Source organism: Aquimarina ulvae, assembly GCF_053613295.3.
The window spans coordinates 57,672-288,357 of sequence record NZ_JBSIBP030000006.1 but is presented as its reverse complement, the minus strand read 5'-3'; the positions used below and the strand labels follow the sequence as shown (position 1 = coordinate 288,357).

231 protein-coding genes and 2 tRNA genes (2 of these 233 only partly in view) are annotated in these 230,686 nt (G+C 35.4%); 88 read left to right on the top strand and 145 right to left on the bottom strand.

The window, feature by feature from the left end; all coding sequences use genetic code 11:
• The 4 genes from ACWGOQ_RS15195 to ACWGOQ_RS15180 form a co-directional block, all read left to right on the top strand.
• Positions 1 to 1,228: the 3' portion of a citrate synthase gene (locus ACWGOQ_RS15195; RefSeq protein WP_452058789.1), read on the top strand. The gene continues 59 nt to the left of window position 1, outside the view; the window shows 1,228 of its 1,287 coding nt (coding positions 60-1,287); the start codon falls outside the window, past its left edge; the stop codon is at positions 1,226 to 1,228.
• Between the two features lie 221 nt (positions 1,229 to 1,449).
• The gene (locus tag ACWGOQ_RS15190) at positions 1,450 to 2,364 is read left to right on the top strand and encodes a dimethylarginine dimethylaminohydrolase family protein (protein WP_458202827.1); all 915 of its coding nucleotides are present in this window, start codon (positions 1,450 to 1,452) and stop codon (positions 2,362 to 2,364) included.
• A 2-nt stretch (positions 2,365 to 2,366) separates the two neighbouring features.
• Entirely contained in the window at positions 2,367 to 3,299 is a 933-nt protein-coding gene (ctlX, locus tag ACWGOQ_RS15185; protein WP_452058790.1) for a citrulline utilization hydrolase CtlX, read from the top strand.
• An 83-nt stretch (positions 3,300 to 3,382) separates the two neighbouring features.
• The gene (locus tag ACWGOQ_RS15180) at positions 3,383 to 3,793 is read left to right on the top strand and encodes an RrF2 family transcriptional regulator (protein ID WP_452058791.1); all 411 of its coding nucleotides are present in this window, start codon (positions 3,383 to 3,385) and stop codon (positions 3,791 to 3,793) included.
• On the opposite strand, the gene ACWGOQ_RS15175 is transcribed toward ACWGOQ_RS15180, so the two are convergent.
• A complete protein-coding gene (locus tag ACWGOQ_RS15175; protein WP_452058792.1) occupies positions 3,794 to 4,417 on the bottom strand; it encodes a chromophore lyase CpcT/CpeT in 624 nt (207 codons plus the stop codon).
• A gap of 76 nt (positions 4,418 to 4,493) precedes the next feature.
• A complete protein-coding gene (locus ACWGOQ_RS15170) occupies positions 4,494 to 5,921 on the bottom strand; it encodes an SDR family oxidoreductase (protein ID WP_452058793.1) in 1,428 nt (475 codons plus the stop codon).
• A gap of 392 nt (positions 5,922 to 6,313) precedes the next feature.
• On the opposite strand from ACWGOQ_RS15170, the gene argS reads away from it, so the two are divergent.
• Positions 6,314 to 8,092 carry an arginine--tRNA ligase gene (gene argS / locus ACWGOQ_RS15165; RefSeq protein ID WP_452058794.1) on the top strand — a complete coding sequence of 593 codons (1,779 nt, stop codon included), beginning with the start codon at positions 6,314 to 6,316 and terminating at the stop codon, positions 8,090 to 8,092.
• 8 nt (positions 8,093 to 8,100) lie between these two features.
• Here the strand turns inward: argS and ACWGOQ_RS15160 are convergent, their stop codons facing one another.
• On the bottom strand, positions 8,101 to 10,086 hold the full coding sequence (locus tag ACWGOQ_RS15160) for a tetratricopeptide repeat-containing sensor histidine kinase (protein WP_452058795.1): 1,986 nt from the start codon (positions 10,084 to 10,086) through the stop codon (positions 8,101 to 8,103).
• Positions 10,087 to 10,237: 151 nt separating this feature from the next.
• Between ACWGOQ_RS15160 and ACWGOQ_RS15155 the strand changes: the two genes are divergently transcribed.
• Positions 10,238 to 10,705 (top strand): GNAT family N-acetyltransferase, encoded by a 468-nt coding sequence (locus ACWGOQ_RS15155; protein WP_452058796.1) that lies wholly within the window; start codon positions 10,238 to 10,240, stop codon positions 10,703 to 10,705.
• On the opposite strand, the gene ACWGOQ_RS15150 is transcribed toward ACWGOQ_RS15155, so the two are convergent.
• The 3 genes from ACWGOQ_RS15150 to ACWGOQ_RS15140 form a co-directional block, all read right to left on the bottom strand.
• On the bottom strand, positions 10,702 to 13,197 hold the full coding sequence (locus ACWGOQ_RS15150) for a TonB-dependent receptor plug domain-containing protein (protein ID WP_452058797.1): 2,496 nt from the start codon (positions 13,195 to 13,197) through the stop codon (positions 10,702 to 10,704). The two genes, ACWGOQ_RS15155 and ACWGOQ_RS15150, sit on opposite strands and share 4 nt — an antisense overlap.
• Positions 13,194 to 14,099 (bottom strand): FecR family protein, encoded by a 906-nt coding sequence (locus tag ACWGOQ_RS15145; protein ID WP_452058798.1) that lies wholly within the window; start codon positions 14,097 to 14,099, stop codon positions 13,194 to 13,196. Before ACWGOQ_RS15145 ends, ACWGOQ_RS15150 begins: the two co-directional genes overlap by 4 nt.
• 64 nt (positions 14,100 to 14,163) lie before the next feature.
• Positions 14,164 to 14,679 (bottom strand): RNA polymerase sigma factor, encoded by a 516-nt coding sequence (locus tag ACWGOQ_RS15140; protein ID WP_452058799.1) that lies wholly within the window; start codon positions 14,677 to 14,679, stop codon positions 14,164 to 14,166.
• 99 nt (positions 14,680 to 14,778) lie between these two features.
• Between ACWGOQ_RS15140 and ACWGOQ_RS15135 the strand changes: the two genes are divergently transcribed.
• From ACWGOQ_RS15135 to ACWGOQ_RS15120, 4 genes are all read left to right on the top strand, one after another.
• Entirely contained in the window at positions 14,779 to 15,453 is a 675-nt protein-coding gene (locus ACWGOQ_RS15135) for a hypothetical protein (RefSeq protein ID WP_452058800.1), read from the top strand.
• A gap of 132 nt (positions 15,454 to 15,585) precedes the next feature.
• Positions 15,586 to 16,941: a fasciclin domain-containing protein gene (locus ACWGOQ_RS15130; protein WP_452058801.1), complete on the top strand. Its 1,356-nt coding sequence runs from the start codon at positions 15,586 to 15,588 to the stop codon at positions 16,939 to 16,941.
• A 581-nt stretch (positions 16,942 to 17,522) separates the two neighbouring features.
• Complete coding sequence (ffh, locus tag ACWGOQ_RS15125; protein ID WP_452058802.1) at positions 17,523 to 18,851, top strand: signal recognition particle protein; 1,329 nt, start codon at positions 17,523 to 17,525, stop codon at positions 18,849 to 18,851.
• A gap of 41 nt (positions 18,852 to 18,892) precedes the next feature.
• Positions 18,893 to 19,777 carry a bifunctional 5,10-methylenetetrahydrofolate dehydrogenase/5,10-methenyltetrahydrofolate cyclohydrolase gene (locus ACWGOQ_RS15120; protein ID WP_452058803.1) on the top strand — a complete coding sequence of 295 codons (885 nt, stop codon included), beginning with the start codon at positions 18,893 to 18,895 and terminating at the stop codon, positions 19,775 to 19,777.
• A 532-nt stretch (positions 19,778 to 20,309) separates the two neighbouring features.
• Here ACWGOQ_RS15120 and ACWGOQ_RS15115 read toward each other — a convergent pair.
• The 3 genes from ACWGOQ_RS15115 to rho form a co-directional block, all read right to left on the bottom strand.
• Positions 20,310 to 21,482 carry an SH3 domain-containing protein gene (locus ACWGOQ_RS15115; RefSeq protein WP_452058804.1) on the bottom strand — a complete coding sequence of 391 codons (1,173 nt, stop codon included), beginning with the start codon at positions 21,480 to 21,482 and terminating at the stop codon, positions 20,310 to 20,312.
• 881 nt (positions 21,483 to 22,363) lie between these two features.
• A complete protein-coding gene (gene msrA, locus ACWGOQ_RS15110; RefSeq protein WP_452058805.1) occupies positions 22,364 to 23,035 on the bottom strand; it encodes a peptide-methionine (S)-S-oxide reductase MsrA in 672 nt (223 codons plus the stop codon).
• A gap of 160 nt (positions 23,036 to 23,195) precedes the next feature.
• The gene (gene rho / locus ACWGOQ_RS15105) at positions 23,196 to 24,875 is read right to left on the bottom strand and encodes a transcription termination factor Rho (protein WP_452058806.1); all 1,680 of its coding nucleotides are present in this window, start codon (positions 24,873 to 24,875) and stop codon (positions 23,196 to 23,198) included.
• Positions 24,876 to 25,078: 203 nt separating this feature from the next.
• On the opposite strand from rho, the gene ACWGOQ_RS15100 reads away from it, so the two are divergent.
• Entirely contained in the window at positions 25,079 to 25,489 is a 411-nt protein-coding gene (locus tag ACWGOQ_RS15100; protein WP_452058807.1) for a DUF4293 domain-containing protein, read from the top strand.
• A gap of 57 nt (positions 25,490 to 25,546) precedes the next feature.
• On the opposite strand, the gene ACWGOQ_RS15095 is transcribed toward ACWGOQ_RS15100, so the two are convergent.
• The gene (locus ACWGOQ_RS15095) at positions 25,547 to 26,041 is read right to left on the bottom strand and encodes a metallophosphoesterase family protein (protein WP_452058808.1); all 495 of its coding nucleotides are present in this window, start codon (positions 26,039 to 26,041) and stop codon (positions 25,547 to 25,549) included.
• Between the two features lie 109 nt (positions 26,042 to 26,150).
• Between ACWGOQ_RS15095 and truA the strand changes: the two genes are divergently transcribed.
• Positions 26,151 to 26,897, top strand: a complete 747-nt coding sequence (gene truA / locus ACWGOQ_RS15090) for a tRNA pseudouridine(38-40) synthase TruA (protein ID WP_452058809.1) — start codon at positions 26,151 to 26,153, stop codon at positions 26,895 to 26,897.
• A 1-nt stretch (position 26,898) separates the two neighbouring features.
• The gene (locus ACWGOQ_RS15085; protein ID WP_452058810.1) at positions 26,899 to 28,662 is read left to right on the top strand and encodes an ABC transporter ATP-binding protein; all 1,764 of its coding nucleotides are present in this window, start codon (positions 26,899 to 26,901) and stop codon (positions 28,660 to 28,662) included.
• Between the two features lie 2 nt (positions 28,663 to 28,664).
• Here the strand turns inward: ACWGOQ_RS15085 and ACWGOQ_RS15080 are convergent, their stop codons facing one another.
• The 3 genes from ACWGOQ_RS15080 to folP all read right to left on the bottom strand — a co-directional run bounded on the left by ACWGOQ_RS15080 (position 28,665) and on the right by folP (position 31,231).
• Positions 28,665 to 29,444 (bottom strand): DUF3667 domain-containing protein, encoded by a 780-nt coding sequence (locus tag ACWGOQ_RS15080; protein WP_452058811.1) that lies wholly within the window; start codon positions 29,442 to 29,444, stop codon positions 28,665 to 28,667.
• Positions 29,444 to 30,220, bottom strand: a complete 777-nt coding sequence (gene cdaA, locus ACWGOQ_RS15075; protein ID WP_452058812.1) for a diadenylate cyclase CdaA — start codon at positions 30,218 to 30,220, stop codon at positions 29,444 to 29,446. The genes ACWGOQ_RS15080 and cdaA overlap by 1 nt, the downstream gene beginning before the upstream one ends.
• Before the next feature lie 180 nt (positions 30,221 to 30,400).
• Positions 30,401 to 31,231 carry a dihydropteroate synthase gene (gene folP, locus ACWGOQ_RS15070; protein WP_452058813.1) on the bottom strand — a complete coding sequence of 277 codons (831 nt, stop codon included), beginning with the start codon at positions 31,229 to 31,231 and terminating at the stop codon, positions 30,401 to 30,403.
• 82 nt (positions 31,232 to 31,313) lie between these two features.
• Here folP and ACWGOQ_RS15065 point away from each other — a divergent pair, with 82 nt between their 5' ends.
• The 9 genes from ACWGOQ_RS15065 to ACWGOQ_RS15025 all read left to right on the top strand — a co-directional run bounded on the left by ACWGOQ_RS15065 (position 31,314) and on the right by ACWGOQ_RS15025 (position 39,416).
• On the top strand, positions 31,314 to 31,856 hold the full coding sequence (locus tag ACWGOQ_RS15065; protein WP_452058814.1) for a DUF1599 domain-containing protein: 543 nt from the start codon (positions 31,314 to 31,316) through the stop codon (positions 31,854 to 31,856).
• 90 nt (positions 31,857 to 31,946) lie between these two features.
• On the top strand, positions 31,947 to 33,683 hold the full coding sequence (locus ACWGOQ_RS15060) for a BT_3928 family protein (protein ID WP_452058815.1): 1,737 nt from the start codon (positions 31,947 to 31,949) through the stop codon (positions 33,681 to 33,683).
• A gap of 2 nt (positions 33,684 to 33,685) precedes the next feature.
• On the top strand, positions 33,686 to 34,756 hold the full coding sequence (locus ACWGOQ_RS15055) for an ABC transporter permease (RefSeq protein WP_452058816.1): 1,071 nt from the start codon (positions 33,686 to 33,688) through the stop codon (positions 34,754 to 34,756).
• A gap of 54 nt (positions 34,757 to 34,810) precedes the next feature.
• Positions 34,811 to 35,563, top strand: a complete 753-nt coding sequence (gene tpiA, locus ACWGOQ_RS15050; protein WP_452058817.1) for a triose-phosphate isomerase — start codon at positions 34,811 to 34,813, stop codon at positions 35,561 to 35,563.
• Between the two features lie 94 nt (positions 35,564 to 35,657).
• Complete coding sequence (prmA, locus tag ACWGOQ_RS15045; RefSeq protein WP_452058818.1) at positions 35,658 to 36,497, top strand: 50S ribosomal protein L11 methyltransferase; 840 nt, start codon at positions 35,658 to 35,660, stop codon at positions 36,495 to 36,497.
• A gap of 58 nt (positions 36,498 to 36,555) precedes the next feature.
• Positions 36,556 to 36,831, top strand: coding sequence for an ATP-dependent Clp protease adaptor ClpS (locus tag ACWGOQ_RS15040; RefSeq protein ID WP_452058819.1), 276 nt, complete (start codon positions 36,556 to 36,558; stop codon positions 36,829 to 36,831).
• 349 nt (positions 36,832 to 37,180) lie between these two features.
• Complete coding sequence (locus ACWGOQ_RS15035; RefSeq protein ID WP_452058820.1) at positions 37,181 to 37,621, top strand: M57 family metalloprotease; 441 nt, start codon at positions 37,181 to 37,183, stop codon at positions 37,619 to 37,621.
• A complete protein-coding gene (locus ACWGOQ_RS15030; RefSeq protein WP_452058821.1) occupies positions 37,605 to 38,030 on the top strand; it encodes a M57 family metalloprotease in 426 nt (141 codons plus the stop codon). Before ACWGOQ_RS15035 ends, ACWGOQ_RS15030 begins: the two co-directional genes overlap by 17 nt.
• Positions 38,031 to 38,549: 519 nt before the next feature.
• Complete coding sequence (locus ACWGOQ_RS15025; protein ID WP_452058822.1) at positions 38,550 to 39,416, top strand: M57 family metalloprotease; 867 nt, start codon at positions 38,550 to 38,552, stop codon at positions 39,414 to 39,416.
• Positions 39,417 to 39,591: 175 nt separating this feature from the next.
• Here the strand turns inward: ACWGOQ_RS15025 and ACWGOQ_RS15020 are convergent, their stop codons facing one another.
• From ACWGOQ_RS15020 to ACWGOQ_RS15010, 3 genes are all read right to left on the bottom strand, one after another.
• On the bottom strand, positions 39,592 to 42,186 hold the full coding sequence (locus ACWGOQ_RS15020) for a TonB-dependent receptor domain-containing protein (RefSeq protein WP_452058823.1): 2,595 nt from the start codon (positions 42,184 to 42,186) through the stop codon (positions 39,592 to 39,594).
• Positions 42,187 to 43,095: a FecR family protein gene (locus ACWGOQ_RS15015; RefSeq protein ID WP_452058824.1), complete on the bottom strand. Its 909-nt coding sequence runs from the start codon at positions 43,093 to 43,095 to the stop codon at positions 42,187 to 42,189.
• A gap of 76 nt (positions 43,096 to 43,171) precedes the next feature.
• Positions 43,172 to 43,681 carry an RNA polymerase sigma factor gene (locus ACWGOQ_RS15010; protein ID WP_452058825.1) on the bottom strand — a complete coding sequence of 170 codons (510 nt, stop codon included), beginning with the start codon at positions 43,679 to 43,681 and terminating at the stop codon, positions 43,172 to 43,174.
• 306 nt (positions 43,682 to 43,987) lie between these two features.
• Between ACWGOQ_RS15010 and ACWGOQ_RS15005 the strand changes: the two genes are divergently transcribed.
• Entirely contained in the window at positions 43,988 to 47,395 is a 3,408-nt protein-coding gene (locus tag ACWGOQ_RS15005) for a T9SS type A sorting domain-containing protein (protein ID WP_452058826.1), read from the top strand.
• A 1,060-nt stretch (positions 47,396 to 48,455) separates the two neighbouring features.
• On the top strand, positions 48,456 to 48,962 hold the full coding sequence (locus tag ACWGOQ_RS15000) for a hypothetical protein (RefSeq protein WP_452058827.1): 507 nt from the start codon (positions 48,456 to 48,458) through the stop codon (positions 48,960 to 48,962).
• A 224-nt stretch (positions 48,963 to 49,186) separates the two neighbouring features.
• On the opposite strand, the gene ACWGOQ_RS14995 is transcribed toward ACWGOQ_RS15000, so the two are convergent.
• From ACWGOQ_RS14995 to ACWGOQ_RS14930, 14 genes are all read right to left on the bottom strand, one after another.
• Positions 49,187 to 50,152 (bottom strand): ROK family protein, encoded by a 966-nt coding sequence (locus ACWGOQ_RS14995; protein ID WP_452058828.1) that lies wholly within the window; start codon positions 50,150 to 50,152, stop codon positions 49,187 to 49,189.
• A 247-nt stretch (positions 50,153 to 50,399) separates the two neighbouring features.
• Positions 50,400 to 50,633, bottom strand: a complete 234-nt coding sequence (locus tag ACWGOQ_RS14990) for a hypothetical protein (protein ID WP_452058829.1) — start codon at positions 50,631 to 50,633, stop codon at positions 50,400 to 50,402.
• Positions 50,634 to 50,646: 13 nt separating this feature from the next.
• On the bottom strand, positions 50,647 to 51,027 hold the full coding sequence (locus tag ACWGOQ_RS14985) for a hypothetical protein (protein ID WP_452058830.1): 381 nt from the start codon (positions 51,025 to 51,027) through the stop codon (positions 50,647 to 50,649).
• A 115-nt stretch (positions 51,028 to 51,142) separates the two neighbouring features.
• Positions 51,143 to 51,742 (bottom strand): SET domain-containing protein, encoded by a 600-nt coding sequence (locus tag ACWGOQ_RS14980; RefSeq protein WP_452058831.1) that lies wholly within the window; start codon positions 51,740 to 51,742, stop codon positions 51,143 to 51,145.
• A 1-nt stretch (position 51,743) separates the two neighbouring features.
• Entirely contained in the window at positions 51,744 to 53,276 is a 1,533-nt protein-coding gene (locus ACWGOQ_RS14975; RefSeq protein ID WP_452058832.1) for a bifunctional GNAT family N-acetyltransferase/carbon-nitrogen hydrolase family protein, read from the bottom strand.
• 49 nt (positions 53,277 to 53,325) lie between these two features.
• A complete protein-coding gene (locus ACWGOQ_RS14970; RefSeq protein WP_452058833.1) occupies positions 53,326 to 53,475 on the bottom strand; it encodes a hypothetical protein in 150 nt (49 codons plus the stop codon).
• Positions 53,472 to 53,747 carry a hypothetical protein gene (locus ACWGOQ_RS14965; RefSeq protein ID WP_452058834.1) on the bottom strand — a complete coding sequence of 92 codons (276 nt, stop codon included), beginning with the start codon at positions 53,745 to 53,747 and terminating at the stop codon, positions 53,472 to 53,474. The genes ACWGOQ_RS14970 and ACWGOQ_RS14965 overlap by 4 nt, the downstream gene beginning before the upstream one ends.
• An 18-nt stretch (positions 53,748 to 53,765) precedes the next feature.
• Positions 53,766 to 54,077, bottom strand: a complete 312-nt coding sequence (locus ACWGOQ_RS14960; protein ID WP_452058835.1) for a hypothetical protein — start codon at positions 54,075 to 54,077, stop codon at positions 53,766 to 53,768.
• Positions 54,078 to 54,581: 504 nt separating this feature from the next.
• A complete protein-coding gene (locus ACWGOQ_RS14955) occupies positions 54,582 to 55,562 on the bottom strand; it encodes a succinylglutamate desuccinylase/aspartoacylase family protein (protein ID WP_452058836.1) in 981 nt (326 codons plus the stop codon).
• Positions 55,540 to 56,415: a 30S ribosomal protein S6--L-glutamate ligase gene (gene rimK, locus ACWGOQ_RS14950; protein WP_452058837.1), complete on the bottom strand. Its 876-nt coding sequence runs from the start codon at positions 56,413 to 56,415 to the stop codon at positions 55,540 to 55,542. Before rimK ends, ACWGOQ_RS14955 begins: the two co-directional genes overlap by 23 nt.
• 312 nt (positions 56,416 to 56,727) lie before the next feature.
• Positions 56,728 to 57,681: a hypothetical protein gene (locus tag ACWGOQ_RS14945; RefSeq protein WP_452058838.1), complete on the bottom strand. Its 954-nt coding sequence runs from the start codon at positions 57,679 to 57,681 to the stop codon at positions 56,728 to 56,730.
• A complete protein-coding gene (locus tag ACWGOQ_RS14940) occupies positions 57,681 to 58,745 on the bottom strand; it encodes a mandelate racemase/muconate lactonizing enzyme family protein (protein ID WP_452058839.1) in 1,065 nt (354 codons plus the stop codon). Before ACWGOQ_RS14940 ends, ACWGOQ_RS14945 begins: the two co-directional genes overlap by 1 nt.
• A complete protein-coding gene (locus ACWGOQ_RS14935) occupies positions 58,742 to 59,833 on the bottom strand; it encodes an N-acetyltransferase DgcN family protein (protein WP_452058840.1) in 1,092 nt (363 codons plus the stop codon). Before ACWGOQ_RS14935 ends, ACWGOQ_RS14940 begins: the two co-directional genes overlap by 4 nt.
• A 15-nt stretch (positions 59,834 to 59,848) precedes the next feature.
• Positions 59,849 to 60,910, bottom strand: a complete 1,062-nt coding sequence (locus tag ACWGOQ_RS14930; protein ID WP_452058841.1) for a pyridoxal-phosphate dependent enzyme — start codon at positions 60,908 to 60,910, stop codon at positions 59,849 to 59,851.
• A gap of 429 nt (positions 60,911 to 61,339) precedes the next feature.
• Here ACWGOQ_RS14930 and ACWGOQ_RS14925 point away from each other — a divergent pair, with 429 nt between their 5' ends.
• The 3 genes from ACWGOQ_RS14925 to ACWGOQ_RS14915 all read left to right on the top strand — a co-directional run bounded on the left by ACWGOQ_RS14925 (position 61,340) and on the right by ACWGOQ_RS14915 (position 62,958).
• A complete protein-coding gene (locus ACWGOQ_RS14925) occupies positions 61,340 to 61,864 on the top strand; it encodes a mechanosensitive ion channel domain-containing protein (protein WP_452058842.1) in 525 nt (174 codons plus the stop codon).
• Positions 61,865 to 62,531: 667 nt separating this feature from the next.
• Positions 62,532 to 62,663 carry a hypothetical protein gene (locus ACWGOQ_RS14920; RefSeq protein WP_452058843.1) on the top strand — a complete coding sequence of 44 codons (132 nt, stop codon included), beginning with the start codon at positions 62,532 to 62,534 and terminating at the stop codon, positions 62,661 to 62,663.
• Positions 62,644 to 62,958, top strand: a complete 315-nt coding sequence (locus ACWGOQ_RS14915; protein ID WP_452058844.1) for a TerB family tellurite resistance protein — start codon at positions 62,644 to 62,646, stop codon at positions 62,956 to 62,958. The genes ACWGOQ_RS14920 and ACWGOQ_RS14915 overlap by 20 nt, the downstream gene beginning before the upstream one ends.
• Positions 62,959 to 63,226: 268 nt before the next feature.
• Here the strand turns inward: ACWGOQ_RS14915 and ACWGOQ_RS14910 are convergent, their stop codons facing one another.
• From ACWGOQ_RS14910 to ACWGOQ_RS14680, 47 genes are all read right to left on the bottom strand, one after another.
• Positions 63,227 to 65,194 (bottom strand): heavy metal translocating P-type ATPase, encoded by a 1,968-nt coding sequence (locus ACWGOQ_RS14910; protein ID WP_452058845.1) that lies wholly within the window; start codon positions 65,192 to 65,194, stop codon positions 63,227 to 63,229.
• Positions 65,195 to 65,227: 33 nt separating this feature from the next.
• Positions 65,228 to 66,019, bottom strand: coding sequence for a cation efflux transmembrane domain-containing protein (locus ACWGOQ_RS14905; RefSeq protein WP_181898143.1), 792 nt, complete (start codon positions 66,017 to 66,019; stop codon positions 65,228 to 65,230).
• 27 nt (positions 66,020 to 66,046) lie between these two features.
• Positions 66,047 to 66,469, bottom strand: coding sequence for a Fur family transcriptional regulator (locus tag ACWGOQ_RS14900; RefSeq protein WP_296380384.1), 423 nt, complete (start codon positions 66,467 to 66,469; stop codon positions 66,047 to 66,049).
• Positions 66,462 to 67,103, bottom strand: coding sequence for a cation diffusion facilitator family transporter (locus ACWGOQ_RS14895; RefSeq protein WP_116216549.1), 642 nt, complete (start codon positions 67,101 to 67,103; stop codon positions 66,462 to 66,464). Before ACWGOQ_RS14895 ends, ACWGOQ_RS14900 begins: the two co-directional genes overlap by 8 nt.
• Positions 67,104 to 67,109: 6 nt before the next feature.
• Positions 67,110 to 68,339 carry an efflux RND transporter periplasmic adaptor subunit gene (locus ACWGOQ_RS14890; RefSeq protein ID WP_072316425.1) on the bottom strand — a complete coding sequence of 410 codons (1,230 nt, stop codon included), beginning with the start codon at positions 68,337 to 68,339 and terminating at the stop codon, positions 67,110 to 67,112.
• A 6-nt stretch (positions 68,340 to 68,345) separates the two neighbouring features.
• Positions 68,346 to 72,791: a CusA/CzcA family heavy metal efflux RND transporter gene (locus ACWGOQ_RS14885; RefSeq protein ID WP_041566903.1), complete on the bottom strand. Its 4,446-nt coding sequence runs from the start codon at positions 72,789 to 72,791 to the stop codon at positions 68,346 to 68,348.
• Positions 72,792 to 72,910: 119 nt separating this feature from the next.
• The gene (locus ACWGOQ_RS14880; protein WP_452058846.1) at positions 72,911 to 73,219 is read right to left on the bottom strand and encodes a DUF6660 family protein; all 309 of its coding nucleotides are present in this window, start codon (positions 73,217 to 73,219) and stop codon (positions 72,911 to 72,913) included.
• A gap of 47 nt (positions 73,220 to 73,266) precedes the next feature.
• A complete protein-coding gene (locus tag ACWGOQ_RS14875; protein WP_015361360.1) occupies positions 73,267 to 75,000 on the bottom strand; it encodes an efflux RND transporter periplasmic adaptor subunit in 1,734 nt (577 codons plus the stop codon).
• A gap of 4 nt (positions 75,001 to 75,004) precedes the next feature.
• Positions 75,005 to 75,496 carry a DUF305 domain-containing protein gene (locus ACWGOQ_RS14870; RefSeq protein ID WP_174270037.1) on the bottom strand — a complete coding sequence of 164 codons (492 nt, stop codon included), beginning with the start codon at positions 75,494 to 75,496 and terminating at the stop codon, positions 75,005 to 75,007.
• 24 nt (positions 75,497 to 75,520) lie between these two features.
• On the bottom strand, positions 75,521 to 76,228 hold the full coding sequence (locus ACWGOQ_RS14865; protein WP_015361358.1) for a PepSY domain-containing protein: 708 nt from the start codon (positions 76,226 to 76,228) through the stop codon (positions 75,521 to 75,523).
• Between the two features lies 1 nt (position 76,229).
• Complete coding sequence (locus ACWGOQ_RS14860) at positions 76,230 to 76,814, bottom strand: DUF2911 domain-containing protein (protein ID WP_041566900.1); 585 nt, start codon at positions 76,812 to 76,814, stop codon at positions 76,230 to 76,232.
• Positions 76,815 to 76,833: 19 nt separating this feature from the next.
• The gene (locus ACWGOQ_RS14855) at positions 76,834 to 79,560 is read right to left on the bottom strand and encodes a heavy metal translocating P-type ATPase (RefSeq protein ID WP_452058847.1); all 2,727 of its coding nucleotides are present in this window, start codon (positions 79,558 to 79,560) and stop codon (positions 76,834 to 76,836) included.
• Positions 79,557 to 80,096, bottom strand: a complete 540-nt coding sequence (locus tag ACWGOQ_RS14850; RefSeq protein ID WP_013750626.1) for an ion channel — start codon at positions 80,094 to 80,096, stop codon at positions 79,557 to 79,559. The genes ACWGOQ_RS14855 and ACWGOQ_RS14850 overlap by 4 nt, the downstream gene beginning before the upstream one ends.
• A gap of 82 nt (positions 80,097 to 80,178) precedes the next feature.
• The gene (locus ACWGOQ_RS14845) at positions 80,179 to 80,628 is read right to left on the bottom strand and encodes a heme-binding domain-containing protein (protein ID WP_339337541.1); all 450 of its coding nucleotides are present in this window, start codon (positions 80,626 to 80,628) and stop codon (positions 80,179 to 80,181) included.
• Entirely contained in the window at positions 80,629 to 81,219 is a 591-nt protein-coding gene (locus ACWGOQ_RS14840; RefSeq protein WP_015361354.1) for a DUF3347 domain-containing protein, read from the bottom strand.
• A 30-nt stretch (positions 81,220 to 81,249) separates the two neighbouring features.
• Positions 81,250 to 83,634: a multicopper oxidase domain-containing protein gene (locus tag ACWGOQ_RS14835; RefSeq protein WP_015361353.1), complete on the bottom strand. Its 2,385-nt coding sequence runs from the start codon at positions 83,632 to 83,634 to the stop codon at positions 81,250 to 81,252.
• A 69-nt stretch (positions 83,635 to 83,703) separates the two neighbouring features.
• Complete coding sequence (locus ACWGOQ_RS14830; protein ID WP_015361352.1) at positions 83,704 to 84,270, bottom strand: helix-turn-helix domain-containing protein; 567 nt, start codon at positions 84,268 to 84,270, stop codon at positions 83,704 to 83,706.
• Between the two features lie 2 nt (positions 84,271 to 84,272).
• The gene (locus tag ACWGOQ_RS14825) at positions 84,273 to 85,571 is read right to left on the bottom strand and encodes a TolC family protein (protein ID WP_452058848.1); all 1,299 of its coding nucleotides are present in this window, start codon (positions 85,569 to 85,571) and stop codon (positions 84,273 to 84,275) included.
• Positions 85,568 to 89,320, bottom strand: coding sequence for an efflux RND transporter permease subunit (locus ACWGOQ_RS14820; RefSeq protein WP_452058849.1), 3,753 nt, complete (start codon positions 89,318 to 89,320; stop codon positions 85,568 to 85,570). Before ACWGOQ_RS14820 ends, ACWGOQ_RS14825 begins: the two co-directional genes overlap by 4 nt.
• A 108-nt stretch (positions 89,321 to 89,428) precedes the next feature.
• Positions 89,429 to 89,848: an HYC_CC_PP family protein gene (locus tag ACWGOQ_RS14815; protein ID WP_452058850.1), complete on the bottom strand. Its 420-nt coding sequence runs from the start codon at positions 89,846 to 89,848 to the stop codon at positions 89,429 to 89,431.
• 194 nt (positions 89,849 to 90,042) lie between these two features.
• The gene (locus ACWGOQ_RS14810; RefSeq protein WP_452058851.1) at positions 90,043 to 90,747 is read right to left on the bottom strand and encodes a hypothetical protein; all 705 of its coding nucleotides are present in this window, start codon (positions 90,745 to 90,747) and stop codon (positions 90,043 to 90,045) included.
• Complete coding sequence (locus ACWGOQ_RS14805) at positions 90,744 to 93,509, bottom strand: DEAD/DEAH box helicase (protein ID WP_452058852.1); 2,766 nt, start codon at positions 93,507 to 93,509, stop codon at positions 90,744 to 90,746. The genes ACWGOQ_RS14810 and ACWGOQ_RS14805 overlap by 4 nt, the downstream gene beginning before the upstream one ends.
• 2 nt (positions 93,510 to 93,511) lie before the next feature.
• Complete coding sequence (locus ACWGOQ_RS14800) at positions 93,512 to 94,528, bottom strand: Hachiman antiphage defense system protein HamA (RefSeq protein WP_452058853.1); 1,017 nt, start codon at positions 94,526 to 94,528, stop codon at positions 93,512 to 93,514.
• 85 nt (positions 94,529 to 94,613) lie between these two features.
• Positions 94,614 to 95,141 (bottom strand): D-Ala-D-Ala carboxypeptidase family metallohydrolase, encoded by a 528-nt coding sequence (locus tag ACWGOQ_RS14795; protein WP_452058854.1) that lies wholly within the window; start codon positions 95,139 to 95,141, stop codon positions 94,614 to 94,616.
• Positions 95,141 to 95,290, bottom strand: coding sequence for a hypothetical protein (locus tag ACWGOQ_RS14790; protein ID WP_452058855.1), 150 nt, complete (start codon positions 95,288 to 95,290; stop codon positions 95,141 to 95,143). The genes ACWGOQ_RS14795 and ACWGOQ_RS14790 overlap by 1 nt, the downstream gene beginning before the upstream one ends.
• Positions 95,290 to 95,610 carry a hypothetical protein gene (locus tag ACWGOQ_RS14785; protein WP_452058856.1) on the bottom strand — a complete coding sequence of 107 codons (321 nt, stop codon included), beginning with the start codon at positions 95,608 to 95,610 and terminating at the stop codon, positions 95,290 to 95,292. Before ACWGOQ_RS14785 ends, ACWGOQ_RS14790 begins: the two co-directional genes overlap by 1 nt.
• Before the next feature lie 83 nt (positions 95,611 to 95,693).
• Complete coding sequence (locus ACWGOQ_RS14780; protein ID WP_452058857.1) at positions 95,694 to 96,173, bottom strand: hypothetical protein; 480 nt, start codon at positions 96,171 to 96,173, stop codon at positions 95,694 to 95,696.
• Between the two features lie 2 nt (positions 96,174 to 96,175).
• Positions 96,176 to 96,400, bottom strand: coding sequence for a hypothetical protein (locus tag ACWGOQ_RS14775; protein WP_452058858.1), 225 nt, complete (start codon positions 96,398 to 96,400; stop codon positions 96,176 to 96,178).
• Between the two features lie 100 nt (positions 96,401 to 96,500).
• Positions 96,501 to 96,851, bottom strand: a complete 351-nt coding sequence (locus ACWGOQ_RS14770) for a hypothetical protein (protein WP_452058859.1) — start codon at positions 96,849 to 96,851, stop codon at positions 96,501 to 96,503.
• The gene (locus ACWGOQ_RS14765) at positions 96,844 to 97,176 is read right to left on the bottom strand and encodes a hypothetical protein (RefSeq protein ID WP_452058860.1); all 333 of its coding nucleotides are present in this window, start codon (positions 97,174 to 97,176) and stop codon (positions 96,844 to 96,846) included. Before ACWGOQ_RS14765 ends, ACWGOQ_RS14770 begins: the two co-directional genes overlap by 8 nt.
• Complete coding sequence (locus tag ACWGOQ_RS14760; RefSeq protein WP_452058861.1) at positions 97,173 to 97,415, bottom strand: hypothetical protein; 243 nt, start codon at positions 97,413 to 97,415, stop codon at positions 97,173 to 97,175. Before ACWGOQ_RS14760 ends, ACWGOQ_RS14765 begins: the two co-directional genes overlap by 4 nt.
• Positions 97,415 to 97,897 (bottom strand): peptidoglycan-binding domain-containing protein, encoded by a 483-nt coding sequence (locus ACWGOQ_RS14755; RefSeq protein WP_452058862.1) that lies wholly within the window; start codon positions 97,895 to 97,897, stop codon positions 97,415 to 97,417. The genes ACWGOQ_RS14760 and ACWGOQ_RS14755 overlap by 1 nt, the downstream gene beginning before the upstream one ends.
• Entirely contained in the window at positions 97,894 to 98,391 is a 498-nt protein-coding gene (locus tag ACWGOQ_RS14750) for a peptidoglycan-binding domain-containing protein (protein ID WP_452058863.1), read from the bottom strand. Before ACWGOQ_RS14750 ends, ACWGOQ_RS14755 begins: the two co-directional genes overlap by 4 nt.
• A 2-nt stretch (positions 98,392 to 98,393) precedes the next feature.
• Positions 98,394 to 98,921 carry a hypothetical protein gene (locus tag ACWGOQ_RS14745; protein ID WP_452058864.1) on the bottom strand — a complete coding sequence of 176 codons (528 nt, stop codon included), beginning with the start codon at positions 98,919 to 98,921 and terminating at the stop codon, positions 98,394 to 98,396.
• Positions 98,922 to 98,931: 10 nt separating this feature from the next.
• Positions 98,932 to 99,426, bottom strand: coding sequence for a hypothetical protein (locus ACWGOQ_RS14740; protein ID WP_452058865.1), 495 nt, complete (start codon positions 99,424 to 99,426; stop codon positions 98,932 to 98,934).
• On the bottom strand, positions 99,423 to 99,869 hold the full coding sequence (locus ACWGOQ_RS14735; RefSeq protein ID WP_452058866.1) for a hypothetical protein: 447 nt from the start codon (positions 99,867 to 99,869) through the stop codon (positions 99,423 to 99,425). Before ACWGOQ_RS14735 ends, ACWGOQ_RS14740 begins: the two co-directional genes overlap by 4 nt.
• A gap of 182 nt (positions 99,870 to 100,051) precedes the next feature.
• Positions 100,052 to 100,549 (bottom strand): peptidoglycan recognition protein family protein, encoded by a 498-nt coding sequence (locus ACWGOQ_RS14730; RefSeq protein ID WP_452058868.1) that lies wholly within the window; start codon positions 100,547 to 100,549, stop codon positions 100,052 to 100,054.
• On the bottom strand, positions 100,546 to 100,998 hold the full coding sequence (locus tag ACWGOQ_RS14725) for a TIGR02594 family protein (RefSeq protein ID WP_452058869.1): 453 nt from the start codon (positions 100,996 to 100,998) through the stop codon (positions 100,546 to 100,548). Before ACWGOQ_RS14725 ends, ACWGOQ_RS14730 begins: the two co-directional genes overlap by 4 nt.
• Positions 100,995 to 102,464, bottom strand: a complete 1,470-nt coding sequence (locus ACWGOQ_RS14720; protein WP_452058870.1) for a YncE family protein — start codon at positions 102,462 to 102,464, stop codon at positions 100,995 to 100,997. The genes ACWGOQ_RS14725 and ACWGOQ_RS14720 overlap by 4 nt, the downstream gene beginning before the upstream one ends.
• Positions 102,457 to 103,215 carry a hypothetical protein gene (locus ACWGOQ_RS14715; protein WP_452058871.1) on the bottom strand — a complete coding sequence of 253 codons (759 nt, stop codon included), beginning with the start codon at positions 103,213 to 103,215 and terminating at the stop codon, positions 102,457 to 102,459. The genes ACWGOQ_RS14720 and ACWGOQ_RS14715 overlap by 8 nt, the downstream gene beginning before the upstream one ends.
• Positions 103,212 to 103,652: a hypothetical protein gene (locus ACWGOQ_RS14710; protein WP_452058872.1), complete on the bottom strand. Its 441-nt coding sequence runs from the start codon at positions 103,650 to 103,652 to the stop codon at positions 103,212 to 103,214. The genes ACWGOQ_RS14715 and ACWGOQ_RS14710 overlap by 4 nt, the downstream gene beginning before the upstream one ends.
• A gap of 3 nt (positions 103,653 to 103,655) precedes the next feature.
• A complete protein-coding gene (locus tag ACWGOQ_RS14705) occupies positions 103,656 to 103,883 on the bottom strand; it encodes a hypothetical protein (RefSeq protein WP_452058873.1) in 228 nt (75 codons plus the stop codon).
• Positions 103,852 to 104,424, bottom strand: a complete 573-nt coding sequence (locus ACWGOQ_RS14700; protein ID WP_452058874.1) for a hypothetical protein — start codon at positions 104,422 to 104,424, stop codon at positions 103,852 to 103,854. Before ACWGOQ_RS14700 ends, ACWGOQ_RS14705 begins: the two co-directional genes overlap by 32 nt.
• Positions 104,421 to 105,044, bottom strand: coding sequence for a hypothetical protein (locus ACWGOQ_RS14695; protein WP_452058875.1), 624 nt, complete (start codon positions 105,042 to 105,044; stop codon positions 104,421 to 104,423). Before ACWGOQ_RS14695 ends, ACWGOQ_RS14700 begins: the two co-directional genes overlap by 4 nt.
• The gene (locus ACWGOQ_RS14690; RefSeq protein ID WP_452058876.1) at positions 105,034 to 105,672 is read right to left on the bottom strand and encodes a hypothetical protein; all 639 of its coding nucleotides are present in this window, start codon (positions 105,670 to 105,672) and stop codon (positions 105,034 to 105,036) included. The genes ACWGOQ_RS14695 and ACWGOQ_RS14690 overlap by 11 nt, the downstream gene beginning before the upstream one ends.
• 102 nt (positions 105,673 to 105,774) lie before the next feature.
• Positions 105,775 to 106,683: a hypothetical protein gene (locus tag ACWGOQ_RS14685; RefSeq protein ID WP_015361324.1), complete on the bottom strand. Its 909-nt coding sequence runs from the start codon at positions 106,681 to 106,683 to the stop codon at positions 105,775 to 105,777.
• A gap of 80 nt (positions 106,684 to 106,763) precedes the next feature.
• A complete protein-coding gene (locus ACWGOQ_RS14680; protein ID WP_452058877.1) occupies positions 106,764 to 106,901 on the bottom strand; it encodes a hypothetical protein in 138 nt (45 codons plus the stop codon).
• Positions 106,902 to 107,193: 292 nt separating this feature from the next.
• Between ACWGOQ_RS14680 and ACWGOQ_RS14675 the strand changes: the two genes are divergently transcribed.
• Genes ACWGOQ_RS14675 through ACWGOQ_RS14665 form a run of 3 tightly spaced genes read left to right on the top strand, consistent with a single transcriptional unit; the run spans position 107,194 to position 109,934 of the window.
• Positions 107,194 to 107,919, top strand: a complete 726-nt coding sequence (locus ACWGOQ_RS14675) for a DUF6088 family protein (RefSeq protein ID WP_452058878.1) — start codon at positions 107,194 to 107,196, stop codon at positions 107,917 to 107,919.
• The gene (locus ACWGOQ_RS14670) at positions 107,919 to 108,899 is read left to right on the top strand and encodes a nucleotidyl transferase AbiEii/AbiGii toxin family protein (protein WP_452058879.1); all 981 of its coding nucleotides are present in this window, start codon (positions 107,919 to 107,921) and stop codon (positions 108,897 to 108,899) included. The genes ACWGOQ_RS14675 and ACWGOQ_RS14670 overlap by 1 nt, the downstream gene beginning before the upstream one ends.
• Before the next feature lie 45 nt (positions 108,900 to 108,944).
• Positions 108,945 to 109,934, top strand: a complete 990-nt coding sequence (locus tag ACWGOQ_RS14665; protein WP_452058880.1) for a hypothetical protein — start codon at positions 108,945 to 108,947, stop codon at positions 109,932 to 109,934.
• A 2-nt stretch (positions 109,935 to 109,936) separates the two neighbouring features.
• On the opposite strand, the gene ACWGOQ_RS14660 is transcribed toward ACWGOQ_RS14665, so the two are convergent.
• Genes ACWGOQ_RS14660 through ACWGOQ_RS14650 form a run of 3 tightly spaced genes read right to left on the bottom strand, consistent with a single transcriptional unit; the run spans position 109,937 to position 112,309 of the window.
• Positions 109,937 to 110,863, bottom strand: coding sequence for a zonular occludens toxin domain-containing protein (locus ACWGOQ_RS14660; protein ID WP_452058881.1), 927 nt, complete (start codon positions 110,861 to 110,863; stop codon positions 109,937 to 109,939).
• Between the two features lie 2 nt (positions 110,864 to 110,865).
• Complete coding sequence (locus ACWGOQ_RS14655; RefSeq protein WP_452058882.1) at positions 110,866 to 111,852, bottom strand: hypothetical protein; 987 nt, start codon at positions 111,850 to 111,852, stop codon at positions 110,866 to 110,868.
• Between the two features lie 4 nt (positions 111,853 to 111,856).
• Positions 111,857 to 112,309 carry a hypothetical protein gene (locus tag ACWGOQ_RS14650; protein WP_452058883.1) on the bottom strand — a complete coding sequence of 151 codons (453 nt, stop codon included), beginning with the start codon at positions 112,307 to 112,309 and terminating at the stop codon, positions 111,857 to 111,859.
• A gap of 141 nt (positions 112,310 to 112,450) precedes the next feature.
• On the opposite strand from ACWGOQ_RS14650, the gene ACWGOQ_RS14645 reads away from it, so the two are divergent.
• The 7 genes from ACWGOQ_RS14645 (at position 112,451) to ACWGOQ_RS14615 (ending at position 122,272) form a co-directional block, all read left to right on the top strand.
• The gene (locus ACWGOQ_RS14645) at positions 112,451 to 113,872 is read left to right on the top strand and encodes a hypothetical protein (protein ID WP_452058884.1); all 1,422 of its coding nucleotides are present in this window, start codon (positions 112,451 to 112,453) and stop codon (positions 113,870 to 113,872) included.
• A gap of 112 nt (positions 113,873 to 113,984) precedes the next feature.
• Positions 113,985 to 117,263: an Eco57I restriction-modification methylase domain-containing protein gene (locus ACWGOQ_RS14640; RefSeq protein ID WP_452058885.1), complete on the top strand. Its 3,279-nt coding sequence runs from the start codon at positions 113,985 to 113,987 to the stop codon at positions 117,261 to 117,263.
• Between the two features lie 11 nt (positions 117,264 to 117,274).
• Positions 117,275 to 117,601: a hypothetical protein gene (locus ACWGOQ_RS14635; RefSeq protein WP_452058886.1), complete on the top strand. Its 327-nt coding sequence runs from the start codon at positions 117,275 to 117,277 to the stop codon at positions 117,599 to 117,601.
• 6 nt (positions 117,602 to 117,607) lie between these two features.
• Positions 117,608 to 120,727 (top strand): TrlF family AAA-like ATPase, encoded by a 3,120-nt coding sequence (locus ACWGOQ_RS14630; RefSeq protein ID WP_452058887.1) that lies wholly within the window; start codon positions 117,608 to 117,610, stop codon positions 120,725 to 120,727.
• 3 nt (positions 120,728 to 120,730) lie between these two features.
• Positions 120,731 to 121,282, top strand: a complete 552-nt coding sequence (locus ACWGOQ_RS14625) for a hypothetical protein (RefSeq protein ID WP_452058888.1) — start codon at positions 120,731 to 120,733, stop codon at positions 121,280 to 121,282.
• A gap of 78 nt (positions 121,283 to 121,360) precedes the next feature.
• Positions 121,361 to 121,492, top strand: a complete 132-nt coding sequence (locus tag ACWGOQ_RS14620) for a hypothetical protein (RefSeq protein ID WP_452058889.1) — start codon at positions 121,361 to 121,363, stop codon at positions 121,490 to 121,492.
• A 6-nt stretch (positions 121,493 to 121,498) separates the two neighbouring features.
• Positions 121,499 to 122,272, top strand: a complete 774-nt coding sequence (locus ACWGOQ_RS14615) for a hypothetical protein (RefSeq protein ID WP_452058890.1) — start codon at positions 121,499 to 121,501, stop codon at positions 122,270 to 122,272.
• Here the strand turns inward: ACWGOQ_RS14615 and ACWGOQ_RS14610 are convergent.
• The 6 genes from ACWGOQ_RS14610 to ACWGOQ_RS14585 all read right to left on the bottom strand — a co-directional run bounded on the left by ACWGOQ_RS14610 (position 122,241) and on the right by ACWGOQ_RS14585 (position 125,420).
• Complete coding sequence (locus ACWGOQ_RS14610; RefSeq protein WP_452058891.1) at positions 122,241 to 122,630, bottom strand: hypothetical protein; 390 nt, start codon at positions 122,628 to 122,630, stop codon at positions 122,241 to 122,243. The genes ACWGOQ_RS14615 and ACWGOQ_RS14610 overlap by 32 nt on opposite strands.
• 101 nt (positions 122,631 to 122,731) lie before the next feature.
• Entirely contained in the window at positions 122,732 to 122,977 is a 246-nt protein-coding gene (locus tag ACWGOQ_RS14605; RefSeq protein WP_452058892.1) for a hypothetical protein, read from the bottom strand.
• Between the two features lie 2 nt (positions 122,978 to 122,979).
• Positions 122,980 to 123,540, bottom strand: a complete 561-nt coding sequence (locus tag ACWGOQ_RS14600) for a hypothetical protein (RefSeq protein WP_452058893.1) — start codon at positions 123,538 to 123,540, stop codon at positions 122,980 to 122,982.
• Between the two features lie 9 nt (positions 123,541 to 123,549).
• Complete coding sequence (locus ACWGOQ_RS14595) at positions 123,550 to 124,086, bottom strand: hypothetical protein (RefSeq protein ID WP_452058894.1); 537 nt, start codon at positions 124,084 to 124,086, stop codon at positions 123,550 to 123,552.
• A 3-nt stretch (positions 124,087 to 124,089) separates the two neighbouring features.
• The gene (locus ACWGOQ_RS14590) at positions 124,090 to 124,413 is read right to left on the bottom strand and encodes a hypothetical protein (protein WP_452058895.1); all 324 of its coding nucleotides are present in this window, start codon (positions 124,411 to 124,413) and stop codon (positions 124,090 to 124,092) included.
• Complete coding sequence (locus tag ACWGOQ_RS14585) at positions 124,413 to 125,420, bottom strand: DUF7192 family protein (RefSeq protein WP_452058896.1); 1,008 nt, start codon at positions 125,418 to 125,420, stop codon at positions 124,413 to 124,415. The genes ACWGOQ_RS14590 and ACWGOQ_RS14585 overlap by 1 nt, the downstream gene beginning before the upstream one ends.
• 136 nt (positions 125,421 to 125,556) lie before the next feature.
• Between ACWGOQ_RS14585 and ACWGOQ_RS14580 the strand changes: the two genes are divergently transcribed.
• Genes ACWGOQ_RS14580 through ACWGOQ_RS14565 form a run of 4 tightly spaced genes read left to right on the top strand, consistent with a single transcriptional unit; the run spans position 125,557 to position 128,116 of the window.
• Positions 125,557 to 125,928, top strand: coding sequence for an ArsR/SmtB family transcription factor (locus ACWGOQ_RS14580; protein WP_015361304.1), 372 nt, complete (start codon positions 125,557 to 125,559; stop codon positions 125,926 to 125,928).
• Positions 125,929 to 125,938: 10 nt separating this feature from the next.
• Complete coding sequence (gene merTP / locus ACWGOQ_RS14575) at positions 125,939 to 126,550, top strand: mercuric transport protein MerTP (RefSeq protein ID WP_452058897.1); 612 nt, start codon at positions 125,939 to 125,941, stop codon at positions 126,548 to 126,550.
• A 1-nt stretch (position 126,551) separates the two neighbouring features.
• Positions 126,552 to 127,898: a dihydrolipoyl dehydrogenase family protein gene (locus tag ACWGOQ_RS14570; protein WP_452059044.1), complete on the top strand. Its 1,347-nt coding sequence runs from the start codon at positions 126,552 to 126,554 to the stop codon at positions 127,896 to 127,898.
• An 11-nt stretch (positions 127,899 to 127,909) separates the two neighbouring features.
• A complete protein-coding gene (locus ACWGOQ_RS14565; protein ID WP_452058898.1) occupies positions 127,910 to 128,116 on the top strand; it encodes a GDCCVxC domain-containing (seleno)protein in 207 nt (68 codons plus the stop codon).
• A gap of 2 nt (positions 128,117 to 128,118) precedes the next feature.
• Here ACWGOQ_RS14565 and ACWGOQ_RS14560 read toward each other — a convergent pair whose 3' ends face one another.
• The 7 genes from ACWGOQ_RS14560 to ACWGOQ_RS14530 form a co-directional block, all read right to left on the bottom strand.
• Positions 128,119 to 129,069: an AAA family ATPase gene (locus ACWGOQ_RS14560; RefSeq protein ID WP_015361301.1), complete on the bottom strand. Its 951-nt coding sequence runs from the start codon at positions 129,067 to 129,069 to the stop codon at positions 128,119 to 128,121.
• On the bottom strand, positions 129,059 to 129,271 hold the full coding sequence (locus ACWGOQ_RS14555; protein ID WP_146250759.1) for a hypothetical protein: 213 nt from the start codon (positions 129,269 to 129,271) through the stop codon (positions 129,059 to 129,061). Before ACWGOQ_RS14555 ends, ACWGOQ_RS14560 begins: the two co-directional genes overlap by 11 nt.
• A 5-nt stretch (positions 129,272 to 129,276) precedes the next feature.
• The gene (locus ACWGOQ_RS14550) at positions 129,277 to 133,536 is read right to left on the bottom strand and encodes a strawberry notch C-terminal domain-containing protein (RefSeq protein ID WP_452058899.1); all 4,260 of its coding nucleotides are present in this window, start codon (positions 133,534 to 133,536) and stop codon (positions 129,277 to 129,279) included.
• Positions 133,529 to 133,951: a hypothetical protein gene (locus tag ACWGOQ_RS14545; RefSeq protein ID WP_452058900.1), complete on the bottom strand. Its 423-nt coding sequence runs from the start codon at positions 133,949 to 133,951 to the stop codon at positions 133,529 to 133,531. The genes ACWGOQ_RS14550 and ACWGOQ_RS14545 overlap by 8 nt, the downstream gene beginning before the upstream one ends.
• Positions 133,948 to 136,614, bottom strand: a complete 2,667-nt coding sequence (locus ACWGOQ_RS14540) for an N-6 DNA methylase (protein ID WP_452058901.1) — start codon at positions 136,612 to 136,614, stop codon at positions 133,948 to 133,950. The genes ACWGOQ_RS14545 and ACWGOQ_RS14540 overlap by 4 nt, the downstream gene beginning before the upstream one ends.
• 309 nt (positions 136,615 to 136,923) lie before the next feature.
• Positions 136,924 to 137,280 carry a nuclear transport factor 2 family protein gene (locus ACWGOQ_RS14535; RefSeq protein ID WP_452058902.1) on the bottom strand — a complete coding sequence of 119 codons (357 nt, stop codon included), beginning with the start codon at positions 137,278 to 137,280 and terminating at the stop codon, positions 136,924 to 136,926.
• 10 nt (positions 137,281 to 137,290) lie between these two features.
• Positions 137,291 to 137,659 (bottom strand): nuclear transport factor 2 family protein, encoded by a 369-nt coding sequence (locus tag ACWGOQ_RS14530; RefSeq protein ID WP_452058903.1) that lies wholly within the window; start codon positions 137,657 to 137,659, stop codon positions 137,291 to 137,293.
• A gap of 209 nt (positions 137,660 to 137,868) precedes the next feature.
• Between ACWGOQ_RS14530 and ACWGOQ_RS14525 the strand changes: the two genes are divergently transcribed.
• The gene (locus tag ACWGOQ_RS14525; protein WP_015361296.1) at positions 137,869 to 138,000 is read left to right on the top strand and encodes a hypothetical protein; all 132 of its coding nucleotides are present in this window, start codon (positions 137,869 to 137,871) and stop codon (positions 137,998 to 138,000) included.
• A gap of 3 nt (positions 138,001 to 138,003) precedes the next feature.
• On the opposite strand, the gene ACWGOQ_RS14520 is transcribed toward ACWGOQ_RS14525, so the two are convergent.
• From ACWGOQ_RS14520 to ACWGOQ_RS14495, 6 genes are read right to left on the bottom strand one after another with little or no spacing between them, the layout of a single operon-like run.
• Positions 138,004 to 139,170, bottom strand: a complete 1,167-nt coding sequence (locus ACWGOQ_RS14520; protein WP_452058904.1) for a glycosyltransferase — start codon at positions 139,168 to 139,170, stop codon at positions 138,004 to 138,006.
• 1 nt (position 139,171) lies between these two features.
• Positions 139,172 to 139,453, bottom strand: a complete 282-nt coding sequence (locus tag ACWGOQ_RS14515) for a hypothetical protein (RefSeq protein ID WP_452058905.1) — start codon at positions 139,451 to 139,453, stop codon at positions 139,172 to 139,174.
• Complete coding sequence (locus ACWGOQ_RS14510) at positions 139,453 to 139,941, bottom strand: hypothetical protein (RefSeq protein ID WP_452058906.1); 489 nt, start codon at positions 139,939 to 139,941, stop codon at positions 139,453 to 139,455. The genes ACWGOQ_RS14515 and ACWGOQ_RS14510 overlap by 1 nt, the downstream gene beginning before the upstream one ends.
• Before the next feature lie 3 nt (positions 139,942 to 139,944).
• Positions 139,945 to 141,201: a winged helix-turn-helix domain-containing protein gene (locus ACWGOQ_RS14505; protein ID WP_452058907.1), complete on the bottom strand. Its 1,257-nt coding sequence runs from the start codon at positions 141,199 to 141,201 to the stop codon at positions 139,945 to 139,947.
• Positions 141,188 to 141,349 (bottom strand): hypothetical protein, encoded by a 162-nt coding sequence (locus tag ACWGOQ_RS14500; protein WP_452058908.1) that lies wholly within the window; start codon positions 141,347 to 141,349, stop codon positions 141,188 to 141,190. The genes ACWGOQ_RS14505 and ACWGOQ_RS14500 overlap by 14 nt, the downstream gene beginning before the upstream one ends.
• A gap of 15 nt (positions 141,350 to 141,364) precedes the next feature.
• The gene (locus tag ACWGOQ_RS14495) at positions 141,365 to 141,643 is read right to left on the bottom strand and encodes a hypothetical protein (protein WP_452058909.1); all 279 of its coding nucleotides are present in this window, start codon (positions 141,641 to 141,643) and stop codon (positions 141,365 to 141,367) included.
• 161 nt (positions 141,644 to 141,804) lie between these two features.
• Between ACWGOQ_RS14495 and ACWGOQ_RS14490 the strand changes: the two genes are divergently transcribed.
• The 4 genes from ACWGOQ_RS14490 to ACWGOQ_RS14475 all read left to right on the top strand — a co-directional run bounded on the left by ACWGOQ_RS14490 (position 141,805) and on the right by ACWGOQ_RS14475 (position 145,342).
• Positions 141,805 to 142,569, top strand: coding sequence for a hypothetical protein (locus ACWGOQ_RS14490; RefSeq protein WP_452058910.1), 765 nt, complete (start codon positions 141,805 to 141,807; stop codon positions 142,567 to 142,569).
• A 56-nt stretch (positions 142,570 to 142,625) separates the two neighbouring features.
• Positions 142,626 to 143,372, top strand: a complete 747-nt coding sequence (locus ACWGOQ_RS14485; RefSeq protein WP_452058911.1) for a MerR family transcriptional regulator — start codon at positions 142,626 to 142,628, stop codon at positions 143,370 to 143,372.
• Positions 143,373 to 143,552: 180 nt separating this feature from the next.
• Entirely contained in the window at positions 143,553 to 143,738 is a 186-nt protein-coding gene (locus ACWGOQ_RS14480; RefSeq protein WP_452058912.1) for a hypothetical protein, read from the top strand.
• A complete protein-coding gene (locus ACWGOQ_RS14475) occupies positions 143,738 to 145,342 on the top strand; it encodes a recombinase family protein (RefSeq protein ID WP_452058913.1) in 1,605 nt (534 codons plus the stop codon). The genes ACWGOQ_RS14480 and ACWGOQ_RS14475 overlap by 1 nt, the downstream gene beginning before the upstream one ends.
• On the opposite strand, the gene ACWGOQ_RS14470 is transcribed toward ACWGOQ_RS14475, so the two are convergent.
• The 3 genes from ACWGOQ_RS14470 to ACWGOQ_RS14460 form a co-directional block, all read right to left on the bottom strand.
• Positions 145,308 to 145,381, bottom strand: a tRNA-Arg gene (locus ACWGOQ_RS14470). The two genes, ACWGOQ_RS14475 and ACWGOQ_RS14470, sit on opposite strands and share 35 nt — an antisense overlap.
• 44 nt (positions 145,382 to 145,425) lie before the next feature.
• A complete protein-coding gene (locus tag ACWGOQ_RS14465; RefSeq protein WP_452058914.1) occupies positions 145,426 to 145,653 on the bottom strand; it encodes a putative signal transducing protein in 228 nt (75 codons plus the stop codon).
• A gap of 58 nt (positions 145,654 to 145,711) precedes the next feature.
• Positions 145,712 to 147,052, bottom strand: a complete 1,341-nt coding sequence (locus ACWGOQ_RS14460; RefSeq protein WP_452058915.1) for an SPFH domain-containing protein — start codon at positions 147,050 to 147,052, stop codon at positions 145,712 to 145,714.
• 378 nt (positions 147,053 to 147,430) lie between these two features.
• Here ACWGOQ_RS14460 and ACWGOQ_RS14455 point away from each other — a divergent pair, with 378 nt between their 5' ends.
• Positions 147,431 to 147,943, top strand: a complete 513-nt coding sequence (locus ACWGOQ_RS14455) for an adenine phosphoribosyltransferase (RefSeq protein ID WP_452058916.1) — start codon at positions 147,431 to 147,433, stop codon at positions 147,941 to 147,943.
• A gap of 69 nt (positions 147,944 to 148,012) precedes the next feature.
• Here ACWGOQ_RS14455 and ACWGOQ_RS14450 read toward each other — a convergent pair whose 3' ends face one another.
• Positions 148,013 to 148,834 (bottom strand): hypothetical protein, encoded by an 822-nt coding sequence (locus ACWGOQ_RS14450; protein WP_452058917.1) that lies wholly within the window; start codon positions 148,832 to 148,834, stop codon positions 148,013 to 148,015.
• An 805-nt stretch (positions 148,835 to 149,639) separates the two neighbouring features.
• Here ACWGOQ_RS14450 and ACWGOQ_RS14445 point away from each other — a divergent pair.
• Entirely contained in the window at positions 149,640 to 149,945 is a 306-nt protein-coding gene (locus ACWGOQ_RS14445; RefSeq protein WP_452058918.1) for a M57 family metalloprotease, read from the top strand.
• A gap of 17 nt (positions 149,946 to 149,962) precedes the next feature.
• On the opposite strand, the gene ACWGOQ_RS14440 is transcribed toward ACWGOQ_RS14445, so the two are convergent.
• The 3 genes from ACWGOQ_RS14440 to ACWGOQ_RS14430 all read right to left on the bottom strand — a co-directional run bounded on the left by ACWGOQ_RS14440 (position 149,963) and on the right by ACWGOQ_RS14430 (position 152,577).
• The gene (locus tag ACWGOQ_RS14440) at positions 149,963 to 150,112 is read right to left on the bottom strand and encodes an SsrA-binding protein (protein ID WP_452059045.1); all 150 of its coding nucleotides are present in this window, start codon (positions 150,110 to 150,112) and stop codon (positions 149,963 to 149,965) included.
• A 73-nt stretch (positions 150,113 to 150,185) separates the two neighbouring features.
• Positions 150,186 to 152,216, bottom strand: coding sequence for a M56 family metallopeptidase (locus ACWGOQ_RS14435; RefSeq protein WP_452058919.1), 2,031 nt, complete (start codon positions 152,214 to 152,216; stop codon positions 150,186 to 150,188).
• 4 nt (positions 152,217 to 152,220) lie between these two features.
• Positions 152,221 to 152,577: a BlaI/MecI/CopY family transcriptional regulator gene (locus ACWGOQ_RS14430; RefSeq protein WP_452058920.1), complete on the bottom strand. Its 357-nt coding sequence runs from the start codon at positions 152,575 to 152,577 to the stop codon at positions 152,221 to 152,223.
• Positions 152,578 to 152,762: 185 nt separating this feature from the next.
• Between ACWGOQ_RS14430 and ACWGOQ_RS14425 the strand changes: the two genes are divergently transcribed.
• Complete coding sequence (locus ACWGOQ_RS14425; protein ID WP_452058921.1) at positions 152,763 to 153,716, top strand: calcium/sodium antiporter; 954 nt, start codon at positions 152,763 to 152,765, stop codon at positions 153,714 to 153,716.
• A gap of 321 nt (positions 153,717 to 154,037) precedes the next feature.
• Here ACWGOQ_RS14425 and ACWGOQ_RS14420 read toward each other — a convergent pair whose 3' ends face one another.
• Positions 154,038 to 155,060, bottom strand: coding sequence for a glutamine synthetase beta-grasp domain-containing protein (locus ACWGOQ_RS14420; protein WP_452058922.1), 1,023 nt, complete (start codon positions 155,058 to 155,060; stop codon positions 154,038 to 154,040).
• Between the two features lie 218 nt (positions 155,061 to 155,278).
• Here ACWGOQ_RS14420 and ACWGOQ_RS14415 point away from each other — a divergent pair, with 218 nt between their 5' ends.
• The 8 genes from ACWGOQ_RS14415 (at position 155,279) to ACWGOQ_RS14380 (ending at position 164,998) form a co-directional block, all read left to right on the top strand.
• Entirely contained in the window at positions 155,279 to 157,465 is a 2,187-nt protein-coding gene (locus ACWGOQ_RS14415) for a glutamine synthetase III family protein (RefSeq protein WP_452058923.1), read from the top strand.
• A 331-nt stretch (positions 157,466 to 157,796) separates the two neighbouring features.
• Positions 157,797 to 158,987 carry a hypothetical protein gene (locus tag ACWGOQ_RS14410; protein ID WP_452058924.1) on the top strand — a complete coding sequence of 397 codons (1,191 nt, stop codon included), beginning with the start codon at positions 157,797 to 157,799 and terminating at the stop codon, positions 158,985 to 158,987.
• 83 nt (positions 158,988 to 159,070) lie between these two features.
• Entirely contained in the window at positions 159,071 to 159,586 is a 516-nt protein-coding gene (locus ACWGOQ_RS14405) for a hypothetical protein (protein ID WP_452058925.1), read from the top strand.
• A gap of 21 nt (positions 159,587 to 159,607) precedes the next feature.
• Complete coding sequence (locus ACWGOQ_RS14400) at positions 159,608 to 160,327, top strand: CsgE family curli-type amyloid fiber assembly protein (protein ID WP_452058926.1); 720 nt, start codon at positions 159,608 to 159,610, stop codon at positions 160,325 to 160,327.
• Between the two features lie 18 nt (positions 160,328 to 160,345).
• Positions 160,346 to 160,753: a curli production assembly/transport component CsgF gene (locus ACWGOQ_RS14395; protein ID WP_452058927.1), complete on the top strand. Its 408-nt coding sequence runs from the start codon at positions 160,346 to 160,348 to the stop codon at positions 160,751 to 160,753.
• 6 nt (positions 160,754 to 160,759) lie between these two features.
• Entirely contained in the window at positions 160,760 to 162,235 is a 1,476-nt protein-coding gene (locus ACWGOQ_RS14390) for a CsgG/HfaB family protein (protein ID WP_452058928.1), read from the top strand.
• Positions 162,236 to 162,248: 13 nt separating this feature from the next.
• Complete coding sequence (locus ACWGOQ_RS14385) at positions 162,249 to 163,739, top strand: carboxypeptidase regulatory-like domain-containing protein (RefSeq protein WP_452058929.1); 1,491 nt, start codon at positions 162,249 to 162,251, stop codon at positions 163,737 to 163,739.
• Positions 163,740 to 163,816: 77 nt separating this feature from the next.
• Positions 163,817 to 164,998, top strand: coding sequence for an AIR synthase related protein (locus tag ACWGOQ_RS14380; RefSeq protein ID WP_452058930.1), 1,182 nt, complete (start codon positions 163,817 to 163,819; stop codon positions 164,996 to 164,998).
• Positions 164,999 to 165,031: 33 nt separating this feature from the next.
• Here ACWGOQ_RS14380 and ACWGOQ_RS14375 read toward each other — a convergent pair whose 3' ends face one another.
• Positions 165,032 to 165,520, bottom strand: a complete 489-nt coding sequence (locus ACWGOQ_RS14375; protein WP_452058931.1) for a peptide-methionine (S)-S-oxide reductase — start codon at positions 165,518 to 165,520, stop codon at positions 165,032 to 165,034.
• Between the two features lie 49 nt (positions 165,521 to 165,569).
• On the opposite strand from ACWGOQ_RS14375, the gene ACWGOQ_RS14370 reads away from it, so the two are divergent.
• On the top strand, positions 165,570 to 166,070 hold the full coding sequence (locus ACWGOQ_RS14370) for a DUF1648 domain-containing protein (protein WP_452058932.1): 501 nt from the start codon (positions 165,570 to 165,572) through the stop codon (positions 166,068 to 166,070).
• Positions 166,071 to 166,116: 46 nt separating this feature from the next.
• Here the strand turns inward: ACWGOQ_RS14370 and ACWGOQ_RS14365 are convergent, their stop codons facing one another.
• Both ACWGOQ_RS14365 and ACWGOQ_RS14360 read right to left on the bottom strand, forming a co-directional pair.
• A complete protein-coding gene (locus ACWGOQ_RS14365; RefSeq protein ID WP_452058933.1) occupies positions 166,117 to 166,305 on the bottom strand; it encodes a hypothetical protein in 189 nt (62 codons plus the stop codon).
• A gap of 97 nt (positions 166,306 to 166,402) precedes the next feature.
• Positions 166,403 to 166,774 carry a hypothetical protein gene (locus ACWGOQ_RS14360; protein ID WP_458202826.1) on the bottom strand — a complete coding sequence of 124 codons (372 nt, stop codon included), beginning with the start codon at positions 166,772 to 166,774 and terminating at the stop codon, positions 166,403 to 166,405.
• 121 nt (positions 166,775 to 166,895) lie between these two features.
• Here ACWGOQ_RS14360 and prfA point away from each other — a divergent pair, with 121 nt between their 5' ends.
• Positions 166,896 to 167,972, top strand: coding sequence for a peptide chain release factor 1 (gene prfA, locus ACWGOQ_RS14355; RefSeq protein WP_452058935.1), 1,077 nt, complete (start codon positions 166,896 to 166,898; stop codon positions 167,970 to 167,972).
• A gap of 74 nt (positions 167,973 to 168,046) precedes the next feature.
• On the opposite strand, the gene lgt is transcribed toward prfA, so the two are convergent.
• The 4 genes from lgt to folE form a co-directional block, all read right to left on the bottom strand.
• Entirely contained in the window at positions 168,047 to 168,997 is a 951-nt protein-coding gene (lgt, locus tag ACWGOQ_RS14350; protein ID WP_452058936.1) for a prolipoprotein diacylglyceryl transferase, read from the bottom strand.
• 94 nt (positions 168,998 to 169,091) lie between these two features.
• Positions 169,092 to 169,355 carry a membrane protein insertion efficiency factor YidD gene (gene yidD / locus ACWGOQ_RS14345; protein ID WP_452058937.1) on the bottom strand — a complete coding sequence of 88 codons (264 nt, stop codon included), beginning with the start codon at positions 169,353 to 169,355 and terminating at the stop codon, positions 169,092 to 169,094.
• 9 nt (positions 169,356 to 169,364) lie between these two features.
• A complete protein-coding gene (gene cysS / locus ACWGOQ_RS14340; protein WP_452058938.1) occupies positions 169,365 to 170,861 on the bottom strand; it encodes a cysteine--tRNA ligase in 1,497 nt (498 codons plus the stop codon).
• Between the two features lie 40 nt (positions 170,862 to 170,901).
• On the bottom strand, positions 170,902 to 171,579 hold the full coding sequence (gene folE, locus ACWGOQ_RS14335) for a GTP cyclohydrolase I FolE (RefSeq protein WP_452058939.1): 678 nt from the start codon (positions 171,577 to 171,579) through the stop codon (positions 170,902 to 170,904).
• A gap of 350 nt (positions 171,580 to 171,929) precedes the next feature.
• Here folE and ACWGOQ_RS14330 point away from each other — a divergent pair, with 350 nt between their 5' ends.
• Positions 171,930 to 173,462, top strand: coding sequence for a T9SS type B sorting domain-containing protein (locus tag ACWGOQ_RS14330; RefSeq protein ID WP_452058940.1), 1,533 nt, complete (start codon positions 171,930 to 171,932; stop codon positions 173,460 to 173,462).
• A 215-nt stretch (positions 173,463 to 173,677) separates the two neighbouring features.
• Positions 173,678 to 177,403: a T9SS type B sorting domain-containing protein gene (locus ACWGOQ_RS14325; RefSeq protein WP_452058941.1), complete on the top strand. Its 3,726-nt coding sequence runs from the start codon at positions 173,678 to 173,680 to the stop codon at positions 177,401 to 177,403.
• 64 nt (positions 177,404 to 177,467) lie between these two features.
• On the opposite strand, the gene ACWGOQ_RS14320 is transcribed toward ACWGOQ_RS14325, so the two are convergent.
• Together ACWGOQ_RS14320 and ACWGOQ_RS14315 are read right to left on the bottom strand one after the other, a co-directional pair.
• On the bottom strand, positions 177,468 to 179,054 hold the full coding sequence (locus tag ACWGOQ_RS14320; RefSeq protein WP_452058942.1) for an OmpP1/FadL family transporter: 1,587 nt from the start codon (positions 179,052 to 179,054) through the stop codon (positions 177,468 to 177,470).
• Positions 179,014 to 180,060 carry a hypothetical protein gene (locus ACWGOQ_RS14315; RefSeq protein ID WP_452058943.1) on the bottom strand — a complete coding sequence of 349 codons (1,047 nt, stop codon included), beginning with the start codon at positions 180,058 to 180,060 and terminating at the stop codon, positions 179,014 to 179,016. Before ACWGOQ_RS14315 ends, ACWGOQ_RS14320 begins: the two co-directional genes overlap by 41 nt.
• Before the next feature lie 99 nt (positions 180,061 to 180,159).
• Here ACWGOQ_RS14315 and proS point away from each other — a divergent pair, with 99 nt between their 5' ends.
• The 4 genes from proS (at position 180,160) to ACWGOQ_RS14295 (ending at position 182,770) form a co-directional block, all read left to right on the top strand.
• Positions 180,160 to 181,638: a proline--tRNA ligase gene (proS, locus tag ACWGOQ_RS14310; protein ID WP_452058944.1), complete on the top strand. Its 1,479-nt coding sequence runs from the start codon at positions 180,160 to 180,162 to the stop codon at positions 181,636 to 181,638.
• Between the two features lie 78 nt (positions 181,639 to 181,716).
• Positions 181,717 to 181,788 (top strand) — tRNA-Glu (locus ACWGOQ_RS14305).
• Between the two features lie 36 nt (positions 181,789 to 181,824).
• Complete coding sequence (gene rpsT / locus ACWGOQ_RS14300) at positions 181,825 to 182,073, top strand: 30S ribosomal protein S20 (protein ID WP_298318303.1); 249 nt, start codon at positions 181,825 to 181,827, stop codon at positions 182,071 to 182,073.
• Between the two features lie 127 nt (positions 182,074 to 182,200).
• Positions 182,201 to 182,770, top strand: coding sequence for a hypothetical protein (locus ACWGOQ_RS14295; protein WP_452058945.1), 570 nt, complete (start codon positions 182,201 to 182,203; stop codon positions 182,768 to 182,770).
• Here ACWGOQ_RS14295 and ACWGOQ_RS14290 read toward each other — a convergent pair.
• From ACWGOQ_RS14290 to ACWGOQ_RS14280, 3 genes are all read right to left on the bottom strand, one after another.
• On the bottom strand, positions 182,751 to 184,004 hold the full coding sequence (locus ACWGOQ_RS14290; RefSeq protein ID WP_452058946.1) for a glycosyltransferase: 1,254 nt from the start codon (positions 184,002 to 184,004) through the stop codon (positions 182,751 to 182,753). The two genes, ACWGOQ_RS14295 and ACWGOQ_RS14290, sit on opposite strands and share 20 nt — an antisense overlap.
• A 71-nt stretch (positions 184,005 to 184,075) precedes the next feature.
• Entirely contained in the window at positions 184,076 to 184,855 is a 780-nt protein-coding gene (locus tag ACWGOQ_RS14285) for a zinc ribbon domain-containing protein (protein WP_452058947.1), read from the bottom strand.
• 3 nt (positions 184,856 to 184,858) lie between these two features.
• Positions 184,859 to 185,953: a Nif3-like dinuclear metal center hexameric protein gene (locus tag ACWGOQ_RS14280; RefSeq protein WP_452058948.1), complete on the bottom strand. Its 1,095-nt coding sequence runs from the start codon at positions 185,951 to 185,953 to the stop codon at positions 184,859 to 184,861.
• Positions 185,954 to 186,062: 109 nt separating this feature from the next.
• Between ACWGOQ_RS14280 and lpxK the strand changes: the two genes are divergently transcribed.
• On the top strand, positions 186,063 to 187,070 hold the full coding sequence (lpxK, locus tag ACWGOQ_RS14275) for a tetraacyldisaccharide 4'-kinase (protein ID WP_452058949.1): 1,008 nt from the start codon (positions 186,063 to 186,065) through the stop codon (positions 187,068 to 187,070).
• Positions 187,071 to 187,171: 101 nt separating this feature from the next.
• Here the strand turns inward: lpxK and ACWGOQ_RS14270 are convergent, their stop codons facing one another.
• The 3 genes from ACWGOQ_RS14270 to lipA all read right to left on the bottom strand — a co-directional run bounded on the left by ACWGOQ_RS14270 (position 187,172) and on the right by lipA (position 191,331).
• Positions 187,172 to 189,346, bottom strand: coding sequence for a tetratricopeptide repeat-containing hybrid sensor histidine kinase/response regulator (locus ACWGOQ_RS14270; protein WP_452058950.1), 2,175 nt, complete (start codon positions 189,344 to 189,346; stop codon positions 187,172 to 187,174).
• A gap of 82 nt (positions 189,347 to 189,428) precedes the next feature.
• Positions 189,429 to 190,433: a type I glyceraldehyde-3-phosphate dehydrogenase gene (gene gap, locus ACWGOQ_RS14265; protein WP_452058951.1), complete on the bottom strand. Its 1,005-nt coding sequence runs from the start codon at positions 190,431 to 190,433 to the stop codon at positions 189,429 to 189,431.
• Between the two features lie 25 nt (positions 190,434 to 190,458).
• Entirely contained in the window at positions 190,459 to 191,331 is an 873-nt protein-coding gene (lipA, locus tag ACWGOQ_RS14260; protein ID WP_452058952.1) for a lipoyl synthase, read from the bottom strand.
• A gap of 551 nt (positions 191,332 to 191,882) precedes the next feature.
• Here lipA and ACWGOQ_RS14255 point away from each other — a divergent pair.
• Positions 191,883 to 192,116, top strand: a complete 234-nt coding sequence (locus ACWGOQ_RS14255; protein ID WP_452058953.1) for a hypothetical protein — start codon at positions 191,883 to 191,885, stop codon at positions 192,114 to 192,116.
• A gap of 56 nt (positions 192,117 to 192,172) precedes the next feature.
• On the opposite strand, the gene ACWGOQ_RS14250 is transcribed toward ACWGOQ_RS14255, so the two are convergent.
• The 4 genes from ACWGOQ_RS14250 to ACWGOQ_RS14235 all read right to left on the bottom strand — a co-directional run bounded on the left by ACWGOQ_RS14250 (position 192,173) and on the right by ACWGOQ_RS14235 (position 195,402).
• A complete protein-coding gene (locus ACWGOQ_RS14250) occupies positions 192,173 to 192,745 on the bottom strand; it encodes an RNA polymerase sigma factor (protein WP_452058954.1) in 573 nt (190 codons plus the stop codon).
• Between the two features lie 32 nt (positions 192,746 to 192,777).
• Positions 192,778 to 192,984 (bottom strand): membrane or secreted protein, encoded by a 207-nt coding sequence (locus ACWGOQ_RS14245; RefSeq protein ID WP_452058955.1) that lies wholly within the window; start codon positions 192,982 to 192,984, stop codon positions 192,778 to 192,780.
• Positions 192,985 to 193,085: 101 nt separating this feature from the next.
• Complete coding sequence (gene murB / locus ACWGOQ_RS14240; RefSeq protein ID WP_452058956.1) at positions 193,086 to 194,099, bottom strand: UDP-N-acetylmuramate dehydrogenase; 1,014 nt, start codon at positions 194,097 to 194,099, stop codon at positions 193,086 to 193,088.
• 73 nt (positions 194,100 to 194,172) lie between these two features.
• Positions 194,173 to 195,402: a pyridoxal phosphate-dependent aminotransferase gene (locus ACWGOQ_RS14235; protein ID WP_452058957.1), complete on the bottom strand. Its 1,230-nt coding sequence runs from the start codon at positions 195,400 to 195,402 to the stop codon at positions 194,173 to 194,175.
• Positions 195,403 to 195,506: 104 nt separating this feature from the next.
• Between ACWGOQ_RS14235 and ACWGOQ_RS14230 the strand changes: the two genes are divergently transcribed.
• Entirely contained in the window at positions 195,507 to 196,886 is a 1,380-nt protein-coding gene (locus ACWGOQ_RS14230; protein WP_452058958.1) for an aspartyl protease family protein, read from the top strand.
• 56 nt (positions 196,887 to 196,942) lie between these two features.
• Here ACWGOQ_RS14230 and ACWGOQ_RS14225 read toward each other — a convergent pair whose 3' ends face one another.
• Positions 196,943 to 197,347 (bottom strand): DUF1573 domain-containing protein, encoded by a 405-nt coding sequence (locus tag ACWGOQ_RS14225; RefSeq protein ID WP_452058959.1) that lies wholly within the window; start codon positions 197,345 to 197,347, stop codon positions 196,943 to 196,945.
• A 126-nt stretch (positions 197,348 to 197,473) separates the two neighbouring features.
• Here ACWGOQ_RS14225 and ACWGOQ_RS14220 point away from each other — a divergent pair, with 126 nt between their 5' ends.
• The gene (locus ACWGOQ_RS14220) at positions 197,474 to 200,107 is read left to right on the top strand and encodes a valine--tRNA ligase (RefSeq protein ID WP_452058960.1); all 2,634 of its coding nucleotides are present in this window, start codon (positions 197,474 to 197,476) and stop codon (positions 200,105 to 200,107) included.
• Between the two features lie 58 nt (positions 200,108 to 200,165).
• Here ACWGOQ_RS14220 and ACWGOQ_RS14215 read toward each other — a convergent pair whose 3' ends face one another.
• The 6 genes from ACWGOQ_RS14215 to rsfS form a co-directional block, all read right to left on the bottom strand.
• A complete protein-coding gene (locus ACWGOQ_RS14215; RefSeq protein WP_452058961.1) occupies positions 200,166 to 200,435 on the bottom strand; it encodes an acyl-CoA-binding protein in 270 nt (89 codons plus the stop codon).
• A gap of 7 nt (positions 200,436 to 200,442) precedes the next feature.
• Positions 200,443 to 201,090, bottom strand: a complete 648-nt coding sequence (locus ACWGOQ_RS14210; RefSeq protein WP_452058962.1) for a phosphatidylserine decarboxylase family protein — start codon at positions 201,088 to 201,090, stop codon at positions 200,443 to 200,445.
• Positions 201,080 to 201,889 (bottom strand): phosphatidate cytidylyltransferase, encoded by an 810-nt coding sequence (locus tag ACWGOQ_RS14205; RefSeq protein WP_452058963.1) that lies wholly within the window; start codon positions 201,887 to 201,889, stop codon positions 201,080 to 201,082. Before ACWGOQ_RS14205 ends, ACWGOQ_RS14210 begins: the two co-directional genes overlap by 11 nt.
• A 1-nt stretch (position 201,890) precedes the next feature.
• Entirely contained in the window at positions 201,891 to 202,502 is a 612-nt protein-coding gene (locus ACWGOQ_RS14200) for an LUD domain-containing protein (protein ID WP_452058964.1), read from the bottom strand.
• A 120-nt stretch (positions 202,503 to 202,622) separates the two neighbouring features.
• On the bottom strand, positions 202,623 to 204,569 hold the full coding sequence (gene ftsH, locus ACWGOQ_RS14195) for an ATP-dependent zinc metalloprotease FtsH (RefSeq protein ID WP_452058965.1): 1,947 nt from the start codon (positions 204,567 to 204,569) through the stop codon (positions 202,623 to 202,625).
• Between the two features lie 11 nt (positions 204,570 to 204,580).
• Positions 204,581 to 204,952 (bottom strand): ribosome silencing factor, encoded by a 372-nt coding sequence (gene rsfS, locus ACWGOQ_RS14190; RefSeq protein ID WP_452058966.1) that lies wholly within the window; start codon positions 204,950 to 204,952, stop codon positions 204,581 to 204,583.
• Between the two features lie 90 nt (positions 204,953 to 205,042).
• Between rsfS and ACWGOQ_RS14185 the strand changes: the two genes are divergently transcribed.
• Positions 205,043 to 205,774, top strand: coding sequence for a biotin--[acetyl-CoA-carboxylase] ligase (locus ACWGOQ_RS14185; RefSeq protein ID WP_452058967.1), 732 nt, complete (start codon positions 205,043 to 205,045; stop codon positions 205,772 to 205,774).
• Positions 205,775 to 205,855: 81 nt separating this feature from the next.
• Here the strand turns inward: ACWGOQ_RS14185 and ACWGOQ_RS14180 are convergent, their stop codons facing one another.
• On the bottom strand, positions 205,856 to 206,248 hold the full coding sequence (locus tag ACWGOQ_RS14180; protein WP_452058968.1) for an SRPBCC family protein: 393 nt from the start codon (positions 206,246 to 206,248) through the stop codon (positions 205,856 to 205,858).
• Between the two features lie 13 nt (positions 206,249 to 206,261).
• On the bottom strand, positions 206,262 to 206,903 hold the full coding sequence (gene pyrE / locus ACWGOQ_RS14175) for an orotate phosphoribosyltransferase (RefSeq protein WP_452058969.1): 642 nt from the start codon (positions 206,901 to 206,903) through the stop codon (positions 206,262 to 206,264).
• Positions 206,904 to 206,911: 8 nt separating this feature from the next.
• Between pyrE and ACWGOQ_RS14170 the strand changes: the two genes are divergently transcribed.
• The 4 genes from ACWGOQ_RS14170 (at position 206,912) to ACWGOQ_RS14155 (ending at position 208,927) form a co-directional block, all read left to right on the top strand.
• A complete protein-coding gene (locus ACWGOQ_RS14170) occupies positions 206,912 to 207,520 on the top strand; it encodes an NUDIX hydrolase (protein ID WP_452058970.1) in 609 nt (202 codons plus the stop codon).
• 33 nt (positions 207,521 to 207,553) lie between these two features.
• Complete coding sequence (locus ACWGOQ_RS14165; RefSeq protein WP_452058971.1) at positions 207,554 to 208,111, top strand: helix-turn-helix transcriptional regulator; 558 nt, start codon at positions 207,554 to 207,556, stop codon at positions 208,109 to 208,111.
• Complete coding sequence (locus ACWGOQ_RS14160; RefSeq protein WP_452058972.1) at positions 208,066 to 208,476, top strand: GyrI-like domain-containing protein; 411 nt, start codon at positions 208,066 to 208,068, stop codon at positions 208,474 to 208,476. Before ACWGOQ_RS14165 ends, ACWGOQ_RS14160 begins: the two co-directional genes overlap by 46 nt.
• A 94-nt stretch (positions 208,477 to 208,570) precedes the next feature.
• Positions 208,571 to 208,927 carry a hypothetical protein gene (locus ACWGOQ_RS14155; protein ID WP_452058973.1) on the top strand — a complete coding sequence of 119 codons (357 nt, stop codon included), beginning with the start codon at positions 208,571 to 208,573 and terminating at the stop codon, positions 208,925 to 208,927.
• Positions 208,928 to 208,945: 18 nt separating this feature from the next.
• Here ACWGOQ_RS14155 and ACWGOQ_RS14150 read toward each other — a convergent pair whose 3' ends face one another.
• On the bottom strand, positions 208,946 to 210,691 hold the full coding sequence (locus tag ACWGOQ_RS14150; RefSeq protein ID WP_452058974.1) for a M14 family metallopeptidase: 1,746 nt from the start codon (positions 210,689 to 210,691) through the stop codon (positions 208,946 to 208,948).
• Between the two features lie 151 nt (positions 210,692 to 210,842).
• On the opposite strand from ACWGOQ_RS14150, the gene ACWGOQ_RS14145 reads away from it, so the two are divergent.
• Genes ACWGOQ_RS14145 through ACWGOQ_RS14130 form a run of 4 tightly spaced genes read left to right on the top strand, consistent with a single transcriptional unit; the run spans position 210,843 to position 215,075 of the window.
• Positions 210,843 to 212,690: a SulP family inorganic anion transporter gene (locus tag ACWGOQ_RS14145; RefSeq protein WP_452058975.1), complete on the top strand. Its 1,848-nt coding sequence runs from the start codon at positions 210,843 to 210,845 to the stop codon at positions 212,688 to 212,690.
• 42 nt (positions 212,691 to 212,732) lie between these two features.
• A complete protein-coding gene (locus ACWGOQ_RS14140; protein ID WP_452058976.1) occupies positions 212,733 to 213,476 on the top strand; it encodes a prolipoprotein diacylglyceryl transferase family protein in 744 nt (247 codons plus the stop codon).
• Positions 213,466 to 214,860, top strand: coding sequence for a radical SAM protein (locus ACWGOQ_RS14135; RefSeq protein ID WP_452058977.1), 1,395 nt, complete (start codon positions 213,466 to 213,468; stop codon positions 214,858 to 214,860). Before ACWGOQ_RS14140 ends, ACWGOQ_RS14135 begins: the two co-directional genes overlap by 11 nt.
• A complete protein-coding gene (locus ACWGOQ_RS14130; protein ID WP_452058978.1) occupies positions 214,857 to 215,075 on the top strand; it encodes a hypothetical protein in 219 nt (72 codons plus the stop codon). Before ACWGOQ_RS14135 ends, ACWGOQ_RS14130 begins: the two co-directional genes overlap by 4 nt.
• Here ACWGOQ_RS14130 and ACWGOQ_RS14125 read toward each other — a convergent pair.
• The 9 genes from ACWGOQ_RS14125 to ACWGOQ_RS14085 form a co-directional block, all read right to left on the bottom strand.
• Complete coding sequence (locus tag ACWGOQ_RS14125) at positions 215,072 to 215,893, bottom strand: class I SAM-dependent methyltransferase (protein WP_452058979.1); 822 nt, start codon at positions 215,891 to 215,893, stop codon at positions 215,072 to 215,074. The genes ACWGOQ_RS14130 and ACWGOQ_RS14125 overlap by 4 nt on opposite strands.
• 91 nt (positions 215,894 to 215,984) lie before the next feature.
• A complete protein-coding gene (locus tag ACWGOQ_RS14120) occupies positions 215,985 to 216,326 on the bottom strand; it encodes a hypothetical protein (protein ID WP_452058980.1) in 342 nt (113 codons plus the stop codon).
• Between the two features lie 333 nt (positions 216,327 to 216,659).
• The gene (locus ACWGOQ_RS14115; RefSeq protein ID WP_452058981.1) at positions 216,660 to 217,853 is read right to left on the bottom strand and encodes a DUF1501 domain-containing protein; all 1,194 of its coding nucleotides are present in this window, start codon (positions 217,851 to 217,853) and stop codon (positions 216,660 to 216,662) included.
• Between the two features lie 12 nt (positions 217,854 to 217,865).
• On the bottom strand, positions 217,866 to 219,263 hold the full coding sequence (locus ACWGOQ_RS14110) for a DUF1800 domain-containing protein (RefSeq protein WP_452058982.1): 1,398 nt from the start codon (positions 219,261 to 219,263) through the stop codon (positions 217,866 to 217,868).
• Positions 219,264 to 219,320: 57 nt separating this feature from the next.
• A complete protein-coding gene (locus tag ACWGOQ_RS14105) occupies positions 219,321 to 219,551 on the bottom strand; it encodes a VOC family protein (protein WP_458202828.1) in 231 nt (76 codons plus the stop codon).
• 32 nt (positions 219,552 to 219,583) lie between these two features.
• Positions 219,584 to 219,715: a VOC family protein gene (locus ACWGOQ_RS14100; RefSeq protein ID WP_452058983.1), complete on the bottom strand. Its 132-nt coding sequence runs from the start codon at positions 219,713 to 219,715 to the stop codon at positions 219,584 to 219,586.
• Positions 219,715 to 220,449, bottom strand: coding sequence for a hypothetical protein (locus ACWGOQ_RS14095; protein ID WP_452058984.1), 735 nt, complete (start codon positions 220,447 to 220,449; stop codon positions 219,715 to 219,717). Before ACWGOQ_RS14095 ends, ACWGOQ_RS14100 begins: the two co-directional genes overlap by 1 nt.
• Positions 220,450 to 220,477: 28 nt before the next feature.
• A complete protein-coding gene (gene coaD / locus ACWGOQ_RS14090; protein ID WP_452058985.1) occupies positions 220,478 to 220,939 on the bottom strand; it encodes a pantetheine-phosphate adenylyltransferase in 462 nt (153 codons plus the stop codon).
• 86 nt (positions 220,940 to 221,025) lie between these two features.
• Positions 221,026 to 222,006 (bottom strand): D-alanine--D-alanine ligase, encoded by a 981-nt coding sequence (locus ACWGOQ_RS14085; RefSeq protein ID WP_452058986.1) that lies wholly within the window; start codon positions 222,004 to 222,006, stop codon positions 221,026 to 221,028.
• Positions 222,007 to 222,100: 94 nt separating this feature from the next.
• Here ACWGOQ_RS14085 and ACWGOQ_RS14080 point away from each other — a divergent pair, with 94 nt between their 5' ends.
• The 10 genes from ACWGOQ_RS14080 to ACWGOQ_RS14035 all read left to right on the top strand — a co-directional run.
• Entirely contained in the window at positions 222,101 to 222,679 is a 579-nt protein-coding gene (locus tag ACWGOQ_RS14080) for a PASTA domain-containing protein (protein WP_452058987.1), read from the top strand.
• Positions 222,680 to 222,705: 26 nt separating this feature from the next.
• On the top strand, positions 222,706 to 223,752 hold the full coding sequence (locus tag ACWGOQ_RS14075) for an RluA family pseudouridine synthase (protein ID WP_452058988.1): 1,047 nt from the start codon (positions 222,706 to 222,708) through the stop codon (positions 223,750 to 223,752).
• 149 nt (positions 223,753 to 223,901) lie between these two features.
• Positions 223,902 to 224,870: an AraC family transcriptional regulator gene (locus ACWGOQ_RS14070; RefSeq protein WP_458202825.1), complete on the top strand. Its 969-nt coding sequence runs from the start codon at positions 223,902 to 223,904 to the stop codon at positions 224,868 to 224,870.
• A gap of 88 nt (positions 224,871 to 224,958) precedes the next feature.
• Positions 224,959 to 226,296 (top strand): amidohydrolase family protein, encoded by a 1,338-nt coding sequence (locus ACWGOQ_RS14065; protein ID WP_452058990.1) that lies wholly within the window; start codon positions 224,959 to 224,961, stop codon positions 226,294 to 226,296.
• A gap of 117 nt (positions 226,297 to 226,413) precedes the next feature.
• Positions 226,414 to 226,605: a cold-shock protein gene (locus ACWGOQ_RS14060; RefSeq protein WP_452058991.1), complete on the top strand. Its 192-nt coding sequence runs from the start codon at positions 226,414 to 226,416 to the stop codon at positions 226,603 to 226,605.
• A gap of 162 nt (positions 226,606 to 226,767) precedes the next feature.
• Entirely contained in the window at positions 226,768 to 227,529 is a 762-nt protein-coding gene (gene yaaA, locus ACWGOQ_RS14055; protein WP_452058992.1) for a peroxide stress protein YaaA, read from the top strand.
• A 164-nt stretch (positions 227,530 to 227,693) separates the two neighbouring features.
• A complete protein-coding gene (locus ACWGOQ_RS14050) occupies positions 227,694 to 228,218 on the top strand; it encodes a DUF421 domain-containing protein (protein ID WP_452058993.1) in 525 nt (174 codons plus the stop codon).
• A 214-nt stretch (positions 228,219 to 228,432) separates the two neighbouring features.
• The gene (locus ACWGOQ_RS14045; RefSeq protein WP_452058994.1) at positions 228,433 to 228,936 is read left to right on the top strand and encodes a TRAP transporter small permease subunit; all 504 of its coding nucleotides are present in this window, start codon (positions 228,433 to 228,435) and stop codon (positions 228,934 to 228,936) included.
• Positions 228,936 to 230,282: a TRAP transporter large permease gene (locus ACWGOQ_RS14040; RefSeq protein ID WP_452058995.1), complete on the top strand. Its 1,347-nt coding sequence runs from the start codon at positions 228,936 to 228,938 to the stop codon at positions 230,280 to 230,282. The genes ACWGOQ_RS14045 and ACWGOQ_RS14040 overlap by 1 nt, the downstream gene beginning before the upstream one ends.
• 58 nt (positions 230,283 to 230,340) lie before the next feature.
• Positions 230,341 to 230,686, top strand: the start of a protein-coding gene (locus ACWGOQ_RS14035; protein ID WP_452058996.1) for a TRAP transporter substrate-binding protein. The gene runs 788 nt beyond the window's last position; the window shows 346 of its 1,134 coding nt (coding positions 1-346); its start codon is at positions 230,341 to 230,343; its stop codon lies beyond the right edge, outside the window.

Below are 230,686 nucleotides of genomic sequence, written 5' to 3'. Positions count from 1 at the left end.
AGGAACGGAAAATGAATTAGGAATAGATATTAAAACTCTTAGAGGAGTCACCGGGGGTATTACTACTATTGATCCAGGGTATAAAAATACAGGAAGTTGTGAGAGTGCAATTACTTTTCTGGATGGTGAAAAAGGAATTTTAAGATATCGAGGGTATTCTATCGAAGAATTAGCAGAAAAGGCAGATTTTCTAGAGGTAGCATACTTGTTAATTTTTGGTGATTTACCCACAGCAGAACAGCTTGATAAATTTGATAAGGATATTAAAGAAGAATCTCATATTGATGAAGATATGAAGAGAATTCTTGATGGATTTCCAAAAAGCGCTCATCCTATGGGTGTTCTTTCATCGTTAACAAGTGCGCTAATAGCATTCAACCCAGGATCGGTCGATGTGGACTCTGAAGAAGCCATGTATACCGCTATTGTAAAAATAATGGCTAAGTTTCCGGTATTAGCTGCTTGGACGATGCGAAAGCGTAAAAGCCTACCACTAGATTATGGTGATAATTCGTTGGGGTATGTAGAGAACTTGCATAAAATGATGTTTTCTAGACCTAATAAGTCATATGAGGCTAATAAGATTGTTAATGATGCTTTGGATAAGTTGCTTATTCTACACGCAGATCATGAGCAAAATTGTTCTACATCTACAGTTAGGATAGTAGGCTCATCACATGCAGGATTATTTGCTTCATTATCTGCTGGTATTTCTGCTTTGTGGGGTCCTTTGCACGGAGGAGCTAATCAAGCAGTTATTGAAATGCTGGAAGCAATTAGAGAAGATGGAGGAGATACAGCAAAATATATAGCTAAAGCTAAGGACAAAGAAGACCCTTTCCGTTTAATGGGATTTGGACATAGAGTATACAAGAACTTTGATCCAAGAGCTAAAATCATAAAGGCTTCTGCAGAAGAAGTACTTGGTGATCTGGGTATCGAAGACCCCGTACTTGATATTGCTAAAGGTCTTGCTAAAGTGGCTCTGGAAGATGAGTATTTTGTAAAAAGAAAATTATACCCTAATGTAGATTTCTATTCTGGAATCATCTATAGAGCATTAGGTATTCCAACAGAGATGTTTACCGTTATGTTTGCGCTAGGAAGATTACCAGGTTGGATCGCACAATGGAGAGAAATGCGTTTACGGAAAGAACCAATTGGTAGACCAAGGCAAATATATATTGGAGAGACCCATAGAGGCTTTAAGTCAGTTGCAGAACGCTAAAAAAAGATAAAACAATTCATAGAAAGGTGCTCGAATTATTTTAGCACCTTTTTTTGTGATATTGTCAGTATATTTTAAATAGAATGGCCTAATTTTCGGATTTAATAAAAGGTTGATATTTTTTTTGAATAAAATTAGTATCTACCTAGAACCTCTTCATATATTTGTTTGATTACAAACGTGGGATGGTAACTACGTTCTTCACCTTAAAAATTGAAAGATTGAAACTGAATATTAAAAATGAAACTTCAAGGCTTAGAGCGGTAGTTTTAGGAACAGCCTTAAGTAATGGCCCAATACCAAAAATCAAAGAAGCTTATGATCCAAAATCTATAGAACATATCAAAGCAGGAACATATCCTAAAGAGATAGCTATGGTTGCAGAGATGGAAGCGGTTGCTAAAGTCTTTGAAAAATATGATGTAAAGGTGTATAGACCAAAAGTAATAGAAAACTATAATCAGATTTTTGCACGAGACATTGCATTGGTAATAGAAGATAAATTTGTAAAATCAAATATCCTTCCGGAAAGAGAAAAAGAAATTAAGGCAATTCAATATGTAATTGATGAAATTAATTTGGATAAAGTGTGTAAAGCCCCATCTGAAGATATTCATTTTGAAGGAGGAGATATTATTATTCACAACGATCACATTTTTATAGGAACCTACAAAGGAGAAGATTATAGTGATTGTATTGTGGCGAGAACGAATATGGAAGGAGTAGCATATATTAGATCACTTTTTCCAGACAAAACAGTCAGGGAGTTTGATCTAAACAAGTCAATGGATGACCCTAGAAATAACGCTTTGCACTTAGATTGTTGTTTTCAGCCAGTTGGCAAAAATAAAGCAATTATCCATAAAGAAGGGTTCAGAAATATTGAGGATTACAAATATTTAGTTGATTTTTTCGGAATGGAAAATTTGTTTCATATCGATAGGCATGAAATGTATTATATGAACTCTAATATATTCTCGATATCCGAAGATATTGTAATTTCTGAGAAAAATTTTACAAGATTAAATATGTGGCTTCGTAGCTTAAACATCATCGTAGAAGAAGTTCCATATTCCGAAATAGCAAAACAAGAAGGACTTTTACGTTGTTCCACCATGCCATTGATAAGAGATTAATAATGAAACAGGTTACAAATACGATTTTGATGATTCGTCCGGTTAAGTTTAGGATGAATGAACAAACAGCAGTAAACAATTATTATCAAAATGAGTCAGAGAATAGCGCGAACTTTGTAAATGCAACGGCGCAAAAAGAGTTTGATGGTTTTGTAGAAAAACTCAGATCAATCGGTGTTGATGTTATTATAATTGATGATAATCACGAAAATGATACACCTGATTCTATATTTCCGAATAATTGGGTATCCTTCCACGAAAATGGAGATGTAGGTCTATATCCCATGTTTGCGATAAATAGGCGTAGAGAGCGAAGACCAGAAGTACTGGATATCATTGAAAATACTGGTTTTGAAATAAAAAATATAATAGATTACACCCAAGCTGAAAAGGATCATGTTTTTCTTGAGGGAACCGGAAGCGTAGTTTTAGATAGAGTCAATAGAAAAGCATATTGTGCGCGCTCTCCTAGGGCAGATGAAGAATTGTTTATCGAATTTTGTGAAGATTTTGAATACACACCTGTGATTTTTACGGCTTATCAAACCGTTAATGACGAGCGTCTGGCTATTTATCATACCAATGTAATGATGGGCGTTGGAGAAACTTTTGCGATTGTATGCCTAGATTGTATTGATGATAAAAAAGAACGCAAAAACTTGATAAGCCATTTGAAAAATGATGGGAAGGAAATTATTTCTATCACAGAACAGCAGGTGAGTAATTTTGCAGGAAATATATTACAAATTGCAGGAGCTGATGAGAAGCGATATTTAGTAATGTCTTCTTCTGCATATCAAAGCTTGTCAAAAGATCAAATTTCAAAAATAGAAAACCATTGTTCTATCCTTTATAGTAACCTAGAAACAATTGAAAAATTAGGTGGAGGTAGTGCACGTTGTATGATGGCCGAAGTTTTTCTTCCAAAAAGTTAATGACAACATCAGATAGTTAAAAGATATTTTTGCAAATACAAGAATAGTATCTTTTACTTATTTTTGATCTAACAAGTAAAGTAATGCTCTCTAAGAAAACCAAATATGGAATAAAGGCGCTAACCTATATCGCAAGAAAAAGGTGCGAGCACCCTGTTTTAATATCTGAAATAGCTACAAGCGAAAATATTTCTCAGAAATTTTTAGAAAGTATATTACTTACGCTGCGTAAAAATGGTTTTTTAGGTTCTAAAAAAGGAAAAGGTGGCGGGTATTACCTAATCAAAAAACCCACAGAGATAGCAATGGCTTCGGTTATTAGGGTTTTAGAAGGACCAATAGCGATGGTGCCTTGTGTAAGTTTAAACTTTTATGAAAAGTGCGATGATTGCCCAGACGAAGATGCTTGTGCTGTTCACGAACTTATGATTGAGGTTAGGGATAATACTTTAAAAGTTTTAGAAAATAAGACCTTAGCTGATTTTATGGATTAATTACTTGTCTATCCGAAAAAATTCATAAGGACCCTGTATTTTACCCCAGATCTGTTTACCATTGGTATCGTACCCTCTAACCCATGAGGTAATTTTGTTGTTACTGATTACTACATTGCTGGTTGTATAAGATATTTTGATGTCAAAAGTACTTGAGCAAGTGCCTTTTTTTGTTTTCCCATGGTAGATGGTAGAAGTTTTCTTTTTGAAATATAAATCACACCCATCTCTGATTATAAGGCTATCAACGGATAAATGATCAAATATACTGACGTCTTTCCAGGCGTTTACGTATTTTTCCTGATTCGGAATCACATAACTGGTACTACTAATGGTTGTACTATCTACTTTTTGAAAATTTAGGATTCTTTGATTATAAATAGAAGTCTCGTCTTTTTCATCATACATTTCCTGATAAAACCAATAACCTTTTCTCTCTTTCCAGATTGGTGTGTTTATAAGATGTACAGGAGCATAACTTGAATCCTTAATTGCCTGATTTATTGAAGAAAAATTCCCGGTTAATGTTTTTGTAAAATTAAGTAGATAAGAATCAGGTTCTATTTCGTTGCCGCAGCTTATTGTAATCACCAATAAGGTCAAAAATAGAAATGATCTAAACATTAAGTTTTTATATAAAAATACTGATTTTTTATAAAAAAACGTATTTTATCGATAATAACATGCTTATTGTCTGTTTTTATTTTGTTATCACTATGTTGCGTATCATTCCTCCAAATATAAAGTAATGAAAGGGCACCATCATATACCAGTATAATCTACCCCATATACCTCTGGGTCTAAATGTTGCTGTTTGATGAAGGATGTTATTTTCATCAATATCAAACTCTAACCAAGCTTCTCCAGGAACCTTCATTTCTGCAAATAGAAGTAGTCGTTTGTCGTCTTTATCTGCAACCAAAACTCTCCAAAAATCTAACGCATCTCCTGAATAAATTTTATCTGGGTTCGTGCGTCCTCTTCTCAATCCAACTCCGCCAAAAAACTTGTCTATATATCCTCGTATTTTCCACATCCAATCTCCATAGTACCACCCTGTTTCTCCTCCAATAGCCCATATTTTTTCAATCACTTGATTAGGGTCGGTAATTTTTATTTTCTTTTTATCTCGTAGGCATCCTTTTTTAGGAACAGTAACGTATTTTTGGATATCTTGATCAAAACGTCCACTGATCATGGAGTCTTTCCAGCTAGATACCACCTGATTTTGCTCTATTTTGATAAAGGCAAGCTCTAAGGCTTTCGTATAAGCCATTGGTTCAATATCTAATATTTTTTGTAGCCTTTTATCGTTTGCAACAACAGGTACACGCATACTATCTACTAGGTTCAATGCTAATTTATAGGATGTAGAAGTTACGAAATACAACCAATAAGAAGAAAGTCTGGGTGTCATTACCGGAAGCGTAAACACAAACAATTTTATACCTCTAACTTTTGCATACAATAAAAGCATTTGTTTGTATGTAATCACATTAGGTCCGCTAATATCAAAAGATTGGTTATAACATTTGGAGTTACCTAAAACGCCAGTCATAAAGCTTAGAACATCCCTGACAGCAATAGGATGCGTTTTCGTGTTTACCCATTTTGGCGTAATCATGATGGGTAATTTTTCACAAAGATCTCTAATAATTTCGAATGAAGAACTACCAGATCCAACGATTATTCCAGAGCGTAAAACAGTTAAGTTAAATTTTCCTTTATATAAAGTTTCTTCAACATTTTTTCGTGACCATAAATGCTTGGATAAATTCTTTTCATTTACAATTCCACTTAAATAAATTACCTGTTTGATACTAGTTTGACTTACGTATCTATTAAAGTTATGAGCAGAAATCTCTTCCTTTTTGTCAAAGTCAGAGGTAGAGGAGCTCATAGAATGAATAAGATAATATGCTACATCAATATTCTTTGGCAGGATATCTGGATCTGGGTCTTTAAGAAAATCTATCTCTACAATAGAAACATTTTTTGCCATCTCCCCATCAATAGAGAAACGATCTTTGTCTCTTACAGTACAAATCACACTGTGACCAGTGTCTAACAATAAAGGCAATAAACGCATACCAATATAGCCATTGGCACCAGTAAGCAATATACGCATCTTTTTAGGTAAAAGATACAAAGAAATAAATTGTTTACTTCTATTTCTAAATCATAAGTTGATCTAAGAAATGCTAAAGGTATTATAGTTGAATTATTTATTTTCTATATAGGTCAGACTATTATTCATATCGTTTATAGATTATTGAAGTCTTCATTACAGGATATTATGTTAATTTTTAGATCGAAGTTCTCCCTGATATTCGCCTTTTAAGTAAGATAGATGGGTTTCCTGATCGATTTTACAAAAATGTTTTTAGATCTAGGGTATTACCGCATATTGTTAATTAGTGTTTTCGTTTTATAAGATACTAATTGATGCCGATTCAAGTGGGAGAAGATGATATTTCTATTATCTTTGCTGCCTGATTTTTGTATCAAAGACAACATAAAATGACAATACAGCAAACCATTTCAGAACAGGTAAGAACGGCTATAAACGAACTTTATGGTGCGGATATAACATCCGTTGAGTTGCAAGCGACTCGCAAGGAATTCGAAGGGGATATAACAGTAGTGGTTTTTCCTATATTGCGCGTAGTAAAAGGGAACCCTGTACAGATTGGTGAAGCGCTAGGTAACTATCTAGTAAACGGTGTAGAAGAGGTGACCGGATATAACGTGGTCAAAGGTTTTCTTAATCTTGTAATCTCTGATCAATATTATATTGATTTATTTAATACTATTAGAGTTACTGAAAATTATGGTTTCGTAACTCCAAATGCTGGTGATAAGGCGATTATGGTAGAATATTCTTCGCCAAATACCAATAAACCTTTGCATTTAGGACATATAAGAAATAACTTGTTAGGATATGCAGTAGCAGAGATTATCAAAGCTAGTGGTAAAAAGGTCTACAAAACCCAAATCATTAATGATAGAGGGATCCATATTTGTAAAAGCATGGTGGCTTGGCAAAATTATGGAGAAGGTCAAACACCAGAATCTACTGGATTAAAAGGTGATAAATTGGTAGGTAATTATTATGTAAAATTTGATCAGGAATATAAAAAACAAATATCAAATTTAATCGCATCAGGTAAAAGCGAAGATGAAGCAAAGAAAGGAGCACCAATATTAGCCAAAGCTCAGGAAATGCTTAGAAAATGGGAAGCAGGAGATGAAGAAGTTGTAACGCTTTGGAAAACAATGAATACTTGGGTGTACGAAGGTTTTGATCAAACATATAAAGCATTGGGGGTTGATTTTGACAGTTATTATTATGAAAGCAACACCTATCTTTTGGGTAAAGATATTATTGAAGAAGGTCTTACAAAAGGTGTTTTCTTTACAAAAGATGACGGATCTGTTTGGTGTGACCTAACAGACGAAGGCCTAGATGAAAAACTTGTTTTACGTAGTGATGGAACCGCTGTTTATATGACCCAGGATATTGGAACAGCAATCCAACGTGTGAAAGATAATCCTGATATTGGTGGTATGATTTATACTGTAGGTAATGAACAGGATTATCATTTTAAAGTACTTTTTTTGATTCTAAAAAAATTAGGATATGACTGGTCTGAAAACTTACATCATTTGAGCTATGGAATGGTAGACTTACCAAGTGGTAAAATGAAAAGTAGAGAAGGTACTGTAGTAGATGCAGATGACCTTATTAAGGAAATGGCAGAAACTGCAGGAGAGATCTCTAAAGAACTAGGTAAACTAGATGGGTACTCTGAAGAAGAAAAGAGTGCTGTTTATAAAACGATTGGTCTTGGAGCATTAAAATACTTTATTCTAAAAGTTGATCCTAAAAAAAGAATATTATTTGATCCTGCAGAGTCAGTCGATTTTCAAGGAAATACAGGACCTTTTATTCAATATACTTATGCAAGGATACAAGCAATTTTGCGCAAAGCAGAACTTGATAGTGACGAACCGGTAAAAAACGTGGTGTTGGATGACAGAGAGAAAGAGCTTATAAAGTTACTAGAGATCTATCCAGAAATTATTCAGAACGCTGCGAAGGATTTAAGCCCAGCGATCGTAGCGAATTACACCTATGATTTAGTGAAAGCTTATAATTCATTTTTTCAGAATGTATCGATATTTGGAGCAAATTCTGAAACCGAAAAGGTTCTTAGAGTTCAGCTTTCAGGTATGGTTGGGGTAACTATCAATTCCGCTTTCAGGTTATTAGGAGTTCAGGTGCCAGAGCGGATGTAAGCGTTTTATTAAGCTGATGGCTTGGGGAGAGTAATACAAAAAATACTTCCTTCTCCGTAAGTGCTTGTTGCCTCAATAGTTCCTTGATTGAGATTGATTAGTTCTTTACAAATTTTTAATCCTAACCCATTTCCAGTTTCATTATTGGTTCCTTTAGTTGTGAGATGTTTGTCTGAAAATAGTTTGACTATATTTTCTTCCAAGATCCCTATGCCCGTATCCTTAAAATAAATTTTAACTTCTAGATTTGCATCTTCTTCATAAATGGTGATCGTGTCGCCAGAGTTACAAAATTTAATTGCATTAGCAATTAAATTTTGAGTTACAATTGTACACATATCTTTATCAGCATGGACTAAAGTTTGGTCGTTTAGTTTATTAAGCAAGGTAATCCCTTTTTGAGAAGCTTTTGATGCGAAAAACACAAGTTTACCTTTTATTATTTCCGAGAAATCAAAATTTGTAGGATTAGCTTTGAGCTCATTCATTTGAGATTTGGACCAATTTAAAAGATTCGTTAGCAATAGCGATGTTTGATGCGCACTTGTCGAAAGCAATGGTATAATCTCTTTAAACTCATTTTCAGAAATTACATCTTCTTTTAGTAGGTTAAGGGTGTTGTCAAGACCGTGTATCTCATTTTTTAAATCGTGGGATATTATAGAAAATAACTTATTTTTTACCTGATTAGATTCATTTAGTTCTTTAATATGTTGCGCTCTTTGCAATCTGCTTTTTACAATTCCGATAATAAAAATAATTGCAACTATAAATGCAGCAATAGCAATATATGTATAGATTTTTTGTTTAAACAATTCCTCCTTAACTTCTCGTTCGGCTTTTTTTCGTGTATCTAAAAGTGATTGTTGTCTTTTTTCGTTTTCTACTCTTTTTTTAACAAGATCAATCTTATTACTGGTCTCTTTTATAATATGGTCATTAAATAAGTTCTTATGCTCTTTTTGCCACTTATATGCATTTAGGTAATCTCCTCGTGCAGAATCCAGAACAGATGACAAATCATAACTGTGCAGCAATAACGGTGTAGAGTTAAGTTTTTTAGACTCCGTTCTTGCTGTTAAAATATATTTTTCTGCTTCCTTAAATTTTTTTGTTTTGATTGCTACTTCACCTAAGGATAATTTTGTTCTAATAAGTCTCTGTTTATATGCTACTTTACCACCAATAAAAAGAGCAGATTCATAGTATTTTTTAGCATTTTGATAGTCTTTTTTTAGATATGATATTTGTCCTAATGCGTTATATGCCTCAGAAATTCCGTGGCTATCATTATCCGTTTTGTTGACTAATAAAGATTCATCTAAGATTGTCAACGCACTATCTAATTTTTTTTCTTTGATGTATAGTAACGCTAGATTGTTTAGTGTGGCACCTACAGTATTAGAATTCGTTTTTCTTTTAAGGCGTAAGGATTTATAATAATATTTTTTTGCAGCTTCAAAATCATTAAGATCCGCATATACATTACCAATGTTATTAATAGTTGTCGCCAGGCTTACACTGTCTTTTAGTTTTTCATAGTATAGGTTAGCCTCCAGTAGGTGTGTAATACTTTTTTCAGGACTGCCCAACTTTTGTTCTATAACTGCTTTGTTATTTTGAATAATTGCAAGCCCTCTATTATATTTGACTCTTCCAAAATATAAAGCTGCCTGATCAAAACAAGTCAAGGCGTCATATAGTTTATCAGTTTGATTGTAGACAGCGGCTTTCTCGTTGTGCAATTGTCCTATTCCTTTATCATAATGTATTTTTTTGGATATTTTGATAAGCGTATCGCAATATTTTAAAGCTTCTTTAAATTTTTCCTGTAAACTTAATTCATAAACGAGATCGGTAGCCAGATCTATATTTAATGAATCTGATATAGCACTCGTAACCAGAATAAGACTATCTAGTTGTTTTTCTTGACAAAAAGAAGAACAACTAAAAAATAGCAACAACAGTGCCAAATAGCGATATAGGTAGTTCATGAATATTATTTAGGGCAGGGATAAATTACAATATTTTCGTCTTACTTTAGGTTTTTTTTAACAAAAAATTTCATTTGTAGATGATTTTTGTTTACTTTAGAAGAAAGTCGTTTTACCCCATAACAAAAGAAGTTTTCTTCTACTGAACTACATGAATTATCAAATATCTAGAGCTACGGATAGTGATTTACCTTTGATGCAGCGTTTGTTTTACCAAACGGTCACCATCTATGGATCTAAAATTTTCACCAAAGATGAAGTAAAAATTTTTTCTAGATTGGCATTAGATAAAAATCATTGGAAACAGAAGTTTATTGAAGATTTTATCTATAATGTAAAATTAAATGGAGAAGTGATCGGTTCATTTGCAATGAGTAAGGATGGATTGATAGAATATATTTTTGTTCATCAGAATTATCAGGGAAGAGGTATTGCTAAAAAACTGTATGTTACCTTGGAAAAAGTAGCAAGAGAAGCTGGAATAAGCTCCTTAACAACGAGAGTTAATTCGAATACAAAAGATTTTTTTGAGAATAATGGTTTTCAAATCATTAAGAATGTTGAGAAAGTGGTTGGTGGAGAAGAAATAGTAAGTTTTAATGGTGTAAAACACATTTAGAAATTTAAACGAAAGACTGCATTTGGAGTAATACTCAATCCAAACTCCTTTACTTCTTCTACCTCATTTTCACCTCTTCTCCTATAGTAATTGTTAAAAACGTTTTCCTGATCAGTAATATTCCATACAGAAATCCCAGCAAAACCACTCATTTTCTCAGTAATTTTGAATCGATAGGTGGAAGAAAAATCTACTCGGATATAACTAGTTAACCGAGAGCTATTAGGACGTAAATAATTTATGGTGTCATTTTCGATCAAATTATCAGGGTTTGCTAAGGTGGTTGGTTTTCCGCTATGCCAATTAATACCGCCTGAGATCTTAAAGTTTTTCTTTTGATATGCTATAGCAAAATTTACATTATGCCGTATATCAATATTGTTAGGAAAATTAGAAGGACTTAAATTAGTAAATGTGTAGTGGTTATCAGCATACGAATAACTAAGCCAGGTGCTAAAGTTTTTAAACCTTTTATTGATTAAAAAATCAATTCCAAAAACAGTATAACTACCATGATCCCTGATAAACTCAAATTGATTCTGAAATCCTTGACTTCGTGTGATAATACCTTTTATGTCTTTATAATAAAAATCCGTTGAGATCAACCAATTATTGTGGTCATAGCTTAATCCAATTGATGCCTGCTTACTTTTCAATACAGGAATATCTTGATTATTCGATAATACCCATCTTCTATTTTCGATACCCAGGAAATCATTTTGAAGATCGATAATCTGTGAAGTTGACTGACTCTTTATTTCACCGAGTAGCTCCATCGTAAAATGATTTCTAAATCTTCTGTATAAATTTAACCGGGGTTCAATAATATATGTGCCAAATTTATCTAAATAATTAAGACGTATTCCTAAATTAGTGTAGGTAGATTTACTATCTGATTGGTATGCTATTTCAGAAAATACACTATGGGTGCGAATTACTTCTTTTGTAAAATCCCGGAAAGTAGGATTGTTCACATCCTGAAGGTAGGATATCCCCGTTTCATTAAACTGATAACCGGTTTTTACATTGATATTTGAAACGGTTTTAAGAAAAGTATCAAGCTTTAATCCATTTTCAAGAACTTCATTTTCCTGTAAAAGTCTTTGGTTATTCTCAATATCAGAATTAACAGTTTCTAGCGTATAGTTGGTTCCATAAAGCAGTAATTCACTTCTAAAATAATCACTCCAATCGCGTCTATATAATATACCACCTACAATATTATTTTGTTTGGCACTACTCTCTCTTGAGATTTCAATAAGATTGTTACTAGCATTTTCTCTAAAAACAAGGTCGTTCTCCATAATAAGTGTGTTCACCTTAATGAGATCCTTCGGTGATAATTGATATAACCATCTCAGGTTTGCATCATAAAACGAAAAACGCTCATCAGAACTATCAGTACTTATTACCTCAGAATTTTGGAATGCTTTATCAAAATATTGATTGTATGTAGGGGTTTTAACAATTCCATTAATTGAATGTCTAACTGCCAATTGAATAGATGAGCTTTTACTGGTCGGAGTGTCGATATAGCCATCAACACTAATTAGGTTTAGACCAATACTGGCATCTGATTCATGATTGACTTTATCACCTGTATTCATGGCGATTACACTAGATACTCCATCACCATACCTAGCGCTGGAACCATTCTTAAATACTTGTACGTTTTTAGTTAGATAAGGATTGAATGCAGAAATAAGCCCAAAAAAATGACTGGATTGATACAATTTTATTCCATCCCAGAGTATAAGATTTTGGTCGTTGGTCCCTCCACGTACGTTCATATCTGAAACGGTTTCGTTTACACTAAGAATTCCCGGAAGTGCCTGAATGGTTTGTAATAGATCGGGTTCGGTAAGTCCTGGGAGTATTCCGAAATCGTTATAATCTATACGTACGGAACCATCCATTTGTTTATCTATTCCTCTAATAAGATAATCGCTAATAATGATTTCATTTATATACTCAACTTTTTGAATTAAAATCACATCCTTACAAGGAGTATGTATAAAATCAAGAGCTGATTTTACCATAGGTGTATACCCAAGATACTTAATGATAATTTTTTCGTTTGGCGAATGAATTTTTAAATTAAATTTACCTTCAGGATTGCTAATAGTGGCATTTTTTTCGCCTTGAACAGTAGCATAGGCTATAATAATATTATCAATACCTTTTAGAATACCACAGATTTCTATGGGTCTAAAACTTAAAGCTATCGTATTGTTTGCTAAAATAGTATAATTAAAAGGGGTGTTCTTTTCAAGAAATCTAATAGTTTCCTCAAAGCTTTTCGAACTGGAAGGTGAAGTGATACTAATACCTTCTATTTCTTGATTTATATAAGAAAAGTCATAACCAAATTTTTTCTGAATCTCATTTAAAACCGCAATAAGCGACTTTGTTTCTTTTTCGGTTTGAGAATTAGCTGTAAAAAAAACAAAAAAAATCAGAAAATTTAAAACGAGGATTTTGGGTTTAATCACTCTTTGGATAGGGTTATGGTTTTATTATTAATCACATATTTCAATCGCATTGGGATCGTAATTGATTTCAACGCAGTTTGGATATCTGAATGTACAAAATTACCAGTAAAAAATATAGACGAATCTATGTTTTTTGTTTTTACCGTAACACCATATTGCCATTCTAACTCCTTTAAAACTCTTTTGAACGGAGTTTTGTAGAAATAACTTTTATTATAATACCATTTGGGTTCTTCTTCAACAATTTTTTTCTCTATTAATTCTTCAGAAATAAGTTCTACAGCGTTCCCAGCCCTCAAATATTTTGTTTGCTCATCAACAGTAACACTTACAACACCTTCATAACATATAACCTCAAAATAATCCTCTCTTTGTTTGATGTTAAATCTTGTACCAATGACACTTACGACTCCTACAGGGGTATGAACATCAAACTTTTTACCTTTAGCAACTTTAAAATATGCTTCTCCCTCTAACGTTATCCTACGTTCACTATCCCAATTTTTTTCGTCAAATGAAATTGAAGAAAGAGCATTGATCTTAATAATAGATTTGTCAGGTAAGGTATGAGTAGATTTTTCACTGGCAATCGTATGTATCGTAGTCTCATATTCTTTGAAAAATGAGAAATATAAACCTATTCCAATAACAAAAATGGCTGCAATACGAAATAATATCTTTGGATAGGAGATTTTAGTAGCAACATTTTTTCGTTGCTTTAATTGCATTTTAAGCACTTCGTGATTACTATTTACATGATAATCAGGAGCTTTAAATTTCTTAGCAGTTTCCGATATTTTTACATAAGAATCATAGGCGTTTAATTGCTCAAACGCCTCTGATTCCTGCTTAGTGAGTTGTTCGTTGTTCAACCACTTTGTAATAAGATCCTCCTTTTTCATAACAAGATTCTTAATAGTATAACAATCGATAAGAATAAACTCCTACCTGAGGTTTAATTTTTTTTTAAATTCCTTCAATATCTTTCCTTAATTTTTCTAGTGCTCCATAGATTCTTTTTTCCACTGCTTTTCTGGAAATTCCCAATAAATCAGCGATTTCCTTATGTTTTTTTCCTTCTGTTCTATTCATAAGAAAGGCTACTCGCTGAGCCTCGGTCAAATTAGCGAGCGCCGTTTGATATTTTTCAAGATATTCTTTTTCTTCTAAAACAAAATGAGGATTCTCATTAGTACTGCCTTTTATTTCGGTTTGTTGATATTTTAGCTTTATCTTGTTATGTTTTATTTGGTTTAAGGAAAGATTATTAGCTACTGTAAATAAAAAACTTTTTGCTTTGTCTGTCGTAACTTTATTACAGTTGTCCCAAAGTTTAATAAATGCTTCCTGAACTTGATCTTTTGGATTTATATGTTCTCCATATTTATAATAAATGAAGTTATGGAGATTTTCAGAATGTTTGGTAAAAAGTTCCGAAAATAATCTTTCTTCACAAATATTTTCGAAAAGGTCTTTTGGCATTTTGATTTTTTTTCAAAATTAAAAAAAAACTTAACCTAGTAGGAATTTGATTTCTTAAATTGTTATAATACTAATAAATGGAATGAAAAAAACAGGTAAATGGAAGAGATAAGGTGTTTTATGGTTAGGGGGATTTTAAGTTGTATGATCTTTATGATTTCATGTCAGCAAGAAGAACGTGAATTTATTGATCCTACTCTAGATAATACCATTCCTAAAAATTCGCAACTAGCAGAATTGATGAAGAATATTGTTACTCACGATGGATCTTATGATGATGTAGTGGATGGAGGTAATTGTTACAGCATAAATCTGCCATACACCATCATACTTAATGCAACAGAGACTATTTCCATAGATCGAATTGAGGATTATGATCAATTACAGCAATCCGATAATATTCAGATTCAATATCCCGTTACTATTACTCATGACAATCATGTGGAAGAAATTATTGAAGATGATTTAACATTACAATCCTTAGCAAATAGCTGTGTGGTTCAGGATGATGATATAGAGTGTGTTGATTTTGTTTATCCAATGGTCTTTGCAACGTTTAATTCTAATAACAATATTATTAATACAATAGAAGTAATTCACGATGCACAAGTATTTGGATTTATGGAAAATCTAGAAGAGAATACAGCCGTAGCTATAAATTATCCAGTTAACTTACTACTTAGCGATGGAACATTGCTTGAAACAAGACATAATGAAGAATTGCTATCCGGAATTCTTGCTTTTGAAACTTCTTGTGAGGAGAATGATGAGTAAATTGTTTATTTTTTTAACTAAAATATTAAACAAAAAGTTAAAAAAGTACTAAAATCATATTTCGGGCTAGCATTTTTGTTCTTTGAATTGTTCTATCACTGAACAATTAATTTCAAAATAAAAACCAATAACATGAAAAATTTATTAAAAAAAGCATTTCTAGCTTTATGCATTATTTCAATAGCTTCTTGTAGTGATGATGATGACACAACATTTATTCCGGACACAACAACAATCGCTGATATAGTTGCAGATGATCCAGATTTCAGTTCATTATTAGCTGCATTGGAAAGAACAGACCTAGACGTAACTTTAAATGGTAGCGGTACATTTACTGTGTTTGCTCCAAAGAATGCTGCATTTGCTGAATTTTTAGATGGAGCTTCTCTAGATGATGTGCCGGTAGAAACTTTAGAACAGATTTTATTAAATCACGTATTAGGTACTACAGAAATGGCTGCTGATTTATCAACTGGATATATAAAAAATTTAGCAACCGAAGCTAACTCGGGAGCGAACATAAGTATGTATATAGATACTTCGAATGGTGTTGTGATTAATGGAGAAGCTACCGTTACGGAGGAGCGAGATATTACGACAGATAATGGAGTGATCCATGTTGTAGATAAGGTAATCGCATTACCAACAATGCTAACTTTTGTAGGGTTGGATAGTGACTTTTCTACATTAGCCTCAGTTGCTACTACAACTACGGGATTTGATACTGATTTTGCTGCAGTTTTAAGTGGTGCAGACAGCAATCTTACTCTTTTGGCACCGAACAACGATGCTTTTGTAGAATTGGGAGACATCTCTGGCGTACCTGCAGCTACAGTAGAACAAATATTATTAAATCACGTAATAGCTGGTACAAACATATCCACTAGTCTTACAACAGGATATGGTAATACATTGGCTACTTATGGAGATACTATGAATAATTTAAGTATTTATATCAATACAGATAGTGGTGTCTCTTTTAACGGAATTTCTGACGTTAGTGAAGCAGACATCGTTGCTTCAAACGGGGTAATACATGAAGTAGATGCTGTAATCACTTTGCCGACAGTGGTTACATTTGCAACAGCTGATTCCACTTTTTCAACTCTCCTAACTGCTCTGACAACATTAACACCTTCCACTGACTTTGTAAGTGTGTTGAGTACAGAGTTTGGAACAGATCCAGCACCTTTTACTGTATTTGCTCCAACTGATGATGCTTTTGCAGCGATCACCGTGCCTATGGATGAAAATGAAGTTGCTGCTATTTTAAATTATCACGTTATAGCTGGTGATAATATACGTTCTACTGATTTGACAGATGGACCAGCAACAACACTCAACGGAGATGTAACAATAGATGCTTCAGCACCAAGTGTACAAGGATCAGGTAATGCTACTGCAAGTAATATCATCGTAGTTGATGTACAAGCTTCCAATGGTGTGATTCACGCTATTGACCAGGTATTGTTACCACCAACAAACTAAAAATTAAAAATTAATTGCTCCAAAATAAAATTCCCCGAAAGAGCATTTAGGTATTGAAATCTCCTCTTTTTTCAATACTAAATGCTCTTTTTTACACTCATTTTATAGTTTCCTATTTATAGGATAACATCCGCAATAACACTCATCAAAAGATTGGCCATACCCTGCTTTTATATTTTTATAAAGAATTTTGTAGTTTCTTTTCAAACAGATAATAACGAATTAGACCCAATAAATCTGAAACAAATTAGATTTGAGGAATCAAAAATTATAAGTTTCAATGAAATCTAAGAAATTACTCAAAAATTTTTTGATGAAGAATTAATTCCATCATCTTTATAAAAGGTAAATATTTCGAATTCGCCTAATTTATAATGTGTCTGTATAGCTATTAGAAAGACAGTTCGAGTTTTTCTAATAGCTTTTTCGTTTTGATGTAAACTTGGTGATGCTTCATAAAGTTGATTTCCATTATTATATTTAGAATTCTATCTTCAGCATTCTTTATTAATACACTTCAAATTACTAAATTTGCACCTATCCGCTAAAAAAGAGGATGTTGAAAAACCTGAAGAAAGCATATGTTTGATAATTTAAGTGATAAGTTAGATAAGGCGTTACATATTCTAAAAGGCCATGGCCAAATTACCGAAGTAAATGTCGCTGAGACACTTAAGGAGGTTCGAAGAGCATTGGTTGATGCCGACGTAAACTATAAAATAGCAAAGGATTTTACGGCTACAGTAAAGGAAAAAGCACTTGGGCAAAATGTGCTTAAGAGTCTTAAGCCGGGTCAATTAATGGTAAAACTTGTAAAAGATGAGTTAACCAAATTAATGGGTGGAGAAGTCGCAGGAGTCAATTTATCGGCAAATCCATCTGTGGTATTAATGTCAGGGTTACAGGGTTCAGGTAAAACTACTTTTTCAGGTAAGTTAGCAAACTTCTTGAAAACCAAAAAAACCAAAAATCCTTTATTAGTAGCCTGTGATGTGTACAGGCCGGCTGCGATAGATCAGCTGCACGTGGTCGGAGATCAAATAGATGTTGAGGTTTTTAGTGATAAGGGTAATAATGATCCGGTTGCTATTGCAAAAGCGGGTGTTGCCCATGCTAAGGCCAATGGATTTAATGTTGTGATTATTGATACAGCAGGACGTCTTGCTGTTGATGAGGTGATGATGACCGAGATTGCTAATATTCACAAAGCGGTTACTCCAAATGAAACGTTATTTGTCGTAGATTCTATGACTGGTCAGGATGCGGTTAATACGGCAAAAGCATTTAATGACGTCTTAAATTTTGACGGTGTAATTCTTACCAAATTAGATGGTGATACTAGAGGTGGAGCCGCTATTTCTATCAAGTCAGTTGTCAATAAACCAATAAAGTTTATCGGTACAGGAGAGAAAATGGAAGCAATTGATGTATTCTATCCTTCTCGTATGGCAGATCGTATATTGGGGATGGGAGATGTTGTTTCATTGGTAGAAAGAGCTCAGGAACAGTTCGATGAAGAGGAAGCAAGAAAACTACAGAAAAAGATTGCCAAAAATCAGTTCGGATTTGATGACTTTCTGAAACAAATTCAGCAGGTAAAGAAAATGGGGAATATGAAGGACTTGGTAGGAATGATTCCCGGAGCTGGTAAAATGATGAAGAATGTAGATATCGATGATGATGCTTTTAAGCATATAGAAGCTATTATTCATTCTATGACTCCTGCAGAACGGTCGAAACCGCAAATTATTAATGCAAGTCGAAAAAAGCGTATCGGAAAAGGATCAGGAACTTCAGTACAACAAGTAAATCAATTACTAAAGCAGTTTGATCAAATGAGTAAAATGATGAAAATGATGCAAGGTGGCGGAGGAAAACGTATGATGCAGATGATGGGAAAAATGAAATAGTTAATACAATTTAAATATATAAAATAGCTTAGGGGCCTAATATGGAAGTTTTAGACGGAAAAAAAGTAAGTAATGATATAAAAAATGAAATCGCCATAGATGTTCAGAAAATGAAAGATCGTGGCGAAAAAGTTCCACATCTCGCTGCTGTTCTTGTGGGAAATGATGGAGCCAGTCTAACTTATGTAGGTAGTAAAGTGAAAGCTTGTGAAAGAATAGGTTTTGAATCTACGTTAGTAAAAATGCCTAGCACAACAAGTGAAATTGAACTGTTGGCTAAAATAAAAGAACTTAATGAAGATTCTGATGTAGATGGTTTTATTGTTCAATTACCTTTACCTCCTCAAATTGATACACAAAAGGTTTTATTGGCAGTTGATCCGGATAAAGATGTTGATGGATTTCATCCAATGAATTTTGGTAAAATGGCATTAGATATGTCTACTTTCATACCGGCTACTCCTTTTGGGATTTTAGAACTTTTAGAACGGTATAATGTAGATACAAAAGGTAAGCATACAGTAGTTATCGGAAGAAGTCATATAGTAGGCAGACCTATGAGTATATTGATGGGTAGAAAAGGGTGGCCTGGTAACTCTACGGTAACACTAACGCACAGTCATACTAAAAATATAACACAGATTATTTCACAGGCAGATATTGTTATTTCTGCGCTTGGTGTTCCTAATTTCTTAAAAGCTGAAATGGTAAAAGACGATGCTGTTATTATTGATGTTGGTATTACCAGAGTTGCAGACGATACCAGAGAAAGAGGCTATAGGATTGTTGGTGATGTAGACTATAAAAATGTGAGTAAAAAAGCTTCATTTATAACGCCTGTTCCGGGAGGAGTAGGGCCAATGACCATAGCAATGCTTCTCAAAAACACTTTATTAGCCAGAGAAAGGCACCGTAATAATGTATAAATTTAGCTGTTCTTTGTAATTTATTTACACTATAATAACAGACAAAGTAAAAAGTAAAAGCCTTAGGAATGTAAATCTTGGGCTTTTTTTGTACTTAGAATCTAAAATAGAGATAATGAATTTTTTACGTAGTTTTTAGTGAATGACGCTAGAACGATTAATTGAGATGAATTTCTGGGAGTATAAGTTTGTATCTTTAATTACATCATATTTAAGATAACAGGGTATGCTTATATAAATATAATAACTATCAACTACAGGTCAATATTCAACTACTTCCTGAACCAAAGTACTAAAATTTCAGTAAGAATCTTTTAAAGCTAAAATAATGGTCTTTAGAGCATAATATTAAAGGGAAAAATGTAGATCCTTCTTTACTTATTTAGATTAACCAGAATATTTGCTTAAACACGATAATTATTTAGATTAATCTATAAAAAAAGCGCCTATTATAGGCGCTTTAATAAATTTACATTTATTATTGGTGATAATAAATAATAATTATGTTTTAATCGTGTATTGTCGATTGTTTCTAGAACGATCCAAACTCATCCGCTCCAATATTGTCCTGATCCTCTGCATCATTATTATATAATGTTCCGTTTGGCATAAGGTCTAAAGATAAACTATATGAAGGTACGTTGATACCGTCAGAAGTTTTAATCGTATTGAAGTCTAAGATGTCCTGTCCTTTCTCATACAAAGGATTTTTCGTAAATGTTCCTTTACCTCTTCCTTTAGCAGAATTCGGATCTTCTTTCCAATCTTTTCCGTAAGCAATTACACAGTAGTATTCTCCTTCAGGAATGTTTCTAATATATTGGGTTTGATTACTATTAATGTATACGATTCTTACAGTTTCGTCATCTTTTGCTGTTTTACCCATTTTTACAAGCTTCACAACTACATCAGTATTTTTACCAACTTCTACCTTAAGGTAGTTGTCTAACTTATACTCAAACTTACCTTTAAAGTTAAAAGATTTTGGAGTCGCACCCGATTTATAAGATTTTTTCTCCCAACTAGCGAATTTGTCTTCTCTAGTTACTTTAGAAGGAGCAGCCGTGGTAGTAGCTCTAGATCCAGAATTACTGCCATTCGATGCTGTTTTTGATTCAATCGGCGTATATGCCGTTTCGGTAGTACCTAATGTTCTTTTATTTGCCTCTTCTAATGCTTTTTGAGTTTCAGACAATTCAGCCAATCGTCTTCTTTCCGCAGCACTTTTGTTCTGATTTGCAGCAGCAGCGGCAGCAGCAGCGGCAGCAGCTTCTGCTTCTGCTTGTCTTTGTAATCTCTCTGCTTCAGCAATCGCTTTTCTTGCGGCTTCAGCAGCAGCGATTTTGGCAGCTTCCGCTTTTCGTATTGCATCTTCGGCAGCAAGTCTAGCAGCATTTTTTCTAGCTTCAGCAGCTTTTGCAGCTCTTTCAGCATCTGCAATACTACTATCTTCAGCTAATAATTTCGTTTGTACAAAACCGTTTCCGTTTTTATACTGTACAGTACTCCAATCTCCATATCCTGAACTGATAACATATACTTGTGTACCTTGTGGGATTTCACCAATGATGTCAAAATTTGCACCTGGTCCTGTTCTTAATTCTAACTTGGCGGTAGACATTAAATATCTGTCCAAGGACTTTATTTGAGCAAAAGTCGAGGAAGTCATCACCAATAGCAGAATAAACGTAAAAATTGATTTCATAATTTTCTGTGTTTACATAATTAAAATTCAAAAATAAAGCAGATTAGGGTTCTTTTTAAAAGGGTATTAATCTTTTCGCTTTTTTAATCTATATATTTTCTAATATTCTTGTTAATATTTGTTTAAAATCGGTTCTTCAAAAAACATGCCAGATCTTTTCTACGTCAATTATTACATAATCAACAAAACACCTATCGTTTTAAAATTCACATTTTATTAAAGAACTTAATGTAATTTAAAAACCTATAAACCAGTTAGTTAAAGATCTTTTTCTTTAGCATATGTTTAAACTTATGCATTAATCAACTGAGTTGAAAACTCTTAAACTATAAACAAAAGTAAGTTATTAATATGAAAAACACAACATGTTTTCAGATTATTTGCATAAAAATCCAATTTTTTTTTCAACAATTTGTGTTTTTCAACGATTATTTTGTGTATTACAACTGATTTACACCGTATTTACTGGGCTTGAAGTCGGTATAGAGTGGTTTAATTTATGTTCAGTGCTCCAGCTCTGTTCTTTTTTTATTTTTTTTAGTAAAAAGTAAATATATATTCACAATACTTTAACATTTTTATTGTGCACGCAAAGCATTTTTTTAATTAGAAAATTGAATTATTTCTAAGGAATGAAAGATATATTTTTGACTGTGAGTTATTTATGTTTTTTATTAGGATACTTTGAAATTTTATAAAGTATGTTGCAGGATGTTGTCTAACTGATACATTACATTCTTCTTTATTTTTTTATACTTTATGACTTCCGCTATTATTTGATAGAAAGTTATAATCGGGTTATAAAACGCTCGCCTTTTTTTTATCTGGATGGGATATGATTTTTTTAATAGCGTATTTGTACGATTTTAATTAGTACTCGATTAATGTGAAGTTTTTATTAATTCAGGGAATTTTTCTTGAAAACGTTTAAGTCTTGGGACAGAAACATTTTGAATATACCTATTGTATGGATTTCTTTTTTCATAATCTTGATGATATTCTTCTGCTTTCCAAAATTTTTGAAAAGGAGTTATCTCCGCTGCAATTTTTCTGTTCAATATTTTTTTTAGCGAATCTTTCTTTGTTTGTATAATTTTCTTTTGATCTCCATTTTGAAAAAATATAATAGATCTATATTGTGATCCTCTGTCTGGGCCTTGTCCATTTATTTGGGTTGGGTTCTGTGATGCAAAATATACATCTACTAATGTAGAAAATGAAACGGTTTTTGGATCATAGATAACTTCCACAGCTTCTGCGTGACCTGTTCTACCAGTATTACTCGATTCGTATGTAGGATTTTCTGTATGTCCGCCAGAGTATCCGGAAACTACCTCTTTTACACCTTTAACACTTTCGTAAATGGCTTCTACGCACCAAAAACATCCGCTGGCAAAATATGCCCGCTCAAGTCCATTGATAGCTTCTGTTTGTACCGGAGTAACATTTTGATCACTAGAAGAGGTGTCTCTTTTATTTTGTGTCTGGCTATTACCTTGACAACTGGTTAATGCTAACGAAATGATCAGTATACTATATAATATGGTTTTCATAGTTAGTTTTTAATAATAGTCTGGATTTGGCTCTAAACCTTTCAAAATGATTCTTTAGATGCAAAATTAATCAGATAAAAGAATGTTTGTTCTTAAAGAAACTTTAAATAAAAAACGGCTATCAAAATTTGATAGCCGTTACTTTAAGTATATATGAGAATTATCCGTTCATAGAAATAAGGAACTCATCGTTATTTCGGGTTTGTTTAAAACGATCATTTATAAATTCCATAGCCTCTACAGGATTCATGTCTGCAAGATATTTGCGCATTACCCACATTCTTTGAATAGTGTTTTCGTCTAATAAAATATCATCACGGCGTGTGCTTGAAGATGTGAGATCAATGGCTGGGAAAATCCTACGATTAGATATTTTACGATCTAATTGTAATTCCATATTACCTGTACCTTTGAATTCTTCAAAAATTACTTCATCCATTTTTGAACCGGTCTCAGTAAGTGCTGTTGCAATGATGGTTAATGATCCTCCGTTTTCTATATTACGTGCAGCTCCAAAGAAACGTTTTGGTTTATGTAGCGCATTAGCGTCAACACCACCACTAAGAATCTTACCTGAAGCTGGTTGCACGGTATTGTATGCCCGTGCCAAACGAGTAATAGAGTCTAGTAATATTACTACATCATGACCGCATTCTACAAGTCGCTTAGCTTTTTCTAATACGATATTCGCAATTTTAACATGTTCGTGCGCTTCTTTATCAAATGTTGATGCGATAACCTCTCCGCGAACATTACGTTGCATGTCTGTAACTTCTTCTGGACGTTCATCAATCAATAGTATCATCTGATACACTTCAGGATGATTAGCAGCGATGGCATTTGCTACGTCTTTAAGTAGCATCGTTTTACCAGTTTTTGGTTGAGATACAATCATACCTCGTTGCCCTTTACCGATAGGGGAGAATAAATCCATTATTCTCGTAGAAATCGTGCTTTGTCTTTCTGCAATTTTAAATTTTTCCTGAGGAAAGAGTGGTGTAAGATGCTCGAAAGAAACTCGATCTCTTACTACCTGAGGGTCAAGTCCATTAATTTTATTTACTTTGATTAGAGGAAAATATTTTTCACCTTCTTTTGGAGGTCTTACTTGTCCTAGAACGGTATCACCTGTTTTTAAGCCAAAAAGGCGTATCTGCGATTGTGATACATAAATATCATCTGGAGAAGAAAGGTAATTATAGTCACTAGATCTCAAAAAACCATAACCATCCTGCATGATGTCAAGCACTCCTTCGCTTTGAATGATCGCGTCAAATTCATAATCAGGTTCTTTGTAACGATTTCGATTGTCTCTGTTTCCATTATCCCTTTCCTTTTTATTGGTATTGCGGTTTTTGTTTTGAGACTTATCACTATTCCTGTTTCGGTTGTCTTTTCTGTCTTCTTTTTTTACCTCTTGCTTTTTATCCTCTGGTTTTTTGCTTTCTATTTTTTTCTGGGGTCTTGTCTGAGGTTTTTTGCTGTCGTTTGTTTCTTTTGTCGCCTGATCTACTCTCTTTGGTTTCTGAATTGTTGGCTTTTTCTTTTCTTCAGTAGGAGTAGTTTCATTTTTAACAGGAGGATTTTGAGTCTCCGATGTTTTTTTGGTACGAGGCCTTCTTTGGCGAGATGCCTGTTTGGGTTGTTCCTTTTCTGTTTTAGAAGAAGAATCATCGGTAATGGCTTCTTTTACTTTTTTCGGGTTAGCTGCTTGATAATCAAGTATTTGATATACTAAGTCTAACTTTTTCATGGTGCGAAATTTTGGTACATTTAAACTTTTCGCAATTTCCTGTAGCTCAGGAAGCTTTTTCGCTTTTAATTCAGAAATCTCTAACATTTAAATTTGTTATATAATTTAAGGTTCTGGTAATAAATTTTCTAAAGAAGAATTCTAGGAAAATTTTATTTTGAAGGTAAGTAACCTATATAGAATGGGTTACATATTTTGTCTTGCAAGTATACGACTTTATTTTTGATTTTTTACACTTATTTATAAAAAGAAACTCTTATTTTTGCTTTTCCAAAAAGAATAGGGGAGCAATGATACAAAGAATCCAATCTGTTTATTTGTTGTTAGTAGTGCTATTATCTGCTGGATTATCATTCATGGTACCCTATGGATTTGATAAGAATGGAGAGTATCTGTTGGCTCAAAATAATTTTTTGGTCTTAGGAATGTTTACCGGATCGGCTGTGATAGCCTTGGTAAGTATTTTTTTGTTTAAAAATAGACAGCTTCAATTTGTATTGGGGCGTATCAATATCTTATTTAACTTTATTTTACTAGGAGTATTTGTTTATTGGTCACTAACTTTATCTGGAGAAACTGTTGTTTCGGAGAAAGGTATTGGGATGTTGATTCCTATTATTTCTATCGTTTTATTAGTTATGGCCAACAAGGCTATTAGAAAGGATGAAAATCTCGTAAAATCTGTAGATCGATTACGATAAACCTAAAATCTTAGTAGTATTAGTGCGTTAAGACCCGAAGTATGCCAACTTCGGGTCTTATTTTTTGCCAAGTTCAATAACCTCAAGGTTTTCTATTTTACCTTCATCCAATGTAAACCTTACCATTGTTCTTACTTTATGAAACCCGTGTTTTCCGGCAGCACCGGGATTTATATGCAGTACGCTGTTTTTATGGTCGGGAATTACCTTAAGGATATGAGAATGCCCACATATAAAAAGTTTTGGAGGGTTATTTTTGATTTCTTCTCTTGTATTGCTGTTGTATTTTGGTGGATACCCTCCAATGTGGGTGATCCAAACAGAAACACTTTCACAAGAGAATCTTTGGTGTAAGGGATAAGTAGCTCTTATTTTATCATCATCGATATTTCCGTGGACGGCACGAAGAGGTTTCATTGCTTCGATTGCATCTGTAACAGTCAGGTCGCCAATATCGCCGGCATGCCATACTTCATCAGCTTCTTTTGCATAATGTAAAATTCGATCGTCTATATAACTATGGGTGTCGCTAAGAAGAAGTATTTTTTTCAAATTAATAAATTTATAATGCTATAAATAAACTGAACTCACTCTATATAAATCATCATCATTATATGAACTATATTTGCGATCAGATTCTGAACAAAAATAAGATAAAGCTTTGAGATATTTTTTAGAACTTTCTTATAAGGGTACACCGTATCATGGATGGCAAAGACAGCCCAACGCAATTTCTGTGCAAGAAGTTCTTGAGGACTCTTTGTCAACGGTATTAAGAACTAAAACAGACCTGGTAGGAGCCGGTAGAACAGATACGGGCGTACATGCGAGACAAATCATGGCACATTTTGATAATAAGTCCGTCTTGGATAATGTCCAGTTAAAATATAAGCTTAATGCTATCCTACCTCGAGAAATCGCTATACACAAAGTTAGTGTAGTCAAAGAGGATGCGCACGCCAGATTTGATGCTGTTAGTAGGTCTTATGAGTATATAGTTTCAGTATCCAAAGATCCATTTAGCATAAATACCGCATATTATTTGAAGCGAGAGTTAGATCTGGATTTGATGAATGAGGCTGCTAAATTACTGTTAAACTATACCAATTTTAAATGTTTTAGTAAGTCTAAAACCGACGTAAAAACGTATAATTGTAACATAACCAACGCCCAATGGGAAAGAAAAAGTGATATATTAGTTTTTAGAATTTCTGCAAACCGTTTTCTTAGAAATATGGTAAGGGCTATTGTTGGTACTTTAATTGAAATAGGAGAACATAAACTGGATCTGGATGATTTGAAAAATATTATAAAAAGTGAAAATCGAAGTAAAGCGGGGTACTCGGTTCCAGCTCATGGTCTATATTTAACAGAAGTCCAATACCCTAAAACTATATATAAAATATAAAATGGCTGAAAAGAGCGGTAAAGCATTTGATTTTAAGTTATTCAGAAGGTTGATAAGTTATACCAATCCTTATCGGGTAACATTTTATTTTGTGGCTTTTGCTGCTGTATTATTATCTGCTTTTGCAATATTACGGCCACTTTTATTGCAAAAAACCATCGATAAAAGTTTGATACCTAAGGATAAGGAGTTGATCCTGTTTTATGTCAGTTTGATGCTCGTAGTGTTGTTGCTAGAAGTGATTTTTCAATTTTTGTTTATATATTTTGCTAATTGGCTAGGGCAGGAAGTAATCAGGGATTTAAGAGTAAAACTTTTTGATCATATGTTGAATTTCAAAAAACAATACTATGATCGATCTGCAGTAGGCCGTTTGGTTACGAGAGCAGTTAGTGATATCGAAACTATAGCCAGTATTTTTAGTCAAGGTCTTTTTATGATCATTAGTGATCTTCTAAAAATGATGGTTATTCTTGTTTTTATGGTATATTATAGTTGGCAACTCACTTTGATAGTTTTGGCAATACTACCTTTTATTGTATTTGCTACTAGAGTTTTTCAACGGAAAATGAAAACAGCTTTTGAAGAAGTAAGAACTCAGGTTTCAAATTTAAACTCTTTTGTTCAGGAACGGATTACTGGAATGAAAATAGTTCAGTTGTTTACCAGAGAAGAAATTGAGTATGCTAAATTCAAAGAAATTAATAATAAACATAAAAAGGGATGGATAAAAACGGTATGGTATAATTCAATATTTTTTCCTATTGCAGAAATGTCTAGTTCTATTACCATCGGATTGATAGTTTGGTATGGAGGATTGAGAGCTGCACAAGGTGATGTAATTACATTAGGTGTGGTAATTGCATTTATTGAGTTATCTCAAATGCTATTTAGACCTTTACGACAAATTGCGGATAAATTCAATACATTGCAGATGGGTATGGTAGCGGCTAATAGAGTTTTTGGGATTTTGGATACAGATTCTAAAATTAATGATTTTGGTAAATTAGAAATGCCATCCGTTAAAGGAAATATTGATTTTGAGAATGTACGATTTAGTTATTTAGAAGGAGAAGAGGTGTTGAAAGGAGTTTCATTATCTGTAAAGGCGGGAGAGACAATAGCGATTGTAGGTGCTACTGGAGCCGGTAAATCTACTATTATTAATTTGTTAAATAGATTTTACGAGATAGATAGCGGTACTATTTCCATTGATCAAAATCCAATTAATACGATAGATCTAAAATCTCTAAGAAGCCACATAGCCGTGGTTTTACAAGATGTCTTTCTGTTTGCTGATACCATTCTGAATAATATAACACTCAATAATCCTGATATTACTGAATTACAAGTTATCAATGCTGCGAAAGAAATAGGAATTCATGATTTTATTATGAGCTTACCTAATGGCTATTATTATAATGTTAAGGAAAGAGGTGTTATGCTATCTTCTGGTCAGAGACAGCTAATTTCTTTCCTTAGGGCATACGTTACAAACCCAGAAATTTTAGTATTGGATGAGGCAACTTCTTCTATTGATTCGCACAGTGAGCAACTTATTCAGGATGCTACTGATAAAATAACCGAAGGTCGAACTTCTATTGTAATTGCTCATAGGTTGGCTACTATAAAGAATGCGGATAAGATTATCGTTATGGATAATGGCCAGATAGTAGAAGAAGGAAATCATAATGAATTATTAGAAATGGAGAAAGGATATTATAAAAACCTCTATGATGTTCAGTTCGCTTCGGCAATTGACTAATACTACTTTTCAGGAATCCATCCCATTGTAGACATAACAATTGCAAAAATTAGTATGAAAACAATAAATAAAACTGCCATAATCATCAGAAATAACAAGGTTTTGACTACTATTTTTTTAAAATTAATTTGATAGAGATTTTTTAGAACATAGGCAATGTAAATTATCGAAAGCGGAAACTGAATCCATACAATAAGAAGTAGGTTTTTTGTCGCTAAAAGTAACGGTAACGTAATAAAACTAATCACCATTGTAATATGTGAATAGGCATATAGGTGAATTACAAAATGTTCAGTTAGGTTGTATTTTTTATAATTGAAGAATACCAGTCTTGAAACGAACGCTAAAATCGGAATGGTTAAAAATGATATAAGAGTTTGATAATCAAATGAAAAATCTGTAGCCGCCTTGGAAACTTCTATTTGCTCGATATTGGTAAAAACATTTGAGAAAATTACATCCTTGTATTTTCCCATAATAAAACTATACAAACTGGCAATGGTAAGAGAAATAGCAAAGTAGCTAAAAACGTTGATGTATCTTTTTCTAATACCATTGATATAACCATCAATTACCTCTTTTGGTTTGGTAAATAAATGTGCAAATGTTTTTAAAAAAGAATTATCAAGATTTAAATAACGATCAGCAAAATCTTGAGTCAAATTTGTGAAAGTGATGCGCTTGGTAATCTTTTTAGCTCCGCAATTAGGACAGAATTTGTATTCATTTATTTGAAGTCCGCAGTTTTTACAGGTTTTATGATCGATAAGATTGTCATCCATTATTGAAGATCTCTTTTGATTTTTTCTATTAGTTCTTCTAGAGTTTTAAAAATCACAAACTCTCCATTTTTTACATATGATATCTTACCTGTTTCTTCACTAACGATAAGTACTACTGCGTCTGTCTTTTCGGATATACCGATGGCAGCTCGGTGTCTTAATCCAAATCTCAGCGGGATATCTCGATCATTAGATACAGGTAGTATAACTCTTGTAGCTACAATTCTGTTATCTTCTATAATCATTGCCCCGTCGTGTAATGGGCTGTTTTTATAGAAAATACTCTCGATTATTGGGGTTTTAACTAATATGTCTAATTCATCTCCAGAAGTTTTTACAAAATCCAGAGAGGTACTTCTTTTAATAACAATTAACGCGCCTGTAAACGTATTCCCCATTTTTTGACAAGCTTTTAAGATGGCAGGTACATCAGTAAGACTATCTTCAGGAGTATCTCTTATAAATTTTAGTTGTCGTAAGAACTTACGTCTCCTGCCAAAATTGGTAGATCCAATCATTAAGAGGAATTTTCTAATTTCCTGTTGGAAAACAACAATCAATGCAAACATTCCTACACCTATAAATTCACCTAAAACACTACTGAGCATTTCCATGGCTAGAAACTGAGTGAGTTTCCAGACCAGATAAATCATAACAATGCCAATAAAAATATTGATGGCGGCTGTTCCTTTAACCAACTTGTAGATATAGTACAGCAGCAGTGCTACAAGTACAATATCCAGGATATCTAATATTCTAAGGTTGATTAAATCCAAATAGCGGGAGTTTCTGTAAAAATAGAAAAATTCGTGAAACTCTGATTTGAAAAGATTGAAAAAGCGAATTCAATTTAGTTCATTTAGTTCAGATGGCGATAGCGAAAGATTGATCCTATCGAAAAACTGGATATCCTGATTAAAAAACCCGCCTAAAGCGCAGCGTCCTAATTTATGACGTTAAGAGTGTTTTACGTACTTATTCACAAGTGTAATAGATTCCATCGCTTCTCTTACATCATGTACTCGTAGAATAGAGGCTCCTTTTAGTAATACAATAGTATGTAATGAAGTAGTTCCATTAAGAGATTCGGTCGGGTTGACATTTAAGGTTTTATAGATCATAGATTTACGCGATATACCTGCCAAAATGGGTAATCCCTGAAGTTTTAGTAGATCAAGTTTTTTAAGGAGTTCGAAGTTTTGATTGACATTCTTTGCAAAACCAAAACCAGGATCAATAATAATATCACTAATACCTGCTCTTCTCGCTTCCGATACTTTGTTAGAAAAATAAAACTGAATATCTTGTAACAGATCTTCGTATTGGTTCAATGATTTCATGGTTTGGGGAGTACCTTTCATATGCATCATTATATATGGCACTTTGAGCTGTCCAACAGTTTGAATCATGTGTTTGTCCAGACTGCCTGCAGAAATATCGTTGATCATGGATGCTCCTGCTTCGACACATTTTTTTGCAATTGTACTTCTAAAAGTATCTATCGACAGTATAGTGTTCGGAAACTTAGATAAAACTAATTTTATTATAGGCAAAATCCTTTTTGCCTCTTCTTCGATCGAAATATGATCAGCTCCGGGTCTGGTAGAATACGCTCCCAAATCAATGAAGGTTGCTCCCTCGTTAAGCATTTTCTCAACCTGCTGTAAGATTTGTGATTCGTTTTTGTACTTACCGCCATCATAAAAAGAGTCTGGAGTTAGATTTAGGATTCCCATAACTTTAGGAGAGGATAAGTCAATTAATGAACCGCTACAATTAATGGTCATATTTTCGTTTATGGTATTTTTTAATGTTTATTTGGTATAATTGCCATATTAAAGCGAAATTTACGCAAAATTGAACAGTTATATGCAAGATACGTCAACACAATATGATGTTGTAATTACAACATGTCGCGATCTGTTTGTTAAGAAAATGAAAGATTATGGCAGTGCCTGGAGAATTCTTAGGTTACCATCACTTACAGATCAGATTTTTATAAAGGCACAACGTATTAGAGGACTGCAAGAAAATGAGGTTAGAAAGGTAGATGAAGGAGAGGTTTCTGAGTTTATCGGTATCATTAATTATAGTCTGATGGCCTTAATTCAGTTGGAAAAAGGAATTGCGGAACAACCTGATTTGTCGACAGTAGAAGCTATAAGTTTGTATAACAAACATATCGATATCACAAAAATGTTAATGATGAACAAAAATCACGATTATGGTGAAGCATGGCGTGATATGAGAGTGAGTTCACTAACAGATTTGATTATTCAGAAATTACTTCGTGTAAAACAGATTGAGGATAATAAAGGCAAAACATTAGTTAGTGAAGGTATTGATGCTAACTATCAAGATATGATCAATTATGCTGTTTTTGCAATGATTCACTTAGGTGAAGCTAAATAACTTATGATTTTATAAAATACTGTTAAACTAAAAGTAACAAGAGGTAAACCTGTTATCTTGTTCGAAATAAATTATAATTACCATTAAAAAATGAAAGTATTAGTTGGTTTTTCCAGAATATTTGTAGCTGCACTTTTTTTGTTTTCAGGATTTATTAAACTTAATGATCCGGTTGGATTTTCGTACAAACTACAAGAATACTTTAGTGAAGGAGTTCTGAATCTGGAGTTTCTGATTCCGTTTGCGCTACTGTTGGCAGTATTTCTATGTGTTTTTGAAATCATTGTTGGAATTACTTTATTGTTAGGGTATTTGCCCAAATTTACTGTGTGGTCCCTATTAGGAATGATTGTCTTTTTTACATTTCTTACCTTTTATTCTGCGTATTTTAATAAAGTTACAGATTGCGGTTGTTTTGGTGATGCCCTGCCGTTGACACCTTGGGAGTCTTTTTCTAAAGATGTTATTTTATTGGTTTTTATACTGATTTTGTTTTTTGGAAGAAAATATATTACACCCATCCTCTCAGAAGCTTCTCACAAGTGGATTGTGTTTGTGGTTTTTTCGGCTTGTTTAGGATTTTCATATCATGTGTTAATGCATTTGCCAACTTTTGATTTCAGAGCTTATAAGATAGGAACAAATATTCAGGATGGAATGTCAGTCCCCGAAGGAGCTCCTGAGGCGGAGTTTGAATATTTTTGGAAATTTGATATTGAAGGGAAAGAAGAGGTTATCAAAACAAATGGTGAGTACCCTCAGGTAGACGGCAAGTATATAGATGTAGAAACCAAAATGATTAATGAGGGATATATTCCACCAATTCATGATTTTGCCATAGAAAAAAATGGTCAGGATTACACTACCGAATTTCTAGAAAAAGAAAATCTTATCATTATTGTTATGTATAACCTTTCTAAAAGTGAAGGAGAGGGCATGAATGCTATAAAAGGGGTAACAGATAAAGCATTGTCCCAAGGGTATGAGGTGATCGGACTTACAGCTTCTTCTCCTCAGGATATTGCCCAGAAAAAAGAACAGTATAACCTAAGTTTTGATTTTTATAGTACTGATGAGACAGCGCTTAAAACCATATTGAGATCCAATCCCGGAATCGTGAAACTTCATAATGGTACCATTACAGAAAAATTACATTGGAATGATGCAGATAAATTGATTTTAAACAAGGTAGAACGTCCAGAATCAAAAATCAATGAAGCATTAAAGGTTCAATTGGATAGTATTGCTAAGTTAGATCAGAAATTTCGAAGATTAATGCAGGCTCAAACTAAAGAAGAACGCGATAGTATCGCTAAATTGGTTGATGCAACAGAAGAGGAAGTTTCAAATGATTTTTGGCAACAACAAACCGCCATCGATTCTTCTAATACAGTATTTGTCGAACAAGTATTTAAAAAATACGGATATCCTGGTAAAAGTTTAGTTGGAGAGCCTACAAATAAAACGGCTTGGTATGTTATTCAACATTCTAATAAGATTGATCAATATCTTCCGATGATTAAGGAAGCAGGCGAAAAAGATGAAATTCCCTTCAGGTTAGTGGCAATGATGGAAGATCGATATCTAATGAGTTTAGGTCAGGAACAAGTATATGGTACTCAAGGGACGACCATAAACTATAATTCTGATGAATCAGTACAGATTATTTGGCCTATCAAAGATGTCAACAACGTTAATCAAAGAAGAAAAAAAGCTGGATTTGATACTACGATAGAAGAGTATGCTAAAAGATTATATGGAGACACTTTTAAATTTAAAGTGTATACTCTGGAAGAAGTAGACAAATTAAAAGAAAAGACAAATTAAAGATGCTTACATACTTCTATAAATTTGGGTATGCCTTCCTTACTTTATTAGGAGTAATTACAGTGATTTTTTTGTTGTTTACGATTCTTCCGGGTGACCCTGCACAAATGATGATGGGACAGAACGAAAATCAAGAACAGCTTGATGTCATTAATAAAAAGTATGGCTTCGATCTTCCATTAGGAAAACAATATTCCTATTATCTGAATGATCTCTCACCAATTTCATTTCATAGCACCAATGAAAAAGATTTCTCTTATTTTGATGCTGAGAAATATACGGGATTTTCACTTTTTACAATAGGTGGAATAAATACCGTATGTAAATATCCATATTTAAGAGAGTCCTTCCAAAAAAACGGAAAGAAAGTAAGCCAGGTAATCAAAGAAACATTGCCCAATACTGCTGTACTGGCAGTATCAGCTATATTAATTGCGATATTATTAGGTGTCTCAATGGGTATTGTTAGTGCTCTAAAAAAAGATCAGTGGCCAGATCGCTTGATTCAATTAATAAGCACGATAGGGATGAGTGTTCCTTCTTTTTTTAGTGCTATTATTTTTGCATGGTTGTTTGGGTATGTTTTACACGAATATACAAACCTGAATATGACAGGTAGTTTATATGAAGTAGATGATTTTGGAGAAGGCACATATATTCAATGGAAAAATTTAATACTGCCAGCCATAGTATTAGGAGTACGGCCATTAGCGGTAGTTACACAATTGATGAGAAATTCTTTATTAGAGGTAATGAGCCAGGATTACATAAGAACAGCAAAAGCTAAAGGGTTGTCTTTATTTCAGGTAATTAGAAGACATGCCCTAAAAAATGCGCTTAATCCAGTTGTAACGGCAATCTCAGGATGGTTTGCATCGATGTTGGCAGGAGCGGTATTTGTAGAGTATATTTTTGGATGGAACGGACTAGGAAAAGAGATCGTGGATGCATTAAATACGTCAGATCTTCCTATTATTATGGGAGCGGTTATCGTAATCTCTTCAGTGTTTATTCTAATCAATATATTTGTAGATATTATATACCGATGGTTAGATCCAAGAATTCGGATATAATGATCTTGTTTTGAATTATAACCAAATAGTAACCACACATATAAATTAAAATTAATGAGAGCGAAAATTGTAGCAGGAAACTGGAAAATGAATAAAAACCTGACAGAGACTGGGGTTTTACTTTCAGAATTAAAAACAAAACTCAAAGAATTACCAGGCACAGATATCATAGTAGCGCCAACATTTACAAACCTGTATTATGCTTTTGAGGAGCTCAAAGGGTTTGATATTGAGGTAGCAGCCCAAAATATGCATCAAGCAGAAAGTGGAGCGTTTACCGGAGAAATCTCTGCTGATATGCTAAAAAGTATTGGGGTTGAAACGGTAATACTAGGGCATAGTGAGCGGAGAGCATATTTTGGTGAAACTGATGAATTGCTAAAAGGAAAAGTAACAACAGCTTTGAAGCATGACATGAAAATTATCTTCTGTTTTGGAGAAGAATTAGAAGACCGTAAGGGTGATAATCATTTTAATGTGGTAGAAAGTCAATTGAAAAATGCTTTATTTACACTAGACGATGATGCCTGGAAAAATATTGTTCTTGCGTATGAACCCGTTTGGGCAATAGGAACAGGAGAAACTGCAAGCCCTGAACAGGCGCAAGAAATGCATGCATTTATTCGTAAGACCATTGCTAATGCCTTTAGTACATCGATCGCAGAAGAGGTTTCTATATTGTATGGCGGAAGTGTAAAACCAGCAAATGCAAAGGAGATTTTTGCCAAGCCTGATGTTGATGGGGGATTGATTGGTGGAGCTGCTCTGGATCCAGAAAGTTTTGCAGCAATTGCAAATTCATTCTAAATAAGCTTTTCATTAAGTATAAAACGGTATTCGTGGAAGCGGATACCGTTTTTGTAGGTCAAAAGATTAACTTTGTATCCTAAATTGAAAAAACATGACAACGCCCATATATATAGGCTACTATTTTACTGTTGAACCTGTACAACCAGCAACAGAAATTTTGATCGCAGAATTAGGGTATGCTGGTTTTGAAAGCTTTGTAGAAACCGAAAATGGAGTAGAGGCCTTTATCCAAAAACCAGAATGGAATGAGGAAATCTTAGATGATATTCATATTCTTATTTCGAATGAATTCTCGATCACATATACGAAGGAGGAAATAGAGCAGGTAAACTGGAACAAAGAATGGGAAAAAAATTTCACACCTATTTTGGTGGATGGCATCTGTAGTGTACGAGCACCATTTCACGATAAGCCTGATGTAGTATATGATATAGTAATTGAACCCAAAATGTCCTTTGGTACTGGTCATCATGAAACTACTCATATGATGATTCAGCATCTATTAAAAAATGATGTACAACATAAAAAGGTATTGGATATGGGGTGTGGAACTGGAGTTTTGGCAATTTTAGCAGAGATGAGAGGGGCAAAGCCAGTGGATGCTATTGATATTGATAACTGGTGTTATCTCAATACAAAAGAAAATGTAGCGCGTAACCAATGTAAGTATATTAATGTCTACGAAGGCGATTCATCTTTATTAGCTGATAAGCATTATGACGTTATTATAGCCAATATAAATCGAAATATACTACTAAAGGATATTGCCGTATACGCAAAAACACTACGTACCAGTGGTTGTCTTTTTTTAAGTGGTTTCTACAAGGAAGATCTAGAGATGATCACTAAAGAATGTGAAGCCAATCAGCTGGAGTTTGTAGGCTTTTTTGAACGAAATAATTGGATAGCAGCTGGTTACACGTTAAAATAATCTAATAGAAGATTATTTTTTCTATTCGAAATAGTATATTTGTATAAAATTAAGTGAGATGAGCACTCAAGAAAAGGTTTTAGAGGAAGTTTTAGAAAAAACTGTAGAGAAAGGTACTAATGAAATCGTTCTGTATAACGATGATGTCAATACATTTGATCACGTGATCGAAACTTTAATATATACATGTGAGCATTCACCTGTCCAGGCAGAACAGTGTGCGATGTTAGTACATTATAAAGGAAAGTGCACCGTAAAAACAGGAGTCTACGAAGAGTTAGTTCCTAGATGTTCAAAACTACTTCAGGCAGGTTTGAGCGCAGAAATTGTTTAAAAAAAACATTTATATAAAAAAACGTTCAATAAAATTTTATTGAACGTTTTTTTTTGTTCAACACGTAGATTATAGATTAAACTTAGTCATACTCAGCTTCTAAGTGTTTTTTTAGTTATGTCATTTGTCGAAAAAACAAAAATTTATTGATAAATTACCAGTATTTTTTTGATTAAACAACGGATAACATAAGGGATTAACTTTTTTTAATAAAAAATTATGATATCCTTGGTGTGGAAAAAATTGTACGCCTCAAAACTTCCTTATTGATTTTAAGCTAGCACAATTCGGTGGTTTTTTGAATGTACTTTTCCAAAATAATTTATTACAAACTCAACACATTTTTACAATGAAAAGAATGAGGTTCATAGCACTTTGTGCTATCGCAGCAGGTCTCGTTACGTCTTGTCAAAAAGAAGATATTTCTTCAGAGATCGATCAAAACAACAAACAACTTTCTAAAGAAGTGAAATTACGTTTAGAAGCTATAGGAGTAAATCCTAATGGAGCTAAATTTCAAACAAGAACCCTTTTAGATGGATCTGAAGTTACGGGTGTAAGATCTGGAGATTATTTTTCTACAATTGAAAACTTGATGAATACTCCAGCTTTAGGGATTGGAGAGGCAAATACCAAGGAATATAGAACTAATAATCTAGTAACTGGTTCTAACAGGACAGTTGATATCATCGGATATACTGGTAATAATAGTAATGGATTAAATAGCAAAGAACAAACTGGATTGCAATGGGCTGTCAATAATTATAATCGGATTGAATTTATCAGTTAGTTTTAGATTAACTTTTGGTACTGATTATCAATCTAAAGACATGATAGTATATCATGACCCAAATGAAGAGGCTGCTGGAAAACAAGGTGGTGTTGCAGATTTTCCTGATGCACAAGGAAGACCAAATAAGTGGGTGGCAATTTATGGTTTAGGAGGATACTCTAACAACGTAAATGAACACGTAATAACGCACGAGATTGGTCATTCAATCGGATTCCGTCACACAGACTGGTTTAGCCGTCAGAGTTGTGGACAATCGGGAGAGAGTGCTGGATCTGATGGAGCAATCCACATTCCAGGAACGACAACAGGGTACGATTCTACTTCTATCATGTTAGCTTGTTTCAGTACTAGTGCTACTGGAGAGTTCAACGATAATGATGTTACTGCACTAAATTATCTATACTAAAAAAGCTTATATTTCTGATTTTACCCAAGTTTACTACCTTGTAAATTAGCACACGCATTAACTCGTTTTTAGTGAAAAAAGATCTGCAAACTTGTATTAATATATTTTTAACATAGTTTCGTTAAAAATTTATGATTTGTAAGAAAAGTATTATTTTTTTATTGAAAATAAAATTCTCTTAGGTTTTATTTAACATCTATTGTTATACTAATGATTTGTTAATTTTTAGGTAACTATCAGTTTACATTCTTTGTGTATTTGATCGATTTTATTGTGTAACTTGAGGATATGTTTTGTTTAATCTTTGGTTTGATTTATTGAATTTATTCTACGTATTTAGACAGAAGTCAGAGAATTGTTTAAATAATTAACTGATATTTAAAAAAAAATATCATATCTTCAACCCGCTTAAATTTTAAAAAAGGTTCAAAGCTTAACTAAAATTAATTAAAAGCAAAATAGATATCGTAGTAAATCTATTTTGTTTAATAGTAACTACACAAACTCAACTTTTTAAAAATGAAAAAAATCAAAGTATTAGCGCTTTGCGCTATCGCGGCAGGTGTAATCACATCTTGCCAAAAAGACGAAATCAACAATGAAGAACCAGTTTCTTTAGAATTAAGTAAAGATTTACAAAATAGACTATTAGATGCTGGAGTTAATCCATCAAACGCTTCTTTAGAGACTATTACAAATCTTGATGGTGTATCTATGGAATATGTAAAGTCTGGTGATATTGTTTTGCCTCTAGATAAATTAGAACAAAATGAGTATAAGCTTGGTGATTTGGAAGATGGTAACAAACAATACCGAACCAATAATCTTATTAGTAGTGGTAATTCTACTATTGATATATTAGGATACACTGGGTCTTGTTGTGCGCTTACTTCTACAATGCAAACCGGTTTACAGTGGGCTGTTAACAACTATAACAGAATCAGTACAAGACTTAATTTTAGATTAACGTTCGGAACAAACTTTGAAGCCGCTGATATGGTTGTTTATAACAACGGTCAAGGTGGTGCTGGTGGACAAGCAGAATTTCCAAGTGGAGGAAGACCAGGTAAATTTATTCAGATTAATGCCGGAACAGGTTCTTTTGGAGGAAGTAACGTGAATAATGTAAATGAGCACGTTATCGGACACGAAATGGGACACGCTGTTGGTTTTAGACACACAGACTACGCACGTAGAAGATGTGATGGTTCTAACGAAGGGACAGCAGGAAGTATTGGAGCGATCAACGTTCCAGGAACTCCAACTGCGAACCGTTGGGGACAAAATGGTTTAGATTCTGGTTCTCTAATGATTTCTTGTTTCGATGGAAGTGAGGATGGAGAATTTAGTAACTTCGATGTTGTTGCTCTAGAATTCCTATATTAAACTAAATTTATCAAATAGATTATCATAGCTTTGAATCTTTAAAAACCATCTCGATAGAATAAAATCGAGATGGTTTTTTATTTGGATTTATATAATGTGTAAGAGTATTTTAGGTTGTTGAATTCGAAGTCAATTAAATTCGTTTTTACATGTAAATATTTGACTGTAAGTATTTTCAAAAATCTATTCTAAACGAAAGGTTAGGTGTAATACCAGCCGAGAATGTGTTCATTTCTTGTAATAAATAAGTATCATTATCAAATCTAAGACTGTATGTCCTGTTTAAGATATTTTCTCTATTGTATAAATTAAATAACGAAAAACCTATTTTACTTCGCCATGTATTCTTTTTGGATAAATTAAAATTGTAGGAGGCAGAAAAGTCTAAGCGATGATAGGTGCTTAATCTTTGGCTATTAACATCTTCATAATTTATAAACAAGAATTCATCTGTTTCAGTAATGCCACTTGCTGGTGTATAAGGTCTTCCAGTCCTAATAGTCCATCCTAATGAGAATTCGAAATTATTCCATTGGTAGCTATGAATCCAAGATAAATAATGCCGAATATCAAAATTGCCAGGAAAATACCTTCCTTCATTTGCATTTTCAAATTTAAAATATTGATCTGTAAATGAATACCCAACCCAGGTCCTATAATCTTTTATTCTTTTTTTTATTAGTATATCTAAACCAAAAACTTCGCTTTCACCAGTTGCTAAATCTAATACACCATTAAAACCATTGGCAAAAGAAGTAAGTCCTGTGGTGGACTTATAGTATCCTTCAATATCAATATACCAGTTGTCTTTGCTAATGGTAAAACCACCAGAAATTTGATCACTCGAAAGTAAGGATACGAATTCTGAATCCGCTAAGAGCCATATTTGATTATCCAGATTAAAATCATTGGGTAAATAATTTGATACTTGGCTAATTACCTGGTTTCTTCTTTCAGCTGCTATTTTAGCGATGATATCTTCAGATAGATTAATTTCCAGGTTGATTCTGGGTTCCCAATATGTTTTGTCGAGAACAGAGAAATAATTACCTCTGATACCAGCGCTGACTTTAAGCTTTTTATCAAGATTATATTTGTATTCTCCAAATACAGCGTGGGTTATATTGTTATCACTTTCGTTGAAAGAGATGTTTTCGGCAGAATAATCCGCATTGTAATTTACGTCATTGGAAGAAAAATCATAGCCAGATTCAAAACTATGATTACTGTTTATTCTCCAATTTGTTCGAATCGATGTACCAGCATCTCTGATAGTGTTTTGTTCTTCAATATTATTTTCAAAAAACAAAAAATTATCGCTACTGGCTCTTAATTCCCTAAGTCCGTTATAATTAAAATCATAATTAGAAAAATATATATTTGCAGTATGAGAAAAATGATTATTCCATTTTTTGTCCCACCTCATGTTTGCTCCTTGATTAACAAACTTTAGATTATCTCTTTGGTTCTCGTCAACCAGTTCACTAAATCCTTGTATATTTCGGATATTAAGCTTGTATTCCAGTTTATTATTAGTAAAAATAGAACTTATTGTAACTTTTTCATCTTCTGATAACTCTAGAATTGCTTTTACAGTTAAATCGTTAAAAAAAAATACATTTTCATTCTCCACTGTTTCCTGATCTAATTCCTGATTATCCACAAAAAAACGAATACTTTGAAATGCACGTTCAGAATAACTTCGAAAAGTGGAAGTTTCAATAAAGTCGGTAAATGCCCTTCTGCCGGAAATTATAAATCCAAAACTTTCATCTACTGGTATTTCAATATATACGTCTGCATTTGTCATGTTGAACCCTACTCCAAACCCAAAGTCTTTTGGAAGTTCGTTTTTTGATTCGATATCAACTACTCCAGAAATTCTACTTCCGTACCGAGCTTCGGTACTACTTCTAAACAACTTAATGTTTTCTGTAATGTATGGGTTGAAAATAGATAACAAATCAAAAAAATGCCCGGAATTATACATTTTTATACCATCCCATAAAATCAAATTATGATCAGGAGTTCCTCCTCTGATGTGTAAAGCTGAAGCAGTTTCTGATGGGCTTTGAACACCAGGAAGAAATTGCAAGGTTTGCAATACATCGGGTTCTACCAATCTTGGTAAAATACCTAGTTTACTCGGATCGATATTTATGGCGCTGCTAGCTCCTTCTCTGGATATTCCTGATGTTAGATATTCGGTTATTACTATTTCTTCTAGCTGAAAATCATCCTCAGAAAGAAATATTTCAATACAATCTTCGCTTGTTAGATCTTTTGCGATAAATTGGCGGCTTTTATATCCTAAAAACCTTGTAGCAATAGTATCAGTAGGTTTAGACAAAAATAATTGAAAATAACCTTTATCATCCGTTATAGCAGATTTAGATTGATTAATGTTTTCTACAAAAGCATCTATTAATGGTTTTTGAGTAGTCTTATCAAGCAAATATCCACAGATCGAAATTCTTCCTTTTTTAGTCTTTTTTCTTATTATATAATATCGCTCATTAACCTTTTCAAAAAGTATAGAAGTTTGTAACTGTATTGTTTTTAAAGTGTTTTCTAAAGATGTTTTTCTGAAAACAGTAACCTTTTCGCCTTTGATGACTTTAGGATTGAAAGAAAATTTAATGTCAAAAGAATTTTCTAAATCTTTTAAAATTGTGTCCAATTCCGCATTATCATATTCCAGTTTTGTTGTTTTTTGAGCAAAACAACCAATATTGATGAGAATAAAAAAAGAAAAAAAAATTGATTTCATTTATTTTTGAACGAGAACTATGTGATTTTCGTTTCTAAAAGTATATGAAATTTCCATAGGAACAAAGATTGTTTTTAAAGCTAGTTCAATATCGTGATGATTGAAGCTTCCTGTAAAGCGCTGATTCTGATCTATATTTTTCTTTTTAAATGAAATATTAAACTGATTTTCAAGGGAGATTATTACTTGTTTTAATGGGGTATTGTTGAATGTGGTTTCTCCAGATATCCAACTTGGCTCTGTTGTATTAGTCTGCCATTGCTCCGCTTTATTACTAGTAACTCTAAAAGCACTCCCTTTAACAAGGATAGCTTCTTTAGAATCACGACCTACTGCTTTAACGCTACCTTCATGACAAATAACTTCAAAAAAATCATTTTGAGTATTTACATTAAATTGAGTTCCTAATACTTCTGCGATTCCTGATGTGGTTTCAACTATAAAATCGGATCCTTTCTTTACCTTAAAAAAAGCTTCTCCTTTTAAACTTACTATTCTGGTGTCTTTCCAGTCAGATTTTTTAAAAGATAATTCAGATTTAGAATTGAGAACTACTTCGGATCCGTCCAAAAGTTCTACAGTGGTTTGTTCTCCATAACCTGTTGTATATATAGTAGAGCGGTTAAAGAAAAAGAATAAGCCTATAAGTACTAATAATGTAGCGGCAATACCATAGCTCCACTTTGTAAACAAGTATATGGTTTTATTTTGTTTATCAATTTTGTTTTTTATGGATCTAAAGATATTTTCTTTGTCATAGTCAGGAGACTCTAATGAATCTATTTTACTTATAAGAGTTACATATTTGTGATAGTCTTTGGATTGTTCAAACTCTAATTTTTCTTGAGCGTCCAGACCATCATTAAGCCACCGTGCCAAAAATGTTTCATCTGAATATGGATTTTTCATTAGTTGTTTTTTTTCTTTCTGCGTTTATGCCTTCTTAATTATATAACAGGCTTATGCTATATTACCCTAATTATGACTATAAAATATCTCCCAGTTCTTGCCTTAAAGCAAGTAGTGCGAAATGTATTCTTTTCTCTATTGCCTTAACAGAAACGCCTGAGATTTCAGCAATTTCCTTATAAGATTTCTTATCAATTCTGGATAATAAGAATGTTTCGCGCTGTTTTGTAGGGAGCGTATCTAATGCATATTCGAGTTTGACCATAAACTCTTTTTCTTCAACAATGAACTGTGGATCTTGATCGTTTAGATCTGAATGTGGTTTTTGTTGGTATTTGAGAACTACTTTTTTGTGAGCAATATGGTTCAATAAATTATTGTTGGCTACCGTAAACAGATATGATTTGGCTTTGAAAAAAATGACTTTTTTACAATTTTGCCATAGTTTTATGAACGCATCTTGGATGATGTCTTCTGCTAGGTCAATATCTCCACACTTGTAATAGATAATATTACGTAAGGACTCAGAGCAATCATTAAAGATTGCTTCAAAATTTTTGTCTTCACAAACCGATTTCTTTTCCATAGATGCTTCGAAGATATTTATTTTAAGGACATATTAAAACTTAATTTTTTTTAGAGCTTAAAAAAAATGATTCGATATGATATGTAAAGAGTGCGTTTTTTCACCTAATTAAATTAATTTTATCAAAACCATTAAAATACTAAAATTTATAGTGATAGTTATATTTTATTGGGAATCAATGGTTTTTTGATTTATGAAATTAAAAAGAATGGAGTATGTTAGCAGAATTAAAAAAAAACAAAAGGAAAGTAGGGTTTTCTGCTTTTTGATTGTTTAAAATAAAAGTAACTCAACAAAATTTGTAAAATGAAAAAAATTATCCTTTTTATTACAGTATTATCTTTTTGTTTTTTAGGTAATGCACAATTTAATTCTAAAGCTCCTTGGATGAAAGAGCTAAATGCGCAAAAAAAGTCATCCGGTAATGATGAACCTTTAAAATTTCAAGAGATTGTTGATGCATTTAATGAGTATTGGAAAGATAAAGATTATACAAAAAAAGGTTCTGGGTATAAACCATTTAAAAGATGGGAGAATTTTTGGAAAGATTGCTTAAATGACGACGGGACCTTGATGACACCGCAACAAATTTGGGATTCTGGGTTACAAAAAAGAGCTCTACAAAGTAAAATGAGCGATGATAGTAATTGGGTAGCATTGGGACCAGATGATATCATTGATAGATCTTTCTCTAGCGCCAATATAGGTCGTGTAAATGTTGTTATCGTGGATCCTGTAGATCCTAGTAAATATTATGCAGGAACCCCGGCTGGTGGAATATGGAGATCAGAAAATGCAGGATTAAGTTGGGTTCCATTATCTGATGAGCTTCCTCAAATCGGTGTTTCCGCTATTGCTATAGACCCTATGGATACTAATATTATATACATAGGAACAGGTGATGATGATGCTAGTGATACTGTAAGTGTGGGGTTATTGAAATCTATAGATGGAGGCCAAACTTGGAATACAACTGGTTTGAGTTTTACTGTATCCAGCGGGAATAATATTAGCGAAGTCTATTTAGATCCATCGGATAGAAATAAAGTGTTCGTTTCAACAAGTCAAGGTTTTTATAAGTCTACAGACGGCGGTGCTAGTTTTAATCGAACTCTTAGTGCGAATTTAAATGATGCGAAACTAAAACCGGGAGACTCAGATATTATTTATGCCGTTTCTGATTCTAGAGTATATAAATCAATTGATAATGGAGATTCATTTTCTGTGATCACCAATGGTTTACCTTCGTCATCTACACGACTAGCAATCGACGTAACTCCTGCAAATTCTAATTATGTATATGTACTTAGTGCAGGTGCTAATTCTTCATTTCAAGGGTTGTTTAAATCCACGGATAGTGGTGATTCATTTATTAATCCACTTCCTGTTCAAAATGTTTTCGGAGCAGGTCAAGCCTGGTATGATATGGCACTTGCCGTTTCTGATACTAATGAAGAAGAAGTGTATACAGGAGAATTGGATATTTGGAAATCTATTAATGGAGGTCAAAGTTTCGTTCAGGTTAATAATTGGTCGGTAAGAACTGCATCTTATACCCACGCAGATATTCATTTTTTACGTTTCTTTAATGGAGAATTATACTGCGGTAGTGATGGGGGGGTGTTCAAATCTATGAATGGTGGTACAACTTTTTCTGACTTAACAGAGAAAATGCAAATTGGACAATTTTACAAAATAGCTGTTTCTAAATCCAATGGTAAATCTAAAAAAATGGCGGGAGGTTTACAAGATAATGGTAGCTTTGGATTAACTACTTCTGGAGCATGGAATGTTTATGGAGGTGGAGATGGAATGGATGCTGCTATCGACCCTAATAACAATAACAAGTATTACGGTTTTATGCAAAGAGGAGAAAATCTTTGGATTTCGAATAATGGAGGTGTAACTCAAACTGCTAGAGTTGCTCAGCCCACTAATTCTACCGGAAATTGGATTACTCCACTTGTAATGAATAAAGAAAGTGAGTTGTATGCTGCATATGATGCTATTTATAGATTAGATGATACAGTTTTCGCAAAGGTATCACCTAATTTTGCTGGTAGCTCAGACTCACAAAATAGGATAGATCAATTTGAAATAGATCCTTCTGACTCAGATATTATGTTTGCTAGTATCAATGAAACAATCTGGAAGAGTACAGATAGAGGGGTTACTTTTTCTACCATAGAAATTTTTTCCAGAAGCGTTACATCTATAAATGTTCATAGCAGTGATAGTAATATTGTTTATGTTACTACTTCTGGTTCTTCTGGGAAAGTATATAAATCAGTCAATGGAGGACTTGATTTTGCTGATATAACTGGAGATTTACCGGATATTCCAAAACTTGTCATAAAGCACCAAGGATCACATTCTGAAAATCCATTGTTTGTAGGTACTACAACAGGTGTTTATAGAACAGATGATACAACTCCAGGAGTATGGGAAGTGTTTGATAATAACCTTCCTAATGTTCCTGTTAGAGATTTGGAAATTAGCGTTAATGATGCCAATATCACTGCAGCAACCTATGGTAGAGGCGTGTGGCAATCTGAAATTCCGGTACAGTTGGCTCAGGATGATATTCGTTTAGTAGCTATCAATTCGCCGGGCACCGAGATTAATTGTGGATCAGTATCACCTTCATTTACTGTAAAAAATAATGGTGTGAACCCAATTTCTACTATTAATATAGAATATGTGGTAGACGGAAGTTCTAGTACTACCTCCTGGACAGGTAACATAAATTCTAATGAAACTACAATAATTGATTTACCAGAATTAAACTTGGATTTGGGGGAGCATAATATTAGTGTCAATGCTTCCATTGCAAATGATGGTAATGCTGGTAATGATTCAATTGATATAAGTTTTAATACAAATAGCAGCTATGATGGGGCGCAAGGTGTAAATGACTTTGAAAACAGTAGCGATGAACTATTGACGAGTGGAGGAAACCTATGGGAGCGCGGAGTTCCAAACGGATCAATACTTAATACTGCTGCTTCTGGACAGAACGTTTATGCAACAAATTTAGACGGTAATTATATAGATAGTACTACAAGTTATTTGATTTCAAATTGTTATGATATGACTACAGTTGGCGAAGATCCTATTCTTAAGTTTAATATGGCATTTGATATAGAATTGGACTGGGATTATATTAATGTTGAATATTCTACAGACGGTGGAGCTGTTTGGAATGTATTAGGAACAGCTAATGATCCTAACTGGTATAATAGTAATACAGCGGTTAATCCAAGTAATTGCTCTACTTGTCCAGGCGCACAATGGACAGGAACGGATGCAACTATGAAAGAGTATAGTTATGATCTTTCAGCTTTTACAAATGAAACTAACTTTGTTTTTAGGTTTAATTTTGTTTCTGATCAAGCAGTTAATAATGAAGGAGTCGTTATTGATGATGTTTTAATAGAAGGGAATCTATTGAGTATAGGTGAATTTGAGAACAGACCTGGGTTTAGTTTATTTCCAAATCCGTCTAGAGATGTGTTTAACATCGAATGGAAGAACGCTACTAGTGTTTCTTACAGAGTTACTGATATATCAGGAAAACTTATTTCTGCCAAAAATGACTTGAATTCTTCTGAGAACTCTGCACAGATCAATCTATCCAATTATGCTAAGGGGATGTATTTTCTTAGTGTAACTTTAGATGGAGTTGATCAAACTATGAAATTAATTAGAAACTAAATAGATGTAGAATTTACTTCAATCATATATCTAACATAAAAAAACCACGTTATAAAAACGTGGTTTTTTTATATCATATGATACCTACTATGGACGTAATTATTAATTTTTTTGTTATTCCCTCATATCCTCCGGAAAGTTTACAGACTAGTTTCTCTTCATTTGCCTTCGTTAACTTCTTTTCATCTAAATATCGGGAGTTTTTAGTCTAAAACCTATATTCGAAATGCTGTAATCAAAAATGAACTACTTAAACAGACGAGTTTTGATAACAAAAATGCATTTATATGCAACGGTTTACTTGAATTTGTTTACATCAATCAAAAACAATATCTAACTATAGTTGAGCTACAAAGAAACATCATGATAAAAGGGTTCTTATTATTTATCAAATTGATTCTACAAAGCTTATGTGAAAAATTAGATGCATAAAATAATTCAAAAAAAAGTCTAGTAAATGTAGTTATAGTGATCATATAGAAAATAAGGTGGTTAACAATTAAATAATAAGTGACCTACAGAAGTTAATCGTGTCATAACTAAAGAAATTAAAAATCAATTCAAGACGAAAACGGTTGAAATAGATTTTAAGTATTTAACACTAAATTTGATCTCTAATATGAAATAAGCGAACCCAAAGGTTTTGCTAACCATGATGTGATAACTTTTCATGATATGAACGATTAGCATTAAGATATGATAAGGTTATTGGTTAATGACACACTCTTTTAGATAAAAAGAACAGCAATAGACGAATCATCAGATCAATTAGGTGATGATTATTTCTCTTCGCTCGATCGAGCAGAATTGTAATGCAGGGTCTTTCGAATAATCTTGATATATAAAAAAGTGACTTTTAGGATACTAAGGTGTCAAAATAATACAAAATAATAAAAAATTGATTAGTTGATTGATGTTCTGCGATCCTCTTTGGTTGGAAGGATTGTTCGAGGCCAGAATGTAAATTCTGGCTTCTTTCCTAATCAAAAATAACAACCAAATAAAGTGATTTAAAAGAGTCATTGAGTCTAAATAATAAACACAATTAATAAAAGGGGTAATGAAGAGGAAAGCCAAAATATATGCATACAGGTATAAGTTTTTTCTAGTTGGTGTTATGGCCGCTGTAATAGGATATATATATAGTTCGTTGACCAGTTGGGATATATCTTGGTATTTAGCTTTTACAGAAAAGTATCAACTAAATCAAACTTTATGTGTCTGGATTGTAGTTTTTCTTTTTTTTATTACACTGAATTTTATAAGTATTCAAATTAGAAGAAAGGAATCACAAAAAAGGAAAAAATATAAATCAATGCTTTATTCCAGTAATCAAATTATAAAGAGTTTGTTATATCAAATTAAGATTATTAAAATGGAAGCAGATAAAACACCAACTTTTGATCAGCAGGTTATTCGTATGTTTGATAGTAGTGTAGAGGAGGCAAAAGAATTGGTAGTAAAATTAGGGGATATCAATCATATTGATCATATCCGTATAGTTAACCCTATCTCTTCTGTTGAGAAAAAAGAAGATAATAATATATACACACCTGTCCTAAAATAGTTAGAGATAGAAAAGTACGGGAGTTTAATAAATGAAATTGTAAGGTAGTGTCAAAGATACGCGCTGTTGGTTTAACTTATTAAGGTGGTAGTATTAGTATAACTTTGGTAGTTTCAATTACCTCATTTGTGATCTACTAGAATTTTCTCATCAAAACTATTGGTACACACTCGATACCTGCCAACTTTTAATAAAACTTTATGTTTTAATTCATAGCTGGACTATTAAACATCGTTTTTAAAATCTTGCCATATCAATGCTGCGGCTCCCAGGATTGCTGCATTTTTTTCCTTCATACCAGACGGTAAGAGTTTTACTTTTCCTTTGTAGATTTCTAATAAATTTTTTTCCAAGTATTTTCGGGTAGGTTCAAAAATCCACTTCCCACTATTTGCCAAGCCTCCCATTAAAAAAAAGGATTCGGGCTGTGTAAAAGCTGTAAAATTAGCTAGCGCAAAACCTAATATTTTGCCTGTATAGTTAAATGCTTTTATAGCAATAGGGTCACCTTCATCTGCTGCTTTGGTTATATCTTCTCCATGTAAATCGTTATAAGCAACACCCCTAAATCTGCTATCGTCCATATATTTGCAAAGCATATATAAAATAGTTCTTTTTAATCCCGTTGCAGATACATAGGCTTCTAATCCACCTCTAACACCCAACCCTGTTAACCTTCCATCTCCAAGGGTTAAATCAATATGTCCTAGTTCTCCTGCAAAACCGTCGTGTCCATCAATTAATTGACCATTAGAAACGATACCACTACCAAAACCAGTACCCAATGTTATGACAATAAAATCCTTCATTTCCTTGGCATTACCAAATAACATTTCTCCTAAAGCAGCAGCGCTTGCATCGTTCATTATTTTTGCGGTAAGATCAATTTTAGTATTCAATATTTCAAGAAATGGTACAATGCCTTTCCAAACTAGGTTAGGAGCGTGTTCGATTGTTCCTCTTCTGCTAGAAGCATTAGGTGCTCCAACTCCTATGCCTAGTAGAGTTGTAGATTGAGAAAGTTGGTTTTTTAATCCTTCAATTGAAATTATTATTTGTTCTATAAAGTTGTTTATTTCAAAATAATCTTTAGTTCGGAAATCGGTTTGGATAAGACTATTTCCTTTGTTATCCACTAAACCAATTTTGGTTTTCGTACCACCTATATCAATTCCTGCTACAATGTCCATTTTTTTGCTTTTGAAATCAGTATGTAAGATCAGAGATTATTTTTAAAATACAATAAATTTTAACCCGAAAATAAACGGTACTTTTAGTTTTTAAAGTGTTTTATGGCAAGTTACAAAAGGAGTGTTGTTAATGGAGTGTGAGATACCAACAAAACCTCAATTATTGGACTTTTACTTAAATCTAATCTTTCATTGTAAACAAAAAACACCCACAAATTTGCAGGTGTTTACATATAAAAAGAACGTATTATTTGTTATTCGACAAAGAATCTATTTCTTCTTCGGATTCTTCAATTTCATTTTCCTCTTCCAAAATTTCTTCAGGTTCGGTATTTTCTTCTACCGTGTTTTCTTGTTCTGTCTCGGAGCTTACTTTTTCTGTTTCTATCTCTTCAGAAACTACTTTTTTTGTATCTCTGCAAGAAGTCAAAGATACTACTGCCATTACTATAGCAACGATCAAAATTCTATATAATTTCATTTATTAAAAGGTGTTAATTTTTCAGTTTCAAATCTGTAATGGTTCTTATTTCAAATTCTTGTTTATCACCATCTTCATCAGTTTCGATCTCAATTTCTGATGTAAAAGTGATTTCAAATTTTTTACCAATGAAGCTTTTATCTTTTAGGTTGTATAACTTAAGCGCTTCTGGCGTTATTTTAGTAAAGAACATAACATCTTCATCACCATCCTCATTGGTAAAACTGAAATCATAAGAACCGTCTTCAAGTCCATCAAAAATAGCTTCAATACTTTCTGATTCTTGTAAAATATTTGTGGTTGATCCCTCATTTTTTTTACTTTCTTTTGGGGTCGTTGTAAAACCATAAAATAATATGGTCATCATTAAAAATAAAGCTTTTAAGTTTTTCATTCTTTTTAAAATTAGTAATAATAAATATTTAATTTGTTTTAAACTCAGTTAATATGACACAAGTAATTCTTTAAAGTCACTTTTGTTTTTCTTTTTTTCACTTATAACTGTAGTATTATTTTAAAGTTTTATTTTTATTATAATAATTCTTTAGTATCGACTCCATTTCTTTTTCTCCTTTACCAATTTGTTCAGCCAATTGCCATAATTCTTTTTCCAGTAGTCCAATCAAAGGTTGTTTTACATTGGATATGTTCTTGAAAGCCTTTTTTAATTTTTTATCCCAGGCTGCATGATGCTTTATTAAATCATCTGGATATACAATTTTCCTTCGCGTTCCTTCATCAATCGCTCTAAAAGGTTCATCAATATTAAGATAACCATAATCATCTGTTAGCTGTTCATCAGGATATATATCACGTATTGCTAACTCAAAATTGTAAGCCGTGGTTAGGCAATTGGCATGAAAGCTATGATTTATAAACCGTCCATTGTCCCAACACAAAACGAGATTACCTACGTTGTTTTTGTAGGCATAGGTATCTAATATCTTTTTATAAACAGGTTCTAAGGATTCATATTGATCAGGAGTGAACTCACGATCAAATTTATCCAAAACCCAAGTGATAGTTCCTATTGGTATAAACTCTTTGGCAACGACACCATATCCCACCTTGTTACTTATGAACCGTATTTCAGTACTGGGATGTATCATTTTATTGTTTTTTCTTTTTAAGTTCGAATAAATCAGTTCTTCTATCTTTCAAGTTTCTTACCGCTCCTAACTGATTTAATTCTCTGAGTAGGTCGATGTCCACATCTGCGATTAATATCATTTCAGTGTTGGGCGTGGCTTCAGCTTTGATTCCATTTGTTGGAAACGAAAAATCACAAGGTGTAAATACCATCGATTGAGCGAATTGGATATCCATATTATGAACATTAGGTAAGTTTCCTACACTGCCTGCAATAGCCACGTAACATTCATTTTCGATAGCTCTGGCTTGTGCACAATGGCGCACCCTGGAATATCCATTTTGAGTATCTGTTAGGAAAGGAACGAATAAAATATCCATGCCTTCATCGGCTAAGAGTCGGCTTAATTCAGGAAACTCAGAGTCATAACAGATCAATATTCCAATTTTACCGCAATCTGTATCAAAAGCTTTAAGCTTATTACCACCTTGCATCCCCCAGACTTTTGCCTCGTCTGGAGTTACGTGTAATTTCTCATATCTCTCTATGGTTCCGTCTCTTTTACATAGGTAACCTACATTATAGAGTCGACCATCTTTAATTTCTGGCATACTACCAGAAATGATATTGATATTATATGAAATGGAAAATTCAGAGAATTTATTTACTATCGCATCTGTATGACTCGCCAATTCACGTATAGCATCCGGTTCTGATAGGTGATTGTTCTCTGCCATTAGAGGAGCATTGAAAAATTCTGGAAATAATGCAAAATCAGACCGGTAACCAGCTACAGCATCAATAAAATATTCTGCTTGTTGCAACAACTCATCCAGATCTTTGTATGGGCGCATTTGCCATTGAATAAGCCCTAATCGAATTACTTTCTTTTTTTTGGCGGCTTTTTTGGTAGGTTTTTGGTAATAAATATTATCCCATTCCATCAATACAGCAAACTCATTGGATGCGTCATCACCTTCTAAATAGCCTTTTAAAATCTTAACAGGATGAAAATCATTGGATATCTGGAAATTAAGTACTGGGTCATTAATTTCTTTTCTTTTCACTTTTTCTATATATTCTTTTGGGGTTAGGGTATTAGAAAACTCATGATACCCAGGAATTCTTCCTCCAAAAGCAATACTTCGCAAATTTAATTTTTCACAAAGTTCTTTTCGATAATCGTACAACCTTCTTCCTAATCGTAACCCTCTAAAGTTGGGCTTGATGAATACATCGATTCCGTAAAGTACATCTCCCTCCTGTGTATGGGTATTGAAACTATAATCTCCCGTGATATCTTTATAAGTATGACTGTTGTCAAATTGATCATAATCCAGAATTAAAGAAAGGGCACATCCTGCGATCTGATCATTTACTTTAATTACAATCTGCCCTTCTGGAAATTTATTTATCAGACTTTCTATTTGATGTTCTTTCCAGTAGGCATTTGGCATCGTAGAATACGCCTGAATCATCGCTTCTTTGAGTTCTTGATAATCGTTTAAGTCTAAAAATTTTAATTCAATATTTTCTATGTTCTTAATTTTCATTCTATTAGTAACTTTTTATTGTTTTGTGGTTTTTTTGATATTAGTTTCTCTAATCATTATTATTTTCAAAAACTTCTTCTGGATTCTTGAAGCTTTTAAGCTCTACCATATATCCATCAGGATCTTTAACAAAAAAAGAAAGATGTTCTCCAATTTTATTTTCTAAGAAGGTAACTTCTGTGGTAACCTCAAGATTCATAGAGAATAATCTAGAATATACTTTTCCTCAGGTATCCACTTTACAATTACTCCAAAATGAAATGAAGGTACTACCTGTCCACTGAGGCTATAGTTTTTGAAATCAAAATTAAACTTGCCGGCTTCAGTAAAAGTGAGCTGGTTGCCGTATAAGTTAATATCTATCCAAGTATCTGTACTTCTTCCTTGTTTAGCCCCTACTATGTATAGATAAAAGTCTCTAGTCTTTTCTATGTTTTCACAAGGAAGAGCCAGATGAAATTGTGCTTTCATAGTACGACGTATTTAAAATTAATCTTCGACAAGTTTTAAATCGGTAATAATGTAGATTTCAAATTCTTCATCAGATTCATCAACATCGGTTTCTGTTTTATAGGTTATAACAAATGCTTCTCCTTTATAATTGTCTTCTAACAGGTCATATTTTATAGCAGGTTCATCCTCAATCCCTCTAAATTCATATTTCTTCCCTTTGTAGTCTGTAAAATAGAATATTCCATCCTCACTATATTCATAAGTAGCCTTAATAACTATAGGGTTTTGTTCTGTTTTAGTACCTATAAATGAATATAAAGTGACTAAAAGAATTAAGCTTGATTTCATAGGTGTCTCATTTTATGGTTTTTAAAAATGTACAAATAAGCTGATACAATTATTTATTACTGTTGTCAATTATGTTATTAATCATCAGAATTCTCGGGCAATTCAATAATGTTTTTCTTACCATTGATGTCTCATCCTCATCATTTTCTAAATAAGAACAAGTCGTTTATTGATGTTTACTCGACAACATGGCTCTTATTTGTTTTTACAACGTATTAAACAATCTTGTTTTGTGCGTTTTTGAGGGATAAAATGCTTTCATCCTTCAGATTAAATCTAGTAGTTATTCTAAATTAATGCACGATTTCACTATTAGACCCAAAACCTGTCATGGAGTCACTTATCTGTAAGAAATAATTTCAAAAAATTACATCTCACTGTTTGATGGTGTAATACAGGTAATAGGATTACTTCTCTTTTTTTTTTCAAAACTATGATATCTGGGGATATGTTTTGATTTCAAAAATCACTCTAGAAAAGAATTATTATTTTTAATCTAAAACATTATAGTTGTTTGGACAGATGGATTAAGGCATCTCCTTGATTGACGATTGATGCTTGATTAGAACATATTACGTACCCCGAGTTTGGCGCTTTAATTGGCTTTTCGAAATCTCCAAATGGATCAGAAATATTTCCAATAATTTCGCCTTTTTCTATAAAAGCTCCTGTCTTAATATAGGGGTGGTACATTCCAGAGTATTTAGCACGAACCCAGAAAGAATCTTCAATGACTATTGGTTTAATTTCTGTTGTCTTCTTGTAGTTTTCTATTTCCTTCGTAAAATCCCTAATTTCAAGGTGATGCATCACTCTTAACACACCAGATATTCCTGCATCAGTAATTTCACTATCTAAGGATAATGATTTTCCTCCTTCAAAGAGTAGCACTTTTTTGCCCAGTTTTATACAAGATTCTCTAAACGATTTTTCTCTGTTTTTTGATTTAAGAATAAAAGGTGCCCCAAAAACTTCAGCTAGTTCTTGGGTTTCTTCGTTGTCATTAATTCTGACTTGTGGAACATTAAATCTTTCTCCGCCACCAGTATGATAATCGATACAATAATCAACATATGGGACTATCTCTGTCATCAGGTGATAAGCAAATCGACTTGCTAATGATCCTCTTTTACTACCTGGAAATACCCGATTTAGATCACGACCATCAGGGAACTCTCTTTTTTGATTTAGAAATCCAAAAATATTTACAACCGGTATACAGATTACAGTTCCTCTGGTGGGTTTATTGTATTTTTTAGATATAATTTGCCTAACAATTTCCACACCATTAAGTTCATCTCCGTGAATACCGCCCGTTATAAGTAAACAAGGACCATCTATTTTGGCTCTTTGGATAATTATCGGTACTTCAATCTTAGTTCTTGTGTGTAATTTAGCAATGTCGAGGTTTAACTGCAATCCTTTTCCCTTGGAAACGGCTCTACCTAATATTTCAATATCACTATTCAACATTTCTTTCGACATATCTAATCATATGGTTTGCAATATCTTTACCAGTAGCAGCTTCAATACCTTCTAATCCTGGAGAAGAATTTACTTCTAAAATTAAAGGTCCTCGTTCTGATTGTAACATATCTACACCGGCAATACCCAGTCCCATAGCTCTTGCTGCTTTAAGTGCAGCATTTTCTTCTTCTTCTGAAAGTTCTATAATATTAGCGCTACCACCTCGATGAAGATTAGACCTGAATTCACCTTCTTTTCCTTGTCTTTTCATAGCGCCGACAACAACACCGTCTACAATAAAAACCCGTAAATCTGCTCCTTTCGCTTCTTTTATAAACTCTTGTACGATTACACGAGCCTGTAATCCATTAAAAGCTTCCAGTATCGATTCAGCAGAATTTTGATTATCAGCTAATACTACTCCTAAGCCCTGTGTACCTTCTAACAATTTAATCACAAGTGGTGCTCCGCCTACACGTTCTACAATTTGGCTAACATCTTTGGAATAGTTACTAAACACTGTCTTAGGTAACCCCAGACCAGCACGCGATAAAATTTGTAAACTTCTAAGTTTATCACGAGATCTTACCAGAGCCTGAGATTCTGTTGCAGTAAAAACTTTCATCATCTCGAATTGCCGAACTACTGCAGTACCATAAAAGGTAACTGAAGCACCAATTCTGGGAATTACGCCGTCTACTTCTTTAATTTCCTTTCCTTTATAAATAATAGATGGTTTTTTTTTCTCTATAACAAGATTACACTTGGTATGATCAATGACAATCATTTCGTGACCTTTTTTTTGGCCAGCTTCTACAAGTCGCTTTGTTGAATATAAATTTGGGTTTTGAGATAGAATTACTATTTTCATTACTAAAGTTTTATTTTGATTTAAAAAAGGAATATAGCCATTTTATCAGTTTCCTTTTTTGAATAAACAATAAAAGATAAATTATTTTAGGTTTTAGATACTACAATGGTGAAAAAGTTACCTAAAATAGGTTGCGGTATTAGTTTTGTATTGATTTATTTTTTACTTTTTTCAGAAGAATTGTATCTAAAACTAGCCTAAAGGTATTGAATCATTCATATATCTGTTGTTTATTCCTGTACTAAACAAATCCCTGATGAAAAAAGGGGAGGCTTAAAAAAAGTAATATAATAAAATATCTGGTTTTAATTTTTATGATTTGAATAATTGGATGGCAAAAGCAATAAGTATACTAACAATCAGACCAATATTTACTTTTGCCAAATCTCTAAATATTATTCTATACGTTTGATGAAGTTTTTCCTTTTGTAACAGATAACTGATTGCGATTTCTCGACCCGCAAGAATACCTATAAAAGTCCAAGTGGTGCTCATCGGGATCGAACTTATGGTTCCCAAAATATATAATAATATTGCGTAACATAAATCAATAATCGTAGCAGAACGTATATTTTTCACATTGGATTTTTGATTTACTATTTGTTGTATTTTTCCTCCTCGGCTCTTAAAAATATATATCATAATAAGTAAGATGATTCCTAAAGAAGTGATCAATTCAAAAAACTGAAGTTTTCTTGGAAGTAAGACAAAAATATTTGCAAAGTCTTGTATTAGCCATTGTGACCATAAAAACCCTGTAGAGAGCCATTGTGCCGGTAGCCAGTATTTTTTTTGCTTTTTGATGTTCATAAGCCGTAAAGAAGCCTTGGATTCAAAAAGTTTAGAAATTATAAGGTATACAAAAATTGCCGTAATAAAAGCAAGAGCATATCCTAATACGGATTTAAGGATCATTTTTTCTATGATCTGACTTGTTGAAAATACACTAAGAATCATAAATGTTGTACTTACGGGTATACCAAATCGTGTCATAATCAAAAGAGATATTGGAGCCAATAAGTACCACCACTGGATGTGGTCTGGAAGCGGTATTTTAGCTAATCTTCCGTAAGAAACATCTCCATTATGTAAGTACCAACCATAGAGCAAAGTCGTCGCCAAAATACCAGCTGCATATAACCATAATACAAACCAGTGTTTTTTATTATTAGAAACTAAAAATGTTCCTAGAGTTTGGATGACATCATTGGCAATTACGGCATAAGCGGTAATAATAAAACCCAGATAAATAATCACTAAGTCCATTACTGCCTATTGATGTTTCCTAATCCGGATTCATCTGTGGGATATAAAATCCCTTTTTGAAGGATAAATAATTTCTTGAATGGATCATTTTTGATATCTAGGTGGCCGTCCAGATCTGCATATTTAATATTGGGTCTGGACAAGGCAAAATGCAATCCCGCAGCTATCCCCAGGCGACATTCGTCAATACATCCTACCATCGCATCTATGTTAGCAGATTTGGCTACAGAATTTATGTGTGCTCCTTCTATAATACCTCCAACTTTCATCAATTTAATATTTACCATATCCACAAACTTATTCTGAGCAAGTCTAAAAACATCTTGTAAGTTTTTTATACCTTCATCTGCCATTATAGGAACGTCGACTTGTTCGACAATAACTCCAAGCTTTTTACCGGATCCTACTTTAGTGGGTTGCTCAAAAATCTCAATGCCCACATCTTTTGTAGCCGTATAAAAGGCCAAAGCATCTTCTACAGAATACCCTTGATTACCATCGAAGCGTAATTTAATATTTGGAAATTTTTCATGCAAACGCACCATTTTTTCAATGTCAGTTTCTAAAGAAAGCCCTCCTTTAATTTTAAGTATAAAGAAGCCTTGCTCTATTAAATCTGAAGCAATTTTTAACGTTTCCTCTACAGGTAAAATCCCTATAGTGATACTGGTAGGGATCTTATTTCGATATCCTCCTAAAAACTGATACAATGGTACCTCCATTTTTTTTGAGACAATATCTAATAAAGCCATATCTACCATTGCCAAAGTAGATGACTTAATTTTGAGAAGTAATTTGAGCCCTTCTAAAGTTTCTAAAAGCATACAGGGATTTCTACCCATTAAAAAAGGAATGATTAATGTTTTGATGGTATTTTCAACCTCACTGGCAGTTTCTCTTGTAACCACAGGATCTGGAGCTGCGCACCCGTATCCAACAATTTTTTTGTCTGTTTCAATCTTGAGAATAAAATTGGTTGTCTTGTCTATAGTTTCATATGCAATGGTATAAGGAGTTGCTAGTGACAATTCTAACCGCTCATATGTTACCCTAGTTATTTTCATTCTACCTGATGTCGTTTTTTAATTTCCGTTTTTAAAAGTGTAACCAACTGATTTGAACCATTTGCTAATACATCAAATGCAGGTAAACCAGTTTCTATAGAAATTTTCTCACACGCAGGCTGGATTTCTTCTGTTGTCATTCCTTCGTGATTAATAGTAACAGCAATAACCTTTTTACCTGAGATCATTTGAATAGCACTAATTTGTTTTTTTAATTGATGTAGTTTATACCCAGGAAAACCGTCATAATCTTTTCGATTAGGGGCATGCTGTAAAATTATAAAGTCCGGACGTCCTGCCGCTAAAATTTCGAAACCGCCTGGATACGCGGGGTTCATCAAGCTACCTTGCCCCTCAATAACAATAACATCTGGTTTTTCTTTCTTGTATGCACTAACCACCGCGTGCTCTATCTCACCAGAAACAAAATCATTGATACAGCTATCCATAATCATACTGTATTTAGCGCCTTGCATCCAAGCGGTTTGTCCTGTTCCTATCATTTCTGCTTTTAATCCGGCTTTTTGAAAACCTTGTACAAGTAGCCATGCTGTTGTACGTTTCCCTACTGCAGAATCTGTACCAAGTATCGCTAGTTTTAGGCAGTCTACATTTTCTATTTCTCCTGTAAAAAAATGCAATTTATCTCGAGAAGGAGTCTTTCTAATATCACGGATTCTACAATTATTTTTTTCAGCAAGATTCGTTAAAACGGTATCATTTGACAGAAAATCATGTAAACCGCTATCTAGGTTCCAACCCATTTCCAATGCCTTCTTTAAGGTTTCTTTTGCTTGTTCAGGCAATCTGCCCCCATCTGGTGCGAGTCCAATAACTAGCGTTCTGGGTAACATCCCCATATCATTTAATTCTCTTATTGCTGATCCAATATTTTTAAAGATTGGTATGCCATTTTTTTTACCGTCTAATACTTTTCCTGCATCCTGACCAGCATATGTGCTGTCTATCACTCCAACTATTCTGTATCTATTGGTAAAACGTACCAGACCATGTGCTGTTTTTCCATTTGGAGTATTGAAGGCTCCCTCAGAGTATACGAGAGCTTTTCCATCTATAGTGTTTTTCATCTACTAATTTTTTTGTTAATGTTTTGCAGTTAGTATAGCTACAAAACGGTCTGATTCTAAATCTAGTTTTTCATCGAGTTCCAAAAGACCAATAAGTCCTGCTGTGGAGGCAGGTAAAATACGAAGACCTTCTTTTTTTAATAAAAATGAACTCATTTCCTTCATTTTTTTATCACTAATGTTGAATGCATCTCCACCTGATCTTCTGATCGCTACCAAAGCTTCTTCACCATCAAAGCTATGCCAGTTGATTAATGGTTCATTGTATTTGGTTTCTTTTATAACTCTAGGGCTAAGATCTTTACAATACTCTAATCCTTGGGTAAAAGACTGTATAACAGGATTCTTTCGAGTTGATGATGCAGCGATCATTTTAGGGATTCTAGATATTTTTCCTCTTTTATGTAATATTACAAACCCACGATAAATACCGGCAAACAGCGTACCATTAGAGACAGGTGCAGCACAATATTTTGGGGCATCACCTAATTCTTCTACTATTTCATTTGCAATTTGAGCATAGGCGTTTATCTGTAAAGACGTGTTAGCTCCTCCAGGATTGGCATCGTACCAATCATACTGAATTGCATATTCACTGCTAGATTTTACAACCTCCTCATAATTTCCGTCTAATCGAATAATTTCTGCACAGAGACTTTCCATTTCTTTAATACGTTCCGTATGATAAGATTCCGGAATAAAGACTTTACAGTTCAATCCTGCCAGATGTGTAGCTAAAGCTATCGCAACCCCATAATTACCACAAGTAGCTACTGATACTGTTTCGTATTCTCTACGCAGCGCATCATAAACTTGAGCAAAGGCAATACGATCTTTTTGGGTTCCTGTTGGGTTGTCTCCCTCGTACTTTATAAACAATTGTCTTATATCAAACTCTCTTTCTAAGGTTTTTGCACGTGTAAGACCTGTATCACCGACCTCTAGGTTGATAATGTCTTCAAAACGCTCTAGTCTGTCTACAAGAGAATTATTTTTGTCTTTTACAAACTCACTTAATTTTTGAGTTTCTGAAGAAACCTTAATATCGGCTGTTTTTACTCCATCCTTAAGATTCATGTTACTAATTTAATCAAACTTTTATTCCTTTTGATTATAGTATAAGACACCAATAAGAAATTAAGTCACATTTTAATTTCAAATACCTGTTTTATTTTTTATAGTAGATTTGTTTAATGTTTGCCTGATCAATTCATTATGCTCATAAGGATACCATATCAGAAGAATACTTAGAAAGAATTTTTTTTAGTAAATAGATTGAACCTATGGATTGTTATTATTTTTTTACGTAATGCTAAAATCTATATTCTTTTGTTTATGCAGGAAGAGTTCTTTATTGAAATATAACAATTGGGTAATAAAGTTTCAACTTAAATTTAGAAACCACCAAATAAAAAAACATACTTTTTTAGTACGGCACAATTTCTATTTTCTTTCACATATTATTTGATTAAATCCAATAGATTTGCAAAAAAATAAGAGGAACATATGAGTTTTCATAAACAAGAGTTAATAGTTACTCTAGTATTATTTGGTATTATGCTTTTAGTTATTTTGGTTACTAAAAGTGCTATCAGAAAATTTGGACTAGCAAGGTCTATTGAAGTAAACAGAAGAAAAATAATCTTCTATTTAAGTTATTTGGTCATTTATATTTTAACAGGTTCGGCTCTAGCTTTGATTTGGGGGGTTGATATTAAACAATTCACCGTTTTTATTTCGTCTGTACTGGCAGTTTTGGGAGTTGGTTTTTTTGCGCAATGGTCTATATTATCTAATCTTACGGCAAGTGTAATTTTATTTTTTAGTCACCCTGTAAGAATTGGTGATAGGATTCGAATTATTGATAAAGATTTTGACTGGACAGGCGAGGTAAAAGATATAACAGGTTTTTATCTTTTTATGAAAACCGATGACGGTAAAAATATTACTATACCTACCTCGCTAATTATGCAAAAAGGCATAGAAATATTGGATAAACTCCCGATAGAGGAAGAAGAAAACTACGATTAACTATTCTTAATTGGTTTCTGCTAAAGCATATAGAATTCATAGAAGTTAGAGTATAGTTGTACTGTATCGTTCTCCCTGAATCTCTATTTATAGGGGTTATAGGTAAATGTATATAATCAGTTTGAAAATTTAGAATTGCCTTTAAAAGTGTTTAATTTAATAAACGGTTTTAAAAAAACATCTAGTGTTAAGCCCTTAGCTTCATCTTTATTTTTAGAAAAACTGTAATATTTCTTATATACCCTTTTACTTTACCGATCATAAAGTGTATTAAATAGCAGCGTATTTTGGCTACTAATTATTAATTGCTTAAAATTTTCGAATACCGTAAACCCGGATTATGCATTGGAACTTCGTAATGAAGCTTTGAGACCAGATAAATAGTGGCTTTTACTTGATTTTAGCATAGCACGGCTACAGTGAAATTAAAAAAAGAAGCAAGACATCAGTATTTGAAGTGGCTCACAGATGTAATAGATTTTCTAATGCATAATGCGGGTTAAAATTACTCTAGACTTTTGGTTGATAAATATAGACAATATGGTCTGAAGAAAGTTCGAGGTGTTTTTTGATGTAAGAGTGTTTTGTTAATCGATAGAGTTACTTAAAAATGTGACCTTTTTAGCAGTCAGTGTGTCTAAAAGAATATAATTTAAGGAACAATCATATGTCAATTTCAGAACTGTATCAATCGGGCATCCAAAAAAATAATATTATCCATTTTGCTGCCATAGTAAATATAGCCTCTATCGATGGAGAGCTTCATCAGGAAGAAAAAGATGCTACTGAAGTTTGCTAATGAACTAAGTATTCGTGAAGATCAAATAACGGAAATTATTAAAAACCCTGCCAGGTACCCAATGATCTCGGTTAGTTCAAAAGAAGAGCGTTTACAACATTTGTTTAACCTTTTTAGAATGATATTTGCAGATCATCAAATTGACGAACAAGAAAGTAATTTGATTTACAAATATGTAATTGGACTAGGCTGTTCAGAAAAAAAAGCAAAGGATGTGATCAAAAAATCAGTTAAAATTTTTAGTGGCAATATAGAATTTGAAGAGTATGAATATTTGGTCAATAAAAATGGATAAGTATATCCGAAGTCAAAATTTTAGAAGATATAAGATCTTTTGGTTATAAAACTTAGGTGTCGTTGAAGTAAAGTTATTTTTATATAGGAATGTAAAGGTTGTATACAAACAACAAAGCAAGCTCTTTTTACTTTGAGCTTGCTTTGTTTCAACTTTTTGTTAATCTATTGTGAACTCAACGGGACAGAGTTCGAACTTTTTGAAGAGTGATATTTCTTTAACACTCTCAAAATCAATGCTTATTGAAAATACTATTAGATTGTAATGTTTACTCCCACTTCATTTTCTGCAATCGAACAGCATTGAGAATAGCCAGCAATGCTACACCTACATCTGCAAAGACTGCTTCCCACATTGTGGCGAGACCTCCAGCGCCTAATATTAATACAATAACTTTCACGCCAAAGGCAAGTATGATATTTTGCCAAACAACCCGACGTGTAGAACGGCCTATTTTTATCGCTCTTGAGATTTTACTGGGTTGATCTGTTTGTATAATAACATCTGCGGTTTCAATAGCCACATCGCTACCAAGACCGCCCATCGCGATTCCTACATCACTAGCCGCAAGTACAGGCGCATCATTAATACCATCACCTATAAAAGCCACCTTAGTATCTGGTTGCTGTTTTAATTTTTCCACCTCATTGAGTTTGTCTTCTGGAAGCATTCCACCTTTTGCCCAGTCGATGCCTAATTCTTTTGCTACTTCTTGAGTGATAGAATCCTTATCTCCAGAAAGCATAATAATCTTATCGATTCCTGCTGCCCTTATTTCTTTGATCGCTTGATGCGCATCGTCTTTCAATTCATCGGCGATTGTTACATAACCTGCAAATGCGCCATCTATACCTACCATCACTATAGACTCAACAATGTTGTCTGTTTCTGCTGGAACTTCTATCTGATGTGCTGTCATCAATGCTTTGTTCCCAACTAAGACTGTTTTTCCATTTACGCTACCTTTCAAACCTTTACCTGCAATTTCAGAAACGTCTGTAGCATTATAATCTGCTCCTTCAGCCTTATATTCCATAATGGCTATTGCTATTGGATGCGTGGATTGCTCTTCCATTGCCATTAGGTATTTCATAAATTCTGCTTTCGCGAAAGCGGAACCAGTAACAATTTCTTTAATCTTAAATACTGCTTTAGTGACCGTTCCCGTCTTATCCATCACTACGGTATTAACTTGAGTCATTGCATCGAGAAAGGACGCACCCTTAAAAAGAATACCATTACGTGAAGCAGCTCCCAAACCACCGAAATAACCTAGCGGTATCGAGATAACCAAAGCACAAGGACACGAAATCACGAGGAATATCAATGCACGATATAACCAATCTCTAAACACATAATCATCTACAAAAAAGTAAGGAAGAAACGTCAGGCTGATGGCAAGGAATACAACGATAGGCGTATAAATCCGCGCAAATTTTCTAATGAACAATTCCGTTTTTGATTTTCTAGCAGTTGCGTTTTGCACCATATCGAGAATACGTGCAATGGAACTGTCCTTAAATTCTTTTGTTGTTTCAACTTCAATAACTCCATCGAGATTAATACTTCCAGCAAAAACGGTATCGCCTTTAGCAATAGTATCAGGTTTGCTTTCGCCTGTCAAGGCAGCAGTATTAAAAGAACCCTTTTCAGAAAGCAGAATACCATCAAGCGGAACTTTTTCGCCTACACGTACCTGTATCTTTTCGCCAATTTCAACTGTCTCGGGATTTACTGAAACATAATCGCCATCACGATAAACTAATGCCTCATTTGGTCTTACATCGAGTAAGGCTTTTATATTTCCTTTCGCACGGTTAACGGCCGCATTTTGGAAGAGTTCGCCCACAGCATAAAACAGCATTACGGCAACACCTTCGGGATATTCGCCAATGGCAAATGCACCTAAAGTGGCTATGGACATTAAGAAGAATTCCGTAAAAAAATCACCATTTTTGACACTCTTCCAACCTTCCTTAATTACAGGGAATCCCACAGGTATATAGGCTACCGTGTACCACACTATGCGAATCCATCCTTTGAAGAAAAGAAACGCATCAAAGTAATCAATAGCAATTCCGGCTATCAGCATCACAAAGCTGAAAATTGCCGGTAGATAGGTTCTAAAATTTGAAATTTCTTCAGGGCTGCTATGGTTATGGCCATCATCGTGTCTGTGCTCACCTTGATGTTCTTTCGCTTCTAAGTCACGTAAGTTTACTTTTTTCTTTTTCATATGTTCTAATCAAGTTTGATATCATTTTAAAAACTACTTCGATAATTTCAATATTCTCAATGCACCGCGCATTACAAAAGTGAAAACGATGCCGCCAATCACTAAATCGGGCCATTTACTATTCAGAAAATAAACCAGCACCCCAGCTACTATAACACCACCATTAACAATAATATCATTGGATGTAAAAATGGCACTTGCCTGCATATGAGCCTCTTGACTCTTTGCCTTGTTGATGAGCCAGAGCGATATCAAATTACCTGCCAATGCGAAAATTGAAACGATAATCATCCATTGAAACAAGGGTGTTTCGGTATTGCTAAAAAACCTTCTCAAGACCTCTGCAAACCCAAGTGTTGCCAATGCCATCTGAAAGTATCCGCTGTATTTCGCAACCTTCTTTTTTCTTGAAATGGCACCGCCTACCGCAAATAGGCTTAATGCATATACGATGGAATCTGCCAGCATATCTAATGAGTCTGCCACAAGACCCATCGAAGAAGAAATCCAACCGGTGGTCATTTCGATAACGAAAAAGCCAAAGTTGATGCCCAAGACCCACCATAGGATTCTTTTTTGTTTGGATTGGTCTTCCATTACGGGTGGTTCGGCTTCTGTGGTTCCTTCTAAGGAATCCCCAAGTTTTAAGCTGGCTATAGACGTTTTTATCGCCTTGACGTCGTCCACGTGATATACTTCCAATTTTCTGTTTGGAATATCAAAATCCAAGTGTTTTACTTGAGCATAAGACTCTAACTTCATCCGAATCATCTGCTCTTCTGAAGGGCAGTCCATTTTAGTTATTATAAAAGTGCTTTTTTTCAAAATCAATCTAATTTGTTCGTTTGTTTATTAAAGTAAATTACTGCTGCATTTTTCGCATATTCCCGTAACCACGAGATTAACATCCTCTGCCAAATATCCATCTGGCAAATTGATATGCGGGATTTTTTGTTCCGTTAAACAAACTGTTTCGTCACAGTTAGTGCAATGAAAATGTAAATGCAAATCCTGTTCTATTTCACAATTACAGCCTTCTTCACAAAGTGCGTATTTAGAGATTCCAGTTCCGTCATCTATGTGATGCACCACGTTTTTTTCTTCAAACGTTTTTAGGGTTCGGTACAATGTGGTTCTATCCGATTTTGCGAAAGCATTCTCAATATCAGTCAGGGCGATGGCGGCATCCCTATCGGCCATATACTTATAAATCAAGATGCGCATTGCGGTGGGACGCACGTTATGGTCATTTAATGTTTTTTCAATTTCAGTCATTTTGTGCGGTGTTATAATTGATATTTTTAGCTTTATTGTAGGCTTCATAGCCTTCTTTTGCAGCGTACGGAACGATAAGTAATGCCGCCACAGGATCTGCCCACCACCAGCCTAACCAGTTGACCAATAGCAATCCTATAAGTACGACCACGGTTTGGTATAAGCAAATAAAGGTGTCTTTAGCATCAGCCAGCAAGGCTGGACTGTCTAATTTCTTTCCATACTTTCTTTTGAAATAGATCAGGATAGGATTTACAACCAGGGAAACCAATAATATAATCAGTCCCATCGTGCTCCAGTTTGCGGTTTCTTTATTTATAAGCTTTGTAATGGAATCGTAGGAAATGAAAATACAGATGAGCGTAAAGGAAACTGCAATTACGTTTAACGTGATTTTTTGTCTTCGTTTTACTTTTTCTTCATCGATACCTTTAATCTCGCCGTGTAGTCGCCAGCCTAATGTTCCCGCACTAACCACTTCAATCGTGCTGTCCAATCCCCAACCTATCAGAGCCGAACTATTTGCCGTAAATCCAGCAATAAGCGAGACCGCAACTTCAATAACATCGTAGATGACGTTCCAAATCTGTAAGGTTCTTGCTACTTTTAAGTTTTTCTTTCTTTTTTCTTTCATTCCATTTTAATCATCGTCACCAAGTTCCCCTTTTTTCATCTCTCCCATAAGGTAATAGGCATTATTAAAGGCAAAATGAGTATTTGGGTCTGGGGTTTCAAAAAAACGTATGGCTATCCAGTCACCATCCTTCTCGCCCGTAGTGACTTCTACTGGTATAAAACTCCAAGTGTTGCCTTCCCTTTGCGCTTTAAACACATAATCCCTACCACCTTCTGTAATAATGGCACTTTCTGGTAATGCGGTTTCAGCGGTTTCATCGTTATCAACTTCAATCCTACCTTTAATGTACATTCCTGGGATAAGACCACCACCTTTGTTCTCAATTTCTGCGTGTACGTGCACCGCTTTGGGATCTTGCTCGAAGGTTTTTCCTACTGAATAAATTTCGGCAACGAGTTCCGTTCCTGGTCTTGATTGAACGCTAAATCGTACTTGTTGACCTTTTTTTACCCTATCAACATCTTTTTCGAAAACCATTAAATCTGCGTGTACGTGGTCTGTATCTACTATTTCCATTAGGTTGGTCTGTGGCTCCACATATTGTCCAGTTTTTATAAAAACTTTTTCTACAACCCCTGCAATGGGACTGCGCAATGCAACACGCTGGTAGATAGTGCCATTGCGCACGCCATTCACATTGATGTTGTACTGTCGCAATTGTGCTTCCAGCCCGTTTACCATTGCGGTAGATGACTGATAGTCTGCCGTTGCCTTTTGGAAATTCATACCAGATGCCACACCAGCTTCATAAAGCCTTTTTTGACGTTCGTATTCTTGTTTTAAAAACCGACTGTTGCTGTGTGCATTTAAGTAATCGCTCTGTATCTGTATGATGCTGGGATGTGAGAGATAGGCGACCGCTTGATTTTTTTTCACTTCATCACCTTCTATTACTTCTATGGATGCCACATTTGCTCCTGTTATGGCGGTAATGGATGCTTCGTTTTGTGGTGGTACTTCCAGCGTGCCATTTGCTTCTACATAACCGCTCATATAACGTTGTGAGAGCGTGTCAATTTCCATCTGTAAGGCTTCAAACTGCTGTGCCGTGAGCATTACTTCCTTAGCTTCGCCTTCCATATTATCTTCTTCATCTTCCCCTTCAGAGTGATTTTCTTCTGTTTCAGAATGGGTGGCTTCATCGTGGCCATCTTCAGTTTTTGACTCGCCACAGCTGAATAATGTCAATGCCATAAGCATTGTGGTAATCGGTATATATTTTAATTTTTTCATCTTTTTTTAGTTTTGGAAATATTGTAGTTTAAACAAGGCTTCTAAATAATTATCGAGTGCGTCCAGCGCATCCATTTCGGTCTGTATGGCATCACGTATAATTTGCGTGAATGCTGCATAATCAAGCGCACCTTCTTTGTAGGCGAGCAATGCGCCTTTGCGCTGGTCTATGGCAAGTGGCAGAGCTTCGGTTTTATAGAAAAACCAAGTATCTCGCCATCGTGTATAATTTTGCTGTGCTTGTGTATATTGGGATTGCAGCTCGCGTTGTTTGAATGCGGCATTGGTTTCTGCAATCTGTGCATCCAGTTTAGCAGCTTTTGCGCGGCTGCGGTCTGGGCCAGAAAACAGCGGTATGGAAATCCCTGCCTGATAGGTGTAGAAACCACTATCGCCATTTACACGTTGCAGGCCACCTTGCAGATTGAATTTGGGCAACAAATTTGCTCTTGCTGCATCATAGCTTGCCTGTGCTTCGTCTATACGCTTTCGCGAAAGCGATAACTCGGGATGTTCATCCAATGTATCATCAGTCTCTAACACCGAAATTTCGGTAGCTTCAAATTCATCAGCTACGGTGTACATCGTATCTGGTGTCAACCAAAGATTGAGTTTTTGTAATGCGATTAAATAATCTGTTTCTGCCTGCTGAAACCTGTTGGTTATCTGTAACGCTTGATTGCGCGCAGCAGCATATTCCAGTCTCGAAATGGCTTCGACTTCAAAATTGAGTTCTACAGATTGTGCAAATTGACCATAAATGCTGTCCAGTTCTCGATAAAGAACAAATTTCTTCTTTGCCTGAAAAGCTTCTGACCAGGCTTTTTTGACTTCCAGTTCTATCTGGATTTCAGATAGGTCAAAAGCTGTTTCGGCTAACTGGATGCGTTGTTGTTGCAAGCGTTTTTTGGCACCTATTCCCAATAGATCAATATTTTGTTGACCGATACCTATCAAGGTATAAATGCCCTGACCATCTGCCACTTCTTCGCCACCTGTAAATACTTTAGTATTACCGAAGTCATAGGCATTGCCCGTGAGTGCGCTCTGTCTTTCTATTTCGAGTTGGCTCGTCTTGAGTGCTGGATAATTCTCTTTAGCAATTTCTACAGCCCGAGATAAGGTAATGGGTGTAATGCTATCCTGAACAATGAGGTCTGGCACAGGTGCTTGTGTTTGTTGCCCTTTCCCTTCGACTGCGCTCTGGGCAGGCGCGAAAGCGGTACCACCTAACATAAAACCAAGTATTAAAATCGTGGCCAATGCTTGCGGATTAAACGAACCAATCTTGTTCTGGTCTTTGCGCTCACGTCGCTTTTCTATAAAGGTATAGAGCACGGGAAGTACGATCAACGTGAGTAGGGTGGCCGTAAGCATCCCACCAATAACTACCGTAGCGAGCGGTTGTTGCACCTCTGCACCGGCTGATGTGGAAAATGCCATTGGTAAAAACCCAAAAATATCTGTGGTGGCCGTGAGCATAATGGGACGAATACGTTCTTTAGTCCCTTGAAATATTCTATCCTTTATACTTATCACACCTTCTTCTTTTAAGGAATTAAATCGGTTTATAAGTACCAGTCCGTTAAGAACTGCAACACCAAATAGCACAATAAAGCCGACACCTGCCGAAATACTAAATGGCATATCCCGCAACCATAGGGCAAACACACCACCGATGGCCGCCAAGGGAATCGCTATGTAAATCATTAGCGATTGTGAAAAGGATTTTAAGGCAAAGTACAGCAGTATAAATATTAAAAACAGGGCGATGGGCACAACGATTATCAAACGATCCTTTGCGCTTTGTAGATTTTCAAACTCGCCACCATAGGTAATATAATAGCCTGATGGCAAGTCCAGTTCTTCATCTAATTTTTGCTGAATATCTTTTACTACAGACTCCACATCCCTGCCTCTTGCATTTACACCTACGTAGGTTCTTCTATACGTATTGTCACGTGAAATTTGCATAGGTCCAGGGACGTATTCAATTTCGGCTATTTCGATAATGGGTATCTGATTGCCATCCTTAAGATCGATATACATATTGCGTAGGTCATCGATACTTTTTCTATGGCTTTCATCAAATCGTACCACGAGATCAAATCGTTTCTCGCCTTCAAAAATTACTCCTGCAGTTCCGCCAGCGAATGCGGTACTTATGTAATCATTTACTTTTTGAATATCCAGTCCATATTGCGCCATTTTATCACGCTTATATTTTACGGTCATCTGTGGTAATCCTGCAGTTCGTTCTGCACTCACATCACCAGCGCCAGGAACGGTCTGTATAATCGCTGCCATTTCCTGAACCTTTTGTGATAACACATCTAAATCTTCGCCATACAGCTTTACCGCAATATCTTCTCTTACACCTTCTAACAGCTCGTTAAATCGTAACTCTACTGGTTGGGTAAAAACTAAATTTACACCCACGAGTTCTTCATCTAATTTGTCTCTAATGGCATCTATCAAACCTTCTTTAGTAGTAGCTGTTGTCCACTCGTCCATATCCTTGTTTAGGATGATGTACATATCTGCAATATCCATAGGCATAGGATCTGTAGGAATATCTGCAACACCTATACGAGCTGTGACTGTTTTAATTTCAGAGAAATTTTCTAATAGGATAGTTTCTATTTTCTTGGAAACTTCAATAGATTCGGATAATGAACTTCCTGGTCTAATGAGCGCTTGCATTGCTAGATCTCCTTCATCAAGCTGGGGCACAAATTCTCCACCCATATTAGAAAAGATAAAACCAGCAATAAGAAGTAATACGGTAGCAGCTGATAAAACAATAAGTTTTAGTTTAAGGGCTCCCTTTAATAATGGCATATATGCACTATGAATAGCACCTATAATTTTATCGCTTATTTTTTCGAGCCAACGCTCGAACCTGCCGAACCAGTTTTTGGTATTTTGTACTGGTTTCATAAAAAGCGCTGCCATCATAGGCACATACGTGAGACACAAGATGATGGCACCTATCATTGCAAAGCCAAAGGTGTATGCCATAGGTTTAAACATTTTACCTTCTACACCAGTTAGAAAAAGTATAGGCGTAAAAACGATGAGGATAATTATCTGTCCAAAAAAAGCGGAACCCATCATCGTGCTTCCTGCATCATAAGCCACTTTATCCATCACGCCTTGATTGAATTTTAGCTTGCCAGACCTAATCCGTTTTTGGATCTCATAAACCGTTCCTTCTATAATAATTACCGCACCATCTATGATAATCCCAAAATCAATAGCTCCCAAGCTCATTAAGTTTGCCCATACATTAAACTGCTTCATCAGGATAAAGGCAAAAAGTAAGGACAATGGTATGGTCGTGGCTGTTATGATTCCACCTCTTAAACTACCCAGCAATAACACAAGGGCAAAAATCACTATTAGAGCACCTTCCAGTAAATTAGTTTTAACCGTATCTGTAGTTCTGGCAATAAGCTCACTACGATCAATGATAGGGGCGATCGTTAAACCTTCTGGCAGGGATTTTTCAATTTCTGCCATACGATCCTTTACATTTTGAATAACTGCATTAGGATTAGAACCCTTGAGCATCATAATCATACCGCCCACGGCTTCCTTACCGTCTTGGGTAAATGCACCATAACGTACCTGACTCCCAAAATGGACACGCGTTGCTACATCTCCAATTGTTATGGGAATGTTGCCTTCGTTGATAATCGAGATATTCTTGATGTCTTCCAAAGAGCGAATAAGACCTTCGCCTCTTATGAAGTTTGACATTTTATTTTTCTCAATATAGGCACCACCTGTATTGACATTGTTCATAGCAAGAGCGTCATACACTTGTGAAATGCTGATGCCCATACTATTTAACTTCTCTGGATCGACGGCAACTTCGTACTGCTTAATGCTACCACCATATGAGTTAACTTCTACCACACCTTCCAGTAAAGTAAGTTGTCGTTTGATAACCCAGTCCTGGATGGTACGCAGTTCCATAGGCGAATATCTGTTTTCAAATCCTTTCCCTGGCTGAATGGTGTATTCATAAATTTGACCTAATCCTGTGGAAATGGGACCCATAGATGGACTTCCAAATTTTTCAGGTATAGATTCTCCAAGTTCGTTGAGTTTTTCCCCTACCAGTTGTCTAGGAAGATAAGTCCCCATATCGTCCTCAAAAACGATGGTTACTACAGAGAGTCCGAAACGTGAGATAGATCTTATTTCGGTAACGCCCGGTAAATTACCCATAGATAATTCTACAGGATAGGTCACGAACTGTTCAATATCTTCCGTTCCCAGATTGGGCGATTGCGTGATGACTTGCACTTGATTATTGGTAATATCTGGCACAGACCCAAGATTTACCGTTGCCATTGACCAGATACCGACACCTACAAGAGTCAAGGTAAACAAGCCAATAATAAATTTGTTATTGATTGAAAAATCAATGATTCTGTTAATCATAGATTAATGTATTAATTCAGTTAAAAAACGAGTTTGCGTTTTCGCGTAGCAAAAACATAGTTGAGCATTCCCATTAGGAAAACTTCAAAAAAGGATATAGTTATCCTATGAAAACTGAATTATGCCCGAGGTGGCTGAAAAAGGGAATGGGGAATATCTTTGCCAAGGTCATCGAAATGGGCAAAGAATTCTTGAGGAATAGCAGGCTGTAGCGGTTGAAATGCAACAAGCCCAAAATTTATCGTGTGAACGTGACAACAATGGCATTGGCAAAAAGGCGAGCATAACTCACAGTCTTGGTCGTGGTCGCCATCAATATCGATTACTGAAACTACTTGGGTATCATCAGCTCTATTTGCCGCATCGCTACAAGGCACTACATTGAGTGCCAAGAAATAAAACGATAAAATGATTGCTACAACTTTCACAATGCAAAGATAAAATTTTTTTGGTGCAACTGTGTTGCAAATGATTTTTACAACGAATCAATCACACTTCCGCAAGTCAACATTGCATCGCCATAGTATGGATTTCTTATTTCTTCTTCCATACTTAGCCATACCGCACCTTTATTGTTATTTGCCATAGGGCATTTCTGAATGTAATAATTTATCGAGTTTTTTATGCTCATTGCAATAGGCACGATATTCTCGTTTAGAATGACGAAGTGAGCGCGCTGGTTTTCCAGATTATCATTGTTTGCAACGGCATCCAGCATCTCAATACTTTTGGTTAAGTGTTGTTTTTCCATCGTACTTAAATCATCAGTCGATATTGCTTTTAATTTTAATGATGTCGCTTTCGCGAAAGCGGAAACTTGACTTGCATCGCTTGCTACAAGGGCATCTTTCATTTTGAGATATGATGGTAATGCTTTGTCGAAATCAGAACTAAACGCATTGCTGAAACTCATTTCCATATCGCCCATCATTGCTGATTCGTCCTGCATCATTTGCTGATTCATCATTGATTTTTTACCCTGTAACTGTGCCGCTGCATCTACTGTAAATGTTCCATTGGTAACAATTTCATCGCCATTATTTAATCCGGCCGATACTTGGTAAGTTTCGCCAGAGCGATTGCCCAAGGTTACTTCGTGCATTTCAAATACAGGCTCGTTAGGATTGGTTTTCACATATACCAATGAGCGCTCGCCCGTCCATAACACAGCACTTGCAGGCACGGTAAGGGTGTTTTCCATAGTTTGTGTTGCGCCTTTAACCTTACCTGTAACAAACATTCCTGGTTTAAATAGGTCGTCTCTATTTTGAAGGGTTGCACGTACCGTTACCGTTCTTGTAGCATTATTTAAAATTGGGTCAATAAATGAAATTGTTCCCTCAAATTCTTTATTTGGATAGGCATTGGTCGTGATGTTGATTTTTTGCCTAACGTTGAATAGCGCTATTTGATTTTCATAGGCATCAAATTCTGCCCAAACCGAATTGAGGTTGCTCAACTTCACAATAGGCTGTCCTTGATTTACATAATCGCCTTGTGCTGCCATTACTTCTGAAACCGTTCCGGAAACCGTTGCATAAATCGGGAAATTCTCTCGTACCGTTCCACTTTCTTCAATAGCATTGATTTGTGTATCTGAAAGTTTCCAGTTTTTGAGTTTATTGCGAACTGCTTTATACAAAGCGGGTTGCGATTCTTTCAACGATGCTGCGGTAATCAATTCCTGTTGTGCCGCTACAAGGTCTGGTGCGTAAATGGTTGCGAGCAGCTGACCACGATTTACTTGTTGACCTTCATAGTTGACGTTGAGTCTTTCTATTCTTCCTTTGAAATAGCTGGCTTGCACAGTATTGTTTTCTTCATTAGCAGCTATTTTTCCAGAAAGGGATGTCATCCCATCATCATCGCTGGCTTCTGCATTGCCCACGATAGTGGTTTGAATATTTGCTAATGCCATAGCATTTTCGGTCATTTTTATCTCGTTTGCTGCGAGACCTTCAGCACCAGCTTCAGCAGGGATTAAGTCCATTCCACATATAGGACAATCGCCAGCTTCTGGTTGCATAATCTGTGGATGCATTGAGCACGTCCACATCTGGTCTGCACTCTCGCCAGAATGGTCGTGTTGATCGGACATATCAGACGTATCCTTATTTGCTGCATTGTCTGAGCTATTTCCAAAAATTAGCCAGCCAGCGCCCAAACCTATGATAACGGCTATTGCTATATATAAAATATTCTTATTCATAATCTTATTTTTCGTTTTCTAGACGTTCAATCATTGCTTTCATCTCTGCAATTTCCTTACGTTGTGCCTTAATAATGTCTTCTGCTAGTTTTTTTACTTCTGGGTCTTTAATATCTGCACGCTCACTTGTTAAAATTGCTATAGAATGGTGCGGTATCATTGCTTTCATCCACAGTACGTCGCCCACAGTGGATTTTTGGTCGCGTACTAGTCCTAATGCTCCCAAAAACAATATAACACTACCTGCGAGAATTGCAATATTCTTTTTCTTGTCTTTATACATATTCAGCATAAATAACAACATAATAACAGCCATAGTAGCTATTCCTAGACACACCATATAAAATCGTGTAAGACTGAACCACACGTGGTCAAACTCGTAGGTATTTAAATACATTGTGATGTACATTGCTATAAATGATGACCCTAGCATAAGGAAGAATTTAGTGTATTGGCTCATTCCTTTGTTCTTGTTTTCGTGTTCGTTTGAATTCATAATTTTTGGTTTTTTTGTTATTAATTATTTAATCTTCTTTTCTAGTTTTCTGATTGATGGGGAACTGATATACCACAAAACGAAACCACTCAATACGGTTATCAATCCCAAAAGTGAAAATGCCCTTAACAACAACGTGTTGAAATTATCCCTTCCCTGATAATCCATTGTATGGGTCATCCAAAGAAAATCAAACCAGCGCCAATCCCTGTGTCTCACCGTTTGAAAAGCGCCATTTTCAACCGCCACATAGGCTTTTAAATTTTGTGGTGTCTCATACAAGATTTCATAAGCTGGAAGTGGGCGACCGCGATATTCGTGATGTGACCCTACAGAATCGACTAATTGAATTTTTGCTATTTCTAAATCGTCCAACATATACCTATTTGCAACTTGTTGTGCCTCTTCTTTAGAAATTCCATTTTTCCTTTGTCCCGTTCTTGCATTATAAAGCTGTGCTTCATTAATCCAATAATAAGGTTCATTTGCGATTTCCAGTAGTTCCAAAGATTTTACGGATTCTTTTGTAGCCAGTTGGGATGTACCGAGCAAATTATCAAAAGAGGTCTGCACCGGTGCCGATTTCTTAAAATGGTCACCGTGGATTTCGTCGATGTCCGTCCAACTGAAATACATCCCACTAATCGTCCACATCAGAAACTGAATACCTAAAAAGATACCCAAATAGCGGTGCGCTTTTCTAATCCATTTCGCTGTTTTTCTGTTCACCATATTATTTTATTTCAAAAGGAAACTCAATCGTGACTTTTTCCCAACTCATTGAGATTGTTCCTGAAGTCTCTGTTGTTTTGTTTACTTTATACTCTAAATGTTCCTTGATTTCTTCGGAAATTTTAGGTGTTACTTTAAATCGTAATGCATCATCGCTCGCATCATAGTCGTCCTTACCGTGTTGGTTCCAGTTCCTGTTGAAAATGACAGTCCATTCTTTTTGATTCGGAATTACAAAAAATCCATATTTCCCAGCTTTCAATTCTTTACCGTCAATTTCTAAATCCTTATTTGTTTCCAGCCAAGTAGCCATATGGGCACCAGCCTGCCAGACTTGGTCGTAAGCCAACAGTCCACCGAAAATAATTCTATCCCTTACACCTGGCGACGAATAATCTATATGAATATGTGCATCACCTATCATCGCCATTGCCGATGTATGTGGACTAAGGGATTTTTTGTTCTCGGATTTAGGTTCACTTTGGGTATGATTGTGTTCTGTCCCTATTTCTGAATTGTTCTTTTCTTCGTTTTTACATCCGCTGACAACAAGTACCAATAGGATTATCAAAATTTTATATTTCATAAGTATTCAATTAGTTAGATTATATGTTTTTACTTTTTAGACGTAATGAGTTGGCAATTACTGAAACCGAACTAAAGCTCATTGCCAAAGCCGCAATCATTGGGGATAAGAGTATTCCGAAAAACGGATACAGTAGTCCTGCTGCAATCGGGATACCCAGCGTGTTATAAATCATTGCAAAAAAGAGGTTTTGTTTGATATTGCGCATTACTGCATCACTTAGGTTTCTTGCCTTTACGATACCGTGTAAATCGCCTTTGACCAAGGTAATGGCCGCACTTTCAATGGCAACATCCGTACCTGTTCCCATAGCGATACCTACATCACTTTTAGCGAGTGCAGGTGCATCGTTGATGCCGTCACCTGCCATTGCAACCACCTTGCCTTGCTCTTGTAATTTCTCGACTTCCTGTAGCTTGTTCTCTGGAAGCATACTTGCTTGAAAATCGGCAAGGTTAAGTTCATCGGCGACAGCTTTGGCGGTGTCGTGATTATCGCCCGTAAGCATTATGACTGCAATTCCCTTATCCTGCAAATCCTTGATAGCTTTTGAGCTCGTTTCCTTTATTTTGTCACCTATGACCACGTAGCCTACAACTTGACTTTCAACAGCGAGATAGGAAACCGTCTTACCTTGTTTTTGGTAGGATTGTGCCTCGTTTTCCATAGCTGCGGTAAGTGTGGCATTTGCCTGTTCCATCATTTTGGCGTTACCTAAAGCCACTTCCTTACTATTCACTTTACCTTCAACCCCTTTTCCGGTAACTGCATTGAATCCATCTGCGTTTAAAAACTCTGAGTTTTGTTCTTTTCCATATTTTACGGTGGCTTCTGCGAGCGGATGTTCACTTTGGCTGTTAAGGGAAACAATAAATTGTAGCACTTCGCTTTCCGTAAAACCGTTGTCGAAAGATCCCATTTTCTCAACTGTAGGCTTTCCTTCAGTTATCGTTCCGGTCTTATCGATAATGAGAGTATCTACTTTATCCATTTTTTCAAGAGCTTCGGCATTTTTGATAAGCACACCATTTTGTGCGCCTTTACCAACACCGACCATTACGGACATTGGTGTCGCAAGTCCCAAAGCACACGGACAGGCGATAATCAATACGGCAATGGCATTGACCAAAGCATAAACGTAAGCGGGTTCTGGACCCCAAATTGCCCAAACGGCAAATGTAACAACAGCGATTATAACAACGATTGGTACGAAATATCCCGAAACGGTATCGGCCAACTTTTGGATGGGTGCACGGCTACGACTGGCATCGTTGACCATCTGTATAATCTGTGATAACAAGGTATCGGAACCTACCTTTTCAGCTTTCATCAAAAAGGACTGATTGCCATTGATAGTTCCGCTACTTACTTTATCATCGGTAGATTTGTTTACTGGAATAGGTTCGCCTGTAATCATCGATTCATCGATGGAAGTTTCGCCTTCGGTAATCACCCCATCCACGGGAATCTTATCGCCCGGCTTCACACGCAGAATGTCACCCAATTCAATTTCATCGATGGCTACTTCCTGTTCTTCGCCATCAACCAACTTAACTGCCTTATTCGGTGCTAATTTTAAAAGTTCCTTGACTGCTGAATTGGTCTTGCTATGCGCACGAGCTTCGAGGACTTGACCAAGTAGCACCAAAGTTAGAATCACCGTAGCCGCCTCAAAATAGACGTGAACCGTACCCGCTTCGGTCTTGAATTGGTTAGGGAAAAAATCGGGCACGAGCATTCCGAACACACTAAAGAGCCAAGCAACGCCTGCACCGATTCCGATAAGCGTAAACATATTTAAGTTCCAAGTTTTGATACTGCGGTAGGCGCGTTCAAAAAACATCCAAGTGGCGTAGAATACCACAGGTATTGAAAGAGCAAATTGAATCCAATTCCAATATTTCAGTTCCAAAATATCGTAGAGTGGATTTTTGGGCAGCATTTCGGACATTGCGATGATAAAAATGGGCAATGTGAATGCGACCGCTATCCAGAACTTTTTTAGCAGTTTTTTATAGGTTTTTTCTTCTGCGGACAAGTCGGGTTCCATAGGGACCAAATCCATTCCGCAAATGGGACAGCTTCCCGGTTCGTCTTTTACGATTTCGGGATGCATCGGGCAGGTATATTGCGTGTCGGAAGTAACCGTTAGGTTAACTTCTTCAACCAAATCCATTCCGCAAACAGGACAGTCGCCTGGTTGGTCATAGGTTTTATCGCCCTCGCAATGCATCGGACAATAGAACGTTCCCGTTCCTTTGCCTTTGGGTTGTGGTTTTTGTTTTTCGACTTCGGTAGTGTGACGTTGTCCAGCTTTATAAATAGTGTAGGTATCTCCATCGTTTTTTAAAACCTCCTGAAAAGTTTCATACGGAATGATACTTTTCATATCTATGAAGGCTTCAGCTTTTTCTAAATCGACGGTAACATCTAAGACACCGTCAACTTGTGATAAAGTCTTTTCTACGTGTGCTCTGCAACCATTACACGTCATACCATTTATGGGATAAGTGCGCGTTTTGATTCCATCAGGTTTGATTGGATGTATATGATATTTAGCCTTTCTCTCTTGGACCGCATTTTCAAATTCTTCAATTTCAATGTGTTGCTCCATCTCAATGGTAGCCGTTTGATTTTCAAAATCAATAGCTACGTCTGTAACTCCTACAACATCTGATAACGCACTTTTTACCGTTCTCAGACAACCTTTACAAGACATTCCTTGTATTTGATATGTGTGTTTCATTCTTGATTTATTTTAATCTGATTAACATTTGCGATTCCAAAGACAAGCACAAAGAATCGCAATCCCACTTCCAAAATCACTGTCGATTTAGCCACTATAGAAACTGGAACTATATCTCCGTATCCAACAGATGAAAATGTTATAATACTCAAGTAGAAATACTCAAAGAACACCGTCCAGATAGAACTATTTATATCATAGTTGCTCTTAAAATTATTGTCATCTATGAGGTGTAATGCTGCGAAGTCGCTTGCAAAAGAAAAGATGATTAAACCTATTAATAAGGTAAATAGAACAAGTACGTGACTAAGTAAATGGCTTTGACTTATAATTTTTACAAGTTGGCTGAAAGAAAGATGCACAATGAAGAATATTTTTACAACAGTAAGCATAAATACCATCCATACATTCCAATTATACTCAATGTTAGAAATAAGACCTATATCTACAAATGCAACTACCAGAATTACAGCTATTGTAAGTCCAGCTTTGCGAAAAAGCTGCTTGTAAAATGAGTCTATTTTTTCTAGTTCCATTTTTATAATTACTGTATTTGTGCCTGATACGAGAAAGGTTCTAACCAACCATCAATGAAAATTACTTTTCCCGTATCAGGACTTAATCTTCTCTTAAGCTATCCATATAGCCTATAATTTCTTTTACTGCGGTACTGTCCATTCGCGCATCACCGTGAATGAGCTCGTAACTATCCATCGGCATTTCGCCGCTTTCTATTTGTTTTATAATAGAACGCAACTTGCTGTTTTTCCTTCGGCTGGAATAGGTGTCCCATTCATTAAAATTAAGTTCATCCTTTCCTTCCTGTATGTGGTCCTCCAGATACCAAGCGGCAGGCTGTATCTTGCTGTACCACGGATACTCTGTATTGTTGCTATGGCAATCATAGCAAGAAACCTGCAACTGATTTTTAATCGTTGCAGGTACTTGATTTACTATCATAAAATCATTTTGTGGTACAGTATCGCTCTCGTTCAAGGTTACTGGAAAGAGCTGGATCACTACCAATGCCACAAGTGAAAGCCACGCTATGATTTTTAAATACTTCAATTAGTTGATTTCTCGCTGTACTTTACCACATCTCAACATTGAACTTCCATAATAGGGATTCAATACATTTTCTTCTTTGCTCAACCACGCTGTACCACCATCGTACATAGGGCAAAATTGCTCGTAAAGTTTAGTCTTTGTACCAGTAATTGCCACCATATCGGTTACATCCTTACTTAATATCTTAAAATGTTCACGCTGATGCTTGATATCACTTTCTGAAATGTGTTCTGCGTGTTCTGTGGCATCTTCGATAATGTCATTTAATTCTGATGTTTCATTATCAGAATAGTTTGATGCGTCAAAAGATTTAAGAGATTGAGCCAATGTATTTCCCAATTCTTTCGCCTTATCATTATCGTCTCCTACTAACGCATCTTTTAAGTTGAAATAGTCATTCAAGATTGCTTCTGCTTTTGCATCTTGGTTGTCATTCATCGCCATATCGTCTTTGTCATCCATAGACTCTTGATGCATCTCATTACTCATAGGTGCAGCCGGTTCGTTCTTGTTTACATCTTTGCAGGAAACCGTTAGTACCGTTGTAGCAGCAAGTGCCATCATACCTAGTGTTCTTTTTACTTTTTTCATCTTTGTTGTTTATTTAAGTTAATTATTGTTTTAAAATCTTAATGAAAGTCCGCCACCCCATCCAAAACGGTTGTCATAGCTTCCCATTAAAGAGAAATCTCTACTCAGTACATATTCAAGGCCTACTTGCCAAGTCGTTTCTTCTTCAAAATCAGTCCCTTCTTCAAAATCATTTACCCAACCAAAATCCATTTGGTATTCATACTCACCATAAAGAGCAACATTTCTAAATATCATAGTCGCTGTCGCAAAAGAGATAGTAGGACGTAACTTGTTATCAATCCGTAAATCGGAATCGATTAGAAGTGGAAGCAAATAACGAACACCTACGACACCTGTGGTAGATATTTCTTCAAGGCTATCCACGCCTTCGTTTTCAACATTTACGCCTCCAAAAACCCTGAAATAACTATTGAGCCAACGCTCGTATGTAAACTCTGCTTCTAAATTTTCATTCCAGCCATATTCTCCTCTTAAGGTAAACTGATTACGAATGTTCGTTGCCGTATAATATAATTCTGTCATATGGCTTGCCCCAGTGACTTCTCCCCAAGTGAACATATGATTTGCCTCATTGGTAAGATTGGTCAAAGGATATCCTTCTAATCGTTCATCTCGTGGTGTATCGTAGCTAAAAATTCTAGCCATACCACTGTTTACATGATATAGAACGTGACAATGAAAATACCAATCACCCTTTTCATCCGCAGCAAACTCAATGACTACCTTTTGCATCGGTGCAACATTAACCGTGTGTTTTAATGGACTGCGCTCACCATTTTCATTAAGTACCCTAAAAAAGTGTCCGTGTAGATGCATTGGGTGGTGCATCATTGTCATATTGTTAAGCGTTATTCGTACAACTTCTCCCTGATTGATTTTTATTTTATCGGTTTCTGAAAGTGGTACTCCGTTTATTGACCATACATATCGGTTCATATTACCAGTTAGGTTAAATAGCATCTCACGTGTAGGTCTGTCTTCGTCAAATTCGGTACTTTCTGGCGCTTTTAAATAGTGATAATTAAATTCAGGATTACCACCTGTTTTCATATTATCACCTATCACTTTGTCTTTTGGAACCATATAGCCCATTTTCATTCCACCATCCATTTGCATCTTATCTTCCTTCATTTTCATATCCTGATGAGCCATACCGTTGTCTTTCATTTTGATGGAATCTTTATCTTTCTGCATCCCATCCATCTGCATTTTGTCATCTTTCATATTCATTCCATCCATTTGCATTCCATCCATCTTCATTGCGTATTTCTTCATTTTTTCAATACTATCATTTTTTGAAGGGTTGAACTTAACTGCTGGGGCTCCCATTTTCATATCCATTGACATCATCTCTTGCATCTGTTTAATCAAATCAGGTCTAGGAACTTCTGGAGCTTTCAATGTATTGCCTGTTCCTAAAAAGGTAGATGCTTTACCAGAACCGTCTTGTGAAGTTGCAAGGATTTCCAGCTTTCCGCTTTCTGGAATAGTTACTATAAAGTCATATGTTTCGGCAACTCCGATTAATGTTTTATTGTGTGGTACAGGAACAACATCTAACCCATCCGCTGCTACTAGCGTAGGGTCTTCGCCACCGAATGTAAGCCAGAAATAAGTGGCAGCAGCTGCATTTACAAAACGTACCCTTACCTTTTCACCAGGTTTAAAATCAGTATAGTTCTGTTCAGGTTTTCCATTTATAAAAAAATAATCGTAGTAATTGTCAAGTATAGCCATATCTGGCATACGTTGCCACATCATTTTCAACTTAGCTCCAACAGCACCTCTGGCGATTACTTTATCCCAACTTTGTACTTGATTTTTCTTAATGAGGTACCATTCATTACCTCGTTTTAAGTTACGGAGTTGTGTTTTAGGATTTTCATCCATCCAGTCCGAAAGTACGAGTACCAAATCTTTATCATACTCTAATGTGGTCTCTTTAGGATTGATTTGAATTGAGCCATAAACACCACGTTGCTCTTGCAATCCCGTATGTGAGTGATACCAATAAGTTCCAGATTGTTTGAGCGCAAATTTGTACTGTTGAGTTTCGCCTGGCTTAATAGGTGGTGTATTTAGATAAGGTACACCATCGTAAAAATGTGGAAGTATTAAACCGTGCCAGTGCACAGATGTTTCTACATCCATTTTATTGGTTACGTTAATAATAGCAAATTCCCCTTCATTAAATTCTAAAGTTGGACCAGGAATACTACCATTAAAGGTCATCGCTTTTACATCTTTACCCGTGTAGTTTACAGTCTCATAATCAATAGTTAAATCATAGACACGTTCTGGCCAATTATCAACATTTTCTTCGGATTTGTTGGCCACAAAAGGATTGTCTGGTTTTTGTGCTTGCATTGCAAATCCAAATAGTATTAAGAAAAATATTAGTAGTTTTTTCATATTTATTTTTAATTTTTACCAAAATTAAAGCTGTTTTTCAGCGAGTTGTGTCATAATCTTGGTTCTTATCTATAAAATTTGGTCTAATGAATTCCTAAAATTTTGCTGTTGCTTTTTATAGGTCGTTAAGCTCATTCCTGTTTCGGTCTTAAATTGTCTACTCAAATGATTGATATGGCTATAATCCAATAGTTGACTTATCTCGGTAAAATTCTTTTCCTGTGTTTGTATGAGTTCCTTGACCTTTTCGATTTTCAGTTTAATGAAGTATTTTTCAATGGTATTTCCTTGTGTGAATGAGAATACCTTACTGATTTTTGAATAGTCTTGATGTAATTTTTCTGATAGGTGCTTAGATAATTTGTCGCTTAGTTGGATGGGTAGATTTTCCATCATTTTTATAAGAATAATTTTCACCTGCTCAGTTAGTGTATCCTCAGCAGAATCGATAATTGCGAAGCCGTTATTACTCAGAATTTCCTTAAAGGCATATCGCTCATCGTCGTTCTTGATGTCAAGTTTTACACGTCCCAATTCAATTTCTTTTAGTTCAATGCCCTGCGATTCAATTTCAGATTTGAGCACCTTGATACATCTATCACAAACCATATTTTTTATGTAAAAATCCTTGACCATAACTAGTTGATTAAATAGTTAATAATGGCCGATTGCACATAGTACCGTTGTACCGACTCAATTTGATTCATTTGAAACTTCAACTGCAATTCCTGAATGTCCAGCACATCATTAAAATCTATAGTGCCAGTTTCATAATTTTTTACCAGAATTTCTTCGGCATCTTGGGCTTGTTTCAGGTTACGGACTTGTGTGTTGTAAGCGATGCGAGCTTGGTTGCGTTGCGATTGCGCTTTCGCGAAAGCGGATTCCAGCACATTCAATCGCTGTTCCCTTTGGGTCTCTATTTCTTGCTGTCGCAGTTCATTTTGTTTTGAAATGGATTTGTAGCGGTTGTTGAAAATGGGTATGGAAACTGACACCATAGGCATCAATACATCTTTCCCATTATCGTTGAAGTTGACATCGCTGCGTTCCGTTACGGGCAAATAATCCACGCCAAAACCAATCATAGGCAAACTCTCACGCTGGTTGAGCAGTTCAGATTGTGCCACCGATTCATAAAGTTTGTCATATTTGAGCAGTTCAGGGTTGAGTGCAAGCGCTTCATTGTCATAAAAAGGGTCTTCCTGCGGAATTTCCATTTCTGGAACTACGTCAACAGTCATCATTGATTCGCGGTTGAGTAAATTGTTGAAAGCCGTTTGTTCTGCTCTAAATTCTTCTTCCAGCACTTCCTTTTGTTGTTGTAATTCATTTTGTCTAATCTGAAGTCGCAACACGTCTACGGCACTCGCTTTTCCTACTTCTACAGACGTGAGTGCAAGTTGCTCGTAGGTTTCCAGAAGCTGTATATTTTCATCCAGCACAGCTTGCTTGGCACGTATAGAATACAGGCTATAATAGGATTGTGCGACCGAAAGTGCGAGCTTGCGCTTTGCAATCGTGATGTCCACATATTCGGCATCTGCCATTGCGGTGGCATAATTTTCACGAGCGGTAATAGTACCAAACCACGGCAACATCTGTTTTACACCTATCCGTGCACGTTGTGCGCCAACTCTGGTTTCAGGCTCGCTCACAAAGTAGCCAGCACTTACTTCGGTATTGGGAATCCAGTTGGCTTCGTTTACCTTTTCTTCGGCGATATTATAGCGCAGTTCAAAAGCTTGAATTTCTGGATTGTTCGCTTCAGCTTCTTGGATGTAGGATTGTAGTTGTTGCGCCTGCCCGCCGATTCCGACAAGAAGCAACGCTAAAATCACCAAGGCGTTCAGGCGGGCTTTCGCACTTCGTCTTCGCTCAGTATGAACTTCAGCGGAAACAAACAAAAACACGAGTATATATTTTAATTTTTTCATCTGTTTGCTTTTTTAAGTTGGTATTCCTTTTTCCAACTGTATAGGACTGGCAGTAGAAAATAGGACGTAACGTCGATTATCATTCCGCCAAAAATGGGTATCGCCATCGGTATCATTATATCGCTTCCCTTGCCTGTGGATGTGAGTACAGGAAGTAATGCCAACACCGTAGTTACAGTAGTCATCAAACACGGACGAATACGTTTACCTGCGGCTTCCAAAGTGGCGAGACGAATGCCCTTTTTATTGTCTGGTTCGTTGCTTTTAAAAGATTGGTCTAAATAGGTGGCCATTACTACACCATCATCCGTTGCGATCCCGAAAAGGGCAATAAAACCTACCCAAACGGCCACACTTAAATTGATAGTTTTCATATTGAACAAATCCCGCAGATTTTCGCCGAAAAAGCCGAAGTTGAAAAACCATTCCTGACCATAAAGCCATATCATAATGAAACCACCTGCAAAGGCCACGGCGATGGCAGTAAACACCATAAGCGATGTAGAAACCGACCTGAATTGGAAATACAAAATCAAGAAAATAACCAGCAAACAGAGTGGTACGACAACCGATAAGGTTTTCTCTGCCCGCAACTGATTTTCATAAGTACCCGTAAAGCGATAGCTAACACCTTGTGGTACGACCAGCGAACCGTTATCAATATTTTGTTGAATCAGCGCTTGAGCATTTTCTACCACATCTACTTCGGCAAAGCCGTCGAGTTTGTCAAACAGCACGTAGCCAATTAGAAATGTGTCTTCACTCTTAATGACTTGTGGTCCTTGCTCGTATCGAATTTCGACCAATTCGCCCAGCGGTACAGGACTGCCTTTTTCTACAGGAACGTAGATATTTTTAAGGTCGTCTGGATTTGCCCGTAATTCTCTTGGATAACGCACGCGCACGGCATAACGTTCCCGACCTTCCACGGTTTGCGTGAGTGGCATTCCGCCCACGGCTACTTGCAGGATTTCCTGAACATCTATAATGGATATGCCATATCGAGCCAATTGGTCTCGCTTAATATCAATAAGCAAGTAGGGCTTGCCCACGATTCGGTCTGCAAAAACAGCTTGTTCCTTGACGCCTTCAGCTTGTTTCAAGATGTCTTCCAATTCCAGTCCAAAGTTTTCTATGGACTTTAAATCGGGTCCTTTTACCTTGATGCCCATAGGTGCCCGCATTCCCGTTTGTAGCATTACCAATCGGGTTTCGATGGGTTGCAACTTGGGTGCAGATGTCACGCCTGGCAACTTGGTCACTCGTACAATCTCGTTCCAAATATCATCAGGACTCTTGATGTCCGGTCGCCAGTTTCGATAGTATTCGCCATCGTCATCTTCAATCAACTCTTTGCGTGTGGCAGTCGTTTTGAGCGATGTTTCGGCATAGTTGACGTCTTCATCTATCTCATTATTTGGGTTGATAATGAATTTGTTATTCTTCAGTACAAACAATCCATCGTCATTGACCTTATAGCGTTGTCGCTCGCCAGAACTATTCCGCATATATTCAGATTTATACTGAATGACATTCTCATACATCGAGAGTGGTGCTGGGTCGAGTGCGCTTTCCGTTCTTCCAGCTTTTCCCACCACAGTTTCGATTTCAGGAATGCTCGCCACCGCCATATCGAGCTGTTGCAACACACGTTTGTTTTCTTCAACACCTGCGTGTGGTAAGGATGTAGGCATCAGCAAGAATGAACCTTCATTCAGCGCTGGCATAAACTCTTTGCCTGTGTTTCGCATAATAATGATACCCAACGTGAGCACCGTAGCCGGAACGATTAAGAATAGATATCGGTTCTGAAGTGCCCATTTCAAAATACGTTCATAGTAAATCCTGAAAATTGAGAACGCACCAAGCAGTCCAAAACAGATAATGGAAACAAATATTAGGTTCATCACGATGCTTCGGTCAAAGCCCAAAGGTCGCCAGTAGGTAGCGAGCAAGAATACGATGGCAACCGATGAAATGATGATGTCATATAGATTCTTACGCTTTCGCGAAAGCGCACCACGCATCTTTAAAAATGATGTTGTAGCAAAGGCAATAAGAATAAGCCCCAGCCAAAAGCCGTAAACGATGGCGAGAATTCCTAACAAAATAAGTAAACCATTGATGGCGTACTGTGTACGTTCTCGTACACTCGTCTTGCGGAACAGGAATGCCGCAATGGGTGGAATGAGAAATAGCGCAATGATGAGTGATGCCGTGAGTGCCATTGTTTTGGTAAAAGCAAGCGGGCGGAACAGTTTTCCTTCGGCACCAATCATTGTGAATACAGGCAGAAAACTGATGATTGTCGTTAAAACTGCCGTTAGAATAGCACCAGAAACTTCTGCAGTTGCGTTGTAGATGATTTCGTTTGTGGTGTATTCCTTACCGTTTTCATTAAGCCGCAACTTTTCATCTTCCAAGTGCCGTATCATATTTTCGGCGAGTATCACGCCCACGTCCACCATAGTTCCGATGGCAATGGCGATACCAGAAAGTGCGACGATGTTTGCATCTACATTAAAGAGCTTCATCGTGATAAAAACCATCAAGACGGCCACGGGCAATAATCCTGAAATAAGGATGGATGCACGTAGATTGAACACCATAATGATAATAACTAAAATGGTAATCAAGATTTCCAAAGTCAGGGCTTCGTTTAGCGTACCCAAAGTTTCCTGAATGAGTTCGGTACGGTCGTAAAACGGCACGATAGTCACTTGCGAAGTGCGACCATCTGATAAAGTTTTGGTTGGAAGTCCAGAGCTTATTTCGGCAATTTGTGCTTTGACATTATTGATGACTTCCAGCGGATTTGCACCATAGCGAGCGACTATAACACCACCTACAACTTCGGCACCTTCCTTATCGAGAATGCCACGTCTTGCAGCTGGTCCCAAATGGACATTTGCCACATCTTTGATGCGTATGGATGTAAAGTTTTCAGAATCTACAACTGCATATTCAATATCTGCTATGGATTTTACGTAACCCAATCCGCGTACGAGATATTCCGCTTGATTGATTTCGAGCGTTTGTGCGCCTATATCTTGATTGCTTTGCTTGACGGCCTTGACCACATCGCCCATACTCACGTTGTATTGACGCATTTTTTCTGGGTCGATATCCACTTGATATTCCTGAACATAGCCACCTATGGATGCTACTTCAGAAACACCGCTTGCAGAGGATAATCCATATTTCACATAGTAATCCTGAATGCTACGCAATTCCTGTAAATCCCATCCGCCAGTTACGTTGCCGTCTTTATCGCGACCTTCCAGCGTGTACCAAAATATCTGTCCGAGTCCTGTGGCATCTGGCCCAAGTGATGGATTGACACCATCGGGCAAGAGATTTGCAGGAAGCGAGTTCAATTTTTCAAGAATGCGACTGCGTGACCAATAGAACTCGATGTCTTCTTCAAAAATGATATAGATGCTGGAAAACCCAAACATCGAAGAACTACGGATGGTTTTCACGCCTGGAATACCAAGAAGCGAAGTGGTAAGCGGATATGTGATTTGGTCTTCAATATCCTGTGGCGAGCGACCTTGCCACTTGGTAAAAACAATTTGTTGGTTCTCGCCAATATCAGGTATGGCATCAACGGATACTGGGTCTGTAGGCAAAAAGCCTGTTTCCCAATTGAAGGGTGCGTTGACCACGCCCCAACCCACAAATAGGGCGAGTAGTAGAACGGCGACAAGTTTGTTTTCTATGAGAAATTTAATGCTCTTATTCAGCATAGCATTTGATTATTAGAGTTTTGGAAATACGTGTGGCAGAAAATGGCAAACACGAGTTTTAGCCCACTACAGCGTAGCTGTTGGGCTTCATTCAAAAAATCTAACAAATCAAATTAAGAAAGTCTGGTGCAGCACTTGCACATCCCGTTTGACAAAGGGTCGCGGGTAATCGTTGAAAGGAACTTCTTCAGATTCGGTTCCTTCAAAAAGGTTTATATAAGAATAGGTAAAAGCAGCGATGAACGTTTGCTGCTCGAATGAAAGTGTGTCAAAAGATATTTTAAGGTCGTCTTTGCCTTCCTTGACAATTTGCTGGTCAGTACAACAAGATTTCTCAGTCATTTTAGGATTCTCACAAGTTTTGGTAGGTTGCGCTTTTTCCATTCCGCAACCTTCAGCTTTTGAGAATAAACTGAAATCGACCAAATTGTCCCCACAATAATGCATATCCACAGTAAATGACATCGTGGTAACAAGCACCACGCAAGCCATAAAGATTGCCATTGATTTGTGAATTACTTTTTTCATTTATTACAAATTTAAAAATTATTTTAACATTTAGCTGGTTTTTAACTAAACATTGTTTTTTAGTTTGTAGGCTTTATCCTAGACTAAATGTGTAATTTAAAATTTCCTTGACTTTCTCCATTTATGATAAATTTTATTGCATCAGACATTAGTTAAGACACAGAAATACTAAGATGGTCACAGAAAAAGGTTAATTAAATATATAGTCCTGGTATATATGTTTTAGGTATAAGAAAAGGCATCTTTAGGTTTACTCGTGCACGCTCGTTAAACTTGTAGTTACGAAAGGATGTAATTTCAAAAAAGTCGTCTCTTATTGGTGGAGAACTAATGGTGTAGCAGAGTCCAAATGGATTATAAGTTAACTCTCCTAGTGTATGATACGCAAAATTTGAGCGAATTATACCCCAACCGTTTCGCAATGATTTTGCGGTTGTGTAATAAATGAAAACACGAATATCTGGCGGAAGTGATTGTGATTCTTTGGACAAAATAAAATCTTTTAAACCTGGATGATTTAACAGCTGTCCTCCACTATCAATGCTCATAAACATACTTAATATTTGTTTAAGAACATTTAGCGGTTTTATAGTGTAGATAAAAGGTATTCTGTGGTAAGAATGTACTTTGTAATGACAAACAAATATGCCTGTGTCAACAAACTGTTTGTAACTAGCACCATACCAACTACCGGTATTATTGTTACACTGCTTGCATAAATAATAACCACCAGCACCTTGATTACTTCTCATACGTTTTCCATACAAATAACTTTTGGTATCGTGCAAATGTTCTGACTTTTGAAAATAGACTGGTTTTCTATTATATGCACTCTCCGGTGGAATATGCTCAAAAGTTAGTTTTTTGTGTTCTCCACAAATTCTACAAATTCCTTTCAATTGTCTTGTTGTTTTAGCAACTTTAATCTACGCAGGTAGCGTACATATATAGGTTTAAGTTCCTTTATTTCGGTTTGGTTGGAGAGCCATTTTAGTATAGTGTTTTCTTCTCGGTAAGCTTCGGATGTTTTTCGTTTAAAAAGTTTGCTGACACTTATCGCTACAGACCTAGAGATTCCGCTCGAAATAAGATTTTTTACATTTTTGTCTCTTGTTCCTAATTCCAATGCTGTAGGTAGTCCAAGAGTAATTTTATACATTTCTTTTTGCTCATCTGTTAAAACTTCGTCTAAAACGTCCACTAAGAGTTTGATATACTTAACCAATAAATAGGTAACGATAGAAGAGTTTATCTTTATAACCTTACCAATAAGCTTATTTACATCTTTTTTACTCGTTGGGTCAATTCTATTTTCGTCAGTAACCCTAGGGTTATCGGAAGAATAAAATTTTATATCATCATTAATGAGTTCTTTATAGCTTTTCCCTTGAAGCCAAGTTGTTGCGTGAATTGCCATTCCGATAGTACCTACACCACTTATGCTATACCTTTCAAAAGCTTCAGTTCTCAAATCAAAAATTTTATCTAAGCCCTGAATGATAGTTAAAAGTTGCCAAAAGAAAGGTCGTTCTTTATTTGGTAAAGCAAGTGCATCATCTTTTCTTCTTCTTTTCTCCAGCAATCTGTTAGGTGTAATTACCCAATCATTAATATCTGAGTTTTTTACAGCTAGATAGAGTTCATTTTGTAATAGCGGGTCTATGGACTGATTTTCAAGAATAATCCTTCTTGGTATTGAAATTTCAGCTAATTCCAAATCTAACACCTTCAAGCTTTTAGCTACTTGTTTAGCTCTTACATTTTTTTTGAGCAAAAATGCTTCGACGCTATCTCTATTTTTTACAAACTTGTTTCTTATGAAAAGTGTTAGATTTTTTTGCTTTGCTATTTCGTTTTTATCTCGCTTACCATTATCATTTAAAATCTCAATCTCGTTAATATTACCTTTAAGGTACTTGAAGTTATATTCTGGTAAATTTTTAGTAGAAAAAGTCTGTATTTCCTTGTCATACTTTGCATCATAGTACTCTTGTGGTGTTTTACCTTTGTGGTTAGGTTTTTCTACAAAATAAATATTCCCGTATAATGATTCACTCAATCGACCTGCTCTACCTATGAGGTTTCCAAACTCAAAATCGGTTAGGTCTTCTAGGTTTTTTCTTGGGGTAATTATAAACAGATTATTTGCTGGCAAATTAACACCTTCAATAAGAGTGGATGTACAGAAAAGATTTAATATTTTTTTATCTTGAAAAAGCTCTTCAACTTCTTTTCTTATAATATCTGGTAATTTACCGTGATGAAATGCAACACCTTTTTCTAGACAATCAATCAAATAGTACTTTGAATTAAACTCATCCTTTAAAAAATCAATAAGTTCTTTTACTCTTTTTGGAATTTTTTCTAGGTCTTTTGATTCTTGATATTCTTGTGCCCATTTTTCTGCATAATCACCTCTATTACTAAAAACAATATTAGACTGTTCTGGTGCAACAAGGTTAATCACACGCTCTATTATTGTACCATTTCTACTGTTCTTAAAAAGAGATTGGGCATTATAATCAGTATCAATATTTATTAGTAAAGGCTTATTTATGTCGTCTCGAATCTCAATTTCTAAATCTTCTTTCGAAGTGGCTCGGACAATTTTTTTGAACTGGATTACTGGCGATAATTGTGTGCGGAAAGGTTTAGCTTCTTTACCAAACACCTCTAAAAATGTCTTTTCAGGATTTGATATATGTGGGCCTGCTGTAACTAATTTTGCTTTTGGAAATTGAATAGCAAGGTCTTCAAAAACATTTTCAAATGTAGAGCCTCGACCTTGATCATCTTCAACGCCTTGAATCTCATCTATAAAAATAAAATCTATGTCTATTTTATTTTCTAAATCTGCGGTTAGAAGCTTGATACATCTTTCAGGAGTGAGTACATATAAAATTTTAGGCTCCCGATGAACCTCTCGAATTTGTTCGCTACCTAATTCTTCTTCAACTCCTTCAATATAAGCTGTCCTAATTAGGGTGTTTGTATTTACTAATGCTATTCTAAACTCTTCACTTACCTGATTAATTAATGCTCTACTGGGTACGATATAAATTGTTTTATAAATGACCTCAGTTGTGTAGGTTTGTGTCAAAAACTGCTTCAAAATAAAAGACTTTCCTGAAGAGGTAGGCGCTGATACTGCCAAGTTAGATTCATCATTAAGTCCATTCCAAAGTCCTTTTTGAAATGATGTTAATAGAACAGTACCATTTACGGTATTAATTGTTTTACTCTGCCTTTGCAGTAAGAGCTCCATCGATAACAACGAATCGTAATCGTATCTAAACGCCTTATTATTACCTTCATCAAATAGTTGTTTGAAAAACCTTGTTGCGGTAAGGTTTCCTAGTCTTGAAAATATTACATAACATACTTTAATAATGTCAAGATATTCGTCCTGATCATTATTTGATAAATACAGTAGTGTTGCAAAGCGTTGTGCGCGTATCCTATGTTTCTCCTTTTTACTGCCTGCAAGAATAGAAACTAACCAGGTCGCCTTTCGCAATTTAACTAAGTCTATAGTTATTTTTTTCTTTTTTGTGTAGGTGTAATAATCACTGTAAATTATTTTAAGATTGAGTGACCTAAAGACTTCCAGAAGTACAGGATGAGCAAATGCTTGCTTCGCAATATTCTTTCTTTTACTCATATCTATAATAGTTGGTCATCCATTGCATTTCTGAAATTAGAAACCTTATCTACAGGGACTAAGAAAAAATCCAAGTGAACGTGTTCAAGTCCAGCTTCCTTAATGTGCTTTTCAATGAGCTTAAAAACCTCCCTTTTGCCTTTAACTTTTGTAAGTAATAATGCAGAGATTAACTCCTGAAATTCTTCGTGACTTTTAGCCTTTTTTTGAACATCGACCATATAGTTTCTTTCATACATCAAAATAATTGGGTGCACTAATATTTGAGATTTATAAGCATCTTGAGTTGGGTCAAGTTTGTCATATAAGTCATCAATATCCGCATCATAATTATGAATATCCGCCTTTGCAATTACAAGTTCGTGACTTAGGTTGTGCGCTTTGTTTTTATCATTATGATATCGATTAATAGAATCTAGCGCGTCAGTAATAGCATCTGACATACTTATCATAATCTTAGATTCACCGATTAATAACGCAGGCACATCATTATAATCTCCCAAAAACAGTCCATCACTACCTTTAACTTCATCGTGTACATTAGTTAAATGTCTAATTTTATGCGCAACCATTTTACATCCCAAAACTCCTTCTACAAGGGCAAATAGGAGTAGTTCCCCATACTTACCTCCAATGTATTTCTCGCTACTCTTTTTAAAGAAAATTCGACTTTGATTAAATTTTTCTGACCAAGATTCGGTTTTAACTCTTATTGTTTCAGAATCGATTATTTGTTGTAGTTCGTGTTCAGGCAAATCTGCATTAGAAATACGAACAGCTTTTACCATTCTTTTTACCTCGCGGGCAATATCATCTTCTATTTCTTTTATGCTGTATACATAATGAGGTAATATTTTGGTAAGGAATTTACTTAGAGATAAGAAATCAATTGCAGTAGAGACGGGCTTTATTGTATAAAGCCGCATACTAATCTTATCGCCTATTTTTTCATTAAGATGGGAGACTAGCTCTTTATCCATCCAATGCTCATCAATCTGTACTACTTTTTCTTTTGCCATAAAACTCTTAAAACCCAACAAGTTAAAAAAGATTGAAGCTAATGAAAACGTTTTGTCAACTTTTTGTCAACTCACTGTAAATATTTTACACAAAAGGATTAACCGCCGCAGGCGTCCCACTAGGATAACCCCAAGCCACGTACTGCGATTTCCTTTCATCCACATCCAGATGAACAAAAGTGTTCCCAACACCTATACGCTTAAAGCCCACGTCTCGTGCGGCTATTACCAGAGTATTACGGATAGTTTTAGAAGATGCCCTAATATCAACCGCCTTGCAGTTTGGAACTTTATGAGAAGAATTGCGCACGCCACCCACTTTACGGTTATGAGCTTCACTGCGTGCGCCAGAGTTGATCCAACTAAAGATAGGATAACCAGTTTTTACAGAGAGATTATACAGCATTGTAATGAGTCGTCTATCCATACAATTTCCAGAACCAGGTGTATCTGGACTATCAAAAACTGAGAGATCTACAGCAATACCTTTTCGTCGGTACACCCCAGATGAAGAACTGGACTTGCTAAATTTATAAGCCAAAAAAGCGCCACCCAAAAGTAGCGCCATAGTGCCTAAGCCTATGTATATATGACCATTATCCTTAAATGCCATTAGCTTTTGTCTTTGCAATTACAAGGCTTCTTTTTCTGCTGACTTTCCTTATAGCGCAGGTATAAATCCGAACCTATTTTAATAGCACTCAATACCGTGAACGCAGCAAAAATATAGTTGAGTGTTTTACTTCCTTTGTCTATGCCCATCACATATTCTTTTTATTGTAAAGCTGGATTTCAGCTTCCAGTTGTTCTATATATTTTTCAAGCTCAGTAATACGATCCCGCTGTTTAGTTATCGTTCTGGACATCGTGGTATTTTTATTCTCCAGTTGGATGATACGCTTTTCCATCTTTTCAGACCATTGCACCCAGTTGGTAACTACACTATCATTTGCTTGTGCATTTAAGTGGCGTATCTCTGCATTTTTCAGTTTGCGCTGCACATTGTAATGCATAAGGATCTCTACCAACTTCCAAAAGCCTGTAGCACCTAAAACAATCGCAACGATTTCATAAACATTCATAAGTTTGGTTTTTACGCTTTACCGCTTCGCTCTCCCGATGGTCGTGAATCTCGCGAGCTCGATTTCGTGAAAGCGTATTTCATTTAAAATTCATCTGCTGGTTTTGGTTCATCTCTCGGAAACTTCTCCTCTTCAAAAACGCGTCCTCTAAAAGTTGTGTAACGCAAAGGAAGTTCAGCCAGGTATGGATTTATATTGAGCACCACGTGATCCTCACTGTCCACAAAGGTTCCGTAAAGAAACAATCTACCATCCGCATCTATCGCGTAGTTAAAAGTGTTTCCTTTTTCTGTCTGGCACAGCCCATAATAATCAGACTGATCTACCGCGAGTGGCGCTGGTAAACTTACCTGCCATCCAGCAATCTCAAGCTGCTTGGGGCTACTTGCACCCAATCGTATATCTTTCCCTACAACGAGATTACCATTGATAACCGAATATCTATTCCGAACTGGTGAGTGAATTAAACTCGGTCCAAGATGAAGTGGTTGCACTTCAAGAATCTCCTGTGTATTCTCGATAGTTCCTTGACTTTTTGTTATTGCGTCGCTTTGATATCCCATTATTAATTGGCTATTAAGATTCCTGAAAGTATGAGCAGTCCACCACCCAAAAGGATCTTGTGGAATTTGCCTTGTTTCAGCTTTTTGTTTTTAAATTTTAGTTGATTTTCCAAGAACAGAATTTGCTCGTTTCCATTTTCTGAAATCCTCATTAGGTTGGTATGCTGCAATCTCATTCTGGTTAGCACAGAATCTTTTTTGACCAGTAAATTGTCCTTCAGTTTCATTGAAAAGTCAAGCTTTCTAATAATTGAATCTTGAAACTGAGCGCGTTCTAATCTTACGGCTATTTCTCGCGATTGCCTTAAGTCAAAACAGAAATACTTTTCAGTTTTTATGTGCTGTACTATCGGTTTTAAATCTTGCGAAATACTGAAACAGCTCTGCATCACTATAACCAGAAATAGTAGTAATCTTTTCATTGAGACTTGTTTTTAGGTGTGTGATGGTAATTTTATTCTTGCTCAGTAAATTTGTCAAGCTATCTACCTGCTTCTCTAAATCTGTAATTTCCAGATCTAGCGATTTGTTCTTTTTGAGTAAAGTGCCATTTTTCTCCTTCCAATCGCTTGGTGTTCTGAGTTCATAACCATCCTCCAAAGGAATAATCACTTGAGTAAGCACAACTACAAGAACCACAAAAAAGAAAATGGCAAAAATGACCTTCCACTTATTCATCTTTTTCTGTCTTTTCAGGTTTAAAAAGTCGGTTTAATAGACTTTCTAAAATGAGTTTATGAAACACTAGTGCAAACACAAAAGATTGTAACAGCATCTCCACCTTGTGTAGCATCGTATCTCTAATAAAGTAGATTATAACGCCGTAAATAAAACCTACGATAAGCACTCGATAGCGTGTTTTTATTTTTATGCCAGTTACGTTTGCAAGCCAGTCGGTCACAGTTTTCTGGTTAAGGCCAAAAGCAATGATGATAAAAGTAAAAATGTATGCCCAATCTAGGCTGGATAAATAGTGAACTAAGTGTTTTAAAATGTCTGTCATTTCAATTGTTTTTTAAGGGTTTCTTTAATGGTTTTTATATCTGCGGTAAGCAGGGATAATTGATGATTCGGGAACATATTCTTGGTCAAATGCGCAACCAAAACAATGGTTGCTCCAGACGCCAGTAATGCGATGATAATTTTCGTCAGTGTTTGGTTGGTCATTGTGAGCGTGACTTCGGTTTTAATGCCGTCATCATCTACAAGGCTGGACACAATGTCTTTAATACTTTTTCCCATTAGGATTGCTGGTTAGTAATAGGTTCATTCATATCTAGGGAATTAAAAAGCGCTTCATTTACTGATGTTACTTTCAAGTATTTCATCACGCGTTCTTGAACTTTTTCATCATAAATTCCTGTCACGATTCCAGCCCAACCGTAATTGCGCAACAAGTAAATTTGCAGTCGCTCTACGTTTTTTCCTTTGCTTCCCAGTTGCAAAGGGAACTCATCTGCTACTGGTTTTCTAGGTTTTGTTTGGTGCTTTGGTGCGCTTGGCTTTATTTCAAGAACAGACTTTTTGGTTTTAACCACTTTCATTTGCGGTTTGGGTGTAGCTGGTTTTGGTTTTAAAATTTCGGTTTTTAAAACTGTGGCGACGGCTTGCTTCTGTTCTTCAGCATCTTCTCGTTTACCTTTAACTATTTGATGTGCGATGATGCCTATGCCTAATAAACCACCTGCAATGCATACTATTTTTACAACGTGTTCCTTTTTCATTTGCCCATCATTTTCAACGCTCTACGCATTCCTGCGATGTCTTTCTCTGTAAATTCAGATTTACCCAGACGCTTCTTTGCAGCCTTTAATGTGAGTGGTCCGAAAACACCATCTACTCCATCACGTTTTGCTCCAGATTTTCCGAGATTCTCTTTGTAAATCTTCAAATATGCCTGCAAGATTTTTACATCTTGATGACGCGTTTTATACTTTAATGGATAACCGGTCTTCACATATTTTATTCGTGGCTTTGATGCAGCACTAGATGATGACCCAGAGCTGCGAGGCACTGGAATAGTTGTATGAACAGGGATAATTTGCGGTGAGCTGTCCTTGTTCTGAGCCAGATCGCCACCATTAGCTTCTTTCTTTTTCTTGTAATACATATATGCGACCGCGCCGCCAGCTAGCACAACGATTACGCCACCTACAACAATGAGATCTTTGTTCTGTTCAAAAAATGTCTTCTTGGATTTGGTTGCTATTTTCTTCATAGTTATTGAGTTTGATAATTAGGTAATTGGCGTACAGGATTATGCACATATCGTTTCATTTCTGACGCGCTTAGAAAACTTGACAGATGTTTCCATAAATCTTTCTTGTAGAACTTCCAATAGGCTTTTGAAAGACTAGCGACTTGTGTTTTATCGCGTAATCGCTTGGAAAAAATCTCTTTTACAATAGCTTCATCATCATTAAAAGTTCCTTTGGCATTTTTCAACTTCTTTGCAAAAGATTGAGCCGTTCCTTCATCCAGAATTTTAATCTTCCGTGGTTCAACCCATCGCTGTACATTGGTCAGGTAATTCATATCAAACGGCTTATTCCAGTTAGGCTCTCGCTTAATGGTTGCTTGATTACTTGTGGACACTTGTATTCCAGATCCTATGTCTTTCCCAATGGATTGTTGGGATGTTAGCTTTTCCTTTTTCCGCTTTCGCGAAAGCGTAACAAATACACCTACCGTTACTGCTGCCATAGCAGCGCCACCTATCATCCACCATCCTGTTTTGGTTATTTTCATTCTTTAATTTTTAAGCTGTTCTATAATTTGGTATTTGCCCGATGATATTCAGGATAATTTTAATCTCATCTTCTGAAAGCCTGTCTTTAATAGTATCAATCAAGTTTTTTGAATACGTACTTTGATAAGCTTTAGACACTTGTGACACTTGAACTTTATCTTTCAGTTTTCTAAAAATTGCATACACCGCATCTTCATCATCACCACCTTCATACCACGCGCCCCAAGCTTTGTTTATCTGTTTTGCATAGCTGGTAGCGCTGCTCTCGCTCATCGCGATCACTTGACCGTTGACATTCTGTAAAACCTTTGTGAGGTAGTAAATGTCAAAGGCATTTTCTGCGTCCAGATTATTTGCTGTGGTTGCCAGTTGTTTTTTGATTTGGGTCAATAGTTTGCTTGTTTTTTGATCGCGTTTCCGCTGGCGTATGGATAGTAATGAGCTTCCGACAATTAAAAGTCCCACAGCGCCACCGCCTAATTTATAGATGAGCTGTCTGTTCATTTGCCTAATAATTTAGTAGCACGTCCAGCTGGTGTGAGCATTGCGAGATCTGTGATGTCTGCATCTTTAGCCGAGTTTCTCAAAACAACTACAATGAGAATGAGCGTAATCGTGAGAATGACAGGAACACCAATCGATAAAATCTTCGTCAAGCTCTTGCCCAGACCAAAAATGTTACCGCCTATTTCAGAAATATCTGCAATGGATCTGGTTGCCATATTGCTTACATCCAGTTCGTTTTTAAGCAACCATTTATTAAATGATGGACTCGTTGTACAAAATGCCGATCCATTCGTTTTCCAAGTGACCAGCCATAACATTTTAGCATTATCCTGTCCTACTTCCTTTTTCAGTTTTACGTAATAGCTTGTCCAGAAGTCACACGGATCGTCTGCTTCTGGAATCAAAAAGGATGTGTTTTGTATGGTTACTTGTTTTGCCATTTAATTGCTCAATAGTTGATCGGCTTGCTTTTGTGCATTTTTTAGATCCAAGTCTTTTTCTTTTAAGAATGAGACCAGACGTTGCTTTAAACATGTTTCCTTGGCTCGTGCGACTCGCTTATCGTGATTGATGTAAAGCTGTCTTCCTAGCCAAAATCCAACACCCAATGTGATGATTGTTCTCATTGATATCCTTGATAAATATTACACTTTGGGATGTCCAGATCTTCTAGCCATTCCTTAACGCTAAAACCAGGTTTATCACTATCTTTTTTAGTTGCGATCTCGTTAAAACCGACGATGATAATTTCTGGAAACCTAATAGTATAGAACTTTACCACGGCTTCTAGCGTAGCGGTTTGTTCTTCGGTACGTGTGTCTTTCCACCACGCTTCTTTAAGCGTTCTACCACCTACATAAGCTAGATTTTTGACATTGCCTGAAATACCAAAACGACCTTGTGAGATGCCCCATAGATCTACTTCGGTCGGGCTGTGTTCAGGTATGATGGTTTCTAAAGTACCATCCTGCAATACGAGATAATCAAAGCCTGGACGGTTCCAACCGAAACCACCGCTACGTTTATCGGTCGTATGTTTATCTATGACGGTTTTAGCCTTAAGGTCTAATGCTTCACTGGTATCGGTGCTGTGTATAACTAGAAAATCTACGTCTTTCATTGTGTGGAATTTTGAATGATTGAATTATTGAGTTGTCTAAAACCGAGTAGTCTATAGACAGGATATGCCTTGATATTGACTTGGTTATTCTGGTTGCCACCAAGACAGTAGATGTATTTTTTATCTTCAGAATAGCCTATGAAAAATGCCACGTGACCTTTCCAGCTATTCTTTTTACTGCGCCAAAAAACGACTATATCGCCTATGGCTGGTTTCTCGATTTCAGTGCCAACCTTAAGCCAAGAGCGTGCAGTCAATTGGTGGCTCATTTCTTTACCACATTCCAGGGCAACCCAATTTGTAAATGCGGAACACCAAGCCGTTTCATCTGTCGCGACCCAAGTGTGTCCAATCTTATCAAAGTAATTTAGGATGATAGGATTATGCTTTTGACCAACAAGTTCCGTCACACCATACTGACTCAAAGCCGTGTTGATTATTGTTTTCATAGGATGAACTTAAATGGATTTTTAGGAACTCGTTTCGGAATCCCTTTACTCATTTGCACACCGTAGGCAAGCGATGCTTTTTCTGGAAGTAGATTGTACATTTCCATTTTCTTGTAGTACAAGATGAACGTGATGGTTTGCAAACCACCTATCTTAAAACACCAACTATTCTGGCCATCGAGCATAGAACCATCTAAACCAAAAACTTCAGATACATTCTGAAAACTCTGCGGACTTTGATAATTACCGAGTGATAAAGTTTTACAAATCTCTTTCCCAGCAATACTTTTCTGTAGCAATTGTAAGGCATTCACACGTCGTTCCCCAGATGCTACAATTTTGAGATGCTTAAGCATTCCAGGACTAAATTTGAAATCTTCTCGCTCTTCGTGGTACTCATCATTGATTGTTACCGTTGGGCTTCTGGAAGAGTTAAATATGGTAAGCAGGTTTTTTCGAGTGGTTACTTTAGCAAAATCTGGTGCTGTTTCCACTTGATCAGCTAATCTGAATTGATCTAAAATTCCCCAAGGTGTCTCTGTTTGTACCTGTGTTTGGGCATTGATGCGCGTAGTACTTTTTGAAACTAAATTCTTAATCACAAGCTCATTGGACTCATTATCAAATCTAATTTCAGTCGGTCTTTTTCCAGTTCCATTGACATCAACGACTTTATGGTTTAAGCTAAGATGATACATATTATTGCTTACCGAGCCAATGACATAGACCATTCCGTAGAAGTAACTTTGATTAGTATTGACCGCAAGCGCAACTGGAGAAACCGTTCCAGGCATTGTATTTCCTGTTAGTGGAATGGTCGCCACTACAGTACCATCGCGCTCAACTACCGAAACGGAATCTGACAATTGATTTGCTACATACAATAAATTATTGGCAGGATTAAGAACCACTTGCTGTGGATGCGTACCCACCAAAACATCTATGCTTTCATCATTTTCTATAAACAATGGATCAGTAATTGGCTTATCACTATTGCCACCCCAAAGACACACGTCTCTAATTTCTGGCGTGTGGTTTTTGACCACAACTTGCATCACATCAAACTCTTTATGCAGATACTTTTGATAGTTTTTAAAGGCTTCCTTTAGCTTCTGATCTTTAATGAGATTACGCTTTCGCGAAAGCGAACTGCAATCAGAAATTTCCATCACACCTTCATCTGTAGCATAGAATCGGGAATCTCTTGTGGTGTCGCAAATTGGCTTTTTAGTTTCAGGTAACGCAACGTGCATCACGCCAGATCGTGTACCCCATTTTTTGAGTTGGTTGCGATATTTTGCAGAATTATTATTCATATAAGTATCTTCATTTGAGTGGATTGTTCTTTTGATAACCGCAGGGTCATCACAGCTATCGCAGGCTATATCGTTCGTTTTATTTGGTGCAAGTTTTATCGTCGCACCCATTGTAAATACTGCCATTGAGATAAAAAGTAGTTTATGCATTTACTCTATAATTTTCTATGAACGCCACCACATCTTTAGTGCGTTGTACCTGAGATTCGCCCACGTGATGTGGATTGTTCCCAAAAACCTTGGTCACGGCATAAATGGCTTCGATGGTAGGAAAACCGTAGTCCAGATATTTTTTTATTCCGCAGAGATCAGCTGTTTTCTGGCTTCTGGTCTTTAAGAACCAATGACAACCCTCGTGCGCCAAAATCGCCACACGAATGGGAATGGTGTAGCCTATAAATAATCGTTGTGAGATCTGAACACGTGGCATCTTGCGGTGCGTGCGAGCTGGTGTAATCAATTCTTTACCAAATGCATCAGTAATCGACGGTAAGTATTGAAAAAGGAACTCGTGATTTTTAGAGTCATAAAACCCAGTAGGCGTGTGTCCTGCTTTTTGTGCAAAGTCAATCGCAAAATCCATAAATCGATGTTCTTCTTGCGATGCCCAGACTACAGCAGGTTTCATTTTTTCTACTTTGAAGTAGCTCATATCAAACTGATAATCTTCGCCTGAAACTTTATCAAACAATTCCATTTCCAAAACTTCTGGCGTCACAGGTAAAGAGATCACAAATTCACGTTTCACATTACTCTCATAAAACTGTGCCTTCCTTCTGAAATAGTAGGTATTTGGATATCGTGGATCATACACTCGAATACCCAATTGCATCGGCATTTTGGAAATAATACCAAGCCTGATTTTAAATCGCTCTTTATTTGATGGAATTGGGACTATCATTGTTGGTAGAGTTGCTTGTTATTTTTGTTTTTGATAACCACTAATCCCACAACGCCTGCTACAACGACACCACCTAGAACAAACACGATCGTAGGTATTCCTTTATTTTCCTCTTCAGGAACATCTGGTGCGCCCATTGAAAAGTCGTAATCAGATGGTGCATCGGTAGCTCCTCCAAATCCTGTTGTTGCTTTTGGTTGTGCAATGGTATCAATCGCAGCACCTATCGCAGTCGCACCGCCCATATCTTGAACGGCAGTACCGAGTTTAGAAAAGAAAGCTTTGCTTTTTGCTCGACGAGCGATGCGCTTTGGCGCGCTTCTTCTAGCAGTTCTTCGTGCTTTTCTTTTGGCACGGCGCGCTCTGCGTTTCTTCTTATTTCCGAAAAAATCGTCGTAGTTATCGTCCAGTATATATTCTGTTTCTCCTGTAATCATAGATTATTGTACTTCCAGAATACGCAAAATGCTTCCGTTGGGTTCGTAATTAATTTTCTTGTAGCCTTTGCCCACAAATGGGTAGTTTTTTGCTTCGCCTGGATTAAGAGAAACGCCATTCACTTTTGCAGTTTTCTCTCCTATGTTCTTGACAGATCCATATAAAAATCCTTCTTCAAAATTTCCATTTTCAGAAATCTCACTTTCCTTTATTTGCGCCAGTATGTCCATAGCTTTTCTTTTTGATTTGAATGTATTTATAGATGCCAAAGCCAACTGCTCCAGTAACACCAACGATGGCGATTACTTTTACTATTTTTCCTGTTTTGCTATCTGATCTCATTGCCTTTTCAGCAGCTTCTTTTTCTATGGCAGCAGGAACTTTCAAGCTTGCAATTTGTGCTTTCGACACTTTAGTACTGTTCGGAATGGGTTTTCCTTTTTTGACTAGCGTAGGCTTAAAAATGGGTCTGTTCGGAACTTTAGATTTTATGGGCGTGCCCTTTGGGATCAGAATACTTACTGGAACCTTGGACGGTAGCTTTTTGCGTACGACTTTCTTTCCTTTAATCCTTACCGGTCTAGTTTTGATTGCTGCTGGTCTTACGGCATATCGACGTTTTGGTGCGCTTTTAATTTTTCTCTTAGAGCGTCTCGCAAGCCTTCTGGACTTCCTGCGTTGTCTTCTAATTTTCCTGCGACCACGCCTAAAGCTATCGTACCCTTCATCATCATACACGTCGTAATCTGTTAATCCAAATGTGTTTGTCATAGCTGTTGTGGCATTTGTGCACGCTGACCGCCATAAAGCATCGGTGGCTGTTTAGACTTCATTAATATCGCTGCGCCAATCCCGAGAACAACCACGCTGCCACCTATCATTAGTATCATATTTGTTTTCTTTTTGGCTTCGGCTTCCTTGCGTTTTTGCTCTTCACGGCGACGTGCTTCTTCTCGTCGTCGTTCTTCATCGCGACGTCGCTGTTCTTCGCGCATTTGTTGCATACGACGCTCCATATCTCGTTTTGCAGCAGCGGCTTGTGCAGCAGCCGCAGCTGCACCGCTATTGCTACTACCAGAACTTCTGCGTTTCTTCTTTTTAAAAAGCCCGCCCAGTATTCCTACTGCACCTTTAGCAACGGCTCCCCAGAATTCATCTTCTCTTCCTGCAAGACGTGAAATGAGTTCGGCAAGCGCTTTCGCGAAAGCGGAATTTTCATCCTTCATCAATTCTACAGTCTCATTGATAAGTGCTTTGTGCGAAGGTCTATCACGGAAAGTAATGCCGTACACGCGCAAAAGCTGTTGCAACTCCAATGGATAATGAAGGATCAGGTACGAGATATCATCTATCGCCTGATTGTATTTAAGTTGTTTGGTTTTATTTGCCATTTTTTAAGTCAAGTTTTATGCTCGCACCAACCAAAATGCCAGCTATGAATACTACTCCGAAAAGCAACATTTCATCTTTTGATATATGAATGCCATTTTGGTCTTCTTGTGTTGCGGTTTTGGGTTCTGGTTTGCTTTCCTTGCGTTTGCGCAACTCGTTCCAGACCATCTGTACTTCTTGAGCAAGATTTTTATCATCTGGTGAATCGTTTGAACGTTTTACGATGCCTTTATAATAATTCTCTAGTCCCTTGTCATCGTAGGATGAGAACTGGCTCAGAAAGCTATCTTCATCTCCAGAGCCTGCATAATTGGAATGACCGCAGGATTTACAATAGTTTTCCGCTTTCGCGAAAGCGTTATTACTACAAGCAGGACATTTAGCATCTGCTACAGTATTTACTTGGAGAATGGCAGCCTTGTCTGGGTGGATGGCCAAAAGATCTTTTATGACCTTTCTGCCTTTATTTTTAACCAGTTCTTTAACTGCCTGCGACAAGTGTTGCTGACGTTCTATCTTCTCAAAACCATAGTTTAACAGCAGATTATTTGCTGCATCTGTATTGTGGAACACGATATAATCTATCCTGTTCTGTGCGAGATTTTTTGGGTTATTGTTACATTTCATAGGGTGTCGTTAAAAAAGAACAGCCAGAGCTAGGTTTGGGGGAAACCGTGACTCTGGCTGTCTCAATTAGGGAAAGAGTCAAGACTCAAGTCGGAGCTCCAACTAGCGTCTTTTTCGTCTTACTAGGCGTGACTTGGACCGTCTCGCCACCGGTTTTCTGACATATCGACGACGGCTTACAGGTCTCCTGCGAGAACGTCTCACTCTACGTCTGGGACGCCCTAATCTGGGTTTTCTACGACTACGTATGAGGTCTAATTGTGGAAGTCCTGTTGTACGTGGCGCACGAGAAAGTTCTGCAACGTTCTGACCTTTAAGCAAGTTGCCCAAGTTTGCTCTTGCCTTAATGGTAAATGTGAATACGGCTGTTACACCATCTTCTACCATAATCTGAAGGGAATCCTGTCCCGTTACGTCCATCTCGAAATTGTCATCGTCAATGAGCGTTTGGGTAAAGTTTTGAGGTGACGTAGCATTACGCGGTTGATACACTCTGGTCGTTTTTGAACCTGAAGCTGTCCGGCGTTCTACACGCAATACATTATCAAACTGTAATGGATTGCTCACGGAGTATTTCATCCCTGCAATCTTGAAAGGATTTGCCTTACTCTCTTCTCGTACTTCCTTGTGACTGGATTCTTCTATCTCTACGGTCACGCCATTAGGCTGAGCTGCTTCACGGTTTCCACCAAATACATTGGCCTCGGCCGCAGCACCTGATTTGTTTGTGATCACAACCGTAAGCGTACGATCGTTAGGGTCAATCTTACCTACAGATGCTGCGGTGTAGTCGTCATAATCATCTTCAAACTCACCTTCATCTGCATAGTCGTCATAATCATCGTACTCGTCTTCATACTCATCATCATAGCCATCTTCTAGGCCTTCAAAGCCTGTGTCGAAGTCGTCCTCATCATCGTAGTCGTCAAAGTCTTCTCCGTCGTCGTAATCGTCATATTGGTTTTCTGCGTCTTCTTCGTAGCGCATTAACTCGTCGTTATAATCTTTCATTATTGTGGGATTTGTCCATTGCAACAATGGAATTTTGTGTTGTCAAGAATAAATAGCCCTTGCTGGCGCATCTCTAAATGCTATGCCTTTTTTGTAGGGGCTGCCGCAGTCTTCTTGTTTTTTTCTGCTAGCTTTTTTGCCTTCATCTTTTGAACCATCGGTGCTACGACAAGCGTTCCGATTGCGATGCCGGCGATTCCTGCACCTACGCAATACATTATAGGTTGCCAGGCGATGTCATTTTTCTGTGCCATTTGTGGGTTGTTTTTATAAAACTGTTTGTTATAGTTGGCAGGTCTCTAAACCTTGTGAATACAAAGATGTAGGGAAGTGGAAGGTTTACCGCTGTGCAGAAAGGGACTTTGGGACAATAGCACAGATACTAGAGAATATGATACAATTGATACTAGAGAAACAAGTATAGGAATAGTTATTGCTATATATGTCAAGTAAATGAATGTAAAAACTTGACATTATAAAGAATTAGAGTATCTTTGTAATGTTTTAACTATGAATATAACAGCATATATAAAAGATAAGATAGCTCGTATAGATGCAGGAGACGCATTTACATACGATGATCTTGCTATACCTGAAGGTGAGTTTACTGCTGCATCTAAGTCTCTAAGTAGATTAGTAACTGCTGGTACTATTAAAAGATTTAGAAAAGGTGTTTATTATAGACCTAAGCAAACAGATTTTGGCGAATTGAGACCAAGAGATACTGAGCTCTTAAAAATATATCTTTTTGAAGGAAACAAACAAGTCGCTTATGTTACCGGTGTGAGCCTATACAATCAATTAAGATTAACCACGCAAGTACCGAGCGTCATACGTGTCGCAAGTGATTCAAAACAAGTACGCGGTAAAGTGGGAAATACGATTGTGCGGCCTGCCAAAAGCTATGTAAAAGTATCAAAGAAAAACATCCCTTTGCTACAAGTGCTAGATGTTGCCAAGGATTTTAAATCCATTCCAGATGCTAATAGGTCTCAAATACTTACTTTCTTAAAAAATAAAATTGCTCAGTTTTCAGGAAAAGATCTGGAGCGTTTTACCGCTTTCGCGAAAGCGTACCCACCTAAAGTTGCAGCTTTAATAGGTGCTATATATGAGTTTATGGGATTAGAAAAGCAAAGCCGTGCGTTACGTGATAACATAAATGCACTAAGCACTTACACCTTTGGAATAAGCAAAGATTTATTACCTACCATTAACAACTGGAACATCGCTTAATGAAATTACACGAATATAAAGAGCCTTTTAGAAATGCCATACGAGCGGCTGCAGACCACTATGGCATTGCCGAAATTTTTATAGAAAAGGATTATTGGGTAACATTTGCGCTCAAGCAGATATTTAACGATCCTACTTCTAAGGATATTGCAGTATTTAAAGGTGGAACCTCTTTATCAAAATGTCATAAGATTATTGAGCGCTTCTCTGAAGACATAGACCTCGTTATAATTACCGAAGAAGGTGACGGAAGTAATGCCATAAAAAAGAAACTTAAATTAGTTACGGAAGCAGTGAAAGAACCTCTGGTAAATGTTCCTGGTCACTTGGTTGAGAATAAGAAAGGAAAGATTAGAAAACTGGTGTATAGCTATGATAAAAGCGGAATGGATGGAGCATTTGGGCACGTGCGCGACGAGATTGTTGTAGAAGTGTCAAGTTATGGAAGCCCACATCCTAGCAGCACCATTGAGATTCACTCAATGATTACCGGTTTAATTGCCAGTACAGGAAATGTAGATCTTATAACCAAATATGAGCTTGAACCGTTTACAGTCGTTGTGCTAGATATAGAACGCACTTTTTGCGAGAAAGTCATAAGTCTAATACGGTTTTCGTACACCGAAAATCCAGTAAAAGATTTAGCCGATAAAGTAAGACACACTTATGATTTACATCAACTATTAAAGTTAGAACTGATACAAGACTTCTTATCTAGCGAAGACTTCTCAAAAATGCTTAACCAAGTAGGAAGAGATGATGATAAGGCAATCCCAAATGATAAAGAATGGTTATCACAGCATCCTATTGAGGCTCTAATATTTAATGACCTTGATGGTGTTTGGAATAAAATAAAATCTACATATAATAGCTCGTTTAAAGAATTACTTACAGGCAAATTACCTGATGAAAAAGAAGTTCTCAAATCTCTTAACGCCATTAAGAATCGTGTGGGAGAAATTAAATGGGAGATGTCATAAGTAAAAACAAACTCAATATTCTTTACCTATTAACTTAATATCTATATGAACCCATTAGATCAATTCAAAAATATAAATGCAAGCCAAAAAGCTATAGAAGCAGCGATGGGTAGTATTGCAAAATTAGATTGGGTAAATGATATAACTAAACGCATTCAGTATCCTACGAATATCGCGGCATTTGGTGGAGCATTAGATATTCTTAAATCAATGCACCAACATCCTGGATATGAATCTCTGAATTCTGTAGCTCAAATAGCATCTGGAATAGCACCTTTACTAGATTGGTATAAAGATAATCCTCTGAAGAACCAAATGGATGGCATCATAACCAATCACGCCTTGCTCAATAAGCGCTTGTCATCCTTATCATCAATGTATGCTGAAAATTACGTGAAGCCCTTAAACGCTATGGAAGTTGCGCTGAGAGGAATTTCTACAGATTTTTTGAAGAACATTTCATTTGATGACCTCGATGTAGCTGAAGAAGAATATGTTCTTGTTGAAGAAGCTACAGACGCAATAGTGACTCAAGCAGAATCTCTACAATCTTCCACAGATAAGTATGTGACTCAGGAAAGTTTTGAAAAATTTCAGATACAGTTGTTTGATGAATTACAGCTGATAAGTTCAAAGTCCAAATCAGAAAAAGCTAAAGTATTTATTTTTCAATTAATGCAAATTATTTCATTTACAGTAATGATTTTTTCATTGCATAGTGATTCCCATAAAATGACAAATAAGGAGCTGTCTGAAATAATAGATAATAAATTTAAATCTCACCAAGATCAAACTAACACAAAGCTAGATAGCATTCTAAGTCAAATCACTAAACAAAGGCTCGCTACTACTAACGTAAATCTTAGAGTTAATAATAAGAAAAGAGCTGCGATAAAGGGTATAGTTAAAAAAGGTCAGCTGGTAAGTGTGATCGAAACTCGACATAAGTACTTATTAATCTACTATATTGATAAGGAAACTAATGAACCAAAGTCTGGATTCGTCTATAAAAAATACTTTGAAAAAATAGATTAAAACTAAATAGGCCCAGCCATCCCATCTTCGTGATACCGCAACTTATCTGAAATCAACTTTACAATGGCATCGTTCTTTGTTTTGTAGATATTGTTACCATCAAAATCTTGCTCATTGAGCAGCATTTTTACTTTACGAGACTCTTCCTGATCAATGAACTTTTTACAAGCTCTGATAAAAGCAGCACGGCTGCAACCTCGTATGCGCTGCTCACGCATATTGATATAAACAAAAAAACTTTTCTGAATCTTGTATTCCAGCTCCGTGATCTTTCCCATCGCAAAGGCATTTGAACACAACTCGTATTGCTCATCTACAATAAGCTGACCGATGCGCACCATTTGATACCTTGGGATGCGTTCTCGATATCTTGTCACATCATCTACTTGATGATGTAACCGTAACCAAGTACAGTTTTGCCATTCTGATGTTGTAATTTTTGCAACAGATTGGTGCGTGAGTACAATATCAATTCCCTTGTGACGCACGGTACAGAGTGCGCCAATCATAGACTGTCCTTTAGCACCAGTCATATAATGGTCAATGTCGTCCAGTACAACAAGGCCATTTTTGAAGTGCTTCATTATTTTAGTAATCACTTCCTTTTTCTCATCGTTATCCATAGGTGAGCCGTCTGGATTAAATGGTCTGATTCTACGTGAAGAGACTTTTGTAAGCGCCTTTAAATGATTGGGACTCACAGTTCGGAATTGTGGATAATCATCATCGTTGGTATCAAAAGCCAACACTTTACGACCTTTTTTACCTACTGCAAGATGATCCATCATATAGCGCTTAATCTCTTGTTTGTTACGATAGGTTTTCCCGACACCAGTCTCACCACAAACGAGCAAGATCATCGGCTGGCGCTCCAGATCTTCTTTTAGATAATTGATGGGTTTTCTGCCTCGATTAGAAATTCTTGACATAGCTACTCAGTTTTAGCTTTGTCTTGAGCAACTTCTAAAATTGTTGCTTCAGGAATATCTTCATCTACTTCTTCAAAATCTACTGCTTCCGTTGTCTGTGGTTCTTTTATTTTCGCTTTCGCGAAAGCTCCATCAGTTTCAATCTCTTCATTATCAAAATCTATTTCTTCCTGAAAATCTTCATTCTCAAAATCTTCTTCAACTTCGTCGTTTACCTCTTGAGTAGCTGAAGCTTTTTCTTCTCGGATAATATCCAGAATACGCTCTTCCAGAATGTTATTTTCGGCACGTACTTCCATAACTACTTGAGCCTTTTTCATTAAAATAGAAAGTACTGCACCCATAAGCTGTTGCTCTGGTGTGAGCTTTTTAGCTTTCTTACGAAGAATTTGTGCGAGCAACGGGCGCAATAATGCCTTATCTTCCTTATCCAGCTTTACACGAGCAACATTCTTGTCGTTCTGCTGATCGATGACGGTAATAATCTCATCAAACTCATAGAATTCCTTGTGCTTGCTGATTTTTACAAAATAACCGCCACCTACTTCCAGCACATTGTTAGACATTCCGAGCAGCGCATCGGCAGCTTGATTGGCTTGGCTTAGCGGTAATTCAAAATCCTCATCGGTTGGTTGCGGTTCATCGTCATTCTCGTAACCGCCACTATTTATTTCTTGTTCTGGTGCGTCTAGTGGCTGATCGCGCTTCTCTTGCTCGACGTTTTCTTCTACCTTTTTACGAAATTCTGGTTGCTCGGTATTCGCCGCGACTGGTTCTTCCGGCATTTGATGTGGCCTGTCTGGTTTCCAAACGTTCCAACTTTTCTGTTTATCTGGGTCATTATCGACTGGACGCTCGCCACCTATATCTTTTTCAATTACTGGCTGATTAAGCGGACTGCTTTCTTCGCCCTGAATATTTTCAAACGTAATCTCTTCTGGTGCTGTGGTAAGGACGTCTTTTACTTCTTGAGCTATTTCCTTTTTCATATTCTTAATTGAGTTTTGCGATAAAGTTGACCACGTTGTTTTCCAGTATTTTAAACTTGGCTACAAAAGGTTTGTAAAAACTAGGTATGGAAAGAATCTCATCGCATTTATGGTAATTATACATCACGGCACGCTTGGACTGTTTAAAGTTCTCGCCAATCTTGGCGTAGCTCGTATCTGTATATTTTTTCAGTAGGAAATAACACGCCATTCTAGCATCGCGGTATTCCTGAATACTACTGGCATAAAAATCTGTTTCTTGAAGATTGAAAATCTGGATACTTTGTGAGACGATGTACACTAAAAGTAATTTCACTTTCTGTGTATCGCTGGACTGCAACTGCGTGTTGCCCGAAAGATTATTAATGACTTCAATGGTTTTTACAAGACCAAACTTGCCTATGAGCGTATCTACACTCTGCTGTAAATCGCTATAATCAGGCTGTTCTTTTTTCATCTGGGATGTGAATTGATTCTCACGTGCCAAACTACTAAAAGAGAGTTTTTAAAAGATTGTTAATTGTACCCTAGTAAATTATGGAGATTTTACTATAATGTTGCTGTTTGAAAACATAACCAATTGAAGTTTCAAAAAATAATGAAGTTAGAAACCATAGAAGAACTTAAACGAGAAATAAACACATACGAGATGGTTGCTTTATTAAAAGCCTGCTACGATTATTTTGATATCGAAATTGAAAAACCCAAAGCTTTATGGGTTCCACTCACGATAATGAAATGGACGTATTTGTACGGTACGAGAACCAAACCAGTAAAACCATTGACTGACAAAGCTTTTCGAACACTTTTTGACGCTATAATGGAATTTGATCCCGATCATATTTCAAACTATATGAAATCTCAAGGAATTCATCGAGCCTTTGCGATACTACATTATCAGCAGTTTTATCTTCAAACCGCCGTACATAAAGAGCGTTTCAGCACACAATTAAAGTTATTTGAAAGTTTAAAATCGAGGTATGATATTTCAGCCTCATTTAAAAAGAAAACTGGTCTTTCTATTGCAAAATTTTTAGGATTACTTCAGTGTATGTGGTTATATGCTCAAATGAAACAATCAGAATTTCCTAACACAAAAATTACGGGCTACGTAAGTCAACCTATACTTGATAGTATGTCTGAAATATTTGGAAAATTACAAACTGAACGATTTATTAATCTTTTAATGATAACACCATTAACCGCAGCTAAAGAAGCCAAAAAATGGAAAGGAACCAATGCTACTAAATATGAGATGATGGAACACTCATTTCTCACTTTATTCCCATTTCAGTGGTTTGAAAATTCTATACGTATCGTACATCCATCTGTTTTCAACAATACCGCAAACTACTACATTTATGATTATATGAAAATCAATGAGCCAAAGTTCACAACAGAATTTGGAGCAAGGTTTGAAAAATATATTCAGTTAGGGTTAGACGAAATAAATATTAGTTACAAAACTGAGAGCCAAGTGAAGCGATCACTTCCCGCGAAACACAAAGTCATTGATTTTTTGATTAATGATAATATTTTATTGGAATGCAAAGCTATCGAACCTAAGCCCTTAGCATCAATCAACCCAACAGACGATTATGTGTACTCGTCTTATAAAGATTCACTTTTGAAAGCCTATTATGAGCAAATGCTACCTGTATCTAAATTTTTAAATCCTAATCAAGAGAATTGGGGAATTGTAATAACGTATAAGAATATTTTCTGGTCAGATTACAGAGAACTCTATCAGTTTACAAAAGACAAATATGTAAATAGTAGTGACAACAGCCAGTTGCCTCCAGAAAATGTATTCATTATGGATATTCATACCTGGGATTTGGTTGTCAATGTAATTACAACAGGTCAAACCACATTGCCAGATCTTCTCAAAAAAGCAAGAAGTGCTAATTCAAACCATCTGACAAGAAAAGCACAGTTCGATATGCAATTGGACGACTTTGATCTTAGGCAGTTTCAGCTTTCTTATCTTAAGGAAGAACTTAAGCTGTTGAAGATATAAACCTTATGATTCCGCTTTCGCGAAAGCGTACTGAAAACAAAATCGTAAATAAATGTAAATAGCCTGTAAAGTTTGTTAATTTTAGGAGCTGAACAACTTTGTAAAGCAATAAATGGCATTATTCCAGACATCTGTACTTAAAAAATATCTTACTCAACAAGACGCAAACGCAGTATCCAAAGCCTATCGCAAGTATGCCAAGTACTTTTTAAATCCTGAAATACAGGAGAATATACGCACGAGCAACGAAGAGCAATTTCAGGCGACTTTTCTTACCGAGTTGTTTGTAAACGTACTGGATTACACCATTAATCCCAGTCCCAAATACAATCTTACTACAGAGTACAAAAACGAAAAGAACAACCGCAAGGCAGATGGTGCCATCTTAAATGATGGCGCTACCGTTGCCGTTGTAGAACTTAAGGGAACAAACACTAAAGATCTAGAGAGCATACGTAAGCAGGCTTTTGATTATAAAGTAAACCACAAGGGATGTCGTTTTGTGATTACGTCTAATTTTGAAAAGTTACGACTCTATATAGATGATGCAACGGAGCATCTTGCATTTGACCTATTCCAGCTTACTGAGGCAGATTTTTCACTACTTTATTTATGTCTACATAAAGACAACTTACTCAAAGCAATACCACTCAAAATAAAGCAGGATTCGCTCATTGTAGAAGAGCAGATTACCAAAGATTTTTATAAAGATTACTCTTTATTTAAACGCGAACTGTACCGCGACCTGGTCAAGAAAAACGGTAAGGTTCTAAAAGTGGCGCTACAAAATGACACCGGTATTCCTGATGATGAAAACCACCAGAATGACCTAGAACGACTAGAGAAAAATGTAAAGCTTACGCTCTTTAAAAAATCGCAGAAACTGATAGATCGTTTTCTGTTCATCTTCTTCGCCGAAGATCGAGGTCTATTACAACCTAACTACACCTTAAAACGTCTAGCAGAATGGGACACCATACGCAAGCTGGATGTAGATGAGCCATTGTACGATCGGTTTAAAAAGCATTTTAACTATCTAGATAAAGGTCGCAAGGGCGATGCAGAGAATAAAGAGATTTTTGCCTATAATGGCGGTCTATTTAAACCAGATTCTATTCTAGATCGTGTTTTAATAGATGATGAACTGCTGTATAAACACACTAAGAAACTCGCGACTTACGATTTTGAAAGTCAGGTAGATGTCAATATCCTTGGGCATATTTTTGAAAACTCACTCAACGAGATTGAGAGTATTAATGCCGAAATAGAAGGTGGCGACTTTGACAAGCAAAAGAGCAAGCGCAAGAAAGATGGTGTTTTTTACACGCCTAAATATATTACCAAATACATAGTAGAAAACACCGTTGGCAAACTGTGTGATGAGAAAAAGACAGCACTCGGTTTCCAGGAAGAAGAATATTTTAAAGGTCGTGGTACGGGAAGAAATAAGCGTAACGATAAAACCATACAGAAACTCGTAACCATTCTGGATGACTATCGCGACTGGCTCTTACAGATCACCATTTGTGATCCTGCCTGTGGCTCTGGCGCTTTCCTAAATCAAGCGCTGGATTTTCTGATTAAGGAGCACCAATACATAGACGAGCTCAAGACTAAAATTTTGGGCGGTGGTCTACAATTTCCAGATATAGAAAACACCATACTGGAGAACAACATTTACGGTGTAGATCTTAATGAGGAGTCTGTGGAGATTGCAAAACTCTCGCTATGGCTACGCACCGCACAACCACGTAGAAAATTAAACGACCTGAGCAGTAATATTAAGTGCGGTAACAGCTTGATAGATAGCAAGAGCGTTGCTGGAGATAAAGCATTTCATTGGGAAACCGCTTTCGCGAAAGTGTTTGAAAATGGAGGTTTTGATGTTGTGATTGGGAATCCGCCTTATGTGAGGCAGGAATTACTAGACACTAAAATAAAAAAGTGGATTAATTCAAATTATGAAGTTGGTACAGGTGCAGCAGATTTATATATTTATTTCTATAACCAAGGTTTAAATATTTTAAAACAGAGTGGGATGCTCGGTTTTATTACACCAAATAAATTCATAAAAGCGCGCTATGGCAAAAATCTAAGGAATTACTTATCTCAATTCGAGATTGAAGGATTAATTGATTTTGGTGAACTGCCTGTTTTTAGTGATGCATCTACATTTCCATTGATATTTCTAATCAGAAATGCAGTTAGCCGTCAAGAAGATTTTGAATTCTGCCAAATAGATAATTTGGATAAGAAAGATTTTACGGCAATTGTTGAAACAACTTCTATCAAAATCTCAAATGATCAGATAAAATCGGATGACTGGAATCTTATAAGTGCTGAATATTATCAAATAATGAATAAGATGCTGTCGAAAAGTGTACTTCTAGGAGAAAGATTCCAATTAAATTATGGTGTCAAAACTGGTTATAACGAAGCATTTATCATCGATAAAGTAACAGCAAATACTCTTATTGCAGAGGACTATAAATCTAAAGAGATAATAAAACCATTTTTAAAAGGCACCGATGTAAGAAAAAACCATATTGAGAACTATGAACAGTTTTTAATATTTACAAGAAGAGGAATTGACATCGATAACTATCCTTCAATTCGAGAATATCTATTACCTAATAAGGATCGATTGACACCTGGTATAAAAGGCGGTAGAAAAAAAGGCGATTATAAATGGTTTGAAATTCAAGATACTGTTAGTTACCACGCAGATTTTGAAAGTGAAAAGATTATTTTTCCTGTTATAGCTAAAGAGTCGCGGTTTGTAGTTGATAGAGAAAATTACTATTTCAATGATAAAGCCTTTATGATTCCTGGCGGATCAATCTCGTTATGTACGCTTTTGAATTCAAAACTAATTTGGTTTTACTTAAAGAATACCTGTTCTGTTCTTGGAGATCCCAATAAAGGTGGACGATTAGAGCTGAGAAGTATTTATATGAATCTTGTTCCTATTTCTAATAACCTTTTTGATAATGATGAATTTAAATCAATCTCAATTGAATATGAGGAATTAGAGAAAAATTTACATCAGACACTCGAAAAATTTAATAGATATTATCAACATAAGTTCTTGCTTGAAAAAACATCTCGCAAACTAGAAAACTGGCAAGACCTAGATTTTGGCGACTTTATCAAAGAGTTAAATAAAGCCATTAAAGCAACTAATAAGCAACGCGATAAAGATGGACTAGCACCTATTGCCACACTCACTAAAACAGATGAGTTTGAATGGCTGGATCTCTTTGAGCAAAACAAGAAAAAAGCACAAGACCTACAACTACACATAAACACCATCGAGCAACAAATAGATGCTATGGTGTATAAGCTTTATGGGTTGAGTGAGGATGAGATAAGGATTGTGGAGGGAAGTTAAAAATAGAAAATATGAGCACGACAGAGATAAAATCAATGAAATATGAGAGCTTTATGACTAGAGCTCATCGTTTAGATAGAAGAATTAGAAGACCAAGCAAGGCAGAGTTTCAAAACCTCGTTAGGTTAGAAAATAAAAATGAGAATTACAGTAAGTTTTTAGACGGGCTAAAAGACCGGATGGAAAAAGCTTGTGAGATATTCTTAAATCAAGATCCGCCTTACGATGAACAGGAACGCCTAAATATATTACGTAGTTTAATTGCACAAGCAAAATCTTATGAAGAGATATATAAGTGTGCAGCGAGAGGATTAGTAATGACTGAGCGTTTTAAATAGATGGTTATGGAAGAAAATTATAATAAAGGTTCAAAATGGATTAAGTGTGATTTGCACGTTCATACACCATTTTCTATTGAACATCATTATGGCGATGGGCAACAAGAAGACGTTTGGGAAAAGTATATTACGGATTTAGAATCTTTACCAGAAGAATTTAAAATCATAGGTATAAATGATTACATCTTCATAGACGGTTACAAAAAGGTAATTGAGTACAAAAAAAATGGTCGGTTATCTAATATTGATTTGATCCTTCCTGTCATTGAATTACGTATCGATAAGTTTGGAAGTATCAATAAGGATAACCCTTTCAAGAGAGTTAACTATCATATAATCTTTTCTGATAAGCTTGATCCAGAAACAATACAACAACAGTTTTTAAATTCTCTAAGCGCTGCATATAAGTTATTTCCAGATTATGAATCCAATAGTAGCGATTGGAACGGTGTAATTACTCGAGATAACCTCATATCATTAGGGGAAGGACTAAAAGCATCTTCAAATGGAGCTTTAAAGGGATCTGCTCTAAAAATAGGCTTTCAATCTTTAAATATTCCGTACAGCCAACTCATAGACAAACTTGATAACATACATTTAAAAGGAAAATTTCTGAAAGCTGTTGGGAAGACTGAATGGGAAGCGATGAGATGGGATGGCTCTCCAGCCGAAAAGAAAAGCGTAATTAACGCGGCAGATTTCGTTTTTACTGCTTCCGCAGACAAAACTGCATTCGATAAATCTAAGGCAAGCCTGAAATTACAAGCTGTCAATGATTTATTATTAGATTGTAGCGACGCTCATTCTTTTAGCTCTGAAACTGATACCAAAGATAGAATAGGAAACTGCAATACTTGGGTAAAAATCAATCCTACATTTGAAGGACTTATGTATCTCTTATATGAACCAGAGAGTAGAATATTTATTGGTCCAGAGCCAGAATTACATACAAGAGTAAGAAACAACCAAACCAAGTACATCCAGAAACTTGCCATTAACCAAATTGCTGATTACAATGAAGCAAATGGAGTTTGGTTTAAAAATCAAGAGGTCTATCCAAGTAGCGAATTAACTGCAATCATTGGAAATAAAGGTAAAGGAAAAAGTGCTATTACGGACATTATAGGCTTGTTAGGTAATTCTCATAATTATGATTATTTCTCATTCTTAAGTAAAAAGAAATTTCTGAAAGGCGGACTAGCTAAGAATTTTGAGGCAGAACTAACTTGGGCAAGTGGTCTAACTGTATCTCAAAATCTTAATAGTTCTATAGATAAGGACTTAGAGGAAAAAGTGAAATATTTACCACAATCTTATTTTGAGGATTTGTGTAATGAAATAGAGAACAATGAAAACTTTAAAAAAGAAATTAATCAAGTTGTATTTACGCACCTAGACATAACCGAACGCAATAACGCTTCCACTTTTGATGAATTTATAGATGTAAAGAAGCAAACTGCTGAAGAAAAAATTGCGTCCTTACGCCAAGAGTTGAGAATTCTTAATGAAGAAATAGTAGGCTTACAACTCAAAAATACTGAAGAACATAAAAAAGGGATACAAAGTAAAATTGATACCATACAATTAGAGATTGATAGTCTTATTAAAAATAAGCCCAAAAACCCTTTCCCTGATGATCCTGATAAAAAGGATGATGATTCAGATACTAAAGGAGAGAATTTCAAATTACTTGAAAAGGCAAATAACGACCTAGACCTTTTAAATATCCAACAAGAGAAACTGACAGAAGAGCTAACGGATCTTAATAGCGATTTGACTAAGCTTTATCAAATTAAGGATAGATTTGAGACTGAAAAAATTAGGATTCAAAATTTTAGATCTGAAGAGTCAGAGGAATTAAAGGCGTTTAATATTTCGATTGATGAAGTCTATCCAGAACCTAAGATTAACCTCGAACCATTAACCAAAATTATTGATAAGAAGGAGCAACAAAAGATCACGTTAGAACTTCAAACAGGCAAACTACCTTTTGATGAAGATAAGCATAAGGATTTATCAATAAATAAATCTGATCTTATAATTGAGAAAATCAAAATATCTACATCTCAAATAGAAGAACTTTCTAAAACACTAGATGCAAAAGAAAAGGCAATTGAGTTTTATAAGTCATCAGTTACAAATTGGGAAAAATCATTGGCTGAAAAGAAAGGAGATGTTTTAAATCCTTCACCTGGCTCATTGAATTATTTCAAAAACCAAGTAAAATTCATTAATGAGCAATTGAGCGATCAAATAGAAATAAAAAAGACTGAGCGTAATGATATAACCACCAAAATTTATGATTCTAAAAAATCCATAGTTGATATTTACGCCCAATTCAAATCTAATATTGATCACAAGCTATCTACCGAGATGCAAGAAATCAAAGAATATGACATTTCTTTAGAGGCATCAATGCAGGTTTCAAATTTTTCCGATAATTTCTTAGAGTTTATAGATAAAGGACGGACAGGATCCTTTAAAGGGCAAGTAGAGTCGGAACTTTTAGTAAAAGAATTGTTAGATCATACCAATCCTAACGAACTTGAAGGAGTTTTAAAATTTCTTGATGAAATATCTCATAAGCTTGAATTCTCTGGCGATGACAAGCAGAATCCTTTCAATCAAATTAAAGAATCAAAAAATCTCAACGAACTCTATGATTTTCTGTACAGTCTTAAATATCTAGATGAAAAATATGAGCTGAAATTTTCAGGTAAAAGCATAGAACAACTTTCGCCTGGAGAGCGTGGAGCCGCGCTCATAGTTTTCTATCTCTTGTTAGATAATGATGAAAAACCTTTGATTATAGATCAGCCCGAAGATAATTTGGACAATCAAAGTGTATTTGAAGTCCTAGTTCCATTTATAAGACAAGCTAAGAAGAAAAGACAACTTATTATTGTCACTCACAACCCAAATTTAGCTGTAGTTGCAGATGCAGAACAGGTAATTCACGTCGAACTAGATAAAAAAGGAAATAACGTCTTTAGCTTCAAATCTGGCGGGATTGAAAAGAATATCATTAATAAGGGAATTGTCGATATACTTGAAGGTACAAAACCTGCTTTTGATAAACGGAAGCTCAAGTATCTAAGTGATAGTTATACGAGACAAATTAAATAATCTATGAAAAACTTTGAATCATTTACAAACTATATAGTTTACCTAAATGGCGATTTGCCAAAAGGAATGAATGCAGGATTATCTGGTCCTCTGCCTAACAGAGTTGCAGGAGATAAAGCTGAACAATACATAGTAAGAAAACTTAATGGGTTAAACTACGAGGCCTACATAACACCAGGAAGCAAATCGCCAGCAGATATCTTTGCAGTAAAACGGCGACAAAGCTATTGGCATATTATGCTCATTCAAGTAAAATCTTCAGTTAAGGTTTCTACAATTATAAAGCTGAATAAAACTAAGGTTGAAGAACTCAATAATCTTGGAAAGCTTGTTAAAGAACAGCTTAAGAAAGTCGAAATGATGAATGACTATGCCAATAAGCCAATATTAGTGAGTACAGGTTACGCTGCGGTTCATAGTTTAGAGTCAAAAAGTGGCTTTAGAAATCTACTTAAGAATACTGAATTTTATTCCGCATTCAGATCAAATTTTACTAAAGTAGATTTCGCGAAAGCGAAAGTAAAAGCAGAAATCGCTCACAGCTTGAAAAAGTGACCCTATCGTCCAAAGTTTACAATCCACATAAAACAATCCCTATATATTTGAACCATTATAATATTTAAACCCAAAATTATGGCAAAGTCAAGCGGATTAAAAAATGCACCAAGTACAACAGGAAACCCTTCTGGAAAAGGTAGAAGTAACGCAACACCTAAATCGAGTCCTTCAAGAACTGGAAACTCTGGTTCAAAAGGGAAAAAGTAAAACTTTATGGGTCGCAGTTCCTTCAGGACTGCGACCATTTTTGTAAGAATGACAGAAGAAGATTTTAAATTAGATAGATTTCACGAAAGATTTAATGGCAGCGTTCCTTGGTGGTTTATTGCAGCTTGTTTAATTAGCTACAATTTTAAATCGTTTAGGCGATTTATGATATATCTATCACATTTCAGTTCGATTATTGATTTGTGGGAGACACCTTCCACAGAAGTAAAAAACGAGCAGATTATAGCTGGTTTTCAACCTTTATTTCCTGAGCGCATTCCGAAAAAGTTGCTCTATCAAATTACAGGACTTCACTCGCGCACTACCTTCAATGATCGTTTCTCTGAATACTTCATTGAAAATAATTTGGAAGGACGCAGAAGCTTTACACTATTAGAAACTTATATGATTCTAGAATACTGGCAAGGCGAAGGCAAATGGGGCCGAATGCAAGCGGCAAAGAAAGAAATGCTTGCCGAAGTGCTTCATAATAAAAATTATGAAAGAACTGCCGAAGAATTCAAAATGGCTATTGGAAAAGAAGGATATCAGCCTAATTTGATTAGTCCAAAGAAAATTAAAAAACTCATAGAGCATATAGATCTAACAGAAGAAAGCCAGATTGAAGACCTTATAGGTTATGAAGAGCTTCAAACTGGTCTTATATGGATGTTTGGAATATTAATGATTCATCAGTTTTTAAAACAAACCAAGCAGTCCATCTCGATACCTGAAGATCCGCGCAAGCCTATATCCTTTCTATCTCATACCGATACCTGAACACACTCGTCCTGGTCACGCGATACTTGCCAATGATGGTTTCCCAACCTAAGGCGACCTTAACGCCCAGATCTTTAAACGTAGATCTGCCTATGTTTTCAGTACGACCCATTTTTACAAGTTCGTTGATGATGTCTTCATCTGTGGGCTTCATTTTTTTGGTTGGAGCTGGTGTATCATCCATTACTTTCTCAAACGCAACTTGTTTTTCTTTTAGCTCTTCAGTAATCTCGTTGTGCTCTAGTTGATCTGCATACTCTTCATCGATGTCTTCTAAAATTTCCAGATCGAGTGCTTCCAACTCATCCAAAAGTGCATCTTTCTCACAAACCGAAACACTATCCAGTAGCTTGTGCATACGGTCAAAGATTTCCATCTTCTCTTGAATGGGCTGTAGCAAGAGCTTTTTGGCAAGTTGATTACGTTGTAGGAATAATTGGTGTTCTATCTTTTTCATAATTATGCAGGTATTGGGATGAGTTTTGGTTTTTCGGTAAGTGAACTTTCTATTATGTTTGAAAGTGCTGCTGTCGCAAGCGACGTGGCGATAATGATACCAGTGGTTTTTAGTAATTCAGCGCCTTTAGGGATTTGCAGTTTGAATTTATCGCTTTCGGCGTTCTTACCTAAATTATAGTAAATGATCGCCTCGGCAATACCTATGGCGAGGCCTGCGCCTGTAATGATCAATACTTTTTTATTCATAATTACTTTTTAGTTTTTTCCTCCATTTTGTCAAACTTTTCTTTAATGGCATCTACGCCCTTTTCGGTCGTCACAAAGTTCATTTTATAGGCGTTCATAATACCACGATGGGCACGTAATAAGACTTTTTCGGCTTCTTTTTGTACACCTACATCATCTTTTAATTTAGCTGGAATTAGATTGGCTATGGAGATAAAGTGCCCTTTAATTTTGCTGTGGCGCATCGGTTTGGGCTTCTTAGGCTCGTTTTTGCGCTTCTCTTCATTAAACTTGCGGATTTTCGCTCGACACAGCTTAATATCAGTAGTCATTTTATCCAGTTCCTTTTTGACTGTTTTAGACGGCGCTTTCTTTTCGGCTGGCTTTGTTTCTTTTACGATGGCGTCTGGCGAAAGTCGCTCCACCATAGAGAATACTTTTTCAATATTCTCTATGGCAATTTCTTCAAAGGCTTCTTTATCTGATGTTTCCTTATAATCGGCCAGCAATTCTTTTACTGCGGTTTGCAAGGCATCTGGTTGTACGGCGCTCAATTTGAGCTTTTGTAATTTCTCTATGGTCATAATTGTTCTTTAGGCGGCGATTAATAATTCAAGTTCCAGCAGCGACAAGGCTCTGGCTCGTTCTTTTTCCTGTATGCGTATGGTTTCTTTAGACGATGCCGGTTTTTTCTCGGCTTTAGCTTTTGGCTTTCGTTTTACATCATTATTTGTATGCTCCACGCCAAATTCTTTAAATCGCTCTAAATCTTTCTTACTCTCAATAAGTGCTTCGGTTTCAGAAGAACGATCTATGCCGTACACTTCTTTATCGGCTTTAAATCTTTTTTTGGCTTCAGTTTTTGAAAGTAGCTTCCATTGAAAACCATCACTCATTGTATAGATTTCCCTATTTGAAGATTTCTCGTCTGGATGAAGCATTTCAAATAAAAGCGCGTCTGCTTCCTGCGCTTTTAGGTCGCTATTTGTAAAATTATCCGACGCTTGTTTGATAACTTCCCAGGCTTTTACAGGATCAAGCTCGCTGCCCGTAAGCGCAACGATTTCATCTTGATTTTTTATAGCGAGCGCCTTTAATTCGGCTTTTGAAATATCTTTGGTTCTATACATTTTCTATAATTTATGATCTATGGCAAATTGTTGATGGTACAGCGGTTCCAGCGACCAGATAAACTCGTTTGCTTCGTCCTGATCGGCATAATGAACAGAGCACATTTGCGATGTACCATCCGTCTGGAAACATTCATAGCGATACTGCTGCACCGGATTATCTTCGTTAGATATATCTATGCACGTCCAGCGCAGGATGAGTGAGTTTTCTCGCTTTCGCGAAAGCATAATCTCAAAATCCCTGCATTGTTCTTTACACGCTTTATTGATTTCAACAGCTCTGTCCATAATAGCGTCGATTACGCTTTGTTTGAGTTTCTTTTTCATCAGGCAGTGAGTTGGTTTTTATAATTTTCTATGATTTGGGTCACTTCCCTGACTGCCGTTTCCATCGCGTAACTTTGTTCAAACACAAAGCCTTTTGGATTGATCGCTTTCGCGAAAGCGGTACCCATTTGAGCCGTAATCGATCCCAGACCAGACGGAATCGTCAAGCCAAAATAGTTGCTCAACGCCACCAAACTTTTAAAACCACGATATCTAAAATAGCGCGGATCACTACTGACAAGTAACAGTTGATTCTTGTCCAGTCTGTCCTGAAAACGCTTGACACGCACACAAGCCATTGCCACTTGATTGCTGAAAGACGTGCCCAAAAGCACATTAACTTCTACCGAAATACCACGCAGTTCCAGAAAGTCAACCAACTCTGCACAGGCAAGCCCGACATAAAGCAGTTGATCGCCCTTTACGTTAGCATTTGCGCCAGCCATTATATACAGTTGCATCGATGGATAGCTCATCTGCTTATCTTGAAAATAGGCGTACACACTTTTTACCGAAGTAGAAATCTGATGATTGCGCAGTTCAATATTCATCTGGCTCACGGCAGTACTAACTGGCGTTTGCGTATTTACAGGAAAGTCCTTATACATCGCCATCGCAGCACGCTCAAAAGAGAACACGCCAAGACCACGATCATTGTAAGCCATCTTAGGTTTAGGCAACACAGAATCTTGTAAATAGTCTAAATAGGTTGCCAGTTTGTCTTTAACCTGCGGTTGAATTTTCTGCGCCAGTTTCATTCCTAAAAAGGTGCGATGTTCTTCGAGCTCTTTCACATCTTTTGGCGTAGGTGTACCGTACCAATCGGTACCAGAATTTAAGTTTTGGGATGTGCTTTGTACCACATTATTCCATCGTGAAGCATTGCTACTGGACAGTTGCTGTATCTCGTGATCTACAAACGCATTAAAGGCAAACACACTATCAAACAGGAGATAGTTGTATTTGCCATTGTCACTCTGGGCGATATGTTTTTGTGGTCGACTCACGTAATTCTTTTAAAAATAGAATTAGTGGTGTGAGTTGTTTGGGGATGGGATTGTAGTTTGGGACAATTTCGGATATATTTAAGCATTTGCTTAAATACGTAATTAATTATATATTTGCACCTCTAAAGCAAATAATATGAAACTTGAAATAACCTGTACAAGAGCAGAAGCAAATCAAAAACAGTTACAAAACTGTATGGATACATTAGATAAAATGGAAGAGAGTTTTCAAAAAATATCAAAGCTGTTATCCATTTCAAGTAATGAAGTTCGATTAAAAATTCTATATCTCTTAAATATGGAGAAAGAACTATGTCCCTGTGACTTAGCTGATATTTTAAAAATGAGTGTTCCAGCGGTTTCACAACATATTAGAAAGATTAAAGATGCTGGTATTATAACAGCAAGGCGCGAAGGACAAACTTTGTATTATTCATTAAATGAAGATGAAACGGATATTTTGGAGAATATCTTCAAGTCAATAAAATTAAAAAGAAAAATAGCATAATTATATAGTTATGAGTTCAACAAAAAAATCAAAAAGCGCGGCGTACACAGGAATGTTTGCAGCTATTGCAGCATCGTCGTGTTGCATACCACCTGTTATTGCGCTTATAGCTGGAGTTGGTGGAAGTGCATCTGCATTATCTTGGATGGAACCTTTTAGACCCTATTTAATTGGTTTAGCAATTATAGCAATAGGCTATGCTTGGTATAGTTATCTAAAACCAATAAATGAAGATGATTGTGGTTGTGAGATAGATGAAAAACCTAAATGGTTTCAAACTAAAGGATTTCTTATTGGCATCACCATATTTGCAGGATTATCAATTGCTTTTCCTTATTACTCAAATATGTTTTATCCAAACACTGAGAAACAAATCATAGTAGTTGACAAATCAAACATAAAAACTACAGAGTATAAAATAAGTGGGATGACCTGTGCCAGTTGTGAAGCACACGTCAACCACGAAGTAAATAAACTTGACGGCATAGTAAACTCAAAAACATCATATGAAAATGGTAATGCAATCATTGAGTTTGACGAAACCAAGACTAATGTGTTGGAAATTGAGAAAGCAATTAACGCAACAGGTTATAAAGTAACTAACAAAAATGAAATCAATTAGTATGAAAGAATATGATGTATTCATAATTGGTTCAGGAATGTCAGGAATGACTATCGCAAATAAATGTGCCTCAAAAGGTCTTTCGGTCGGCATAACCGATGAATTACCATACGGTGGTACTTGTGCATTAAGAGGTTGTGACCCAAAAAAAGTGATTATAGGGGCTACGGAAGTACGAGACTTTGCTAAAAGGCTCAAAGGTAATGGCATTGACACCGTACCTAAAGTCAATTGGAAGGACATTATGGATTTTAAACAAACTTTTGTAGATGAGATGCCGCCTAAAATAGAAAAGGGATATGAAAAGAGCGGTATAGATACATTCCATAGTTCAGCAAAATTTTTGTCAGAAAACACATTAGAACTTGGAAACGACAAAGTAAGGGCTAACAAAATTGTAATCGCATCAGGTTCAAAACCAAGAGTTTTAGAGTTTGAAGGTGGTCATTATGCCAAATCCAGTACCGATTTCTTGAATTTAGAAAAATTGCCAAAATCATTATTGTTTATCGGTGGTGGCTATATCGCTTTTGAGTTCGCCCATATCGCAGCTCGATGTGGAGCAGAAGTTACTATTGTTCATCGTGGACAAAATCCCTTGGAAAATTTTGAACAAGATATTGTAAAACATCTTGTTTCTGCCACAAAAGAATTAGGGATAAAACTCATTCTTAATACAGATGTTACTGTTATTGAGAAAGTAGATAATCAGTATAGGATAAAAGGTAAATCTCAAGAGAAAACAGAGTATTTTGAAGCGGAAGCAGTATTTAATTCTGCTGGTCGTCCACCTTCAATATTCGATTTAAATTTAGACGAAGCCAACATTGTATTTACTAACAAAGGTATTACGGTAGACAAATACCTTCAAAGTACTTCAAACCCTCATACTTATGCAGCCGGCGATGCGGCAGATTCAGAAGGTTTGCCTTTAACCCCAGTTGCGGTTTTGGAGGGTCATACGGTTGCTTCAAATATAATCAAGGGCAATTCTAAAGAAATAAGTTACCCACCAATGCCAACGGTAGTTTTTACATTGCCTACAATTGCGTCTGTTGGCTATTCTGAATCGAAAGCGAAAGCGCTGAACTACAATATTCAGGTAAATTATAAAGAGGTTGGCAATTGGTTCAATGCCAAACGTTTGAATGTAGAAGAATATGCGTTCAAAACTATAATTGACGTAGAAACCCAAACAATTTTGGGAGCGCATTTAATCGGACCACATACAGAAGAAACCATAAATCTCTTCGCAATGGCCATAAAAACAAAGTTGAAAATTAATGATATTAGAAAAATGATTTTCGCATATCCTACATTGGCTTCAGATATAACATATATGCTTTAAAAAAAAATTGAATGGAAACTATATTAAAATCAGAAATTACCTGTCCTAACTGCGGACATAAAAAAGAAGAAGATATGCCAACAAATGCTTGTCAATTTTTCTATGAATGTGAGAATTGTAAAACAGTTTTGAAACCAAATGAAGGAGATTGTCGCGTGTTTTGTTCTTATGGAACAGTTGCTTGCCCACCAATTCAAGGGAGAACTAGTTGCTGCTAGATCTACCCAATCCGCCTCTTGAACTCCTTAATAAATTCAGCCTTCATCACACTACCTTTATAAGAATTAAGGAACCCTTCGAGATTTACTTCAGTCTTGATATGTTCCGCTTTTTCTTTATTCATTGCTAGAAAGTAGCTGTGAAGTGCATCTTTTAGGGTTTTGCCATTTGGCATTTTACGGTAGGTTTTACCGAACTCATCTTTCATTCCTGTTTCACGCTTCATTTCGAGTTCGTAAGCGCGTTCTAGGTTGAGCATCGTACGCAAGGTCATTATATCTTCAGTATCGTCATCGCCACCTTCTTTTCCTTCGTAACGTAGGATGGATTTACGTATCTCCAGACAAATATTCACAACTGGTGGATAAACTAGCTGGCGCTCTAAAGTTTCATTAAATCCTATGCGGTAAATACAACCACTAAATCGGTCGAGCAAAGAGGCATCCTGTTTGTTGTTTCCTACATAATTACCACTTGCTCCTTTACCAATCACATTACCAGTAGCAATGCAACCAAAGTTGCGGTGCTTTACGACTGGCTCATTTTTACCGTTAAAGATAATGGCATCTTCTTTGGCGCTTTTAGCCAAAGCATCATTGAGTAATCCTGCGGTATTGGCATCCAACTTTGGCATTTCGTCCAAAATCAGGATTTTGCCATCACGCCAGGCTTCAATCAATGCACCTTCTTTGTAGCCAGTAATAGTCTGACCGCCTTTAATATCAATTGGCGATGTCCATTGATTACAATTCACAATAGTAAAAGGCAATTCCTGTCCATCATTTTCAGATCTTCCGTTGATGGCATAGGCAATCTTTTCGCCTAAGGTTGTTTTTCCAGTTCCAGCACTTCCAACCAAATAAGGGTTGTTCCCAACGCTCAGATCATCCATCACTTTCATAAATTGTGGAATCTGTTGTACTTCTGGAATATCGAGTTTTCTATTTGTCATACTTACGTGATTTTTTAAAAAGTGTATCTGCGGCAGCGTTTGCTTCTTTCTTTGTAGAATAAATGGCCACGATCATTTGAGCATCCATACCACCTCTAAATTTATTTTTCAGCTCTTGCATCGTTGTTGGTTTTCCACTAAAAATACCTTTACGAGTATTGTAGAATGGACTGTACAAGACGTACATTTTGTTGGGATTCACTTTCATTAGATTTTTACGATTTGCAGTTGATTTAAAATTTCATCAATGGCGGAAATTTGTGCGATCGTATCTTCATAAAAAATGCGACCGAGATCCTGTGCCGTGTAGTCGCCAAAAACAAATTCGGCATTACCATCTTCGTGCGGATGGTTCAAAATGAAATATCCCAAACTCTCAATAGCATCGTGTAGCGTTAGCCTTTTTACATCACTAATGATGTTATTAAAATCATCTTTCAAGCCTGATGCGAGCGTTTCAGTTTTCCAAAGTTGATACGGTTCTTCGACATTTTTAAAGACAGGAATTAATGAGTAATTGAACTTTTCCTTATCTGAAAGTGTTCTATTGTAAATAACCAAACCATACTCATATTGCGAGTTCGGCTCCTCATAACTTACAAAGCCGGTTGTAGGATTACTTCCTTGACCATACGTACGTCCCAATCGAAATTTATAGCTGCCAGAAGTGGATTTTGTCTTCGATTTCCAGTCGGCTTCATTTTCAATTTCCCAATCTTCAAGTTCGCGAGCGTGTCCCAAAAACTGAACACCAAACGCATCCAAACGGTTCAGAAACATCTGCAACTTTTCTATATGTAGCGCAGCCGTCATATCGCCAGCATTCTGAACAAAATCGGGTAGCTCATCATTTGATTGTCCTTCAGCACGTTTTAAAAACGAACGTAACTTTTCATCAATAATAGCTGAGTACAAATCCTTTTTATCCAAGTACAACTGAAAATAATTTTCACTAATTCGCTTTACGCGAAAGTTGAGCTTGTGGTCTGCAAAGAAGTCATCTATTTCAAGTTTCCGAATGATATTGAATGCTTCCGAAACAGGCAGTACTGCTGAATTTGCTTCACCATCCTTACCAAAATCACGATGCAGTAATATGCCATTTTTGATCGTTCCTTCTTTAGTGTTGTACTTAATGAGCTTGTTCTGAGTTCCAATCTGGTTGGATGCCCCTACAATGTTTTCGGTAAGGATGTGACGTCGTTCCCTTTTGGAAGATGCTTTTTTAATCAACTCATTCCATTCCAGATTGACCATTTGTACATCTGCTTCGGAAATGTCACGACTTTCCGTGAAGATCTGTGAGATAAAGCTTTGTTCTGCTGGTTGCAGACTGTAGGTCAAAATCTTTCGTGAATCTGTGACTCCAAATTTCAAACTGATGTTACTCAGCGTATATGGGTTCTTTCCAGACTTACCAATACTCACTCCCAAGAAGATTCCCCAAGACGGATTGATGGTTGTCCCAATAAACGGAACGCGCACCACATCGCCGATGTTCCACATTGTGATATACCTTACGATAGAACGCTTCGTATTCTCCAAGCCTGCCACATAAGTGGCAAGCTGAGATGTTTTTGCGTGAATAATTTCTTCCAACTTTGTCCAGTCAGACTGAATACGCTCATTTTCCTTTTCAGAATCGCCACTACCACGCTGCGGTAAATCGTCGCGATCTTCTTTCAGTCTATTTATGACATCAAGCCTTTTCGCTTTTCGCTCTTCAATAAGCAATGGATATCTCTCATTGATGGCATCTACCATTTTCATTTGCACTTGAACTGGTTTCTGTCCTTCAAGTGCGTCAGTAATTCGCTTATCGATGTCCTGTTTGGTAAACGGTCGCTTTAGATTATTGACGATAGTAATATCGCGTACCGTGTCTTTTCCAAATGGCGTAGCGCCACCTTGACCTTTCTGAAACAAAAAGCGCTTTTTAGTTTCGGCATCGAGCGGCAGGAACTCCGTTTCCAAATCATAAGTTCCTTGCTGTTTTTCAAGTTTGATCTGATGGTCGTAGCGTTCCAGAAGATCATCATAAAGAGCATCTTGTTCTTCAACTTTTAGCAATCCAGCTCTACCTGTCAGCTGGCGTACGGCTCCATCCTTAAAACCATTGCGCTCGTAGCGTATGTAGCCGTTTTTATCAGTTTTCTTTTGGTAGGTAGGATATCCCAATTGCTCCATCATTTCCTGATTCTCATCTACCCAATTCCACGCAGCGATGTCTCCATACTTATTCAAGAAATCGGCACTCTTTAAAGTCTCATCATTGGTTTTCTGTGAGCCTGTGGTATTGGCATCCAGCGATTTTAATTTCGCCTTGAGCATAGTCATCAATCTTTTTTCCGTAGGAATATCACTCGTAATGTAATAGTATTCTGGTAAAACTACTTGACCAGTACGATTGATACGACCACGCTTTTGAACTTCAGTATTAATATCCAACTCAAATTGATGCACAATCATCGCACGTTGACGTTGATCCTTAAAATCTTTACTCGCGTGAGCTGATGATCCTGTGGAACCGCTCTGGTTAATCAACAGCACATCATAATCGCCACCATTGAACATTCTAAAAGAACGCTCCGTATTACTGCGGAAGGATTGTACCACTGCTTCGTCGCCTTCCATCGCAATGCGCTGATTACGACCTGTGACTTCGGCAACCTTAAAATACAAATCGGTATGGCCACCAAGATGTTTTGGTTTTTTCTTTTTCTCAATAAAGTGAATCAACTCATCAATAGGCGAAATAGAAAGTCCAGAACTCTCCAGAACCATTCGGCTTTTGATGTCTTTGTATTTCTCAATACCTTTTTGTGACAGCTCTTCCAGTTCTATACGTTCACGTGTTTTTGAACCATCAATCGCGGTATAACTGTAATTGAAAATTCCATCTAAACCGCGAATTAACGTTCTCACAAAATCCATCTGCTCTTTGGGAATCACATCGCCACTTACCAAGTTCATTTCCTTTAAAAATGCACCCATTGTGGATTTAAAAGCGATCACTACTTTCTTATCTTCCTTCAGTAATTTAATGGTGTGATCTACTACGTTTTTAACCTTAAGCGCAAATAGCATTTGATCTACGATATTGAAAACCCTTGAAAAGTATGGCGATTGTTTTACACCCAGACTTCTAGGTTTGGAAGACATATGCTCGCCTTGCGCTTTCGCGGAAGCGTGAATATCTGCCAAAATAGGCGCGACAAATTCCTGTTCAAACTGAACGACTTCATTCATCAAAGAGATGATACTATTTACACTCGCACGGCTTTTACTGCGCTGTGGTTCTGCATCGAGCGTGATATAATCTACGTTGATACCTTCATTAGAACGCTGACGTCTGATGAGCTGTCCACTTTCGGAAAGGTTGGATGCCACAATTTCCTGAAGCGCCAATCCGCCACTGGTCATTGATCGTACAAAGCTCGCATCAGTTAATCCAGTTTCTGCAATAGCGGTTTTCTTTGCATAAAACGGCATCACTTCAGGATATTTAGCAAATGTGGCACTCAAAAAACAACAGGCTTTCGTTTGTGGTAATACGTTGCGCATCCACGTCCCAATGATGGAATCAAAACCACCTGCCATATGCGATTCATCGAGTATGAAGATGACCTTCTTGTATTTTTTGCTGCCTTCCAGACCATTGTTGACCATACTTTCTAGCCACAATCGTTTATAAGGATGTGCAGACTGAACCTGGGAATAGGTGCAAAAAATCATATCGTAGCCTACAGGCAGATGGTCTAAGGTTTCGGTAATAGTGATGAAAGGCACCTTGTCTGGATCTGGTAAATTCTTACCGATTTTCTTGTGCCACTCAATTGACTCGATGCTTTCTGTGGGAAATTCTTTTTCGGTGGTAATTAATTCATATTGCGCTTTGCTGCTCATCGGTGTAAAGACGACATTTCCTTGGGCATCTTTTACCTTGGAATCTGTGTCTGTGTTGACAATGAATGGTCTGATATTGTCAAAACCAATCGCCTTGAGATCGCGGTACATATCTGTAAACAGATCTGGCTTTTTTGTAAAGAAAACGGGAAGAAAGCCCTGCATAACTGCGTGTCGTATCACCGCCGCTGCTTGCCTGCCTTTCCCAATTCCCGTTTGATCTGCTATAATAATGCCTTGCTCGTTCTCAAATTGCTTGAGATATAAGCCTACGGCATCCACCTGTTCTGCGCCGAGACCTTTCCACATCTCTTTAGTAGATTCATACTTGAGCTGATTGCGCACATAGTTATCAATATTGCCTTTGTCCTTTACAATTCTGTTCAATGACTTTTGTACTTCAAAAGCCATATTACGCGGGATAAGCGTATTCATTTTATAAGGCGCTTGCGATTTGGACGCATAAGGCACTAATGCCGCTTCTTGATTTGCAAGTTTTGCTACTTCATCAGCGTTTTGGCTGTATTCAGCTTCCTTGATATCGAGTTCTTCGTTATTCATTCTTGAAAAGTGCTAAAGCTTCCAAGTAGCTGCGAAGCGTGGTTTCTGAATACAGTTGCACGGCTTCTTCCTTGTCCATTCCGCCATACATCAATGAGTCTGTTGGAAGGCTATCGTCCATTTTATCCCAGTTTTCTTTGAGCGTCCACAGCGCGGTCTGCATCTTATCGGTTTCCAATAAAAAGCTTGCGATTTCTTCTGTAGAAGTCCCATCATTATAGATGACTTCCAAGTACTCTTCAATAAGCGCAATAGGATCTTCTCCCATTGCTCTAGCTTGCTCAATGAGTTCGTGTAGCTGGATGAATATGCCTGCTTCGTGATCTTCAAAACGTTCAAATTTTGAAGGATTTGAAACCATAAACAGTCGTGCCTTTACATCGCCAGACATTAATTGATTGTTGTAAAATATCATTGTATTCGTGCTTTTTTAAGTTGCGAGATGAGTGTGTTTAAGTTGGGTTTAATGTGTGACTTGACACGTTTCCAGAGATCATAAAAGGTCTCAACCATTGTATCCAGTTCTGGCGCTTTGGTCTGATCTGGCGCAACACCAGATGGTTTTGATTTACGACCACCTACCAGAATGAGCATCGTCTTAGTCACAGCACCTTGCTTATTGTAGAGCTTGTAGCTGTTCATATTGATAATATCGTCCACGTGATAATGACGGTACAACCAGTTAAAAAATGGACGATATTTTGCAAACAAACCATCTTCGCCATAATACACGTGACCCATTATAATAATAGCAGCCTTGCCATCATCTTTCATCGTATGCAACGCCAGTCCTGCCATTAAATGTTCTAGACGGATATGATTTGCTATACCACGCTGTTTGTTAAAATATTTGTTGGCAATACGCTGCTTATCAAATTTGGACGCTTCCCATCGTGCAAATGGCGGATTGGTCACAACTACATCGTGCACTTTATTCATCACTTCAGGAAAAGGTTCAGCAGCATTGTTATTTGTGATGCGGCCAAAACCCTGATACTCTAGTGATTTTTTTCGGCTGTTATCAATTTCATTGACGTGCGTGATTCTAGGATTTGCACCTACGAGCAACAAGCCATTGCCAGCACTTGGCTCAAAGATGAATTCTGCATCCTTCATTTGAGTGTATTCTGCCACAATTGCGCCTATGGGACAAGGCGTTGAGTATTGTTTGTACAATTCCTTGCTGCTATCTGAATAAGCGTAAGTCGGCTGCACTTGACTCCAGAAAAAATCCATTTTACGTAAGCGGCTTTCAAATGGAATTGGTTCTTTGTAGAGCATTTTGTACCACAATAACCAACTCAATTCCACCGCTTCCCAGAGCGCACCTAAATTTGGTGCGCCCGTTTCTTCTTTTAGTGCTTCAACTTTCTTTTTTGATAGGCGTTCCGCTTTCGCGAAAGCGGTATGCATCACAGCCACGACACGATCTATATAATCATTTTTATTAGTTGATTTTTGAGTCTTTTGCTTTTTAGGAAGTGCCTTTGGTTTACTTTCTGGTTTTTGCTGTCCATCCAGATACTCCTGAATATTGGACTTAGAACGCTCCAAACGATTCATCTGCCACTGCATCTCGTTGAAAGCTTCTTTGGATTTCTTATCTGTTTTGGGTTTACCAGTTTTAGGGTTTACATAGTCCAGATGATCTTCTACCAATTGCAGTAATATCGCATCGATAATTTCGATTCCTTTCTGGGGATCTGCGATGGGACGCGAATGCTCCACCACAGACCACCACTTATGGCTGTTATTCTCGATGTCGATTTCAGCACCCAAAGGCGAGACACTTTTATAGCCTGCGTGAATGTTCACATAAGGATAATTGAGATCAGTGGGATAACCGATGGTCGCAAATGCTTCTGAACCACGATTTTCCCATTCCTGCAACAGCGTCGAGCGATTTACAGCAATACCATAATCGTTGGGATGTGGCATTTGTGATAACTGAAAAAGCTCCAAACCAGAAACCTGTTTCAAGTTCTCATCATTTAATGTATAAAGTTGGGGGAACTTAAATTTTAAAAAGTTGCCATCGCCTATGGTCAAGCTCCCAGACTGGAAAGGCTCACTAGCGTGAACGGGAACAAGTACATTGGGAACGATATGATCGCGATTAAAAATATCTTTGGCAATTGAACGCGCTTCGGTTTCAACTTCTTTTAGCGGAATAAGCTCCAGACTCAAAGATTGATTCAATCGGTTCACTTGCATCAACGCCATCGCTCGATCTTTAATAGCCAGATCGTAGACCCAATCTTTAAAGTTTTGAAGTGCTTTTAAGAGATGATTCTTAAAATGGATTTCGCTCCATTGATCGGCAGCGTCTTCCAGATCCATTACGGTAGTGGCGATAATGGTTTCAGGTTCGCCATCCAGTTCTTCGGTTTGCTCGTTCAGTTTCTCAATGACTTCCTTTAAAACAGATCTTGTGGAAAGCTTACGTTCTGCATCTGTCTTATAACCAGAATAATCTTCAGGTTCCTTAACGACTACCTTTTGTTCTTCAGCTCCTTCCTTAGCGACTAGCGCATCATTTTCAGCCACTTCCTTAACAACTTCGTTTTGGAAAGGCACACTTTCTAAAGCGACCATACCATCAATCACTTTCCCATCTCTAAACAGGACGCGTGACTTTCTCTTGTAGTTGCGAGGATATACTTCTATATGTTTGAGCGTATCGCCATACTTGCGCATTGCAAAACGACTCGCTATCTCGTGAGCGACTTTCTTGTAAGAATCGAAAACTACATAGTTTTCCTGTTCTGCTTTTTGCTGTCCCTTAAGGAAGATCGTTACATAGGTAAATTGCCCTTTGTCAATGTTTTCTAAGGACGACTCAAAAGATGGATGGATCAATACTTGTTTCCAATCGCCTTCTTTTGCAAATTCCTTTTCCAGCTCTTCGACATAACGACAGTATGCAGGATGGTTGTCAACATACCATTTCATTGGGTCTGACAACGTTTCCTTAAAACCAAGTTCCTTTAAATGAAATGCTAGTTCTTTAGGAAGGACTTCGCTAAAGTGAAGTTCGATGCCTTTTTTCTGTTTGTTGAATGTACTGGTTAATTGCATTTGCGATCCCAAAATTTGCTAGTCGCTTAGGGACTAGTTTGTGGTGTGTATTGGGATAAATATAGATTTCGCTTTCACGAAAGCGGCGTAAGGGAAAGGGATTGTGGTACGTTATAGCATTTAGTTTTTTAGTCTAAAATCAAGAAACCCTAGCGGTGGCTAGGGTTGTGAATTTATGGGTGGAATAAATTGAGGTGGTGAGTTTTGGTACGTGGTTTTGACCGAAGATAAAATGGGGTAAAGTCCAAACTATAACTTATCTACTTTTTTTGACTGCTGTTTCCAGTAACGCTTTTTCAATTCATTTTGTTATATCTTATCTGGAATGCAATATGATGCTATTTTTTCAATCATATTTTGATCGTTAAAGTCATATACATCACAAGCAGAAATAAAATTAAGCCGTTTTCCGTCTCGTTTAAATTCCGCAGTCCCAATAACTACTACCTGATTTTCTAAACTAATAATTCTGTCAGTTGTGAAAATTGTTTGTACAGTTTTAAAGTATTCTGATGTCTGTTTACAATTTTCCGTGACTTCCTTTTTTCCTTTAAATGTGTTTTCGCCAATTATATCCCAAACTACTTCATCACTCAAATACTCTGTTGTCTGTGGAAAATGACCGTTTGAGAAAAATTCTGCTATTTGTTGTTTTGTGTGTTTCATTTTAATGCTACTATTTTGCGGTTACAATCGCAAGATTATTAATAATCTTCCATTGACCATCGATATCTAAAACGAGACCGTTATAGGATATGAAATCATTCTCCGAACTTTCTATACGCAATTTGACCGAAGCAATTTTTTCACTAATGTCAAGTTTCAAAATTTCCATTTGTCTAGGTAGCCCACCAAAAACACCAGTCTTAATTTTATTCAAATACTCATCCTTCTCGATTATGGTTACACCAGCTGTTCCCATAAAGCCATTATTTACAACTCGAAATTCTTTATGAAGAACTTTTTCCAAAAGATCCGCATTGCTATCATCTCCACCTTTTACAAAATCGGTAATTGCTTGCTTAATCTTATCAGTTGTATTCATTTTAATTTTATATGCTAAATTTCTTAAGGACAAGACTTACTTGTAAAATCAACATAAAAGTAACAATATCATTTTGAAGTTCATTAAATCTAATAAATAAAGAATTCACAGCACAATTACGAAATACTCATAAAGTGCTGTCATATGGGCTTTTATGGTCTGATTATTGCTAACATAATACAGATAATAATCTCAAAAATCAAAATATTATGGGAATTAAGCCAGGTCCAAAAAGAACTGCCAAATCAACTGGAAAACCGGACAGACGCCAACGAGATAATAAAAAGACTGGTGGAAATACGCCGTCATTAAAACCGCATAAACACAAGAAAGGGGATTGATTTTTAAATAAACAAATCTTGGAACTTTTGAAGTTGCCTATTCGTAAAATGCTGCTCCATCCAAATAGACTTTAGCGCATTCTTTCCCATCTGATCGCGCAGCTCTTTATCAGCTACTAATCGTTGGATAGCGTTTGCCCAATCTTCAGTGGTTTCAGCAAGCAATCCAGTTTCTCCTTCCTTAAGGACTTGTTTGGCTGGATGGTATTTTGATGCAATTACGGGAATACCAAAAACAGCACTTTCTAATAACTCCGTGTAAGGCTCACATTGAGAAAAGCGGTTCTTTTCAGAAAGTAAAAGAACCATATCTAGTGCCAAATCATTCAGCTTTTTAAAGTTATTTTCAAATGCCACAGGTTTATGATATTCTACTGCTAGTCCTTTAAGAACTAGCTCGTCATTACTATCTTTTCCATCCCAACCATAGCATACAAATTGCACTCCTTCCTTAAGGACTTCTTTAGTTTTTGCAACTAGTTCCTTAAGAACTACCAAATCTTCAAGCTGGCCTTTATTCCCTATAATTCCGATCCTGATTGTTTCAGACGTATTACGTTTTAAAGGTGGTATTTCTTCGTATCCTAGTCGTGATACTAAAGAGGGCAATTGCGCAACGTGCGTACTATGATTAGGAAAATTGTCGAGTAGGATCTTTTTGTAAAAACTAGCCAGTGGTTTTGTCGCAGCTTTAACCACATCCATAGAAATCATATTAGATAGTAATTGCTCTTTGTCACGTGTGCTGACTTTGCGCGATAATGCGTGACTTTGAGGAATAGCTGTGAAGTTTTGATCGATATCCATTACCAATTGAACGTCTGGTCGTAACACACGAATCGCTTTTATAAAGAAATCAATATCTGAAAAGATAACTGGGAAGATTACATAATCTGCCCAGTATAATAGTTTTTCATCGATCAGATTCTCATAATCTTCAAAGCGCTTATTGAAATTAAAGGTTTCAATAACGGTAATAATCGCGCAATGAGATGATGTCTTGTTAAGTTCCAAAGCAGGTGTTATTGCACGATAATACCCTGTGGAATCTAAACAAGGCGATACATACAACAAATGAACTTTATCGTCGTCTTCTTCATAGTCAGGATATTTTCTGCTGAACAAGGTTTCATTCTTAAGTCGTTTTTTCAATTCTAAAATGGTTCTCATATCAATTGGTTTCAGCATTAATATTCATTTCGTTTCCTTCATAAAACTTGGCGATACGTTGACCTGTTGCTTTGTCATAAATCTCAATAGTACCGGCTAATGGACCGTATTCTTTTATCTTTTTGCGAAAGCGCGTAAGACCAGTTTCCCTACTTTTAGTTTTGGATAATTTATGACGCCAGTCTATAGAGTACATCGTGCGCACATTACCATCCTTGAACCAGACAATCATTTTAGTTTCTGAGTCTTGGCCGAGTTTCCAGCCTTTTTTCTTTTGTTGCATTATTTAAAGTATTTGATGAGTGATAAAAGTGAAATTTCTTTGATATAGGCGTCTTTATGAAAAGCTTTGACTGTTACAACATCTTGTTTGACATTGAGCCAGATCTGAACATCTTGCTCACAGATTTGGTTTGCCGTGGCAAATTCCTTAAGATACTTTTTGATACTGAAGGCAATCTTGTTGCGCACATTGGGTAGCGCAGCAATACTATCTTCCAGAAAAAAGTACGCAAGCTCATCGGTTGGAATTGTTTTCAAAGGCACATCCTGATTGTATAGGTAAGAATGAACTTTGTGCTGCTCTTGGTAAATACGCAGATATAATCGCTCCACGGGAAGTTGTTGCAAAGTGGCAATCTGCTGTGTATAATTCTTGATATTATGCGAGATCTTTTTCTCGTAGCCAAAGACATCAATAGATATTTCGGCAATCGCTCCCTTGAGTTTGTTGGTCAGGGCAGCGTTTTTCTTTTTGAAGATGCGTTTCATTCGTTAAGTATTGGTGTATAAAAATCGTTGTGTAGATGGGTTGAGTACACTTGCGTGAAAGTGTTGAAGCAGCTCAGGTTGTCCCAGTTTGCCTATTCTCGTCTCACATTGCCTGAAAAGTTCTAATCTCGGTTTCTGTTTGGCAGTATCTTTCTTCTCGTTGTTTAAAAATCTGCGTATTTGCGCTGCAACGATGAGTTTTAGTTGCACTTTAACTTGGCGTTTTTTGTGGTCTCGCCACCATTTTTTGGTACCGGCAAAACCTGTTTTATTTTTAGGATCAAAATATTGATTTGGCAACTGCACGAAGCGACGTTCTGGATCTTTGGCGAGATATTTCCGTACGAGTTCTATGCGATCTACATAGCATTGATGCACGTTTGCTAGATGTTTATCGGCTACTGGGTCATACCATTGCCAGAGTAACTCTTTACCAATTTTGATTTGTGATTCTGTGAGATAGGTGTCTTGGTAGAGCACATTTCGCGAAAGCGTCCAAAGCGCATTCACATAAACAGAAAGGGAAGCGGAACGAGCCGAATCTCGTGGCAAATTTTCGGCGCCAGTTTGATTTGTGGCTCGATTCCGCGCATTTTCCCCTGCATCTTTGGATTTTTTGGGGCATTTTTTCCCTGTGTATCCTGTAAAAGTGTTGCTAGAAGCGTTGCGTGACGTTGTTTCTTTTGTGAGCGGTAGCGAATTCCTTTTATCTCGGAATAGATTGGCTCGGCTTGAGTTATCAACGCCTATTATTAAATTATTTATGTAACCATTGTTACTAGAGTCTGTATGACGACAAGTTGTCGTAGGTGTTTTTTTAAGATGTTGATTGTGTGTAGGTTGTAAATCTTGTGAGTCTTGCTCATTTTTGGAATTATCAACCTGTTTTAAACCGTTTGCTAACAAGATTTTTGGCTCGACCCAGAGGTCATATCCAGAATTGGTACCGTGCCATATTTTATTGATAATAATCCCTGCATCTATAAGTCTTTTTAAGTGACGCTGGATGGTACGAGGACTGGCGTTGCCCATTTTAGCCAACTGTAGATTGTTGGTCTTTAGAGGCGGTAAATTTTGTGGGTCAAGTTGTTTGATATTACTCGCTTTCAGTAGGGAAAGTCCGTAAATCTTAATAATATCCTTTGCAGTCGAGGCAATGGCCTGTCGTATGCGGTTGGAAAGTTGATTTGTATTCTGATTGTGTTCTTTAATGTGATAATCCAATGCTTTAAAGGCGATGGAATAATTAACTATGCTCATTTTTAGGACTGTTATGAAACAGCAAAGTGTGTGCTTTGTCTATCTCACTAGTCGGATTGTGGTGCTTTTTTAGCATCTCTATTTCTTCCTTGATTTTTTTGATAAGGTCAAGGTAACCTTCATCTGGGCTATGTTCGGCAAATTTCATAAGATGAGATCTGCATTATAACTTCATCGATGTTTGCGCCTTTAAAGGTAGATTCTCTGTGAGTACCTTTCCCTTTTTACTATTGCGCAATGTTTTCTCGTGCTTAGATTCTAAAAGCGTAAGACAGGCTTCATAGATAAGTTCTTCGCTAGATGGCCTAATCTCTTTTCTGTTAAAAAACTTGGATACGGTAGGTCTGGATTTTCCAGATTCTTGAGCTACAAGCGCAATGGGGTTATCAAAGTACTTGTGCATTTTTCTCGTAATGGCTTTAATTTCATCGGGTTGATACATTCTTATAAAGTTTATGTGATTCGATTAACAATTCAGTGTAAAAGTTTTGTAAATTTGGCAACAATTTAACGCCTATATTGTAATTATATCGCCAAATATATGTATAAACGTTGCTTAATAAACTACAAAACTGAATAATAATTTTCAGTTTACTATGGTCAATGAAAGAAGAAAATACACGAAAACAAAGAGAAGTAATTGATAATGAAAGATATAATATGAAGCAGAATCCAGATTATGACACCATCGATTTAAAATTTATCGAGGCTATTGACACAGTTTTAGAAAAAAACGACGAGCTTGGAATAAAACCGAGTAATGATAGTAGTCTTGGCAAACTGATTTATCCTTCTAACAGGAGCATCATTTCCTCAGTAAGAAGTAGGGCGAAGCATATTCCGCATCTTGCGCTAATTAATTTCGCGAAACTGTTTGATGTGGATATGAATTATTTCTATTCAGACCGAACCTTGAACTATATTCCCAGAGTTCGCACCTCAGATAATCGCATAGACAACTCAATTAAGGTGACGGGAGATGGTTCTTTTGCAACGCACGCAGGAAGCGGGACAATAAGGGATGTAAAGAATGTTGCAAAGGAAATTATAAATCATAACACAACACATTCTAATCCATCGGCTGAAACCATCATAAATAATTTCATACAAAAAATAGATGAAAATTGCATCCCAGACTTCTACAGTATACTCAATGCAATAAGAGATGAGACTGGAAGCACAATTGCGGAGTTGAAATATCATTTAAAAAAGAAATCAAAAAAACTGGACAAGCTTAATGAGAGACATCACAAAGAATTAAAGACGGTTAATTTAAAGCTTACTGAAGCTTGTGAACGTATGATCGAAGCGCAAGAAAATGAAAAGCAAACGATGTTAAAATACATCACGTTACTTGAAAATAAATAAACGTCTTTGTTTCGTAACGTTTATAATGTTATGTTTGTATTCTCAAAACAATCAGCTTGAAAAAATCAAATACAGATTACTCTAAATTGTTACGACTTCTCAACGAGAAGGAATATGCAAATAAGTATATTATTAATGCCGAAAGGCGTATGATAACACACTGGCAGGATATAGGTCTCTTTGAAGATCAACGCCACACTGATAGTGGATGGAAGAAATTTAGTCTCATAGATATTCTATGGATGGGTATCATCATCGAATATCGAAATCTGGGATTTGCAAATGAGAGAATAAAACCTGTTAGAAAATTTCTTTTTGAGAACACTACCATAGAAAGTAACAGCATAAGTAAGTTAGAATACTCAGCTGTTCAAGTTCTCGCTTTCGCGAAAGCGTTATACCTAATTGCAGATGTAGCAGGAAATATATATCTCGCAGACGATTATGAATATGTAAAGCTGTTACAGGAAGGTAAAGTGACCAACCACATTGTATTAAGCTTAAATCAAGTGGTTAAAGAAAATATATCTGTACTGTTTTCTGAGCCTAATTTCAACGCTTTTGCAGGATTAAATAAAGACGAGATACAAGTAATGCTCATATTACGAAGTGAGTCTTATCAATCCGTACAAGTAACCAAAAAAAATGGGGAGATTGATATGATAGAAGGGACAGAACGTATAAGTGAGAAAGATAGGATCATTGACATTCTAAAACAGCACGAATATCAAAATATCGAAATTAAACAAGCCAACGGTAAAGTGGTTTTAATAAGCCGTACCGTAAAACAGAAAGCAAAATAGAACAACTATTTGCAGTACACACTAAACTCGTTATCTAAAAAATGGAAGCTAGTTTGAAGAGTTCAATATGAAAACTTAAAAAGCATTGATTGACCTAAAATGAAATGAGCTTATAAAAGCCATCCCACATCCCACCAGCGCTATGACTATAAAATTAGCATACCGTACACGGATTTAATAATGCAATCAATAGATGTAAAAAAAGAGAATAATAAAGAAGTATCAAAAAATAAAATGTCTGTAGAAAGACTCAAATCATTTAAGGGATTTGAGAATGTGAACGAAGATGAGGCAGATGAAATAATTAAAAATCTTGAGCAGTTTGCACTCATATTATGCAAACAAGTTCAGCAAAACGTAGCCTAATGAAAGATTTATCCATCTTTAACCAATTTGCCCGAAAAGACGAAAGCAAGTCACTCAGACAAGCAGGAAATGCTGTTATTTATACAAGAGTATCTACCAAAGAACAAGCGGATAATAATGCTAGTTTAGATACGCAGTTAAAGTACTGTGAGCAACTAGCGCAGAAGAAAGGACTTGATGTGGTAGAGTATTTTGGTGGGACTTACGAATCTGCTAAAAGCGATGAGCGTAAGCACTTTCAAAAGATGCTCAACTTTGTAAAACGCCGAAAGGATATTGGATATATTCTAGTGTATTCTTATGATCGGTTTTCAAGAACTGGAGCAAACGGTGCATACATAAGTGACCAACTCAAGCGACAAGGTATTGTAACCATATCTGCAACTCAGGAGGTTGACACATCTACCAGTGCGGGATCTTTCCAACAGAACTTATATTATATGTTTTCTCAATTTGATAATGAATTGAGAAGAGATAAATCCGTTTCTGGAATGCAGGAAAAGCTACGTAGAGGCGATTGGACTGGAGCTTGGCCATACGGTTATACTAATACGAATCCGGGAAAAGGAAAAAAACCCAATTTTGTAATTAATGAGAAAGGGAAGCTTCTAAAAAAGGCATTTGAATGGAAAGCTATGTCAAACACCTCACACGTCGAGATATCTAAAAAGCTTAAGCGAAAAGGATTAGAGCTGTCAGCAAAAAAGCTAAGTGATTACTTCAGAAATCCGTTTTATTGTGGATTAATGGTAAACAAATTAATACCAGGAGAAGTAATTCAAGGAAACCACGAACCAATGATCACTCGTGAAATGTTCCTTAAGATTCACAATCTTCTTAACTCAAGAGAAGAAGGCAGGAAATACAATCTTGATGATGAAAATCTACCGTTGAAAATGTTCGTTAAATCAACAGAATGCGGCACACCTTACACAGGATATGTAGTTAAAAAGAAAGGTTTGTATTATTATAAGAACAGAAGGTCTGGAAGTAGAGAAAACCGAAGCGCAAAAAAGCTTCACAGTTCATTTATGGCACTTTTAGAAAATTACACATTATCTGATGCAAAGTATATAGAACCTCTTAAAGAGATTATCGAGAAGACTTTCATCGATTTAAACAAAGAGCAAATAGATGAAGCAAAAGTTTTAAACACGAAAGTTGCGGAATTAGATATTAAACTAGATAGGTTAGAAGAACGTTTTGTATTTGAAGAAATATCGAGGGTTCAATACGATAAATTCAAATCAAAACTTGAGTCCGAAAAGAACAAAATAACGGAGCTAGTTTCAAACTCAGGATTTAATAGTTCGAACCTTAAAAAATCTATAGATAAAGCTTTGAATTTTGCCCTGAATCTCCCGTCATTGTGGCAATCAGGGAATATTGAAGTAAAGCGCTCTCTTCAATTTATGCTGTTTCCAGAAGGAATAGGGTATGACTTTAAAAACGACCGACTTCGAACTTTTAGAGTGAACTCAATTTTCAGTGCAATCGCCTCAATTTCAGATAACTTAGGAGCAAATAAAAACGGGACTTTCCAAAATAATTTTGAAAAATCCCGTTTAGTGACCTCGGCAGGATTCAAACCTGCAACCTCTTGAGCCGTAATCAAGTGCACTATTCAGTTATGCTACGAGGCCTTTTTTGCGGGTGCAAATATATGAGTATTTTATAAATTATAAAACTATTTTAAAACTTCTTTTTCAAATTTTTCAACGATCTCATTGGCGTTTTTTGTATGATTGTCCAAAACGAATAGTTCGGTCGAACCTTCCATAGCGCCAAAACCGGCTAACCTTGCAGATTCTTTATTGTCTTTAATTATATACGGAATATGTATTTCTTTTAATAAAAATGCTAAACGGTTAACTATGATGGATGTTCCTGTATATATCTTTTTGTATTTTTTCATAATTTTTAAATATTAGATTATAGCGGAATGCAACGTATGTATTCCGCTTTTTTTGGTTTTACTCTTTTGATGTTTTCTGAGACATCATTTTTTTTGCAAGATCTGCACCAATTAAGGATTGCAATAAATTACTATCAGCTCCTGTTTTACATACGTCCTGGATATAAATCTCAGGTAGTTTTAGATCTTTAAGTTGTTTAGCAACATTTACAGAGATTTTATAGTCCCACTCAGCTCGCTCCTGAGGCGTAAGACCAGCAGTTACCAATTTAGCGTTCTCATACGATTGTGCATCTGCCATCGTTTTCTGAGTTTTAGCTTTAAACTGTGCAACTTCATAATTTTTACGTTCTTCTATAAGATTAAACTCCGCTACCTTAGCTCTTGTTTCTGCTTCAATAGTTTTCTGAATTTGTTCTTTTTCTAAACGAGCTCGTTCTGTGGCTTTTTCAGCTTCTCCCTTTGCCGTTTCTTTCTGCGCTCGGTAAAATTGACGTTCTGCTTGCTGTTTCTCTAATTGAGTTTGTGCCACTTCCTCTTTTTGTAATTGTAATCTCTTATCAAAAGTAGTCTCCCAATCGATTTCTGTTACAACTGCTTGTACAACTGTCAGACCATATCCAGATAGAGAATTTCCTCTTTCTCTAATAGGCTCTCCATTTTTATATTGAATACGAAAACGCTTTTGTTTTGATTCTTTATTCGTAATTGTTCGCACAGTATTGCTGTCCCCAATAATTTCACGGTTTTCGCTGGCAAAATACTCTTCTAATACATACATTCCATTTTCTAACTGATCTTTAAAATATCTATCAAAATCAGAAGCCTGACCGGATATATAATCCTGAGCATCCATGAGTTTACAGGTATTCTTTATAGACTGATCAATATTAGGAATAATCCTAGAACGGATTAAGTTTCTCTCAGTTTTATTACGATCAGCAACTGATAAAAATTGATTTTCATCTGCCGTGTTGATGCTAATAACCACAGAAGTGGCAATTCTCGCTTTTACCGCATCGCTAAATGCCCAATATTTGGCAATATCAACATTAGCATATTTACTTTGCTCACCCAGCTCATTCTTTTTATTAGGGATCACATATTTAATGGGTAATTCGAATTGTATTGGTATCAATCGCCCCCACATTTTGGTATGGATTCCTTGATGAATGACAGCTTTCTGGTTTCCCCAAGGATATTGTACCGCATACGCTGTACCGGGTTCTGCATAAAAGAACATTCCAGAGATAACACTCATAACAAGTCCAATGATAATCATTGTAAGGTTTCTTTGTCGAGTGAACTTATGGACTATTTTTGATTCTTTAAAAAAAGGTGTAATGATAAAGATGGTTACTCCGATGAGGACCATTATAATTCCTAAATATGTTAGCATAGTAATGATGTATTAAAATTAATTAATTAGTTATTTCATTAATGAAGGAATACTATTGATTACATGATTTCTATACTTATTAAGTAATTAGAGTTGGTGTAGTTACTTGGTTTTCATTTAATATATATTGAGAGATACAATTAGAAAAATAATTATTAAAAAATCTATGAAAGTGAATATTTTTTGTAAGTGTATACATACTTTTAGTTTTAAACTGTAAGGTGATTTGCTTGTATTTGATTATTTATTGTAACCAAATATTATTTTTTTGATAAAAAAATATAATTATTCAAGGTGGTTTTGGATGTTGTATTTATATTTCAAGGCGGTTTTCATCATTTTTTGGCACTCTTTTTCGATTTTCATTATTTTGCAGGCATGAACATACAAAAATTAGTAAGAGATATACCTGATTTTCCAAAACCAGGTATTCTTTTCAAAGACATCACTCCGCTTTTGGCAAATTCTGATGCTTTAGTATATTGTGCGGATCAATTAGCAGGCCTTTGCCCAACTGATATAAAAATCGATAAAGTGATCGGAATAGAGGCTCGAGGTTTTATTTTAGGAGGTATGATTGCACAGCGATTGGAAGCAGGTTTTATTCCAGTTCGTAAAAAAGGCAAACTACCGTTTAAAGTAAATTCTAAAAGTTATGGTTTAGAATATGGAGAAGATGTATTAGAGATTCATAAGGATGCAATTAACGTAGGAGAACATATCCTAATTCATGATGATGTATTAGCTACAGGAGGCACTGCAAAAGCCGTATGTGAGCTGGTAGAAGAACTAGGGGGAATCGTAGTACAATGTAATTTTATTATGGAATTGGGTTTTCTTAATGGAAGAGACAAACTCAATACTGCAGTAGCTTCTTTGTTGCATTACTGATGTATAAAAAAATATAAATGAGCCTTCATATTAATAAAGGCTCATTTGCATTAAAAGCTTATGGTTAACTTACTTTTTAGTAGTAGCTATGATGGCTCCATCCTTTGCTTTGTCTCCGTATATGCTAATGGCTGTAGTTGCTTTTAGAAAATCGACTTCTTCCAATTTATCTGATGTAGCTAACTCATCTAATATTTCAAAATCCGATTCTTTACCGTCTATAATAATTAACTTATCAATATCTGGATCATCTACAAAACTGAACTTTTTTGATCTACTAAAATGTGATGGAAATTGTTGACCGTTGAAAATAAAATTTCCGTTTTCGTCCTCTTCAAACTCAAAAGAATTCATAATCTGATCCTTTAACTTACCAATATCAAAATGTTTTCCATTAAAAAATATAGAATCCCCTTTTTTATCATAATCAAAATCAAACCTGAAATTCTGATTTTTTAAAATACTATCAATATCAAAGTTTTGCGTATTATTAAAGCCAACCTGATTTTTCCAGGAGGTGATATCAAACATCCCTGAGTTGGTGATGTATAGATTTCCGTTTTTATACCCGAGTTCTACATCTGATATAGGTTTTGATGATGATGATGAGTATTTGCTTTTAGCATTTCCTTTTTTAAGAATAATACTTAAACTAGTAATCTCGTTTTGATCATTAAACTTGATTTTTTCTATAATTAATTCGATACCATTTTCTGAAAAGAATGACTGGAGGTCCTCCAACTCTTTTTCTGTTGTATTTTTATTAATGGTTGCTATGATTTCATTGAATTGCGAGGCATCCTGAATCTGATCCGGATTTAATTCTGTGGTAAATGCTGACAAGGAAAGTATACCTAGTATACCCATTCCTACAATGATCCATTTTTTCATACTAAATATTATTTTTTGGGTTTCAATTATAATTTGCAATAAACGCTATTCTAAATACGAAAGATGAAGCGTAGTGTTGCAAGAATAATCCTGAGATTTTTTAGTTTTTATTTCTGTTGAAGAGGAATTAAATTTTTAAAAACTTGATTGTAAGTTGTTAAGGTAATTAAGCGTGTGGATTGGTAGATTTAGTACCAGTGCTATGGAGTTGATTTTTCTAATTTTGATGTAACTAAAATAAAGGTACACAAACTTTAATTTTAGGAAAAATTCAAAAATTTTAACAAGAACGCTTATGGTGTTAATTGTTTTTCGTTTTTCTCGTGCGAAAAAGAACCAGCTATTCTCGTCGATAAATCCTGAGAGGATATCCCTAAAGAAATTCTGAGAAAAATTTCGGAACTACGTTTCAATTATAATGAAATTACCAAAGAAACACTGACTGACATAAAAGGTAATAAAAGCGAAATATATCTGGTAGAAGAAGATTTTGCTTTTACGTATGATCAAATTATGCAATTGGATATCGGAGATGGTGTAGATAGCAAATAATACCATACTACTAATCTGGTAAGTACCCCAGAACGGTTCGTGTTGTTGGCTGTAACAGAAATAGTCGCTTTGGTTTAAGTGATGTTGCCCAGACAGGATTGCGATATGCCGTAAATAATTACAATGCTATTAACGTAGATTTTTAGATTGACTTAGTATTTACTGCTAATTTCACTATTGGCGATATTGTAGCTTATACGCAAACTAGTGCATCACAAATAGCTAAAGATGGTGTAAGGGGCAGGTTTTCCAAGTGAATGGGGAGCCTTTCGAAAGAGTAATTATTAATGGAGGAGCAAACACCAATAATAATGATCAATTATCAGAGGGATTGTTTACGCATGAATTAGGACACTGTTTTGGACTAAGACATACTGATAGCAATACTCGTCAATCTTGTGGACAAAACGGAGAGCCGATAAACCTGGAAGAAGCAATATATATTTTTGGAACACTTGGTGCTAGTCAAGATCCTGATTCAATTATGAATGCTTGTTTTTCTTTTAATGGAGGCGAGTTCGGTGAATTTGATACAGTAGCTTTAGAATTCCTGTATTAGTTTTTTTAATACATCCTTCAAAGGGCTCTTTTGGTAACGTACAATCTCCAACCAAAAATTAGCAGTTGTAATTTGGAAGCTTTGCTAAGGTCTAAGCGTCTTTTTGTAAAACTTGGGAGTATAAGTTTGTTTAATTTCGCCAGAAAAATAAAAACCTGTTTTTGCATGGCTCTAAAATAGAAAAAACTCATCGGATAACGATGAGTTTTTAGCTACTTATTTATGTTTAGTATTGCTCGATTAGTTTTTTAGAATAATTTCTATCACTCCATTTTCTCCTTCTGAACCAAATCTTGTTATAGCTTTTATATCCTTATAAATATTTACCGATTTGATTTGCTTTTGATCGATTTTTTGAATCTCGGAATAATCAACTTTTTTCCCATCAACAAACATTAATGGTTTGGCGCCATCGTCATCTACAGACCCAGTAAAAATGTTATCTTTTATGATCTTAAAATCAAATCCTGTTCCTTTTTTGGCATGTTTTTTTGTAGTAATATGTATAACACCGTCTTTTGCTTTTTTACCATATTTTTTGACACTCGTTTTTCCTTTAGATACATCAACACTTTGTATTTCAATAGATTTTAACTTCTTCACCTTTTTTTTACTGGCTTTTTTTCCATCTATAAAGAAAAGAGGATCGGTGTCAGAAATACTATCAAAATCAAAAATTGTTTTATGAACATTAGCGCGGAATAAGATATTATCATCATTATTTCTTAAAATAATTTTATTTTTTTTACTTTTTTTCTGTTGTATTTTGCTTTTATGTTTTTTATCAGCATCTATAATAAAAATACGTTCTCCTTCATCGTCTGAATAGACTTCTATTACTTGCGTGTCACTATGTTTACTGTGTTTGTCTCTATGGATCCAAGCATTGTTGTCACCAGATTGTCCTATGTTAATTTTCCCTTTTTTACTATCATAGGATATAACCAATGGATGTATTGGGGTTTCATTTGCTACAGAAAAATTAGCATTACTCTTTTTGGATGTCATAGCTAAACTAATACTGGTAATTTCGTTAGCATCATTTCTTTTAACATCAGTGAAGATGATTTCTACTATATATTCATTTTTAAAAATTCGTTTAACTCTTTCTAAATCTTCTTTCGTAGAATTTTTATCAATGATGAACTCGACGGTGTTTTTCTCGGTTTTTGTGACTTTTTGAGTTCTAATAGATGTTTTATTTATTGGAGAGTTGTTTTCAACTTGGTTCTTCAAACCAGTTTTTTCCGTATTGGTACCTTGTTGCTCCTTTCTTTTAGGAGATTCCTCTTTTGAAGGAAAAGAAGCTGTCCTTTGAGCGACGTAGTTCTTTTCTTTAGAAGGGAAAGTTTCTTCTCGTTGTTTTTTATTTTGTGAGGCATATTGTTCTGGTGTTTCATACTGAATATATTGTATTTCAGTTTCAGTATTGAATCCCCATAAAAATAAACTTAGAAGAGGTAATACAATTATTATTTTCCAGAGGTTCTGACGATTTGATTTCTTTTTGTTTAACATAACGATTCGTTTCTTGATTAATGATTGATAAAAATTATTCGTGATTGATGAAAAATTATTGGATGATACTTTAACTAAGGTTAATTGATACTCTTTTTTTGATGGAAGATCTCGGATGGCCTCTTGATCTGCGATAAACTCTAAGTTTTGCTGCAAACTTTTTTTATAAAGCCAGGCAACGGGGTTTATCCATTGAAATATTACCAAAAGATTAGTCAATAAGATATCTATAGAATGATGTTGTTTTACGTGTATTTTTTCGTGTTTCAAGATCATTTTCAATTCTTCGGTGTTATGAAGTAATGGGTTAAATATGATGTACTTAAAAAATGAAAACGGAGCTATGTTTTCTTCCGTTTTTAAAATAGAGAACCCTTCATTTTTTTTATTTTGACTTTTAGAAAAAATTCTTTGAAGTGTAATCAGTTGAAAAATAAAACGACAAAATAGTAGAGTAGCGGTGATGATATAGATCATAAATGTAATGAACAGCCAGGATATATATATGGATTTATTTTCGGAGCTCGAAGATAGGGTAGAAGTAAATTCTATGGTATCAAAAGAAGGCTTCTCTATAAATTCTATAGTAGTGAATTCTAAAAACGGAAGTAGCAATGAACTAAGTATTCCTGCCAAAAGGAAGTGTCTGTTTATTGTAAAGAAGGTTTCTTTTCTTAGAAAGAAGTAATATACCAGATAAAATAAGGATAAAATAGCACTGGATTTAAGTAAGTACATTAAAAATGATTCCATGAGTTTACTTTTTTTGTTCGATTACATCTAAGATCTCTCGCAACTCTTGTGCAGTTATTTTTTCTTCTTTAGCAAAGAAAGAGACCATATTTTTGTAGGAGTTGTTAAAATATTGCGTCATAGCCTTGCTAACAAATCGACTTCTGTATGCTTCTTTAGTGACTACAGGATAGTATTGATGAGTTTTGCCATAAGCTGTATGGCTGATGTATCCTTTTTCTTCTAGGTTTCTTATAATTGTAGAAACCGTATTGTAGTGTATAGTGTGGTTAAGTTCGGCCTGAACTTCTTTTGCAAACGCCTTCTCAAGTTTCCACAGTGCTTGCATGATTTCTTCTTCTTTATTTGTTAGCTTTTCCATCTGAAGGTATTTAGATATCCTCAAATATATAACTATAATTGTAGTTTTAAAACTATTTTTATAGTTATTTAACTATTTTTGTAGTTTTTAAGTATAAGAATTATGAAAGATAAACCCCAAAAAGTAATGCTACACCTATTACATATGATATACTTATTCTATATTCGCAAACAAATTAATGGCATATGATTCAGAGTATCATTTTTGTAATTATAGGGTTTGTACTTCTTGTTGTCGGAGGTGAGTATTTAGTGCGTTCATCTGTAGCATTATCGTTTAGATTAAAATTATCCAAAATGGTGATTGGTCTTACTGTGGTTTCCTTTGCGACCTCTGCACCGGAATTGTTGGTAAGTTTGCAGGCAGCTTTAAGTGGTTCAGCAGATCTTTCTCTGAGTAATATCATAGGTTCTAATGTTGCTAATATTGGTTTAGTGTTAGGAATCACTGCAATGATCAGTCCATTGGCAATTGATAGAGACTTTTATAAGTTTAACTGGCCGGTGATGATTCTACTCTCATTGGGGTTGTATTTCTTTTTGGTTAATGATGGTGTACTTACAAGAACAGAAGGAGGGGCACTTTTAGTCACTTTATTTATATACCTATTTTTGTTGATCAGACGCGCCAGGATGAGTGTTGATGCCATGATAGAAGAAGTCGATGAGAACTTAGAAAAGGTTTCTAATTTTAAGATGATATTTTGGTTGTTGATAGGAGGGATTGCTTTATATTTTGGTTCCGAGTTTCTAGTGGATGGAGCAAAAGATATTGCTACAAAAATGGGGGTGAGTGAAGCTGTTATTGGTCTTACTATGGTTGCAGTAGGTACGAGTGTGCCAGAATTGGCAGCCTCTGTAATTGCTGCATTAAAACAAGAAAAAGCAATCTCCCTAGGGAATCTAATTGGATCCAATATTTTTAATATCGCTTCCGTTCTTGGGGTTACCTCTTTGATTCGGCCAATCACAGTTGGTGATACACGACTTATGGATATTGATATCTTTTGGATGCTTGGATTTGCACTAATTTTAGTACCATTGGCATTTATTCCTAAAAAAATGATTTTAGGCAGACCAAAGGGTTTTTTGATTTTTGCTGCGTATTGTATTTTTATTGCAATGGCATTTGTGAAGTAAATGTCGGGTATAAAAGACGAAATCTTGATAAGAAACTAATCTTGTTTTTTTTTCAGAAAAGGGGAGCAATTTTTTTTATTTTACTTTTACCGATACGATTGGCAGCTCTTATATACAAAATGTAAAACCCCAGAATCACAAAACTCTTGTCTTTATTCAAACAACGATAAATTTGAGTAGTGTTCTGCTATCTGAAAATTTGTAACATTCAGAATTTATATGTTTGTTTTTTTATACAAAATCATATAATGAAAAAAGCTTTCTGTTAATTCAGAAAGCTTTTTCTTTGCGTTTAACAAATTACTTAGCTACTAGCTTTTGTTATGCTGTAACCGCAGAAATGTCGGCAGTTTTAACGGTTTTAACAATTCTAGCAGCAATTTTGTACGGATCACCATTAGAAGCTGGACGACGATCTTCTAACCATCCTTTCCACCCTTTTTCTACAGTGATGATAGGGATTCTGATAGATGCACCTCTGTCAGAAATTCCATAGGAGAATTCATCGATAGATTGTGTTTCATGCTCACCAGTTAATCTTTGATCGTTAAATTCACCATAAACAGCAATATGCTCTTTAGTAACTGGTCTAAACGCTTCACAGATAGTTTCATAAACCTCCTTAGACCCACACGTTCTTAATACTTCATTAGAGAAGTTAGCGTGCATACCCGAACCATTCCAGTCTCCTTTGATTGGTTTTGGATGGTAATCAATATAGTATCCATATTTTTCAGTAAGTCTATCTAGTAAATATCTCGCTATCCAGATTTCATCTCCTGCTTTCTTTGCACCTTTAGCAAATAATTGAAATTCCCATTGTCCACTAGCAACTTCTTGATTAATTCCTTCAAAATTAAGTCCGGCATCAATACATAAATCAGCATGCTCTTCAACAAACCTTCTTCCGTGAGTGTTTCTTCCTCCAACAGAGCAATAATACATTCCCTGAGGACCAGGATATCCACCAACAGGAAATCCTAATGGTAGTTGCGTGGCTTTGTCCATAATAAAGTATTCTTGCTCGAAACCAAACCAGAAATCACCATCATCATCAATAGTAGCTCTGGCATTAGATTCGTGTGGAGTTCCGTCTGCATTTAAAACTTCTGTCATCACCATATACCCATTTCTTCTTGTAGGGTCTGGATATATCGCGACAGGTTTTAATAAGCAGTCAGAAGATCCTCCTTCTGCTTGCTTTGTAGAACTACCATCAAAAGACCACATAGGACAGTCCTCAAGCTTACCACTAAAATCTTCTTCAATTTTTGTTTTACTTCTTAGATTAGCAGTTGGTTTATAACCATCCAACCAAATGTATTCTAATTTAGCTTTACTCATAATTAACACTTTATAAATTGAACTCTTAAGATCTCAAAATTAGTTTTATTTTGTGATAATGGAAAAAAAATAGGGGGTCAAATCGGGTTTTTTTATTAATTTTTATCAACACCCTATATTTTTGAAGGGTATTTTGATTTTATTTTAATTTTATGAGATCATTTTTTTAATATCAACAATAAAAACTTACTCTATATTTGTAAAAAAAATACGCAATTATGTCAACACTCAGATTTCAAGCATTAAAAGAAACATTACATCGTAGTTCAATTGTAATTACAGAAACAGAACGGAGATCCGTTTTATTTGGAGAAAATGTATTCAATCAGACCACAATGCTTCAATATTTGACAAAAGATGCATATAGCAGCGTAATGGATGCGATTGATCATGGTGCTAAGATAGATAGGCGAATTGCGGATCAAATTGCATCTGCTATGAAAGATTGGTCTTTGTCTAAAGGAGTGACACACTATACGCATTGGTTTCAGCCACTTACCGGTGCAACTGCAGAAAAGCATGATGCCTTTTTTGAAACTATAGGGAACGGTCAGGGAATTGAGAAATTTGGAGGTGGACAATTGGTACAACAAGAGCCGGATGCCTCTTCTTTTCCAAACGGAGGTATACGTAATACTTTTGAAGCAAGAGGTTATACAGCTTGGGATCCTACATCACCAGCGTTTATTTATGGTACAACTTTGTGTATCCCTACTGTTTTTGTAGCGTATACCGGTGAAGCTTTGGATTATAAAACTCCTTTATTGCGAGCTTTGCATGCAGTTGATAATGCGGCAACAGCTGTTGCCAAATATTTTGATAAAAATGTAAAAAAAGTTAATGCATCTCTGGGATGGGAGCAGGAATATTTCTTAATTGATCGGGCACTTGTAGAATCCCGTCCTGATTTGGTGATGACGGGCAGAACCCTATTGGGGCATTCTTCGGCAAAAGGTCAGCAGTTGGATGATCATTACTTTGGAAGTATTCCGATCAGGGCTTTAGCTTTTATGAGAGATTTGGAGATAGAATGTATGCTGTTAGGAATCCCTGTAAAAACACGTCATAATGAAGTAGCTCCTAATCAGTTTGAACTTGCACCTATCTATGAAGAAACAAATCTGGCTGTAGATCATAATTCGTTGCTTATGGATGTTATGGAAAAAGTGGCATCAAGACATCACTTAAAAGCATTGCTACACGAAAAGCCGTTTGCAGGTGTAAATGGTTCAGGAAAGCATAACAATTGGTCATTAAGTACCAATACCGGCGTGAATTTATTGGGGCCTGGTAAAACACCTATGAGTAATCTTCAATTTTTAACATTTTTTATCAATACAATCAAAGCGATTAATGAACATGAAGAATTAATGAGAGCCGGAATTGCTTCTGCAAGTAATGATCATAGACTAGGTGCTAATGAAGCACCTCCTGCTATTATGTCTGTATTTATTGGAGCGCAACTTACATCAGTGCTCAAAGAACTCGAGGGAGTAACTGATGGAAAATTATCTCCAAAAGAAAAAACGGACCTTAAACTTAATGTTGTTGGTAAAATTCCAGAAATCCTATTGGATAATACAGATCGAAACAGGACGTCGCCATTTGCATTTACGGGTAATAAATTTGAGTTTAGGGCGGTCGGATCTAAAGCTAATTGTGCAAATCCAATGACCATACTAAACACCATAGTAGCAGAGCAACTAGTGCAATTTAAGAAAGAAGTTGATAAACTAATCGAAACGAAAAAATTAAAAAAAGATGAAGCGATTTTTAATGTTCTGAGAGAGTATATCAAGAAATCTAAAAACATTCTTTTTGAAGGTAATGGATACAGTGAAGCTTGGGAGAAAGAAGCAAAAAAACGTGGTTTAAGCAATAATAGAACGACACCAGAAGCTCTAAAAGCAAAGGTTTCTAAAAAAACATTAGATCTTTTTGAGCGAATGGGGGTCATGAATAAGGTAGAAGCCGAAGCTAGATACGAAATAGAAATTGAAGAATATGTAATGCATATTCAGATTGAAGGTAGAGTATTGGGTGATATTGCCAGGAATCATATCATACCTACAGCTATTAAATATCAAAATACATTGATAAATAATGTTTCTGGGTTAAAAAATCTTTATGATAATGATTTTAAGAAATATGCAAAGGAACAAATGGAGATTATTGAAGAAATTTCTGAACATATCGGTAAAATAAACACCAAGGTTAATGAAATGACAGCAGAAAGAAAAAAAGCTAATAAGTTGAATAACCTAGAAAAGAAAGCTGCTGATTATTGCAATAAGGTAAAACCGTTGTTTGATCAAATTCGATATAGCTGTGATAAATTAGAGTTGTTAGTTGATGACGAATTATGGCCGTTGACTAAATATAGAGAGCTTTTATTTACCAGATAGGTAAGAATTCACTGACTAAGCATATTTTTTGTTTTATTATTAACAAAAAATTAATTTCTGTTAAACCCTTGACAAATCCATAGGAGAATGCCTTTTTTATGGGTTTTCCGTAATGCACTTTGTCGAAATCTTACAAAATATTCAAAAATACCCTTAATGTTTTCATAAATTTGACCTCATCAACTAATAGGTGATTTATTTTTTAGTTAAACACTTTCCCCAGATTTTTTTTAAAGAGATCGTTAGATATAGTCGTCTATCACTCTGCCATACGCCCCAAAATGTTTAAAAACTGAATTGAATTATTAATCAAATTTAATATATTTTACGTATGAAAAAAGTAATTTTTAGTCTAGCAACTTTATTAAGCGCGTCAGTGATGGTTGCACAGTCAAACGTTAGTAGCGTTGATCAATCTGGTGATATGAATGGAGCCGATATTACACAGGTAGGTTTAGCAAACACTAATACAACTACACAATTAGGTGCGGGAAACAATGCAGTGACTATTCAAGGTAGTGATGCATTTGCTTCTAGAAACGGAATTGTAACTCAGATGCAAACTGGAGATAAAAATGAGGCTTTTGCTCAACACGAGGAAGATCGAAATGAAGTGTATCAAGTACAAGTAGGAAATGGGAATTCTGCTTCTTCTACACAGAATTTACTAAACTTTGGAGGGGATAACCTTTCTGAGCAACTTCAAGAAGGGAACGGTAATACTGCTACTATTTCTCAAGAAGGAGCTGGTTTCTTTGGAGACGGATCATTAAATTATGCTGGTCAAGGTCAGTTTGGTGATGCTAACACGGCTACAACTTCTCAAGGTGGTGAAGAAAACTTTAGCTTAATTATTCAGGATGGTTCTTTTAATACTGCGTCAATGGCACAGGTTGGAGATGTTAACCTAGCAGACCAAAGACAAACAGGAGAAGCAAATCTTGGTACTGGTGAGCAGTGGGGAACTGATAACCTGTTGATCCAAGTACAAAATGGAGGAGGTAACGTAGCTACTTCTCTTCAGGGTAGTAGTTCCTTTGACTCTAGAGGTGGAATTGTAGACCAATTACAATCTGGAGATGAGAATGAAGCGTATGCACAACACGAAGAAGATAATAATATTATTGTACAAACTCAGCTTGGAGATGGAAACTCAGCTTCTGCAACTCAAAATTTAGCCTTTTTTGGTGGAGAAAATGCTACAGATCAATTCCAGTCTGGTAACGGTAACGTAGCTACCGCATCACAGGAAGGTGACTTTGGTGTTTTTGGAGAAGGTAACTTAGTATTACAAGGGCAAATTGGTGATGAAAACATGGCAGTTTCTTCTCAGAATGGAGCTAGTAATATAAGTGATATATTCCAATTAGGTGACTCAAACTTTGCACAGGATACTCAGTTTGGAACAGGTAACACAACTTTTGTTACGCAGACGGGAGAATCTCATAGTAGTATCATCCTACAAAGCGGAACAGGAAACGCTGCTGTAGTAACACAGAGTGGTTCTGGAGGAGAGCTTTAATAAATAAATTTAATATATTTGAAGGAGTTATACTAACTGCAAAGTTAGTGTAACTCTTTTACTACATTTAATACTTTGTACCAATGAAAAAATATTTCGCATTATGTTTAATAGTATGTAGTCTTTTTATTTGTGGAAATTCTAATGCTCAAAATAGAGAGAATCAGGATGAATCATTGGTAGAGAGTCAAGAACGATTTATCACACTAAATCAATTACAGAATAATACCAGTGTGCAGGTTGCTAGAGAAAATAGGGTTAGTAATAATGCAGTATTTATCCAGCAAATAGGCACGGGTAATCAGGTGTTTTCTAATATTGTAGCACAATCATCGGACATTCGTTTAAGTCAAAATGGAGAACGAAATTTAATAGAGATAGATGAAACATCTAAAGAGATTGAAAAAATTATCACTCAAAATGGTACTAATAACATTGTGACTGATTTCTCTTTTAATCCTGACATATCTACAAGTTTAGAACTTATGCAAGAAGGTAATAATCTTTCTTTTGAGCGATTTGGAAGTAATGAACTATCCAAGAATCTAAAGTTTACAATGACTGGAAACAATCGAACGATTATTGTTAGAAGTTTTTAGATGATCTGATTTTTTTGCCGTATGAAGTGTAAGTTGGTCATATCGTTTTTACTGGTTTTTCAATTTTCAAATGCTCAGTTTACCAATACTGAAATAATTGCCAAAATTAAAACAGAAAGAATAGATGATATTGTTTCCATAAGTGCAGAAGCAACAAATGCTACAGAAATATATAAAAGTTTACGGTATGCATTTTCGGTTTTCAGGACAAATACCGATAACAACGTATCAAAAAACAATCAAGAAGGCAGGTTTACATTAGAAGCTAATGAACAAAAAGAACTAACGACAACAACTGTAGGAATTGATGAAAGTGATAAAATAGTAATTCTTTTATTGATTTATGAAGAAGAAACAATTGTTGGCAAAGACAGGATTGCCTTCAATGAGATAGTTAAGAAAAAAAATGAAGAAATACTTGAAGAGGATGATGGTATAGAACTCAAAGGTATTGTTGTTGAAGAAACCAAAACAAAACCAGGAAAAGATTTTTACGAATTCTTTTATAATTCATATACTTTAAATAGAATAAATGGTTCTAAGATAGTCGGAGTATATGAAACACTAAGTTTCGGCAGAAGTACGATTATTCAGGTAAAAATAGAAGATAAAGTCATCCATGAATTCCTTGGAAAACCTGATATAGAATATTTAGAGCAAATGTCTAAAGTTTCGATACGCAGAGTTTATAAATACTTTAAAGATTTAAAGAAACAAAAGAAAGATATTTTTCAGTATTAATTACTTATTCAAATACAAATGAAGTCAATCATAATAGCTATGATACTTGCTTTCTCTGTGCACCAATTTAATTTTGGGCAAGATTTAGTATATAGGCCCAAAAACCCCGCTTTTGGAGGCGATACTTTTAATTATCAATGGTTGTTAAGTTCAGCAGAATCCCAAAACACCTTTACTGATGAAAGTGATCCCAACGCCGATGATAGATCAGAGCTCGAAAGATTTACAGAAAGTCTTAACAATCAATTGTTAAGTCAGATATCAAGAACTTTATTTAATGAACAATTCGGACAAGAAGGCCTTACAGAAGGTACCTTTAGTTTTGGAACATTGTTTATAGAGATTTTTCCATCAGGTGAAGGATTGGTAATCAATATCTTAGATACCAGTACCGGCGATCAATCTCAAGTAATAATTCCTAATTAATTTTTAATGCGTAACAAGTTTTATCAAGTAATTCTAGCAATTTCTTGTACAATATTGTTCTCTGGATGTGGCACTTATTTTAATCAGCCAATCTCTATAGAGCAAGCACGAATAGGTGAAGACACTCAGTTTACCAAGACATTAAGAGATTTTCCTTTACCAACAGAACCAGTAGTAGTTGGTGTATACAAATTCAGAGATCAAACAGGTCAGTATAAGCCTACCGAAGCAGGTAGTACTTTTAGCACTGCAGTTACTCAAGGTGCCACAACTATTTTAGTAAAAGCTCTGGAGGACTCTAAGTGGTTTGTTCCTATAGAAAGAGAAAACCTAAGCAACCTCCTGAATGAGCGAAACATTATACGATCCACGAGAAAAGAGTATAGAAAAAATAACAATTCTAATGAACCGCAACTGCCTCCATTATTATATGCAGGAATCATTCTGGAAGGAGGTATTGTTTCTTACGATTCTAATATTATTACCGGCGGACTTGGTGCAAGATATTTTGGGATTGGAGGTTCTACACAATACAGACAAGATAGGATTACAGTGTATCTTCGGGCAGTGTCTACATCCAGTGGTAAAATTTTAAAAACAGTATATGTTTCTAAAACGATACTATCGCAAGCGCTGGATGCCAGCTTCTTTAGATATGTAAAGTTTAGTAGGTTGTTAGAAGCTGAAACTGGTTTTACCAAGAATGAACCTGGTCAAATAGCCGTTTCTGAAGCTATAGAAAAAGCAGTAGAAGCTTTAATAATAGAAGGTATTGAAGATAAATTGTGGGGTTCTAAAGCAGCCCCCGAAGAAATAAGTACACTCGTTGCTGATTACAATGCGGAGAAAAATGAAGCTCAAAACACGGGACTTTATGAACGGTATTTTAAGGAAAGAAGAGGAGAAAAAGCAATTTTTGCTAATGGAGGTTTAGCGTTAATAAGTGGTGATTATAATAATGCAGATTTATCATACGCTGTCAGAATAGGAGGGAAATGGTATTTTAACCCCTATTTAAATACAAATGCAAGTTTTAGTAAATTTGAGTTAAGAAATGAAGGTGCCTTTTCTGAAGGATTTCATGCGATAGATGTGAATGCAGAATTAACACTTTTACCTTTCGAAAAATTGACTCCTTTCTTTTTTGGGGGAATGGGAACCGTTAATAATGATGATTTTGATAGCACTTTTTTTAAGTTTCAATACGGCGGGGGAATGGAGTTCCTGGTATCCGATCACGTTGGAGTTTCACTAAATGCAACACATAATCTCGTTTTGGGAGACAAACTTGATAAGGTTACGCAGGGTAAAAGAGATGACCAGTATTTTAATTTTTCTTTTGGAATTAACTGGTATTTTAAGAATCCTTTGAAAATGGATAAAGAACTGCGCAAACAAAAACGTAGAGAAGATAAAGAACTTAGAAGGTTAAAAAAAAGAAATCGTAAAGTAATCGAAAACGGTGATGTTCCTAAAGGATAAAACCCAGATAAAAATGAGAAAATATTTAATAAAAGTACTAACACTTTTGGTCATAGTAACCATTGCTTCTTGTAGTGAGGATACTATAGATTTAGAAGGTTTAGGAGCGGTAAAAGGCCGAGTAGTAGCCGTTGGAACCAATGAACCTTTGGAGAATGTGAAAATATCAACAAACCCCTCGACAAGTACTGTCTTTACTGATGTAAATGGAGAGTATTTAATTGAGAACATTCCTTCTGGGGATTATTCGCTTGCTGCTCAACGAGAAGGATTGTTAGCGCAGTTTGAAGGAATATCCATAATTGCTGATAGAGAATTAGAAATTGTATTTGAGATGGATATAGAAACAGCAGGTAACAGACCACCCGATGCTGCCGTTTTAGATTCGCCAATAGACAATTCGGTAGATCAGCCATTAGAGGTGAGATTGGTTTGGACAGGATCTGATCCTGATGATGATACGCTCACCTATACGGTTACATTACGTAATGATGAAAACACTGATGTAGAACTTTTTGGAAATATTACTGATACAACTTATACGCTCACAAATCTCTCTTATAAAGTGAAATATTTCTGGCAAGTAAGTAGTAATGATGATATTAATGACCCTGTAAACAGTACTATTTTTGCTTTTGAAACAATGAGCCCTCCAAACAATAGAATTGTATATACAAGATCTATAAATGGTAATAGTGTTATTTATTCTGCGAATGAGCAAGGTGGAACCGAAATTCAACTTACTTCTGAAACCAAAAATAGTTTCAGACCTAGACGAAATGCTGGGATTGGTAAAATTGCTTTTCTACAATCTGTTGGATCGCAAACACATTTGTTTACAATGAATGAAGATGGTTCTCAAATGATACAGGTTACTTCTCAGGTTTCTGTTGCCGGATTTAACTTAGGTGAGATCGATTTTTCGTGGTCTGATAATGGATCTAAACTATTGTTTCCTAATCAAGATAAGTTATATAGTATTCAAGCCGATGGAAGCGGACTTTCTTTAGTGTATCAAACCACCAATGGAAATTTGATTTCAGAAGTTGATACAAATGATACGAATAACGTTATCGTGCTGAAAACGAATAATTTGGACGGATATGAAGTGGAAATTTTCACAATTAATGAATTAGGTTTGGTTCTTGAAACAGTATTGTCAGGTATTTCTGGAGCTGCCGGAAGTATAAACCTCTCTGTTGATGGAACTAAGTTGCTATATTGCCAAGACGTTTCGGGCTTTGAAAGCAGCGACTACAGACAATTAGATTCGCATTTGTTTATACATAGCTTTAGTGATAGCTCGAGTTTAGATATTTCTATAGAGAAACCTGCAGGTACTAATGACTTGGATGCACGTTTCTCCCCAAATGAAGCTGCTGTCATTTTTGTAAATACTTCTAACGATGGTATATCACAAAAGAATATTCAAACTATGTCAATTGTTGAGATTGCTAATAGAGCGAATCTTATTGAGAATGCTTCGATGGTAGACTGGGAATAATATAATTCTGAATTCAGAATTCTGAATTCAGAATTTCAACTATCTTTGCGCTTCACGATCTGCATAATACAATAATAATGAGTCAAGAAGTAAGCAAACGCTACGCTCAGCGTGGAGTTTCGGCATCAAAAGAAGATGTTCATAGTGCTATAAAAAATATAGATAAAGGTCTTTTTCCTAAAGCATTCTGTAAAATAGTTCCGGATCACCTTACAGGTGATCAAGATTATTGTTTGATTATGCACGCTGATGGAGCTGGTACTAAATCTTCTTTAGCATATATGTATTGGAAGGAAACAGGAGACCTTTCTGTATGGAAAGGGATAGCTCAAGATGCTCTCATCATGAATATCGATGATTTATTATGTGTTGGAGCAACGGATAATATTATGTTATCATCTACCATCGGAAGAAATAAGAACTTGATTCCTGGAGAAGTAATTTCTGCAATTATTAACGGTACAGAAGAATTGCTAGAAGAACTAAAAAGTTTTGGAGTTACCATTCACTCTACTGGTGGCGAAACTGCAGATGTAGGAGACTTAGTAAGGACTATTATTGTAGATTCTACTGTTACGGCTCGTATGAAACGTAATAAAGTTATTGATAATGCTAATATAAAAGAAGGAGATGTTATAGTTGGTTTGGCGTCTTTTGGACAAGCTGCTTACGAAAAAGAGTATAACGGAGGTATGGGTAGTAACGGTTTAACTTCTGCACGTCACGATGTTTTCCATAAAATTCTTGCAGAAAAATACCCAGAAAGTTTTGATGCTGCTGTGCCATCGGATTTGGTGTACTCCGGAAAAACCAACCTAACCGATGAGGTGCAGAACGCTCCTATCAATGCAGGAAAACTGGTGTTATCACCAACACGAACTTATGCACCCATCATTAAAAAGGTGCTATCTAAGTTTGATAGTCAGCAGATTCATGGAATGGTGCACTGCAGTGGTGGAGCGCAAACCAAGATTTTGCATTTTATCGATAATTTACATGTTATTAAGGATAATTTGTTTACGGTACCTCCTTTGTTTCAGCTGATTCAGGAAAACTCTGGCACCGATTGGAAAGAGATGTATCAGGTGTTTAATATGGGGCATCGCATGGAGCTATACGTTTCTCCAGAGACTGCAGAAGAGATTATTTCTATTTCTAAAAGTTTTGAGGTAGATGCCAAAATTGTAGGGCATGTTGAAAGTGCCGATGAAAAGAAACTTACTATTCATAGCGAATTTGGAACATATACCTACAACTAGCGAATACTGCTGCCATAAATTGTAGATTGGTTTCTATAAGTTTACTTTTTTGCCAAATTTATTTCTAAGTAAATCCAATTTTGGATTTATATATCGTTTGCAAAATGGTTTTTCAGGATTTGTCTGATAATAATGTAAAAGTTCATTTCTTGACGATTTGAATTTGTCAAATTGTAAAACCTGTGTGATTATCTTATTATCAAAATCCTCGTTCAGTATATCAAGATAAGTTTTAATAATCGGTTTTTGATTCTCATCAAAATAGTAGATTGCACTCCGATATTTTTCTCTAAAACTATGTTCTGAAGTGCTTTTATGAGTGTGTAAATGGATTTCAATAAGATCTTTTAAATCAATTTTATTAGAAGTATATGTCACAATAACTGCTTCAGAGAACGTGTTGTTTTTTCCAATACTAGAAATATAACCCTGTTCAACAGTTAGTACCCCTTTTAGAGATTGAAACACTGCCTCAGTACACCAATGGCATCCACCGCCCAAACCTATTCGTATAGTACTCATGTTATGTATATATCGTAAATAATTATAATTTATTACCTTAGAGTATATTATGAAAAATCCAATAATCAAAGTTAAGAAAGAGGTTTTAGATATTGTATTAGAGGTATTGACTGGGTTGGGTCTAGGAGTAATGGTGTTAATACCCATTTTTTATTTTAACGACTTACCAGAGATAGTTCCCACTCATTTTAATATAAAGGGTCGACCTGATGATTATAGTAAAAAATCAATGATCTGGATACTTCCTGCAATTGGTTGGATGCTTGGTATTAGTCTATATGTTTTAAATAAGTTTCCGCATGCCTTTAATTATCCTACAAAAATATCAGGAGAGAATGCATTTCAGATTTATAAGGATGCTACCAGATTAATCAGGATGTTAAACCTGATTATTATCTGGTCCTTTGTTTATGTTTTATATCAATCCATTCGAGTAGCTATAAATAAGTCCGAAGGCTTAGGGAGTTGGTTTATACCGGTTTTTATAGGGATTATCTTCAGTACGATTATTTATTATATTCTAAAATCTAAAAAGAGTCCGAAAAATTAATCACAGACACTTCAATTAAATCACAATATATAAGTTAATGATATAATTATGATCTTAGTTGATCATTAAACTTAACGGTTTTGGTTTCTGTATCTTCTTCTGCCGTTTCTACAAGCTCAATAGTATTGTCATCATTAAATTTTCCTTTTTTCTTATGAAAGAAAATTGGTACAGGAATCATGGCAACCATAACGATGAACAATAGTAAGACAATACGTCTCAGAATTTTTTTCATTTTTTTTCATTTTGGAAATAGTAAAAACCACTATTGACTATAATAGCAGTGTTAAAATACTTTTTAAGAATTGGCTAGAAAGCCGGAAATAATAATATTATCCAAAATGGAAGGGATCTTCATCGGTGGTGTAGATACTGTCTCTGGAACGTAATCTTTTACGAGAAATAGATGCTAAAGCAATCTTGTTGTCAAATCTTTCATATTTTAAACGATAGATATGGCTATGATATTTTGATAATTGTGCAAAGCTTGTAAGATTGTTGAAGCCTCGTTTTGCATATGTTGCTTCCGAAAAAGAGATACTGCTGGTGTAACTCTTAGCTTCAGAAATAACTAGTTCAATACTTTCTTTACAAGAAATCGGTTGGGTATATTTGGTATAGCCTCCAATACCCAAAAAAAGCAGAAGTGTAATGAACCAATTTAAAATCAGTTTAATGTTATATGTAGAATTGGTAGTTGACATTAATAATTGTAAAAATACAACTTTTTGATGTATTTTTCTGTATGAGAATGTTAGAAGGCAATATGTCCTTTTCATAAAAAAGCGTACTTTTGTAAATTCCACGCAGAGGATAGATAGAACTATGATTGATAAATTAAATATTGTAAAGCAACGATTTGATGAGGTTAATGATTTAATCATTCAACCGGACATTATTGCAGATCAAAAAAGGTATATACAACTGAATAAAGAGTATAAAGATCTCAAAGCATTAATGGATGAGAGAGAGCGTTATATTGAATTGACAGATAATAAGAAGGAAGCAGAGGAGATTATTTCTGATGGTAGTGATGCCGAAATGGTGGAGATGGCTAAAATGCAGCTAGAGGAAGTTAAGGAAGAGTTGCCTGCGTTAGAAGAGAAGATTCGATATATGCTCGTGCCTAAGGATCCTGAAGATGCTAAAAACTGTGTTGTAGAAATTCGTGCAGGGACAGGTGGTGATGAGGCTAGTATTTTTGCTGGAGATTTGTTTAGAATGTATACTAAATATTGTGAAGGTAAAGGGTGGAGTACCAGCGTGGTGGACCTTAGTGAAGGAACCAGTGGTGGTTATAAAGAAATTATATTTGAGGTTAATGGGGAAGATGCTTATGGAACCATGAAGTTTGAGGCAGGAGTCCATCGTGTACAACGTGTTCCACAAACAGAAACACAAGGTAGAGTACATACCAGTGCAGCAACCGTAATGGTGTTGCCCGAAGCCGAAGAGTTCGATGTAGAATTAGATATGACTGAGGTACGAATCGAAAGAACCACTTCTACCGGTCCCGGAGGGCAATCGGTAAATACTACGTATTCTGCGATTAAACTACATCACGAACCAACAGGTATGATCGTAAGTTGCCAAGATCAGAAATCATCTCATAAAAACTTAGAGAAAGCATTAAAGGTACTTCGCTCTCGTTTATATGATATCGAATTAGAGAAAAAACAGGCTGCTGATTCAGAGAAACGTAAAAGTATGGTTTCATCGGGTGATAGGTCGGCAAAAATTAGAACGTATAATTATCCGCAAGGTCGGGTAACTGATCACCGTATAGGGTTGACTTTGTATGATCTTAGTAATATTATCAATGGAGATATTCAAAAAATCATTGATGAACTCCAATTAGTAGAAAACACAGAGAAGTTGAAAGAATCTAATGAAGTTTTTTAGATAAAAAATATGATAAAACAAAAAGAGGATAAGTTGAAAAATTTATCCTCTTTTTTGAACTCTAACAGAGTTTATTATTTCAATGTATACGATTTAGGATCTTCTTCGATCTTTTTAGCTCTTACTACAAAATAAAGTCCAATAAGAATAAAAGGTATACTAAGCCATTGACCTGTAGATAATGAATCTCCTAAAGTATCTCCAAAACCACCTTGACTCTTTTTAACGTTTTCTACAATAAAGCGTACAATGAATATGAGCATCATATACATCCCAAATAGGAATCCGCGATTATTTCTTTTATCTGTTTTCCAGTATAATAACCAAAGTATGAGTGAAACAAAGATATATCCAAAAGCTTCGTATAGCTGGGCAGGGTGACGATATGGAATAGCTTCCAGTATCGTAGAGAATTTTGGGTTGTTTACCACAGCAGCATATGCATCATTTATATTATTAATTCCGGTTTCTCTTACTACTTCAGCTTTGCTTAAAGCGTCTCTTATAAACTTTACCCCAAAAGCCGAATCACCAGAAGGTTCTCCTATAATTTCTGAATTAAAAAAGTTCCCCAATCTCACAAAAATTCCTCCTACAGCGGCAGGAATAGTAACTCTATCCATGACCCATAAAGGATGTTTCTTCAGAACGTTTTTAGAATAATAATACATAGCAATAGTAAATGCTATAGCAGCTCCATGACTTGCTAATCCTCTGAAACCAATAAACTCAAACTCAGGATTGAATCTAAAAGGAAGTATAATTTCCAATAAATTATTTCTATAATAATCCCAATCGTAGAAGAAGACATGACCTAATCTGGCTCCTAATAGGGTACCAATCACAGCATAAATAAATACAGAATCCAATTTCTCCATAGAGATTTTTTCTCGGACATATATATTTTTCATCAAATACCAGCCTAATGAGAATGCAACTACAAACATTAAGCTATAAAAACGAATTACAAAAAAACCGAGATCGAATCCTTCGATAGGATTCCAAACTATTTTAGAGAATATCATATGGGAATCTATTTTTCTGGGGTAAATATAGGTATTTAATTGAACTCGAAATTATAATTGGTCTCATAATGAGTCTATATAGTATTTGGATGCGTTAACCTTCTTTTTTTTTGTTCGGTTCTGGAACTGGATCATATCCACTACCTCCCCAAGGATGACAACTAAAAATACGTTTTACTGCAAGTTTACCTCCATTTACTAATCCATGTTTTTGGAATGCCTCTATAGCGTAGTGCGAACATGTGGGTTGGTAACGGCACGTAGCAGGTGTTAAAGGTGAAATTAAGTTTTGATACAATTTCACTATTCCTATAAAAGGTGCGATCAAAATCTTTTTCCAGGTAAACTTCGAAGCCAAAATGAATTATTAATTAAGTGTAAAGCTGGTACCTTCGCGTCCATCTTTAAGCTGGATACCCATCTCTTGCAACTCATCTCTGATCTTATCACTCGTAGCAAAGTCTTTATTTGCTCTGGCCTCTGCTCTTAAATGAATTAATAGTTCTACGGTACCCGAAAGCTTATCGCTAATATCTGAAGAAGCTTCATTAATATTTGTCAATCCTAAAACGTCAAAAATAAACTCGTTCAAGGTTTTCTGAATCAACTTGTGATCAGCTTGTGATACGATAGCCTTATCTTCTTTAACAGCATTGATAAACTTTACAGCTTCAAATAATTTAGCAATTAAGATCGGGCTGTTAAAATCGTCATTCATAGCTTCATAACATTCCTTTATCCAGTTTTGAACGTTAAGCCCTTCTGTAGTTTTGCCAGTTTTAAGATGTCCCAATGTTTTCATAGACTCCATTAATCTAAAGAAACCTTTTTCTGAGGCCTCTAACGCATCATTAGAAAAATCTAAAACACTACGGTAGTGCGCCTGAAGCATAAAGAATCTAGCAACAGTAGGGGCAAAAGCTTTATGTAACTTGTCGCTTTCTCCATTAAATATTTCGGCAGGTGAGAGTATATTGCCGGTGGATTTAGACATCTTCTTGCCATCAAGAGTGAGCATATTAGCATGCATCCAGTAGTTTACTGGTGTCACACCACAAGCTGCTTCACCTTGAGCAATTTCACATTCGTGATGTGGAAATTTGAGATCCATTCCGCCGCCGTGAATATCAAATTGTTCACCAAGATATTTTGTGCTCATTACGGTACATTCTAAATGCCAACCAGGAAAACCATCACTCCAGGGAGAGGGCCAGCGCATAATATGTTCTGGTTCTGCTTTTTTCCATAAAGCAAAATCCTGAGGGTTCTTTTTGTCACTCTGAGCAGTAAGTTCTCTTGTGTTAGCAATCATATCTTCTAGATTACGACCGCTTAATTTTCCGTAATTATTAGTCTCGTTAAATTTTTTTACATCAAAATATACAGAGCCATTTGCTACGTAAGCAAAACCATTGTCGATAATAGTTTTAATAATTTCGATTTGTTCTACAATATGACCAGTGGCTGTGGGTTCTATGCTTGGCGGAATATTATTAAATTTTGCCAAAATATTATGGAAGTCTAAGGTGTACCGTTGTACAATTTCCATAGGTTCCAATTGCTCTAATCGTGCTTTTTTAGAAACCTTATCTTCTCCTTCATCCGAATCATTTTCTAAGTGTCCGGCATCAGTTATATTACGCACATATCGTACTTTATAGCCCAAATGTTTAAGATATCGATAAACCAGGTCAAAAGAAATAAACGTACGGCAATTTCCTAAATGTACATTACTATATACAGTTGGACCACATACATACATACCGATACTACCTTCTGTAATAGGAGTGAATACTTCTTTTTTGCCTGAAATGGAATTGTAAATCTTTAGTTCCTTAGTTTTGTACAACGGAGCTACTGCCATAATTTTAATAAATACTTGTGATTATTGGTTAAAGATAAAATTAAAAAGTAGTATCTAGTTTGATATAGTCTAAAAATTCTCTTCGTACTGCTTCCTCTTTAAATTTACCACCAAATTCGCTAGTTACCGTACTGCTTTCTATATCTCTAATACCTCTAGAATTGACGCATAAATGTTTAGCATCGATGACACAGGCAACATCTTTAGTGTTTAAAACTACCTGAAGATCCTGAACAATTTGCATCGTTAAACGTTCCTGAACCTGTGGGCGTTTTGCATAATAATCAACAATCCGATTCATCTTGGATAACCCTACAACAGTTCCGTTAGAGATGTAAGCAACGTGAGCACGACCCACAATTGGCAAAAGATGGTGCTCGCAAGTAGAATATACTGTGATGTTTTTTTCAACCAGCATTTCACCATATTTATAGTGATTTTCAAAGGTAGATGCATCTGGCTTTCTTTGAGGATGTAATCCTGAGAAAATCTCGTTCACAAACATCTTTGCCACTCTTTGTGGAGTACCTTTCAGGCTATCATCTTTAAGATCTAACCCCAACGTTTCCATAATATGCTTGACATCATCTTTGATCAATGCAATTTTTTCTTTATCACTTAGTTTAAACGCATCTTCTCTCAGTGGAGTGGTTGCGCTAGTAGCTACATGATTATCACCTAGCGCTTCAATAGCTTCAATTGCCTTGTCTATCTTCACAAGTTCAAAATTTTAGTATTATATAATATAAAAGAATTATAAAAAAATCTTTCCAGAATATGTTTTTTTAGATTAAAATGACACTTTACTAAAGCGGTATGATCTTAACTAATTCTTTCTTTAATTTTCCTCGATATACTGGTTGAGAATTATTAATAAAATCAAATAATACTCTGGGTTTATATAAAATCCACCATAAACGGGCTGCAAAGATACGATTTTGTCTTTTTACTTATCCAAAGCTATGTTAACAATTATAAATAATATGATTATGATAGAAGTACTGTATTTTAAAATTTGTAAATTTAATTCCTACATAAGAAAATGAATTAACCTACGTTATAATATACATGATAAAATTACTACCTCAAATCTTATTAATGTTTTTGCTGTGTTTATTTAATAGTGCAGTAATAAACGCTCAGGACTTTGATGTGGCTTGTAGAAATGCCCAACCCTTTTGTTCTGATGCTTCCCTAGAATTAACTTTTCCTAATACAATCGGTGATATTGATGGGTTGGGAGAAGTAGGATGTTTAAATACGACTCCAAACCCTTCTTGGTATTTCTTACTCATTGATGAATCTGGTGAACTGGTTTTTGATATCAAACAATGGGTTGATGTGGATGGAGATAATCGTTTGGATCGTAATGAAAGACAGTTAGATGTCGATTTTATTGCTTGGGGCCCATTTCAAACATCTTTTATTATTGATTGTGAAGATCAATTATCTCGGGGCTGTGATCTCAATGGAGATGGTGAGAACATACGTCCAGCGGAATGTGCAAATAATGCTGATGAACCTGATTTTTACATTAATGATGAGGACAATACAAATATCGTGGATTGTAGTTATGCAAGAACATCGGATGATAACTTCATAGAAACTTTTACAATTCCTAATGCACAAACAGGAGAGTTTTATATCGTATTGATCACTAATTTTGCCGACGAGTTGGGTGTACTACAATTAGAACAAACAAATTTAGGTGAAGAAGGTTCGGGTACTACAGATTGCAGCGTTTTAGAACCGGGAATTCCTCAAGATAGAATCGCTACTTGTGGAGAATTTCCATTAACAATAGAAGGTAGGTTTCCTGCAAGTACTGGTCCTCCTGCTGTTCCTGCTGCAGAAACGTTTCAGTGGTCACGTGCCGACTTAGGGGACACAAATTTTGTAGACATTCCAGGAGCTACTTTTCCTTTTTACGATCAAGTGAATTCTAATGGTATATATAGACTTAGAGGTTTTGATGCCAATGGTGTAGAGGTCCCAGATTCTCCAGATCAGGTATCAGTTTTAGATGTTTCTCAAATTGCGTTTCAGGTAGATTATACTATTGCAGAAGAATCGTTTGCAGGGAGTTATACACTTACTGCAGAAGTTACTACAGATCCAATTGTTGAAGCCGAAGGGTTTACCAATTTTGAATATCGATTGGATCGAGATGTGAATATGGATGGCATATTTACAGAATATAGAGCTTATCAGACATCACCGGTTTTTGAAGGAATTCCGCCCGGTGATTACAGGATTGTTGCTAGATATGCTAATTGTCCGGTTAATGAACAGGTATCAGTAGATATCATGATTCTTGGATATCCTAAGTATTTCACGCCTAATGGAGATGGTTTTCACGAAACGTGGAACTTAATTAACCCAGAGGATCAGCCTACTCCGGCTTTGATTTATATATTTGATAGACACGGTAAATTACTAAAACAGCTTAACCCTTCTGGAGCAGGATGGGATGGGACATATAATGGAAACTTAATGCCTTCTTCTCAATATTGGTTTAGAGTTGAGTTTAACGAACAAGCCGATCGAGATCCAAATAGAGGAAGGAGAGTGTTTGCAGGTAGTTTTTCTTTGATCCGTTAATTTCTATTTCTAAAACGTGGGATTGGTTCTCTCTTTTTTCTGTAATGCAAAGGTTAGTAGACGCTTTATTTATTGTGTTATACTTCTATTTTCATTTTTTTTCTTTTTAATAACAATTCTTCTTAGGGTTTCTTGCTTTACATTTGTTTTATAGGAGGAAGTATTTTTAGTTTTAGTAAATATAGCAATTCCATACATTGATTTAAAAATTAGCAATGAGTAAGAATATACCCGGATTCATATTATTTATATGTTTTTTTATATACACACATTTCAGTGCAGCTCAGGGTTCTGTGTGTGCTGATATAGTAGGAGATGATGGTGCTGACCCGTTTTGTAGTACTACAGGTATCGTTTTTCCTAATTGTAATAGTTCGAATGCTAATTGTGTGAGTGGTTCAGAATTGGGGCCAAACTATGGCTGTTTGGTCACGCAACCTTTCCCTGCTTGGTATTATTTACAGATAGATGATACTGGAGCTTTAACTTTTCGTATTTCGCAATCTTCTAATGAAGATGGAACAGGAAATCAATTAGATGTGGATTTTATATGTTATGGTCCTTTTCCCGATCCGGTTTCTCCATGTACAGCGCAATTAACAGCAGTTAATACAGTGGATTGCAGTTATTTGCCCGATGCAGTTGAAATCATGAATATTCCTGCTGCAACGGCAGGTGAGTTTTATTTAGTTTTAATTACTAATTTTTCTGAACAATCAGGTTTTATAAGCTTTCAACAAATAGGAGGTACTGGTTCTACCGACTGTTCGATATTAGAGGCAGCCCTTGGGCCTAATCAGGATATTTGTGGATCTGATCCTGTGATTTTGGATGGAACATCAGACGGAGCTGTACGATATGAATGGTCTGTTTATAATGAAACGACCATGATGTTTGATGTGATCCCAGGTGAAATCGATCCTACATATATTGTGACTACTACAGGACGTTATCAATTATTAATAGAGGATATAGATGGTAATACCGAAGTGGATGAGGTAGTAATTACTTTTTATACTCCGCCAATTATTGCAAATCCTCCAGTGGATTTAACGTCGTGTGATGATGATGATAATGGTTTGGAAACGTTTGATCTTACCCAAAATTCATTACTTATTTTAGGGGCTCAAGATCCTACTGAGTTTACTATTACTTACCACGTTACTCAGGAAGATGCTCAGAATTATACAGGAGCTTTGGGTGATAATAGTATTGAAATTCCCGATACTTTTGTTAATACGATGTCCAATCAAACAATATGGGCCAGAATAGGCGGAACCAATCAGGTATGTTTCGAGATAGCAACTTTTGTGTTAAAGGTTTACCAGAATCCTATTGCAAATACACCGATTGACTTGGTGTTATGTGATAATGATCTTGATGGTAATGGTACCAATGGTATTGTAGAATTTGACCTTTCTAATATTGTGACGCAAGTGTTAGGTATGCAGAATACTGCTGATTTTTTGGTTACTTTATACGAATCTCAAGCAGAAGCAGATGCTGGAGTTTCAGGAACGGAGCTATCTAATAATTATTCAAATATCAGCAATCCGCAAACTATTTTTGTGAGAATAGAGAATGCATTGGAGCAAAGTTGCTATGAAACTACTAATTTTCAGCTCGTAGTTAATCCTCTTCCAGTTGTGTCACCAATAGTTTCATTGTTACAATGTGATGATGACACGGATGGTGTTTCTTTATTTAATTTATCAGAGGCAAACACGTTAATTTCTACAAATTCTGTAAACGAGGTTTTTACATATTATCTTACGGAGGCTGCAGCTATCAATGAAGATTCAGTAAATCAAATCATAGATTTTACGACGTATCCTAATCCAACTCCGGTGAGTAGTACCGTTTTTTCGAGAGTAGAAACGGGTGAAGGCTGTTTTAAAACCGCCCAGATTGATTTAGTGGTGTCCACAACCCAGATTCCTGCAAATTTTAACCTTACTTATAGAGTTTGTGATAATGCTGATATCGATGGTGATGATACCAATGGAATTTCAACTTTTGATTTTAGTGATGCCACAAATCAGGTAGAGGCATTGTATCCTCCAGGCCAAAATTTGGCAGTTACATATTATGAAAATTTATCAGATGCGCTCGCCGAACAAAATCCTATTGCTGATCCTTCTAATCATAGAAATGATACTTCCCCATTTGTTCAAAATTTATATATCAGGGTAGATGATGGTACAGATAATGAATGTTTAGGTTTAGGCGAACATATACAGTTATCAGTAGATCCATTACCTCTAGAGAATACAGTAACTGACTTCGTATTATGTAGTGATGATCCTAATCAAGCTACTTTTGATTTAACAGAGAAAGATATCGAGGTTACCGGGTCTCAGATGGAAACCTTATTAATAAGCTACCATAGAACAGCACAGGAAGCTATTGATAATACTGGGGCTATCGTTGGATCATTCGTAAATGAAACGAATCCGCAAACTATATGGGTTCGCACCCAATTTGATAGGAATAACAATGGTATTGGAGAGGTCAACGAGTGTTTTAGGTCTACTATTTCTTTTGAACTACAAGTACTTCCAAATCCAGAATTGGCGGATCCAGATCCAATTAGGTTGTGTAGTGATCAAGTTAATACGGTATATGATTTAACGGTAAGAGAAGGTCAGATTATTAGTAATAATACCAATATTACGCTGGTGTATTATGAATCTCAGGACGATCTGGACATGGATAACCCTATTCCTGACCCTACAATGTATACCAGTACAATATTGGTTAGAGATATCATCGTAGTTGGAAGGGATACTGACAATGGTTGTTTTTCAAATGTTATACTTCAATTAGAGACACTATTATATGATAATTTTAATTTGACTCCAGGTCCGTTAGAAACCTGTGAGTTAAATCAGGAAGGTATTGGTATATTTGACCTTTCTGTAGCTTTACAAGATATTCTTAATTTAAACGATGGAGATCTATCAAATGATTTAGATTTTTCTGATTATAATATTACCTACTATACAGTAATGCAGGATGCGACGTTAGGGAATACAAATATAATAGTATCTCCTTCTTCCTATCAAAATATGCAGCCTTTTAGTCAAACGGTTTATGTTCGTTTAGATCCTTTAGAAAATGATAATGATTGTTTTAGAGTAATAGCTGTTCAATTGGAAGTTAATGATTTGCCTGATTTTACGCTAGAAGAAGAATACGTTCTTTGTTTGGAGAATGACGGCACTATTATTAATGTGGCACCAACAGATGCTATAGATACCGGTTTAAATGAGAGCGTGTATACATTTCAATGGTATTCAGGAGGTTCCGCTTCTGCGGAAAATGAAATTCCTGGTGAAACAGGGGCTGCTTATGATCCCGCTGCTTCTGGTCAATATACCGTTTTGGTAACTAATGTTCAAACTACTTGTGTGTCATCCGCAATAGCAACAGTTATAGAATCATATCCACCGCAACCGGAAGATTTTACAGTAGAATTGCTTTCTGGAGCTTTTTCTGATAATGCTACCATTCAGGTGATAGTAAGCAGTGATACCATAGGCGAGTATGAATATCGATTAGATAACGGTGATTGGCAAAATTCTCCAGTGTTTATGAGAGTTTTCAGAGGAGAACATATGATATATGTTAGGGACGTAAATATGTGTGCAGAGATTGAATTACCAGTAGAATTTATAGTTGATTATCCAAGATATTTTACGCCTAATGGAGACGGTTTTCATGAGACTTGGGGAATAACAGGAAATGATACTGTGCAGATTAATGGAGTTCTGATTTTTAATCGATTCGGGAAACTGCTTAAGGATTTAGGAACACTTGGCGAGTGGGATGGAACCTATAACGGAAATCTACTACCGTCCAGTGAGTACTGGTTTAAGGTTCGGTATACTGAAAATGGTTCGTTTAAAGAATTTAATGGTAGTTTTTCATTGATACGATAGATGAAATAAAAAAGGAGTTGGTTTCTACCAACTCCTTTTTTAATGAAAATGTAAATTATAATACTTATAAATGTAAGCTTAATGTGAATGTAAGATTGTCTCGGTAGCTTTCTATCGTGGCAAAATTTGTAAATGCAGAATTGGGATAAAACTGTTGATTACGCTCTTGTTCTGAATAATCATAAGCAACATCAAATTTTATTTTTCCAAAGCTATATCCGATACCTAATGATAATCCTTCCCTATCACCAAGAATGAGCTCATTTTTATAGGGGGTTTCTTCGTATACATAACCACCTCTAAAACTCCAGTTGCCATTACGTAGTTCTCCTCCAATTCTTAGTGTTGAAGCACCTTGTAAGTTATCTTCTATCTGTCTGTTCAGATCTGAAAAATCATCAAATCCATCAGAGTCAAATTCGGTAGAAGCATAATCTTTATATGAGTAATCTAAACTAATGAGTCCTCGTTTTCCAAACAATACAGCTACACTACCGGTAGCTCTGGCAGGTGTTCGCAATTCATATTCAGGAAAAATGTTAACTACATTAGGGTCGACTAACGCTCTTCCATCTTCATTGCTAAAGGTCTCTACACGTTGTATTGTTTCTTCTTCAATGTAGTACCAGGTTGGTGATTCTAAGGAAGCTCCTAGTCTAAGTATATTAGAAACTTTCAGAATACCTCCTATTTGTGCAGAAACTCCAGCTCCTATAGTAGAAAGACGATTGGTGAATGTTATTTCATTGATAGAACTGCCGGCATTATTATTGCTTTCAAAAAATTCTGTTACTCTATCATAGTTGATAAAATGAGAATTAAGATTCACTCCTACAAAAAAATTATCATGTATTTGAGCTCCTCCATTTATCGTAAACTTTCCGTTCAATCCGGTACTTTCATAGTAATAATCCTGATCAAAAAAACCAGATGCAACGTTCGAAAAATAGGAAGTGTTATTAGGATCATCCAGATCATTTGCTTCAATTATAAAAGACTCGTGCCCTAAAAAAGCTTGTTGCACTCCGTATCCTTCGGTTTCTCCCAGAAAGCTATAAACTCCATCAATACTTTCTCCTGATCTAACTGTTATTAGTTCTAACGGAATTCCTTGGGCTTCAGCTAGAAAAAAATCATCAATTGAATTACCACTCCTACCAAACACAAAAAACTCATCCTTAAAGTCTGTGGTCTGATCATAAGCTATACTTAGTGATAGCTTGTTCAGGGCAGAAGATTCTCTTCTATTGTTATATACAAAAACAGCTCCAATTTGATTAAAATTGAGAGTAGAAGAAGAGATGGTGCTAACCCCATTCAGATAACTGGCATCATTCTGGATATCTGATGAAGAAAGTGTTATTGAGCCCATAGACCCCAAGAAAACTGCGGATCCGGCTGGGTTTATTTGTAAAGCAGACATGTCACCTCCCAGAGCTCCAAAGGCTCCACTCATTGCTCTATAACGGGCAGTTCCTAAAATATCTTGCTGAGAATATCGTACTGCATCCGTAATATCCTGTGCGTTCAGAAAAGACATGCACAGTACACCTATGAATAAAAAAACATTTTTCATATCTATTGATTGTATTCCTTTAATAAATGAAAGCTTATCCTCTTCCTCCACGGCTTCTTCCTCCTCGACTACCACCAGAGCGGGATCCGCTACTTCGGCTACTAGATCTGCTGCTTCTTACGGATCCAGAACTTCTGCTGCTGCTTCTGGAGCCTGAATAGCTTCTACCTCTAGTTCCTGAATTGTTTCTGGTACCTCTATAGGTTCTCGTACTACTTCTGTTTGGAGAACTAGATCTGGATCTGGAATAAGTATTGTTATTTAAAGATCTTGTCCTGTTAGAATAATATGAAGAAGATCTTGTTCTTCTATTGTTATCTGCAGAAATTCTTCTTCTGTTGTTGTACGTGCTTCTATTGTTGTACGAACGATTTCTTGATCTATTACTGGAGTATGCTCTTGATCTATTGTTGTAGTTACTGGCATACGCATATCGTAAACCTCTATTTCTAAAGCCTCTATTGTATGCAACTCGATTTCTTCCATAAAATCCAAAACCGTTGTTATAATAAGGTGGGCACCAAAATCCACCACCGTACCAATACGGATTTCCATAACCAAATCCGGCATTCCATCCCCAGCCAAATCCAGGACCCCATCCAGCATTCCATCCCCAGGTATTGTATCCCCAGTTGTTCCATCCCCAACCAATTCCAGGACCCCAGGCATTCCATCCCCAGTTATTCCATCCTGTATTAATGATGTTTACAGATACTTCATCATAATCGCTTCCCCAGGCTGGTTGTCCTCCTTCATAATTGGTGGCAACACCTGTGGTGTCAGATGGGTTATAATTTTCACTAGCATATGAATCAACATCCGTAAAAATTGCATCTTTTTCTATAACATTGTCAATCTGAGCAGATTTTTCTGAGAAATAATTAGAATAATAATTCGTTGTTGTCTCAGTTTCTGACGTGGTAGGTTGAGGTACATAATACCCTTGGCTTCTTGTTTCACCATAAATACCATCATCATAGGATGCATACTCATACGAACCACAAGATGTCAACATAAGCAAAGAGGCTGCAAGAATCATCCCGACAGCTCCATTTTTTATTAAATAATTTTTAAGTCGCATATCTCTTTATTTTATTGTTGAACAATACAAATTTAGTTAGTTTTGCGCTAACTATTTTTTATTTAACAAAGTCACAACATTTGTGCCAAATAGCAGGTTATGAGCAAAAATCTAACAAAACGCAGTGAAGATTATTCTAAATGGTATAATGAACTGGTCGTAAAGGCTGATTTAGCTGAAAATTCAGCGGTAAGAGGATGTATGGTGATTAAGCCTTATGGGTATGCGATTTGGGAGAAAATGCAGGCAGAATTAGATCAAAAGTTTAAGGAAACGGGGCATCAAAATGCATATTTTCCTTTATTTGTTCCCAAAAGTTTGTTTGAAGCCGAAGAAAAAAACGCGGAAGGATTTGCCAAAGAATGCGCTGTAGTTACTCATTATAGATTAAAGACTGATCCTGAGGATCCTGCAAAATTGATTGTTGATCCTAATGCAAAATTAGAAGAAGAACTAATTGTTCGACCAACTTCTGAGGCAATTATCTGGAATACTTATAAAGGATGGATACAGTCGTATCGTGATTTACCAATTTTAGTGAATCAATGGGCCAATGTGGTGCGATGGGAGATGAGAACCCGCTTATTTCTAAGGACTGCAGAGTTTTTATGGCAAGAAGGTCACACTGCTCACGAAACCAGAGAAGAGGCGATTGCTGAAACAGAACAAATGAACAATATATACGCTGATTTTGCAGAGAATTTCATGGCAATTCCAGTAATTAAAGGAAGAAAAACCGAAAGTGAACGCTTTGCCGGGGCTGAAGACACCTATTGTATTGAAGCTTTGATGCAAGACGGTAGAGCATTACAGGCAGGAACATCCCATTTTTTAGGGCAAAACTTTGCAAAAGCTTTTGATGTTAAGTTTGCTTCTAAAGAAGGAAAACTAGATTATGTATGGGCGACTTCTTGGGGTGTGTCTACAAGGTTAATGGGTGCGCTTATTATGACACATAGTGATGATCTCGGATTGGTATTGCCGCCTAATCTAGCGCCGATACAAGTAGTTGTTGTCCCAATTTATAAAGGAGAAGAGCAATTAAACCAAGTTTCTTTAGTAGCAAATGAATTAGTTCAGGAGTTGAAAAGTAAAGATATTTCTGTAAAATTTGATAATAGAGATACACACAGGCCTGGAGCAAAATTTGCGCAATATGAATTGCAAGGTGTTCCTTTGAGAATTGCTATTGGTCCTAAAGATTTGGAAAAAGGTACTGTAGAGCTAGCACGTCGTGATACACTATCAAAACAGTATGTCAATAAAGATGAAGTGGTCGATACGATAGCATCTTTGCTCAAGGAAATTCAAGAGAGTTTACACCAAAAAGCAACTCGGTTTAGAGATGAGCATATTACTGAGGTTTCTTCATTTGAGGAATTTAAACAAGTTTTAGAAAATAAAGGTGGGTTTATATCGGCTCATTGGGATGGTACTGCAGAAACAGAGCAGAAAATTAAAGAATTGACCAAAGCAACAATACGCTGTATCCCTTTTGACGCTAAAGAAGAAAAAGGCAGCTGTGTATATAGTGGAAAACCCTCTAAAGTAAGAGTGTTATTTGCTAAAGCGTATTAATTTTAAAAAAAATAAAATAAGACTTGCGCCATTAAAAAATAGTTGTATTTTTGCATCCGCATTTAGACAAACAACTATGGCCCGTTCGTCTATCGGCTAGGACGCCAGGTTTTCATCCTGGTAAGAGGGGTTCGATTCCCCTACGGGCTACGAATTTTATAATTAAAGAAATTTAACAAAGAAAAGATGGCAAATCATAAGTCAGCATTAAAGAGAATTAGAAACAGTGAGACTAAGCGTCTTAGAAATAAGTACCAGCACAAAACTACACGTAATGCTATTAAAAAATTACGTGAAGCTGATAAGAAAGAAGCTGAGACTTTGTTTCCTTCAGTAGTTTCTATGATTGATAGATTAGCAAAGCGTAATATTATTCATGATAATAAAGCGGCTAACCTTAAATCTAAATTAGCGAAATACGTAGCTGCTCTTTAATAGAAACGACATTATTATATATAATTAAGCTTTTTCACTTTTGTGGAGAGGCTTTTTTGTTTGTACTTTTTTTAGTTTTTATGTAACCTGATTTCGTTTTGCGTTGTCTTATAGAAAACTTCGTAACATGAATTCAAAATTTTCTTATTATATAGAACTTGCTGCCAGATGGCACGTTTTTGCATTGTTATCGATATATGGATCAGGTAAGCTACTTGGAGGTCAGTTTTATAGAAGAGGTGGTTTACCAGAAAACATTGCAAATATTCCGCTGTCGCAAGTAGGAGGATATGATTTGGCCTGGACTTTTATGGGGTATTCGTATGCTTATATTTTGTTTATTGGGATTTCACAATTGGTTGGGGCTTTTCTTCTTTTATTTAATAAAACTAAGTTGATAGGCGTAGCAGTGCTAATTCCGATTCTGGTTAATATTATTGTTTTTGATGCCGTGTTTTTTGAAACTTATGGTGCATTAGCCAGTGCAATACTATATTTCTTACTCTTGCTTTGGATCTTGTATTTCAATAAAGAACATGTAATCTGCTCCATAAAAGCCCTTGTTTTAGCAATTGCTCCAGAAGAAAAAAATAATAACAACTACAGGTTTGGTCTGTCTAGAATATTGATTGTAATGCTGTTAATGGCTTTGATTTTTGGTGTAGAACAGTTAGTGGTTAATTATCTGGGTCATTGATTTTATTCTTTTCTTCAATCCATCTTGCCATAAATTCGGTACTTCTCATCGTATGGTAATGTAGCATAGAGCCTATGAAGTTCTGACTACGGTGTTCTTCAAGATTGTTTTGAAGATTCGTTATATGTTGGATAAATCGGTCACCTAATTCTTCTTTCTTAAATCGGGTGTTAATAATCTCAATCCCGTTTTGTTGCGCTTGATACCATATATTCTCATTACAATATAACTTAACCGCTGCATTTGCAAATTCTTCTGGGTTGTCCTTGATAAAGCCATTCCAATCTGAATCTTCTCCTTGTATTCCTTCTGCTCCGATAGTTGTCGTTATACTTGGAGTTCCGCATACCATGCTCTCGACTAATTTACCTTTAACTCCCGCACCAAATCGTAATGGTGCCAAACATATGCGAGCTTGCCTTACAGTATGTGCTGCATTTTTTGTCCAGCCTTTAATGTGGAAACCTGTTTGAGGACTGTGTAATTGGGTAGCTTTTGGGGGTGGATACGCACCATATATATGTAGCTCTATTTCTGGCAGCTGTTTTCTGATAAGAGGCCAAATGGCTTCCTTTAAATACAATACTGCGTTCCAGTTTGGTTCGTGACGAAAGTTTCCAATGGTTATAAAATGATTTCTTTTATCAAATTTAGGCCAGTTATTTTTAGTTTCTGTTGTTATAGACTCTAGCAAAAAAGGCATATAATATAAAAGGCTATTATGGATATTGAAATGCTCTTTTAATACATTTATTTCAAAATCAGAGATTATTAAAGATAGGTCAGAACGATAGATGCTAGCGATTTCTCTTTTTGTAATGTCGCTATTCTTTAAATCTGAATAACTAAATGTAGTCCCTGATTTACAAGCTTCTTGTCTGGTCCTACGAAGACTATGCAAGTCTTCTGTGTTTAAGATTCTAACCGCTTCTGGTATATGTTTTGAGACTCTCCATCCAAATTGCTCTTCAGTCATAAATCTGTCGAACATAACCATGTTTGGCTTTAATTTGCTTATAAATCTATCAAAGCTGGCATCATTGATAAGAATATAGACTCTAGTAACTCCTAAGCTTTCTATATCCCACATATGATCACTTTCTGTTGCTGTACTGGCAAAAGTGATTTTCCAGCCCTTTAATAGGAATAATCGTATTAATTGTAGCATCCTGATTCCGGCAGCTGACGAATTGGGCTCTGGCCATACACAGCCTATAATGAGAATGTGATTCATTGGTTGGTCATTTATAAAAATAAAAAAGCCTCAGAAATTTCTGAGGCTATAATATTATAGAAAAAAACAGTTTAAGACAACTTAGAAAACATTGTCTCCATTTTTTCTTTTTCTTCTTGTGCTAGTGCCTGGTCTACTAAAATACGTCCACTATGCTCATCAGTAATGATTTTTTTACGAGAAGCAATTTCCATTTGAACCTGTGGAGGAATCGTAAAGAAAGAACCTCCAGAAGCTCCACGCTCAATAGGTACTACTGCTAAACCATTCTTAACGTTTTCTCTTATTCTTTTATATGCCGCCACCAATCTTTCTTCGATTTGTTTCTGGTAATCCTCAGATTTAGCAATTAAAGCTTGTTCTTCTTTTTCTGTTTCGGCAAGAATGGCATCAAGTTCACCTTTCTTATGTGTAAGGTGTTTATTTCTTTCAGAAAGACGTTCTTTGGTCTGATCTATGATTTCATTTTTCTGAACGATCTGTACTTTAAATTCTTTAATATGTTTTTCGGACAACTGAATTTCTAATTCTTGGAATTCTATTTCTTTACTAAGAGAATTGTACTCACGATTGTTACGTACATTTTTTTGTTGCTCTCCGTACTTTTTAATTAAAGATTTTGCTTCTTCGATTAGGTTTTTCTTAGTCTTGATGCTCTCATCAATAGTTTCAAGATCGTTATTTAGTTTTTCTAATCTTTTGTTTAGTCCGGTTACTTCATCTTCAAGATCTTCTACTTCTAATGGAAGCTCTCCACGTACATTTCTAATCTCATCAACTCTAGAGTCAATTAATTGCAAATCATATAGTGCTCTTAATTTTTGCTCAACAGTAACTTCTTTCTTTGCCATATTTTATATGTATTGAATGGGATTGGTGTTTTTATCCGATAAAATGATTGCAAAATTACTGATTTTTTTTCTAAGATAACTAACAATTAGGTTTTTTGTGTACTGTTCACTTTCATAATGACCAATATCTGCAAGAATTAACTTGTTTTCGGCTTCATAAAACTGATGATACTTAAGATCTGCAGTAATAAATATATCTGCTCCGGCTACTTGTGCATTTCTAATCGCAAAGCTGCCACTTCCTCCTAACACTGCAACTTTTTTTATCGGTTTATCCAATAGTGCTGAATGCCTTACACAGCCTGTTTTAAAAACTTTTTTGATATGTTTTAAGAATTCAGTTTCTTTGATTTCTTCCGGTAGTTCCCCAATCATTCCTATGCCAATATGCTGGTTTTTATTTTCTAGAGTTGTGATTTCATAAGCTACTTCTTCATAAGAATGATTGTCCACTAAGGCTTTTATAATATCGCCTTCCCGATGTTTTGCATATGTAATGTGTATTTGAGTTTCTTTCTCTTTATGAGTTGTACCAATCACTCCTACAGAGGGATTTGCTTCTTCAGAAGCTCTAAAAGTTCCTGTGCCTTCTGTAGAAAAACTACAATGATCGTAATTACCAATAGTTCCGGCACCAGCTTCAAATAGTTTAGATCGTAAAGATTCCGCTTCTTTATTTGGAACAAAAGTGATTAGTTTTTTTATGTGTCCGCTTTGTGGAATAAGAATTTTTCTATTTAATAAACCTAATTGATTACACATCATATCATTTACTCCATACAGGGCATTGTCTAATGCGGTATGAATAGCAAAAATAGCGATCTCATGTTTGATAGCTTTCATTATCACACGCTCTACATAATTAGTACCATTAAATTTTTTTAAGCCTTTGAAAACGATAGGGTGGAAGCTGATAATAAGATTACAGTTTTTTTCTATAGCCTCATCTACAATAACTTCTAACGTATCTAGCGTGACTAGGATTCCGGTAACTATCGTGTTTTTATCTCCCACCAATAACCCGACATTATCAAAATCTTCGGCATAGTTTGTTGGGGCTAAATTTTCAAGGTGTTGTATGACCTCTTTTATCTGCATCAGTGAATGTTTTTAAATATTAATGGAATGTAAAAAAACTTTTGACAATAATCAACGTTTCGTTTTATACATTTGTTATAGAAAATTAATAACTGCAAGTTTTATACATTTGAATTTATTACGAAAAATACTCTTACCTATTGTTCCTATATATTATTTCGTGACTTGGTTTCGGAATATACTATTTGATGTAGGAATCAAAAAATCAGTTTCCTATAATTTTCCAGTGATAGCTGTCGGGAATCTAAGTGTGGGAGGTACTGGTAAATCACCAATGATAGAATACCTTATTCGTTTATTAAAAGATAACGTAGCTTTAGCAACATTGAGTAGAGGTTATAAAAGAAACACCAAAGGGTTTCAGCTGGTAAAAATGGATTCTACCGCAAAAGCAGTTGGTGATGAGCCCTTGCAGTTTAAAACTAAATTTACAAATGTAACTGTAGCTGTTGACGCTGATAGGCGTAATGGCATATCAATTCTAATTGAATTGAACCCAAAACCTGAAGTTATTCTGTTAGATGATGCGTATCAACATCGCAAAGTAAAAGCGGGTTTTTATGTTCTGCTTACGCCTTATTATGATTTGTACTGTGATGATATTATGCTGCCAACCGGAAACTTAAGAGAGCCTAGAAAAGGGGCTGATCGAGCGGATATTATTGTGGTCACTAAATGCCCAAATAATATAAGAGATGAAGTTCGGCAAAGTATAACGAAAAAATTAAAGATAAAACCAGGTCAAATCTTGTTGTTTGCTACTATTGATTATGGAGATGATGTTATAAGTGTATCAGGAAAGAGATCCATCCGATCGCTGAAAAACACTCCGTTTACGTTAGTCACAGGAATTGCGAATCCTCAGCCCTTAGTTGATTATTATCGTTCTTTAGGTTTTGATTTTACTCATGTGCGATATCCGGATCACCATAACTTTACAGATAATGAAATTGATGAGTTAAAAAAGCATAGGTGCATACTTACAACAGAAAAAGATTATGTACGATTGGTTTCTAATTTTTCTGAGGATGTATTGTGGTATCAGCCAATAGAGATGAAGTTTATTGATAATCAAGAAGTTTTTGATAATACCATTCTTCAGTATATAAAAAAATGAGGCCTTGAGTAGGACCTCATTTCTATATTTTGGCTAACACAAACAAAGAAAATAATGTTCTAGGTTGAGTTAGAATATAATCAAGAGATGTGCCAAACTAATCAGGATGTAGTTTGTTCCTTTGATAGTGCTTTGTGTAGTTTGGTAAAAAACTCTTCTGTTTTGTAAGGTTTAGGGATGATGTCACTAAAACCATTGTCATAAAATTCATCTAAATTGTCATCCAATGTTACAGCCGTTAAGGCTACTATTGGTATATCCGTATCAAACTCTCTAATAAGTTTTGTTGCTTCAATTCCGCTAATTCCTGGCATGTGAATATCCATAAGAATTAAGTCGAATTCATTGTTTTTTGCTTTGCTTACTGCAATATCTCCATTGTCTGCTACATCGCAAATCATTTTGCTCTTTTCTAAAATTTTTCTCGTAATAAGTTGGTTGATTTTATTGTCTTCTACAACCAATATTCTTTTGTCTACCATTATTCCATAATCAATTTTTTTCGCTTCTTCTTGATAATTAGAGACCACATCTTCAAAAACCTCAAATTTAAGATCAAAATAAAATCTAGATCCCTGTCCGAGCTCACTTTCTAATTTAATCTCACTATCCATTAAAGAAAGTAGGTTTTTTACAATGGACAATCCTAAACCGGTACCCCCGAACTTTCTATTTATCTGCACAGATCCTTGTGTAAAGTTTTCAAAAATACTTTGCTGCTTCTTATCTGATATCCCTACGCCATTATCTTTAATTTCGAAATTAAGAAAAACCTTACTTTCAATACGATTAATCATCTTTACTTTAATCCAGATATCACCGTTTTGGGTAAACTTGATTGAGTTGCCGAGTAGATTAATGAGGATTTGAGATATTTTTAATGGATCTCCCTTGAGTTTGGTCGGAATGGATTTATCGAATTCATAATGGAGTTTATTATTACGGTCTTTTGCCGATTTTCCTAAAGCGATCAGGACGTCATTAATCCTTTTTTGTAAATTAAAGGAGGTGTTTTCGATCTCTACCTTATTTGCTTCTAGTTTGTTTAAATCTAAAATATTATTAATTAAGGAAAGTAAATATTCTCCGGAAAATTTTAACGAATTAAGGTGCTCTTTTTGATTTGGAGTGGGGCTTTCTTCAAGTAATAAATGCGTTAATCCTGTAACAGCATATAGTGGGGTTCGAAGTTCATGTGTGATGGTGGATAAGAACTGAACCTTTGCTTCACTGGCACGTTCTGCATTTTCTTTTGCCAGAATAAGTTCTGTGTTTTTATTTTGCAGCAGTTCATTAGCTCTTGCTCGCAGGTTGTTGTTTTTATACAAAGAAAGGGTAAGAAGTGATAATATTGTTATTAGTGCAATACTTAATATCGTCGTTAGACGCCCCAATTTCAGAGACTTTTGTTGTTGCTTGTTTTCTTCTTTTAGCTCTTTTATTTTTACCTTATCATCACCCATATTAAGTTTTGCCCTGGCTTCCTGAGCAATAATTTCTTTATCAATATTAAATAAGGAATCTTTAAATCGCTGATATGATTTTAAATTTATAAGTGAGGTATTATATTCTTCTTTCTTCTCATAGATTTGACTATACAATTCAAAACTTTCGGATTGTATTTCCAAATATTTCATTTCCGAGCCAATCTGCATAGCCAAATGGTTTGTTTCTATGGCGTCATCTAGTTGCTCCATAGCCATTTGAGCTCTTGCTTTATTAGTATATAATTTAGCTTTATAATAAGATTGCCCCAAAGCATCTATTTTAGGTAGCGCACTGTTAAAGTGATTTATTGCCTGCTCTGGCTGATTCATTTCTAAAGCAAGAAGACCTATATTTATTTTCACGGGACCTTCTAGTTTTTCCAGATTATTTTTTTCGACCAAGGAATAAGCAAGTTTTAGATATTTTTTGGCGTTTTCAAAATCTTTTAGCTCTGTATTAATGGATCCATAAACGATATAAGAATTAGCCAGCTCAAGTTCATTTTTCTCTTCAACTTGAAACTTTAATGCACTTTCTATTTGTTCTTTTGCACTTTCGAGATCGCCAAGTTTAGAATATAATTCGGCCAAAACGCGATTGGTCTTTGCTCTATAGGTTTTATTTTCGTGTTCTACAGCAAGTTCTTTTGCCAGCGTAATATTTTCTAAGGCAGTCGCTAATTGGGCAGTGTTTATTGCATAAGATGCTTTTGATAAATAGTTTTCAATAACATCTTTTACTTTCACTTCGTTGTTTTCTTGGATTTCTTCGGTTTGTGAAGAAGCCATAAAGCAGCAGCAAGCTAGAATAACAAGTATAAAATTTTTGATTTGGATTGGCATTTTTCCTCGAATAACTCAACTAATATAGTTATTTCTTACAAATGTTGATAATTAAATCCATTATTCTATTACTATATCCAATTTCATTGTCATACCAGCCAATAATTTTCACCATCTTTCCGATAACGGAAGTCATCAAAGAGTCAAAAATACAGGAGTGCGGGTTCCCTATAATATCCACGGATACAATCGGGTCTTCTGTATAGGCTAAAATACCTTCGAGATGAGAGTAAGCTGCATTTTTGAAGGCATTATTAATCTCTTCTATAGAAGTTTCTTTTTTTACATTGAATGTGATATCCGTAAGTGATCCATCTGGAACGGGAACTCTAATTCCACATCCACCGATAACACTGCTAAGATCTGGAAAAATTTTGGTCAATGCCTTTGCAGCTCCGGTTGTAGTAGGTACTATAGATTGGCTTGCAGCTCTCGCTCGTCTTAGGTCACGATGAGGTTGATCGTGTAAACTTTGATCAGTAGTATAGCTATGTACAGTGGTTATGTAAGCTTGTTCGATACCACAAAGTTCATTGATTACTTTAATCATCGGTGCGGCGTTATTTGTAGTACAGGAAGCGTTAGATATAATAGTCTCATAACCATCAAGGATATCTTCATTTACTCCTAGAACAATTGTTTTTATAGAATCATCCAGCGGAGGAGCAGAAAGAATTACTCTTTTAGCACCAGCCTTAATATGATCATTAGCGGTTTCTAAGGTTTTAAACTTTCCTGTAGCCTCGACAACGATATCAACATTATATTTGTCCCAACTACAATCTATAGGATGGATTTTATTTAATAATGGAATGGAAGTCTTATTAACTACAATGTTGTCGTTTGTGTAAGAAATATCATGAGACAGTACGCCGTGAATGCTGTCATATTTTAGAAGATGGCTTAATGTTTTGGCATTAGAAAGATCATTTATCGCTACAACTTTTATGTCGGGATGGTTGATTAATAGTCTAAATAGGCTACGACCAATCCTTCCAAATCCATTAATCGCTACTCTTATGGGTTTGTTCATTACATCATTACTTAGAAAAAAAACGTTAGGTTAGGTGTTTTTGAGCTTTATAGGAAGATCTTACTAATGCACCGCTTTCTACATGCCTAAATCCCATTTCTAGCCCGATTTCTTCATATTTGTTAAATTGATCAGGTGTGATAAATTGTTTTACGGGAAGATGTTTCTTGCTGGGTTGTAGATATTGACCAATAGTAACAATATCTAAATCTACACCTCTTAAGTCCTTCAGAACCTCTATAACTTCTTCTTCAGTTTCACCGAGTCCCAACATAATTCCGCTTTTTGTTCGGTTGATGCCTTGGTCCTTTAAGTATTTCAAAACTTTGAGGCTTTGTTCGTATTTTGCTTGGATTCGAACCTCTCTTGTAAGCCTCTTTACAGTTTCCATATTATGTGAAACTACTTCTGGTTTTACGGCAATAATCCTATCTATGTTTTTGGTTTTTCCCTGAAAATCAGGTATAAGTGTCTCTATAGTAGTTTCAGGATTCATTCTACGAATTGCCTGTATGGTTTCTGCCCAGATAATAGAGCCACCATCAGCTAAATCATCTCGGTCGACAGAGGTAATTACTGCATGTTTGATATTCATTATTTTAATAGAACGGGCCACTTTTTCGGGTTCTTCCCAGTCTACTGTTTCTGGTCTTCCCGTTTTAACACCACAAAAACCACAAGACCTCGTGCAGATGTTACCAAGTATCATAAAAGTAGCAGTTCCTTCGCTCCAACATTCACCCATATTAGGACAACTACCAGAAGTACATATCGTGTGTAGATTATATTTGTCGACTAAGCCACGGAGCTCGGTATATTTTTTTCCGGTAGGTAGTTTTACTCGCAGCCACTTTGGTTTTCCTTTTGGAGGAGCTACAGTGGTAACATCATTATTCATACTCAGCAATATTTTCTACAAAAGTACAAAGAAACCTTAGATTAGAATATAGTTTTAGATATTCTTAAGTGTTTCATCTAATTAGAAAATTTTTAATTGATGCATATGATGTTTGTCAATGGATAATCTTACTGGTACAATCACTTTTTCACTTAAAATATTCAGAATGTTTCATTTTTTGAATTGGATTTTGGACAATTAGAATTTTAAAATATATCTCGAAGGGAATTTTTAAGTCAAATTTATTAAGAAATGGATGACTCAGGCTTGTTGAATTTAAGTTACAAAGAATTTTAGCTTAAATATTGATTTACAGTATTTTAGTTAATATTTTTTGACTTAGATAAGTGTTTTTTGGGGATATAATCTTTTTTATTCTAAAAATAAATTATGGTAAAACCGTATATTTATTACGCCTTTTATGTTTAATTAAAATTCTTTTTTATATTTTTGGCAAACATAATTTTAGGTACAAACTCTTAAAATCATGGTTAAAATTAGCTTAACCCCATTTTTTAATCATTAAAAAAAAGTTAAAAAAACCAAACACAATGTCAAAAGAAGATTTAGAACAACAAAAACAGTTAAAAAAAAACAGGAAACGAGTAGAGAAATGGTTAATTAGTAATCAAAAGTTTATTAATATAACTGGTATTGAAAAAGAAATCTCTGCTCCCAAAGGATTAGTACAAAAATTTATCAAATATGATAAGAAAATAAATGATAAATGGATTAACCCATTGCACGAAGTCCTAAAAAGAATCGCTACTTTTAGTCTTAGGTAACTGGAAAAGGAAAAATTTATTAATAACAAAGAGAATTAGCTGGATATGAATTCCAATTAATTCTTTTTTTTATTTTTAATAATTTCTGCAAGAAGTTTTCGGGCTCTGAGTAATTTAACCTTTACATTGTTCATTGACTCATCCAATACTTCAGAAATTTCCTTATAACTTAATTCCTGAAAATATCGCAAATTTATGACCTCTTGATAATGCGGTTTAAGTTGTTTAATATATCGAAGCAATTGCGCAAGGTTTTGCTCGGTAATCAGCTTATCCTCTGGTGTTGGGGTGTCATCTACGATCTTATTCACTACATCATCTACCTCTGTTGTTGTTCTGGAACGGATAGAGGCATTTTTTTTTCTCAGTAAATCAATGTGAATATTTTTCGAAATCTGAATTAACCAGGTTTTGAAATTATATTCTTCTTTAAAGGTGTCTATTTTGTCAAATGCCTTAGAAAAGCTTTGGATAGATATATCTTCAGCTTCATATTCGTTTTGAGTTCTCTTCAACTGAAAATTAAAAACATCGTTCCAAAACGTGTCTAACAGATAACTAAAAGAAGCTTGTCTACCTTCTTTAGCCTTTTTTATATGTTCTGAAAGCGTTAAGAGTTCTTTTTCCAATGAAATGCCTTTGAATAGAAATCTTTAGTAGATTATTTAGAGTGCTCTGTTTCGTTGCAGTCAGCGTATTCATCCGGAGTCTTACCGCATAGAGAACAAGATTCACCTTCTTTATTAAGAAATGGACTTTGACTTGCACAGGTACCGGCAAATTTTCCATCTTTTTTTGCCCATAACTTAATCGCAATCCCGGCAAATGCCAAGAATAAAAGACCAACTGTAAGCAATAAAAGTTTCATGTGTATTATAATATAGATTAGGCTACAAATATACAAAGAAAATAGCTGAATCTATGATTTCCATAAAATTAGATGAACACGAACTTAAAAATTAAAATCTCTTATATAATATTAACTTCGGTTTCTAACGTAATGTGAAATTTCTCTTTTATTTTTTGCTGGATTCTTTTAGAAAGTTCTAATATTTCTTGTCCGGTGGCATTATTATAATTTACCAATACTAAGGCTTGTTTGCTATGTACCCCGGCATCACCCCATCGTTTACCCTTAAAACCACACTGTTCTATAAGCCAACCTGCAGGGACTTTGATATTTTTACTATCCACTTTATAAAAAGGTATGTTTGGATATAACTTTTGTAATTGGGTGAACTTTTCTTTTAGAATCACCGGGTTTTTAAAAAAACTTCCGCTATTACCAATTTCATTTGGATCAGGCAATTTGCTTCTTCGGATAGCGATAACAGCTTCGGCAACATCTTTAATTGTAGGGTGTGTGATATTTTTTTCTTTTAAAGCATTTTCAATTGCTCCATAGCTGGTGTTCAAAATATGTTTTTCTGTAGATAACTTAAAAGTTACTTTGGTAATTATATATTTTCCTTTTATCTCATTTTTAAAAATAGAGTTTCTGTATCCAAAATTGCAGTCCTCTTTCGAGAATTTTTTTTTATTTCTGGTATGAATATCAATTGCTTCGCAACTAACAAAACTATCTTTTAACTCCACTCCATAGGCTCCAATGTTTTGAATCGGAGCACTGCCTACATACCCTGGTATCAAAGAAAGGTTTTCTAAACCCCCAAAATTATGGTCTATACAGAATTGAACAAAATCGTGCCAGTTTTCTCCAGCGTTGGCAGATACCAATACGGAATTATCAGGTTGTAAATTTGTTGTAATACCCTTAATTGCTATGTGCAATACTACCGCATTCAGGTCTTTTGTTAGTAGCATATTACTACCGCCACTAAGAATAAAAATTTTCTTTTCTTTGTGAGTGGAAAGCGCCTCAATTAGTTCTTTTTCAGAATTGATTGTCAGAAATTCTGATGCGTTCACATGAATACCAAAAGTATTATGTTTTTTAAGAGATTTATTAAATTCTATTTTCAAAAAAAGGTACGGTTTATATTAAATACTATATTTTCATGAATTTACTTCGGGAAATATATGGTTATTTATAGTTCTACAAACTAATATTTTCTTCGGTAATAACAAAAGATTCCTTTTTTGGGTATTTTTCTAAAGCTAATTTGAGTATATTAATTGCTTTTTTAAGGTCCCTTCTGTTTAAGACATATGCTATTCTTACTTGATTTAGCCCCTCATTAGGACTGGAGTAAAATCCTGAAGCTGGCGCAACCATTACAGTTTCATTATTTACGTGAAATTTGTCTAAAAGCCATTTGGCAAAGTGATTTGCATCTTTTATGGGCAATTCTGCTATACAATAAAACGCTCCGTTCGGAGTGGCGACCGTAACACCTGGAATCTGCCTTAATCCTTCTACCAAGGTATCTCTTCTTGCTTTGTATTTTGCAACAGTCTCTTTGTAATAAGAATCTGGAGCTTCTAAAGCAGCCTCGCTTGCAATCTGTGCAAAAGTAGGTGGACTTAATCTTGCTTGTGCAAACTTCATCGCAGTTTCCATAACACTTTTGTTTTTACTTACAATGCAGCCAATTCTTGCACCACACATGCTATATCGTTTAGAGACTGAATCAACAACAATTGCGTGATCATCCAGGGTTTTTTCCTGCAATATGGAATAGTGCTCTAAATCTTCATAGACAAACTCCCTATATACTTCGTCAGAGATTAGAAATAAATCATATTTTATAGCTAGTTCAGCAAGTTGTTTTATTTCTTGTTTACTGTATAGATAACCCGTAGGATTACCTGGATTACATATAAGAATAGCCTTTGTTTTTGGTGTAATGAGTTTTTCGAATTCTTTAATAGAAGGCAGTGCAAATCCATCTTTAATTCTAGAAATCACCGGTACGACAGTTACTGTCGACTGTGTAGAAAAACTATAATAGTTGGCATAAAATGGTTCAGGAACAATGATTTCGTCACCGGGATCCGTGATACTACCCATGGTAAAAATCAAAGCTTCGCTTCCTCCGGTTGTAATCAAAATATCATCAGAGGATATAGTGATATCGTGTTTTGCGTAGTAACCAACTAATTTTTTTCTAAAACTTTCAAAACCTGCAGAATGACTATACGCAAGAACATCTAACTTATGATTTCTTACGGCATCTAGAGCCTCTATAGGAGTTTTGATATCTGGTTGACCGATATTGAGATGAAATATATGCTTTCCATCTTTAACCGCTTTTTCTGCAAAAGGAGCTAATTTACGAATAGGTGATTCGGGCATTGCTTTACCTTTATTTGATATTACAGGCATTCTTTTTGAATTTATAAATAAAATAGCGGTAAATTTCTTAAATTCTTTAGGATTTAAGTTAATTATTATCATGAATTTTCAAGTATTTTTCTATATTTAGAGGAATGGAGATTTCGTACTTGGATTTTTGTCATTTTCTTAAAGAGAAAGCCCTAATTCTACTTTTTATAGTTTCTTTTAGTAGTACCGCCCAGAAAGGTTTTAAATTACCTGAAGGAGTTCGTAGTGACAAAATCAATTTTGAATTAGCGAACAACCTTATCATAATTCCTGTAGAACTCAATGGAGTTCAACTATCTTTTATACTAGATACTGGAGTGGGTTCTACTATTCTTTTCAGTATCGATAAAAGAGAATCCTTAGAATTAAAAAATGCTTCAAAAATATATTTAAGAGGGTTAGGAAATGAGGCACCGGCAGAAGCCATAAAATCAACTGGTAATTTATTAAAAATTGGAGATGCTTACAGTAACGACCATACGGTTTATATGATTTTTGACGAATCAATGAATTTCTCTCCCTTAATGGGATTTCCGGTTCATGGAATTATAGGTTATGATTTTTTTAAAAAATTCATTCTAAATATTAGTTACTCTAAAGAAGTTATTAAAATTTTCGAGCCAAATTTATATAAATATAAAAAGTGTAAAAAGTGCTACGTAACAGACTTAGACCTGAATAATGGCAGAACAAGACCTATAATCAAAGCTAAATATGAAACACCTAAAGGGCTTATAGACGTAAACCTCCTGCTAGATTCTGGTTCCAGTTCGGCCCTATGGTTGTTTGAAAACCCTAAGATCAATCTTACTGTTCCTGAAGATTCTTTTGAAGATTTTTTAGGAAAAGGATTTAATGGCGATATATATGGACAAAAAACTAGGGTTAAAGGCCTGCACATCGGAGACTATAGAGTGAAAGAAGTGACAGCATCTTTTCCAGATTCCCTATACATACAAGGTATTTCTTTAAGAAATCGTCAGGGATCTGTCGGTGGAGGTGTCTTAAAAAGGTTTAATGTTATTATAGACTATCCTAATCAGAAAATAACGTTCAAGAAAAATAGTCTCTTTAATAAACCATTCCATTATAATATGAGCGGACTTACGATTCAACATAGCGGAGTACGAGTAGCGAAAGATTATAATTTTCATCAAGGAGCTTCCAGGCCTTCGTTAGATTTTGTAACTAAGGATAAAGGCAAGATCTCAATTAACGTTTTTAAAGCAAATGCAAGTTCTTTTATATATTCACTACAATCAGAATATAAAATTACAGAAGTAAGACCTAATTCGCCGGCAGCGCTTGCAGGACTGTTAAAAGGAGATAAGGTTCTAGAGGTAAACGGTAGAAAATCTCATTTATATAAACTTTCTGATATGAATGATTTGTTTTATTCAGAAGAAGGAAAGAAAATTTCTATTAAAGTAGAGCGTTTAGGAGTGGAAATGAAATTTACATTTTTTCTAAAAAAAGTTATATAAAAAAAGGTTTTACAAATATGGTAAAACCTTTCTTAGTATGCTATTGTTGTAATGTGCTAGTTCTTTTTTTCCAGAACGCTTTTCGTGTCATCAAGCACAGTACCTTTTATTTTGATAGCCTTCGTAGATTCCTCCGCATTAGAATATACTGTTATCGTTTTACGAATAGGTCCTACTCTTTTTGTGTCATATTTAACTTCAATAACCCCTGTTGCTCCTGGAGCAATTGGATCTTCAGGTTTTTTAGGGATGGTGCATCCACAACTGGAATATACTCTTGAAATAATCAGTGGAGCATCTCCAGTATTGGTGAACTCAAACTGGCGAATACCATCACTACCTTTGGTGATTTCACCATAATCTATCACATCTGTTTTAAATTCAATTTTTGCTTTGGTATCTTGAGCGTTTAGGGTAACTCCCAGAAAACCAATAAATAAAATCATTATTACATTTTTCATAACGTAGGTTTTTATAAGGTGTAAAAGTAGTTACTTTTTATCCAACTTCAAAATTGCGAAAGACTTTCCCGTTGTCGTATATAATAATTACTTTTGCACTCTAAATTCCAAAAATCAGACCAAACTATGGCTTTAGCAGGAAAATATGATGCAAAATCAATAGAAGACAAGTGGTATACCTATTGGATGGAGAACAATTATTTCCATTCTGAAGTCGATCAAAGAGAAGCATATACCATTGTGATTCCTCCGCCAAATGTGACAGGAGTGCTACATATGGGACACATGCTCAATAATACCATCCAAGATGTGTTGATTAGAAGAGCTCGCCTCAATGGTTATAACGCCTGTTGGGTTCCTGGTACCGATCACGCATCCATCGCTACTGAAGCCAAAGTAGTAGCAAAATTGAAAGAAGAAGGAATTGATAAAAATAATCTGACACGAGCAGAATTTTTGGAGCATGCCTGGAAATGGACAGATAAACATGGGGGGATTATCCTCGAACAGCTTAAAAAACTAGGAGCCTCTTGTGATTGGGAGCGCACTGCTTTTACAATGGATGACAACTTGTCTGCATCTGTGATTAAAGTTTTTGTAGATCTATATAATAAAGGGCTTATTTACAGGGGATACCGAATGGTAAATTGGGACCCTGAAGCAAAGACAACATTGTCCGATGAAGAAGTAATATATGAAGAAAAGAACGGTAATCTGTACTATTTGAAATATAAGATTGATGGAAGCAATGATACCTTAACGATAGCAACTACACGCCCGGAAACGATTATGGGTGACACAGCTATTTGTATCAATCCAAATGATGAGCGCTTTACACACCTGAAAGGTAAAAAAGCAATTGTGCCTATTTCTAATAGAGCAATTCCGATTATTGAAGATGAATATGTAGATATGGAATTTGGTACAGGGTGTCTTAAAGTAACTCCTGCGCACGATCCAAATGATAAAGAGCTAGGTGATAAACATAATTTAGATGTAATTGATATTTTTAATGATGATGTTACGCTTAATTCTTTCGGATTACATTATGAAGGAAAAGATCGTTTCGTAGTTCGAAAAGAAATAGTAAAAGAACTTGAGGTGTTAGGTGCTCTGGAAAAAACAGAGACGCATCTAAACAAGGTTGGAACAAGTGAACGCACAAAAGCTGTCATAGAGCCCAAGTTAAGCGATCAATGGTTTCTGAAGATGGAAGACTTGGCAAAACCAGCGCTAGATGCTGTTTTAGAAAAAGATGTGAATCTGGTTCCTGAGAAATTCATAAATACGTATCGTCACTGGATGGAAAATGTAAGAGATTGGAATATCTCGCGCCAATTGTGGTGGGGACACCAAATTCCGGCATATTTTTATGGTGATGGTAAAGAAGATTTTGTAGTGGCAGAAAGTAAGGAAGAAGCACTAGTTTTGGCAAAAGAAAAAACCGGAAATAGTTCGTTAACTATAGCTGATCTAACACAAGACCCGGATGCATTGGATACGTGGTTTTCATCTTGGTTATGGCCAATGAGTGTATTTAATGGGATCCTAGAGCCAGATAATGAAGAAATTAACTACTATTATCCGACAAATGACTTGGTAACAGGACCAGATATTATTTTCTTCTGGGTGGCAAGAATGATCGTTGCTGGGTATCATTATAGAGATGAAAAGCCTTTTTCTAATGTATATTTTACGGGTATTGTAAGGGATAAACAGCGGCGAAAAATGTCCAAACAATTAGGAAATTCTCCAGATGCATTAAAATTAATCGAGGAATATGGTGCGGATGGCGTACGTGTAGGATTGTTATTAAGTGCACCGGCAGGAAATGACTTGATGTTTGATGAAGATTTATGTGATCAAGGAAGAAAGTCTTTTGTAAATAAGATCTATAACTCTTACAACCTTATCAGTGGTTGGGAAGTAGATACGGAAATAGAGCAGCCAGAATCTTCTAGGATAGCCATAGAATGGTATCGATCTAAATTTCAAAAAGCTTTATTGGACCTAGAAGATGCTTATTCCAAATATCGTATAAGCGATGCTTTAATGATCACTTATAAGTTAGTTAGAGATGATTTTAGTAGTTGGTTATTAGAAATGATCAAACCGGCTTATCAAGCTCCTATTGACGCTAAAACTTATAAAGAAGTGATCACAATCTTAGAAGATAATTTGAAAATTTCTCATCCTTTTGTTCCTTTTATTTCGGAAGAAATATGGCAGGATATTACCAATCGTACACCAGAAGATGCGTTAATTGTATCACGTTGGCCTGAAATAACTTCTGTGGATGAAAATCTGATTAAAGAATTTGAGGTTGCTAGTGATGTGATCTCTGGAATTAGAACTATTCGTAAAGAAAAGAATATTTCATTTAAAGAAACAATCGAATTGTCCATAATGAATAGTGAAAATATACAGTCAACTTTTGATACTGTTGTAAGTAAGCTGGGTAATATTTCTTCTTTAAATTATGTGAAAGAAAAAGTGGATGGAGCACTTTCTTTCAGAGTTAAATCTAACGAATACTTCATTCCTGTTTCTGGTGCTGTTAATGTAGAGGATGAGATTAAAAAACTTTCGGAAGAATTAACCTATACTGAAGGGTTTTTAAAATCCGTACAGAAAAAACTTCAAAATGAACGTTTTGTAAATAACGCTCCCGAACAGGTGATCGCCAATGAACGGAAGAAAGAAGCTGACGCAGAAGCCAAAATAGCAACGCTGAAATCGAGTTTGTCTAGCCTGCAATAGATTATTGAATAAAAAAACATACTGAAAAAGCTCCTTTGGATTATATAAAGGAGGTTTTTTATACGTCAGTAATATATTTATTTACAAGTGCTATATACTTTAATTTAGCTTCTTTTGGACTAAGATTCTTTACCTGGAAAAGAGCATTGAGTTTAAATGCATTTCTAAGCTCACTATTTCCAGACGGAGTGTAGAACCCTTCAGTATAGGTAGCCTGTTTGTAATATGCATAAAAATGTAACATAACATCAGGAGGTAATTCTGTTTTAGTATAGCAGGCTTTTTCAAAGGCCTTTTCAAAAGCGATATTTAGCTCATCATTAGTCATACCTGTACTAAACGTTAGCGATAATACTTTCTCCTCCCTTAACTTTTTGATCTAAAGAAACGTTGATCTCAGTTCCTAACGGCAAATATACATCTACTCTGGAGCCAAATTTGATAAATCCACTATCAGAGCCTTGCAGTACTTTTTCACCTTCTTTAGCATAATTTACGATTCTTTTTGCTAGTGCTCCAGCAATTTGACGATAAAGAACCTCAACAATATTGTTTTTTACCACGACTGTGGTTCTTTCATTTTCTTCAGAGGCTTTGGGATGCCACGCAACAAGGTATTTTCCAGGATGGTATTTGCTAAATTTTACCTCTCCATTAATTGGATGTCTGGTAACATGTACGTTCACAGGAGACATAAAAATTGAAACTTGCAATCTTTTTTCTTTAAAATATTCTTTCTCAAATACTTCCTCAATTACTACAACTTTGCCGTCTACAGGTGCTACGACCGTATTGTCATTGACATTGGTGTGTCTTTTTGGATTTCTGAAAAATTGTAATATAAGTATCAAAAATACAAGGGTAACAGAAAATATAGCAACAATCCACTCATCTATCTGAATCGAAACATACGCCGCTGCATTAATACCAAGAAAAAGTACTATCGCTACTGAAATGATTTTATAACCTTCTTTATGGAACATACTTTAATATTTGTAAAAATGCATATAAAAACGGAGCGGCAAATATAATACTATCCAAACGATCAAAAATCCCACCATGTCCGGGCATTATGGATCCGCTGTCTTTTACTCCTGCCTGTCTCTTAAATTTAGATTGTATTAAGTCTCCAAGCGTACCAAAAATACTCATAATTATGCTTATAATCAACCAAACAAGTACAGATAAAGTATCAGAAAATATCGCAATTAAATATCCGGCTAATAAAGTAAAAAGAAAACCTCCTAGAAATCCTTCAATAGTTTTTTTTGGGGAGATACGTTCTAGTAATTTATGTTTGCCAAAGTTTTTACCGACCAAATAAGCAAATGTATCGTTTGTCCAAATCATCAAAAATGGTCCTGCGACCATAATAGGATCATATCCGTCATTATAGCTGGGTATAAGCGTTAAAAAAACCATAGAGGTGATAAGATAAAATATACTAGTACGATATTTTCTCTTTTCATACATTGGGATTATCCTAATCGTGATAAGATCTTTAACTAAAAATGCCTGCGTCATTATAGTAAGTCCTAATACAGTAAAAATCACTGCTCTTGGAACTCGAAAACTAGAAGTGTGAAATAAAAGGAGGAATCCGATAAAAACAAAATACAGCCAGGTTTTTTTTAGATGGATTAATTTTTGAAATTCATAAATGCAAATAACGCCAAAGACCAGAAATATCCCTATAAAAGTATATTTAGAAATAAATATAGAAATTAGCAATATCGAGATGTAAAAAAAGCCCGATAAAGACCTTGTAAGCAGTTCCTTCATATTATAAATCTTCCAGCAGCAACAAATATAGATTTTTTGAGCTACTTCCGTAACTTAAGAAGTCTTTTTCTTTTTGCGGTTCGAAGTTTTTGATTGTTGTAATATTGGAAGGAATTGAATTTTTGTTTTTTTCTTTGATTCCTTTTAACCCCTCGCCAATGCTGCTAACTAGCTGGCTTGTAGATGCTAGTATAATGAAATCATCCGGTAACTCAGTAAGTTTTTTTTCTCTCAACTGGTTCGAGGATATTAGGATCGCGCCACTATCAGCTATGAGGTATTCGCATGTAGCAAAAAAGAAAGAAGCTGGTGTTTTTTTGGTATAATTAAGATTAAATCCTGAAAACTTATGTTCTAATCCCATATCAAAACAGCATACATCTTTTTCATACCAATCATTCTCTAAAAGAATCTTATCAAAAGAGTCAAGCACTTCATCTTCACTATCGCAATATAAAAATTTGCCTCCATTTCTTTTGAAGTTAATCATAAAACTTTCATCAACCGGAAGGTTGATTTCAGGCATATATTTACTGCGATCTTCAGCGTGGCGTTCCTTACTCTTTTGGTCTGATTTAGATTTTGAGAAAAATATTCTTCTAAATAGACTCATTTTTTCGATTCGATCGGAGATTACGGGTTAACAATACTTTCAAAGATAAAAAAATCTTAACCCAATATTCTTATTAGATTAAGATTTTTTTAATTTACTAGTAAAAAACTTACTAATCGCTTATGACGGTTCGATTATTGTTTCTTCTTTTTTGTCAAAAGGACGTTTTCCAAAAATTTTCTCCAGATTGTCTTTGAAAATAACTTCTTTTTCTAACAATACTTCGGCCAGTTCAGTTAGCTTGTCTTTGTTATTTTCTAATAACTTAATAGCTCGCTGATATTGCTCTTCTATCATATTTGAGATTTCTTTATCAATAAGCTCGCTGGTCTGTTCACTATATGGTTTGGTAAAGCCGTATTCATTCTGGCCAGAAGAATCATAATAAGTTAAGTTCCCAATTTTATCATTAAGACCATAAATAGTTACCATAGCTCTTGCTTGTTTGGTGACTTTTTCTAAATCGCTTAATGCACCGGTAGAGATTTCGTTAAAAATCACCTTTTCTGCTGCACGACCTCCCAGTGTGGCGCACATTTCGTCCAACATTTGGTTAGGGCGCACAATAAGCCTTTCTTCAGGAAGGTACCATGCTGCACCTAATGATTGTCCTCTGGGTACTATTGTAACCTTAACCAAAGGGGCCGCGTGTTCCAACATCCAGCTAACGGTGGCATGACCGGCTTCATGGAATGCAATTGCACGTTTTTCTCCAGGTGTAACTATTTTATTTTTCTTTTCTAATCCACCAACAATTCTATCTACAGCATCCAGAAAATCCTGTTTCCCTACCGCCTTGTTTCCTTTACGAGCAGCTATAAGTGCTGCTTCATTACAAACATTTGCAATATCCGCACCAGAGAATCCAGGTGTTTGTTTTGACAAGAATTCAGTATCTAATCCTTCATCTTTTTTAAGAGGCTTGAGGTGTACTTCAAAGATCTCTTTACGTTCTCTTACATCTGGAAGATCTACATAAATTTGCCTATCAAAACGGCCTGCTCTCATAAGAGCTTTGTCTAATACATCTGCCCGGTTCGTTGCGGCTATAACAATTACGTTTGTATTCGTTCCAAAACCATCCATTTCCGTTAGAAGCTGGTTTAGGGTGTTTTCTCTTTCGTCATTTGATCCTGAGAAATTACTCTTACCTCTGGCTCTTCCGATTGCGTCGATTTCATCGATAAAGATAATCGCTGGTGATTTCTCTTTTGCTTGTTTAAATAAATCACGAACCCTAGAAGCTCCGACTCCTACAAACATTTCTACAAAATCTGAACCTGATAATGAGAAAAAAGGAACTTTGGCTTCTCCGGCAACCGCTTTTGCTAATAATGTCTTTCCAGTTCCAGGAGGGCCTACTAGCAAGGCACCTTTTGGTATTTTTCCTCCTAAAGAAGTATATTTTTCTGGGTTTTTTAGAAAATCTACAATTTCTTGTACTTCTTCTTTAGCACCTTCTAAACCTGCTACATTTTCAAAAGAAACTTTTACGTCAGTATTCTGGTCGAAAAGTTTAGCTTTTGATTTGCCAATATTAAATATTTGACCGCCAGCGCCTCCACCAGCGCCTCCACTCATTCGTCTCATGATAAAAATCCATACACCAATAATTAGTGCAAAAGGGAGTAGTGTAATAAAAATGTCTCCCCACATATTGCTTTCTGTATCATAGCTTACTTCTGTGGATAGTCCATTTTCTTTTTTTATAGTTGCAATATCATTCTCAAAATTTTGTAAATCCCCAAATTCAAATTCATAATCAGGATCATTCGGGCTCTGAGGTAGAATAGAATTACTTTTGTTTTTAGAATGCTTTTCTTGACTCTTTGCTTCTTGGGTCAAAAAGACCTTTGCTTTGCGTCTGTTAATAATTAATACACGTGCTACTTCACCGTTACGTAAAAAATTATTAAAGTTAGAAGGAGTAGTTTCTGGTGCGGACCCCATATTTCCCCCTCCTAAAAAATTTAATGCTAAAAATCCAATAATTATAACTGCATAAATCCAATATGCACTAAATTTTGGTTTTTTATTGGGTTCCATTTTTTTATTTTCTTTAGCCATTTATGCTTTTTTTAATAGTTTGTTTCAATTGTCGTTGTTTTCGCGTCTCCCCATAATCCTTCAATGTCATAAAATTCTCTGATGTGTTTCTGGAAAACATGGACAACTACATTTACATAATCAATTAATACCCATTCTGCATTTTCGCTTCCCTCTACATGCCAGGGTTTATCTTTGAGTGATTTACTTACTGTTTTCTGGATGGAATTAACAATGGCATTTACTTGAGTATTAGAGGTTCCATTACAAATAACAAAATAATTACAAACTGTATTTTCGATTTCTCTTAAATCCAATATACTAATGTCCTTACCCTTTACTTCTTCAATACCTTTAATAATTTGAGTTATTAATTGATCAGTACCGATTTCTTTTTTAATCATGCATTTTTTTAATTTGCGTAAAGTTATTACTTTTTATGGTTTTAATGTTTGTATTTGCAGACATTTGTAAAAACTTTCACATCGTTATTTATGGATATAATCAAAGTTGATGCCATTGACTCTACAAATAATTTTCTTCGGGATATGAATCGCGAGAAGTATTTAATAAAACCAGTTTGTGTTGTTGCAAAAGAACAGTTAAGTGGTAAAGGGCAAATGGGTACAACTTGGCAAAGTAATCCTGAAGAAAACCTTACTTGTAGTGTGTTTATGCCTATTGACCAGATCGATGTGATGAATCAGTTTTACATTTCAATGACAGTTTCTCTCGGAGTTTATGATGTTTTAAGTACGCTGATGCTACCTAAATTATCTATAAAATGGCCAAACGACATTCTGTCAGATAGGTTTAAAATATGTGGGATATTGATAGAAAATGTTGTTAATAATGGCAGGTTACGTGGAGCAATTGTAGGGATCGGAATAAATGTAAATCAAGTTAGTTTTAAAAACCTTCCGCTAGCAGGATCTTTAAAACAAATTCTTGGAAGAAACTTTGATTTAGATGAAATATTACATCTATTAATGACAGCCTTGGAGTACCGCTTTTCTAAACTTTATCAAGCTAATTTTTCGAACCTTCAAAAGGAATATGAGTCCTTGCTTTTTAGGAAAAATAAACCCTCAACATTTTTGGATGCAAAGGGCAAATCTTTTGTAGGTATTATACAAAGTATTAATTCCTCGGGTAAACTTCAGATACTTTTAGAAGATGAAATTATTAAAAGTTTTGAATTAAAAGAGGTAAAACTTCTATATTAATCAATAGCGATCACTTTTATTAGTAGTTTATAGCGATATAGCATTACCTTATGATCTTTCTCATATCCTCACATTCTAAATCTAAAGCTTACTAATATTCTCACTTAAGGTGTTTATAAAATTTTGGATTGGATTTTTGATCATCATACCCATCATGGCGTTAAACTGCCCTTCAAAAAGAAGTTGCGTTGTGCTTTTCTCATCTCCAATATCTGTAATGTTGGCGGTTAGTGTAAAAGGTAGTTTGTCACTGGCTGCTCCAAGAACTACTGTAGTGTGTTCTGTGCTTCCTTTTTGTTCCAAAACGATTTCAGGCATTCCTTTTAACTGAAAAAGAAATCTTGAATCACTTAATTTTTCAAATTTCTGTTTGCTTTCAGGCATAAGTTGTTCGAAGTTTTCGACTTTAGTTAAAAAATCAAATACTTCTTGTTGAGTTTTTTCTACAGTAACTGTAGGGCTTTCTAAGTTCATTGAGATTAAAAATTTATGGATTCCACTCTGCTGGATTAGTTCTCCAACTTTGTAGTGTTTTTTGTTGTTCTTCTGTAATATAATTAGTGTCTAATGCTTGTTCCAGAAGATTTTCATAATTACTTAAAGTTTGCAAAGATAATGCCGCTTCTTCAAAGTTTTCTGTAGCGATATCAAAACCATAATTAAATATGGCAACCATTCCTTTTACATTGGCATTAACTTCTTTTAACGCTTTTACTGCATTAAGGCTACTTTTTCCGGTACTGATCAGGTCTTCTACTACGACTACATTTTTTCCGGAAGGTACAATTCCTTCTATTTGATTTTTCCTTCCGTGTTTTTTTGCTTCCGGTCTTACGTAAATAAAAGGCAAGTTTAATTGCTCTGCAACTAACATTCCAATACCAATTGCACCAGTAGCTACACCAGCGATTACATCGGGTTTGCCATATTTTTCTTCGATAAACTTAGCCAAGTTTTCTCTTAGAAAGTTGCGAATAACAGGATATGAAAGGGTTACGCGATTATCACAGTAAATAGGAGATTTCCATCCAGAAGCCCAAGTAAAAGGTTCTTGTGGTTGTAATTTAATTGCATTAATTTGCAAGAGTAGTTCGGCAGTTTTTTTTGCCGTATTTTTATCAAAAATCATAGTTGCAAATGTATAAAGTTTTTGTGAATAATACTCCCATTATTCTGTCTTCAAAAAAGGAAATTGAGGATTATGAAACAATTCATATTAAAGAAGTAGAATTTCCTAAAATAATAAGGGATATTTTGAAAAAAGAAGATATTGGTAAGGAGGCTAAATATCATTTTTATCATAAAACAGAAGATAAACTTCTAGAACATTTATATGCTAAATTACCAGTGGTGGTTGCAGGAGGAGGAAAGGTATATAACTCAAATCACGAGATATTGTTTATTCGCCGCAATGGGAAATGGGATTTGCCAAAAGGAAAAGTTGAGAAAAAAGAACATCTGGAAACTGCGGCAATAAGAGAAGTTGAAGAGGAAACCGGGGTTACTGGGTTAGAGATCACTAAATTCTTATACAAAACCTATCATGTTTTTAAAAGAAATGGAGAGTTTCGATTAAAGGTTACCTATTGGTTTGAAATGAAGACTGATTTTGATGGAGCGCTAGTGCCTCAAAAAAATGAAGGAATTACCAAGGTAAAATGGAAAAATAGGAAAAAAGCAAAAAAAGCATTAACTAATTCTTATGCGAATATTAAAAGGCTTTTTTCCCATGATTATTTGTCCTAATCAATCTTTTGTTTTTGTTATATCTTGTAACCTTTGAGAATAAAGCAACTTCTTATCATGCATCCTGAAGTGATTGTGAAAATCAATAAAGTTATTGATTACATAGAGCAGAATTTATCTGAAGAACATCGCCTAGAAAAGTTAGCCGAGATAGGAAATCTATTAAAATATCATTTTCATAGAACGTTTCAATTAATAGTTAAAGAATCTCCCAATGAGTATTTAACCAGAAAACGTTTAGAAAAAGTAGCTTTACGATTGATCTATGGTGCAAATATGACTATATCAGATGTAAGTTTTAAATATGGTTTCAGAAACCAATCCTCATTTTCTCGAACATTTAAAAAATTCTACGGATTTAATGCATCTAAATTAAAAAAAGGAATCTATAACCATCATTTTCTAGAAAACAGCAAGATTGGTATAAATTCGAATTCATTTCCAAAATATCTTTGTGATGTGGCAAAAATTAAAGATTGGATGAAAACACAAGCGAGTATTGGTATCGAACATCTTTCAGAAATGGATTTGGTTTATTGTAGGCATTGGGGGAGTGTGAATACGATACATATTGCTTACGAAAAGTATTAAAATGGTACGTTCAAAAAATTAACAGAAATGACGATAAAATAAATTTCATTACCATTTTTCATGATTCTCCTTCTTTAATGAAAGATTATAGAGTACAGCAAAGTGCTTGTATAGAAATACCTAATATTGAGCGTGTTTCTCAATCTGAAATCTCTAAATTAAAGATACCAGCTCAAAAATATGTAATAGGTAAGTTTGTGTTACAAGAAAACGAATTCGAAATTGCGTGGAATAGTTTAATTGTATGGATGAATGAAAGAAATATCGTCTCTGTAGATGGATATCGCTTTGAAAAATTTTTGGATAAAAGTATAATAAAAGAATCATTGAGTTATAAAGTAGAAATACGAATTCCTATTAAGTAGAAAGTGAAGAAATGAAAATAAGTAAATCTATCGTAGTAAATTGTAGTTCAACAGAATTATGGTTCTGGTTGACTGATTTTGAAAAATTAAGAAAATGGAATCGGTCACTATTGAAAGAAGAAAATATTTCTTCTGGGAGATACGAAGTGGTTTTATTTCTAAAGTGTTAATTAACGAAGGAGGTAAAGAAATTTGGTATGAAAACGAAATTAAAGATTATAATCCATCCAAATATTTAAGTGTAATTCTAAAGGGAGGTAATTTAGGAAAATCTCCAATGCTTGTAAAATATGAATTAATAGAAAAAACAGGTGTAGTAAGATTAGAATATACTTGTTCGTGGGAGCCTAAGGAAATTTTCTTAAAAATAATACATCCTATAATCAAGAAAACCGCTAATAAAAATGCAGAAAAAGTTTTGTCGGAATTAAAGAAACAAATTGAAGAATAGATAACAAACTCTTTTTTTTTACTTCAAAATTCTATAAACTGGATATCGATTATGTGCTCTCTCGTAGTTGTCAGATTGTTTATGAATCCAATCTAACTGTGCAAACCAATTATTAGCAAAAACAGTATCCTTTTTCTTTTCTTCAAATTGCTGCTTAAGTTTCTTATTATTTTCTAATAATTGTAATGCTTTGTCTTCCCACACATACGGAGAAAATCCTTCTTTTTGTTGTAAAATGGTATCAAAGAAATTCCAGTTGAAAAATGAATCAGGAGCCTCTGGCTCTAATGTTTCTATAAGATATCTAAATCCTCTCTGATCCGTAGGGATGAGAATATCTCCTTTTGTAAAGATTATTGTTTCAACATTTTTCTCGATAGTAGTTGCATAATGCAAATAGTGACCTTCATAAGGCATTGTTCTACTGTTGTAATCTTTGATATGATAAGTTTCAACCGATATGCTAGAATCTTTTTTCAAGGTTTTATAAGATATTTGGTTGAGGTCTAATTTGTCGATCACGTTCCACCACCCCTTAGGAACAACATAAGCTTTTGGAATCGTAATTTCTGTAGTGGGTTTATAATAATTTTGATATTTCACTTGTTTGGAATATGGCTTGTTTTGATCGTATTTTAATCGTTTAGCTCCTGTGATTTTGCTATTGATGTATGTTCCTTCATATCCATTGAAGGTAAACTTAGTTACTTTGGTGGTATCAATTGCCCAGTTTATAGGGTATGTTTTCTCTTTTGGTGCACCTACAAATGTACGCTCCCGCAGGGATTTTATTTTTTTACCATCTTTTTCGGTGATAGCAATCATAGATTTTATTAATTCATATGTACCTTCTACTCTTGGTTTATAAGGTTTCAGCATGTGGGTTTCTACCATCATACCAATTGTATTCCATAAGGTGGTGTATCCAGTAGAATATCTTGGCGAGTCCATAAATTGAGACCATCCTTTGTCTGGAGTAGTACCCCAGACATTGACATAAGGAGTGATATCCCATTTTTTTACAGCAAGTGAGGCTTCCAGCTGTGGATGCATTTCCTTATGTAAATACTCTCCTAGTTTACCATTCAATTTATTGTGTTGAGTAAATAAATGAGTCAATGTGTATTGATAATCTGCACCATTACTTACGTGATTGTCGATAAAAACGTCAGGTTGTACCAAATGGAAAATCTTTGCAAAGGTTTGTGCGTTTTTTGTGTCATTCTTGATAAAATCCCTGTTCAGGTCAAAATTTCGTGCGTTTCCTCTAAAACCATATTCTTTGGGGCCGTTTTGATTGGTACGGGTTCCCGTGTTTCGGTTCAATGAACCGCCAATGTTATATACAGGAATGGTCACAACTACTGTTTTTTCTGGAGCTTCAATAACCCCTTGAACAATATCTCTAAAAAGTAACATCGTTGCATCAATTCCATCACTTTCTCCCGGATGAATTCCATTGTTTATTAATAAAATGCGTTTGTTTTGTCGAATTTTTTGAAAGTCAAATTCTTTATCAGGATTTAGTGTAATGATATGCAAAGGATGACCACTGTCGGTAGTTCCTATTTCTTGTATGTTGATTTCTGGATAAACTTCTGCAAGATGTTGGTAATAAGAAATCACTTCTGGATACGTAGGTGTTTCAGTACCATTGCTTTTTTCAAAGGGGGTAGTAAAATCTATATTTTTGATAGGCTTATTCTTAGAGGTATCGCAAGAGGCGATAGTTATAAGGCTGATAATTAGTAATGTAATTCGCATAGGTTATCGGTGTATGGGATAAATATACTAAGTTTTAGCATTTATGGATCTTCTATAACGTTTTAGTTAGTTTTTGAAAATAGATAGAAGATGAATTTGCTTGTTAGGATATAAAATAACTGTATTTTTGCACCCTCAAAATTAACTGATTATGACTGAGTTTGTAAGAAAAAGAGTAGCAAATGCCAAAAATGATATTCTATCCGGTTTAACGGTCGCTTTAGCATTAGTTCCGGAAGCGGTTGCTTTTGCATTCGTAGCTGGAGTGGACCCTTTGGTTGGATTGTATGCAGCTTTTATGATTGGATTGATTACTTCTATTTTTGGAGGACGTCCGGGGATGATCTCAGGAGCAACAGGTGCACTTGCTGTAGTAATGGTAAGTCTGGTGGCCGAGGGGAATGCGATGGGTGCCGAGAGTGAGCAGTTAGGGTTGTATTATCTTTTTGCTACGGTGATATTGATGGGTGTCATACAGATGTTAGCAGGTGTTTTGAAGCTTGGTAAATTTGTACGTCTGATCCCACATCCTGTAATGATGGGTTTTGTAAATGGTTTAGCAATTGTAATCTTTCTCTCTCAGTTAGGAATGTTTAAAGAAGGGGTAAAGGATGTTTTTGGTACAGATAAGTATGAGACATCTTCAGTCTTAAAGCAATATAATATTAAGGATAATTTAATCTTTGATTCAATAACAGATAAACCATTATACACTTATGATGGCGATACTAGATTTGAAGATCTTGAAACAAAAGAAACTAAATATATAGTTGAAGATAATCAAGTCTTTGATATTAATACCAAAGAAGTACTTTTTAATATAGAAAAAGACGGAGTTTATACCATCAAAAAAGAAGGGAAAGTCAAGAAATGGATTTCAACTGATAAATTATTATTGATGTTTGGTTTAGTTCTTTTGACAATGCTTATTATGTGGGGGTTCCCTAAATTAAAAGCGACTTCAAAACTACCAGAAGCTCTCATCGCGATTTTAGTGGTTTCGGCTATTGTAATTCTTGGAAAATTGGATGTAGCTACTGTGGGTAGCTTTATCAGAGATGGAGGAGGAGAAGGTCTTAAAGGTGGCTTGCCTCAATTTCAGTTAGCTATTTTTGATAAAGTGCCAATAACTTGGGAAACACTTTGGTTCATAGGTCCCTATGCACTGATTCTGGCAGCGATTGGACTGATAGAATCTTTAATGACACTTAATCTTATAGATGAACTTACAGAGACGAGAGGAAATACTAATAGAGAATGTCTTGCACAAGGTGGTGCAAATATCGTAACAGGTTTTTTTGGTGGAATGGGAGGTTGCGCTATGATCGGACAATCAATTATTAATATCAAAGGAGGTGGACGTACTCGTCTATCAGGAATTGTTGCTGCGGTAACTTTACTGATGTTTATATTATTTGCTTCGGGATTAATTGAGCAAGTACCTATCGCGGCCTTGGTAGGTGTAATGTTTATGGTCGTAATAGGAACATTTGCCTGGTCTAGTTTTAGAATATTGAATAAAATCCCGTTAACAGATGCTGTAGTTTTGATTTCTGTTTCTTTGTTGACCGTATTTTTCGATTTGGCAGTAGCTGTAATTGCAGGTGTAATTATGTCGGCACTTGCCTTTGCTTGGGAAAATGCTAAAAAAATTAGGGCAAGAAAACATATTAAAGAAGATGGGACTAAGCTATATGAAATTTGGGGTCCCCTATTTTTTGGAAGTATTCAGGCATTTAACTCTAAATTCGACGTGGCTAATGATCCAGAAAATATAGAGATTGATTTTATAGAATCCCGGGTTAGTGATCACTCGGCATTAGAAGCTATTTTTAATCTTGTCGGTAAATATGAAGAAGCTGGTAAAAAAGTTCGTATAAAACACCTGAGTGAGGAATGCCAAGAACTCATGATTAAGGCTTCTCCTAGATTGGCAAGTGTAATAAAACATGATATTGATGACCCAAGATATCATGTGATGGCAAAAGTAATGAAATAAATAAAACGTATATTTCGATAGCTAAATCGAAGTTATAATTAAATGGATATTCCTTTTGAACCTGTTATTTTTGGTGTTAAAGTGAATATCCATTTAATTTTGGAATATGCTGCTTTCTTTATTGGATTTCGATACTATGTATTTCTAAAAAAAAACACTCAGGATCCAATATCTTCTCCAAATAGGTTGTCTATTTTTATAGGAGCAGTTTTTGGTGCGTTTATAGGATCTAGAGTTGTGGGCTTTTTAGAAAATCCATTTTATCAATCTTTCAATCCAGAGTATATCGTACAATTACTAAGTGCCAAAACTATTATGGGTGGACTTTTTGGAGGTTTGCTCGGAGTAGAATTAGTTAAGAAAGTAATAGGCGAGGAAGAATCTTCAGGAGATTTATTTACGTATCCAATTATTCTTGGAATTATTGTAGGTAGAATTGGTTGTTTTCTAGCTGGTATTCGTGAATTTACCTACGGAAAAATAACATCTTCTTTTTTAGGAATGGATTTAGGCGACGGTTTGCTAAGGTACCCAACGGCACTTTTTGAAGTGATTTTTCTTATTCTCTTATGGATTATCCTAAAACGTTTTCAATATAAATTGAATTCAGAATCAGGGTTGCTTTTTAAATACTTCATGATTTTTTATTTCCTATTTCGTTTTATGATCGAGTTTTTAAAACCAAATACTTTTTTACTCTTCGGACTTAGTAGTATTCAGTATTTATGTATCTTATGCTTGATATATTATCAAAAAACAATTCGAAAGCTCTTTTATGCCCACTAGAAATTATACGTACTACGATTTTACCTTAAGTTTATGTCCTACCTGCCTTAGAAGAATTGATGCTAAAATCGTTTTTGAAGATGATAAAGTTTTTATGTTGAAACGGTGTCCTGAACATGGGAGCTCTAAAGTTTTGATAGCTGATGATATCGAATATTATAAAAATATAAGAAACTATAATAAACCTTCAGAATTTCCATATAAATTTAATACAGCAACCGATTATGGATGTCCGTATGATTGTGGTTTGTGTCCTGATCATGAGCAACATTCTTGTTTGTCAATTATTGAAGTTACCGATAGGTGTAACCTAACGTGTCCCACATGTTATGCTTCTTCATCACCACATTACGGAAGGCACAGAACACTGGACGAGATAAAAAAAATGCTAGATGCTATTGTGGAAAACGAAAAAGAACCAGATGTAGTTCAGCTTAGTGGAGGCGAACCAACAATACATCCTCAATTTTTTGAAATACTGGATTATGCGAAGCAACTACCAATTCGTCATCTAATGGTGAATACGAATGGAGTAAGAATTGCTAAGGATATTGGTTTTGCTGAACAATTAGCTACATATATGCCTGATTTTGAAATCTATCTACAATTTGATTCTCTTAAAGCAGAGGTTTTAGAAAAACTAAGAGGAGAGGATCTTACCTACATCAGAAAAAAGGCTATTAAAAACTTAAATCATTTTAATCTTTCAACTACGTTGGTGGTTACGTTAGAAAAAGGGTTAAATGATTCAGAAATAGGAGACATCATTACGTTTGCTACTCAACAAAAATGTGTAAGGGGAGTTACACTGCAACCGACCCAAATTGCCGGGCGATTAGAAGATTTTGATGCTCAAACCGATAGAATTACGTTAACCGAGGTTCGACGAAAAATCTTAGAACAATTTCCTGTTTTCGAATCTGATGATTTGATTCCGGTTCCTTGCAACCCGGATGCTTTGGTTATGGGCTACGCCTTGAAGAACGATGAGGGGATTATTCCTTTAACACGCTACATTAACCCCGCTGATTTACTCAACAACGGCAAAAACACTATTGTTTATGAGCAGGATACAGAATTACACGAAAAAATGCTGGAATTGTTCAGTACAGGAAATTCTGTGGATGCGGCTTCAGAGAATCTAAAATCTATTATGTGTTGTTTGCCAAAAATCGATGCACCTGACCTGGGGTACGAAAATCTTTTCAGAGTAGTTATTATGCAATTTATAGATGCGTATAATTTTGATGTTAGAGCGATCAAGAAATCATGTGTACATATCGTAAATAAAGATTATAAAATTATTCCTTTCGAAACCATGAATCTTTTTTACAGAGATGATAAGAAAAAGCATTTAGAACAATTAAGAAAAGAGACGGTATGATTACAAATTCAATTTTATTAGAAGTAGGAAACCTAGATGGATTAGTGTATCTTATCTTATTAATTTTATTGGGGCCGCCCATATTTCTTGCCCTTATCGGTATCATACTCTTTAGAACTAAAAACCGTACTGCGGGAAAAGTATTCTTTATACTTTCTGGGGTATATCTTATTGTGGGATTAGGAATATGCGGAGTTTTGTTGACTGGATTTTAGTTTCTTTCCAATACATACATGTTTTCATTTAATATTTCTGTTTTATCAGTCATATCAAATTCTGAAGCATATATTTTTGATAAATTGTATTCATCTGCATGCTCCTTTAACATATACCCTTTTATATTTTCATAAAAAGAGTTTGGAATAGTCTGGTGAGAAAAAGAATCACTGGTATCGTTATGACTATCAAAATAATAAAGCAATCGTTTATAGACTTCAGTATCTTCTACTTCAGGTAGATAAGAAACGCTTCCAACCAAGTCTCTAGTATTTTGTAGTTTTTTAAAAATGCTGAACAGTTTATTAGTGGTACCACGATCCAAAAAGAACAGTACGCCTTCCAAAAGAATAAAAGTAGGTTTTTTAGGAATAAGCGGTTTTATAGTAGCTATTATTTCTTCTACTGTGTCTGTGTTGAAATCTACGCTTACATATTGGATGTCCCGCTCAGGTAGTTTACCTTCTCTTGTCCAGAGATCAACTTTTTCTTTTTTATAGTTGATAATGTTTTCCTTGTCAATTTCTATTGTAGATACGGTATCATCCATCAAGAATTGGTACATGCTAAAACCTGCTCCAAAATTAATCAATGATCCCCCATTGTTCATATTAAAAAATGATTTCATTCGCTCATAGAAAAACCTATTTCTAATACTATGTAAAATAGATTCTTTTGTAGATATAGCTTTAATAATGGTTGGTATGAGCTCTTCAGTTTTTGAATTGTTCCAAAGTTTAGCATAAATATCCTTACTAATATCTTCGTGATAAGATCTATAAGTAGAGATAATAAAGGCTGTTTCGTGTATTTGCATTCTCAAATATATACTTTTAAAATGAATCAAAAAAAACACCACTACTTTCAAGCAAAAAAGAGTGGTGTGCAGTATATAATATTCAAAAAAATTATGGCAATAATCCGGTGATTTGTGTGGTGTCTGTTATGATTGTATCTTTTTCTTTTTTATCAGCACTTGCTAATCTGGTATTTTTATTACCATCTATAACAAATCCGTTTTTGATCATTAAAGCCTTGTAGAAGTCGGTCTTTGTTTCAGTCGAAACCGTTTTGCTTTTTTTAATCTTAATATCAAAATGATTAACTGCAATTAAAGTTTCATAAAAATCTACTTTGGTACTCTTTACATCAGAAGCTTCTATCTTTAAAGATTGGATAGACTCTTTTTCCTGAGCTTTTACATTAGCGAAAGAAAATAAAATAATAATTGCAAGAATAACAGTTTTCATATTTTGGGGCTTAATGAATTTACTTCTTTTATTTGTACCAAATTTACAATCAAATAGTTATGTAGAAAAATGTTTTACAACCTTTTAGATGAAGCGATCTTTTAAATCGATAAACAGCACAATTTTTATGGTTTTACCGTATTTTTTATATAATGTTTTTATCTTATAAATTAATTTCCGTATTATTTTAAAGACCAAAAATCATCAATTAATAACATCAACTCACTTATTATTAGTAAAATTGATATGTAGCTTCAAAATATGTAATGTAAGTTTTGTAATCAACGGATTACATTGTTGGAAGGATGTTAGAATAGATGACAGTATACGATTCTATATGAAGTCTAGTTTTTTAAAAGTTTTGTTTAAAACATCTTGATCACGTACCTCTAACCAATTATTTAAAATAGAAGCATAGATACTTCTAAAATCTATGGTGTATTTTAAATCGCCGTTCGTATCGAGATCGGATAGCTTTGGTAATTCATTGTAAATTCCGGGTTTTTTTAGTGAGCCACTGATGGCTATCACATTATTGGCGGCTCCGTGATCTGTTCCAAGACTTCCGTTTTGTTTTACACGACGGCCAAACTCAGAAAATGTTACTATCAATGTACCCCGAAACCTGTTGTTCTTTTTTAAGTCTTCGACTAAAGCTCTAATAGCTTCTCCATAAGTTCTTAGTAACCTATCTTGACTATTCAGTTGATTTACGTGGCTATCGAAACCGCCAAGGGAACTGTAATAGACCCTTGTTTTTAATCCAGATACAATAAAATTCGCTATCGTTTTTAGATTTTTGGCAAAAGGCGATTGGGGGTATTCGGTAGCGGTTTCATATATTTTGGAAGTTTCCTGAATGTAAGTAGCCGATGCATAGGTTTCGAACATAGTTTTATAGAGGTATCCCTGATTATCTTCATCTAACATATCTTTATGGGTATGATTCATAAGATTGTTGAAAAACGGTTCTCTTGTGGTTCTATATATTTGCTTAGGATCCGCCACAGCAATACCATTCATTTGATTTCCCTTCATAGCCAGAGATAGTGTGTTGTCTACTTGTATAGCCTGATACGGATGCTGACAATTGGCATCGAGATATCTACCTACCCAACCTGTAGATAAATACTGGTTAGTTTTACTAGCCGTTTGCCAGATGTCGGTACTTCTAAAATGAGATCTATTGGGATTGGGGTATCCTACATTATTAATAATTGATACTTGTCCCTGACCATATAATTCAGCAATTGCTTTCAGACTGTCATTAAATGCCAGATCATTGGTTATTTTTATGGTTTGCGCTTCTTTTTTGGCAATATTCGGCCTGTTGCTATGATAAATGTCATTACTAATTGGAATAATACTATTGAGACCGTCATTTCCTCCAGAAAGTTGTATGATAACTACATTTTTATAACCTGATAATTGATCAGGTGACAGAAACTCCATTCCTTTTAGAAAAGAAGGAACTAGTGTCATTCCTGAAGCAAAAACAGACTGTTTTAAAAATTTTCTTCTATCCATAATTCATAGCTTTTAGCAAAGTTGATATTCTGGTAAGCTCATTAGTTCTATGATAAAGTTTTTAGTATCGGTTGCATCGAGCTCAGTAACTATTTTTTTGGCTCCATCTAATAAGACTGGCTGTATGATAAAACTTACCAATTCTTCTTTGCTTCTAGGTTCTAATGATGATAAGAAGCTATCCCAATCAGGTGTTGCTTTTACTTTTTTTTCAATTTGAGTTTTCATCTTTTTATAAAATTTATTTCGCATCATCACACTAGCTTCATCGTCCGTATCACTGTGCCATTCAATTAATCCATTATTTAGGGTTACCGAAGCCAATCTCATTCTTAATAGTAATGTAGAATTATCAATCCAGGCTCTTCCACCTGGCCAACCCGCTACGTTTGGTGGGAAGAATAGGATTTGATTTAATTTATGTTGAATGTATAACAGGACTTTTGGATCTTCGTATTTAACTTTAAAAGGTTTACTCAACCCTACAATTAATTCTATAGGAGATTTTATTTTGACCCCAATATTTTGAGATTCATAAAACCAATCACTCATGAATATTTTTCGCATTAGTGCTTCCAGATTGTAATCAACTTTGTAAAAAAAATCTGTTAACTCTTCTATGCGTTTAGTATCTATTTTTTCGTTTACAAAATAGCAATAGATTTTTTCTGAGATATGTCGCGCAGTTTGCTTTCGTTCCAGAAGAATTTTGATAATATCTTCTCCAGTAAAATTTCCGGTTTTACCTAATACCGTTTTAGCTCCGAAGTCATGTTGATTTTTTCTAAAAATGAAAGAGCCATCTTTATTAAAGTTCCATCCTGTAAAGGCTCTGGCAGCCTCTTTAATGTCTTTTTCTGTATATCCGTTATCTACTCCTAATGTAAAAAGTTCCATAACCTCACGCGCAAAGTTTTCATTAGGACTATTTTTGCGGTTTTGCCTGTTGTTAAGGAAAAGTAACATAGCGGGGGATTTAGAAACTTCCATAAGCATTTCTCCAAAGTTTCCTAATACGTGTTTTCTAATTACATTATTAAGATGAAGACAAGCGCTTGGTGTTTTTACTCTAACCGCAAAGTGATCGTGGAAAAATAATGTCATTTTTTCTCTGAGAACCTCCTTTCCTTCAGTAAGTTTTTTTAACCAAAGTACATTGAGTTCTAACATCTTTTGATTGCGAAGCTTACGCAGTTTTTTACGCTCTTCAACTGATAAATTTCTTGGGTTTTTAAGTAATTCTCCAAAATCCATTGATAACGCAGTCTCTTGTTTACTATTTGAAAACAAGATATCCACGATTTGTTTTTTAGAAAGTTTTCTAACAAATTTTAGTCCTGAAGAAGAAATTCCAAAACCGGTTCTCCAATAAAGGTGCTGTATCTGTCTATCTGATAAAGAAGTACTCATAATCACAGGCTTTTACATATAGGACTGTGATTCATCCCGAAGGTTTAAATCGAAACGCTAACTTTTATGTTCTATAAGATCCCATTTGTTGCCATACAGGTCCTCAAAAACCACTACAGTTCCATAACTTTCTTTTCTGGGTTCTTCTCGAAAAGATACTCCTTTAGCTTTCATATCATTATAATCTATCCAGAAATTATCCGTATAAAGGAATAAGAAAATTCTTCCGCCGGTCTGATTGCCAATTGCTTTTCGTTGTTTAGAAGTGGTTGCCTCTGCAAGTAATATGGACGTATCTGAAGTGTTTTCAGGAGAAATTGTTACCCACCGCTTTTGATCGCTAAGCCAATGTCTTGGATAAGTTTGAAATTTAAATTTTCTGTATAAAACCTGATAGCATTATCATAATTTCTAACTACCAGTGTTATTGTTCCGATGTTTCTTTTGGCCATTAATTACATATTATTTCACTCAGAATAGCTTCTTCGTTTATAGCGTCATTTAGTAGAATATTTTCAGAGAAAAGAACGAACCTATCGAGTGCATGAAAAGAAGACCTGGCAGAGACTTCCATGGTATATATTCCTGGCGTGCTAAATGCTACAAAGATATCGTGTGCATCATTATCACTTGTAGAGGATTGCCATTTCCATTGGTCTGCGGGACCACTTTTGTAAATTTTAAACCAGCCTTCTTTGCTGGAACCATTCGGGGTTGGTGATTGACCAGTATCTCCAGGATACACAATACTTTCTCCTTTTTTACCATAAAAACCAGCTGCATCTGCAAATCGTAACCAAGAATCATTATGTTCGGATCCAGAGGTGCCTGTCGCGATTCTAGACCTCCACATAAACCTATAAGTACCAGGATTGGTGATCTTTAGTTTATAAATAAGAAGACCATTACCCGGAGCGTTTAAAAATTGATTTCCTGTCCATACAAGATAATGTGTTCCTAGAAATCCCATTATTGTATTCTCTTTTTGCCAATCATTATGATCCTGAATGCTTTCAAACTCAACAGCAATCAGACCATCTTTTTCTTCATAAATGCTACTATTTGGGTTCTGGCAAGTTACTGTGTCAATAGTGTTATCATTGGATTCATCACTACTACAAGAATAAAAGACAATCGCTAAAGCAAAAAATAGTACTATTTTGTTTTTGATAAAAGTAGGTTTCATATGTTTTTGTTTTGGGGTTTTAAGAATACTATGTTTTTTTTACTCTTACAGTATCGGGAACTAACCCTGTATAATCACCACCATTGCGAATCACATCTCTTACGATGGAAGAAGATATGTAACTTTTTCCTGATGAAGTGAGAAGAAAAACTGTTTCAATTTCTGTCATTTTTCGGTTGGTATGAGCTATGGCTTTTTCAAACTCAAAATCTCCTGGGTTTCGTAAGCCTCTTAATATAAACTCTGCGTTTTGCTGTTTGCAAAAATCTACGGTTAGCCCTTTGTATGTCATTACTTTTATCTTGGGCTCATTTTTGAAAGCTTCTTCGATAAAATACATTCGTTCTTCTAGTGAGAACATATATTTCTTTTCAGCGTTTACACCAATAGCCAATATGATTTCATCAAAAAGAGTTAATCCTCTTTCAATAATATCATAATGTCCTAAAGTAATTGGATCGAATGAACCAGGAAAAACAGCTCTTCTCATAAGTGATTTGTTGTTATTTATTTAATAATAAGTAAAGTTACGAAGTTTCATATTAAATATGCGGTTCAATTTCTATTGGAGATTCACTAGCTATTTGTTAAAGTCTCTTCAATTGTATTGGTCAATAAATCTTTTAGACTAATACCGGCAGCAATTGCCTGTTGCGGCAGAATACTGGCTTCACTAAATCCGGGATTAGTATTTATTTCTATAAAGTGTGGCTCTCCGTTATGAAAAATATATTCGCTTCTGGAGAAACCTTTCATTTTGAGAATCTGGTATACTTTTAACGCCAAATCTTTTACTTTCTTCTCGTCTGGTTCGCTAAGTCTTGCGGGTGTTATTTCTTGAGATTTACCCAAATATTTTGCTTCGTAATCAAAGAAATCATTTTCTGAAACAATCTCGGTTACTGGCAAAACGGTGTCTTTTCCTTTATATGTAATAACCCCAACAGAAACTTCTGTTCCGCTTAGGAAAGATTCTATGATTATTTCGTCATCTTCTTTATAAGCAACATCAATTGCAGAAAGTAACTGATCTTCTGTAATTACTTTAGAAACTCCATAACTGCTTCCTGCTTTATTTGCTTTTACAAAGCAAGGCAGCCCGACAGTATCAATGATGTTTTTGGTATTTACAGCTTCTCCTTTGTTTAAAAAATAATTTTTTGCAGTTGGTATTCCATAAGGTTTTAATGTACTTATGCAATCTCTCTTGTTAAAAGTAAGTGCAGCTTGATAAAAGTCACAAGCGGTCTGCGGAATTCCGATCAACTCAAAATATGCTTGTAACAAACCATCCTCACCAGGTGTGCCATGTACTATATTAAAAGCTGCATCAAAAGTTATTTTGATACCATCAAGATAGAGTGAAAAATCATTTTTGTCAATAACCGTTTTTTGGTCAGTGTCATCTACATAAAACCAAGAGTTCTTTGTAATAAAGACACGATAAGCATTGTATAGATTTTTATCCAGGTGATTGTAAACTGCATTTCCACTTTTAATAGAAATGTCATATTCACTGGAATAACCTCCCATAAGGATGGCGATATTTTTCTTCATTGAATGCGGTTTACAAACAAAAATATCATTTATCTAACAACAAAAGCTAAAAAGTTTCCGTTTTTATATCTTTGCCGAAACTATCAATTGATACATGGATTTTTTAAAAGGACTTTTTAGGTTTATTTGGAGTAAAACATTTCTTATCCAACTTGTAATTGCAATTACATTAATTGTCATTCTATGTTTTGTAGCTTTACAATGGCTAGAAAGTTCTACGAATCACGATCAGCGAATTGTAGTACCAAGATTAAGTAAAAAAACGTTAGATGAGGTAAAAACACTTGTAGAAGCTAAGGATTTGAGATATGAAGTTCAGGATTCTGCAAATTTTAATCCTGACTTTCCGAGATATTCGGTAATCGAACAAAATCCCGTGGCGGGAAATATGGTGAAAGAAAATAGAAAGATTTATGTAACCCTAAATCCTTCGGGATATAGAAAGATTGAGGTGCCAGATGTAATTCGTAAAACCAGAAGACAGGTAGAGCCCAGATTAGTAGCACTTGGATTTAAAATTGGTTCTATAACTTTTAAACCAGATCCATCCGATCAGGTACTCGAGCTCAGACATAAGGGGAAAGCGTTAAAACCTGGTGATAAAATAATGAAGACTTCGACGATTGATTTGGTGGTTGGTGATGAAAGTGGAAACTTGCGACTGTCTCAATAAATTAAAAATTTAGAAAAAAACTACTTTTGGAAGAAAACCCAGATATCAAAGACTTAGGTCCTAATGAGGATGATCTTTATGAGCATCACCGTTTTGTGGCGGGAGCAGGACAAGTGCCGTTGCGGGTGGATAAATTTTTGATGAATTTTGTTGAAAACGCAACCAGAAATAAAATACAGCAAGCTGCCAAATCAGGAAGTGTTTTTGTGAATGATGTGGTGGTAAAATCAAATCATAAAGTAAAACCTAATGATGTGGTTCGGATATTGTTTTCCCATCCTCCTTATGAGAATTTATTAACACCAGAAAACATTCCACTAGATATTATATATGAAGATGATGCGTTGCTAGTTATTAATAAACCAGCCGGAATAGTGGTACACCCCGGTCATGGTAATTATTCCGGAACATTGATCAATGCGTTAATTTATCATTTTGATAACCTGCCAAATAATAGTAGTAATCGTCCTGGGTTAGTGCATCGTATTGATAAAGATACGAGTGGATTATTGGTGATTGCTAAGACAGAAGAAGCCATGACGCACTTGGCAAAGCAGTTTTTTGACAAAACCTCAGAGCGTGAATATGTGGCCATCGTTTGGGGTAATGTATCTGAGGGTGAAGGGACTATAGAAGGTAATATAGGTCGTCATCCCAAAAATAGATTGCAAAACACCGTTTTTGAGGGAGATGAAGCAGAAAATGGAAAATCAGCAGTTACTCACTATAAAGTTATAGAGCGTTTAGGATATGTAACCTTAGTTTCTTGCAAATTAGAAACAGGAAGAACACATCAGATTCGTGTACATATGAAGTATATTGGCCATACTTTATTTAATGATGAACGCTATGGAGGAGAAAAAATTCTTAAAGGAACTACATTTACTAAATATAAACAGTTTGTAGAAAATTGTTTTAAAGTTTTACCGCGACAAGCCCTACACGCGAGAACTTTAGGATTTATACATCCCGTAACCGGAAAGAAAATGCATTTTGAAACTTCTGTCCCTGATGATATGCAGCAATGTGTAGAGCGTTGGAGGAATTATGCTAAGAATCAATTGGATGTTTAGCTTATTAGAGTTTAAATAAATAAATGGAAATATCTTTTTTAGAAATTTTTACCCTAATTGGAATTATTCATGGATTTTTTTTAGGGCTGATCATTCTGTTTTCCAGATTTTTTAAAAATAAGGAACATTCTTTCCTCGGGTATACTCTTATGATATTATCCTTAATTGGAATAAATAATTGGTTCTGGGATTTAAATAAAAACCCAATAATTATATCCGTTTCGGATCTTTTTTTATGGCAGTTTTTATATCCTGTTACATTGTTTGTTTTTTTTCTAAAGAAAGTGAAACATCCTTTTATAGAGACTAAAAAAAGTAAACTGCTTTATATTCCATTTTTGATTCTTAGTGTTATTAATATTTTGATCTCCTTGGATACGATATTTGATTTATATGAGATTGTCTTAGCGCATAAGAAAGAAGTTGTATTTTACTTTTATAAGATAGTCAGTATTTTATCCATTGTTTTTCCGGTTGTATTAATGTTTTTTTCTGCAAAGTGTATTTTTAATAGTAATAGGAAAGTTGCTATTAAGTGGATTAAATGGATCTGGATATTCATGTCTTTTTTAGAAATTTATGGGATTATTATAGAAGGGCAACGTTTTCTATATGGTATCAAGACACCCTTGACATTTTTATGGGTTGCAGTTTCAATTTTCATGTATTGGTTAATTTATAAAGGCTTATATCAATTTAGATTGTCTAATGATAAATACGAGGTTAGGCAACTCCTTAGTCGTTCTGTGAAAAATATACGATCTTCAATAAAGGATGACGCAAATCCATATATTGATCAATTGATGATTCTAATACAAGAAGAGCATATACATCATAATCCTGATCTAAGTAGAGATACGATAGCCAAGCGATTAGGAATAAGTGCCGGTTATCTCTCGACACAAATCAATGCTTTTAGTGATATGAATTTTTCAGAGTTTATTAATTTCTATAGAATACAAGATGTAAAACAAATGATTCTTGATAAAGAATTTAATAAATACAGTTTATTAGCTATTGGTTTAGAAGCGGGATTTAAGTCTAAAACAACTTTTTATACTGCATTTAAAAAAGAGACAGGAATGACTCCTAATACTTTCAAAAAGAAGCAAGAATAGGTTCGGATTTATCAGAATCCTACAATCCTGAACATTGATGGTATTGACTTTTACTAGGTTTGACTTTGTAATAATAAAACCAAACAAGATGTTTAAATTTAGTAAGTGCCTCATTTCTTATTGTATTTTAATGGTGATCAATTTCAGTCCATTATTTAGTCAATCTAAAAGTTTTGCTTTCGAAGATGTTAATGTTATTCCGATGACTAAGGAAGTAGTATTACATCATCAAAGAGTAATTATTATAGATGGAAAAATATCCAAGATTGAACCCGTTTCATTAAGGGTAACCAAAAAAGTGGATAGTATAATAAATGCAAATGGTAAGTATCTAATTCCTGGTTTGGCAGAAATGCATTATCATTTAATAAATAATGCTCAGAATGAGTTCAAACTATTAATTGCAAATGGTGTGACCACGGCCAGAAATATGGCAGAATATGAAGGTCAAGATCAAATAAAAATCAGGGAGCAAGCCAATAGTAATAAAATATTAGCTCCGTATTATGTAACCACAGGGCCATACCTTAAAGCGGAAGATCTACAAACTATAGATGATGTTGTAAAAGTGGTTAATATGCATCGAGAGAGAGGCTATGATTTTCTGAAAATAGCAGATAATCTGACTAAGGAAATATATCTGAAACTTATTGAAGAGACTATAAAGTATAATATTCCTGTTATTGGACACGGTCAAAGAAAGCTGCCATTAAAGTATTCTTTAAAAATGAAATCAATAGCTCACATAGAAGAGTTCATGAATGTTTTTAGTTCTGTGCAAAAAGAAGATACCCAATATCTTAAACAAGCTGCAATGAAAATAAAGAAAAGTGGTGTTTACGTTTCACCTACTCTAGGTATTTTTGAGATGATTGGTCGATATGCGGATGATGATAAATTTGAGATTTTGAAAAGAAATGATGAAATAAAATATCTTCCGGAAAAATATGCCGCCTATTGCCTGTCTGATAGTACTCATTATCGCACTAATCCTTGGTTTACCGCTCCAGAATCCCTGATTAGGTTGCAGAACGAATTAGAATGGCAACAAAGGTTTACCAAGATATTAGGCAATGAAAAAGTGCCATTGTTGGCAGGAAGTGATACGTATGGATTGTTTTTACCCGGTTTTTCATTACATAGAGAATTGGCATTAATACAAGAATCAGGACTTACACCATTCGAAACTTTAAAAACAGCTACCGTAACCCCTGCTAAATATCTAAATAGACCGTTAAGTGGTACTATTGATGAGGGCAAATTAGCAGATTTGGTATTGTTGAATAAAAACCCATTAAAGAATATACAAAATACCAAAACGATTGAAGGAGTAATGATTAAAGGGAAATGGTTGGGTAGAAAAGCACTTGATTTGATGTTGAAGGAGGTAGAACATGATGTTAAAAAACAAAAAAATAACAAATGAAATTACTATTGAAACTACTAAGGTGATATATTAAAAAAACGTTATTAAAAACTTTATTTTGAAATAAATAGGGATTGCTCACTAATAAATAGTATATTCGCGTTTTAATATTTTATAATGAATAAAGGAACAGTAAAATTTTTTAATGACTCCAAAGGATTTGGATTCATCACAGAAGAAGGATCAAACACAGACCATTTTGTACACATTTCAGGCTTAATCGACGAAGTTCGTGAAGGTGACGAAGTAGAGTTTGAACTTAAAGAAGGTAAAAAAGGAATGAACGCGGTAAACGTGAAAGTATTATAATATATACATTTGACTTTTTTTAGTACAAGCCCACTCATTTGAGCGGGCTTTTTTTATTGAAATAGAACATATCAATACTCAAATAGATAGGAATTACATTAGTAGATTTTATTTGTCAGAACACTATTGTATTTTTGAGAAAAACAATAAAGACTACATTCAATGAAAATAGTTATATCTCCTGCAAAATCTTTAAATTATAACGATAAATTACCAACGGATAGGGGTACGCAACCAAAATTTCTCGAAACTGCAGCTCAAATCAACAGGAAGCTGTCTAGAATGTCCAAAAACGAAATTGCGGATCTAATGAGTATCAGTGATAAATTGGCAGATCTTAACTATACCAGATATCAAGATTTTCAAGAAAATCATACCAAAAAAAATTCTAGGCCTGCCGTATATGCATTTGATGGCGATGTATATGCGGGATTAAACGCTTATCATATACCAACAGACAAATTAGATAGGCTTCAGGATACATTGCGTATTCTTTCAGGTATGTACGGAATTTTAAGACCTCTTGATCTTATACAACCGTATCGTTTAGAAATGGGAACAAAACTAGCTATTGAAAGAAATGAAAATCTATACGAAGTATGGAAAGAAATGGTGACAACTGCTCTTAATGATGAATTAAATGAAGATGAATTGTTTCTTAATTTAGCCAGTAATGAATATTTTGGAGCGGTAGACAAGAAAAAATTAAAAGTTCCGATCATCACACCCGTATTTAAGGACTGGAAAAATGATAAATTGAAGGTAATTAGTTTTTATGCAAAGAAAGCCAGAGGAATGATGGTACGCTATATTATTGACAACGAAGTAGAAACCATTGAGCATCTGAAAGGATTCAATTACGATGGCTATAATTTTAGTGAAGAATATACGACCAAATCAAATGAATTGGTTTTTGTGAGATAAATGACAATGTTGATGTTTTCGTTCTTTATATAATTGGTTTGGCTCAGAAATGACTACCAAAGATGTTAGGCATATCGATCATCTTTTTAATCATTAAGAGTAGATGATGTGTTTTTTATTTCTCAATTTAGATGTAGAATTTTCTAAACTGTAAACTAAATACCATGATTCAAGAATATTTCACCAAAGACTTAAACGAGCTTCCAGCAATATTGATAGGTACGTTATTAATGTATTTTTCTATTTTACTTTTCACAAGAATTTTTGGTCTCAAAAGTTTTGCGAAAATGACAGGTTTCGACTTTTTAAATACTATTGCTATAGGGAATCTTTTAGCCATGAGCGTTGCAACTAGTAATCCTAAGTTGTTAACCGGTATACTATTAATAGGGATTTTATATCTGGTTAACTTTACGATTACTTATTTTCAATTTAAATTTGAAAAATTTAGGAACCTAACTGATAATACCCCGTTGCTCTTAATGAAAGAAGGAAATTTCTTAGAAGACAACATGAGTAAAGCCAAAATTACAATGAACGAATTGAGAGGTAAATTAAGAGAAGCAAATGTTTTATCTTTAAAAAAAGTACGCGCCGTTGTTTTAGAAACAACAGGGGATGTAAGTGTCTTACATGGCGAAGATGATGAAGTGCTAGACGATTTTCTTCTAGAAGAAGTTAGTTCATAGTTGAATAACAAAAGCTAGTGCTCTCTATTTTTCTATTTTTATGAATCTAATTTTACTATCTTCAGCTTTTATATTAGTGAAACATTATTTTAGAAAATACTAAATCTTTTGAAATGATAAGTTGAATTAACCCTATAGCATAGTGGGGTCTTGAATAATACTTTTAGCCTAGGCAACTATTTTTACTAAACCAAAATAGATATAAAATCTTTAGATGCAGAAAATCATAAATTTTCTCGATTGTGTTAGCGAAAAAACAGGAGTTTTCGTGAGCTGGATTGCTGTTCTTTTGGCTACAGTAATTGGTGTTGATGTGATCATTAGGTACATATTTCAGTTTTCTTTTATATGGATAATTGAGACTGAAATCTATTTGTTTGGGATTTTGTTTCTCATAGGTTCTGGATATACTTTCAAGTATGGGAAGCATGTAAGAGTTGATGTTTTCTACACAAGGTTGTCTCTTAAAGGTAAGGCTTGGATTGATTTGTTAGGAGGTGCTTTTTTATTAATTCCGTGGTGTTATGTTGTAATTGTTTCTTCATGGTATTATGGGGTGTCTTCTTTTGCAATGAATGAGGGATCTCCACAACCGGGCGGATTACCTGCTTTATATGTACTTAAGTTTTGCATTACGTTAGGCTTTATGTTTTTATTACTTCAGGGTGTTTCCGAGATGCTAAAATCAATACAGGTTATTATCAGTAAAGACATATAATGGAGTTTTTAGCAGTTATTTTATTCGTTATTATCTTTGTTTTAATTCTTAAAGGATATCCAGTTGCCTTTACTTTAGGGGGTATTTCTGTTGCATTTGCGTTTGGGGTGTCAATTTTTGCACCGGATTACTTTGTCATGTCGACCTTCTATTTACTTCCTTCCCGAATTATGGGAGTCGTAAATAACTATGTGTTGATGGCCGTTCCTCTGTTTATTTTTATGGGAATAATGTTAGAAAAATCAGGACTTGCTCAGAATTTGTTGGAGACCATGGCTATGATGTTCGGGCAAGTACGTGGCGGTTTGGCAATTTCGGTTGTCATTGTCGGGGCATTATTAGCTGCATCTACCGGAATAGTGGGAGCAACCGTAGTTACCATGGGATTGATTAGTTTACCTACCATGCTAAAAAGAGGATACAAAACAGAACTTGCAGTAGGAGTGATAGCCTCTTCGGGAACGCTAGGACAAATTATTCCGCCTTCTATTGTATTAGTGTTGTTGGCAGATACTATCAATAGCTCTTCAAGAGGAGCCGCATCGGTGGATGTAGGAACATTGTTTTCTGCAGCATTGCTTCCAGGATTATTGCTCGTAGGGTTATATATAGTATACATATTAATAAAATCATTTATTCATAAGGATGATGCGCCAAGCATTCCTGTAGAAGAAATCGCAGCTTTTAGAGGTCATAATTTCGTTTCTAAAATTCTCAAAGTTTTATTACTTCCCGTTTTATTAATAGTTATTGTACTAGGCTCGATTTTTACCGGAATAGCATCTCCTACCGAGGCTTCTGCTATTGGAGCATTGGGTGCAACCATATTAACAATTACTCAAAAAAAGTTTTCATTAAGGATTCTCAAAGAAGTTGCCCAAGAGACCACAAGACTAACAACAATGGTTTTTTTTATATTGCTAGGAGCTACTACATTTACATTAGTTTTTAGAACATTAGGTGGTGACAGGTATCTTCAGGAACTAATTATGTCTTCGCAATTAACTCCTTTAATGTTTTTATTATTGGTTATGGTTGTAATTTTTGTTGCTGGCTTCTTTATAGATTTTATTGAGATCGTCTTTATAATTGTGCCAGTAGTAACCCCAATCTTTAATGCTTTTGATATCAATATGCTGTGGGTAGGAATATTGATGGCATTGAATTTACAAACCTCCTTTCTGACACCACCGTTTGGGTTTGCATTGTTTTATCTAAAAGGAGTCGCACCAGAATCTGTCAAGACAAGTCAAATATATAGAGGAATTATTCCTTTTATTATAATTCAATTATTCATCGTAAGTTTAGTTGTGTTTTTTCCAGAGATTATTTTTAATTCCAAATGATACATTCATAGAGTACCATCAGACTAATTTCTCTTAATAGATCGTAAAAAATAGCGTTATGAATTTCTACAAAGTAAAAAAGCGATGTCCAATTAAGTTACTTTTATTCAGTGCAATAATAATTTTTTTATCATCTTGTTTGGGGGAGCCACCAGCAAATATGAACACCCCTTCATCTTACGATGTAACGAAACCTAATAAAGTTTTCTATTGGAAAATGACTACCACTTGGCCACCCAATTTCCCTGTGGTTGGAGAAGTAGCAGAAAAATATGCAGCTTGGGTTGATGAACTCTCCAATGGTCAGATTAAAATTAAAGTATATGGTGGTGGGGAGTTGGTGCCTCCATTAGAAGCATTCGATGCAGTGTCTCAAGGTACTATTGAAATGGGATGTGGTGCGG

Excerpts from the sequence above, each read along its gene's own strand:
- ACWGOQ_RS15010 (WP_452058825.1), bottom strand. The coding sequence starts at position 43,681 with ATGGAAAAGAAATCGGTTTGTGAAGACAAAAATTTTGAAGCAATCTTT.
- ACWGOQ_RS15020 (WP_452058823.1), bottom strand. The coding sequence starts at position 42,186 with ATGAAATCAATTTTTTTTTCTTTTTTTATTCTCATCAATATTGGTTGT.
- ACWGOQ_RS14715 (WP_452058871.1), bottom strand. The coding sequence starts at position 103,215 with ATGATAGTCCCAATTCCATCAAATAAAGAGCGATTTAAAATCAGGCTT.
- ACWGOQ_RS14960 (WP_452058835.1), bottom strand. The coding sequence starts at position 54,077 with ATGAAATCAAGCTTAATTCTTTTAGTCACTTTATATTCATTTATAGGT.
- ACWGOQ_RS14930 (WP_452058841.1), bottom strand. The coding sequence starts at position 60,910 with ATGAATCTTAAGGATGGAGTAAAAACAGCCGATATTAAGGTTTCTTCA.
- ACWGOQ_RS14985 (WP_452058830.1), bottom strand. The coding sequence starts at position 51,027 with ATGAAAAACTTAAAAGCTTTATTTTTAATGATGACCATATTATTTTAT.
- ACWGOQ_RS14095 (WP_452058984.1), bottom strand. The coding sequence starts at position 220,449 with ATGAAACCTACTTTTATCAAAAACAAAATAGTACTATTTTTTGCTTTA.
- ACWGOQ_RS14795 (WP_452058854.1), bottom strand. The coding sequence starts at position 95,141 with ATGGCATTTAAGGATAATGGTCATATATACATAGGCTTAGGCACTATG.
- gap (WP_452058951.1), bottom strand. The coding sequence starts at position 190,433 with ATGAACAAACCCATAAGAGTAGCGATTAATGGATTTGGAAGGATTGGT.
- ACWGOQ_RS14480 (WP_452058912.1), top strand. The coding sequence starts at position 143,553 with ATGCAATCAATAGATGTAAAAAAAGAGAATAATAAAGAAGTATCAAAA.
- ACWGOQ_RS14490 (WP_452058910.1), top strand. The coding sequence starts at position 141,805 with ATGAAAGAAGAAAATACACGAAAACAAAGAGAAGTAATTGATAATGAA.
- ACWGOQ_RS14940 (WP_452058839.1), bottom strand. The coding sequence starts at position 58,745 with ATGAAAATAACTAGGGTAACATATGAGCGGTTAGAATTGTCACTAGCA.
- ACWGOQ_RS14415 (WP_452058923.1), top strand. The coding sequence starts at position 155,279 with ATGTCAACACTCAGATTTCAAGCATTAAAAGAAACATTACATCGTAGT.
- ACWGOQ_RS14580 (WP_015361304.1), top strand. The coding sequence starts at position 125,557 with ATGAAACTTGAAATAACCTGTACAAGAGCAGAAGCAAATCAAAAACAG.
- ACWGOQ_RS14390 (WP_452058928.1), top strand. The coding sequence starts at position 160,760 with ATGCGTAACAAGTTTTATCAAGTAATTCTAGCAATTTCTTGTACAATA.
- ACWGOQ_RS14140 (WP_452058976.1), top strand. The coding sequence starts at position 212,733 with ATGGATATTCCTTTTGAACCTGTTATTTTTGGTGTTAAAGTGAATATC.
- ACWGOQ_RS14600 (WP_452058893.1), bottom strand. The coding sequence starts at position 123,540 with ATGACCATAGAGAAATTACAAAAGCTCAAATTGAGCGCCGTACAACCA.
- ACWGOQ_RS14360 (WP_458202826.1), bottom strand. The coding sequence starts at position 166,774 with ATGTCAACTACCAATTCTACATATAACATTAAACTGATTTTAAATTGG.
- ACWGOQ_RS14525 (WP_015361296.1), top strand. The coding sequence starts at position 137,869 with ATGGGAATTAAGCCAGGTCCAAAAAGAACTGCCAAATCAACTGGAAAA.
- ACWGOQ_RS14045 (WP_452058994.1), top strand. The coding sequence starts at position 228,433 with ATGCAGAAAATCATAAATTTTCTCGATTGTGTTAGCGAAAAAACAGGA.
- ACWGOQ_RS14660 (WP_452058881.1), bottom strand. The coding sequence starts at position 110,863 with ATGTCAAGAATTTCTAATCGAGGCAGAAAACCCATCAATTATCTAAAA.
- ACWGOQ_RS15055 (WP_452058816.1), top strand. The coding sequence starts at position 33,686 with ATGCTTACATACTTCTATAAATTTGGGTATGCCTTCCTTACTTTATTA.
- ACWGOQ_RS14640 (WP_452058885.1), top strand. The coding sequence starts at position 113,985 with ATGGCATTATTCCAGACATCTGTACTTAAAAAATATCTTACTCAACAA.
- ACWGOQ_RS14370 (WP_452058932.1), top strand. The coding sequence starts at position 165,570 with ATGAAAAATCCAATAATCAAAGTTAAGAAAGAGGTTTTAGATATTGTA.
- ACWGOQ_RS15035 (WP_452058820.1), top strand. The coding sequence starts at position 37,181 with ATGAAAAGAATGAGGTTCATAGCACTTTGTGCTATCGCAGCAGGTCTC.
- rho (WP_452058806.1), bottom strand. The coding sequence starts at position 24,875 with ATGTTAGAGATTTCTGAATTAAAAGCGAAAAAGCTTCCTGAGCTACAG.
- ACWGOQ_RS15175 (WP_452058792.1), bottom strand. The coding sequence starts at position 4,417 with ATGTTTAGATCATTTCTATTTTTGACCTTATTGGTGATTACAATAAGC.
- ACWGOQ_RS15140 (WP_452058799.1), bottom strand. The coding sequence starts at position 14,679 with ATGCCAAAAGACCTTTTCGAAAATATTTGTGAAGAAAGATTATTTTCG.
- folP (WP_452058813.1), bottom strand. The coding sequence starts at position 31,231 with ATGACCATTAATTGTAGCGGTTCATTAATTGACTTATCCTCTCCTAAA.
- ACWGOQ_RS14155 (WP_452058973.1), top strand. The coding sequence starts at position 208,571 with ATGGAATCGGTCACTATTGAAAGAAGAAAATATTTCTTCTGGGAGATA.
- ACWGOQ_RS14475 (WP_452058913.1), top strand. The coding sequence starts at position 143,738 with ATGAAAGATTTATCCATCTTTAACCAATTTGCCCGAAAAGACGAAAGC.
- prfA (WP_452058935.1), top strand. The coding sequence starts at position 166,896 with ATGATTGATAAATTAAATATTGTAAAGCAACGATTTGATGAGGTTAAT.
- ACWGOQ_RS14170 (WP_452058970.1), top strand. The coding sequence starts at position 206,912 with ATGTATAAAGTTTTTGTGAATAATACTCCCATTATTCTGTCTTCAAAA.
- ACWGOQ_RS14495 (WP_452058909.1), bottom strand. The coding sequence starts at position 141,643 with ATGTATCAACCCGATGAAATTAAAGCCATTACGAGAAAAATGCACAAG.
- ACWGOQ_RS14785 (WP_452058856.1), bottom strand. The coding sequence starts at position 95,610 with ATGAATGTTTATGAAATCGTTGCGATTGTTTTAGGTGCTACAGGCTTT.
- ACWGOQ_RS15025 (WP_452058822.1), top strand. The coding sequence starts at position 38,550 with ATGAAAAAAATCAAAGTATTAGCGCTTTGCGCTATCGCGGCAGGTGTA.
- ftsH (WP_452058965.1), bottom strand. The coding sequence starts at position 204,569 with ATGGCTAAAGAAAATAAAAAAATGGAACCCAATAAAAAACCAAAATTT.
- ACWGOQ_RS14885 (WP_041566903.1), bottom strand. The coding sequence starts at position 72,791 with ATGATTAACAGAATCATTGATTTTTCAATCAATAACAAATTTATTATT.
- ACWGOQ_RS14185 (WP_452058967.1), top strand. The coding sequence starts at position 205,043 with ATGGATATAATCAAAGTTGATGCCATTGACTCTACAAATAATTTTCTT.
- ACWGOQ_RS15170 (WP_452058793.1), bottom strand. The coding sequence starts at position 5,921 with ATGCGTATATTGCTTACTGGTGCCAATGGCTATATTGGTATGCGTTTA.
- lgt (WP_452058936.1), bottom strand. The coding sequence starts at position 168,997 with ATGATATTCTCTAAAATAGTTTGGAATCCTATCGAAGGATTCGATCTC.
- ACWGOQ_RS14775 (WP_452058858.1), bottom strand. The coding sequence starts at position 96,400 with ATGAAACTGAAGGACAATTTACTGGTCAAAAAAGATTCTGTGCTAACC.
- ACWGOQ_RS14970 (WP_452058833.1), bottom strand. The coding sequence starts at position 53,475 with ATGAATCTTGAGGTTACCACAGAAGTTACCTTCTTAGAAAATAAAATT.
- ACWGOQ_RS14805 (WP_452058852.1), bottom strand. The coding sequence starts at position 93,509 with ATGAGTAAAAGAAAGAATATTGCGAAGCAAGCATTTGCTCATCCTGTA.
- ACWGOQ_RS14050 (WP_452058993.1), top strand. The coding sequence starts at position 227,694 with ATGATTCAAGAATATTTCACCAAAGACTTAAACGAGCTTCCAGCAATA.
- ACWGOQ_RS14655 (WP_452058882.1), bottom strand. The coding sequence starts at position 111,852 with ATGAAAAAGGAAATAGCTCAAGAAGTAAAAGACGTCCTTACCACAGCA.
- ACWGOQ_RS14220 (WP_452058960.1), top strand. The coding sequence starts at position 197,474 with ATGGCTTTAGCAGGAAAATATGATGCAAAATCAATAGAAGACAAGTGG.
- ACWGOQ_RS14400 (WP_452058926.1), top strand. The coding sequence starts at position 159,608 with ATGAAGTGTAAGTTGGTCATATCGTTTTTACTGGTTTTTCAATTTTCA.
- ACWGOQ_RS14435 (WP_452058919.1), bottom strand. The coding sequence starts at position 152,216 with ATGGAATCATTTTTAATGTACTTACTTAAATCCAGTGCTATTTTATCC.
- ACWGOQ_RS14440 (WP_452059045.1), bottom strand. The coding sequence starts at position 150,112 with ATGCAAAAACAGGTTTTTATTTTTCTGGCGAAATTAAACAAACTTATA.
- prmA (WP_452058818.1), top strand. The coding sequence starts at position 35,658 with ATGACAACGCCCATATATATAGGCTACTATTTTACTGTTGAACCTGTA.
- ACWGOQ_RS14925 (WP_452058842.1), top strand. The coding sequence starts at position 61,340 with ATGAGTTTTCATAAACAAGAGTTAATAGTTACTCTAGTATTATTTGGT.
- ACWGOQ_RS14120 (WP_452058980.1), bottom strand. The coding sequence starts at position 216,326 with ATGAAAACTGTTATTCTTGCAATTATTATTTTATTTTCTTTCGCTAAT.
- ACWGOQ_RS14685 (WP_015361324.1), bottom strand. The coding sequence starts at position 106,683 with ATGAAAGATTATAACGACGAGTTAATGCGCTACGAAGAAGACGCAGAA.
- ACWGOQ_RS14675 (WP_452058878.1), top strand. The coding sequence starts at position 107,194 with ATGAATATAACAGCATATATAAAAGATAAGATAGCTCGTATAGATGCA.
- ACWGOQ_RS14975 (WP_452058832.1), bottom strand. The coding sequence starts at position 53,276 with ATGAAAATTAAGAACATAGAAAATATTGAATTAAAATTTTTAGACTTA.
- ACWGOQ_RS14900 (WP_296380384.1), bottom strand. The coding sequence starts at position 66,469 with ATGACTGAAATTGAAAAAACATTAAATGACCATAACGTGCGTCCCACC.
- merTP (WP_452058897.1), top strand. The coding sequence starts at position 125,939 with ATGAGTTCAACAAAAAAATCAAAAAGCGCGGCGTACACAGGAATGTTT.
- ACWGOQ_RS14395 (WP_452058927.1), top strand. The coding sequence starts at position 160,346 with ATGAAGTCAATCATAATAGCTATGATACTTGCTTTCTCTGTGCACCAA.
- ACWGOQ_RS14980 (WP_452058831.1), bottom strand. The coding sequence starts at position 51,742 with ATGATACATCCCAGTACTGAAATACGGTTCATAAGTAACAAGGTGGGA.
- ACWGOQ_RS14825 (WP_452058848.1), bottom strand. The coding sequence starts at position 85,571 with ATGAAAAAATTAAAATATATACTCGTGTTTTTGTTTGTTTCCGCTGAA.
- ACWGOQ_RS14205 (WP_452058963.1), bottom strand. The coding sequence starts at position 201,889 with ATGAAGGAACTGCTTACAAGGTCTTTATCGGGCTTTTTTTACATCTCG.
- ACWGOQ_RS14070 (WP_458202825.1), top strand. The coding sequence starts at position 223,902 with ATGATATTATCCTTAATTGGAATAAATAATTGGTTCTGGGATTTAAAT.
- ACWGOQ_RS14430 (WP_452058920.1), bottom strand. The coding sequence starts at position 152,577 with ATGGAAAAGCTAACAAATAAAGAAGAAGAAATCATGCAAGCACTGTGG.
- ACWGOQ_RS14870 (WP_174270037.1), bottom strand. The coding sequence starts at position 75,496 with ATGAATTCAAACGAACACGAAAACAAGAACAAAGGAATGAGCCAATAC.
- ACWGOQ_RS14125 (WP_452058979.1), bottom strand. The coding sequence starts at position 215,893 with ATGCAAATACACGAAACAGCCTTTATTATCTCTACTTATAGATCTTAT.
- ACWGOQ_RS14040 (WP_452058995.1), top strand. The coding sequence starts at position 228,936 with ATGGAGTTTTTAGCAGTTATTTTATTCGTTATTATCTTTGTTTTAATT.
- ACWGOQ_RS14455 (WP_452058916.1), top strand. The coding sequence starts at position 147,431 with ATGAACATACAAAAATTAGTAAGAGATATACCTGATTTTCCAAAACCA.
- ACWGOQ_RS14595 (WP_452058894.1), bottom strand. The coding sequence starts at position 124,086 with ATGTATAGAACCAAAGATATTTCAAAAGCCGAATTAAAGGCGCTCGCT.
- ACWGOQ_RS14065 (WP_452058990.1), top strand. The coding sequence starts at position 224,959 with ATGTTTAAATTTAGTAAGTGCCTCATTTCTTATTGTATTTTAATGGTG.
- ACWGOQ_RS14215 (WP_452058961.1), bottom strand. The coding sequence starts at position 200,435 with ATGACTAATGATGAGCTAAATATCGCTTTTGAAAAGGCCTTTGAAAAA.
- ACWGOQ_RS14625 (WP_452058888.1), top strand. The coding sequence starts at position 120,731 with ATGAAAAACTTTGAATCATTTACAAACTATATAGTTTACCTAAATGGC.
- msrA (WP_452058805.1), bottom strand. The coding sequence starts at position 23,035 with ATGAAAACCATATTATATAGTATACTGATCATTTCGTTAGCATTAACC.
- ACWGOQ_RS14835 (WP_015361353.1), bottom strand. The coding sequence starts at position 83,634 with ATGAAAAAACTACTAATATTTTTCTTAATACTATTTGGATTTGCAATG.
- ACWGOQ_RS14700 (WP_452058874.1), bottom strand. The coding sequence starts at position 104,424 with ATGACAAACACATTTGGATTAACAGATTACGACGTGTATGATGATGAA.
- ACWGOQ_RS14645 (WP_452058884.1), top strand. The coding sequence starts at position 112,451 with ATGAAGTTAGAAACCATAGAAGAACTTAAACGAGAAATAAACACATAC.
- ACWGOQ_RS14720 (WP_452058870.1), bottom strand. The coding sequence starts at position 102,464 with ATGCATAAACTACTTTTTATCTCAATGGCAGTATTTACAATGGGTGCG.
- ACWGOQ_RS14915 (WP_452058844.1), top strand. The coding sequence starts at position 62,644 with ATGCTACTGAAGTTTGCTAATGAACTAAGTATTCGTGAAGATCAAATA.
- ACWGOQ_RS15000 (WP_452058827.1), top strand. The coding sequence starts at position 48,456 with ATGAAGAGGAAAGCCAAAATATATGCATACAGGTATAAGTTTTTTCTA.
- ACWGOQ_RS14500 (WP_452058908.1), bottom strand. The coding sequence starts at position 141,349 with ATGAAATTTGCCGAACATAGCCCAGATGAAGGTTACCTTGACCTTATC.
- ACWGOQ_RS14130 (WP_452058978.1), top strand. The coding sequence starts at position 214,857 with ATGATTACAAATTCAATTTTATTAGAAGTAGGAAACCTAGATGGATTA.
- ACWGOQ_RS14235 (WP_452058957.1), bottom strand. The coding sequence starts at position 195,402 with ATGCCTGTAATATCAAATAAAGGTAAAGCAATGCCCGAATCACCTATT.
- ACWGOQ_RS14820 (WP_452058849.1), bottom strand. The coding sequence starts at position 89,320 with ATGCTGAATAAGAGCATTAAATTTCTCATAGAAAACAAACTTGTCGCC.
- ACWGOQ_RS14760 (WP_452058861.1), bottom strand. The coding sequence starts at position 97,415 with ATGGGAAAAAGTATTAAAGACATTGTGTCCAGCCTTGTAGATGATGAC.
- ACWGOQ_RS15100 (WP_452058807.1), top strand. The coding sequence starts at position 25,079 with ATGATACAAAGAATCCAATCTGTTTATTTGTTGTTAGTAGTGCTATTA.
- ACWGOQ_RS15115 (WP_452058804.1), bottom strand. The coding sequence starts at position 21,482 with ATGAAATCAATTTTTACGTTTATTCTGCTATTGGTGATGACTTCCTCG.
- ACWGOQ_RS14570 (WP_452059044.1), top strand. The coding sequence starts at position 126,552 with ATGAAAGAATATGATGTATTCATAATTGGTTCAGGAATGTCAGGAATG.
- tpiA (WP_452058817.1), top strand. The coding sequence starts at position 34,811 with ATGAGAGCGAAAATTGTAGCAGGAAACTGGAAAATGAATAAAAACCTG.
- ACWGOQ_RS14560 (WP_015361301.1), bottom strand. The coding sequence starts at position 129,069 with ATGACAAATAGAAAACTCGATATTCCAGAAGTACAACAGATTCCACAA.
- ACWGOQ_RS15130 (WP_452058801.1), top strand. The coding sequence starts at position 15,586 with ATGAAAAATTTATTAAAAAAAGCATTTCTAGCTTTATGCATTATTTCA.
- ACWGOQ_RS14375 (WP_452058931.1), bottom strand. The coding sequence starts at position 165,520 with ATGAGTACTATACGAATAGGTTTGGGCGGTGGATGCCATTGGTGTACT.
- ACWGOQ_RS15080 (WP_452058811.1), bottom strand. The coding sequence starts at position 29,444 with ATGGATGACAATCTTATCGATCATAAAACCTGTAAAAACTGCGGACTT.
- ACWGOQ_RS14635 (WP_452058886.1), top strand. The coding sequence starts at position 117,275 with ATGAGCACGACAGAGATAAAATCAATGAAATATGAGAGCTTTATGACT.
- proS (WP_452058944.1), top strand. The coding sequence starts at position 180,160 with ATGAGCAAAAATCTAACAAAACGCAGTGAAGATTATTCTAAATGGTAT.
- coaD (WP_452058985.1), bottom strand. The coding sequence starts at position 220,939 with ATGAGAAGAGCTGTTTTTCCTGGTTCATTCGATCCAATTACTTTAGGA.
- ACWGOQ_RS14180 (WP_452058968.1), bottom strand. The coding sequence starts at position 206,248 with ATGAACTTAGAAAGCCCTACAGTTACTGTAGAAAAAACTCAACAAGAA.
- ACWGOQ_RS14325 (WP_452058941.1), top strand. The coding sequence starts at position 173,678 with ATGAGTAAGAATATACCCGGATTCATATTATTTATATGTTTTTTTATA.
- ACWGOQ_RS15120 (WP_452058803.1), top strand. The coding sequence starts at position 18,893 with ATGGAAGTTTTAGACGGAAAAAAAGTAAGTAATGATATAAAAAATGAA.
- ACWGOQ_RS14815 (WP_452058850.1), bottom strand. The coding sequence starts at position 89,848 with ATGAAAAAAGTAATTCACAAATCAATGGCAATCTTTATGGCTTGCGTG.
- ACWGOQ_RS14875 (WP_015361360.1), bottom strand. The coding sequence starts at position 75,000 with ATGAATAAGAATATTTTATATATAGCAATAGCCGTTATCATAGGTTTG.
- ACWGOQ_RS14385 (WP_452058929.1), top strand. The coding sequence starts at position 162,249 with ATGAGAAAATATTTAATAAAAGTACTAACACTTTTGGTCATAGTAACC.
- ACWGOQ_RS14060 (WP_452058991.1), top strand. The coding sequence starts at position 226,414 with ATGAATAAAGGAACAGTAAAATTTTTTAATGACTCCAAAGGATTTGGA.
- ACWGOQ_RS15135 (WP_452058800.1), top strand. The coding sequence starts at position 14,779 with ATGGAAGAGATAAGGTGTTTTATGGTTAGGGGGATTTTAAGTTGTATG.
- ACWGOQ_RS14725 (WP_452058869.1), bottom strand. The coding sequence starts at position 100,998 with ATGAAAACAATAATCAACACGGCTTTGAGTCAGTATGGTGTGACGGAA.
- ACWGOQ_RS14840 (WP_015361354.1), bottom strand. The coding sequence starts at position 81,219 with ATGAAAAAAGTAAAAAGAACACTAGGTATGATGGCACTTGCTGCTACA.
- ACWGOQ_RS14200 (WP_452058964.1), bottom strand. The coding sequence starts at position 202,502 with ATGAGTCTATTTAGAAGAATATTTTTCTCAAAATCTAAATCAGACCAA.
- ACWGOQ_RS14420 (WP_452058922.1), bottom strand. The coding sequence starts at position 155,060 with ATGAGTAAAGCTAAATTAGAATACATTTGGTTGGATGGTTATAAACCA.
- ACWGOQ_RS14705 (WP_452058873.1), bottom strand. The coding sequence starts at position 103,883 with ATGGACATACTGGCGCAAATAAAGGAAAGTGAGATTTCTGAAAATGGA.
- ACWGOQ_RS15155 (WP_452058796.1), top strand. The coding sequence starts at position 10,238 with ATGAATTATCAAATATCTAGAGCTACGGATAGTGATTTACCTTTGATG.
- ACWGOQ_RS14935 (WP_452058840.1), bottom strand. The coding sequence starts at position 59,833 with ATGAAAAACACTATAGATGGAAAAGCTCTCGTATACTCTGAGGGAGCC.
- lipA (WP_452058952.1), bottom strand. The coding sequence starts at position 191,331 with ATGAATAATGATGTTACCACTGTAGCTCCTCCAAAAGGAAAACCAAAG.
- ACWGOQ_RS14730 (WP_452058868.1), bottom strand. The coding sequence starts at position 100,549 with ATGAAAGACGTAGATTTTCTAGTTATACACAGCACCGATACCAGTGAA.
- ACWGOQ_RS14995 (WP_452058828.1), bottom strand. The coding sequence starts at position 50,152 with ATGGACATTGTAGCAGGAATTGATATAGGTGGTACGAAAACCAAAATT.
- ACWGOQ_RS14695 (WP_452058875.1), bottom strand. The coding sequence starts at position 105,044 with ATGGCAAATAAAACCAAACAACTTAAATACAATCAGGCGATAGATGAT.
- ACWGOQ_RS14850 (WP_013750626.1), bottom strand. The coding sequence starts at position 80,096 with ATGGAACTAGAAAAAATAGACTCATTTTACAAGCAGCTTTTTCGCAAA.
- ACWGOQ_RS14855 (WP_452058847.1), bottom strand. The coding sequence starts at position 79,560 with ATGAAACACACATATCAAATACAAGGAATGTCTTGTAAAGGTTGTCTG.
- ACWGOQ_RS14605 (WP_452058892.1), bottom strand. The coding sequence starts at position 122,977 with ATGAATAAAAAAGTATTGATCATTACAGGCGCAGGCCTCGCCATAGGT.
- ACWGOQ_RS14965 (WP_452058834.1), bottom strand. The coding sequence starts at position 53,747 with ATGAAAGCACAATTTCATCTGGCTCTTCCTTGTGAAAACATAGAAAAG.
- ACWGOQ_RS14800 (WP_452058853.1), bottom strand. The coding sequence starts at position 94,528 with ATGGCAAAAGAAAAAGTAGTACAGATTGATGAGCATTGGATGGATAAA.
- yaaA (WP_452058992.1), top strand. The coding sequence starts at position 226,768 with ATGAAAATAGTTATATCTCCTGCAAAATCTTTAAATTATAACGATAAA.
- ACWGOQ_RS14895 (WP_116216549.1), bottom strand. The coding sequence starts at position 67,103 with ATGAAAGAAAAAAGAAAGAAAAACTTAAAAGTAGCAAGAACCTTACAG.
- rsfS (WP_452058966.1), bottom strand. The coding sequence starts at position 204,952 with ATGATTAAAAAAGAAATCGGTACTGATCAATTAATAACTCAAATTATT.
- ACWGOQ_RS14890 (WP_072316425.1), bottom strand. The coding sequence starts at position 68,339 with ATGAAAAAATTAAAATATATACCGATTACCACAATGCTTATGGCATTG.
- ACWGOQ_RS14150 (WP_452058974.1), bottom strand. The coding sequence starts at position 210,691 with ATGCGAATTACATTACTAATTATCAGCCTTATAACTATCGCCTCTTGC.
- ACWGOQ_RS14115 (WP_452058981.1), bottom strand. The coding sequence starts at position 217,853 with ATGGATAGAAGAAAATTTTTAAAACAGTCTGTTTTTGCTTCAGGAATG.
- ACWGOQ_RS14410 (WP_452058924.1), top strand. The coding sequence starts at position 157,797 with ATGAAAAAAGTAATTTTTAGTCTAGCAACTTTATTAAGCGCGTCAGTG.
- ACWGOQ_RS14865 (WP_015361358.1), bottom strand. The coding sequence starts at position 76,228 with ATGGTGAACAGAAAAACAGCGAAATGGATTAGAAAAGCGCACCGCTAT.
- ACWGOQ_RS14505 (WP_452058907.1), bottom strand. The coding sequence starts at position 141,201 with ATGAGCATAGTTAATTATTCCATCGCCTTTAAAGCATTGGATTATCAC.
- ACWGOQ_RS14100 (WP_452058983.1), bottom strand. The coding sequence starts at position 219,715 with ATGGCCAAAAGAAACATCGGAACAATAACACTGGTAGTTAGAAATTAT.
- ACWGOQ_RS14465 (WP_452058914.1), bottom strand. The coding sequence starts at position 145,653 with ATGAAAAAATACAAAAAGATATATACAGGAACATCCATCATAGTTAAC.
- ACWGOQ_RS15145 (WP_452058798.1), bottom strand. The coding sequence starts at position 14,099 with ATGAAAAAGGAGGATCTTATTACAAAGTGGTTGAACAACGAACAACTC.
- ACWGOQ_RS14330 (WP_452058940.1), top strand. The coding sequence starts at position 171,930 with ATGATAAAATTACTACCTCAAATCTTATTAATGTTTTTGCTGTGTTTA.
- argS (WP_452058794.1), top strand. The coding sequence starts at position 6,314 with ATGACAATACAGCAAACCATTTCAGAACAGGTAAGAACGGCTATAAAC.
- ACWGOQ_RS14290 (WP_452058946.1), bottom strand. The coding sequence starts at position 184,004 with ATGAATCACATTCTCATTATAGGCTGTGTATGGCCAGAGCCCAATTCG.
- ACWGOQ_RS14145 (WP_452058975.1), top strand. The coding sequence starts at position 210,843 with ATGACTGAGTTTGTAAGAAAAAGAGTAGCAAATGCCAAAAATGATATT.
- ACWGOQ_RS14255 (WP_452058953.1), top strand. The coding sequence starts at position 191,883 with ATGTCAAAAGAAGATTTAGAACAACAAAAACAGTTAAAAAAAAACAGG.
- ACWGOQ_RS14545 (WP_452058900.1), bottom strand. The coding sequence starts at position 133,951 with ATGATATTTTACAACAATCAATTAATGTCTGGCGATGTAAAGGCACGA.
- ACWGOQ_RS14135 (WP_452058977.1), top strand. The coding sequence starts at position 213,466 with ATGCCCACTAGAAATTATACGTACTACGATTTTACCTTAAGTTTATGT.
- ACWGOQ_RS14315 (WP_452058943.1), bottom strand. The coding sequence starts at position 180,060 with ATGCGACTTAAAAATTATTTAATAAAAAATGGAGCTGTCGGGATGATT.
- pyrE (WP_452058969.1), bottom strand. The coding sequence starts at position 206,903 with ATGATTTTTGATAAAAATACGGCAAAAAAAACTGCCGAACTACTCTTG.
- ACWGOQ_RS14710 (WP_452058872.1), bottom strand. The coding sequence starts at position 103,652 with ATGATTACAGGAGAAACAGAATATATACTGGACGATAACTACGACGAT.
- ACWGOQ_RS14460 (WP_452058915.1), bottom strand. The coding sequence starts at position 147,052 with ATGCTAACATATTTAGGAATTATAATGGTCCTCATCGGAGTAACCATC.
- ACWGOQ_RS15005 (WP_452058826.1), top strand. The coding sequence starts at position 43,988 with ATGAAAAAAATTATCCTTTTTATTACAGTATTATCTTTTTGTTTTTTA.
- ACWGOQ_RS14735 (WP_452058866.1), bottom strand. The coding sequence starts at position 99,869 with ATGGCAAAACAAGTAACCATACAAAACACATCCTTTTTGATTCCAGAA.
- ACWGOQ_RS14750 (WP_452058863.1), bottom strand. The coding sequence starts at position 98,391 with ATGAAGAAAATAGCAACCAAATCCAAGAAGACATTTTTTGAACAGAAC.
- ACWGOQ_RS14860 (WP_041566900.1), bottom strand. The coding sequence starts at position 76,814 with ATGAAATATAAAATTTTGATAATCCTATTGGTACTTGTTGTCAGCGGA.
- ACWGOQ_RS14245 (WP_452058955.1), bottom strand. The coding sequence starts at position 192,984 with ATGAAACTTTTATTGCTTACAGTTGGTCTTTTATTCTTGGCATTTGCC.
- ACWGOQ_RS14280 (WP_452058948.1), bottom strand. The coding sequence starts at position 185,953 with ATGCAGATAAAAGAGGTCATACAACACCTTGAAAATTTAGCCCCAACA.
- ACWGOQ_RS14745 (WP_452058864.1), bottom strand. The coding sequence starts at position 98,921 with ATGAAAATAACCAAAACAGGATGGTGGATGATAGGTGGCGCTGCTATG.
- ACWGOQ_RS14085 (WP_452058986.1), bottom strand. The coding sequence starts at position 222,006 with ATGAAGAAAAATATCGCCATCCTTATGGGAGGTTATTCCAGTGAATAT.
- ACWGOQ_RS15065 (WP_452058814.1), top strand. The coding sequence starts at position 31,314 with ATGCAAGATACGTCAACACAATATGATGTTGTAATTACAACATGTCGC.
- ACWGOQ_RS14230 (WP_452058958.1), top strand. The coding sequence starts at position 195,507 with ATGGAGATTTCGTACTTGGATTTTTGTCATTTTCTTAAAGAGAAAGCC.
- ACWGOQ_RS14565 (WP_452058898.1), top strand. The coding sequence starts at position 127,910 with ATGGAAACTATATTAAAATCAGAAATTACCTGTCCTAACTGCGGACAT.
- ACWGOQ_RS14630 (WP_452058887.1), top strand. The coding sequence starts at position 117,608 with ATGGAAGAAAATTATAATAAAGGTTCAAAATGGATTAAGTGTGATTTG.
- ACWGOQ_RS14425 (WP_452058921.1), top strand. The coding sequence starts at position 152,763 with ATGATTCAGAGTATCATTTTTGTAATTATAGGGTTTGTACTTCTTGTT.
- ACWGOQ_RS14590 (WP_452058895.1), bottom strand. The coding sequence starts at position 124,413 with ATGAAAAAGAAACTCAAACAAAGCGTAATCGACGCTATTATGGACAGA.
- ACWGOQ_RS14610 (WP_452058891.1), bottom strand. The coding sequence starts at position 122,630 with ATGCACAAGCTACTGGATAGTGTTTCGGTTTGTGAGAAAGATGCACTT.
- ACWGOQ_RS14665 (WP_452058880.1), top strand. The coding sequence starts at position 108,945 with ATGAACCCATTAGATCAATTCAAAAATATAAATGCAAGCCAAAAAGCT.
- ACWGOQ_RS14690 (WP_452058876.1), bottom strand. The coding sequence starts at position 105,672 with ATGAAATGTAACAATAACCCAAAAAATCTCGCACAGAACAGGATAGAT.
- ACWGOQ_RS15085 (WP_452058810.1), top strand. The coding sequence starts at position 26,899 with ATGGCTGAAAAGAGCGGTAAAGCATTTGATTTTAAGTTATTCAGAAGG.
- ACWGOQ_RS14530 (WP_452058903.1), bottom strand. The coding sequence starts at position 137,659 with ATGAATACAACTGATAAGATTAAGCAAGCAATTACCGATTTTGTAAAA.
- ACWGOQ_RS14225 (WP_452058959.1), bottom strand. The coding sequence starts at position 197,347 with ATGAAAAATGTAATAATGATTTTATTTATTGGTTTTCTGGGAGTTACC.
- ACWGOQ_RS14405 (WP_452058925.1), top strand. The coding sequence starts at position 159,071 with ATGAAAAAATATTTCGCATTATGTTTAATAGTATGTAGTCTTTTTATT.
- ACWGOQ_RS14270 (WP_452058950.1), bottom strand. The coding sequence starts at position 189,346 with ATGGCTTCTTCACAAACCGAAGAAATCCAAGAAAACAACGAAGTGAAA.
- ACWGOQ_RS14680 (WP_452058877.1), bottom strand. The coding sequence starts at position 106,901 with ATGTATTGCGTAGGTGCAGGAATCGCCGGCATCGCAATCGGAACGCTT.
- ACWGOQ_RS14945 (WP_452058838.1), bottom strand. The coding sequence starts at position 57,681 with ATGGACTTAGTGATTATTTATCTGGGTTTTATTATTACCGCTTATGCC.
- ACWGOQ_RS14520 (WP_452058904.1), bottom strand. The coding sequence starts at position 139,170 with ATGAGAACCATTTTAGAATTGAAAAAACGACTTAAGAATGAAACCTTG.
- ACWGOQ_RS14955 (WP_452058836.1), bottom strand. The coding sequence starts at position 55,562 with ATGTCGAAAGAAATGTTGAATAGTGATATTGAAATATTAGGTAGAGCC.
- ACWGOQ_RS14830 (WP_015361352.1), bottom strand. The coding sequence starts at position 84,270 with ATGGTCAAGGATTTTTACATAAAAAATATGGTTTGTGATAGATGTATC.
- ffh (WP_452058802.1), top strand. The coding sequence starts at position 17,523 with ATGTTTGATAATTTAAGTGATAAGTTAGATAAGGCGTTACATATTCTA.
- ACWGOQ_RS14910 (WP_452058845.1), bottom strand. The coding sequence starts at position 65,194 with ATGAAAAAGAAAAAAGTAAACTTACGTGACTTAGAAGCGAAAGAACAT.
- ACWGOQ_RS14920 (WP_452058843.1), top strand. The coding sequence starts at position 62,532 with ATGTCAATTTCAGAACTGTATCAATCGGGCATCCAAAAAAATAATATT.
- ACWGOQ_RS14365 (WP_452058933.1), bottom strand. The coding sequence starts at position 166,305 with ATGAAAAAAATTCTGAGACGTATTGTCTTACTATTGTTCATCGTTATG.
- ACWGOQ_RS14550 (WP_452058899.1), bottom strand. The coding sequence starts at position 133,536 with ATGAATAACGAAGAACTCGATATCAAGGAAGCTGAATACAGCCAAAAC.
- ctlX (WP_452058790.1), top strand. The coding sequence starts at position 2,367 with ATGAAACAGGTTACAAATACGATTTTGATGATTCGTCCGGTTAAGTTT.
- ACWGOQ_RS15160 (WP_452058795.1), bottom strand. The coding sequence starts at position 10,086 with ATGAACTACCTATATCGCTATTTGGCACTGTTGTTGCTATTTTTTAGT.
- ACWGOQ_RS14285 (WP_452058947.1), bottom strand. The coding sequence starts at position 184,855 with ATGGCAAAGAAAGAAGTTACTGTTGAGCAAAAATTAAGAGCACTATAT.
- cysS (WP_452058938.1), bottom strand. The coding sequence starts at position 170,861 with ATGGCAGTAGCTCCGTTGTACAAAACTAAGGAACTAAAGATTTACAAT.
- ACWGOQ_RS14210 (WP_452058962.1), bottom strand. The coding sequence starts at position 201,090 with ATGTTCCATAAAGAAGGTTATAAAATCATTTCAGTAGCGATAGTACTT.
- ACWGOQ_RS15040 (WP_452058819.1), top strand. The coding sequence starts at position 36,556 with ATGAGCACTCAAGAAAAGGTTTTAGAGGAAGTTTTAGAAAAAACTGTA.
- ACWGOQ_RS14770 (WP_452058859.1), bottom strand. The coding sequence starts at position 96,851 with ATGAATAAGTGGAAGGTCATTTTTGCCATTTTCTTTTTTGTGGTTCTT.
- ACWGOQ_RS14615 (WP_452058890.1), top strand. The coding sequence starts at position 121,499 with ATGGGTCGCAGTTCCTTCAGGACTGCGACCATTTTTGTAAGAATGACA.
- ACWGOQ_RS14535 (WP_452058902.1), bottom strand. The coding sequence starts at position 137,280 with ATGAAACACACAAAACAACAAATAGCAGAATTTTTCTCAAACGGTCAT.
- ACWGOQ_RS15015 (WP_452058824.1), bottom strand. The coding sequence starts at position 43,095 with ATGAAAAATCCATATTCAGATGAAACATTTTTGGCACGGTGGCTTAAT.
- ACWGOQ_RS14740 (WP_452058865.1), bottom strand. The coding sequence starts at position 99,426 with ATGAACAGACAGCTCATCTATAAATTAGGCGGTGGCGCTGTGGGACTT.
- ACWGOQ_RS14990 (WP_452058829.1), bottom strand. The coding sequence starts at position 50,633 with ATGAAATTATATAGAATTTTGATCGTTGCTATAGTAATGGCAGTAGTA.
- ACWGOQ_RS14450 (WP_452058917.1), bottom strand. The coding sequence starts at position 148,834 with ATGAAAAAATGGATCATTGTAGGAATGGGTATACTAGGTATACTTTCC.
- ACWGOQ_RS14670 (WP_452058879.1), top strand. The coding sequence starts at position 107,919 with ATGAAATTACACGAATATAAAGAGCCTTTTAGAAATGCCATACGAGCG.
- ACWGOQ_RS14540 (WP_452058901.1), bottom strand. The coding sequence starts at position 136,614 with ATGCAATTAACCAGTACATTCAACAAACAGAAAAAAGGCATCGAACTT.
- ACWGOQ_RS14510 (WP_452058906.1), bottom strand. The coding sequence starts at position 139,941 with ATGAAACGCATCTTCAAAAAGAAAAACGCTGCCCTGACCAACAAACTC.
- ACWGOQ_RS14650 (WP_452058883.1), bottom strand. The coding sequence starts at position 112,309 with ATGAAAAAAGAACAGCCTGATTATAGCGATTTACAGCAGAGTGTAGAT.
- rpsT (WP_298318303.1), top strand. The coding sequence starts at position 181,825 with ATGGCAAATCATAAGTCAGCATTAAAGAGAATTAGAAACAGTGAGACT.
- ACWGOQ_RS14515 (WP_452058905.1), bottom strand. The coding sequence starts at position 139,453 with ATGCAACAAAAGAAAAAAGGCTGGAAACTCGGCCAAGACTCAGAAACT.
- ACWGOQ_RS14295 (WP_452058945.1), top strand. The coding sequence starts at position 182,201 with ATGAATTCAAAATTTTCTTATTATATAGAACTTGCTGCCAGATGGCAC.
- ACWGOQ_RS14755 (WP_452058862.1), bottom strand. The coding sequence starts at position 97,897 with ATGAAAAAGGAACACGTTGTAAAAATAGTATGCATTGCAGGTGGTTTA.
- ACWGOQ_RS14790 (WP_452058855.1), bottom strand. The coding sequence starts at position 95,290 with ATGGGCATAGACAAAGGAAGTAAAACACTCAACTATATTTTTGCTGCG.
- ACWGOQ_RS14080 (WP_452058987.1), top strand. The coding sequence starts at position 222,101 with ATGGATTTTTTAAAAGGACTTTTTAGGTTTATTTGGAGTAAAACATTT.
- ACWGOQ_RS15180 (WP_452058791.1), top strand. The coding sequence starts at position 3,383 with ATGCTCTCTAAGAAAACCAAATATGGAATAAAGGCGCTAACCTATATC.
- ACWGOQ_RS14765 (WP_452058860.1), bottom strand. The coding sequence starts at position 97,176 with ATGACAGACATTTTAAAACACTTAGTTCACTATTTATCCAGCCTAGAT.
- ACWGOQ_RS14620 (WP_452058889.1), top strand. The coding sequence starts at position 121,361 with ATGGCAAAGTCAAGCGGATTAAAAAATGCACCAAGTACAACAGGAAAC.
- ACWGOQ_RS15060 (WP_452058815.1), top strand. The coding sequence starts at position 31,947 with ATGAAAGTATTAGTTGGTTTTTCCAGAATATTTGTAGCTGCACTTTTT.
- rimK (WP_452058837.1), bottom strand. The coding sequence starts at position 56,415 with ATGAAAATAGTAATTCTATCTCAAAACCCAAATTTATATTCAACAAAG.
- ACWGOQ_RS14780 (WP_452058857.1), bottom strand. The coding sequence starts at position 96,173 with ATGGGATATCAAAGCGACGCAATAACAAAAAGTCAAGGAACTATCGAG.
- ACWGOQ_RS14110 (WP_452058982.1), bottom strand. The coding sequence starts at position 219,263 with ATGAGTACTTCTTTATCAGATAGACAGATACAGCACCTTTATTGGAGA.
- ACWGOQ_RS14380 (WP_452058930.1), top strand. The coding sequence starts at position 163,817 with ATGAGTCAAGAAGTAAGCAAACGCTACGCTCAGCGTGGAGTTTCGGCA.